The organism is Streptomyces sp. NPDC043680 (assembly GCF_056436685.1).
This window is the reverse complement of the sequence record NZ_JBWKCE010000002.1, coordinates 267,267-497,952: the sequence shown is the minus strand read 5'-3', so window position 1 is coordinate 497,952 and position 230,686 is coordinate 267,267. Positions and strand designations below refer to the sequence as shown.

Genomic DNA, 230,686 nt, shown 5'->3' with positions numbered 1-230,686 from the left:
GAGAAGGCCCTCGCGGACCTGCGGGCGGCCTCCCCCACCTCCCAGGTGTACGTCTCCAGCGTGCCGGACCTGCAGCGGCTGTGGGAGCAGGGCAAGGACAGCCCGATGGTGCGGCAGGTCTGGAAGCTGGGCATCTGCCAGTCGATGCTGGCCGACCCCCTGTCGGCGGCCGCGGGGGCGACGGCCCGGCGCGAACAGGTGCGGGCGCGGGTGGTCGAGTACAACGAGGTGCTCCGCGAGGTGTGCGCGAAGGACCCGCTGTGCCGCTACGACGGCGGGGCGGTGTTCCAGTACCCCTTCGACGCGGGGCAGTTGAGCCGCTGGGACTGGTTCCACCCCGGCAAGGACGGCCAGGCCCGGCTCGCGGAGCTCGCGCACCGCCAGGTGACGGCCGCGCAGCCGCCGCGCTAGAGCACGGCCGTGGACCGGAGGAGGGTGTCAGGGCCCTCCTCCGGTCCGGATCAGGGGTGATTTCCGGCCACCTGTGGGGGCTAGAGCTCCAGGGTGGCGGTGAGGCGGGTGTCCCCGTGCGCATGCGCGGCGCGGACCTCGTAGGTGCCGCCGATCCGCTGCCAGCCGCGGCTCGGCTCGTCCCAGATCTCGAAGGCGCGGGCCGGCAGGGCGATCTCCGCCTCGACGCTCTCTCCGGGGCCCGCCTCGACGCCCGCGAAGGCCGCGAGCCAGCTCGCCGGGCGCTCGACCCGGTCGGCCACCGGGGCGAGGTAGACCTGCACGACCTCGCGGCCGTGCCGGGTGCCGGTGTTGGTGAGGCGGACCCGGGCGGTGGTGCCGGTGACCTCCAGGGACTCGTAGGCCCAGTCGGTGTAGCCGAGGCCGTGCCCGAAGGGGAAGGCGGGGGTCACGTTCTGCGCCTCGTAGGCCCGGTAGCCGATGAGGAGCCCCTCGCCGTACTCCAGGCGGCCGTCGGCGGGGACGACCTCGGTGACGGGGGCGTCCGCGAACGCGGCGGGCCAGGTGGTGGGCAGCCGCCCGCCGGGCTCGGTGTGCCCGAGGAGTACGTCGGCCAGCGCGGCCCCGCCCTCCTGCCCGGGGAACCAGGTCAGCAGGACGGCGGCGACGTCCTCGCGCCACGGGAGCTCCACCGGGGAGCCCGCGTTGACGACGACCACGGTGTTCGGGTTGGCGGCGGCGACGGCGCGCACCAGGTCGTCCTGACGGCCCGGCAGCCGCAGGTCGCGCCGGTCGAAGCCCTCGGACTCCACCCGCTCGGTGGTGGCGACGACCACGACGGCGGTGTCGGCGGCGCGGGCGGCGGCCACGGCCTGCGCGATCAGCTCGTCGGGGGCGCGCCGCGGGCCGAGGTGGAGCAGGGAGAACATGATCGCCTTGAGCGGGAGGGCGGTCGTGTCGGGGACCTGGAAGGTGAGCGAGACCTCGACCGGCTCGTCCGCGGTGAGCTCGATGCGGGCGCGCTCGCTGGGAGCGCCGAAGAAGGCCTCGAAGGGGTCGGCCTCGTCGCCCAGCTCCTGCACCCCCTCCCAGAGGGTGCGCCCGCCGACGGCGAGGGTGAAGGCGCCGAGCCCGCGGGTGCCGAAGGCGTGTTCGCCGCTCTCGCGCGGCAGGAAGCGGCCGGTGACCTCGATGCTCGCCATGGTCTCGTACGAGGCGCCGGCCGGCAGGTCGTCACCGATCCACTGCACCCGGCCGGAGGGCAGGCTGCCTTCGCCGAGGACGGCGCCGGAGGCGTCCCGGCAGACGGCGCGCAGCTCGAAGCCCTTGTCGGCGGGGACGAGTTCCTCGCTGGGGTCGGCGCCGACGGCGTAGGTCAGGGCACCTTCGGGGAGGGCGGCGGTGAGCCCGTCGAGCGGGGAGACCACCCGCTCGGGGAAGACGGTGGCCGAGCCGCCGCCGAGGACGCGGGCGTCACGGGCCGCGGCGCCGATGAGGGCCACGGTGCGGCCCGGTGCGGCGTCGAGCGGCAGCGCCGCGTCCCGGTTCCGTACGAGGACGAAGCCGCGGGCGGCGATCTCGCGGGCCAGCGCCTGGCCGTCGACGGGGGCCGGCGGCTCGGTGACGACGGCGGGCGCGCCCGCCAAGGCGCCGACCCGGGCGGCGAGGCGCAGCACGTTGCGCACGGCCGCGTCCACGGCCGACTCGGGGACCCGGCCCGCCCGGACGGCCTCGGCGAGGGCGGATCCGTAGACGGTCTGCGGTCCGGGCATGGCCACGTCGAGGCCGCCGAGGATGCCGCCGGTGGTGGAGCGGGCGGCCATCCAGTCGGAGACGTTGTATCCGTCGAAGCCCCATTCGCCGCGCAGGACCTCGCCCACCAGGTGCTGGTGCTCGGTCATGGTCGTGCCGTTGACCTGGTTGTAGGCCGTCATGATCCCCCAGGGGCGGGCGTTCTTGACGATGGCCTCGAAGGGGGCCAGGTACAGCTCGCGCAGGGTGCGCGGCGCGATCACGTTGTCGACGGTGAACCGCTCGGTCTCGGCGTCGTTGCCGACGAAGTGCTTGACGGTGGTCCCGACGCCGCCGTCCTGGACGCCGTTGACGTAGCCGCTGCCGATGGCACCGGTGAGGTGGGGGTCCTCGGAGTAGCACTCGAAGTGGCGGCCGCCGAGCGGGGAGCGGTGCAGGTTGACGGTGGGTGCGAGGAGGACGTGGACGCCCTTGCGGCGGGCCTCCTGGGCGAGGAGCCGGCCGGCGCGGCGGGCGAGCTCGGGGTCCCAGGCAGCGGCGAGCGCGGTCGGGGAGGGCAGGGCGATGGACGGGTCGTCGGCGGTCCAGCGCACGCCGCGGACCCCGATGGGGCCGTCGGACATGACGAGGGACTGCAGCCCGATCTCGGGGAGGGCGGGCAGGGACCACATGTCCTGGCCGGCCAGCAGGCGGGTCTTGGTGTCGAGATCGAGCTTGCCGAGCGCCGCTTCCACGACGTCGTTGCGGACCTGATCGGCATCGGTCACGGCCGTGCCTCCTCGTTGGCTGCGTGCGGGTGGTGCGGTGCGGTGGGTGGCGCGGTGAGGGTGCCCCCATCGTGAACCCGTTCCCTGGTGAACGGTAGGGTTCGTAATGATTTCGTGATATGCGGATAACGTACGGATGCAGGCGGGGTCGACGGGAGAGGTGCCGGGGCGATGGCCAGGGCGAGGAGCGAGGAGCGGCGCGGCGACATCGTCCGCGCGGCGGTCGAGGTGATCGCGGAACGCGGCTACCGGGGGGCGTCCCTGGGGGCGGTGGCCGAGCGCGTCGGCCTGACCCAGCAGGGGCTGCTGCACTACTTCCCGACCAAGGAGGCGCTGCTCGTCGCGGTGCTGGAGGAACGCGACCGCTGGGACACCGGCGGCGGCTCCCGTGCCTCGGCCGGCGTCTGGCGGCTGGACCTGCTGGCCTCGCTGGTGGAGTACAACGCCATGCGGCCCGGGATCGTGCAGACGTTCTCGGCGCTGCTGGGCGAGAGCGTGACCGACGGCCATCCGGCGCGGGAGTTCTTCACCGAGCGCTACGCCCAGGTCCGCGGCGAGATGGCCTCGGTCCTGCGCGCCGAGTTCGGCGACCGCCTGCCCTCGGGGCTCAGCCCGGAGGAGGCCGCGCCGCTGCTGACGGCGGTGATGGACGGCCTCCAGTACCAGTGGCTGCTGGCCCCCGAGTCGGTGGACATGCCGGCCGCGTTCCGCTCCTTCCTGACCCTGCTGCGCGGCTCCGCCTAGCAGGCGGGGATGGCATGCTGGGGCCCGTGAAGATCGCCACAGCCCAGCTGACCTGCGCCCCGGCCGACCTGGCCGCCAACACCGCCCGGACCGTCGCCCTCGCCGCCGAGGCCCGGCAGCAGGGTGCCGGGCTCGTCGTCTTCCCCGAGTTCACGCTCACCGGCTACGAACTGGAGGCCCTGGCCGCCGATCCCGGCCTGTGGATGGCGGACGCCGACGACCCCCGGCTGGACCCGGTCCGCTCCGCGGGCATCGCCGTCGCGGTCAACGTCGCGCTGCGCACCGCCGGCCCACTGCCGGCCATCGCGACACTGGTGTACGGGGCGGACGGCGGGCACCTCACCACGTACGCCAAGCAGCACCTCTACCGGCACGAACAGGGTGCCTTCGCCCCGGGCGGGGCCGACGGCCGCTTCGAACTGGGCGGGATCCGCTTCTCCCTGGCCGTCTGCTACGACAACCACTTCCCGGAGCTCATCGCCCGCGCGGCGGCCGACGGCTGCCGGGTCCACCTGGCCGCCTCCCTGTACGGAACCGGCGGCGGCGTCCAGGAGCGCGCCACCGTCTATCCGGGGATCGCCCGGGAGCACGGCATGTACGTGGTCCTGGCCAACCATGTCGGCCCGGCCGGCCCGTGGACGGGCTGCGGCGGCGCCGCGGTGTGGTCCCCGGGCGGCACCCTGCTCGCCGAGGCCGACGACCGCACCCCCTCGGTGGTGACGGCAGAGGTGCCGGCACTGCTGCCGGCACCCGCCCGTCAGCCGACCGACGCGACCTTCGAGTGCCGCCCGGACCGGACGCCCGAGCCCGCGGACGGGGACGCGGACTCAAGCCCGTCCGCCGCGCCGGGCTCCCGGTCCCGCGCCAGCGCCGGAAGCGCCAGGGCGAACGCCGCCACCGTGTAGACGGCGGTCCACAGCGCCCAGCCGCCGGGCGGGTTCCAGTGCGCGGAGAACGGCACCCACGCGCCGCTCGTACCCACCGCGAAGCGGCGCAGGGTCCAGAAGAACGCCGCCGCGTCGGCCAGCGCGAGCCCGGTCACCGCGAAGCCGACCAGCCTGCGCCAGGGCATCCCCGCGTCGGGCGCCCTGCCCGCGCAGATCAGCACGGCCATCAGCGGCAGCCCGACGGCGAACGGCAGCAGGTAGCGCCCCTGCCACACCATGCCGAGCTTCTCCGCCTGCGAGGCCTGCGCGGCCACCGGCACCACCACGACCGCGACCAGCATGCCGATCAGCGCCACCGCCTCCCGCTTGCGGCCGAAGGCCAGCCCCAGCGCGATGAGGGCAGCGATCACCCCGAGCCAGACCAGCCAGGTGAAGGCGGGCGCCGGGGTGTCCAGCCAGCCGAAGTAGCCCAACATCTGGTGGACGTAGGTCTCGGTGTTGCCGAAGGTCTGCCGGGCGGCTTCCCTGGCGGTCAGCGAGCGGGGCGTGTTGATCACGGAGTTGTCGGGGTGCTGCGCCGCCCAGAGCAGCGCACCGGCCGTGGCCGCGCCGAGCAGCACCGTCCAGAGCCACAGCGCCTTGCGGCGCAGCACGGCACGCAGTACCCCGCGCTGCTGGAGCAGCAGCCCGAAGAACAGCGCCCCGGCGAACCAGATCAGGCCCAGCGGGCGGATGTTGATCAGTACGAGGCCGCCCATGCCCACCCGGGCCAGCCGCCGGTTCAGCAGCCGCGGGTCGGGCGACATCAGGATCGACAGCAGGGCCGTCCACACCAGGATCCCGGCGGCGATCTCGCCGCCGCTCGGGTTGACCATCCCGGCCACGTAGAGCGCCATCGGTGTGGCGGCGGCGGCCACGCCCAGCAGGGCGAGCGAGCGCCGGCGCCATTCGGCGGCCGTGACCACCGCGCTCGCGAGCAGGGCCGAGCACAGCAGCGCCGACGCCAGGCGCATCAGGTACAGCGCGTGCGGGCCCTTGACCAGGAGGCTCGGCCAGCCCACGGCCAGGTAATAGGCCGGGTGGTAGCGGCCGGCCGCGGTGGTGGCCTGGGCGGTCTTGCCCGAGTGTCCGATCGCGGGCGCGCAGGAGGCGGGCGTGCCCTCGTGCCAGGCGTAGCACTCGTGCTGTCCGGGCAGCTGCCGGTACCACTCGGGGAGTTGCACCCCGGTCTCGGCGAACTTGCCCTCGATGCCCGCCACCATGTGCGGGACCATCACCTCGGGGCCGTTGATCTGGCCCCGGGCGACGGCCGCCGCGCGGATGAAGTGGGCGTGTTCGTCGGGGGAACCGCCGAGCGGGGTCGCGGCGGCCCAGGAGGCCGCGAGCGTGAAGAACAGCGCGAAGGCGAGGGCCCAGAGCCGCTTGGGGGTGCGCGCCGACCAGTCGGCCAGCCGCGTCAATGCGGAGATCATCTCGTCCCTCGGCTCATCGGATGTAGCTCAGCCAGCTCTGGTCGCCGTCCTTGGAGCAGACGCCGTGCGGTGCGAACTTCGGGCAGCTGCCGTCCTGCTTGCGCACGGTGTGCGAGACGTAGGGCAGGATCCGGTACGTGCCGTCCTGGGCCGGCATGTACCGGTCGGACATCGACGACGCGGCCGTGCCGAGCAGCAGCAGGAGCGCGCACAGGGCCCCGATCACCGCGCCCTCACGGCCCGGGAAGGCGGCGGACGCGCCCCCGCCCCCGCTCGTACGCCGCTGCGCCAGCCGCAGCGAGACGAGGTGGGCGACCAGGGCGCACAGGATCAGGCCGCAGTAGAGCAGCTGGTTGTTGGTGCGGGTGTAGAGCTGGACCGTCTGCGTCTCGTACATGTGGGAGGCGATGTACATCCGCATCACCCACGCGCTGACGAACATGGCGGCGATGGTGACGACCAGCGGCTTGCGGATGCCCAGCCAGATCGCGACGCCCAGACCGACGAAGGTCACCAGGGCGAACAGCCCGACCCCGCCGAACTCGCCCGGCGGCGGCCAGTCGCCCACCTTGCCCGGCATGTCGGTGCGCCACATCAGGTAGTAGGCGGGGTCGGTGAAGTTGTCGAAGCGGAAGTTGTAGTCCTTGGTGGTCTGGCCCTCGCTCAGCATCACCATCAGGTAGCGCCCGGCCACCACGAGGAAGGCCGCCAGTGCCGCACCCATGAAGGCGGCGCCCTTGAGCGGACCGGTCCGCCACGGGAAGTACAGCAGCGCCGCGAAGAACACCCCGGCCGCGCTCCACAGGAACCAGCCCGAGTACGTCAGGAACAGCACGCCCAAGAGCACGCCGAACCCGGCGCCGGTCAGCAGCAGCCTGCGCCGGCTCTCACTGCCGCTGCGCCGCAGCGCCACCACCATCGCCACCAGCACCGGCACCAGCAGGGCGAGCACCGTCTGGCTGTACGGCTTGTACGCGTCGATCAGCGCGAACGCCGGCACGACCCCGAAGGCGAGCGCCCGCACCGGGCTGAGCAGCATCCGCCAGGCCAGGTAGACGAGCGGCCCGAACGCGGCGGCGCCGAGGATCTGCAGGTCCTTGAAGGCATAGGCGGTGTTGCCGCCGTGGAACCACTCGGCGTAGTAGCCCAGGGTGTAGAGGGGCGCCGGCGGATAGACCGGCGAGCCCGAGGGCATGCCGTTGGCGACGGCGTGCGCCCACTCGACGATCCGGCCGCTGTCGCCGTTGAGGCCGAACATCGGCCACGGCGTGCCCAGCAGCGACACCACCGCACCCGCCGCGACGAAGCCGCCGGCCAGGCCCGCGATGGCCGCGGCGGCGATCCGGGCGGTCAGGTCGAAGTGGCGGCCGCCGCGCAGCCGCATCGCCAGCATCACGGCGGCGACGCACAGCAGACCGAGCAGCACGAACCGCAGCTGGATCGCGGCCAGGCCGCTGACCTGGGCGATCCGGTTCAGCGGGTTGAGCTTGAAGCCGCGGGCCAGGAGGGGGAGCGCGAGCGCGGCGGCGAAGGCCACGACGGCTTCCAGGAGCAGGAGCGCGCCACGGGAGCGCAGGGCGCGCCGCAGGCCGGAGGCCGACGGCGGCCGGGGCCGCTCGGCCTCCCTGGTCGGGGCATCGGGGCGCACGGGCGCCGCCCCCTCGGTACTGACTGTCACGGACGGTCCCTACTGCTGGTCGGTGCACGGCACAGCGGCCGGTCATCGTTGCTCGGCAAGCCACTGCCCGGCTCCGGGGCCGCATGGGACAGCCTGGCTCTTGCTGCCACGCATACTATCGGGCCACCGCGGGACGGCACCGGGGTCCGGAAGGCGGCCCGCACGACGGCCCGCACGGACCTCCCGCACGGACGGCCGATGCGCGGGCCCGCTCGTCGGGCGGGGCACGCCCGCTCAGTCGAGGGCGCCGACCACGGCGAGCAGGAAGAGCAGGGCCCAGCCGCCCAGCGACAGCCAGCCGAGGGCCAGGCCGACCGTGGCCGGACCGCCGCCCTCCTCGCCGCGCGCGCGGATCTGCGCCTTGGCGATGTGACCGGTGATCACGGCGCCCAGGCCGGCGGCACCCAGCGTGGGCAGGGTCAGCACGCCCAGCACCAGCGAGGCGATCGCCATCCCGTTCACCCGCCGCGGCGGCATCGGCATCGGGGCGAAGACCGGTGGCGGCGCCGGTGCGGCGGCGGCGAAGGGGACCACCATCGGTCCGGCCGGCAGGTCCGCGAGCAGCTGCCCCAGCTCGCCGTACGTCCGGGCCCGGTGCACCGCGTCGAAGCGCTGCTCGTACTCCTCGCGGGAGAGCCGGCCTTCGGCGTAGCCGGCCTTGAGGACGTCCACCGCCCGGTCGCGGTCGGTGTGCGAGGCGCGCATCGCGGACTGCGGACCCGGCAGGGGCGCCGGTGTGGGCCGCCAGGGCTGCCCGTACGACTGCTGCGGGTGCACGGGGTGGTGCTGTCCCCACGGTTGTTCGGCCATCCGGCCACCTCCCAGGCCCGGCGCGGTACGCACAGTCCAGCACGTCCAGCGCGTCCAGCACGTCGCAACGCCCCGCATGTCCGGCACGCCCAGGCGACGGGACGACGGGACGACAGACGACAGGACGTCCAGGATGGAGGACGAACGGGCGGACGCAATGGTTGCCGGGCCTCGCTGGCCGGCCGGCAGGTGTGATGAGGTGGCGGGCATGACCGACTTCGAGACGATCACGGTTGCCGCCCCGCTGTGCGGATATCCGGGGGTGGCCTTCGGCGGCTATGTGGCCGGGGTGCTGGCCGGGCGGTCGGCCGCCGCATCCGTGCGGGTGGACTTCCGGCGGCCGGTGCCCACCGGCACGCCGGTCCGGCTCTCCCCTCGCGCCGACGGGGGCGCCGAACTGACCGGCGGCGAGGAGCTGCTGGCCGCCGCGAGTCCGGCCGAGCCGGCCGTCGACGTCCCCGAGCCCCCTTCCTGGGACCAGGCCTCGGCGGCCGCCGAGGACTACCGGGCGGCGCCGCCGGACGGGCTGGTCGACTGCTTCGGGTGCGGGCTGCACCGCACTCCGGCGACCGGTCTGCGGCTGCACTGCGGCCGGGTGCCCGGCCGTGACCTGGTCGCCGCCGCCTGGACCCCGGCGCCGGACCTCGCCGGCGCGGACGGACTGCTGCCGCCCGAGCTGGTGTGGGGCGCGCTGGACTGCCCGGGCAATGCGGCGGGCCGCCTCCTCGACGACCGCCGGGCCGGTGCCGTCACCGCCTCGCTGACCGCGAAGCTGCTGCGGCCGGTGCCGGTGGGCGAGGGGCTCGTCTCGTACTCCTGGCTGCTCGGCTCCGAAGGGCGCAAGTACCGCGCCGGCACGGCCCTGGCCACGGCCGCCGGCGACCTCTGCGCGCTGGCCGAGGCGCTCTGGGTCCAGCCCCGGGCCTGAGGAGCCTCGGCGGCCCTACGAGTACGCGGGCGGCGGCGGTCCGAAACCGCCGGCCCCGGCCTGCTCACCGGCGCCGGCCCCGGCTCCCGGGCCCCCGGCGGCCCGCCCCTGGCCGCCCTCGGCGGCTTCGGGCTCGTCCTCCCCCGCCAGCTCCCGGGCCATCAGCGTGGCCCCGGCCACCGCGCCCGGCATCAGGAACACCGCCACCAGCGGCACCAGGAACGCCAGCACAAGTGGCACGCCGAACCCGAGCGCCATCATCCGCCGCGCCCGCAGCATGCCGAGCCGCTCGCGCAGTTCCACGCGGCGCCGCTGCAGCGCGACGGCGGTGAGCTCCTCGGTGAGGAAGTAGCCGGAGACGCAGAAGCCGATCACCGGGATCACGGTCTGCCCGATCACCGGGACGAAGCCGAGCGCGAAGAGCAGGATCCCGTAGCAGAGCACGCGGACGAGCACCCGCACGCTGTCCCGGGCGGAGATCCACAGCTCCCGTCCCAGGGAGAGCCCGGACTCGGGGACCTCGCCGCCCTCGCCGCGGTCGACCTGCTCCGAGAGGGACTCGTAGAAGGGCTGGCCGATGAGCAGGGTCACGGCGGTGAAGGTGATCACCGCGAGGAACAGCCCGAGGCAGAAGACCAGGGCGGTCAGGAAGCCGCGCAGCAGTCCGATCCAGGGCGAGGACCAGTCGTCGGCGAACGGCGTGGCCCAGGCCGTCAGGTCGTCGGCGCCGTAGCCGAGCCCGATCAGCGCGCCGGCGTACAGCACCAGCGACACGAGCCCCGGCAGCAGTCCGAAGCCCAGCCACCGGCCGTGGCGGAACACCCAACGCTGTCCGGCCAGCAGATGGCCGAATCCCCCCGCAAGATCACGCATGGGCCCAGCTTAGAACGGCGCACGGCAAAGGCCGCACCCCGGTGTCGGGGTGCGGCCTCCGTCAGGCGCGAGCGGCCGGATCAGACGGCGAGCTCGACCGTGATGTTGCCGCGGGTGGCCTTGGAGTACGGGCAGACCTCGTGGGCCTTCGCGATCAGGTCCTTGGCGGTGGCGGCGTCCACGTTCGGGATCACGGCGGAGATCTTGACGATGATGCCGAAGCCGTCGTCGTTCTTGCCGATGCCGACCTCGGCGGTGACCGTGGAGCCGGAGATGTCGGCGTTCTCGTTGCGGGCGACGACACCGAGCGCGCCCTGGAAGCAGGCGCTGTAACCGGCGGCGAACAGCTGCTCCGGGTTGGTGCCGGCGCCGCTGCCGCCGAGCTCCTTCGGCGGGTTCACGACCACGTCGAGCTGGCCGTCGTTGGTGGCCACACGGCCGTCGCGGCCGTTCTCGGCGGTGGCGACAGCGGTGTAGACGACGTCGGACTGCTGGATGGACATGTAAGAAGATCCTCCTGGTAATCGCCGCGACTCGCGCCCACGGTCACGACGGTGTGCAGTGAGCCTAACGGGTGAAGGAAACGATCATCTTTCCGGTGTTCTCGCCGCGCAGCATGCCGAGGAAGGCCCCGGTGGCGTTCTCGACGCCCTCGACGACCGTTTCGTCGGCCACGAGCTGCCCGGAGCGCAGCCAGCCGGCCACGTCCTGGACGAACTGCTGCTGGAGTCCGGCGTGGTCGTTGACGAGGATGCCCTGCAGGCGCAGCCGCTTGCCGATGACCTGGATCAGGTTGCGCGGGCCCGGGGCGGCCTCGGTGTCGTTGTAGTGGGCGATCGCGCCGCACAGGGTGGCCCGGCCGCCCACCTTCATGGAGGAGATCGCGGCCTCCAGGTGGTCGCCGCCGACATTGTCGAAGTAGACGTCGATGCCCTCGGGGGCGGCGCCCTTGAGCTGCTCGCCGACGGGGCCGTTCTTGTAGTTGAAGGCGGCGTCGAAGCCGTACTTCTCCGTGAGGAGCGTCACCTTCTCGTCCGAGCCGGCCGAGCCGATCACGCGGGAGGCGCCCTTGATCTTCGCGAACTGGCCGACGAGGCCGCCGACGGCACCGGCCGCGCCGGAGACGAAGACGGAGTCGCCCTCCTTGAAGGAGGCGACCTCGAAGAGACCGGCATAGGCGGTCAGGCCCGGCATGCCGAGGACGCCGAGGTAGGCGGAGAGCGGGGCGAGCGAGGCATCGACCTTGGTGGCGTGCTTGGCCTCCACGTCGGCGTACTCGCGCCAGCCGAGGCCGTGCAGTACGTGGTCGCCGACCTCGAAGCCCTCGGCCGCGGAGGCCACGATCTCGCCGACGGCGCCGCCGTCCATGGGCCGGTCCAGCTGGAAGGGGGGAATGTACGACTTCACGTCGTTCATCCGGCCGCGCATGTAGGGGTCCACGGACATGTGCAGGTTGCGTACGAGGATCCGGCCGGGGGCGGGGGCGGTGACCGGCGCCTCACGCAGGGCGAAGTCCTCGGCGACGGGCCAGCCCTGCGGACGGCGGACGAGGTGCCATTCGCGGCTGACGGCGGGGATCTCGGACATGGGGGCTCCCGGATGCATCGAAGATTACTTCAGAACGTGAAACAACCATGCTCCTGGATATTTCATGTTGTCAAGTAAATGGGTACGCTGGTTCCCATGCCCAGTCGTCATGTGGATCCCTTGACCCTTGAGGTCGTCGAGCTCATCGGCGACGTCGTGGCCCGCTACCACCAGGAGTACGAGCACGCGGCGGCCAGCCACCAGCTCACGGGCGCCCAGGCCAGGGTGCTGAACCTGCTCTCCCTGGAGCCGATGGCCATGCGCCGCATCGCTCAGAAGCTGAAGTGCGAGCCCTCCAACATCACCGGCATCGTGGACCGGCTGGAGACCCGCGGCCTGGTCGAGCGCCGGCCGGACCCCGTCGACCGCCGGGTCAAGCTGGCCGCCCCCACCGAGGAGGGCCTCCAGACGGCGGACCGCCTGCGCGAGTCGCTGGACTTCGCGCGGGAGCCGCTGGCCGGGCTCTCGACGCAGGAGCGCACCGCCTTGCGGGACCTGCTCCGGCGCATGCTGGGCTGAGCCGGAGCCCGGCGGCAGCGGAACCAGCCGAAAAAGCAGCAGACGGAGTCAGCAGAAGAAGATGAACCAGCAGCCGGTCTTCGTCGGCTTCGGCGTCGGACTCGGCGCCGGATTCGGCGGCGGATTCGCCGTCCCCGAGCCGGTGGGCGTGGGCTGCCCCGGCTGACCCGGCTTTACGGACGGCCCCGCCCCGGAGGCACTGGCCGACGGCACCGCCTTCCCCGAAGCGGAGGGCGACACCCCGGGCCCCGGCTGCGCCGTCCCGGCGGCGGACACCTCGGCCCCGGCGGACTGCGTGGCCCCCGCGGTGGCCTTCGCGGCTCCCGCGGACTTCACCGGCTTCAGCGCCGACGGCGCGGCGGGAGCCCCCGTGCGGCTCGGCAGCGGCGCCGGCTCCTGCGGCCCGTTCCCGTCGGTCAGCACCACCTGCGCCGCCCGGTCGGTGCGCTCGCCCTCGGTCACGATCCGGGCCAGCACCACCGAGCCGCCGACCGCGAGCGCCAGTCCGGTCCCGATCAGCACGGCGGTCCGCCGACGCCGGCGGTGCGTGGCGCGGCGCCGCGAACCGGCGCGGCCCTGGTGCCTCCCGGACAGCACGACGAGCGAGTCCGCGAACGGGTCCTCGAACCCCCCACGGGCGGGGCCGGGTACGGACGGGGGCGGGAAGCCGGACGCGTCGGGCACGCCCGGCACACTCGCGGCAACGGGTGCGGCGGGCGGCAGGTACTCGGCCGGGGTCCCGCATCCGGCGCACGCCAGTGCGCCGTTGAGGTGCCTTCGGCAGGCGTGGCAGTAGTCCATGGCGTGCTGCACGCTACGCGGTGCCCCGCAACATCCGTATCGCGGGTTCGTAAAGGTCCTGTGTGGAATCGTGGGCCCCATGACCCCACCCGCGCCCCTCGGACCGTTCGGACGGACCTCCTTCCAACTGGTCCTCCTGCGCCGGATGGCGGACTTCCAGCCGGAGCTCGCCGACGAGGCCCGGCGGCGGCTCGGAGCCTCCCTCGCGGAGCAGCGGGAGGCGAACAAGCGCTGGCAGGCGATGGTCCGCTCACCGCGTTCGCGCGGGGCCCTGGCCCGCTACCGCTCGGTGCTCGGGCCGCCGGAGTCGGCCTGCGCCCGGACGATCGGCGACCTGGAGTGCGAGGCCCTGCTGTGGCCGCTGCCGCTCTGGCCGGACCTGCGCTTCGAGGTGCTGGCCGCGCCGGACGGGGCGGTGTGGAACGAGTGGCTCGTACGGGCGCCGGGTGCGCGGGGGCCCGTCCTGCGGTCACCGGAGGATCTGACGCCCTGGTCGGCCACGGTGGACGAGGTCGCTGCGGCCTTCGCCCCGGTGCGCCCGATGGAGGGCACGGCGCCGACGCGGTGGCGGCTGGCGTTCACCGCGCAGGGGCGGCCGTACGTGGCGGAGTTCACGTACGGCCTGGTCCAGCGGGTCTCGGCGGGTGGCGGCCCGTAGGCGACGGTCCGCCACAGGGCCGGGCGTGACCGAGGGGGCACCCGCTAGGAGGCGAGGAAGGTCCGTACGCCGGCCGAAGTGGCGTCGTCCCCCAGCAGGTCGTTGTGCTTCAGGCAGCCGACGGGGGTGTTGGTGGCGCCGGTCAGCGGGACGCTGGCGTCCGGATTGACCACCTCGTCGCAGTTCGACCAGAACGTCGCGTACTTCACCGTCCCCGGGGTCTCGTCCCCGGAGTTCAGGTTGCCCACCACGTAGGAGCCGGGGGTCATGTCCCGGCACGCCTGGTCCCACAGGGCACAGGCCCACGCCGGGGAGGTGCCGTGGTCGGGGCCGGCCAGCGAGACCCAGTGGGCCACGCTCGCGGTCCCGCCGCCGAACTTCAGGTACCAGCGGCCGACGAGGGAGCCGAAGGAGTGCCCGACGAGGTCGACCCGGTCGGCGCCGGTCTGCCGGCGGACCTGGTCGACGTACGCACCGAGCTGCCCGGCCAGGACCTCGTTGACCGACTGGCGGGTGTCGTAATCCCAGGAGAAGAGCTCCGAGTCGGCGTAGTCGGCGGCGCGCAGGTCCTCGCGCAGGGCTCCCCAGACCCCGGGGTCGGCGTTGTAGCCGTGGACGAGGACGACCGGGCGGCGCGCTGACGGCTCCTGCCCGGCGGCGGGCTGCGCCTGTCCGGCGGCCCGTGCCGGGAGGGGGGCGAGAAGGGCCAGGCAGAGCGTCAGGAGGGTCAGGGGTTTCTGGCGGGGTGTCAGCACCGGGTCCCCTTTACCTTGTTACGCGTGAGTAGCGCGGGCGGTGCGCGCATGGTGGTGCCTGTCGGTACAGAAATCCACCCCCGTGCAGCACCCCTCGCCGCGCGCGACCCACCCGGCCGGAGCAGCCCAGCAGGCGGTATGACCCATTCGCCCGAGAAGATATGAAATGCAGCCGGCACCCGCCGGTCTTCTTGCGTCAGCGCTCTCGGGAGGATCTGCCGTGACCGTCAGTCTTGAGCAGTTGCGCCGCTGCCACGTCGCCGTCGACCTGGGAGCCGCCAGGACCCGCGTGTACGTGAAGGGCGCCGGACTGGTCGTCGACGAGCCCAGCGTGGCCGCCGTGAACACCCGGACCGGTGCACTCATCGCCGTCGGCGCCTTCGCCGAGCGGATGACGGGCCGCACACCCGACTACATCCGGGTCGTCCGCCCCGTCTCCGGCGGCACCGTCGTGGACATCGAGATGGCCCAGCGGATGCTGCGCCACCTGCTCGGCGAGAAGCTGCGCCGCGCCCTGCGCCGCAAGCCCCGGCTGCGGGCCGCCGCCTGCACCCCGCACGACGCCGACCCGCTCGCCCAGCGGGCCGCCGTGGAGACGCTGGTCGGGCTCGGCGCCCGCCGCGTCGAACTGGTCGACACCCTGATCGCGGCGGCCGTCGGCTGCGGCCTGCCCGTGGAGCAGCCGACCGCGACGATGATCATGGTGTGCGGAGCCGCCGCCACCCAGGTCGCCGTCCTCTCCCTCGGCTCCATCGTCACCGCCCAGCGGATCCCCGTCGGAGGCGAGGCCATCGACCACGCCGTCGTCCAGCACCTGCGCCACGCGCACGAACTGATGCTGCCCAGCCAGGCCGTGCGCCCGCTCCAGCTGGCCCTGCACGGCAACGGCATCACCCCCGAAGGCCCCGCCTCCACCCTGATCCACGGCCGCGACGTGGCCACCGGCCTGGCCCGTTCGGTCCACGTGGACACCGCCGCCGTACGGGACGCCATCCACACTCCGCTGACCGCCGTCCTCGACGGCATCGGCAAGGTGCTGCGGGACTGCCCGCCGGACCTGGTCGCCGACCTGACGGACCGGGGCATCATGATGGTGGGAGGCAGCGCCCTGCTGCCCGGCCTGGACCAGATGCTGCGCGATGCCACCGGCATGCCCGTCGCCATCGCGGAACGGCCGGACGTGTGCGCCGTGCTGGGTCTCGGCGCGATGCTCGAAGGGAAGATCGCCCCTTTGGTCCTCAACCCGCTGGCCGAATGACCCAGGCCCCCGCGGGCCGGGAGCCCGGCGGGCGGGCCGGCCTGCCGGTCCTGCTGGAGGCGGTGCTCAGCGTCGGCTCCGACCTGGAGCTGCAGGCCACCCTCCAGCACATCGTGGACTCGGCGACCGAGCTGTGCGCGGCCCGGTACGGAGCGCTCGGGGTCGTCGACCCCGAGCGCGTCCGGCTGACCGGTCTCTACACCGCGGGGATGACCGAGGCCGAACGCGCCGCCGTCGCGCGGCTGCCCGACGGACGGTCCGGCCTGCTCGGTGCCCTCATCAGCGATCCGCGGCCGCTGATGCTGGAAGACCTGTCGAAGGACCCCCGCGCGGCGGGACTGCCGCCCGGCCATCCCCCGATGCGCAGCTTCCTCGGGGTGCCGATCCGGGTGCACACCGAGGTGTTCGGCAATCTCTACCTCGCCGAGAAGGAGGGCGGCGGGCCCTTCACCGACCAGGACCGGGCCCTGCTGCGCGTCCTCGCCTCGCAGGCCGGCATAGCGATCGGCAACGCCCGGCTGTACGAGACGGCACGCCGCCGGGAGCGCTGGATCGAGGGCGCCGCCGCGGTCACCACCACCCTGCTGGCCGGCCGCCCGGCGGCGGACGCGCTGATGTGCGTGGCCGAACGGGCCCGGCTGCTGGCGGACGCCGCGGCAGGCGTGGTGCTCCAGCCGACGCCGGAGGGCGGCATGGAGATCGTGGCCGCCTCCACGCACGGGGACCCGGGGGACCTGGTGGGCACCTCGATCGCCCCCGGCTCGGCGGTCCTCGACCAACTCCTCGGCGGCGAGCCGGTCTTCATAGAGGACTCCGCGACGGACCCGCGGATGACCACCCATGTACGGGAACGCTTCGGCCCGAGCATGATGCTGCCCCTCCAGAGCGGCGGCCAGTTGATCGGCACCCTCGCCCTGCCGCGCCCCCGCGGCGGACGCCCGTACGACGCGGTGGACCGGCTGCTCGCCTCGCAGTTCGCCTCCCAGGCCGCGCTGGCCCTCGTCCTCGCCGACGCGCAGCACGACCGGGAACAGCTCGCGGTCTACGAGGACCGCGACCGGATCGCCCGGGACCTGCACGACCTGGTGGTCCAGCGGCTGTTCGCGACGGAGATGATGCTGGAGAGCACGAAGAAGCGGGCGGCCTCCGCGCCGGCCGGGGACACGGTGGGCGAGGACCTCGCCCGGGCGGTGGACGAACTCGACTCCACCATCCAAGAGGTCCGCACCGCCATCTTCGCCCTCCAACAGCCGCCGTCCGACGCCCCGACGACCTTCCGCGGCCGCGTCCTGCGGGAGACGGCCGGTGCGGCGGTCCTGCTGGGATTCCAGCCGTCGGTGCACTTCACGGGCGCGGTGGACGCCCTGCTCCCGGAGCCGGTGGCGGGCGACCTCCTCGCCGCGCTGCGGGCCGCCCTGGCCGCGGCCCACCGGCGCAGCGAGGTCACCTCGATCGAGGTGTCGGTGGAGGCGACCCCGGCCCGGGTCCGCCTGACGGTGACGGACGACGGCCGCACGAAGGCGGGCACCCGCGGTACGACGAGGACGTGGGAGTCGGCGCTTCAGAGCTAGCTCTGGCCGTGCCGGTTGGCGGCCCGCAGGGCGATGCGGGTGCTGGACTGGGCCACGCCGGCGTCCCGTTTCAGCCTGCGCAGCAGCGCGTCCAGGGCGGCGGGGTCGGCGGCCCGGGCCCGCACCAGGTAGTCGTACTCCCCGGTCACGTGCACCACCTCGGTGATGCCCGGAAGCCCGGCGACCCGCTGTTCGAACTCCTCGTTCGTGGTGTCCTGGCGCAGGGTGAGGTCGATGAAGACCACCAATCCCCCGCGGGTGTCGGCGGCGGGATCGACGATGACGGTGAAGGCGCGGATGACCCCGTCCCGCCTCATCCGCCGGACCCGGTCGGCGGTGGCGTTGGCGCTGAGGCCGACGCGGGCCCCCAGGTCCCGGTACGAGATCCGCGCATCCTGCTGGAGGATGCCGAGGATTTCCCTGTCGAGGCGGTCCATGCCGCGATTCTCGCAGCCGGGGCCGATAAGCGCCGCCCTCCCGGTGGCCCGGTACCGCACGCTCCCCGGCATGAGCGAACTTCTCTCCCCCGCCCTGTCGGGCGCGGTGGCCGGGGTGGGCGTGGCGATGCCGATGGGCGCGATGAGCGTGCTGCTGCTCCAGGAGGCGATGCGGCACCGCCGCACGGCGGTGGCCGCGGCGGCCGGCGTCGCCGCCGTCGACGTCGGCTACGCCGCCCTGGCGACGGCGCTGGGCCCCTGGGTCGCGGCGCACGTCGCCCCGGTCGAAGCCTGGATCCGCCTGACGGCTGCGGCCGTCCTCCTCGCCCTGGCGGCCCGCGGCCTGTCCTCCGCCGGCCCTTCGGCCCTCCGTCCCGCGGACCGGAGCCACGACCCGTCGCCCCCGCGGACGGCCGACGCACGGAGCCCGGGTCCCGCCCCAGAGCCGCCGGCCCGGGCGCCCGCGGCCGCCGCGGCATCCGGGCGGGCTCCCGCCCCCGAGGCCCCGGCCCCGGCGGCGCCGGAGGCACGGGGTCCGGGGCGGAGCTCCGGCTTCGGGAAGGGGCGCGGTGCGGAGAGGCCCTCCGCGGGGCCCGCCTCCGCCGCACCGGCACCGCCACCGGCCCCGCGGCCGGGCAGGTCCTTCGCCACGTACGTGGCCCTCACCGCCGTGAACCCCACCACCGCCCTCTACTTCGCCGCCCTCACCACCGCCCAGGGCCGCCACCCTCCAGACCCCGTCCGCCGCCACCGCCTTCGTCGCGGGCGTGGCCGCCGCGTCCCTCATCTGGCAGCAGGCCCTCGTCGCCCTCGGCTCCTTCGCCGGCCGCAGGATCCCTGCCGCCGCGCAGGCCTGGACCTTCCGCCTCGGCTACGGTCTGGTCATCGCCTACGCCGTGAAGATCGCCTACCCGCTGCCCTGGCAGTAGCGGTTCCCCAGGCAGGAGCGGCCGAGGCCGTGGCCGGGAGGCGTCGGGATCAGGGCCGGACCGCCCCCCGGGTCCGGTCGTCGTCCACCGGGCACCCCTAGGGTGGTCTCGTGACGACGACCCGCCTCTCGGCCCGCGCGGCCATCGCCTCCGTGACCGACCCCGGCAGCTTCACCGAACTCGCCGTCCCGCGAAGGGAATCCGGTTCCGACGGCCCCCTCGACTGGTCCGGCTACGACGACGCCCGCGCCCGCGCCGCCGAGCGGACCGGCGAGCAGGAGTCCGTCGTCGCCGGCACCGCCCTCCTCGGCGGGCGGCAAGCCGTCGTGATCTCCTTCGAGTTCGGCTTCCTCGGCGGGTCCCTCGGCGAGCACACCGGAGACCGGCTCGAAGCCGCGTACGGGCACGCCCGCGCGCACCGCCTCCCCCTGGTGTCGCTGATCGCCACCGGCGGTTCCCGCATGCAGGAGGGCATGCTCGCGCTGACCCAGCTCCAGCGCGTCGCCCGCCAGTCCGTGCTGAACCGGGCCGCCGGACTCCCGCAGATCGCCGTGCTCCGCGATCCGACCACCGGTGGCGGCTGGGCCACCCTCGGCGCCGGCGCGGACGTGGTGCTCGCGCTGCCCGGGGCCCAGGTCGGCTTCGCCGGGTCCCGGGTCCGGCCGGCCGGCGCGGACCCGGCGGCGTACACCGCGGAAGGGCAGTACACCGCCGGACACGTGGACGCCGTGGTCCCCGCGGCCGAGCTGCCCGCCACCCTGGCCGACTGGCTCGGCGTCCTGGCCGCGCCTCGTTCCGCCGGACCCGTCGAGCCCCCGGCGGCGCTGGCCGACGCCGCTCCCCCGGCCACCGGCTGGGACGCCGTACGGCAGGCCCGCCATCCGGACCGCCCGCGCGCCGAGGCCTACCTGGACGCGTACTTCGCACTGCGCCTGCCGCTCTCCGGAGACCGGGCGGGCGGCAGGGACCCCGGCATGCTGTGCGGATTCGGGCTGCGGGAGGGCCGGGCCGTGGCGTACGCAGCCCAGTGCGGCACCGCGACCCGCCCGGCCGGATACCGTACGGCCGCCCGCGTCATCCGCCTCGCGGACCGGCTCGGGATCCCGGTGCTCACCCTGGTGGACACCCCCGGTGCGGCCAACGACGCGGCGGCGGAGCGCGCGGGCGCCGGCGCGGCCATCGCCGACACCTTCGCGGCAGTCGCGGCGGCCTCCGTCCCGGTGACCACCCTGCTCATCGGCGAGGGCGGCTCGGGTGGAGCCCTGGCCCTGGCCGCGCCAGGCAACACCTGGGTCACCCCGGACAGCTACTTCTCGGTCATCGCCCCCGAACTGGCGGCGGCAATCCTGAAGCGCCCCGCCTCCCAGGCCCCCGCGACGGCGGACCAACTCCGGATCCGCCCGCAGGACCTGGTGGCCCTGGGCGTGGCCCGCGGCATCGTCCACCCCGGCGGCGCTCCCGGCGCCGGCCGGCGGTGAAACCGGGGCTCGCCATGTCACGTACCGCTCACCACATCCGCTCGCGCCGCGCCGCCGACGCCCCCGCCGACGTGCCCCTCACCGTGCTCGTACGTGATCTGCGGTTCAGTGCCCGCTGCCGCGCCGAGGCGGCAAGGGCGGGCCGCCGGCCCCGGCCGCGCGCGCTGCGGCGCCTCGCCGAGATCCGCAGCTGGCCGCGTCGTGCGAGCGACCCCTCGGTGGCCCGCTGGGCCGCCGAGGAGGAGCGCCGCGCCCGACAGCGGCTGCGCGCGCGGGCCCGTGCGGCGCTCCGGCTCGTGGACGCCGGGCGCGGCATGCCGCTGGACTTGGTCGCGGCCGCGGACGTGGACATCCCACCCGCGCGCCACCGCCGCGCGGCGCTCTGGCTCGCCTGACCGGCAGCGCCGCGGCCCGTCGCGGACAGGGCCCGGTCGGACGCGGGGCGGGCGGCGTCCGTCAGGCCTGGGGCGACCTCGCGTCGTACCGGGCGAACCCGCGCCAGCGTGCGGCCAGCAGGGCCAGGACGAGGACGCACCCGAGCCCGCCACCCGTGATCGCCACGGTCGGCGAGGTCAGATCGGCGGTGGTCCCGGCGAGGAAGTCGCCGAGCCGGGGTCCGCCCGCGACGACCACGATGAAGACGCCCTGGAGCCGGCCGCGCATCTCGTCCGGGGTGGCGGCCTGCATCATCGTCGAGCGGAACACCATGGAGATGGTGTCGGCGCACCCGGCCGCGGCCAGGAAGAACAGCCCGAGCCACAGGTTCCGGGTGAGCCCGAAGACCGCGATGGCCAGCCCCCACGCGGCCACCGAGAGCAGGATCGCCAGCCCGTGCCGGCGGATCCGGCCCTGCCAACCGGAGAACAGCCCGCCCAGCAGCGCCCCCACGGCGGGCGCGGCCACCAGCAGGCCGACGGTCTTGGCGTCACCGCCGTACCAGAGCACGGCGATCGCCGGGAACAGCGCCTTCGGCTGGGCCAGCACCATGGCGGCCATGTCGGAGAAGAAGGTCATCCGGATGTTGGGCCGCGTTCCGAGGAAGCGGAGCCCGTCCAGCACCGAGGCCCGGCCCCGCTTGCCGTCCGCCCGGTCGGGCAGCATGGCCGGCAGCCGCCACATGGCGTAGAGGGCGGCGCAGAAGGTGACCGCGTCGATCAGGTAGGCGGACTGGTAGCCCCACCAGCCGACGGCGAGCCCGCCGAACACCGGGCCGATCATCGTCCCGGAGGTCATGGTGACCGAGTTCAGGGCGTTGGCGGCGGGCAGCTGTTCGGCGGGCAGCAGCCGGGGGATCATCGCGGACCGGGCGGGCCCGTTGAGGGCGCCGCAGACCGCCTGGAGCGCGACGACCGCGTACAGCAGCCAGACCCGGTGGAAGTCGAGCAGGGCGGCCGCGGCCAGGATGATCGACAGGGCCGTCAGGCCGAGGGAGCTGTAGAGGCCGAGCTTGCGCCGGTCCACGGTGTCGGCGATGGCTCCGCCGTAGAGCCCGAAGGCGACGAGCGGGACGAGCGAGAAGAGTCCGACCAGCCCGACGGAGAAGCTGGATCCGGTGATGTCGTAGACCTGGAGCGAGATGGCGAGGGCGGTCATCGCCTGGCCCATCCAGGAGATGGTGCCGCCGATCCACAGCCGTCGGTAGTCGGGGGAGGTGCGCAGCGGGGTCAGGTCGGCGAATATCCGCCGCGGGGGCCGGGTGGGGGTGCTCGTACCAGTCACAGCGGATGATAACCGGCGGCCGGGCGGCGGCCCGGGCAGCGACCGCCGTGTTCACGCACGCGCAACAGTCGCCCCACCCGGCTCCGGGCGTCCCGCGGCGGGCTGACCCCTGCCGGTAACTCGCCATAGCCCCAAGACAATTGACCGAATCGGCGTGCGCTGCTCCCCCGTTGCTCGGCTCATGATGAAAAGACTCGTATGTCCAGGGAGGCGTAGTGATCGAACCTGGCAACAGCACCACGAGCACCGGCAACGCGGACAACGGCGTCCCCGCTGCGCTGACCGTCGGCGTCGAGGAGGAGTACCTCCTCGTCGACGCCCGTACCTTCCGGGTGGTCCCCGCCGCCCCGCTCGTCCTCGACACCGCCGCGGGCCTGCCGCACGAGGTGCACCCCGAGGGCACCCGCTACCAGGTGGAGATCTCCACCCCGGTCGCCGATTCGGCGACGATGCTGCGCGAGGAGCTCGCGGCGCTGCGACGCACCCTCGCCCGGGCGGCCCGCGCCCACGGCTGCCGGCTGCTGGCCGCGCCCTCGCCGGTCCTGACCGTCGAACAGCCGCTGCACCTGACCGACGACGAGCCGCGCCAGCGCGAGCAGCACCGCCGCTTCGGGGCGCTCACCGACACCCTGGTGAGCTGCGGGCGGCACATCCACATCGGCACCCTGGACGTGGACACGGCGGTGGCGGTGTCCAACCGGGTCAGGCCGTGGCTGCCCACGCTGATCGCGCTGGCGGCGAACTCGCCGTTCTGGGGCGGCCGTGACACGGGGCACGCCAGCTGGCGGGCGATGGCCTGGTCGGGCTGGCCGTCGGCGGGGCTGCCCCCGCACTTCACGTCCACGGCCCATTTCCGCCGCTCCGTGCAGAGCCTGCTGAGCTCGGGGGCCGCCCTGGACACCAAGATGGTCTATTGGGACCTCCGCCCTTCCGGGCACTGGCCCACCCTCGAAATGCGGGCGCCGGACATGTCCGCGGACATCGACACGGCCGTCCTCCAGGCGGAACTGGTCCGGGCCCTGGTGGCCACCGTTCTGCGTGACATCGCGGAGGGCCGCCCGGAACCGGTGCTGCGGGAGGACGTCCTGCGCCTGGCCCGCTGGCGGGCGGCCCACGACGGCCTGGAGGGCTTCGGCCTGGACCCGTACACGGGCGCGGAACTCCCGGCGGCGGACCTGGCGGAAGCCCTGCTGGACCTGGTGGCCCCGGAACTGGCGGCGGCGGGCGAACTCGACCACGCGGCCAAGACCCTGGGCGGCCTCCTCCGCGACGGCTCGGGCGCCCACCGCCAACGCGCGGCCTTCGCCCGCCGCCAGGACCTGCTGGACGTACTGCGCCACGTGGCGGACGAAACGGAGGACTTCTAGATCGCTCCCGTACGGCCGCAGGCTGACCCTCGCCTGCGGCCGCGAGGGCCACCCGGAATGTGGGGCCTATCCCCGGAGAAAGGTGTGGATCGCCGAGGCGATGGCCGTTCCGAGTGGGATGGGAACGGCGTTGCCGATCTGGGTGGCGATCTCGTTCTTACTCCCGCACCAGCGGAACGTCCTTGGGAATCCCTGGATGCGCGCCGCCTCGTAGTGCGTGATCGGACGCAGCTCCGTGGGGTGGAGGTAGCGCCCCTTCTCAGGCTTGAAGAATTCCGTCCTGATGGTCACGGACGGAGCACTCGTACGAAGTCGACCCATGACGTCGCCGGTTCCATTGGTGTGCCTGTCCCAGCTCTCCGTCGAGAGGTATTCGACAGGTGTTGTCACACCGGGCGGATTCGGTACGTCAAAGACCCGGACATCCCCACTCTCCTCGACGGTGAACCATTTTCCCCGCAGGTCCTTCCGATTGCCGCCCGGCGGAATGGCCTTGTATCGGGCTATCGAAAGGGGCTTGGGATTGCGGCCGATATGCAGCTCGGTCGTCCTGAAGATACCCGCGATCTCGGAGCCGATCTCGGCGATGCGCTTCTCTCTGGTCGGGAGCTCGGTCCCTCGGATGGGAAGCTTCTTCGATTCGGCAAAGACGCTGCCGACGGGGCGCCAATGGTCGACGGTGTCATCGAGGCCGTCGAAAGCTTGCACACCGTTACCCTTGGCGCTCTTCGGCGGTTGCCTGTGCGTCGCGACAGGATAGGACATGCGTCGGTCCTGAACGGCATCCCGTCGGACCCCGATGACGATGGCTCGCTTACGTGCCTGGACAGCACCGTGATCCGCCGAGTTCAGAACATAACGCTTGTTCTTCACCTCAGCCTTTTCGCCGATCCGATGTCCGGGCGGATCGACCAGCACGTAGTCCGCCAGCTGCCCCCCCTCCCCAACCTCCCCCAGCAGGTTGAGGAACTCATCGGACTTCACGAAGTCCACGACGTTCTCGATCACGAAGACCTTGGGACGGATCGTGCGGACAACCCGCACGTATTCTTCCCAGAGGCGATTTCGTTCCGCGCCCTTCTTCTCCCTGTTCAGGGCGGAGAATCCCTGGCAGGGCGGACCACCGACCACCACGTCCGCGTCGAACTCGGCCGCCGTCGGCTCCCACTCCTCGATCGGACCGACGTGCACCCGTGCCTGCGGCAGACTTGTGTCGGTCCGGCCGCTGCCGAAGTTCGCCGCGTACGTCGCGGCAGCGGCCCTGTTGTGCTCGACGGCCGCGAGGCTGTGGAAGACCGGCCCCCTGTCGGTCGCCCCGACGGGCCGGAATTCGTGGAACCCCTGAGTGAAGCCGCCACAGCCGGAGAAGAGATCCACGACAGTGATCGGGTCGGAGTTGTGGGGACGGGGCTCGCGCATAAAGGTGATCCTAGTCGTGGAGAGCCGCTGCGATGGCCCGCCCGACGGCGGCCGCAAGCGGCGGGGGCATGGCATGGCCGATCTGCCGGTACCGGGACGTCTTGCCGCCGGAGAAGCGCCAGTCCTCCGGGAAGGCCTGGATGAGTGCGGCCTGGTCCAGGGTCAGTCGCGGCGAGCCGTCCTCGGGGAATGCGGCGTCGGGGGCACTGTCTCCGAGGCTGGTCCCGTTGACCCGAAGGGCGGCCCATGCCTTCTTGCTTCCCGTCGGCCCGAGGTCGGCGCCGCCCCGTCGCTCCGACCCGCCGACGAGAGCGGGCGCGACCCGGTCTGCCTCCTTGATCCATTGCGCTGCCCCCGGCCACCCGCCGCGAGCCATAGACGGGCCGAGGACATCGCCGACCGTCGGAGGAACCGCGTGGTCCGGCTCGGGCCAGACGAAGCCGGCGGAGTACTCGTGGCGCAGGGCCACGAGGAAGCCACTGCTTCGGTTCTGCGGAACTCCGAAGTCCGAGGCGTTCAGGATGCGCCACCTGGCGTGATATCCCATGCTCCGCAGTTCGGTCTCGATCCATTTGCGCTCGTCGGCAAAGTTCTCGCCCTCCACCAGTTCCGGCAGGTTCTCCAACAGGACGGCCTTCGGCCGTATCCGGAGCGCCAGATCCACGGCGACCTTCAGGACGTTCCGTTCCTCGTTGTCCTCGGCGCGGCCGACCGTGGCGGAGGACTTCACCCGTGGCAGCCCTCCACTCACGAGATCAACGCCGACGATCTCCGGCCGGTCGTCAGGCCGAAAGTGGCTCAGATCCATGCAGATGACGTCCCAGGCGGGCCGGTTGAGGTCGATCGTGAAGCACGCATCGGCCTTCCTGTCGATCAGGACGACCGGATCAAATCCCGCACGCTCGAGGCCGAGAGCCTGGGCGCCCGCGCCCGCGCAGATTTCCACCGACGTGAAACGGCGAGGGGTGGCCGGGACCGGGACCCGACGGTCCTGTTGAGGAAAGGAGGGGATCGAGGGCGCTTCGGGTTCGGACGAGTCGGCCCGCACGACGCGGCTGCCCGCATCCGCCGCAGGCTCCGCTCGCACTCCGGCGACACCACGCTGTGCCTGGACGGATTCCATGGCCACCCTGCGCAGCTCTTCGTCCAGGGCGTCCTCCTCCACCCCGTCGAAGAGAACGAACGGCGCCAGCCTGAGCAACCTTTTGAGAAAGTCGCGCAGCGTGTCGCGCTCGGTGACGCCTGTGAGGTCGAGCTCACTCCACACCCGCAGGATCGCCCGCACGAGATGAGCGCTACCGCCCAGCGCCGCCCGACGTGCGTAAATCTGGTCGAACGCCGCCTCCCCGAGGATGTCGAGGGCATCGTACGGCTCGGAGCGGTCCGGGGAATGGACGAGTTGCGCCCTCCACCACAGTCGCCCCAACACGTGCCGGGTCAGATCGGTGCCGAGAACGCGGTCCCCCGGCGGTTTCGGATAGCGCCAGAAGGCGATATCGGGCAACAGCACCAGGGCGAGGAAGGCCCATACGTCGGGCGCGGCCGCCTCGGCCGGCACCATGTCCATCTCCTTGTGCAGGAGCACGGCCAGCTGCAGGTCGAACTGCGCCCTGCGGATCCGGTCGCTCTCACCCGGGAATCCCGCCTGCTCCGCCAGACCCACGACGAGAGCGCGCAGTTCACGCAGTCGCGCGGGCGATACCCGGTCCCCGCCGGTGGCCACGTAGACCGCCGCGTGGTGAGCATCGGCCGCGCGGCCGGTCAGCTCCGGGACCGCCAGCCGCCCATACTCTGCGAAGAGGGGCTTGGCCTGGGCGGAGAGGAGCCGAGGGTAGAGGTAACTCATCACGCAACCTCGAAGATTCTGACCGCTGCCTGGAGATCCGAGGCGAACAGCGCGGGCGCCTGAAGTCGACGCAGTCGGACATCCGTGATCGATTGCTCCGGGAAGAGCCTGTCGAAGAGACCCAACAGAGTCGAGCCGAGCGACCCCTCGGGGAAGTCCGCCTCATCGGCGAAGTCGTCGCTGTTGAGCCCGTGCTCGATCATCACGCGTGCCACGTCCGCGTACACGGCGGAGAGCACCACGCGATCGACCGGCCGGGGCCGGGCCGCGTTCCGGAAAGCGGTGGTCGTCACCGTATTGCTCTCGTTGACGAGCAGCAGCAACGACCCCATGGTGGCGCTCTCGAGGCCACCGGTGATCTGCAGGTGCCACGCAGCGCCCTCGGGAAACGACGTGTGAGCGAAATCGATCACTGCCATGGGGTACTGCGGAGCATCGCCCTGGAGTCGTACCGACGCACGGTCGCTCCACAGTACCGATCCTGCACGACGCGGCGCGGCCGGTCGTGCAGAGTCGAGCCGGTCGGCCAGGAGGAGGGCCGTGTCGAGCCGGACCACACCGCCCAGGTCCGCGCCTCGGAGACGGACCTCGAGCGGGACGGAAACCACTCCGGAGTCCGTCAGCCGCACCCGTCGCGCAGGCCCGCTGAGCCTGGACCCGGTGGCGGTCCACACCGCGGACAGCATGAGCGGCGCGTCGGCGGGAAGGCCCGACCCGGAACGGGCACGATCCAGATCGACCTGCACGACCCTGACCACGTGCAGGTCCATGCCGTAGTCCCAGACAGGAATTGCGTCGGGAAGCGGCAACTCGCCGTCCTCGGCCACGAGGCACCAACCCTCGGCCTTCACGACGTCCTCGGGTGGAATGCGGTACGGCAGAACGCGCCTGCTCACGGGCCCGTCACCGCCTCGACACGGACGTCGATTTCGGTCATCGTGTCGGCCGCGGGCTTCACGAGGGCTCGCCAGACACCGTTGCCGCCGTCCATCACGCAGTCCTCCGGCTCGTGGAACTGCTCTTCGGGGTCCTGCCAACCGATCAGCGTCGGCATGCTCGCGCCCATCGGGGGATCGGTCTCCCGAACGCCTGCCCCGGGGAGCACGACGGCAAGATCGATCTTGACCCGTTGATGCCCGGGAATCGGCAGGCGGAACTCCTGGACGAGCAGCGAGTCGGCACCGCGATCCTCGTAGTAGGGCTCGCCGACGTACTCCACCCGTGGCCGGCGGCGCGGTGGCGTCGTCGTGTCCCCGCCCGCGGGTGCACCTGGCTGCGGGTCGTCGCCGACCGCAGTCGAGTACGAACGCCCCTCCGGGGATGGGGAGGGATCCGCCTCCGGCTTGCGGCGCCGCGGATTCGGGACGATCGTGCTGCCGGGCTTCCCGTAGTCGGTCGCCCCGCCGACGCCCCAGGCGCCTCCCACCAGCCCGGAGAAGTGACTGCTCGCCGCTCCGAGGGCGACGCTGCTGGCACCCGGCCGGACTATCCCGTGGAGGCTGAGGAGACCCTCGAGTGCCTCGTCGATGCGGGTGAACGTCGTCTTCACGAAGGTGCTCTCCGGGTAGGAGAGCGACTGGGGATGCCACGCGTCGTGCGTGGGAGGCTCGGCCTTCGCGTAGACCTCGTCCATGCTCACGTCAGCGCGGAAGACGCCCGCGTACCCCTGGTTCTCGCTCGGCGGCTTCGGCCCGCGGCGATAGGTGACGACGAGTTCGGCGGGACGCATGAGACACACGTGGTGGACAAGGTCCTCGACGTCCATCAGTCGAGAGGCGCGCGTCGGCTCCAAAGGCGGCACGACCCGCTTGACCAGACCTAGGCGTCCCAGATATCGCTTGGGACTCTTGCACTCCAACCGGCTGCCGCCGGGTCCAACCATGTTCTCGTAGGCGGCGACGAACAGGTTGAGCGGGCGCGTCTGCCGAGGGTCCGGCACCGGATGCGGCACGCCGTCGCAGGACACGGAGAAACGCATGGCCGGCGGCTCACCGCCGACGGAGATCATCTTGGGCCACAGGTGCCAGGCGAGCGAGTCGGCCAGGTACGAGGTGGCCGCCATCGGCGCGAGTTCATCGAGGTCCGGGTCGACGACAACGATCGTCGTACCGGTCTCGTCCGGACCAAACGGCTTGAGTCCCAGACGGTGCGCGACGGCCTCGGCCTCAGACCCGACAAGCGGCTCCACCACGTCACCGGACGTGTCGCCCCACCAGTGTCGCCCCGTGTAGCGCCGACTCCCCCCGGGCTCGGCCTCCGTGTAGCTCTTGTACAGCGTACAGCCGATAAGCCTCGTCTCGGCGCCCTGCGCGGTCTGGCACCGCGAGTGCACCAGGACGGTACCCGGACGGGACAGGAGGAAGAAGATGCCCTTGCCGAAGCCGTACGTCCCTCCGCCCAAGGGTGTGTCGCGGGGCTCACCGATGTTTCGGATGAAGTTGACGAAGTCGCGGTCGGGCCCCACCGCCGCGTCGGCTCGGGTGGGCCCGCCCAGACCCCGGGTGCCTCGGTCGGACACGGCGAGCACACGGATCGACCCCTGCTTGAGGGTGTTCCGCAGGGGGAAACGCTCCGCTCCGCCCGGCGCACCGTTGAGGAGCATGCGACGCCAGGCCTCAGCGTGTCCGGGGCCGACCGTCCACAGGTCGATCCCGTAGTCGACCGGTGCGGAAGAATCGAGCGGGCGGGCGTCCCAACTGTTCTGTGCCGACTCGCGCACCAGGATGGTGAGGAGATCCAGCTCGGGGCGGCCGAGCTGATTGCGGATGCCTTCGGCGGCGCTCGCCCCCTCCGGCGGGTAGGGCTGTGAGTACCAGGACGGCTGGATCACGCGGCTCCCCTCAACAGGCTCTCGATCGTCCGGGAGGCCTCGGACGGTTCCATGGGAAGGGGGGCCGCGCCCGACAGGTCGACCGTGTAGGCAACGTCCAGCACGGACACTGGGACGCCGGCCGCTGTGAGCGCCTGCGCGGTAAGTGCCGGGAACTCCGGGCCCACCCGGTACCACCGTTCCTCGCGAACCACAAACCGGACGTCGTGATACCTCTCGGCGTCCGTCACGCGATATCCGACGCGGGCCAGCGAGTCGAGAAGGGCGCTCTCGTCGTCGCACAGACGCAGCAGTTGATCGACGAGCCCGGGGATGCTCTCCCCCATGGTGAGGCCGGCGTCGCGCCGCAGCCCCAGCCATACGAGCGACAGTGCCCCGCCCGTGGGTGCTTCGAGCTGGTCGAGGCCGTGTACCCGGGCTCGCCTGCCCTCATCGGCCGTGCTCGTCTTCACCTCGACGGCATCGGTCGCGCCGGAGAAATCATGGCGGTGGCCGTTGGGCCCCGACCACAGGCGGTGTGCGCTGGGGTCCAGCTCCAGCAGCCGGTGCAACACGGTGAGCTCGCCGAACAGGCCCGCCAGTTGCTCCGGCCCCAGCAGCGTCCCCTGTGTACGAAAGAGGGACCGCCACCGGTCCAACACACGGTACAGCGCTTTGACCGGGTTCTCAGGCAGGTCCTCCGCGGCGCTCATTATGTCGACGCACAGCTCGGTGAACAGATCGTCCAGGTCGTCGCGCAGGCAGGAGAGGTCGGCGTAGTACTGGTACGTCTCCTCGTCCTCCAGCGGCCGCTTGCGCAGGCGCAGACCGGGACCGTCGAGACCGGCACGCAGCCGCCTGTCAGACGGGATCGGTATCAGGATGTGGCGTCGGCCCTCGTAGTCGACCCCGACCGCAAGCGGCCCATGGACGACGTCGACCGGAAGCCGGGCAACACGCAGACGCCCGTCACCGGTGGGTTCCTCGGCCTCCAGCCCGTCCCAGCTTTGAGCCATGATCCGACGGAAAATCTCCTCGCTCACGTGTCCTCGCCCTCAAGGAGACTGAACACGTCCTCCTCTTCCAGCAGGCCCACGGGGAGTTTGGCAGAGATGTACTTCTCCACCGTGCTGTCCTTGCCCACCGACTCGGGGAACACGAGTCCGACGCCGATCACGTGCTCTTCGGCCCCCAGCGCCTCACGTGATCCCTCCTTGGAGGGGAGCGGCTTGGAGTCCTTGTCGATCGGGTACAGCACCAACAGACCGGTGTCCGGCGCCTGAACCTTGCGCAGTTCCTTGATGCCCGCCTCGTTGAGCCGTGACGTCTCCCCGGTCAGGTCGACGGCCGCGTCGCGCCGGCTCATGAGCGTCTTGATGTCCGCTGTACCCGCCTTCGCGCCCTTGCTCTTGAGGCGGGCACGCGTGATGCGGCCGACGGTCACGTCGGGCCCGAACATGTAGTCCTTCTCCCCTGCCGGATTGCCGATGACGGCGATGTTCCAGCGTCCCAGGGAGCCCGCGTTCGAGACCCGCTTGCGGATGTAGCCGATGATCAGGTCGGCGTCGTTCTCCGGGGAGTCCTCGTGGAACTTGTAGGCCTGCAAGAAGTCGACGACCGCCTCGTGGGGTACGTCACGGAAGACGTACCGGCCGTCCTCGGGGCATTCATCGACCCGCACGGAGGTGGCCACCGAGGCCTCGATCAGCCTGTGTGCGGCCTCGGCATTCCGGCGCAGCCAGGCCGCGTCTGTCTGGAAATAGTGGGTCTGTACGCGCCGGCCGCTGTAGGAAGAGGCGGCTGTGACAGCGTCGCGCATTTTCGCGGCCGCGGTCACCCTCAGGGACGGGTGTGTCCGCAGCCGCACGGCGAACGTGAGGGGGTCCTCGCTCTCGGTCAAGTAGACGTCGATGTCGCGACGCATCTCGGTCTCCACCGTGGCGAGATGACGGAACCACTCGGCGAGTTCGTCCGTCATCCAGATCCTGGGCAGATCGGCATAGCCGTTACGGAAGCCGAACCAGCGGCCCATCTGCAGCAGCGTGTCGTACGCGGAGACGGCTCGGACGAAGTAGCTGACAGAGAGGCCTTCGAGCGTCAGACCGCGGGAGAGGGTATTGCCACCGACCGCGACGGCGATGACAGGACCGTTTTCGTAGTCGAGGCGGTCTTCGCTGCTGGAGTTGTCCATGATGACCCTGCAGTCGTCCAGGACTGCAGGCAACACCTGGAGGAGCTCGTCGAACGGCACAGGCTTCTCGCCGAACTCCTCGGCCGGCACACGCGCGGTCTCCTCCTCCCACAGTCGTCGCAGTGCTTCGACGCGCGCGGGGTCCGTCAGGGACTGGGCAACGCGCCTGCGCAAGTGCAGCAGAGGCCCCTTGAAACTGTCGTGTACCGAGGTGTTTACGCTGGTGTGGATGAGCATCGTGTTGTGGGGGTTGCCCGTTCCGCGCACCCGCCGAGCTGCCGTGACCAGCCAGAAGTACTCGACGGCGCGTCGCAGCGTATCGGTGATCACCGGCTCGAAGCCTTCAACCTCGTCCCGCGTCATGGGACGCACGCACGGAACGTCATCATCCGGAACGGACCTGATCATGTCGTGGCCGTCGTCGACTTCGTTCGGGTCCTCACCGTCGAGTGCGTAGCGGCCGAACAACACCTCTGTACCGAAATGTCCCTTCGGCTTGGGGAGGTTGACGACGAAGTGCTCCGGATAGAGGTCCTGGCTGCTCGGGTCGATCAGCAGGTTCGCGAACGGAGAAGCCGTGTAACCCACGTATGCGGACTTCGGCAGCGATGCCATGATGGACAGGATGAGCGGATTGATCGACTTCGTCGCCACCGTCGCCTGGTCGGCCTCGTCATCGATGATCAGCGCCGGGCAGTCCTTCAGGTAGTCCGATGCGCTCTCCAGCCATCGGGACAGCTTGCGCAGCACCGCGGCGTTCTTCTTGACCACGCACAGGACATGGGTGTTGTTGCTGCTGCCGAAGTAGGCGGCCGGGTTCTGCAGTGGAGTGAAGTCCTTGTCGAGGCCCGTCAGTTGGGACCACCGTGAGGGGTTCGGTTCCACCAGCTGTTGGACGAGCCTCGCCTGGGTCTGCCGTCGGAGGCCGTTGTGGATGCCGGCGAGGACGATGAACAACTTGTAGCCGCGATCCGCCGCCTTGGCCATGACGGAGGTGAAGCTGGTCGTCTTGCCCGACTGGACGTAGCCGACGACCAAGCCCTTCGTGGCGAAGGCCCGTTCCTTGGGGTGATTGAGGAGGGAGGTGATCCGCGTGGAGGAGTCGTCAAGGCTCCGGATCGCGGGCTCCTGCGGCCAACCCTCCTTCCGGAGCAGTTCGACGATCGCCGGCCAGTACTTGTCCCCCGGTTGTGGCCCTGTGTACCAGGTGTCCCGGTTGCCGAGGACCACGGACTGCGGCTCCTCAAGCTCCTTGATCCGGACGGTGTCGACCTCGTGCCGCTCGCGGATCCGCTGCATGACGTCCTGGCTGATGCCGAATGCCTCCAACCGCTTCACTGCCTCGACAGGAGGAAAACGATCAAGAAGGGCCACGAACGTCTCGTAGTTGTCGTCGAACTCATCGGCCATAGCCTCGACCGCCCCCGGCTCTCGTTCGTTGTGGCCGGTGGGGCCTTCAGGACCCTTCCGCCTCCTCGGGTGCGCTCGGCCAACGACGCGGGCACCCCGAAGAGCGCGCACCGACGTGGCACCCTCATGCAACGTCACACATTATTCGGCGAACCGGTCCCGCCGCACAGGTTCTCAGTCATGATCCACCACCCACGAGGACCGCGACCATGACGCGGACATGAAAAAAACCTACCGAAACCCGACAAAGGGCCGACGGATTCCCGGGCAGTCGAGACAGGACAGGTCACGGCGCCTCCGCGGCGGCCGCACGTAAGCCTCGGCTGCAGGGCGAAGCGTGGGTCGAAAGTGCACCAAGGGGTGCGGAGGCGAGTGCCTCAGCGTCCTACACTCCGGCCGGGCCCGGGGCGCGGCCGCCAATCGGTCAACGGCACCGTCGAGTGCCGCGTCGCGGCCGCAGCCAGTGGGAGCGGCAAGCGGGCGTGACGATCGGCGGCGATGCCCCAGTGAGCCCGTTGGCCACGGAAATGCGGTAGATGACGTGGGGAGGGTGATTCCCGGAATGCCTTCCGGGACTGAGGGACCGCGTGGAGGACCGCGAGCCCCGCCACGGCGGCGGACGCCTTTTCAGGCCGTTCGTGGGCAACACCCCGCCGCCCGACGAAGTGGGTGGCGAGGAGATCCTGATGGCGAACCTCCCGACCGCCTGCCGCATGATCGCCGACGCATGTGAGGCATACGTGCATCACATCGAGACCGCCTCGAAACGCATCGGTGCAAAGGTCCCGTCGCGGGAGACCAGTGCTCCCGTGTGACCACCCCCGCTTGGGCGGTGACGGTCATGATGGTGGGCTGCACGAGCTCGTCTGGGAGGACATCCGCATCGCCAGCTGAGCAAGATCCTGCCTGCCATGGACGGCTCCCAGGACCGTGTCCCCACGCCTCAGCCCGAAGGGGGCGGGTTCATGTCCGCGGTGGCCCCCCTCGCGCCCCTAGTACACATACACGCGAAGGTGCCCCGACCCGGAAGCCCGGGCGGGGCACCATACGGCTGGCCGAAACGTTTCTTCCGACCAGTGCTGTGGTGGGGCGGGTGGGACTCGAACCCACGGCCGACGGATTATGAGTCCGCTGCTCTAACCGGCTGAGCTACCGCCCCTTCACGGCGTGGCGCGTACATGTGTGCGCGCCGTCTGCCGCAGCATAGCCGCTCATACGATCTCCTGCCTCGGATGCCTCGCATGATCGGCTTCGCCTGTTGAGGGAGACCGTTCTGAGGGCTGCCCGGTTCCGCGACCAGGCAAAAAAGAAGAGGACCCGCACGGGTCCTCTTCTCTCACGCTCCCCCGGCTGGACTCGAACCAGCAACCCTCCGGTTAACAGCCGAATGCTCTGCCAATTGAGCTACAGGGGACTGCGCTCCCCCGACTGGACTCGAACCAGTAACCTGCCGGTTAACAGCCGGCTGCTCTGCCAATTGAGCTACAGGGGATTGCTGCGGTGCATCGAACGGCCCACCTCCGGCCTTGCCGGGGGGCGAGCGCTCGCTGCGAGTCATAGATTAGCGCAAGCAGGGGGGTGCTCCGCCAATCGGTATCTCCAGCAGGCCGGGCACCACACGACGAAGGGTGGCAGGCATGCGGTACAAGGTCACGTTCATGCTCGGACTGGCCGTCGGGTACGTCGCCGGGGCGCGGGCCGGGCGCGAGCGTTACGAGCAGATGAAGAAGTCCGCGCGCGACCTCGCGCAGAACCCGGCCGTCCGGAATGCCGCCGAGACCGCGGGGCAGACCGGGCGGGTCTACGCGGGCAAGGCGTTCGCGGCGGTGGGCGACAAGCTCGGCGACGTCGTACCGCCCTCGCTGGTCGGGCGGGTACGGGGGTTGCGCGACCGGGTCGGCGGCGGTGGCGCCGGGGCCGAGGACGAGTGGGGAACCAGCAACACCTGAGGCGTCGGAGGCGGAGGAGACGGGCCCGGGGTGCGGCAGAATTCTCCGCATGGGGATAGTCGCCGGGCTGGACAGCTCTTCCGCCTTCACTCGCATCGTCGTCTGTGACACCGACACCGGTGCCGTGCTGCGCCAGGGCTACGCGCCCCATCCGCAGCCCGCCACGGATCCCGAGAGCGTCCATCCCCACGAGACCGACCCCCAGGCCTGGCTGCTGTCCCTCGGCGAGGCCGCGGGCGGCGGCCTCCTGGAGGGGGTCCAGGCCATCGGCGTCTCCGCGCAGCAGCACGCGCTGCTCCCGCTCGATGCGCAGGGCGGGCTCGTCCGCCCCGCGCTGGTCGGCAACGACAAGCGCGGGCAGGTCGCGGCAGCCGACCTGATCGAGGCGCTCGGCGGCCGGCATGCCTGGGCCGAGGCCGTCGGGTCCGTCCCGCAGGCCGCACAGCCGGTCGCGAAGCTCGCCTGGCTGGCCCGGACGGAGCCGGAGGCGGCCCGGCGGGTGGCCGTGCTGATGTCCGCGCACGACTGGCTGGTCTGGCAGCTGCTCGGCCGGCCCGCCCGCCGCACCACCGACCGTGGCGGCGCCTCCGGCACCGGGTACTGGTCGGCGGCCACCGGCTCCTACCGCCCCGACCTGGTCGAGCTGGCCCTCGGCCACATGGCGCTGCTGCCCGAGGTGCTCGGGCCGGCCGAGGCCGCCGGGACCACTCCGGAGGGGCTGCTGATCTCCGCGGGCACGGGCGAGACGATGGCCGCCGCGCTCGGGCTCGGTCTCGGCCCCGGTGACGCGGTGGTCTCGCTGGGCGCCTCCGGCTCGGTGACCGCCGTCCACCACGAGGCGCTGTCGGAACCGAACGGGCTGATCACCTCGCTCGCCGACGCCACCGGCATGCACCTGCCGGTGGTGAACGTCTCCAATGCCGTACGGGCCCTGCGCGGCACCGCCGACCTGCTGGGCACCGACCTCGAAGGGCTGTCGGAGCTCGCGCTGAAGTCGACGCCGGGCGCGCACGGCCTCGTACTCCTGCCGTATCTGGAGGGTGAGCGGACGCCGAACCTGCCGCACACCGCCGGAACCCTGTCCGGGCTGCGGCGGGACTCGATGAAGCCGGAGCACCTGGCGCGGGCCGCGTTCGAGGGGATGCTGTGCGGTCTGGCCGACGCGCTCGACGTGCTGCGCTCGCGCGGAGTGGAGATCCGCCGGGTGTTCCTGCTGGGCGCGGCGGCCGAGCTGCCCGCCGTACAGGCCGCGGCCCCGGGGCTGTTCGGGGCGCAGATCGTCGTCCCGGCGCCGGCCGACTACGCGGCGCTCGGTGCGGCCCGCCAGGCGGCGTGGGCGCTGGGGGTGCAGCAGGGGACGCTGGCCCCGCACACCCCGCCGGTCTGGTCGGCTCCGGCGGCGCAGGTCTTCGAGCCCGGCGAGGAGTATCCGGCCTGGCAGGCGGTGCGCCAGCAGTACATCGCGACGCGCGAGCAGCTCCACCCCGGGGCGTTCCAGCAGGTACCGCAGGTCCCGTAGGGGCCTGGGACCCCGGTCCTACGCACGGCGGACGCCGGTCTCGTCCTTTTGACCGGCCTTTGCGAAAACCGGTGGGGTTCGGCCGCGCGGTGGCCGAAGATGGAGCGACCCCTCGATCTTGCCGACCGGAGCCTGCGCGTGCTCATACGACTTCTGCGGACCCACCTGGGTCCGTACCGGAAACCGATTGCCCTCCTGGTGCTGCTGCAGTTGCTGCAGACCAGTGCGAGCCTCTACCTCCCGACGCTGAACGCGGACATCATCGACCGGGGTGTCGTCAACGGCGACACCGGCTACATCCTGCGCTTCGGCGCGCTGATGCTCGGTGTGTCCCTCGTCCAGCTCACCTGCAACATCGGCGCGGTCTACTTCGGTGCCCGCACCTCGGCGGCCCTCGGCCGCGACATCCGGGCCGCCGTCTTCGACCGGGTGCAGAGCTTCTCCGCGCGGGAACTCGGCCAGTTCGGCGCGCCGTCGCTGATCACCCGTACGACGAACGACGTCCAGCAGATCCAGATGCTGGTGCTGATGACCTTCACGCTGATGGTCTCGGCGCCGATCATGTGCGTGGGCGGCATCGCCATGGCGCTCTCGCTCGACGTGAAGCTGTCGGGCGTGCTCCTGGCCGTGGTGCCCGTCCTAGGCCTCTCGGTCGGGGCGATCGTCTTCAGGACGCGACCGCTGTTCCGGCAGATGCAGGAGCGCCTGGACATCGTGAACCGGGTGCTGCGCGAGCAGATCACCGGCAACCGGGTGATCCGCGCCTTCGTCCGCGACGACTACGAGAAGGGCCGCTTCCGGGACGCCAACACGGACCTGACCAACGTCTCCCTCGCCTCGGGGAGGCTGCTGGCCCTCATGTTCCCCACGGTGATCGTGGTCGTGAACATCTCCAGCGTCGCCGTGATCTGGTTCGGGGCGATGCGCATCGACAGCGGCGGCATGGAGATCGGCCAGCTGACGGCTTTCCTCGCCTACCTGATGCAGATCGTCATGTCCGTGATGATGGCCACCTTCATGTTCATGATGGTGCCGCGCGCCGAGGTCTGCGCCGAGCGCGTCCAAGAGGTCCTGGACACCGAGTCCAGCGTGGTCCCGCCCGTCGAGCCGGTGCGCGAACTCGCCCGCCGCGGGCAGCTGGAGCTGCGCGGCGCCGACTTCCGCTACCCGGGCGCCGAGGTGCCGGTCCTGCGCGGGGTGGACCTGGTGGCCCGCCCCGGCGAGACCACCGCGGTCATCGGCTCTACCGGCAGCGGCAAGTCGACGCTGCTGGGCCTGGTGCCGCGGCTGTTCGACGCGACCGGCGGCGAGGTACTGGTCGACGGCGAGGACGTACGCCGCCTGGACCCGGAGCTGCTCGCCAGGACGGTCGGCATGGTCCCGCAGAAGCCGTACCTCTTCTCCGGAACCGTCGCGTCCAACCTGCGTTACGGGCGGCCCGACGCCACCGACGAGGAGCTGTGGCGCGCGCTGGAGGTGGCGCAGGCCAAGGACTTCGTGTCCGAGCTGGAGGGCGGCCTCGACGCGCCCGTCACCCAGGGCGGAACCAATGTCTCCGGCGGCCAGCGCCAGCGTCTGGCGATCGCCCGCACGCTCGTGCAGCGGCCGGAGATCTACCTCTTCGACGACTCCTTCTCGGCTCTGGACTACGCGACGGACGCGGCGCTGCGCGCGGCGCTCGCCCGCGAGACCGAGGACGCCACCGTCGTCATCGTCGCCCAGCGGGTCTCCACGATCCGTGACGCCGACCGGATCATCGTCCTCGACGAGGGCCAGGTGGTGGGCGAGGGACGCCACCACGAGCTGATGGCCGACAACGAGACCTACCGGGAGATCGTGCTCTCCCAGCTGACGGAGGCGGAGGCCGCATGAGCGGGCCCGGAGGACGGATGATGATGGGGCCGGCTCAGCGGTCCCTGGACTTCAAGGGCTCGGGCAAGCGGCTGCTGCGGCAGATCGCTCACGACCGGGCCAAGCTGTGGGGCATGGTCGCCGCCGTGGTCGCCAGCGTCGCCTGCTCGGTGGTCGGCCCGAAGATCCTCGGCCGGGCCACCGACCTGGTGTTCGCGGGGATCGTCGGCCGCCAGCTGCCGGAGGGGATCACCAAGCAGCAGGCGCTGGACGGGATGCGCGCCAGGGGCGAGGACGGCATGGCGGACATGCTGTCCGGCACCGAGTTCACCCCCGGCAAGGGCATCGACTTCGGCGCCGTCGGCGGCGTGGCGGTCTGGGCGCTGGTGGTCTTCACCCTGGCCGGTCTGATGATGCTGGTGGCGACGCGGCTGTCGAACCACATCATGAACGGCACCGTGTACCGGATGCGCGAGGACCTCCAGGCCAAGTTGTCGCGGCTGCCGCTGTCGTACTTCGACCAGCAGAAGCGCGGCGAGGTGCTCAGCCGGGCCACGAACGACATCGACAACATCGGCCAGACGCTCCAGCAGACGATGGGGCAGCTGCTCAACTCGCTGCTGACGATCGTCGGCGTACTGGTGATGATGTTCTGGATCTCCCCGCTGCTGGCGCTGGTGGCGCTGGTGACGATCCCGGTCTCGGCCGTGGTCGCCGCGAAGATCGGCAAGAAGTCGCAGCCGCAGTTCGTGGAGCAGTGGAAGTCCACGGGCGCGCTGAACGCCCATGTGGAGGAGATGTACTCCGGCCACAACCTGGTCAAGGTGTTCGGCCGGCAGAAGGAGTCCGCCGCCGTCTTCGCCGAGCAGAACGAGGCCCTGTACCGGGCCTCCTTCAAGGCGCAGCTGGTCAGCGGCATCATGCAGCCGGTGATGTTCTTCATCTCGAACATCAACTACGTGCTGGTCGCGGTCGTGGGCGGTCTGCGGGTGGCCTCGGGCAGCCTGTCGATCGGTGACGTGCAGGCGTTCATCCAGTACTCGCGCCAGTTCTCGATGCCGCTGACCCAGGTCGCCTCGATGGCGAACCTGGTGCAGTCGGGCGTCGCCTCGGCCGAGCGGGTGTACGAGCTGCTGGACGCGCGGGAACAGGACCCGGACGTCGAGGTCGCGGAGCGTCCGCAGAAGGTGCGCGGCCAGGTCACGCTGGACAAGGTGGCCTTCCGCTACGAGCCGGACAAGCCGCTGATCGAGAACCTGTCGCTGAGCGTCGAGCCCGGCCAGACGGTCGCGATCGTCGGCCCCACGGGCGCCGGCAAGACCACGCTCGTGAACCTGCTGATGCGGTTCTACGAGGTCACGGGCGGCCGGATCGCCCTGGACGGGGTGGACATCGCGAAGATGACCCGTGAGGAGCTGCGCGGGGACATCGGCATGGTGCTCCAGGACACCTGGCTGTTCGGGGGCACGATCGCGGAGAACATCGCGTACGGGGCCTCGCGGGAAGTGACGCGCGCCGAGATCGAGGAGGCGGCGCGGGCCGCGCACGCCGACCGCTTCATCCGCACCCTGCCCGACGGCTACGACACGGTGCTGGACGACGAGGGCGCCGGTGTCAGCGCCGGCGAGAAGCAGCTGATCACCATCGCCCGGGCGTTCCTGTCGGACCCGGTGATCCTGGTGCTGGACGAGGCGACGAGCTCGGTGGACACCCGTACGGAGGTGCTGATCCAGAAGGCGATGGCGCGCCTCGCGGACGGCCGTACGTCCTTCGTGATCGCGCACCGGCTGTCCACGATCCGCGATGCGGACGTGATCCTGGTGATGGAGAACGGCTCGATCGTGGAGCAGGGCTCGCACGAGGAGCTGCTGGAGTCCCAGGGGGCGTACGCCCGCCTGTACGCGGCGCAGTTCGCGCAGGCGGTCGCCGAGGTCGACTGACGTCGGCGGGCCGGCGGACGTCGGCCCGCAGAAGGGGGTGCCCGGTCATGCCGGGCGCCCCCTTTCCCCTTTCGTGGGGTTGTCTTCTCGGCGGTCGTCTTCTCGGCGGTCGTCAGTCCAAGTAGCCGCGGAGCTGGTCGGCGAAGGCGTGGTCGCGCAGTTTGCCGAGGGTCTTCGACTCGATCTGGCGGATCCGCTCGCGCGTGACGCCGAAGATCCTGCCGATCTCCTCCAGGGTGCGGGGCCGTCCGTCGACGAGGCCGTAGCGCAGTTGGACGACCTTGCGCTCGCGCTCGCCGAGGGTGGAGAGCACGGCTTCAAGGTGCTCGCGCAGCAGGAAGAACGCGGCGGACTCCACCGGGGAGGCGGCGTCCCCGTCCTCGATCAGGTCGCCGAGCGCGACATCGTCCTCTTCGCCGACCGGCGCGTGCAGCGAGACCGGCTCCTGGGCGAGGCGCAGCACCTCCATGACCCGCTCCGGAGTCAACTCCAGGTGGACGGCGACCTCTTCGGCGGTGGGCTCGTACCCGCGCTCCTGGAGCATGCGGCGCTGGACGCGCACCACGCGGTTGATCAGCTCCACGACGTGGACGGGCACGCGGATGGTCCGGGCCTGGTCGGCGAGGGCCCGGGACATGGCCTGCCGGATCCACCAGGTGGCGTAGGTGGAGAACTTGTACCCGCGGGCGTAGTCGAACTTCTCAACGGCCCTGATGAGGCCGAGGTTCCCCTCCTGGACGAGGTCGAGCATGGTGAGGCCGCGGCCCACGTAGCGCTTCGCGACGGAGACGACGAGGCGGAGGTTCGACTCGATGAGGCGGCGTTTGGCCATCCGGCCCATGACGACGAGCTTGTCCAGGTCGAGGGCGAGCACCAGGTCCAGGTCCGGGGTGTTGCCGAGCTTCTCCTCGGCGAACAGCCCGGCCTCCACGCGCCGGGCGAGCTCGACCTCCTCGGCGGCGGTGAGCAGCGGGATCCTGCCTATCTCGCGCAGGTACTGCCGGAACAGATCGGCGGAAGGGCCCGCTGCGCCGCTCTCACTGCGCCGGGCCGGCTCCGGCGCCTGCTCGATCAGCTCCAGTACCTCGGGCTCGTCGTCCACGCTGTCGACCTCGGGCTCTTCGCCTGCTGTGGCCTCGGTGTCGTGGACGGGCGGGCTCACGTTGACGGTCAGGATCTGGGTCTGCACGGGGGCGACCTCCAGGGCTCCGAGGACGGGGGCACCGCACCTCAGTGTGGGGTACGACACATCGCCGCCACGAGGGGCGTGCGAGCACTTTCTGAGCCCGCTGCGTGACCGGATGGTTACCCGCCGCCGGAAACCCCGATGCGGATCGGACGCATGTCCGACTCGATCGGCACCACCTCCCCCTCGGGAGCCGCACGTGGCCGCGGCGGTCAGGCCGGTTCGACGCGGACCGCGCAGACCTTGAACTCCGGCATGCGGGACGTGGGGTCGAGGGCCGGGTTGGTCAGGCTGTTGGCGCGGCCCTCCCCCGGCCAGTGGAAGGGCATGAAGACCGTGTCCGCGCGGATGGTGTCCGTGATGCGGGCCGGGGCCACCGCGCGGCCGCGGCGGGAGGTGACCGCCAGGGGGGTGCCGTCCGTGGCGCCGATCCGGGCGGCGAGGCGGGGGTGGAGTTCCACGAAGGGGCCCGGGGCGGCCGCGTTGAGCTCGTCCACGCGGCGGGTCTGGGCGCCCGACTGGTACTGGGAGACCACCCGGCCGGTGGTGAGCAGGACGGGGTACTCGGCGTCCGGGACCTCGGCCGCGTCGCGGTGCGAGACCGGGACGAACCGGGCCCGGCCGTCTTCGGTGGCGAAGGCGTCCAGGAAGAGGCGCGGCTGCCCCGGGGAGCCCTTGGGGCAGGGCCAGTAGACGCCCTGCTCGTCCTCGATGCGGGCGTAGGAGATGCCCGAGTAGTCGGCCGGGCCGCCGGCCGAGGCGCGGCGCAGTTCCGCGAAGACCTCCTCGGGGTCGGTGGGGAAGCCCTTCTCGATGCCGAGGCGGGCCGCCAGGCCGTGCAGGACCTCCAGGTCGGTGCGGACACCGGGCGGCGGGGTCAGGGCCCGGCGGCGCAGCAGGACCCTGCCCTCCAGATTGGTGGTGGTGCCGGTCTCCTCGGCCCACTGGGTGACGGGCAGGACCACGTCCGCGAGGGCCGCCGTCTCGGAGAGGACCACGTCGGCGACCGCCAGGAAGTCCAGGGAGCGGATGCGGCTTTCGATGTGGGCGGCGCGCGGGGCGGAGACCACCGGGTTGGAGCCCATCAGCAGCAGGGCTTTGACGTCCGTCCCGAGGGCGTCGAGGAGTTCGTAGGCGCTGCGGCCCGGGCCGGGGAGGGTGGCGGGGTCGACTCCCCAGACGCCGGCGACGTGCGCCCGTGCCGCGGGATCGGTCAGCTTGCGGTAGCCGGGAAGCTGGTCGGCCTTCTGGCCGTGCTCGCGGCCGCCCTGGCCGTTGCCCTGGCCGGTGAGGCAGCCGTAGCCGGAGAGCGGGCGGCCCGCGCGGCCGGTGGCCAGGCACAGGTTGATCCACGCGCCGACGGTGTCGGTGCCCTTGGACTGCTGCTCGGGTCCGCGGGCGGTGAGGACCATCGCGGAGGAGGGTGCGCAGAACAGCTCGACCGCCTCGCGCAGACGCGGCACCGGGATGCCGGTGATCCGTTCCACCAGCTCCGGCCAGTGCGCCATCGCCGCCGCCCGGGCCTCCTCCCAGCCGGTGGTGCGCCCGGCGATGAACTCCTCGTCGGTGCGGCCCTGGGCGACGACCAGGTGCAACAGGCCCAGCGCCAGGGCGAGATCCGTACCCGGGCGCGGGGCCAGGTGCAGGTCCGCCTGCTCGGCGGTGCGGGTGCGGCGGGGGTCGACGACGATCAGCGTGCCGCCGTTCGCCTTGAGTTCGGTGAGGAAGCGCAGGGCGGGCGGCATGGTCTCGGCCAGGTTCGAGCCGACGAGGATCACGCAGCCGGTGCGCGGGATGTCCTCCAGCGGGAAGGGCAGTCCGCGGTCCAGCCCGAAGGCCCGCTGGTGGGCGGCGGCCGCAGAGGACATGCAGAAGCGGCCGTTGTAGTCGATCTGCGAGGTCCGCAGGGCGACGCGCGCGAACTTGCCGAGCGCGTACGCCTTCTCGTTGGTCAGCCCGCCGCCCCCGAACACCCCGACCGCGTCCCGCCCGTACGCACGCCCGGTGCGGGCGAGCCCCTCGGCGACGGCGTCGAGGGCCTCCTCCCAGGTGGCCGGGGCGAGCTCGCCGGTGCCGGTGCGGATCAGCGGCTCGGTCAGGCGTACCCGGGAGGACAGCACGGCGGGGGCGGTACGGCCCTTGCCGCACAGCGCGCCGCGGTTCACCGGGAAGTCCGCCCGCTCCTCCACCACCACGCCCGCCCCGCCCGGCTCGGGCCGCAGGAGCATCCCGCATTGCAGCGCGCAGTAGGGACAGTGCGTGGCGGTGGCTGATTCCGGGGTGTGCATACGCCTCAGCCTGCGGCGGCGGTGTTACGTCCAGCCGCCGCGTCCGGTTACGCCTCATGTACGAGCACCTCAGCGCCGCCGCGGGCGGCCCGTGAGGGCGGGCTCACCCCGGGCACTGCGCGGCCGCTGCCCGGCGTCACTGCCGCCGTCACCGCCCACCGTCACTGCCCGGTCAGGTGCTTCACCGTCAGGCCGGCCGTCCAGCCGCTTGACGATGGAGCCGCCGCCGGCCGCCCGCATCACCGGGATGACGGTCTTGATCCCGATGAACACACCGACCATGTTGGTCTCGACGACCTGGCGGAAGTGCTCGACGCTCTCCTCCTGCAGGAGCCGCCCGGCGGCTATGCCCACATGGTTGACCAGACGTCGATGCGCCGAATGCGGCCACCGCGTGGTCGAGGGCGGCCTGCCAGTCCGCCTCGCTCGTCACGTCGTGGCGCAGGAACCGCGCCGCACCGCCGAGCCGGGCGGCGGTCCCGGCCCCTTCCGCCTCCAGGACGTCCGTGATCAGCACCTGGCCGCCCCCGTCCACGACGGCCTGCGCAGCCGCGGCGCCCAGGCCCCGGGCTCCGCCGGTGATGACGACGGTCCCACCGGTCAGATCCACCACGGTCATGGCTCCCACCCCTCGGTAGGTGACTCACCGGCCTGGCTGACGACGCGTCAGTGTGCCAGGACGCCCAACGCCTGCGACACCCCCGGCTCCTCGGGCCCCAGGAACCGCGGCTCCGGCTTGAAGGCGGCATCCAGCGCCGCCTTGCCCGCGGCGAAGACCTCGCGCGCCCCGCCGTAGTACCAGGTCTCGTCGTGCTCGTCATCGACCCCGACCCCGTAGGACTCCACCCCCGCCGCCTCGCACAGGGCGACGGCCCGGTGTATGTGGAAGCCCTGGCTGACCAGCACCGCCCGCTTCACCCCGAAGATCTCCCGGGCCCGGACGCAGGAGTCCCACGTGTCGAACCCGGCGAAGTCGCTGACGATCCGCTCCCCCGGCACCCCGTGCCCGGTCAGGTACGTCCGCATCGCGTCGGGCTCGTCGTACTCCCTGCGGCTGTTGTCACCGGTGACGAGGACGACCTTGACCTTGCCCGTGCGGTACAGCTCGGCCGCCGCGTCGAGCCGGTTGGCCAGATACGGCGTCGGCTTGCCGTTCCACAGCCCCGCCCCGAAGACCACCACCACCCCGGCGGCCGGCGCGTCGGCCGTGCTCCGCAGCCGGTCCGCCGCCACCGCATGGGTCCACGTCGACGGCAGCAGCGCCAGCACACAGCCCGCCATCACCACCTGCACGGCCCGCCGCCGGCCCGCCACCGACCTCATCCAGCCCGGCATCTTCATGATCGGTCCCCCCTTCGCCCGCTCCGCACGCCGTTCGCACACATTGACGATCAAGCCCGGCCCCCCAGTTCCCCCCTCCCCCTCTTTCACTCGGCCGAATGAGCCAGTGAGCTACCGGTAAACACCCGTCACCCCCGCGCAACGCCCACGCAACGTGCGGCCCGCAGGATCGGTTCATGACGGAGCCGGTGCACCCTCCCGAATCCCTGCCCTTTCCGCTTCCCCCCGCCACGGCCACCGAGCTGCTGACCCGGATCACGGCCCAACTGGGCACACAGCTCAGCGGACTGCGTCCCCAGGGGGCCCGGTCACACGGAGTCCACGCATGCAGCCCACCCTCGTCGCCGTCGCCCACGGCAGTCGCGACCCGCGCGCCCTCCACACCGTCCGCGCCCTCCTCGACCGGGTCCGCGAGCTCCGCCCCCGCCTCGACGTCCGGCTCGGACACATCGAGCTGAACGAGCCACTGCTCGGCGAGACCCTCCACCGCACCACCGGTGCGGCCGTGCTCGTCCCGCTGCTCCTGGGGCGCGGGCACCACGTCAAGCGGGACCTCCCGGCGGCCGCCGCCCGCGCCGCCCACCTGCACACCCGCGTCGCCGCCCCGCTCGGCCCGCATCCGCTGCTCGCCGAGGCCCTGTACGAACGGCTCCTGGAGGCCTGCCCGGACCCGCGGGACCGCTCCGCCGTCGTGCTCGCCGCCGCCGGCTCCCGCGACCCCGACTCCGCGGCCGACACCCGGCGCACCGCCGACCTGCTCTCGGAACGCCTCGGCGGGGCGGCCGTCGTACCGGCCTACGCGTCCGCCGCGGCCCCCGCCGTCCCCGACGCCGTGCGCGCCCTCGCCGCCCGCGGCCACCACCGGGTCGCCGTGGCCTCGTACTTCACCGCCCCCGGCCGCTTCGCCACCCAGAGCGCTGCCGCCGCGTCCGGCCCCGCGGCCGCCCCGCTCGGGGACCATCCCGCCCTGGCCCGTCTCGTGCTGCTCCGCTACGACCAGGCCCTGGCCCGGCTCCGCGGCGAACGGGACGAGCACGAGGAGCGCCTGGAACTCGCCACTGCGTGAAGACCGCGTTGGTTCGGAATGCTCGGATTGTCGGTGCCTGCGGTTAACGTCTGAGCATGGAAGGCATGGAAGGCTCCGCATCCGCCCCGTACGCTCCGGCCGACACCGAACGCTGGGCCGCCGAGCCCGACAAACGGCCCGGCCGCACCGCCTTCCAGCGCGACCGCGCGCGTGTGCTGCACTCGGCCGCGCTGCGCCGCCTCGCCGGCAAGACGCAGGTCGTCACCCCCGGCAGCCGCTCGTACGACTGGGACGCGAGCCCCCGCACCCGCCTGACCCACTCGCTGGAGTGCGCCCAGGTCGGCCGGGAGCTGGGCGCGGCCCTGGGCTGCGATCCCGACCTCGTGGAGGCCGCCTGTCTCTCGCACGACATGGGGCACCCGCCCTTCGGGCACAACGGCGAGGAGGTGCTGAACGAGTTCGGCAAGGACTGCGGCGGCTTCGAGGGCAACGCCCAGTCGCTGCGCCTGCTGACCCGTCTGGAGCCGAAGCGCTTCGTGCCCGATCCGGAGACGGGCGAGCCGGCCAGCGTCGGCCTCAACCTCACCCGGGCCTGCCTGGACGCGGCCACCAAGTACCCCTGGCCCCGCGGCGGACACCCCACGGATCCCGACTCGGTCAAGTTCGGCGCGTACGACGACGACCTGCCCGTCTTCGAGTGGCTGCGCCGCGGCGCGCCCGCGGACCGCAAGTGCTTCGAGGCCCAGGTCATGGACTGGTCCGACGACGTCGCGTACTCGGTGCACGACTTCGAGGACGGCCTGCACGCCGGGCACCTCGACCCCAACCTCCTCTTCGCCGAACCGGAGCGCACCGCCATCTGGCGGGTCGCGATCGGCCGGTACGTGCCGGCCGGCACGGATCCGGAGGAGCTGCGGGAGGCCTTGGACCGGCTGCTGGAACAGGAGTGGTGGCCGCACGGGTACGACGGATCGGCCGTCGCCCAGGCCCGCCTGAAGGACGCCACCAGCCAGCTGATCGGCCGGTTCTGCCTGGCCGCGGAGGGGGCGACCCGGGAGGCGTACGGCTCCGGCCGCCTCACCCGGTACGCCGCCGAGCTGGTCGTCCCGCGCGAGGCGCGCAACGAGTGCGCGGTCCTCAAGGCGGTCGCGGACCTCTACGTCATGCAGCGCGACGAGCAGGAGCGGCTTCGGGCCGATCAGCGCATCGTCCTGGCCGAACTGGCCGAGGCACTGAGCGCCCGCGCACCCGAGGGCCTCGACCCGCAATTCCGGGCGATCTTCGATTCGGCCCCGGACGACAAAGCACGCAAACGCGCGGTCATCGACCAGATCGCGGCGCTCACGGACGCCTCGGCGCGCTCTCTACACGCCCGGCTCACGACGCGCAGGCGCCGCGCCGGGTGGTGAGCCGATCGGGCCACTCCCCCTTCACGCAGCACGCTCAGTGCGGGACGCTCGCATGTGGTCGCATGTGGCGGAGAGGTTATGAGGAGGCATCAGGTGGTCGACGCACACCGGACGTTCGTCATCGTCGGCGCAGGGCTGGCCGGGGCCAAGGCGGCCGAGACGCTGCGGTCGGAGGGGTTCACGGGGCGGGTGATCCTGATCGGCGACGAACGCGACCATCCCTATGAACGGCCGCCGCTCTCCAAGGGGTACCTCCAGGGCAAGGAGGAGCGCGACAGCGTCTTCGTTCACGAGCCGTCCTGGTACGCGCGCGCCGACATCGAGCTGCACCTCGGCCAGCCCGCGGTCCAGCTGGACCGGGAGGCCAAGAGGGTGGTCCTCGGCGACGGCACCGCGCTGCACTACGACAAGCTGCTGCTGGCCACCGGAGCCGAGCCGCGCCGCCTCGACATCCCCGGCACCGGCCTGGCCGGGGTGCACCACCTGCGCCGGCTCGCCCACGCGGAGCGGCTGCGCGGCGTACTGACCACCCTCGGCCGGGACAACGGCCACCTGCTGATCGCGGGCGCCGGCTGGATCGGCCTGGAGGTCGCGGCCGCGGCGCGCGGGTACGGGGCCGAGGTCACCGTGATCGAGCCGCTCGCGACGCCGCTGCACGCGGTGCTCGGCCCGGAGATCGGGCGGCTCTTCGGCGATCTGCACACCGAGCACGGGGTCCGCTTCCACTTCGGCTCGCGGCTGACCGAGATCGTCGGCCACGACGGCATGGTGCTGGCCGCCCGGACGGACGACGGGGACGAGCACCCCGCGCACGCCGTCCTGGCGGCGATCGGGGCGGCTCCGCGGACCGCGCTGGCGGAGACCTCGGGGCTGGCGCTGATCGACCGGGAGCACGGCGGCGGCATCGCGGTGGACGCGTCCCTGCGCACCTCCGACGCCGACATCTTCGCCGTCGGGGACGTGGCCGCGGCCCACCACCCGCTGCTGGGCACCCGGCTGCGGGTGGAGCACTGGGCGAACGCGCTCAACGGCGGTCCGGCCGCGGCGCGGGCGATGCTGGGCCAGGAGGTCTCGTACGACCGCATCCCGTACTTCTTCTCCGACCAGTACGACGTGGGTCTGGAGTACTCGGGGTACGCGCCGGCCGGCGGCTACGACCAGGTGCTGATCCGCGGGGACGTGGCCAAGCGGGAGTTCATCGCCTTCTGGCTGTCGGAGGGGAGGGTGCTGGCCGGGATGAACGTGAACGTGTGGGACGTCACCGAGCACATCCAGGCCCTGATCAGGTCGAAGGCACCCGTCAACCGCGAGGCACTGGCGGACCCGACCGTTCCGCTGGCCTCACTGGTGCCGGCGCAGGGAGCGTGAGCGGCGGCCTGCGAGGGGCCGCCCGAGACGGGCGGGGGCCTGACGGGTTTGTGGGCGCCCGGCCGTAGACTTCACGGGTGGCAGGACGGATCAACGACGACGACGTGAAGGCGGTACGGGACGCGGTCCCGATCGACGCCGTGGTCTCCGACTACCTCCAACTGCGCAACGCGGGCGGGGGCAACCTCAAGGGCCTGTGCCCCTTCCACGACGAGAAGTCCCCGTCCTTCCAGGTCAGCCCCAGCAAGGGTCTCTACCACTGCTTCGGCTGCCAGGCGGGCGGGGACACCCTCGACTTCATCATGAAGATCGACCACCTCTCCTTCTCGGAGGCCGTCGAGCGCCTCGCCGGACAGGCCGGCATCACGCTCCGCTACGAGGAGGGCGGCTACACCGCGGGCACCAGCGGCCGCGGCGAGCGCATCCGGCTCGTCGAGGCCCACAAGACTGCCGCGCAGTTCTACGTCGAGCAGCTGGGCAGCGCCGAGGCGGAGATCGGCCGCAGGTTCCTCGCCGAGCGCGGCTTCGACCAGGCCGCGGCCGAGCACTTCAGCGTCGGGTACAGCCCGGCCGGCTGGGACCACCTGACCCGCTTCCTGCGCGGCCGGGGCTTCAGCGACAAGGAGCTGATCCTCTCCGGGCTGGCCCAGGACAGCCGCAGCGGCAAGCCCATCGACCGCTTCCGCGGCCGGCTGATGTGGCCGATCCGCGACATCACGGGCGAGGTGGTCGGCTTCGGCGCGCGCAAGCTGCGCGACGACGACAACGGGCCGAAGTACCTGAACACGCCCGAGACGGCGATCTACAAGAAGAGCCAGGTGCTGTACGGCATCGACCTGGCGAAGAAGGAGATCGCGAAGACCTCGCGGGCCGTGGTCGTCGAGGGCTACACGGACGTGATGGCCTGCCACCTGGCCGGGGTGACCACCGCGATCGCGACCTGTGGCACCTCCTTCGGCGGCGACCACATCAAGATCCTGCGCCGGCTGCTGATGGACAATGCCACGGCCGAAGTGATCTTCACCTTCGACGGCGACGCGGCCGGGCAGAAGGCGGCCCTGCGGGCCTTCGAGGACGACCAGAAGTTCGCCGCGGAGACCTCGATCGCCATCACCCCGGGCGGCATGGACCCCTGCGACCTGCGGTTGGCGCAGGGGGACGCTGCCGTGGCGGGCCTGGTGGAATCGCGGACCCCGCTGTTCGAGTTCGCCCTGCGGCACATCGTCAGCCGGCACAACCTGGAGCACCCGGCGGGCCGGGCGGCCGCCCTGGACGAGGCGGCGCCGGTCGTCGCCCACATCAAGAACATCGCGATCCAGCACGAGTCGGCGGTCCAGCTGGCGGGCATGCTGGGCATCCGGGACGAGCAGTTCGTGGTCAAGCGGGTCGCACAGCTGGCCCGCTGGGCGCGCGAGCGCGGCGACCGGCCCGGCACCGACCGGCAGCCCGGCCCGCGCAGCCGCCCGTACGAGGCGGCCCCCGCGCCCGCCGCCCCCGCGGGCGGCCCCGCGCTGAACCTGCGCAGCCCCGCGCACCGCACCGAGCGCGAGCTGCTGAAGCTGGCGCTGCAGCGGCCGGAGCTGGTGTCGCCGGCCTTCGACGCGTACGGCGTGGACGAGTTCACCGCTCCCCCCTACGCGGCGGTCCGCCAGGCCGTCCAGGACGCGGGCGGCACCTCGGCGGCCGACTCCGACTACCTGGCCCGGGTGCGCGAGGCCGCCCCGAACGACACGGTGCGGGCACTCGTCACCGAACTGGCGGTCGAGGCCATCCACGCGAAGACGGTGGACGAGGTGTACGCCGGCGTCCAGTTGGTCCAGGTCCGGCTGCGCGCGGTGGACCGCCGGGTGCACGAGGTCCAGGGGACCCTGGCGCGCATGGGCCCCCAGGCGCCGCCGGAGCAGCTGGCGGCGGTCCAGGAGGAGCTGTGGGTGCTCCAGCAGTACGGTCAGCGCCTGCGCAACCGCGGCGCCGAGGGGCTGTAGCTCCCTGAGCTCCCTGAGCCGGCTCCCGGGCGAAGCGGCGGCTAGCGCCTGAGCCAGTCGCCGCCCGGTATCTCGACGCCGGTGACGCGCAGGCGGCGGGCGAGCAGGGGGGCCGCCAGGTAGACCCAGGCGGTGGTGCGGGTGCCGTCCGGGCGGACCGCTTCGCGCCGGACCCGGTCGTAGACGTTCCGGGGCCGGTCCGGGCCGTAGTACTCCTCCAGCCGGTCCAGCTCGGCCAGCAGGGTCTCGTACGCCTCCGGCGCCGGGGTGACCAGCTCGCCCACGATCTCGGAGCCCGCGTGCTGGACGGCGTACGGGAATCCGGGGCCGTCGTAGAGCAGCGCGTCGGGGAGCCGGGCGGGTTCCTCGGCGGCGGTGCGGCCCCGCAGGAACAGGTCGTGGTTGATCTCGCCGGGCCGCAGGGTTCCGTAGACGAAGAGGGGGAGCCCGGCGGTCATCCGGCGGTCACCTCGGCGGCGACCCAGGCCAGGTAGGCGGCGCTGCCCCGCACGACCGGAGTGGCGATGACCTCCGGGGTGTCGTAGGGGTGATCGGCGGTGAGCCGGGCCTCCAGGGCGGGGTAGGCGGCGGCGGTGGTCTTGAACAGGACCTGCCACTCCTGGGAGGTCTCCAGCGTGTCCTTCCAGTGGTAGACCGAGGTCACCGGGCCGGTCACCTGCGCACAGGCGGCCAGTCGGGCCTGCACCGCGGTCCGGGCGAGGGCTGCGGCCTGCTCGGCCGAGTCGACCGTGGTCAGCACGGTGAGCACCTGGCCGTACGGGGCCTGCGGCACCTGCGCCTCGTGCGGCCCGTGGGGTGCCTGCGCATCCGGCGGAGCCTGCGGGCCTTGCGGCGTGTGCGGCTCTCCCGGCCGGTCGACCGATGTCACGGGGCCCTCCCTCGATGTGCCACGGACCAGCTCCTGGTGGTCCGGGACCTGCGTCCCGATTTTCCCAGCGTGCCCCCACCGTACGCACTACCGTTCCCCACATGTCCGGCACCCGCCCCCGGCACGGGCGCCGCGGACGCCGGTGCGGCGGTCACCCGGACGGGGTCAGGGCGCGGAGAGCGACGGGCGCTGCTGTGACCTGCGGAGACAACCGGCTCCGCAGATCATCTGACAGCCCTTCAGCAGGCGGGCCGCCGGGATGCCGGGTTACCTCGGAACACGACCCCGTGTTTCCAGGAGCCGCCATGCGCCGACGCACTGCCCATGTGCTCACCGCCACCGCGCTGACCGCCACCGCGTTCACCGGCCCGGTCGCGGGCGGCGTCGCCGCCGCGGAACTCGGGACGGCGGGCTTCGCGCCCGGGGACTTCGCCGCGCTGGAGGTCTGGCCCAAGTCCGGGGCCCCCGGGGCCACGGTCACGGTCAACACCACCGCCTGCGGCCCGGGCGGCCACGCCGACGGCGATGCGACCACGGTCGGCGGCGGCCGGTTCAAGCTGGTGCCGGGCACCCACAAGGAGGTGGTGGTGGGCCAGTTCCAGATCGCCCGCGGCACCCGCGCCGGCACCTATGCCATCGGCGCCACCTGCGCGAACGGCAAGTTCGCCACGGGCAACCTGGTCGTCACCGAACGCGGTCCGCAAGGCCGCGTCCGTACGGGTGTGGGAGGCGGGACGAGCACCACCACCGACCCCACCAAGATCGCGGCGGGAGCGGCCGTACTGGCCGCGGCCGCCGTCGGCGGTACCTGGCTCCTGCGTCGCCGGGCGAGCGGCACGCAGAGCTGACGGGCGCCCACCGCGGCTCCGGCCGCGGTCCGACCGGTACCGTCTCCCGTCGCCCGCCCCGCGAGGTCCCCCCCGTTCGCGGGGCCGGGCGACGGCCTGTTCCACGCAGAGCACACCGAGATCGCCAAGGGGGCGCGCATGGGCACAGGCCAGGCCCGCCGCGGCGGGCTCGTCGCGCTCACGGCCTGCGTCGGCATCTGGCTCGTCACCAGCGGCTCCGGCGAGTCCGTGCAGCCCCCGCTGCCCTCCCCCGCCGAGGCGCTGAACGGGCGGACCTCCTACCCCGGCAGCATCGACCCGCTGCCCGGCTCCCCGCCGACCCGGATCCGGATCCCGTCGATCCGTGTGGACGCCCCGCTGACGGGGCTCGGCCTCGGGCCGGACGGCAGCCTGGAGGTACCGCCGCCCGCCCGCCGCGACCTGGCCGGCTGGTACCGCGACGGCACCACGCCCGGCGCGGTCGGCACCGCCGTCATCCTCGGCCACGTCGACCACGCCTCCGGGCCGGCGGTCTTCTACCACCTGGGCGCGCTGCACCGCGGGGCGTCGATCGAGGTGCCGCGCGCGGACGGGCGCACGGCCGTGTTCACCGTCCACGCGGTCGAGGTGTACGACGCCAAGTCCTTCCCGGACGCCCGCGTGTACGGGCCTTCGCCACGCGCCGAGCTACGGGTGATCACCTGCGGCGGCGGTTTCTCGCCCCGCACCGGCTACCGGGGCAACGTGGTCGTCTTCGCGCACCTCACCGGGACCCGCTGACGGACGTCGGCGCGGGCCGGCGCGGCCGGGTCAGCCCCACTGCTCCAGGCCGAGCTTGACCACGAGGGCGCCGACCACGGTCAGCAGCACGCCCCGGACGAAGCCGCTGCCCTTCTTCAGCGCCATCCGGGCGCCGACCATGCCGCCGGCGAGGTTGAAGGCCGCCATCAGCGCGGCCAGCTGCCACAGCACCATGCCCTGGTACGCGAACATCGCGAGGGCCCCGGCGTTCGTGCAGCAGTTGACGACCTTGGCGGTGGCGGAGGCCGTGACCAGGTCGAGGTGGAGCAGCGCGGTCAGGGCCAGGACCAGGAAGGTGCCGGTGCCGGGCCCGATGAGGCCGTCGTAGAAGCCGATCCCGAGACCGGCGAGCCCGATCGCGAGCAGTACGCGCCCGCGGCTGACGGGCGAGGCCGAGGGGGCGGTGCCGAAGGCGGGCCGGAAGGCCACGAAGGCGCCGACGACCAGGAGCACCACCATGATCAGCGGGCGGAGCGCGTCCTTGCTGATCCCGCCGGCCAGTGCGGCGCCGCCCATGGATCCCGCGAGCGCGGCCAGACCGATCCGGACGGCGAGCTTCACGTCCACCGGCGCCTTGCGCACGTACGTCACCGCCGCGCCCGCGGTGCCGACGATGGCCACGGCCTTGTTGGTGCCGAGCACCGCGGCGGGCTGGGCGTGCGGCAGGCCGAGCAGCAGGGCGGGCAGGAGCAGTAGTCCGCCGCCGCCCACCACGGCGTCGATCCAGCCGGCCGCCGCGGCGGCCACGCACAGCACGATGATCATTGTCGTCGATATGTCAGGCACAGCCCCGAGCCTAGGGAGGAGTCGCCTGTACGGGGCATCGATCGCCGGAAACTTGCGCAAAGGTTGAGCTTCGCCCCAGCCTCACCACCCGTCCCACCGGCCCCTGCTTCTCCCTCACCGGGCGCCGACCGGGACGCTGAGGTGCGCGTTCCGTCCGGGTAACAACGGCGATGCGGCAGGGAAACAGCGACGGCGCACGCTCGTGCCATGACCTCGAAACAGCGTGTGGTGGTGATCGGCGCCGGCCTGGCCGGCCTGCGGTTCGCCGCGCGGCTGGGCGCCGGCGCCCAGGTGCGGGTCCTCGGCGAGGAGCCGCACCTGCCGTACAACCGGGTGCTGCTGGCGGAGGTCCTGGCGGGCCGGTACGCCCCCGACGTGACCGCCCTGCCGGCCCCCGGCGCGGCCGTGCGGCGGGGCGTACGAGCGGTCCGCATCGACCGGGCCGAGCGCCTCGTGCACTGCGACGACGGCAGCACCGAGGCGTACGACACCCTGGTCCTGGCCACGGGCTCCAACCCGGTCCTCCCGCCGCTGCGCGGGCTGTTCACACCGGGCGGCCGGGAACTGCCCGACGGGGTCCACGCGTTCCGCACGATGGACGACTGCCTGGCGCTGTCCGCGGCCGTGGCGGCACGGCCCGGCGTACGGGCGGTGGTGATCGGCGGCGGCCTCCTCGGGGTCTCCGCCGCCCGGGCCTTGGCCGAGCGCGGGGCCCAGGTGGTACTCGCCCAGCAGGGCGAGCGCCTGATGGAACGCCAGCTGGACGCGGACGCCTCGGAGCTGCTGCACGCCCACCTGACCGCGCTCGGCATCGAGATCCACACCCAGTGCCGGGTCCGCGGCCTGGTCACGAGTCCGGCCACGCGCCCGACGGCGGACCCCGACGGGCGCACCGTCACCGCCGTCGAGCTCGCCGACGGCTACCGCCTCGACGCCGACCTCGTGGTGCTCGCCTGCGGCGTACGCCCCCGTACGGGGCTCGCGCTGGCCGCCGGGCTGCCCGTACGCACCGGCATCGTGGTCGACGACCGGCTGCGGACCGCCGACCCCCGGATCCACGCCATCGGCGACTGCGCCGAGCACGCCGGCCGGGTCTACGGCCTGGCCGGTCCCGCGCTGGAACAGGCCGACGCCCTGGCCGCCGTCCTCGCCGCGGGCGGACCCGAGGGCGAAGCCGCCCCCGGAACCGACCCCGCGGCGGCCACCGGAACCGACGGCGAAGGCGGCACCGGCAGCGCAGCCGCCCGCGACGCGGACAGCAGCACCGGCCCCGGCTACACCGGAACCCGCGCCCTGACCCGCCTCACCCTCGCGGCCGCCGGCCCCGGGCCCTTCGACCTCGCCGCCTTCGGCGAGACGACCCCGCTCCCCGGGGACGACGTGGTCCGCCTCACCGACGCCACCCGCCGCACCTACCGCAAGGTCGTGGTCCGCGGCGACCGGCTCGTCGGCGGGGTCCTGCTCGGCGAGCTGTCCTCCGTGGGCGCCCTCGCCCGCAGCTGGGAAGGCGACCAGCCCCTCAACGACCTGACGCACCTGCTCACCGACGACGGAGGCTCCTGAACATGGCCGCTCCCACGCCCACGCCCACCCCCGCCATCGTGCTCATCGGCCACGGCATGGTCGGCCAGCGCTACCTGGAGGCACTCGCCGAGCGCGGCGCCACCGCCACCCACCGGATCACCGTGCTCTGCGAGGAGCCCCGGCCCGCCTACGACCGCGTACACCTGACCTCGTACTTCTCCGGGAACACCCCCGAGGACCTCTCCCTGACCCCCGCCGGGTTCATGGAGCAGCACGGAATCGAGCTCCTCCTCGGCGATCCGGCCGAGGCCATCGACCGGGAGGCCCGCACCGTCACCTCCCGCTCCGGGCGGGTGGTCCCGTACGACGTGCTCGTGCTCGCGACCGGCAGCTACCCGTTCGTGCCGCCCGTACCGGGCAAGGACGCCCCCGGCTGCTTCGTGTACCGCACCATCGAGGACCTCCTCGCGATCGAGGAGTACGCGAAGACCCGGACCACCGGCGCCGTCGTCGGCGGCGGCCTCCTCGGCCTGGAGGCCGCCGGAGCGCTCCAGGGCCTCGGCCTCTCCTCCCGGATCGTGGAGTTCGCCCCCCGTCTGATGCCCGTCCAGGTCGACGACGGCGGCGGCGCCGCCCTGCTGCGCACCATCGAGTCGATGGGCCTGACCGTGCACACCGGCGTCGGCACGCAGGAGGTCGTGACCGGCGAGGACGGCGCGGTGTGCGGGATGCGGCTCTCCGACGGCACCACCGTCCCCACCGAGCTGGTCGTCTTCTCCGCCGGTGTCCGGCCCCGGGACCAGCTGGCCCGCGACTGCGGGCTGGACACGGGCGAACGCGGCGGCATCTCCGTCGACTCCCGCTGCCGCACCTCTGATTCCCGCGTCTACGCCATCGGCGAGTGTGCGCAGGCCGTGGACGGCCGGGTCTACGGGCTGGTCGCCCCCGGCTACGAGATGGCGGAGACCGCCGCCGAGGACCTCCTGGGCCGCGAGAAGGAGTTCACCGGAGCCGACCTCTCCACCAAGCTCAAGCTGCTCGGGGTGGACGTGGCCTCCTTCGGCGACGCCCACGGCGCCGCCGAGGGCAGCCTCGACGTCGTCTACTCCGACTCCCGCTCCGGCGTCTACAAGAAGCTGGTGGTCTCCCCCGACGGGGTGCTGCTCGGCGGGGTCCTGGTGGGCGACGCGGACGCGTACGGGCTGCTGCGCCCGCTCACCGGGAGCGTCCCGCCCATCGCCCCCGACCAGCTGGTTCTGCCGGCCGGCCTCGGCCCCGCCGCGCAGCTCGGCCCGGCGTCGCTGCCCGACAGCGCGGTGATCTGCTCCTGCCACAACGTCACCAAGAAGGCGATCACCGCCTGCGCGAGCCTCGCCGAGGTCAAGCAGTGCACGAAGGCGGGCACGGGCTGCGGCGGCTGCCTCAAGGTGATCGGCCAGCTGCTGCCGGCCTCCACCGACAAGGGCCTGTGCGGCTGCTTCCCGTTCACCCGGGCCGAGCTCTACGAGATCGTCCGCACGCGCCGCCTGACCTCCTACGAGCAGCTCCTCGACGGCCACGGCAGGCCGGAGGCGCGCGGCGGGGACGGCTGTGAGGTCTGCAAGCCCACCGTCGGCTCGATCATCGCCTCGCTCGCCCCGACCCTCGGCGCGAGCGGCTACGTCCTGGACGGGGAGCAGGCCTCCCTGCAGGACACCAACGACCACCACCTCGCGAACCTGCAGCGCAACGGCTCCTACTCGGTCGTGCCGCGCATCCCGGGCGGTGAGATCACCCCCGACAAGCTGATCGTGATCGGCGAGGTGGCCCGCGACTTCGGCCTCTACACGAAGATCACCGGTGGGCAGCGCATCGACCTCTTCGGCGCCCGCGTCGACCAGCTCCCGCAGATCTGGGCCCGGCTCGTCGAGGCCGGCTTCGAGTCCGGCCACGCGTACGGCAAGGCCCTGCGCACGGTTAAGTCCTGCGTCGGGCAGACCTGGTGCCGCTACGGGGTGCAGGACAGCGTACGGATGGCCATCGACCTGGAGCTGCGCTACCGGGGGCTGCGCGCCCCCCACAAGCTCAAGTCGGCGGTCTCCGGCTGCACCCGGGAGTGCGCGGAGGCGCAGAGCAAGGACTTCGGGGTGATCGCCACCGCGAACGGCTGGAACCTCTACGTCGGCGGCAACGGCGGGGCCACCCCACGCCACGCCGACCTCCTGGCCCAGGACCTGTCCGACGCCGAACTGGTCCGGCTGATCGACCGGTTCCTGATGTTCTACATCCGCACCGCCGACCGGCTGGAGCGCACGTCCAGCTGGCTGGACCGACTGGAGGGCGGCCTCGACCACCTGCGGGACGTGGTCGTGCACGACTCGCTCGGGCTGTGCGACGAGCTGGAGGCCCTGATGGCCGACCACGTGGCGCACTACCGCGACGAATGGGCCGAGACCCTTCAGGACCCGGAGCGGCTGCGCCGGTTCGTGTCCTTCGTGAACGCGCCCGGCGCCCCCGATCCGACCGTGCGCTTCGTACCCGAACGCGATCAGGTCAAGCCCGACCTGGCCATCCTGACCATTCAGCCGCTCGAAGCCGTGGGAGGCACCCGATGACCGTGGAACTGCAGGTGGAAGAAGGCTGGCTGACGGTGTGCGAGCTGTCCGACATGACGCCGGGGCGCGGGGTGGCGGTGCTGCTGCCGGACGGGCGCCAGGCCGCGGTGTTCCTCGGCCGCTCCGGCTGGACGTACGCCATCGACAACCAGGACCCCTTCACCGGGGCGGCGGTGCTGTCCCGGGGGCTGGTGGGGTGCGTGGAGGGGCAGCCTTTCGTGGCCTCGCCGCTGCTCAAGCAGCGCTTCGACCTGGCGTCGGGACGCTGTCTGGACGACGAGGGGGTGACGATCCGGACGTATCCGGTCCGGATCGCCGCGACCTCGGCGGCCGCGGCCCCGGTGCCGGCCGCGGTCGCCTAGTGCTGTGGCCGGGAAGGTTTGCCGGGTCGCGTTGTCCGGTGCGGTGCATCGCAAGGCGGAGGCCCGCGGCTCGTACTGGACGTACTTGCGCGGTCCGACAACGCAGCGAGGTGCCGTGCCGGGCGGCGTGCGCGACCCGGTGGACCTTTCCGGTCGCAGCACCAGCGGGCGTGGGCATCAGCCCTGGACGGCGGCCGGGTCCATCCAGAAGACCTCCCAGGTGTGCCCGTCGAGGTCCTCGAAGGCCCGGCCGTACATGAAGCCGTGGTCCTGGGCGGGGCGCGGCTCGGTACCGCCGGCGTCGAGGGCCGCGCCGACGAGCTCGTCGACCGCGGCACGGCTGTCGGCGCTCAGGGCGATCAGCACCTCGGTGGTGGTGGAGGTGTCGGCGATGGCCTTGTGGGTGAAGTCCTTGAAGCGGGACTCCGTCAGCAGCATCGCGTAGATCGTGTCGCTGATGACGAGGGAGGCGCCGTTCTCGTCGGTGAACTGGGGGTTGAACGCGTAGCCGAGCTTGGTCCAGAAGCCCTTGCTGGCCTCCAGGTCCTTGACCGGCAGGTTGACGAAGATCATCGTGGAGGACATCGCGTTCTCTCTTCTCTCTCGGATCGCCCGTGTTTCCCGGTGCTGTCGAGAGGTAGACCGCGGCAGGCCGGGGAACTCATCGGTCCCGGGGAAGTTTTTTCGCCGCTTCCCGTCCGGGGGCGAACCCGCAGGTCAGGCCACCGTGCGGAGTTCCAGGGCGGCCAGCGGGATGAAGCCCCGGCCGTCCCCGCCCTGCATCGACGCGTCCCGGCCGGCCAGTCGGGCGTGCAGGGCGAGCGCGATCCGTTCGCCGTGCGCCTTGGCCTGCTCCGCCCGCGGGCCCTGGTGCAGGCCGTCGATCGTGGCCCGCCACAGCTGCACCCAGCGCCCGAAGTCCTCGGCGGTCATCTCCCGGGCCGTGTTCAGGGCGGCGTGCGGGGCGAAGGCGTTGCCCGTGTAGTCGGCGCTGCGGAACAGGGCCCGCTCCCAGAAGTCGGCGATCCGGGGCAGGTGCGCCTCCAGGTCGGTGCCGGCGATCTCGGTGAAGAACGGGCCGATCCTGCGGTCGGCGAAGGCGGCCGCGTAGAAGCGGCGCAGCAGCGCCAGGAGGTCGGCGCGGCCCGCGAGGTCGTGGTCGGGGGCAGACTGGTTCATCAGTCCACCATTCTCGCGCATGCGGGGGCGTTCCAGGGCCGAAAGTCCCCCGACTACGTCACCACGCCCGGGCGCGCCCCGGACCGCGGGCCCCGGACCACGGGCGCGGTCCGGGGCCTTGCGGGACCAGGCGGGTTACGAGGCCACCGCGCCTCCCTTGAGCAGGGCCGCGCCGAGCGGGGTGACCGTGTGCAGGACGGCGTTGCCGCGGCGCAGGGTGGTCACCAGCCCCGCCTCGCGCATCACGCAGGCGTGCTGGCTCGCGGAGGCCAGGGAGACTCCGGCCCGGCGAGCGAGCTCGCTGGTGGTGGCGCCGTCGCCGATGGCGCGCAGCACCACGGAGCGGGTGTGCCCGACGAGCTTGCCGAGGGTGCGCTGGCGCTGCTCCTCCAGGGGCCGAATCGATTCGCCACCGGCCGGCGCGGAGGCCAGCTGCGCCGCTGCCGGATAGACCAGCACGGGGGGCAGCTCGGGGTCGTGCAGCGTCACCGCGGTGCGCCGGCAGAAGAACGACGGCTGGAGCAGCAGCCCGCGCCCGCGCAGCCGCACATCCCGGTCCACGGGGTAGTCGCACTCCAGGACCGGGGCGCGCCAGCGCAGCATCGGTGGCAGCGAGGCCAGCAGCTCGTCGGCGCCCCCGTCGAGCAGGGCCCGGCCGCGCGCGGCCCGCTCGGCCTCGATCTGGGCCTGGATGTGGGTCCAGTACGGGGCCACGGCCGCCCGGTGGTAACCGCGCAGCTCTCCCAGCAGCCGGGGCACGTGCTTGGTGCCGCCGTCCATGAACTCCCGCAGGCGCCGCGGGACGGGTGCGTCGACGCGTCCGCTCGGGCCCGAGGGCATGCCGAAGGCGTCGCCCAGGCCCGTCCCCGCACCGAGCAGCGCGAGCTCGCGCCGGATCCGCTCGGGGCGGATGGCGCGCAGGGCGTCGAGGCCCACGTCCCACCCGTACTGCCCCTCCACAGGGGTCAGGAAATCGGGGAAATAGCCGCGACTCGGTATGAGTGCGCCGAGCAAACGTGTTTCACCATTCAACCTGCTGCGGGCTTCTGTGCGCCATTCACCGAAGAACCGGGGGTCACGCCGGTCTCTTAAGCGGTGAAAACTCAGAATCGTTTCCCACAACGCATCGGGACGCCCTGCCATCCGTACGCGTGCCAGGTCCACTCCAGTGAAATGGATACGCAGCACCGAACCCCCACCTGTGCAACCGCAATCCCCCCGCCCCATGAGTATGCATGCCGTCACACGACGTCACCACGCCCTTTCAGCCACAGTTGAAACCCCTTTCGGCAGGGGCGTGACAACCGAAATCCTGTACTCCGCCAGGCACACTCCAGTGCGACCGAAACGCTCCGTGAAGGCCGTGGGGGGCTTTGCGGGGCCTGGCGGTCGGTCGCACCGGGAAGCGCCGACGTGCCTGGCGGATTGACAGCAGGCGGTGGACGGGTGGGGATCCGTCCACCGCCTGCTGGCGTAAGCACTTTGTTGAAGAGGAAAAAAAATTGGACGCGCCTGCCCACGGGGGTCAGGGAACCCGAAGGCAGGCGCGGTCACGGGGGCGGCCCGGCGGGGGCCGCGGGGGATCAGCGGCTGTCGCTGCCCTTCGCCTCGGCGGCGGCACGGCCGGCCTCCAGGCGCGCCACCGGGATCCGGAACGGCGAGCAGGAGACGTAGTCGAGGCCTACCTCGTGGAAGAAGTGGACCGACTCCGGGTCACCGCCGTGCTCGCCGCATACGCCGAGCTTGAGGTCGGGGCGGGTGGCCCGGCCGGCCTGGACCGCGCTGCGGACCAGGGAGCCGACGCCGTCCTTGTCGATGGTCTCGAACGGCGAGACACCGAAGATGCCCTTCTCCAGGTACGCGGTGAAGAAGCTGGCCTCGACGTCGTCGCGGGAGAAGCCCCACACCGTCTGGGTCAGGTCGTTCGTGCCGAAGGAGAAGAACTGCGCGGCCTCGGCGATCTGCCCGGCCGTCAGCGCGGCGCGCGGCAGCTCGATCATGGTGCCGATGGTCAGCTTGAGGCTGGTGCCGGTCGCGGCCTCGACCTCGGCGATGACCGCGTCGGCCTCCTCGCGGACGATCTCCAGCTCCTGGACGGTGCCCACGAGCGGGATCATGATCTCGGCGCGGGGGTCGCCCTTGGCGTTCTTGCGCTCGGCCGCGGCCTCGGCGATCGCCCGGACCTGCATGGCGAACAAGCCGGGGATGACCAGGCCGAGGCGGACACCGCGCAGACCCAGCATCGGGTTCTGCTCGTGCAGCTTGTGCACGGCCTGGAGCAGGCGCAGGTCGTTCTCGTTGGCGTCCTTGCGGGACTCGGCGAGGGCGACGCGGACCGACAGCTCGGTGATGTCGGGCAGGAACTCGTGCAGCGGCGGGTCGAGGAGCCGGACGGTGACGGGCAGGCCGTCCATCGCCTCGAAGAGCTCGACGAAGTCCTTCTTCTGCAGCGGGAGGAGGGCACTGAGTGCCTCTTCGCGCTCGTTGTCCGTGTCGGCGAGGATCAGGCGCTCGACCATCTCGCGGCGCTCACCGAGGAACATGTGCTCGGTGCGGCACAGGCCGATGCCCTGGGCGCCGAAGCGGCGGGCACGCGAGGCGTCCTCGGCGTTGTCGGCGTTGGCCCGCACGCGCAGCCGGCGGACGCGGTCCGCGTAGGCCATGATCCGGTGGACGGCGGCGACCAGCTCGTCGGCGTCGTCGGCGCCGGCGTGCATCCGGCCCTCGAAGTACTCGACGACCGGCGACGGTACGACGGGTACCTCGCCGAGGTAGACCTTGCCGGTGGAGCCGTCGATGGAGACGACGTCGCCCTCCTCGATCACCGTGCCGCCGACCGTCATCCGGCGGCGCTTGGTGTCGACCTCCAGGTCCTCGGCGCCGCAGACACAGGTCTTGCCCATGCCGCGCGCCACGACCGCCGCGTGGGAGGTCTTGCCGCCGCGCGAGGTCAGGATGCCCTCGGCGGCGATCATGCCGTCCAGGTCGTCCGGGTTGGTCTCGCGGCGGATCAGGATGACCTTCTCGCCGGAGCGGGACCACTTGACGGCCGTGTAGGAGTCGAAGACGGCCTTGCCGACCGCCGCGCCCGGGGAGGCGGCGATGCCGCGGCCGAGCAGCTCGGTCTGGGCGTTCTCGTCGAAGCGCGGGAACATCAGCTGCGCCAGCTGGTGGCCGGTGACGCGCTGGAGGGCCTCGGCCTCGTCGATCAGGCCCTGGTCGACGAGCTGGGTGGCGATGCGGAAGGCGGCGCCGGCGGTGCGCTTGCCGACGCGGGTCTGCAGCATCCACAGCTGGCCGCGCTCGATGGTGAACTCGATGTCGCAGAGATCCTTGTAGTGGGTCTCCAGCGTCTCCATGATCGTCATGAGCTGGTCGTACGAGGCCTTGTCGATGGCCTCCAGGTCCGCGAGCGGAACGGTGTTGCGGATGCCCGCGACGACGTCCTCGCCCTGGGCGTTCTGGAGGTAGTCGCCGTACACGCCCTGGTGGCCGCTGGCGGGGTCGCGGGTGAAGGCGACGCCGGTACCTGAGTCGGGGCCGAGGTTGCCGAAGACCATGGAGCAGATGTTGACCGCGGTGCCCAGGTCGCCCGGGATGCGCTCCTGGCGGCGGTAGAGCTTGGCGCGGTCGGTGTTCCAGGAGTTGAAGACCGCCTCGACGGCGAGGTCCATCTGCTCGCGGGCGTCCTGCGGGAACTCGCGGCCGGCCTCCTTCGCGACGATCTTCTTGAAGACCTTGACCAGCTTCTTGAGGTCGGCGGCGTCGAGGTCGGTGTCGACGGTGACCTTCTTGGCGGCCTTGGCCTCGTCGAGGGCGTCCTCGAAGAGCTCGCCCTCGACGCCGAGGACGGTCTTGCCGAACATCTGGATCAGGCGGCGGTACGAGTCCCACGCGAAGCGCTCGTCACCGGCCTGGGAGGCGAGGCCGGTGACGGACTCGTCGGAGAGGCCGATGTTGAGGACCGTGTCCATCATGCCCGGCATCGAGAACTTGGCGCCGGAGCGGACGGAGACCAGCAGCGGGTCGTCCGACTGGCCGAGCTTCTTGCCCATCTTGGCCTCAAGGGCGGCAAGGTGGGCGCTGACCTCGTCGCGCAGCGCGGCCGGGGCCTCACCGCTCTCCAGGTAGACCTTGCAGGCCTCGGTGGTGATGGTGAAGCCGGGAGGGACCGGCAGACCCAGGTTGGTCATCTCGGCGAGGTTGGCCCCCTTGCCGCCGAGAAGGTCCTTGAGGTCGCGGTTTCCCTCGGTGAAGTCGTAGACGAACTTCTGATCTTTGTTTTCCGACACGGGTCTCGACTCCTCGAGGACTCGGTGGCTGCCCTGACGGCCAGGAACATACCCAGATCGAAGGCTTCTGGGTACGTCCACTTGGTCGTCATACGGCTGTAACCACTCGTGCGCCAGCAGATCGAAAGTGACCGATGGGTAGCTGAAACCTACGAAGAGCGTTCACGTCCCGAAGGGTGAGGGGGCTCCTGAGGCTTGCTTACGCTCGGATGAGCGATCATCGATACATTTGCGTTCAAGTAGTGAACAAACAAAGGGTGGCACCCAGTGCCACCCTTTGGAAGTCTTACCCGTGATTTTCGCGCTCATGTGAGCGCAACCCCACCCATGCGTGGCGTATGTCACGCCGCCGACGGCATAATTTGTCAGCTGTTTCTCAGCCTCCGGACGTGTCCAGTTCCGCGTCTTCACTCACCCCGGCACAGTCGTAGGGATCCTTCAGCCAGCCATCCGGGAGGACAACCCGGTTGTTTCCGGACGTCCGGCCGCGCGGGCCGTCCGCGCTGTCGGGCCACGGCTGGTCCAGGTCGAGCTCGCTCAGATGAGCGTTCAGCTCGGCCAGGGACGAGGTGACCGCGAGCTTCTTGCGCATCTCCGAACCCACCGAGAAGCCCTTGAGGTACCAGGCCACGTGCTTACGGAAGTCGATCACCCCGCGCGCCTCGTCGCCGATCCACTCGCCCAGGAGCTCGGCGTGCCGGTGCATGGTGGCGGCGACCTCGCGCAGCGTGGGCTTGTGGAAGTCCTGGGGGCGCCCCTCGAAGGCCGCCACCAGGTCGTTGAACAGCCACGGGCGGCCGAGGCAGCCGCGGCCCACGACCACGCCGTCGCAGCCGGTCTCGCGAACCATCCGCAGCGCGTCCTCGGCGCACCAGATGTCCCCGTTGCCGAGGACGGGGATCTCGGGGACGTGCTCCTTGAGCCGCGCGATGGCGTCCCAGTCGGCGGTGCCGCCGTAGTGCTGGGCGGTCGTACGGCCGTGCAGGGCGATGGCGGTGACCCCCTCCTCGACGGCGATCCGGCCCGCGTCCAGGTAGGTGAGGTGGTCGTCGTTGATGCCCTTGCGCATCTTCATGGTCACCGGCAGGTCGCCGGCGCCCGCCACGGCCTCGCGCAGGATGGCCCGCAGCAGGTTCCGCTTGTAGGGGAGCGCCGAGCCGCCGCCCTTGCGGGTCACCTTGGGGACCGGGCAGCCGAAGTTGAGGTCGATGTGGTCGGCGCGGTCCTCCTCGACGATCATGCGGACCGCCTTGCCCACCGTCGCCGGGTCGACTCCGTACAGCTGGATCGAGCGGGGCTTCTCGGTCTCGTCGAAGTGGATCAGCTGCATGGTCTTCTCGTTGCGCTCGACCAGGGCGCGGGTCGTGATCATCTCGCTCACGAACAGTCCCTTGCCGCCGCTGAACTCGCGGCAGAGGGTGCGGAAGGGGGCGTTGGTGATGCCGGCCATGGGCGCGAGCACCACGGGGGGCTGCACGGTGTGCGGGCCGATCGCGAGCGGCGGAGGGAGCGTGGTCATCCCCCCATTGTCGCGCAGCCTCGGCCCATCCCCCATTTCTTTAGTTAGCCGTACTATCGGAAGCATGGCCGAGTTGAGTGCCCGACGCAGGAAGCTGGTCCTCGCGATCTGCTGCATGAGCCTGCTCCTCGTCAGTCTGGACACCACCGTCCTGAACGTCGCACTGCCCTCGATGCGCCGGGAGCTGGGCGCCTCGGTCGCCGGGATGCAGTGGACCATCGACGCGTACACGCTGGTCCTGGCCTCGCTGCTGATGCCGGCGGGCTCCACCGCGGACCGGATCGGCCGGCGCAGGGTGTTCACGGTGGGGCTGGTCCTGTTCACGGCGGGCTCGCTGCTGTGCTCGCTGGCACCCGGCCTGCACTGGCTCATCGCGTTCCGGATGGTCCAGGCCGTCGGCGGCTCGATGCTCAACCCGGTGGCCATGTCGATCATCACCAACACCTTCACGGACCCGCGCGAGCGCGCCCGCGCCATCGGCGCCTGGGGCGGCGTGGTCGGCATCTCCATGGCCGCGGGACCGCTGATCGGCGGCCTGCTGGTCGAGTCGGTCGGCTGGCGGTCCGTCTTCTGGGTCAACCTTCCGGTCGGGCTCCTCGCCCTGGCACTGACCCTGCGCTTCGTCCCCGAGTCGAGGGCGGCGCACCCGCGCCGACCGGATCCGGTGGGGCAGCTGCTGGTCATGGCGCTGCTCGGGTCAGTGACGTACGGGATCATCGAGGCCCCGAGCGCAGGATGGCGCTCCCCGGTGATCCTGGCCTGCGCGGCCCTGGCCGTCACCTCGCTGGTGGCACTGCTGATCTACGAGCTGCGCCGGGCCGAGCCGTTGATCGATCCGCGGTTCTTCCGGAGCGCACCCTTCAGCGGGGCGACGCTGATCGCGGTCGGCGCCTTCGCCGCGCTGGCCGGCTTCCTCTTCCTGAACACCCTCTACCTCCAGGACGTGCGGGGGCTCGACGCCCTGCACGCCGGGCTCTACATGCTGCCGATGGCGGCGCTGACCTTCGTCTTCGCGCCGCTGTCGGGGCGGCTGGTCGGCAGTCGGGGGCCGCGGCTGCCGCTGCTGATCGCCGGGGCGGCGATGGCGGCGAGCGGGCTGCTGTTCGCCGCTTTCTCCGCCGAGAGCTCGACGCCGCTGCTGTTCACCGGTTACGTGCTCTTCGGGCTGGGCTTCGGCATGGTGAACGCGCCCATCACCAACACGGCCGTCTCGGGGATGCCGCGGGCCCAGGCGGGCGTCGCGGCCGCCATCGCCTCCACCAGCCGGCAGACCGGCGGCACCCTGGGCGTGGCCGTGATCGGCTCGGTGCTGGCGGCCGGGACCGCGGGCGGCGCCGACTTCGCCGCGGCGGCCGGGCCCGCCTGGTGGATCGTCACGGCCTGCGGGGTGCTCGTGCTGCTCGTGGGCGCCGTGACGAGCGGCCGCTGGGCGAGCGAGACCGCCCGGCGCACCGCCCGCGCGCTGGAGGGGGCGCCGGTGGGCCCGCGGGCCGGCCACCGCCGCTGAGACTCCCGTCTGTCCGCCCTCCGGTCCGCCCTTCGGAGCTGCGCTGCACTATCGAGTGACAGATATTGAAATCTGTCATCGGTCATGCCATTCTCGTTCCATGACCACGAACGTGAATGTGAACGTCCAACCGACCACCACCGCCCACCCGGCCCGTACCCTCGGATCCACCGGCCCCTCCGTCTTCCCGCTGGGGCTGGGCTGCATGGGCATGTCCGCGCTGTACGGGGAGGCCGACCGGGCCGAATCCATCGCCACCCTCCACGCGGCCCTGGACGCGGGGGTCACCCTGCTCGACACGGGCGACTTCTACGGCATGGGGCACAACGAGCTCCTCATCGCCGAGGCCCTGCGCACCGCACCCGCCGCCGCCCGCGAGCAGGCCCTGACCAGCGTGAAGTTCGGCGCGCTGCGGACGGTCGAGGGCGGCTTCGCCGGCTATGACGGGCGGCCGGAGGCCGTCCGGAACTTCCTGGCCTACTCGCTCCAGCGGCTCGGCCGCGACCACATCGACATCTACCGGATCGCCCGGGTCGACCCGGCCGTTCCGATCGAGGAGACCGTCGGGGCCATCGCCGAGGCCGTGCAGGCCGGGCACGTACGGCACATCGGCCTCTCCGAGGTCGGCGCCGACACCTTGCGCCGGGCCGCCGCGGTGGCGCCGATCGCGGATCTGCAGATCGAGTACTCCCTCGTCTCCCGCGGCATCGAGGAGGAGATCCTGCCGACCGCCCGCGAGCTCGGCATAGGCATCACGGCGTACGGGGTGCTGTCCCGCGGACTGATCAGCGGCCACTTCGGGCGGGACCGGGAGCTGGCCCCGGGCGACTTCCGCGGCATGAGCCCCCGCTTCCAGGGCGAGAACCTCCAGCGGAACCTGGACCTGGTCGACGCCCTGCGCAAGGTGGCGGAGGAGAAGGGGATATCCGTCGCGCAGACGGCCATCGCCTGGGTGCTCGCGCAGGGCCAGGACATCGTGCCGCTGGTGGGGGCCCGGCGCCGGGACCGGCTCGCCGAGGCACTCGGTGCCATGGAGGTGGAGCTCAGCCCGGGCGACCTGGCGGCCGTCGAGGCGGCGGTCCCGGCGGGAGCCGCGGCCGGCGAGCGCTATCCGGCGGCGCAGATGGCCCACCTCGACAGCGAGCACTGAGCGGGCGGTACGGTCATACCCATGCCCCCCGCTGCCGCCGAGCCCCTGACTCCCGAGCGCATCCTCGAAACCACGGAGGACGTGCTGCGCCGCTACGGCCCGACCAAGGCGACCGTGGTGGATGTGGCGCGGGCCCTGGGCGTCAGCCACGGCAGCGTGTACCGGCACTTCCCGTCGAAGTCGGCGCTGCGCGAGGCCGTCACGGACCGGTGGCTCGCCAAGAGCGTCGACCGCCTGGAGGAGATCGCCTCGGCCCCCGCCGAGCCCGCCCCCTCCAAGCTGGAAGCGTGGCTGGAAGCCCTCTTCGAGGCCAAGCGCCACAAGGCGGGCGACGACCCGGAGCTGTTCGCGACGTACACGGTGCTGCTCGCCGAGAACAGCGGGGTGGTGGACCAGCACCTGAGCGCGCTGATCGACCAGTTGGCCCGGATCATCGGAGAGGGTGTCGAGGCGGGCTCGCTCGCCGCTCCCGATGTGCGGGCCGCCGCCCGCGCGGTGTTCGACGCCACCGGCCGCTTCCACGATCCTCAGTACGCGGCGGACTGGCAATCCCCCACGATCGTCGCGGAGTTCGAGGCGGTCGCCGGCCTGGTGATCCGGGGTCTGCGCGCCTGATCCGGCCACCCTGGGCCGGAGTGTGAGATTCCGGGCAACTTGGTGATCATTTGGGGCGGGGGGTCCTGTTGCGCGACCGCACACCTGCCCTACGTTCCCCCCGACTGCACTCACCAGGCACCTCAGGGGGAAGCATGTCCACTGCCCAGGAACTCCCCGGCACCCGGCCGGCGCCGCCGGCACGGTCCGGGGGCGCTGCCGCGCTTGGCTGGATCCTGACCATCGGTCTCAACGTGGTCGCGCCGATTATCACGTACAACCAGCTCCACGACCACGGCTGGAGCGAGTTCGCTGCGCTGCTGGCCAGCAGCGCCTGGCCGGTGCTCGACAGCGCGATCAGTCTCGCCTGGCGCCGCAAGCTCGACGAGTTCGCCATCGTCACCCTGGTGTTCCTGGTGATCACGGCTGTCGTCTCGCTCGTCGGCGCGCACTCGGCCCGGGCCCTACTGATCAAGGACTCCGGCGTGACGGGCCTGTTCGGACTGCTCTGCCTGGTCACCCTGCTCGCACCGCGGCCGCTGATGTTCTACTTCGGCCGCAAGTTCGCCACCGACGGCACGCCCGAGAGCACGGCGTGGTGGAACGGCCTGTGGCAGTTCGAGGGCTTCCGCCGCACGATGATCGTGATGACCACCGTGTGGGGCGTGGGCTACCTCGCGGAGGCCGCGGTGCGGGTCGTCCTGGCCTACCTGCTGCCCACCGACACCATGGTGGCGGTCAGTCCGATCATGATCTACGGGGTGCTCGGCGCCCTGGCCCTGTGGACCACGTACTACGGCAAGCGCTCCAAGGCGGAGGGCGAGCGCCGCGCCGCCGAGGCGGCCGCCGCCCAGGCCACGGCGGCCTGAGCCGAGCCCAGGACGACGGTGGCCCGGTACGCAGGACGCGTACCGGGCCACCGGCCGTTTCGGCGGGCTCCAGCGGGGACTAGCAGCCGAGCAGGCGGCTGCCGAGGTAGCTCTGGATCTGGTCCAGGGAGACGCGCTCCTGCTTCATGGTGTCGCGCTCGCGCACGGTCACCGCGTTGTCGTCGAGGGTGTCGAAGTCGACGGTCACGCAGAACGGCGTACCGATCTCGTCCTGGCGGCGGTAGCGGCGGCCGATGGCGCCCGCGTCGTCGAACTCGATGTTCCAGTTCTTGCGCAGGTCGGCGGCGAGGCCCTTGGCCTTCGGCGACAGCTGCGCGTTGCGGGACAGCGGCAGGACGGCGACCTTGATCGGGGCCAGGCGCGGGTCGAGGCGCATCACGGTGCGCTTCTCCATGACGCCCTTGGCGTTCGGGGCCTCGTCCTCGTTGTACGCGTCGAGCATGAAGGCGAGCATGGCGCGGTTGACACCGGCCGCCGGCTCGATGACGTACGGGGTGTAGCGCTCGCCGGCCTCCTGGTCGAAGAAGGTGAGGTCCTGGCCGGAGGCGGCGGAGTGGGCCTTGAGGTCGAAGTCGGTGCGGTTGGCCACGCCCTCAAGCTCGGAGAACTCGTTGCCGCCGAAGTTGAAGCGGTACTCGATGTCGGCGGTGCGCTTCGAGTAGTGGGACAGCTTCTCCTTCGGGTGCTCGTACCAGCGGATGTTCTCCTCGCGGATGCCGAGGTCGCGGTACCAGTTCCACCGCTCCTGCATCCAGTACTCCTGCCACTGCTCGTCCTCGCCCGGCTTGACGAAGAACTCCATCTCCATCTGCTCGAACTCGCGCGTGCGGAAGATGAAGTTGCCGGGGGTGATCTCGTTGCGGAAGGACTTGCCCATCTGCGCGATGCCGAAGGGGGGCTTCTTGCGCGAGGTGGTCTGGACCTGGGCGAAGTTGGTGAAGATGCCCTGGGCGGTCTCGGGGCGCAGGTACGCCTTGGAGCCGGTGTCCTGGGTCGGGCCGAGGTGGGTCTCCAGCATGCCGGAGAACTGCTTGGGCTCGGTGAACTGGCCCTTCACGCCGCAGTTGGGGCAGTTGATGTCGGCGAGACCGTTGGCGGGGACGCGGCCGTGCTTGGCCTCGTACGCCTCCTCCAGGTGGTCCGCGCGGTGACGCTTGTGGCAGGAGGTGCACTCGGTCAGCGGGTCGGAGAAGGTCGCGACGTGGCCGGAGGCCACCCAGACCTCGGGGGCCAGGATCACGGAGGAGTCGATGCCGACGATGTCCTCGCGGCCGGTGACCATGGCCTTCCACCACTGGCGCTTGATGTTCTCCTTGAGCTCGACACCGAGCGGGCCGTAGTCCCAGGCAGCCCTGGAGCCGCCGTAGATCTCACTGCACGGGAAAACGAAGCCACGGCGCTTGCTCAGGCTGACGATGGTTTCGATCTTGTCGGCGGCCACGGTGCTCTCTTCATTACGAGGACGAACGGCGAAGTCTTAAGGTTACCGGCGCCCGCACCCCCCCTTTCAAATCGGGCTCCCCTTCCACGATCCCTCCCCCAGGCCCCTCACCAGGGTTTTTGACAACGGTTTCCATCTTTGATGAAAATGGATGTCATGAACGCACGACGCCTGATACCCGCCGCCGCCCTCGCCGGAGCCGTCGCCCTCGGCGCCACGGCCCTGACCGCGTGCTCCGGAGCCTCCGCCTCCGGAGGCGGCAAGGACGGGAAGCTCGACGTCACGGCGTCGTTCTACCCCATGCAGTTCCTGGCCGAACAGATCGGCAAGGAGCACGTGAAGGTCGGCTCCCTGACCAAGCCGGGCGTCGAACCGCACGACCTGGAGATCACCCCGAAGCAGACCGCGCAGCTGGCCGAGTCCGACGTGGTGCTCTACCTCAAGTCCCTCCAGCCCGCCGTGGACAAGGCCGTCGCCCAGTCCGGCGTGAAGAACGTCGTCGACGCCGCCACCCTCACCAAGCTGGAGGCCCACGGCGCCTCCGGCCACGAGGACCACGACCACGCGGCGGAGGGCGAGGGCGCGGGCGAGGCGCACGGCCACGACCACGGCGAGGCCGGCGAGGACCCCCACATCTGGCTCGACCCGGTCAAGTACGCCGAGGTCGCCAAGGGGGTCGGCGCGGCCCTGCAGAAGGCCGACCCCGAGCACGCCGCGGACTACCGCAGGAACACCGACGAGCTGGTCGGCAAGCTGACCGCCCTCGACACGGAGTTCAAGGACGGCCTGAAGAACACCGCCTCCAAGACCTTCATCACCACCCACTCCGCTTTCGCCTACCTCGCCGAGCGCTACGGCCTCGACCAGGAGGGCATCTCCGGCTTCGACCCCGAGTCCGAGCCGAGCCCGGCCCGGATGAAGGACCTGCAGGCCGTCGCCAGGAAGGACAACGTCTCCACGGTGTTCTTCGAGACCCTGGCCAGCGACAAGACCGCCAAGACCCTCGCGGCCGACACGGGTCTGAAGACCGACGTCCTCGACCCGCTTGAGGGAATCACCGACACGTCCCAGGGCGCTGACTACTTCGCGGTCATGCGGTCCAACCTGAAGAACCTCCAGAAGGCACTGGGTACCAAGTAATGGCAGTAGCAGCAACGGAGGCGCGTGCCATGCAGTCCAAGCCCGCACAGGCCACGGACCAGCCCGTCATATCCCTGCGCGGGGCCACGGCCTCGCTCGGCTCGCGCCCCGTGCTGCGCGGGGTCGACCTCGCCGTCCGCCGCGGTGAGGTCGTCGCCCTCCTCGGCGCCAACGGCTCCGGCAAGTCGACGGCCGTACGCGCCGTCGTCGGCCAGGTGCCGCTGTCCGACGGCACGCTGTCCCTGTTCGGCACCGACTTCTCCCGCTTCCGGGGCTGGTCGCGCATCGGGTACGTCCCGCAGCGCACCACGGCCGCCAGCGGCGTCCCCGCCACCGTCCGCGAGGTCGTCTCCTCCGGCCGCCTGGCCCGCTCCCGCTTCGGCATCCTGCGCAAGGCCGACAAGGCCGCCGTCGAGCGGGCCCTGGCCCTGGTCGACATGGGCGCGCACGCCGACTCCTCGGTCAACGCCCTCTCCGGCGGCCAGCACCAGCGCGTGCTGATAGCCCGGGCCCTCGCCGTCGAGCCCGAACTGCTGATCATGGACGAGCCGATGGCGGGCGTGGACCTCGCCAACCAGGAGGTCCTCGCGACCGCCGTACGCGAGCAGGTCGCCGCCGGCACCACCGTCCTGCTCGTCCTGCACGAGCTGGGCCCGCTGGAGCCGCTGATCGACCGCGCCGTCGTCCTGCGCGACGGCTGCGTCGTCCACGACGGCCCGCCCCCGCAGGCCGTGGGCCAGCACGCCCTGCCCGGCCACGACCACGTACACCCCCACGCGGCGCACGACGCCGAGCCGCTCCGGACGGGACTGCTGAGCTGATGGACCTCCTGAACTACGCCTTCATGCAGCGGGCGCTGCTCGCGGCCGTGCTGGTCGGCCTCACGGCCCCCGCCATCGGCACGTACCTCGTCCAGCGGCGCCAGGCCGTCATGGGAGACGGCATCGGGCACGTGGCCATGACCGGTGTCGCCCTCGGCTTCCTGCTGAACGCCAGCCCGGTGTGGACGGCCACGCTGGTCGCCGTCCTCGGCGCGGTGGGCATGGAGCTGATCCGCTCCCGCGGCAGGACCAGCGGCGACATCGCGCTCGCCATGCTCTTCTACGGGGGCCTGGCCGGCGGCGTCATGATCATCAACCTGGCCCCAGGCGGCTCCACGGCCAACCTGACCAGCTACCTCTTCGGCTCGATCACCACCGTCTCCGCCGAGGACGTCACCGCGGTGGTGATCCTCGCGGCGCTCGTCCTCGCCGTCACGCTGGGCCTGCGCCGCCAGCTGTTCGCGATCTGCCAGGACGAGGAGTTCGCCCGGGTCACCGGCCTGCCGGTGCGCGCCCTGAACCTGCTGATGGCCGTCACCGCCGCCGTCACCGTCACCGTGGCCATGCGGATCGTCGGCCTGCTGCTGGTGAGCGCCATGATGGTGATCCCGGTCGCCGCCGCGCAGCGCGTGACCCGCGGGTTCACCGCCACCCTGACGGTGGCCATGGTGATCGGCGTGCTGGTCTCGCTCTCCGGCACGGTGGCCACGTACTACATCGACGCCCCCTCCGGCGGCACCATCGTGCTGCTCGCGATCGGTGTCTTCATGGTGATGACCGCGCTCTCCACGCCGCTCGCCCGGCGGCGGGCGAATGCGGCGAGGGCCGCCGAAGCGGTCTGCACGCGCGATGATGTGAAGGTCTAGGAGGGACGGCCTCCTGGCACAATGGGCCGAGGCCGATACGAGGAGGAACCGGTGGCGACTGCGCCTGGCGAGACGAATACCGCGCCAGTACGAGGACGATCCACCCGGCAGCGGGCAGCCGTGGCGGCGGCGCTGGACGAGGTGGACGAGTTCCGCAGCGCCCAGGAGCTGCACGACATGCTCAAGCACCGCGGCGATTCCGTGGGCCTGACGACCGTGTACCGCACCCTCCAGTCCCTCGCCGACGCGGGCGAGGTCGACGTGCTGCGCACCAGCGACGGCGAGTCGGTCTACCGGCGGTGCTCCACCGGGGACCACCACCACCACCTGGTCTGCCGCAAGTGCGGCAAGGCCGTCGAGGTGGAGGGTCCGGCCGTGGAGAAGTGGGCGGAGTCCATCGCGGCCGAGCACGGCTATGTGAACGTCGCCCACACGGTGGAAATCTTCGGCACCTGTGCCGACTGCGCGGCCGCCGCCTCCTAGAGCCTTCGCAGGTTCCGGTCGATCAGGGCCCGTACCCGCTCCAGCTCGGCGGAGGTCAGGGCGCCCCGCTTGGGCAGCCAGGCCAGGTCGCCGGTCCCGTGGTACGCGAAGACGAAGAGGCCGCGGGTCTCGGCCCAGCCGGTCAGCTGGTGCCACACGGTGGCGGCGGCGGTCCCGTCGGGCCGGTGGTTCACCATTCCCGTCTCGGAGACGGTGCAGCGGTACCCGGGGCAGTGCGAGGCCCGGGCCCGCATCCGGCGCGTCGTCCGCCACCACTCCAGCGCCAGGCAGACGCCGCCGAGGCAGCTTCCCACCCCGGCCGCGAGGGCCAGCCCGGCCGGGTCCGTTTCCCGGCCGTGCTGGACCGCGATCACCGCGCACACCACCAGCGGGAGCAGCAGCAGCCACAGCAGCAGCCGCCTGCGGCCCCGCGGCGACCCGACAGCGAGCCACCGCAGCACCTCGCGCACGTCACCGCGGTCCGCGCCGCAGTGCAGCTCCACCGCCTCGACGCTTTCCGGGGCCTCCCTCATGTCCATGGCGGCAGGGCGTAACGGGGCGTCAGCCGGCCGGGGACTCGGGCTGGTTCGGCACCGCGCCGCCGAAGCGGCGGTCGCGCTGGGCGTACTCCAGGCAGGCCTGCCAGAGGTTGCGGCGGTCGAAGTCGGGCCACAGCACGTCCTGGAAGACCATCTCGGCGTACGCGCTCTGCCAGAGCAGGTAGTTGGAGGTGCGCTGCTCGCCGCTCGGGCGCAGGAAGAGGTCCACGTCCGGCATGTCCGGGTAGTACATGTACTTCGCGAAGGTCTTCTCGTTGACCTTCGACGGGTCCAGCCTGCCCGCGGCGACATCGCGTGCGATCGCCTGAGCCGCGTCCGCGATCTCCGCGCGGCCGCCGTAGTTCACGCAGAAGTACAGCGTCATCGCGTCGTTGTCGACGGTCTGCTCCTGGGCGACCTGGAGCTCCTGGACGACCGACTTCCACATCTTCGGCATGCGGCCGACCCAGCGGATGCGGATGCCCAGCTCGTTCATCTCGTCCCGGCGGCGCCGGATGACATCGCGGTTGAAGTTCATCAGGAAGCGGACCTCGTCGGGCGAGCGCTTCCAGTTCTCCGTCGAGAAGGCGTACAGGGAGAGGTTCTTGACGCCCATCTCCAGGCAGCCCTTGAGCACGTCCAGTACGACGCCCTCGCCGACCTTGTGTCCCTCGGTGCGCGGCAGTCCGCGTTCCTTGGCCCAGCGGCCGTTGCCGTCCATGACCACCGCGACGTGGTTCGGGACGAGCTCGCTCGGGATCTTCGGCGGGCGCTCACCGGACGGGTGCGGCTCGGGAACCTTGTACTCCCTGCGAGAGCGTCCCAGAATCCCGCGTCGTGCCATGTGCCCAGCTCCTATTTCTCGACGTATCGCAGGGAGCGTAGCCCGCGCTCCAGATGCCAGTGCAAGTAGGCGGAAACGAGCCCGCTGCCCTCCCGCACGTACCGCGCCTCGCACGCGTCCGCATGCCCCCAGTCGCCCGTCAGCAGGGCGCTGAGCAGGGCGATGGCCTCCGACGAGGGTACGACGCTGCCGGCCACGCGGCAGTCCCCGCATATGACCCCGCCCGCGGCGACGGAGAAGTGGCGGTTGGGCCCGTGGATCCCGCACCTCGCACAGTCCGTGAAGCTGGGCGCGTAGCCGTTGACGGCGAGCGAGCGCAGCAGGAAGGCGTCGAGGATGAGGTTCGGCTCGTGTTCCCCGCGGGAGAGCGTGCGCAGGGCGCCGATGAGCAGCAGGTACTGCTGTACGGCGGGCTCGCCCTCGTTCTCGGTGAACCGCTCGGCGGTCTCCAGCATCGCGGTGCCGGCGGTGTAGCGGGCGTAGTCGGTGACGATGCCGTTGCCGTACGGGGCGATGATCTCGGTCTGGGTGCACAGCGGGAGGCTGCGGCCCACCAGTTCGCTGCCGCGGGCGAAGAACTGCACATCGGCGTGGGAGAAAGGTTCCAGCCGGGCGCCGAACTTGGACTTCGTGCGCCGGACCCCGCGGGCGACGGCCCGCACCCTGCCGTGGCCGCGGGTGAGGAGCGTGATGATGCGGTCCGCCTCACCCAGCTTCTGGGTGCGCAGCACGATGCCGTCGTCGCGGAACAGACTCATGGAGCCATTGTCCCCTGCGCGGGTACGGCGTCGGCCCCCCGCCCGGACACGGGTCCGGGCGGGGGGCCGACGCCCCTTGGGAGGGTCAGGATGCCGGTGCGGCCTCCTCGTCCGCGTCCGCCTTCGCGGGTCCGGCGACGGCTGCGGCCACGGCCGCGCCGACCGTGGCCTCGGCCACCGTCTCGGCTTCGCCGCCGTCCGCCTTCGCCTCGGGTGCCTCAGCCGCCTTGGGTGCCTTGTCGGCCTTGGGCGCCTTGGAGGCCTTGGGCGCCGCGCCCGGTGCGACCGCCTCGGCCGCCGCCTCGGTCTGCGGCTCGGTCTCGGCCGGAGCCTCTGCCCCGGCTTCGGCCTCGGTCTGCGCCGGGGCCGCCGCCTGGGCGGGCACCGCTGCCGCGGCGACCGCGGAGCCGTGCGCATCGTCCTTGGCCAGCCCGTTGAAGACCAGGTTCAGCACGATCGCAGACGTGGCACCGAGCGTCACGCCGCTGTTGAGGAGCGAGGAGAGGTCCGTGTCCATGTGGTCCTTGAAGAGGACCGGGACGGTGGCGGGGAGCAGGGCGAAGGCCAGGGAGACACCCACGACCAGCGCGTTCTTCTCCTCCTTCAGGTCCACCTTGGCCAGGGTCTGGATACCGGCCAGGGCCACCATCGCGAACATGACCGTCGCGGCGCCGCCGAGCACCCCGTGCGGGACGGCGGCGACGATGGCCGCGGCCTTCGGGAGCAGCCCGAGGATGATCATGAACACGCCCGCGGCGACCACGACGAACCGGCTCTTGACCTTGGTCATCCGGACCAGGCCGACGTTCTCGGCGAAGGCGACGTACGGGAAGGAGTTGAGGACGCCGCCGAGCGCGGTCGCGGCGCCGTCGGCACGCAGGGCGCGGGCCACGGTCTCGCTGTCGATGTCCTTGCCGACGATGTCGCCGACCGCGTACGTGTCACCGGTCGTCTCGACCATGGTGATCAGCATGACGATCAGCATCAGGAGGATCGGGAACCAGGCGAACTTCGGGGCTCCGTAGTGGAACGGGGTGGTGACACCGACCCACTCCGCGTGGGTCACGTCCCCGAACGCGGCATCCCCGAGCAGGAAGGCGACGAGCGTGCCGCCCACCAGGCCGAGCAGGATGGAGATGCTGGACAGGAAGGGCTTGCCGAGCTTCATCAGGACGAGGATGAAGAGCATGGTGCCGCCGGCGTAGGCGAAGTTCTTCGGGTCGCCGAAGCCGGGGCTCCCGAGGCCGCCCGCGGCGTCGTTCAGGCCGACCGGGATCAGCACGATGCCGAGCACCGTGATCACCGTGCCGGTGACCACCGGCGGGAAGAGCCGCATGACGGTGCGGAACGCCTTGGCGGGCAGCCAGGCGAAGGCGAAGGTGGCGAGGCCGGCCGTGATCACCGCGCCGTAGATGACGAGCAGGCCGGCCGTCCCGCCGCCCGCTCCCAGCCCGATCGCGATCATCGGGGACACCGCGGTGAAGGTCACGCCCTGGATCAGCGGCAGGCGCGCACCGATGCGGCCCATGCCCCAGGCCTGGATGATCGAGGCGATACCGCAGGTGAACAGGTCTGCGTTGATCAGATAGACGAGCTGCTCCGTGGTGAGCCCGAGGGCGCCGCCCACGATGATCGGAACGATCACCGCGCCGGCGTAGAACGCGAGTACGTGCTGGAAGCCGTACAGGGCGAGCTTGGGGAGGGGGAGCACCTCGTCGACCGGGTGGGTGCTCTGCTCTCCGTCGGCGGAGAGCCGGGCGGCGACACGTGCCATTGCCTTGCCCTTCAAGAAGTGGGTGATCGAGAGGAATCTGGTTATCCCCGGCCGGAGTGGGTCGCTATCCCGTTGGTCCGCCGGGGTTGTCAGTGCGTTCTCGTGAAGCGAAGCCGCGCTGTGTTACCGGCGGCGTCTCGTCATGTGACCGGAATTGAACGCCTGTGGGAGGGCTCACAGATATCGGAGACTTCGACAAATTGTTGACCTCTGACGGGGTCTGATCTGTGGGTTTCTCCAATAGCCGTCCCGGCCCCGGAAGGCGTATGGAAAAAGGCGGCCGAACGGACCGGCCACTCGCTCGCCGCCGCCCGTTCTACGCGCGGCCAACTGCACGAACGCGCGGCCGCGCCGGTCGGCGGGCTTCCACCCGGGGCATCGCTCCGGCCGTCCGAGGGATGGGACGGACCCCGCGCCCGTCGGGCACCGGCACGCTCGATTCCGGCCGCGCGAGGCCGGATTGTTACCTCCACTCGGCCCGTTTCGGGCGGATTCGGGCCGCCTTCCTCACGCAGGAGCCCGGCTCGGGACGCGTGGCACGCATCCCGGGCCGGGCCCGGGGCCGCTGAACCGGGAGGGCTACGGCGCACGCACCGCCGACAGCAGGCGGGCCACCTCGTCCGTGCCGAGCCTCAGCGCCATCCCCACCGTGGCCAGCACCTCGCGCTCCGCCGGGATGTACGGCCCGTCGGCGAGGGCGATCCGGGCGCCCTGCAGCAGGAGCGATTCCCGGCCCGGTCCGGCGAGGTGCGGGGCCAGCGGCTCCAGCGCCTCGTGGAGCTCTATGGCCAGCGCCGCGCCGCAGCACTCGGGGTCGTCGTAGAGCCCGAGCCGGCCCTCGTCGGTGGCCAGGGCCGCCACCAGGGACTCCAACTGCGCCTCCGTGCAGTCCTGGAAGCCCGCCGCCCGTACGGCGGACACGGCGGCCTCCAGGGCGCTGCGCGAGGCCGTACCGCCGGCCGCCAGCACGGCCAGCGCCACGGTGTGCACGGCGTCGCGCAGCATCGCCGAGAAGCGGGTGGTGGTGAGGTGGTCGAGGACCTCCGTGTCGAAGCGCTCGCGGCAGCCGTGGCACTCGACGATCGGCCCGACGTGGCCGCGCGGCAGCAGCGGGACGCCGAGGACGGTGAACCGGCGGCGCCCGGTGCGTCGGCGGTAGTTGCGGTCGCCACCGCAGCCGGGGCAGAAGAACTCCCCGTCACCCACGGTGCTCCAGGTGGTACGGAGGCCCCAGACCCTCACCTTCCGGCCGTCCCCACCCCGAACTGGCAGCACGTCGCACCTCCGTAGCCTTCCGGCAGCATCGCCGGGTTGGCGTGATGTTAGCCACATCGGTGAGGATGCGTCAGTCGTGTGACAGGACAACCTCGCGCCGGACTCGGACTTGGCCGAACTGCGCCCCCGGAAACGGCGGTGCCCCGCCCCGCCCCGGAGGGGCGGCACGGGGCCCGGACGTGCAGGGGGTCAGCGGCCCGCGCGGTTGACGGCGGAGATGACCGCCTTCAGGGAGGCGCGGGTGGTGTTGGCGTCGATGCCGATGCCCCACAGGACGCGGCCGTCGATCGCGCACTCGATGTACGAGGCGGCCACGGCCGAGGCGCCCTCGCTCATCGTGTGCTCGGTGTAGTCCAGCAGTCGGGCGTCGATGCCGATGCCGGCCAGTGCGTCGAAGAACGCGGAGATCGGACCGTTGCCGGTGCCGTTGAGGACCGTTTCCACGCCGTCCACGACCGCCTCGACGGTCAGCGTGTCCGTACCGTCCTTGTCGGTGGCCGTCGAGCCCGAGCGCAGCTGGATGCGGCCCCACGGGTTCTCCGGGTTGGGCAGGTACTCGTCCTGGAAGACGGACCAGATCGCCTTCGGCGTGACCTCGCCGCCCTCGGCGTCGGTCTTGGCCTGGATGATCCGCGAGAACTCGATCTGCATGCGGCGCGGCAGGTCCAGCTTGTGGTCGTTCTTCAGGACGTACGCGATGCCGCCCTTGCCGGACTGCGAGTTGACCCGGATGACGGCCTCGTAGGAGCGGCCGACGTCCTTCGGGTCGATCGGCAGGTAGGGGACCGCCCACTCGATCTCGTCCACGGTCTTGCCCTGGGCGGCCGCGTCGGCCTCCATGGCGTCGAAGCCCTTCTTGATGGCGTCCTGGTGGGAGCCGGAGAAGGCGGTGTAGACCAGGTCGCCCGCGTAGGGGTGGCGCGGGTGGACCTCCATCTGGTTGCAGTACTCGCTGGTGCGGCGGATCTCGTCGATCTGCGAGAAGTCGATCTGCGGGTCGATGCCCTGGGAGAACAGGTTCATGCCCAGGGTGATCAGGTCGACGTTGCCGGTGCGCTCGCCCTGCCCGAACAGGCAGCCCTCGATGCGGTCGGCGCCGGCCATCAGGGCCAGCTCGGCGGCCGCCACGGCGGTGCCGCGGTCGTTGTGCGGGTGCACGGAGATGCAGATGTGCTCGCGGCGGGTCAGGTGGCGGGCCATCCACTCGAAGCGGTCCGCGTGCGTGGACGGCGTCGAGCGCTCCACGGTGGCGGGCAGGTTCAGGATGATCTCGCGGCCGGGGCCGGGCTGCCAGACGTCGCAGACGGCCTCGCAGACCTCCAGGGCGAAGTCCAGCTCGGTGTCGGTGAAGATCTCGGGGCTGTACTGGTAGCCGAAGGTGGTCTCCGGGCCCAGCAGCTTGTCGGCGTACTCCATGACCAGGCGGGTGCCGTCGACGGCGATCTGCTTGATCTGCTCCTTGGAGCCGCGGAAGACGACCCGGCGGAAGGTCGGGGCGGTCGCGTTGTACAGGTGCACGGTGGCCCGCTTGGCACCGACCAGGGACTCCACGGTCCGCTCGATCAGGTCCTCGCGGGCCTGGGTCAGCACGGAGATGGTCACGTCGTCCGGGACCGCGCCCTCTTCGATGATGGAGCGTACGAAGGCGAAGTCGGTCTCACCGGAGGACGGGAAGCCGACCTCGATCTCCTTGTAGCCCATGCGCACCAGCAGGTCGAACATCTCGCGCTTGCGGGCGGGGGTCATGGGGTCGATCAGCGACTGGTTGCCGTCGCGCAGGTCGGTCGACAGCCAGCGGGGAGCCTTGGTGACACGCGCGTCCGGCCAGGTGCGGTCCGGCAGGTCCACCTGCTCGTAGAAGCCGTACTTGTGGATCGGCATGCCGGAGGACCGCTGCGTGTGGGTCGCGTTCGTGATCGGCGTGGGGCGACCGGCAAAAGTGTGCTGGCTCATGGCGTAGGGCTCCTCGCGTGTCCGCGTTAGTTCGCTGGGACGGCCGACGGACGGGTCGTAAAATCCGCAACACCAAACTCCGCGGGGAGGGGGTCGGCCTACGACTACAGGCCCTCGCCGCGGCAGCTAAGGAGAAGCAGCCCGAAACGCATGATGGGCCGAGACTAGCTGAGCCGCGCCGTACGCGGGGACCTGTTTCAGTATGCAAGACCTACGTGTCCGATTTGTACTGAATGTGGCTTACGTCTCCTCTCACCCTGCCAGGTCAGGCGGATCCGTCAATGCGGTGCGACGGCTTTCAGACAACCGAATGAATCATGGTTGCAGGTAGTGACAGCCTCATGACGCACTGCCACATTGCCGGGATGGATGCCTCCCACGTTCTCCGCCACCCCGTCTTCTGCACGGTGGTCCCGCCCCACCTGCTCGACAAGATCGCCCAGGCCGGGACCGCCCGGCGCGCCGACGCCGCACAGCGCACCCTGGAACAGGACGCCCTGCTGCGCACCCGCCGCCGCGTCACGGCCGTACGGGCGCTCGCCGTGACCCCTGCCGAACCCGCCGGCGACGACCCGCGCCGGACCGTCTACGACGCCCAGCACCGTACGCGGCTGCCCGGGAAGAAGGTGCGCGGGGAGGGGGAGGCGGCGAGCAAGGACGCCACCGTCAACCGCGCGTACGCGGGGCTCGGGGCCACGTACGAGCTCTTCCTCAAGGCCTACGGACGCCGGTCGATCGACGGCTCCGGGCTGGCGCTGGACGCGAGCGTCCACTACGGCGAGGACTACAACAACGCCTTCTGGGACGGGCAGCAGATGGTCTTCGGCGACGGGGACGGCGATCTGTTCGTGGACTTCACCGTCTCGGTGGACGTGATCGGGCACGAGCTCACCCACGGCGTCACGCAGTACACGGCCAACCTCCAGTACCACGGGCAGTCGGGCGCGCTGAACGAGTCGATGTCCGACGTCTTCGGCTCCCTGATCAAGCAGTACTCGCTGGACCAGACGGCCGAGCAGGCCGACTGGCTGATCGGCGCCGGGCTGCTGGGGCCGAGCGTCAGCGGCGTCGCCCTGCGCTCGATGAAGGCGCCGGGGACGGCGTACGACGACGACGAGCTCGGCAAGGACCCGCAGCCGGCCACCATGGACGGCTATGTGCACACCAGCCGGGACAACGGCGGCGTCCACATCAACTCGGGCATCCCCAACCACGCCTTCTACCTCGCGGCCACCGAGCTCGGCGGCAAGGCGTGGGAGCGGGCCGGGAGGATCTGGTACGACACGCTGACCGGCGGCGAGCTCGCCCCGGACGCGGATTTCGCGGACTTCGCCCGGCTGTCGACCGCGACGGCCGTGTCCTTGTACGGCGAGGGCGGCGCGGAGCACCAGGCACTCCAGAAGGCGTGGTCGACGGTCGGCCTGGGGTAGAAGGCCGGGCATGCGGATCGTTGTGGTGCGGACGGGCGGTTTCACGGGCATCGAGCGCCGGGCCGAGGTGGACACCTCGGGCCGGCCCGACGAGGAGGAGTGGCGGGCCCTGGCCCTCGCGGCGCTGGTGCCCGCTCCGCCGGGGCCTGCCGCGGACCGGGTCCGGGACGGGTTCTCGTACCGGATCACGGTGGACGGCCGGGCCGTGCTCTGCCATGACCCGAACCTCTCGGACGCACAGCGGACGCTGATCTCGCGCGTGCTCAAGGAGGGCGCCTGAATCCGTGCGGCGAGGTCCGTTTTTGCCGGAACGGCAAGGTTCCTTGGCGGGGCGCGGGGCGGCGGCGCAGCATCGGGCTGTCCGCTCACCGCACGGGAAGAAGCCCCGCATGACGCAGCAGCACCACGACCACGACCAGCACGCCCGCCACGCCGACCGCGTTGCCGAAGGGGGCGCGGGCGAGGAGTACTGGGACGACCGCTACCGCGAGAGCACCCGCGTCTGGAGCGGCAACCCCAACGCCGCCCTGGTCCGGGAGGTTGCGCAGCTCACCCCGGGCCGGGCGCTCGACCTCGGCTGCGGGGAGGGCGCCGACGCCGTCTGGCTGGCCCGCCGTGGCTGGCGGGTGACCGGCACCGACATCTCCGGCGTCGCCCTGGAACGGGCCGCCGCCCATGCCGCCGAGGCGGGGGTCGCCGACCGCATCGAATGGCAGCGGCACGACCTCGCGGAGTCCTTCCCGGCCGGGGAGTTCGACCTGGTCTCCGCCTGTTTCCTGCACACGTACGGGGAGTTCCCCCGCGACCGGATCCTGCGGACGGCCGCCGCCGCGGTGGCCCCCGGCGGGGTCCTGCTGGTCGTCGGCCACGCCGGCTGGGCGCCCTGGCAGACCGAGGAACGCCCCGAGGTGCACTTCCCGACCCCGGACGAGGTGCTGGCGCAGCTGGAACTGCCCGACGGCGCCTGGGAGGTCCTGCTCGCGGAGGAACACGTACGGGTCCAGGACCAGCCCGACGGCCGGCCCGGAACCCGTACGGACAACGCGGTGAAGGTCCGGCGGCTCGCCCAGGCCTCGTAACCCGTTTCGTCGGACCCTGCGGCCGCGGCAGCCGCGGCGGCAGGGTTCAGAAGCCGAGCTTGCGGAGCTGCTTGGGGTCCCGCTGCCAGTCCTTGGCGACCTTGACGTGGAGGTCGAGGAAGACGGGGGTCCCGAGCAGCGCCTCGATGTGCTTGCGCGACTTCATCCCGACCTCCTTGAGGCGGGAGCCCTTCGGGCCGATGATGATGCCCTTCTGGCTCGGCCGCTCGATGTAGACGTTGGCGTGGATGTCGAGCAGCGGGCGGTCCGCCGGGCGGTTCTCGCGCGGGATCATCTCCTCGACGACCACGGCGATGGAGTGCGGGAGCTCGTCGCGCACGCCTTCCAGCGCGGCCTCGCGGATCAGCTCCGCGACCATGACCATCTCGGGCTCGTCGGTGAGGTCGCCCTCCGGGTACAGCGGCGGGCTCTCCGGCAGCAGCGGCGCGATCAGGTCGGCCAGCAGCTGGACCTGGCTGTCGCCGACCGCCGAGACGGGAACGATCTCGGCCCACTCGAAGCCCAGCTCCTCGGCGAGCTGGTGGACGGCGATGAGCTGCTCGCCCACCACCTTGGACTCGACCAGGTCGGTCTTGGTGATGATGGCGATCTTGGGGGTCTTCTTGATCCCCGCGAGCTCCTTGGCGATGAATTTGTCGCCGGGGCCCAGCTTCTGGTCGGCCGGCAGGCAGAAGCCGATGACGTCGACCTCGGCCCAGGTGGTGCGCACGATGTCGTTGAGGCGCTCGCCGAGCAGGGTGCGCGGCTTGTGAAGGCCGGGCGTGTCGACGAGGACGAGCTGGGCGTCGGGGCGGTGCACGATGCCGCGGACGGTGTGGCGGGTGGTCTGCGGCCGGTTGGAGGTGATCGCGACCTTGGTACCCACGAGTGCGTTGGTCAGGGTCGACTTCCCCGCGTTGGGGCGGCCGACGAAGCAGGCGAAGCCCGCACGGTGCGGGCCGGTGGACTCGGGGGAACGATCGCTCATACGGGCCATTCTCCCCGATGCCGCCCCCGGCGCCGACCAGGCCGCGGCGGCGGGGGCGGGCACGGGCCACGACAGGGTCGGCAGCGGGGTCGCCGCGTACACGCCCGGCGAGGTGTCGGGGCCACTCGGAGTACGCCCGGGCTGCCGACGGCGCAGCGGCTCGGGCTGCCCGGGCGGACCGTGCGCGAGGAGGTCCGGTGCAGCCCGCCGCCCGGGGTCCGGACGGAGGGCTGCGCCGGGTCCGGTGAAGTCCGTCACCCTGCCGGTCAGCGACCGCCCCCCGGTCAACCCCACGCGTCCGCGACCGTGATCGTGACCGTCCCGATCCGGCCCGGGGCCGCTCCCCCGCGGCGGCAGCCGGCCGGAGAGGTCAATGCCCGGATCCACCCTCTCCTGAGGGACCATCAGGGCAGGACGCGGTGCGGCACGTGGCGCGGAAGGTGCGCCGGTAGGCCGTCGGGCTCACGCCCAGCGCCGCCTGGACGTGCTTGCGCAGCGACTGCGCCGTCCCGAAGCCTGTCTCCCGCGCCACCTGTTCCATCGGCAGCTCGGTGCGTTCCAGCAGCCGCCGGGCCCGCTCCACCCGCTGCCCGGTGATCCATTCGCCGGGGCTGATCCCCGCCTCCTCGCGGAACCGGCGCGTGAAGGTCCGTACCGACATGGCCTCCTGGCGCGCGAGGTCCACCAGGCGCACCGGCTCGTGCAGCCGGTCCAGCACCCAGGCGCGGGCCGCGGCGGTGCTGGCGAGCTGCGGCTGCGGCACCGGGCGCTCGATGAACTGGGCCTGCCCGCCGTCGCGGTGGGGCGGTACGACCGTGCGCCGGGCCACCTCGTTGGCGACGGCGGCGCCGTGGTCGCGGCGCACGATGTGCAGGCACAGGTCGATGCCCGCGGCGACTCCGGCGGAGGTCAGCACGTCCCCGTCGTCGGTGTAGAGCACGCCGGGATCCACCCGTACGGCCGGGAAGAGGCCCTGGAAGTGCTCGGCGGAGGCCCAGTGGGTGGTGGCGGGGCGGCCGTCGAGGTACCCCGCGGCGGCCAGGACGTAGCCGCCCGTGCAGATGGAGACGAGCCGGGTGCCGGCCCGGATGTGGGTGAGGGCGGCGGCGAGCTCGTCGGTCAGCCGCCCCTTCTCGTATACCGGGCCGAGCTCGTACGAGGCGGGCACGACCACCGTGTCGGCCGTGGCGAGCAGTTCCGGCCCGTGCTCGACGTCGACGGCGAAGTCGGCGTCGGTGCGCACCGGCCCGGGGGCGAGGGCGCAGGTCAGGATCTCGTAGAGCGGCGTCCCGGCGGAATCTCTGGCCCGGCCGAAGATCCGGTGCGGGATGCCGAGCTCGAAGGGCAACAGCCCGGGGAGTGCGAGGACGACGACACGGTGAGGGGCCATGGCCCGATCGTATCGAAGGGTGTCGTTCAGGCCACTGTCGTACGGGGGGCGTCCGGCGGAAGCTGTCGGGGTGACGCAGACAGCCCCCGCCTCCACGCCCACCCCGGCCCCCGCCCGCACCGCCGGGCCCGGACGCATCCACCGCGCCTGGTTCGTCGCGGTCGTCACCTTCGTGACGATCATCGGAGCCGCGGCCTTCGCCTCCCTGCCCGGTCTGCTCATCGAGCCGCTGCACGAGGAGTTCGACTGGTCGCGCGGGACGATCGGCTTCGCGGTCTCGGTGAACCTCGCGCTGTACGGGCTCACGGCCCCCTTCGCCGCCGCGCTGATGGACCGTTTCGGCATCCGCCGGGTCGTGGCGTTGGCCCTGCTGGTGATCTCCGGAGGGTCCGTCGCCACCGTGTGGATGACCGCGGCCTGGCAGCTGGTGCTGTTCTGGGGCGTGCTCGTGGGGCTCGGCAGCGGCTCGATGGCGCTGGCCTTCGCAGCGACGGTGACCAACCGCTGGTTCACCGCCCGGCGGGGCCTGGTCACCGGGATCCTGACCGCGGCCGGTGCCTCCGGTCAGCTGGTCTTCCTGCCGCTGCTGTCCTGGCTGGTGGAGCACCACGGCTGGCGGCCGGCGGCCGTGACGGTCTCGCTGGCGGCGCTGTCCGTGGCCCCGTTCGTGTGGCTGCTGCTGCGGGACCACCCGGCGGACGCGGGCCTCGCCCCGTACGGGGGTGCGTACGCGCCGAAGCCCGCCCCGGTCCCGGGCGCGGCCCGCCGAGCCGTGACGGTGCTGTTCAAGGCGGCGCGGACGGGGCCGTTCTGGCTGCTGGCGGGCACCTTCGCGATCTGCGGGGCCTCGACCAACGGTCTGGTCAAGACCCACTTCGTGCCGGCTGCCCACGACCACGGCATGCCCGTGACCGCGGCGGCCGGACTGCTCGCGGTGATCGGCGTCTTCGACGTGGTGGGCACCGTGGCCTCCGGCTGGTTCACCGACCGCTTCGAGGCGCGGCGGCTGCTGGCCGTCTACTACGCCCTGCGGGGCGTCTCGCTCCTCTTCCTGCCGCTGCTGCTGGCGCCGTCCGTGCACCCGCCGATGGTCTTCTTCATCGTCTTCTACGGCCTCGACTGGGTCGCGACCGTGCCGCCCACGGTCGCCCTGTGCCGTGAGCACTACGGGGAGGACAGCGCGATCGTCTTCGGCTGGGTCCTGGCCTCGCACCAGGTGGGCGCCGCGCTGGTGGCGTTCCTGGGCGGACTGGCGCGGGACGTGTTCGGCTCGTACGACGTCGTCTGGTACGCCTCGGGCGCGCTGTGCGCGATGGCCGCGCTGATGGCGATGGTCATCCGCCGCCGCCCCGTACCCGCCGCGGCCGCGGCGGCGTAACGGCAGCAGCGGACGGCCGGGGTCGGCGGGGGCGGCGGGCGGGGTGGTTCAGCCGCCGGCCGGGGTGGTCGACCGGAGCGTGCCGTCGGGGGAGGCCAGCAGGACCGGGGTCGCCGGGCCGCCGAGGTCACGGACCGCGGCCCGGTCGGCGTCGGCCACCGTCTGCGCCGCGCTGACGACGGCCGCCGCCTCCAGCGACTCGGCCCCGCTCGCCACGGCCATGGCGACGGCGGTCTGGAGCGCGCTCAGCTTCAGGGACTCCAGTTCCACCGTGCCGGCGACGTACGTACGGCCGGTCTCGTCGCGCACCGCCGCCCCCTCGGGCACGCCGTTGCGGGCCCGGGCGCTGCGCGCCAGCGTGATGATCTTGGTGTCCTCGGGGTTGATCCCGGTGCTGTCGGTCATGGCGAAAGCATATGGAGCGCCTCGGCGGGGCCGTTGCACGGCCCCGCCGAGGCGCTCTCCCCTCCGTCCCCCGTGTCCCCCGGGTCCACGCACAGTGGGGGACTAAACCTACGCCTTACATAAGGAATTCCCGCGCCCGGAAGGCCACTCGCCTCAGTGACCTTCGTCCCACAGACATTCCGGGCACCGCGCTCAAGGCGTAGGGGGTGAGGGGCCGGTCATAGGGGTTACGACCACCCGGACGTCAGGGCCGGTCGAGCCGCAGCCGCTCCGCCCTCGGCAGGCCCGCGACCACCAGGTCGTACGAGTCCTCGACGAGCTCCCGGACCATCGCCTCCGGCAGTCCGCCCACGGTCACCGTGTTCCAGTGCCGCTTGTTCATGTGCCAGCCCGGCACGATCGCCTCGTGCTCCTCGCGCAACCGCACCGCGAGCTCCGGTTCGCACTTCAGGTTCACCTTCAGCGGGTCCCCGTCCAGCGCCGACAGCGCGAACACCTTGCCCAGCACCTTGAAGACGGAGGTCTCGGCGTTGAACGGAAACTCCTCCACCGCCGCGTTGAAACCCAGGCAGAAGGCGCGCAGTTCGGCCGGGGTCACTCCCCCGCCCCGCCCTCTTCCACGACCGCGGGGAGCGGCTCCACCAGCACCGTCACGATCTTGTTGCGGCGCCCCGCCGGGGACTCCGCCGTCAGCCGCAGCGGCCGCCCGTCCGGCAGTTCCACCACCGCCGAGGCGCCCGCGATCGGCACCCGCCCCAGGGCCTTGGCGAGCAGGCCGCCGACGGTCTCCACGTCCTCGTCGTCGAAGTCCTCGACCTTGAACAGCTCGCCGAGGTCGGTGATGTCCAGACGCGCCGTGACCCGGTAGTGGTCCTCGCCCAGGTCCTCGACGGGAGCGAGCTCGCGGTCGTACTCGTCGGTGATCTCGCCGACGATCTCCTCCAGGATGTCCTCGATGGTGACGATGCCCGCGGTACCGCCGTACTCGTCGATGACGACCGCCACGTGGTTGCGCACCTGCTGCATCTCCCGCAGCAGGTCACCCGCGTTCTTGGTGTCCGGCACGAACACCGCGGGCCGCATCGCCGTCGAGACCAGGTCGCTCTCCGCGTCCCGGCTGATGTGCGTCTTGCGGACCAGGTCCTTCAAGTACACGATCCCGACGATGTCGTCCTCGTTCTCGCCGGTCACCGGGATCCGCGAGAAGCCGGACCGCAGAGCCAGCGTGGTCGCCTGACGGATCGTCTTGTACCGCTCGATGCAGATCAGGTCCGTCCGCGGCACCATCACCTCGCGCACCAGGGTGTCCCCCAGCTCGAAGACCTGGTGCACCATCCGGCGCTCCTCGTCCTCGATCAGCGACTCCTTCTCCGCCAGGTCGACCAGGGCCCGCAGCTCCGCCTCGGAGGCGAACGGGCCCTTGCGGAAGCCCTTTCCGGGCGTGAGCGCGTTGCCGATGAGGATCAGCAGCTGCGGGATCGGCCCCATCACGCGGGCGAGCGGGACGAGGACGTACGCGGCGGCCGTCGCCGTGTTGAGGGGGTGCTGGCGGCCGATGGTGCGCGGGGAGACCCCGACGGCCACGAAGGACACGAGCACCATCACCGCGATCGCGACGAGCAGCGCCTTCCAGTTCTCGCCGAACTCGTCCAGGCAGACGTACGTGACGAGCACGCCCGCCGCCATCTCGCAGGTGACCCGGACCAGCAGCGCCACGTTCAGGTAGCGGGTCGGGTCGCCGGCGACCTGGGCGAGCTTCTCGCTGCCCCGCCGGCCCTCGCGTACGGCCTGCTCGGCGCGGAAGCTGGAGACCCGGGCGATCCCGGCCTCGGCGCACGCCGCGAACCAGGCCACGACGACCAGCAGCACCGCGCCGGTGATCAGCTGGGGGGCGGTCACGAGACGGTCGGGGCCGGGGACGGACCGGTCATGCCGCGCTCGGAGCGCCAGCCGTCGACGATGGCCGCCTGGAGGCCGAACATCTCGGCCTTCTCGTCCGGCTCCTCGTGGTCGTACCCCAGGAGGTGCAGCACCCCGTGCACGGTCAGGAGCTGGAGCTCCTCGTCCATGGAGTGCTGCGTCGGGGCGTCCTGGCCCTGCTTCTTCGCGACCTCGGGGCAGAGCACGATGTCACCGAGGAGCCCCTGCGGGGGCTCCTCGTCGTCCTTCGCCGGCGGACGGAGCTCGTCCATCGGGAAGGACATGACGTCGGTGGGTCCGGGCAGATCCATCCACTGGATGTGCAGCTGCTCCATCGCCGCCTCGTCGACGACGATGACGGAGAGCTCGGAGAGCGGGTGGATCCGCATCCGGGTGAGCGCGTAGCGGGCGATGTCGAGGATCGCCTGCTCGTCGACCTCGGTTCCGGACTCGTTGTTGACGTCGATCGACATGGTGCGCTGGGTTCTACTTCCGCTGGTAGCCGTTCCGGGACGGGTTGGCGTCCTGGCTGTCGTCGTACTTCTCGTACGCGTCGACGATACGGCCGACCAGCTTGTGCCGGACGACATCCTCGGACGTGAGCCGCGAGAAGTGGATGTCCGGAACGCCTTCCAGGATCGACTGGACCTGGCGCAGACCCGACTTGGTGCCGCCGGGAAGGTCGACCTGGGTGATGTCACCCGTGATGACGATCTTCGAATCGAAGCCGAGCCGGGTCAGGAACATCTTCATCTGCTCCGGACTCGTGTTCTGCGCCTCGTCGAGGACGACGAAGGCCTCGTTGAGGGTGCGGCCGCGCATGTAGGCGAGCGGGGCCACCTCGATGGTCCCGGCGGCCATGAGCCGGGGGATCCGGTCCGGGTCGATCATGTCGTGCAGGGCGTCGTACAGCGGCCGCAGGTACGGGTCGATCTTGTCGAAGAGCGTGCCCGGCAGGAAGCCGAGCCGCTCCCCCGCCTCGACGGCGGGGCGGGTCAGGATGATCCGGCTGACCTGCTTGGACTGCAGGGCCTGGACGGCCTTGGCCATGGCGAGGTAGGTCTTGCCGGTACCGGCGGGGCCGATGCCGAACACGATCGTGTTCTTGTCGATCGCGTCGACGTACCGCTTCTGGTTGAGGGTCTTGGGGCGGATGGTGCGGCCGCGGCTGGAGAGGATGTTCTGGGTGAGCACCTCGGCCGGGGTCTCGTCCGGCCCGTTGCCGTTGTCGCTCGCCTTGAGCATGGCGATCGAGCGTTCCACTGCGTCCTCCGTCATCGGCTGCCCGGTGCGGAGCACCAGCATCATCTCGTCGAACAGGCGCTGGATCAGTGCGACTTCCGCCGCTTCGCCGACCGCGCTGACCTGGTTGCCCCGGACGTGTATGTCGACGTCCGGGAAGGCCCGCTCGATCACACGCAGCAGGGCGTCACCGGAGCCGAGCACGGCCACCATCGGGTGCCGGGCCGGAACGGTGAAGTGGGCGCGCGCCTGGCCCGGCGCCGGGGTCTGGGCTGTGGGTGTCTGAGTCATGGGCCGGCACTGTGGCCTGCACATACCTCCTGCTGAGGGGCCGCGCCGATCGACGACCTCCGGAGTACCAGGGTACGTCGCCGCCCGCACATCCCCGAGGCCTTTTCCAGGCCCCTCCGAAGCCCAGGGGGAGGGGGCGCGGTCCCTGAGCCGGACCGGACCGTGGTGGGGCGACCTCGACGGGTCACCGACGGGCCACCAGCGGGGACGGCCCGGCGGGGACCGGCCCGCCGGGGGAGGGGGCGGGGCGGGGTGTTGACCGGGGCGTAGAACGTGATTTGTTGGCGCCTGACCCCGATCACCAAGGCGATCCGGATCAGGCGCCTAAATCATGAGCCCCGGACGACACCCCGCCCCGCCCCCGCCCCCGGCCCCGGCCGGCCACCGATCCCGCCCCGCCACCACCGCTCCGGTTCCAGGACACCGGCGGAGCCCGGGCGCCCGGCGGCGGTACGTCGGGTGAGCCGCCGGCTAGGCGGTGTGGCGGAAGCCGATCGTGGGGACCGCCCGGCGCCGCGGCGCCGCCTCCGCCCCCGGCGGGATCAGCTCGTCCAGGAAGCGGTAGCGCCCCCGCAGGGCCTCCGGGGCCGTGCGCCACCAGTGGGCCACCTCCGGCCACCCGGGGGCCGAGAGGGAGCCCCCGAACTCCTGGACCGACAGGGCGGCCGTCAGGCCGGCGAAGGCCAGCCGGTCGGCCAGCGGCCAGCCGGCCAGGGTGCCCGTGACGAAGCCCGCCACGTAGACGTCGCCCGCCCCCGTCGGGTCCAGCGCGTCCACCGCGATCCCCGGCACCTCCGCCGTCTCGCCCGTGCGCCCGTCCACCGCGTACGAGCCCTCCGCCCCCATGGTCACCACCGCCACCGGCACCCGGTCCGCCAGCGCCCGCGCCGCCGCCCTCGGACAGTCGGTCCGGGTGTACCGCATCGCCTCGCCCGCGTTCGGCAGGAAGGCCTCGCAGTGCTCCAGGTCCGCCAGTGCCCCGAGGTCCCACCGCCCGCTCTCGTCCCAGCCCACGTCCGCGAAGACGCGCGCCCCGCGCCGGGCGGCCTCCCCGATCCAGCCGTCCCTGCGGCCCGGCCCCAGCGAGGCCACCGCCGCCCGGGTACGCACCGGGCACAGCGGGAACGGCCCGGTGCCCGCGGGGGGCGGGGCCTCGTGGCCGTGCGAGACCATCGTGCGCTCGCCCTCGTACGCCATCGAGACGGTGACCGGGCTGTGCCAGCCGGGGATGGTGCGCGACCGGGAGAGGTCGATGCCCTCGCCCTGCTCCAGGGCGTCCCAGCAGTACTCGCCGTAGTGGTCGTCCCCGAACGCCGCAGCCAGCGACGTCCGCAGCCCGAGCCGGGCCAGCGCCGTGGCCATGTTGGCCACGCCGCCGGGGCTGGAGCCCATGCCGCGCGCCCAGGACTCCGTACCGCGCACGGGGGCCGAGTCGAGGCCGGTGAAGATGATGTCGAGGAAGACCGTGCCGGTCAGGAAGACGTCGCAGCCGGGTTCCTGCGGGTCGCGCAGCGGACCGAGGGGATCCACGGCTGCGTCGCGGCTGGTGAGGCTGTCCCGACTGGTCACGGTGTACTCCCCGTTGGTGCGAAGGCTCGTTTCTGCAAGCGGGCATCGGTGGAAAGCTGCCTGGAAAGCTGCCAGGCCTGCCCGTCCCCGGGTGGACCAAACCCCAGTGTGGCGCACCTCACACCGCCTGCGCCGTCTCCGTGGCGTGGTCCGCCCTCAGGACCGCTTCGGCAGGGGAACCCGTACGAGGTCCGCGGCGATGGTGAGCTCGCCCTCGAAACCGGCCTCACGGGCCCGGCGTTCGAACTCCGAGGGATCGGAGTAGCGCTGCGAGAAGTGCGTCAGCACGAGGTGGCGTACGCCCGCGTCGCGCGCGACCCGTGCCGCCTGCCCGGCGGTCAGGTGCCCGTGCTCCACGGCCAGCGGCTCGTCCTCGTCGAGAAACGTCGATTCGATGACCAGCATGTCGCAGCCCTCGGCGAGCTCGGCCACGCCGGAGCAGAGCCGGGTGTCCATGACGAAGGCGAAGCTCTGCCCGGGCCGGTGCTCGCTGACCTCGTCGAGCGCGATCCCGTTCAGGCTCCCCTCGCGCTGGATCCGGCCCACGTCGGGGCCCTTGATCCCGTGCCGCGCGAGCAGTTCGGGCACCATCCGGCGTCCGTCGGGCTCGGTGAGCCGGTAGCCGAAGGACTCCACGGGGTGGGAGAGCCTGCGGGCCTCCAGCCGGTACGAGGCGCCCTGGGCCAGCGTCCCGTCCCCGGCCACGGCCTCCTCGCGCAGCTGCACCGTCTCCCGGTAGGCGGTGGCGTACCGCAGCCGGTCGAAGAACTTCTGCCCGGAGGCCGGGTAGTGCGCGGTGACGGGGTGCGGGACCCGGTCGAGGTTGATGCGCTGGATCACCCCGGCGAGTCCGAGGCTGTGGTCACCGTGGAAGTGGGTGACGCAGATCCGGTGGATGTCGTGCGCGGCCACCCCCGCCCGGACCATCTGGCGCTGGGTGCCCTCGCCCGGGTCGAAGAGGATGCCCTCGCCGTCCCAGCGCAGCAGGTAGCCGTTGTGGTTGCGGTGGCGGGTGGGCACCTGGCTGGCGGTGCCGAGCACCACGAACTCGCGTACGGACACGGCTTATCCCGGGGGCCACTGGAGGCCGCGGCCGCCCAGGAGGTGCGCATGCGTGTGGAAGACCGTCTGGCCCGCCCCGACGCCCGTGTTGAACACGATCCGGTAGCCGTGGTCGTCGATCTTCTCCTCGGCGGCGATCTCCCCGGCCACGCGCAGCAGGTCGGCGGTGATCACCGGTTCGGCGGCGGCGAGCGCGGCGGCGTCCGGGTAGTGCACGCGGGGGATGACGAGCACGTGGGTGGGTGCCTGCGGGTTGATGTCGCGGAAGGCGACGGTCGTCTCGGTCTCCTTGACGAGAGTCGCCGGGACCTTCCCCGCGACGATCTTGCAGAACAGGCAGTCCTCCTGCGGTTCCCCGGCCATTGCTTCGCCTTCCGTGACGGTGACGCGTGAAAGTTGATCAGCTCGGGCATCGTATCCGGCGGCGCCCGCGCCCTCACGGGGTTTCAGGACCAGCGCCCCGAGCGGGCGAGCAGCACCGCCGCCGCCGCCGTGCCCGCGGTGGAGGTCCGCAGCACCGAGCGGCCCAGGCGGTACGGGTGCGCGCCGGCCGCCGCGAAAGCCGCCAGCTCCTCCGGGGAGACGCCCCCCTCGGGCCCGACCACCAGGACGACGGAGCCCTCGGCCGGAAGCTCGGCGGCGGCCAGGGCCTGCGAGGGCGCGTCCCGGTCCTCGTGCAGGACCATCGCCAGGTCCGCCTCGGCCAGCAGCGCCGCCACCTGCTTGGTGGACAGGGCCTCCGCCACCTCGGGGAAGCGGACCCGGCGGGACTGCTTGCCCGCCTCCCGGGCCGTGGCCCGCCACTTGGCGAGGGACTTGGCCCCCCGTTCGCCGCGCCACTGGGTGATGCAGCGCGAGGCCTGCCAGGGGACGATCGCGTCCACGCCGGTCTCGGTCATCGTCTCGACCGCCACCTCGCCCCGGTCCCCCTTGGGGAGGGCCTGCACGACGGTGATGCGCAGGGCCGGCTCCGCCTCCCGGCCCGTGGCGGACACCGAGACGACGAGCCGGTCCTTGCCCTCGGCCGCCTTGACGACGCCCTCCGCCCAGCCGCCGCGGCCGTCCGTGAGGACCACCGCCTCGCCCGGGCCGAGCCGCTTCACGGACACCGCGTGCCGGCCCTCCGGGCCGTCCAGCACGCACTCCGGCCCCGCGGGGACCTCCTCGACCACGAACACGGGGGCGGTCATGACGTACTCCTCTTCTGCATGTCGTTCAACGCACTCTGGGCCTCGGCCAGTTCCGCCGCCAGCACCTCCACCAGCTCCCCGGCCGGCAGCGCCCGGGCCAGCCGGTGACCCTGGCCCGCCCACAGCGCCATCCCCTGGGGGTCCCCGGCGTCGGCGGCCGCCTTGCGCAGTCCTGCCGTCATGTGGTGGATCTGCGGGTACGCGGCGGGCGCGTACGGCCCGTGCTCGCGCATGAAGCGGTTCACCAGGCCGCGGGCCGGCCGTCCGGAGAAGGCCCGGGTCAGCTCCGTGTGCGCGAACAGCGGGTCGGTGAGCGCCTTCTTGTGCAGCGGGTGCGCCCCCGACTCGGGGCACACCAGGAACGCCGTACCGAGCTGCGCCGCGTCCGCGCCCGCCGCCAGCAGCGCCGCGATCTGCGAGCCGCGCATCAGACCGCCCGCCGCGATGATCGGCAGGGCCGTGGCCTCGCGTACCTGCGCCACCAGCGCGAGCAGCCCCACGCCCGCTGTGCCGTCAGCCTGCGGGTCGTCACGGTGGGTGGCCTGGTGGCCGCCCGCCTCGATGCCCTGGACGCACAGGGCGTCGGCGCCGGCGGCCTGCGCGGCGCGCGCCTCGTCGACCGAGGTCACGGTGACGACGGTGTACGTGCCGACCTTGCGCAGGGAGGCGAAGACCGCAGGGGCGGGGCAGCCGTAGGTGAAGGAGACCACGGGGACCGGGTCTTCGAGGAGGATCGCCAGCTTGGCGTCGTAGCCGTCGTCGCTGGTGCCGATGATGTCCTCGTCGGCGAGGGAGACGCCGTACCAGTTGGCCTCGCCGGCCAGCTGCCCGCGGTACGCCTCCACGGCGGCCGGGTCGACGTAGCCGGTCTGCGGCATGAAGAGGTTCACGCCGAACGGCCGCCGGGTGAGTGCGCGCAGCCGCTTGATCTCCTGGTACATGCCATCGGCGGTCTTGTAGCCGCCGGCGAGGAAGCCCAGCGCGCCCGCCTCGCACACGGCGGCGGCGAGCGGCGGGCACGAGGCGCCGCCCGCCATGGGAGCCTGCACGATCGGGTATGCGGAGAGACCGTTCGGTGCGGAGGACATGGACTGCATCGTGCCATGTCCCGCTCACGGGGCCGAATCATGGCATTCGCCTGGCATAGTCCGCTTCCCGGCGGCTCTGCGCGCGGCCCCGCGGCCCATGCGCCGAGCCCGGTCCGGGGCACCCCCGGACCGGGCTCGTACGTGCTCTGGCGCGTGGCGCAGCAGCCGGTCAGCGGCCGTTGAAGGCGTCCTTCAGGCGGCTGAAAAGGCCCTGCTGGCCCGGCGCGAACTGGCCCATCGGCCGCTCTTCACCGCGCAGCTTCGCGAGCTGGCGCAGCAGCTCCTCCTGCTGGGCGTCGAGCTTCGCCGGGGTCATGACCTCGACGTGGACGATCAGGTCGCCGCGCCCGCCGCCCCGCAGGTGGGTGACCCCGCGACCGTGCAGCGGGATCGACTGGCCGGACTGGGTGCCGGGCCGGATGTCGATCTCCTCCATGCCGTCCAGGGTCTCCAGCGGGCACTTCGTGCCCAGGGCCGCGGCCGTCATCGGGATCGTCACCGTGCAGTGCAGGTCGTCCCCGCGCCGCTGGAAGACCGGGTGCGGGAGCTCGTGGATCTCCACGTACAGGTCGCCGGCGGGGCCGCCGCCGGGGCCGACCTCGCCCTCGCCCGCGAGCTGGATCCGGGTGCCGTTCTCGACACCGGCCGGGATCTTGACCGTGAGGCTGCGGCGGGAGCGGACCCGGCCGTCGCCCGCACACTCGGGGCACGGGGTCGGGACCACGGTGCCGAAGCCCTGGCACTGGGGGCAGGGGCGCGAGGTCATGACCTGGCCCAGGAAGGACCGGGTGACCTGCGACACCTCACCGCGACCACGGCACATGTCACACGTCTGCGCCGAGGTGCCGGGGGCCGCGCCCTCGCCGGAGCAGGTGGTGCACACGACGGCCGTGTCGACCTGGATGTCCTTGGTCGTCCCGAAGGCCGCCTCGTCCAGCTCCAGGTCGAGGCGGATCATGGCGTCCTGGCCGCGGCGGGTCCGCGAGCGCGGGCCGCGCTGCGAGGCCTGGCCGAAGAAGGCGTCCATGATGTCGGAGAAGTTGCCGAAGCCTCCGGCCCCGAATCCGCCCGCACCGCCGCCACCGCCCGAGGAGGACAGCGGGTCGCCGCCGAGGTCGTAGACCTGCTTCTTCTGCGGGTCCGAGAGGACCTCGTAAGCCGCGTTGATCTCCTTGAAGCGCTCCTGCGTCTTCGGGTCCGGATTCACGTCCGGGTGGAGTTCGCGGGCAAGACGGCGGAAGGCCTTCTTGATCTCGTCCTGGGATGCGTCGCGGCGCACGCCGAGAACGGCGTAGTAGTCCGTGGCCACTTACGACTCCGCCAGGATCTGTCCGACGTAACGTGCCACTGCGCGTACCGCTCCCATCGTTCCGGGGTAGTCCATGCGGGTCGGTCCGACCACGCCCATTTTGGCGACAGTTTCGCCGCCCGAACCGTAGCCGACGGAGACGACGGACGTGGAGTTCAGCCCCTCGTAGGCGTTCTCGTGCCCGATCCGTACGGCCATCCCCGACTCGTTGGCCTCGCCCAGCAGCTTGAGGAGCACCACCTGCTCCTCCAGCGCTTCGAGCACCGGCCTGATCGTCAGGGGAAAATCGTGTCCGAAGCGGGTGAGATTGGCGGTGCCGCCGATCATCAGCCGCTCCTCGGCCTCCTCGACCAGGGTCTCCAGCAGGGTCGCGAGCACCGTCGAGACCGTGCCGCGGTCCTCAAGCTCGAAGGACTCCGGGAGGTCCTGTACGAGCTGCGGCACGTCGGTGAACCGGCGGCCGACGACCCGGCTGTTGAGCCGCGCCCGCAGGTCGGCGAGCGAGGTCTCGCCGAAGGGGGCCTGGCAGTCGACGAGCCGCTGCTCGACCCGGCCGGTGTCCGTGATCAGGACCAGCATCAGCCGGGCCGGCGCCAGCGAGAGCAGTTCCACGTGCCGCACGGTGGACCGGGTCAGGCTCGGGTACTGGACGATGGCGACCTGCCGCGTCAGCTGCGCGAGCAGCCGTACGGTGCGCCCCACGACGTCGTCGAGGTCGACGGCCCCGTCGAGGAAGTTCTGGATGGCCCGGCGCTCCGGCGTCGACAGCGGCTTGACCCCCGCCAGCTTGTCGACGAAGAGGCGGTAGCCCTTGTCGGTGGGGATCCGACCGGCGCTGGTGTGGGGCTGGGCGATGTAGCCCTCCTCCTCCAGCACGGCCATGTCGTTGCGCACCGTGGCGGGCGACACGCCCAGCCGGTGCCGCTCGGTGAGCGCCTTGGAGCCGACCGGCTCCTCCGTCCCGACGTAGTCCTGGACGATGGCGCGCAGCACCTCAAGTCTGCGTTCGCTGAGCATGGCGCACACCTCCAGTGGTCGTCGTCGTTGCTGTCCGGCTGGCACTCGCATCGTTCGAGTGCCAGCGATCCCCCGGCCAGTGTACGGCCGGGCGGTACACCCCCGGCAAGGGCGGCCCGCCAGGGTAGCGTCGCGGCATGGAACTGCGATGGGAAGAGGCCGGCTGGGAGCGCTTGACCGGACGGACCGGACGGCGGCGGCTTCCGGTGTGGGACTGCACGGCGGGGCTGGTGGTGGGCAACGAATCCGTGCTCCTGATCGACCCCGGTTCCTCCGTGCGCGAGGGCGCGCAGCTGCGGGCCGAGGCGGAGCGGCTGACGGGTCGGCGCGTGACCCATATCGCATTCACCCACGGACATTTCGATCACGTCCTGGGCGCCTCCTCCTTCGCCGGGGCGGAGGTCTACGGGGCGGTCGGGCTGGACTCCGCACTGACGGCGGGCCGCGCGGAGCTGCGGGAGGACGCGGTCCGGCACGGGCTGGCGGAGGCGGACGCGACCGAGGCGGTGGACGTGCTGGTGCTGCCGAAGCACCCGGTGTCGGGCGAGTGGACGCTGGAGCTGGGCGGCTTGCAGGTGCTGCTGGCCAACGTGGGGCCCGGGCACACCCGCTACGACCTGGCGGTGTGCGTGCCGGGCGAGCGCGAGGTGGTCTTCTGCGGGGACCTGGTGGAGGAGTCGGGCGCACCGCAGGCGGGCCGGGACGCCGTGCCCGCGCAGTGGCCGGCGGCGATCGACCGTCTGCTGTCGCTGGGCGGGGACGACGCACTGTACGTGCCGGGTCACGGAGCGGTGGTCTCCGCCGCCTTCGTCCGTGCGCAACGCGACACACTGCGGGGGCTGTTCGGCGTGTCGGAGGGCTGAGCGCGGGGGCTCTTCTACTGTCGGCCGGATGCGTGAGTACTCCCCCGACCTGACCCCGCAGTGGAAGCGCGCCAAGGCCGTGCCCGAGGTACCGGCCGAGCCCGGCCTGGTGGTCGAGGCGGCGGACACGGACTTCTGCGGCGCGGTGGTGGCCTGCGAGGCCGGCACGGTGACCCTGGAGGACCGCTTCGGCAAGCGGCGGGTGTTCCCGTTGGCGCCCCGGGGCTTCCTGCTGGAGGGCGCGGTGGTGACGCTGACCCGCCCGGTGCGGGCGCCGAAGGGTCCCGGGCGGACCGCGTCGGGCTCGGTGGCGGTGCCGGGGGCGCGGGCGCGGGTGGCCCGGGCCGGGCGGATCTACGTCGAGGGGCGGCACGACGCGGAGCTCGTGGAGCGGGTCTGGGGCGACGACCTGCGCATCGAGGGCGTGGTGGTGGAGTACCTGGAGGGCGTCGACGACCTGCCCTCGGTCGTGGCGGAGTTCGGACCGGCCCCGGACGCCCGGCTGGGCGTCCTGGTCGACCACCTGGTCCCGGGCTCGAAGGAGTCCCGTATCGCGGCCTCGGTCGTCTCGCCGGACGTGCTGGTGGTCGGACACCCGTACGTGGACGTCTGGCAGGCCGTGAAACCGTCCGCACTGGGCATCGCGGCCTGGCCGGTGGTCCCGCCGGGGCAGGACTGGAAGACGGGCGTCTGCCGGGCCCTGGGCTGGCCGGAGAACACCGGTGCCGCCTGGCGGCACATCCTGTCCCGGGTGCACTCGTACAAGGACCTGGAGCCCGCCCTGCTCGGCCGCGTCGAAGAGCTGATCGACTTCGTGACGGCGCCCTGACCGGAGGCCTGCGCCCCCTGGACACGCCACCTTCTGGTGACAGTACGTGTGCGGGGTGCGACGGAAGGCAAGGCTACACGCCATGATCACCTTCGACCTGCGGCAGCGCGCGGTGCTGCGCCGCGATCCTGCTCGCCGCCGCCCTGCTCCCACCCGCCTCGGCCTCGGCCACGCCCGCGGCGCACGCCGCCCCGGCGAATTCCTGCCCCCGGGTGGGCGACCACCTCTTCGCCGCCGCCGACAAGCGGGCCGACGTGAACCGCATCACGCCGTCCCCGGCCTGACGGATCAACTGCAAGCAGCTCTACCGCTCCGACAGCCGTCCGCCGGCAGCATCGACGCCCCCCGGCGGCGTGGACGTCAACCTGACCATCGGCGACACCCACAAGTACGCCTCCCAGGTGGAGGTCGCCTTCCCCGGCGGTATCGAGCGGTCGTTCATCGTCGCGGTCTGCCCGGTCGACAAGGCCACCAAGACCGAGATCATGAACGAGTGCCAGGACAACCCTCACCACAAGCCGTGGCGCGACAGCTGGCCCGACTGACCCCGGCCGGCCCGGGCGGGGCCCGGTCAGTCGACCAGGTCCCGCACCACCGCATCGGCCAGCAGGCGCCCGCGCAGGGTCAGGACCGCGCGCCCCGCCTCGTACGGGGCCGCCTCCAGCAACCCGTCTGCCAGCGCCTTCCCGGCCGCCTTGAGCCCCGCCGGGGCCAGCAGGGACAGCGGGACGCCGTCCACCAGCCGCAGCTCCAGCAGGATCCGTTCGACGCGGCGGTCCTCCTCCGTGAGGAGTTCGCGGCCCGCCCCGGGGGAGCGCCCTTCCGCCAGCGCGGCGGCATAGGCGCCGGGGTGTTTCACGTTCCACCAGCGCACGCCGCCGACGTGGCTGTGCGCGCCGGGGCCGGCGCCCCACCAGTCGGCGCCGCGCCAGTACAGCTCGTTGTGCAGGCAGCGGCCCGCCTGCGAGGTGGCCCAGTTCGAGACCTCGTACCAGGAGTACCCGGCCTCGGCCATGACCGCGTCGGCGATCAGGTACCGGTCGGCGTGGACGTCGTCGTCCGTCATCGGGACCTCGCCGCGGCGGATCCGCCGCGCCAGCTGCGTGCCCTCCTCGACGATCAGCGCGTACGCCGAGACGTGGTCCGGCCCGGCCGCGAGTGCGGCTTCCAGGGAGTCCCGCCAGTCCTGGTCCGACTCCCCCGGCGTGCCGTAGATCAGGTCCAGGTTGACGTGCTCGAAGCCCGCCGCACGGGCCTCGGCGACGCAGGCCTGCGGGCGTCCGGGGGTGTGGGTGCGGTCCAGCACCTTCAGGACGTGCTGCTTGGCACTCTGCATGCCGAAGGAGACCCGGTTGAAGCCGCCGGCCCGCAGCTCCGCGAGGTACGCCGGATCGACCGACTCCGGATTCGCCTCTGTGGTGATCTCGGCGTCCTCCGCGAGGCCGAACTCCTCGCGGATCGCCGCCAGCATCCGTACGAGGTCCCCGGCGGGCAGCAGCGTCGGCGTACCGCCGCCCACGAACACGGTCCGCACGGCCCTCGGGTCGTCCCCGAGGACCTTGCGGGCGAGGCGGACCTCCTGGATCAGGGTGTCGGCGTAGTTCTCCCGGGAGGCGAGCACGCCGCCGGTGCCGCGCAGCTCGGAGGCGGTGTACGTGTTGAAGTCGCAGTACCCGCAGCGCGTGGCGCAGTACGGGACGTGCAGGTAGAACCCGAGCGGCCGGTCCCCGGCTCCCGCCAGGGCATGCGACGGCAGCGAGCCGTCTTCGGGCACGGGGACACCGTCGGGCAGGGCGGAAGGCATGCCCCCATTGTCCCGCACCCCGAACCGGGCCCCGGACGCCTGCCCGGGGCCGGCCGGCCCGGCGGACCGGGCGCCCGGCCGGGCCCGGCCCCGCCCTGCCGGGCCCGCCGCGGGGGCTACGCCTCGCGCGAGCCCTCGTACATCTCCTCGATCAGGTGCTTGAACTCACGCTCGACCACGGGCCGCTTCAGCTTGAGGCTGGGGGTCAGGTCGCCGTGCTCGACGTCCAGGTCGCGCGGCAGGATCCGGAACTTCTTCACCGTCTGCCACCGCTGCAGGCCCTCGTTCAGGGTCTGTACGTAGGTCTCGACCAGCCGGTTGGTCTCCGGCGCGGCCAGCACCTCCCCGTACGTCCTGCCCTCCAGCCCGTTCTCGGCGGCCCAGCCCAGGATGGCCGGCTCGTCGAGGGCGATCAGGGCGGTGCAGAAGTTCCGGTCGGCGCCGTGCACGACGATGCTCGACACGTAGGGGCAGATCGCCTTGAACTGGCCCTCGATCTCGGCCGGCGCGACGTACTTGCCGCCCGAGGTCTTGATCAGGTCCTTCTTGCGGTCGGTGATGCGCAGGTAGCCGTCGGGCGAGAGCTCGCCGATGTCGCCCGTGTGCAGCCAGCCGTCCTCCTCCAGCACCTCGGCGGTCTTCTCGGGCTGGCCGTGGTAGCCCTGCATGATGCCGGGGCCGCGCAGGAGGATCTCGCCGTCCTCGGCGATGCGGACCTCGGTGCCGGGGAGCGGCTTGCCGACGGTGCCCGTGCGGTAGGCCTCGCCCGGGTTGACGAAGGAGGCGGCGCTGGACTCGGTGAGCCCGTAGCCCTCCAGGATGTTGATGCCGGCGCCGGAGAAGAAGTAGCCGATCTCGGGGGCGAGGGCGGAGGCGCCGGAGACCGCGGCGCGCAGCCGGCCGCCGAAGGCCTCGCGGAGCTTGGAGTAGACGAGGGCGTCGGCGATCTTGTGCTTGGTGGCGAGGCCGAAGGGGACGGTGGCGTTGCCGGTGCGGCGGTGGTTGTCCTGCCTGGTCTTGGCGTACTCGCGGGCGACGCCGACCGACCACTGGAAGATCTTGTACTTGGCGCCGCCGCCGGCCCGGGCCTTGGCCGCGACCCCGTTGTAGACCTTCTCGAAGATGCGTGGGACGGCCGCCATGTAGGTCGGCTGGACCACCGGGAGGTTCTCGATGATCTTGTCGATCCGGCCGTCGACGGCGGTGACGTGTCCGACCTCGATCTGCCCGGAGGTCAGCACCTTGCCGAAGACGTGGGCGAGCGGCAGCCACAGGTACTGGACGTCGTCGCTGGAGATCATGCCGGTGGCCACGGTCGCCTTGGCCATGTAGGACCAGTTGTCGTGGGGCAGCCGTACGCCCTTGGGGCGGCCGGTGGTGCCGGAGGTGTAGATGAGGGTGGCGAGCTGGTCGGCGGTGATGGCCGCGATCCGCTTCTCGACCGCGCCCGGGTGCTGGGCCAGGTACTCCTTGCCGCGCGCCTCCAGGTCGGCGAGGGAGAGCACCCAGCCCTCCGGGTCGCCCTCGGCCGGCACCGCGTCGGCGGCCTCCACGACCACGACGTGGGCGAGCTCGGGCAGGTCGGCTCGCCGCTCGCGGGCCTTGGCCAGCTGGGCGGCGTCCTCGGCGATCAGCACGCGGCTGTCCGAGTCGGCGAGGATGAACGCCGACTCCTCGGCGTTCGTGCTCGGGTAGATCGTCGTGACGGCACCGCCGGCGCACATCACGCCGAGGTCGGCGAGGATCCACTCGACGCGGGTGTTGGAGGCGAGCGCGACCCTGTTCTCCGGCTGGAGGCCGAGGTCGATCAGGCCGGCGGCGATGGCGAAGACCCGCTCGGCCGCCTGGCCCCAGCTCAGCGACTTCCAGTCGTCGGGGCCGCCGTGGCCGTCCGCCGCCGGCACCGGGTACCGGTAGGCCTCGGCGTTCGGCGTGGCGCCGACACGCTCAAGGAAGAGGGCCGCCACGGTGGGCGGGCGGTTCTCGATCAGGGTCTGTGTGTCGCTCACGGACGTCCTCCGGACCACGCGGCAGGGCCTGTCATTCAAGGCGGTGAATGAAGGCTTCCAACAGGGCTTGCAACCAGGGCTGCGACCAAGGTGGCGGCCAAGGCTTGTAACTGGCGAGTAACCAACGGGTGTGATCAGACTAGGGGCCCTCCGGCTGGCGCGTAAGAGCCCCTGAGCCGCCGATTCATAACGAAACAGGCCCCTGCGACGGCGCGCGGAGGCCTGTTTCGTATGCCATGGGGCGGGTGTGGCTACTTCTTCTTGCCACCGGACTCGTCGCTGGAGAGGACGGCGATGAAGGCCTCCTGGGGGACCTCCACGGAGCCGACCATCTTCATGCGCTTCTTGCCTTCCTTCTGCTTCTCCAGCAGCTTCCGCTTACGGGAGATGTCACCGCCGTAGCACTTGGCGAGGACGTCCTTGCGGATGGCGCGGATGGTCTCGCGGGCGATGACGCGGGAGCCGACGGCCGCCTGGATCGGCACCTCGAAGGCCTGCCGCGGGATGAGCTCGCGCAGCTTGGCGACCAGGCGCACGCCGTAGGCGTAGGCGGCGTCCTTGTGGCAGACGGCGGAGAAGGCGTCGACCTTGTCGCCGTGCAGCAGGATGTCGACCTTGACCAGGCTGGAGGCCTGCTCGCCGGTGGGCTCGTAGTCGAGGGAGGCGTAACCGCGCGTCTTGGACTTCAGCTGGTCGAAGAAGTCGAAGACGATCTCCGCGAGCGGGAGCGTGTAGCGGATCTCGACCCGGTCCTCGGAGAGGTAGTCCATGCCGAGCAGGGTGCCGCGGCGCTGCTGGCAGAGCTCCATGATGGCGCCGATGAACTCGGTCGGCGCGAGCACGGTGGCCCGTACGACCGGCTCGAACACGTCCTTGATCTTGCCTTCGGGGAACTCGCTCGGGTTGGTGACGGTGACCTCCTTGCCGTCCTCCAGCACCACCCGGTAGACCACGTTGGGCGCGGTGGCGATCAGGTCGAGGCCGAACTCGCGCTCCAGGCGCTCCCGGACCACGTCCAGGTGGAGCAGGCCGAGGAAGCCGACGCGGAAGCCGAAGCCGAGCGCCGCCGAGGTCTCCGGCTCGTAGACCAGCGCGGCGTCGTTGAGCTGGAGCTTGTCCAGGGCCTCGCGCAGGTCGGGGTAGTCCGAGCCGTCGAGCGGGTACAGGCCCGAGAAGACCATCGGCTTCGGGTCCTTGTAGCCGCCGAGGGCCTCGGTCGCGCCGTTGGCCAGGCTGGTGATGGTGTCACCGACCTTGGACTGGCGGACGTCCTTCACGCCGGTGATGATGTAGCCCACCTCGCCGACGCCGATGCCGTCGGCCGGGGTCATCTCCGGGGAGGAGACGCCGATCTCCAGCAGCTCGTGGGTGGCGCCGGTGGACATCATCTTGATGCGCTCGCGCTTGTTGAGCTGACCGTCGACCACACGGACGTACGTCACGACGCCGCGGTACGAGTCGTAGACCGAGTCGAAGATCATCGCGCGGGCGGGGGCGTCCTTGACACCGACCGGGGCCGGGACGGTGGCGACGACCTTGTCGAGCAGCACGTCCACGCCCAGACCGGTCTTCGCGGAGACCCGCAGGACGTCCTCGGGCTGGCAGCCGACCAGGTTCGCGAGCTCCTCGGCGAACTTCTCCGGCTGCGCGGCCGGCAGGTCGATCTTGTTCAGCACGGGGACGATCGCCAGGTCGTTCTCCATCGCCAGGTACAGGTTGGCGAGGGTCTGCGCCTCGATGCCCTGGGCGGCGTCGACCAGGAGGATCGTGCCCTCGCACGCCGCGAGGGAGCGCGAGACCTCGTAGGTGAAGTCGACGTGCCCGGGGGTGTCGATCATGTTCAGGATGTGCGTCTTGCCCTGGTCGTCGCCCGTGGTGGGCGCCCAGGGCAGTCGGACCGCCTGGGACTTGATCGTGATGCCGCGCTCACGCTCGATGTCCATGCGGTCGAGGTACTGGGCGCGCATCTGCCGCTGGTCGACGACACCGGTGAGCTGGAGCATCCGGTCGGCAAGGGTCGACTTGCCGTGGTCGATGTGCGCGATGATGCAGAAATTGCGGATCAGCGCCGGGTCGGTACGGCTCGGCTCGGGCACGTGGCTGGGGATCGCGGGCACGCAGTGTCCTGATTCTCGGGTCGCAGTCGGAAGCGTTGTCTGAGCGTCGGTCTCCGCGACAGTTCGGGTCTGTACGCAGGTTCCCATGGTCCCATGAACGAGGCAGTGCGCTCGGTTTGGGCCGGTCGGAGCGCGCCTGGTAGCCTGGGCAGCTGTGTCTCGTATGCCCTCTCAGCTGTCGGGACACAATCCGAAGATCAAACTCTGAACCTGAAAAGGCTCTTTCGTGGCGAACATCAAGTCCCAGATCAAGCGGAACAAGACGAACGAGAAGGCCCGCCTTCGCAACAAGTCCGTCAAGTCCGAGCTCAAGACCTTCATCCGCAAGGCCACCGAGGCCGTTGCCGCCGGTGACGTCGAGAAGGCCACCGCGGCCGTTCGCGTCGCTTCGCGGAAGCTGGACAAGGCCGTCTCGAAGGGTGTCATCCACAAGAACGCCGCCGCCAACAAGAAGTCGGCGCTGGCCTCCAAGGTTGGCTCCCTCCAGGGCTGAGCTACCTGATGTGAAAGCCGGGTAGGGACCCAGCGGGCCCTCTCTTCCGCTCCCGACCGGCACTCCGCGCCGCACGCGGCCTGCGTTCGCCACGCGGGTGCGGCGCACCAGAAGCAACCGAAGGCCCCGTTCCCCACCCTTCCCCAGGGCGGAGACCGGGGCCTTCGGCATGGGCTTGCACCGCGGCGCAGGCAGCTGCCGACGGGCCCGGCGGGGCAGGCGGCCCTGCCCGGGCCGGCGGACCGGCGCAAGCGGCCCCGCCGCAGGGCGGGGCGTCCGGGTCTTGGCGCCCAGCGCCGGGCTCAGTATGCGGAGCGGCGGGGGCGGGCCGCGCGGGCGACGGCTACGACCGCCTTCTCCAGCGCGTACTCGGGGTCGTCGCCCCCGCCCTTGACGCCGGCGTCGGCGTCCGCGACGGCGCGAAGGGCGTCCGCGACGCCGTCCGCCGACCAGCCGCGCATCTGCTGCCGCACCCGGTCGATCTTCCACGGCGGCATGCCGAGGTCCCGGGCGAGATCGCCGGGCCGGGCCCCGCGCGGCGCCGAGGCCAGCTTTCCGATCGCCCGGACCGCCTGCGCCAGGGCGCTGGTGATCAGGACGGGCGCCACTCCCGTGGACAGGGACCATCGCAGGGCTTCGAGCGCCTCCGCCGCCCGCCCCTCGACCGCCCGGTCGGCGACCGTGAAGCTGGAGGCCTCCGCCCGCCCGGTGTAGTAGCGGCCGACCACGGACTCGTCGATGGTCCCCTCGACGTCCGCGCACAGCTGCGCCACCGCGCTCGCCAGCTCCCGCAGGTCGCTGCCGATCGCGTCGACCAGCGTCTGGCACGCCTCCGGGGTCGCCGACCGCCCCAGCGTGCGGAACTCGCCCCGTACGAACGAGAGCCGGTCCGCCGCCTTCGTCATCTTCGGGCAGGCGATCTCCCGCGCCCCCGCCTTGCGCGCCGCGTCGAGCAAGCCCTTGCCCTTGACGCCGCCCGCGTGGAGGAGGACGAGGACGATCTCCTCGAACGGCGCCGCGAGGTACGCCTTCACCTCCTTGACCGTGTCCGCGGACAGGTCCTGCGCATTGCGTACGACCAGCACCTTGCGCTCGGAGAAGAGCGAAGGACTGGTCAGCTCGGCGAGCGTGCCGGGCTGGAGCTGCTCGGGGGCGAGATCGCGCACGTCCGTGTCGGGGTCGGCGGCGCGGGCAGCCGCCACCACCTCCCGCACGGCGCGGTCGAGCAGCAGGTCCTCCTGCCCCACCGCGAGGGTGAACGGGGCGAGCGGATCGTCGGTGGAGTTCTTCCTGGTGGCCATCGCCTCCAGCATCCCACGCCGCACTGACAGCCCCCCGCGCCGCGGCCCCCCTCAGCGCATACTTGAGAATGGTCGCGTGAACGTGCGACATGTGCTGGTGCTGCCCGACCGCGACGCCGCCGAGGAGGTGGCCCAGGAGGTGGCCGACCGCTTCGGCCTCCCGGAGGAGCCGCAGTTGGTCCGCGACGCCCTGGCCGGTGAGGACGACGCCGAGGACGCCCAGTGGCTGGTCGTCGTCGAGGACCCCCAGGAGCGGCTCGACGCAGCCCTGCTGGACGGCCTCGCCGGCGCGTACGAGGGCTGGCTGGAAGCCCCGTAGGCCCTCCGCCGGACCTCCGCCGGCCTGCCCTACGCCTTGTGGACGATCTGGACGTCCAGGGTCACGTCCACGCTCGAACCGATCGCCGCGACCCCATGGGCCAGCACCGACTGCCAGTTCAGGGCGAAGTCCTCGCGGTGCAGCTCGGCGGTGGCCCGGCAGGCGGCGCGCGGCTCGCCCTCCAGGCCCGTGCCGAGCCCGAGGTACTCGGTGTCCAGGGTCACGGAGCTGCTGACCCCGTGGAGGGTCAGGGCACCCGCGACGGCCCAGCGGCTGCCGCTGCGGTGGATGAACCGCTCGCTGTAGAACTCCACCGTCGGATACCGGGCCGCGTCGAGGAAGTCGGCGGAGCGCAGGTGGTCGTCCCGCATCCGCAGACCGGTGTCGATGCTCGCCGCGTCGATGATCACGTGCATGGAGGAGTCCTCCATGCGGTCGGCGATCCGCACGGCCCCCGCAAAGGTGTTGAACCTGCCGCGGATCCGCGCGAAACCGATGTGCCGGGCCGTGAACGCGACGCACGAGTGCGCCGGGTCGAGCTCCCAGTGGCCGGGCTGCGGCAGCAGCGGCGGTTCCACCGCGTCCAAAATGATCTCCGCGGTGCCCGCCTGCGCCGGATCCCCCACGAGCGTCGCCCCGTGGAACGGCGCGTAGCCCTCGGCGGTGACGAGGAGCCGGTACTCCCCCTCCGGCACGGCCGCCGTGAACCCGCCGTACGGGTCCGTCTCGCCGCTGACGATGCGCCGGCCTATCGGGTCGGTGACCTCGAACCTCGCCTGCCGGACCGGCTGGTGGACCGTGTCGAGGACGCGGCAGCTGAGCAGGCGCGCCGCATGAGGCAGCGTCAGTGTCGCGGTGGAATTCGGGCCGGCACTCCCGGCCGTATCCAACCCCCGTCGGCGACCGAACATGGTTGATGCACCCCCGTGCTGTGTGGACTTGTACCGCTCTGGCGAAAACGCATTCGATCATGCTGTCGGGTCGGGGGCAAACAGAGGCGGGCCGCCCCGTCCGCCCGTGTCGTCGGCGCCGCCGGCCGGACGGGAACGCCCGTAGGAGCGGGCCGCTCCCGCTCACGGCGATCGAGCCGTCGGTGTCCGTGCGCAGAACGGTCGCCCCCCTCGACCGCAGCCGCGCGAGCGTACCCGCCGCGGGATGCCCGTAGCGGTTGCCCTCGCCGACCGGGACGAGCGCCAGCCGGGGCCGGATCCGGTCCTGCAGGCCCGGATCCTGGTGGGCCGAGCCGTGGTGGGCGACCTTCAGGACATCGACCGGCCCCAGGTCCGGACGGCCGCTCAGGAGCGCCTGCTGCGCAGGGGGTTCGAGGTCGCCGAGCAGCAGCAGGGTGAGGCCGGCGCTGCGCACCAGCAGGGCCACGCTCGCGTCGTTGGGGCCCTCGGGCGGCGGACCCTCCGGCGGCGGCCACAGCACCTCCCATTCCAAGGCTCCGACCCTGCGCCGCTCGCCCGCCTTCGCCGGTACGACGGGCACCCGGGCGGCGGCCGCGGTCCGGCGGACGAACGCGGCCTGCCCGGCCGGCTCCTCCAGTGTGGTGGTCTGGATCACCCCCACGGTCCTGCCCCGCAGTACCCCGGCCAGGCCGCCGACGTGGTCGGCATGGAAGTGCGTCAGCAGGAGCAGCGGCACCCGGTGCACCCCCAGGGCGCGCAGGCACGCGTCCACCGGGCCGGGTTCCGGACCGGCGTCCACCACGACGGCCGCACCCGCCCCCGCGGCGAGGACGGCGGCGTCCCCCTGCCCCACCGCGCACTGCACGTAACTCCAGTCGGGCGGAGGCCAGCCGGTGAGCGTACGGGTCAACTGCGGCGGCCGCAGCAGGGCGAGCAGCAGCAGCACCGCCAGGCCCGAGCACACCCACGGCCGGTGCACCAGCCGGGCCCCCAGCACCGCGACGGCCAGGGTGACCACGGCCAGCAGCAGGCCCCCGGAGACCCCGCCCGGCCAGGCGAACTCGGCTCCGGGCAGCCGGGCCCCGGTCCGGGCGACGGCCGCGATCCACCCGGCGGGCACCCCCGCGCACCGCGCGATCAGCTCGGCGGCGGGCATGCACAGCGGGGCGGCGGCCAGGACCGCAAAGCCGAGCACGGTCGCGGGACCCGCCGCGAGCTCGGCCAGCAGGTTGCACGGCACCGCCACGAGGCTCACCCGCGCCGACAGCACGACGACCACCGGTGCGCACACCGCCTGCGCCGCGGCGGCGGCCCCCAGCGCCTCCGCAAAGCGCGGCCGCATCCCGCGCCGCCGCAGGGCTTCGCTCCACCGGGGGCCGAGCGTCAGCAGGGCCCCGGTGGCCAGGACCGAGAGCAGGAAGCCGGGACTGCGGGCCATCCACGGGTCCCAGAGCACCAGCAGCAGCACGGCCGCGGCCAGGGCGGGGACGAGGGATCTGCGCCGCCCGGTGGCCAGGGCCAGCAGGGTCACCGTCCCGCAGGCCGCGGCCCGCAGCACGCTCGGCTCCGCCCGGCACACCACGACGAACGCCAGCGTCAGCGCCGTCCCGCACAGGGCGGTCGCCCGCAGCGAGAGCCCGAGCCGGGGCGCGAGCCCACTCCGCTCCGCCTGCTGGGCACGGGCCGGCGGGCCGATCAGCAGGAACAGCACCACGGTCAGGTTGGACCCGGAGACGGCCAGCAGATGCAGCAGGTCGGTGGCCCGGAACGCCTCGTCCAGGTCGGGCGGCACCCGAGAGGTGTCCCCGACCACCAGCCCGGGCAACAGGGCCCTGGCATCCGGCGCGAGCCCCTCGGTGGCTTCGCGCAGCCCGGCCCGCAGCCTCCCGGCGGCCCGCTGGAGGGCGTCGGGCCCGCCGGCCACCCGCGGCGGGGTGTCTTCGGCGGGGCGCAGCAGCGCCACGGCCCGCTCCCCCGCCCGGCCCGGAGCCAGCCGGGCGACCACCTCCACCCGCGTGGAGGGCAGCAGCCGGGCCCACTGCGGGTGCCCGGCCACGACCCGTACGGGGGTCTCGACGCGGCTCTGCGTCCCGTCGGGCCCGGTCACCCGGGTCAGCACGGCGTCCAGCACCACCGCGGGCGGCTCGCTCCCGCTCCGGGCGGTTCGCGGATCGGAGCCGACGGTGAGCTCGGCCAGCACCCTGGCCCGCTCCCCGGCCAGCCCCACGACCGGCCCGGCCCGTGCCTCGGCCTGCTGGAGGCCCGCCACCCCGGCCCCCGCCGAGGCGGCGAGCAGAGCCAGGGCCGCGGCGGTGCCGAGCTTCCACAGCCGCTCCGGACGCCGGCATCCGGCCAGTACCAGCAGTCCGGCGCCGATGACGCCGAGCCCCACCCCGACGGCGGTCCGACCGGCCGGCGCACCGAGCGCGAGGGCGGCCCCCGCCCACGCGGCCAGCGCCGGCACGGCAAGGCGCAGATCCACCGGGCCCGCCGCCTCGGGGCGGTTCACGGCCGCACCAGCTTGCGCAGGTCGGAGAAGCGCCGCTCCCCGATGCCGTCCACCTGGCGGAGCTCCTCCACGGACCGGAAACCGCCGCGGGCGGTCCGGAAGTCCACGATGTGCTGCGCCAGCACCGGCCCGACCCCGGGCAGGCCGTCCAACTGCTCGACGGTGGCCGTGCCCAGGCTCAGCGGGCCGGGAGCCGGACTCGCCCCGGCTCCGCCCGGGAGGGGCTGCGCGGGGGCGCCCACCAGCACCTGTTCGCCGTCCACCAGCACCCGGGCCCGGTTGAGCCCGGTGGTGTCGGTACCCGGCCGCACACCCCCGGCGGCGGCCAGCGCATCCTCCACCCGCGAACCGGCGGGCAGCCTGCGCACCCCGGGGTCACGCACCTTGCCGCTGACATCCACCACGACGCCCGCGCCCCCGGTACCGGCCGGCGGTCCGGCAGCCCCCTCGGGCCCGCCCGCCGAGGCCGGTCCCGCCGTCGGCGCGACCACCGCCGGGGCGGTCACCGGCTCCGGCCGGCCCGACCAGTACTGCTGGACCCCGAAGGCCACCGCGGCGGCCAGCACCACCGCCACCGCTGCCACAGCACGCGGCTCCACCCCGCACCGGGCCTGCACCCACATCGGCAGCCGCTCGCGGACGGCAAGCCATCGCAAGGCCGCCCCGGACACCGCACGCGGCGGCTCCGGCCCGGACCCGGCCACCCGCTCCGGCCCGGGATCCGCCGCGACTCCGGGATCCGCCGCGACCGGCGCCCGGACCGGATCGGGCGGGGGCCCAGGCACGGGCACCTGCGGCGGGCCGCTGCCCCCGAGCAGGGCCTCCGCCCGGCGGCGTACCGCCACGTCCCCCGGATCGTGGGGCGGGACCGGCCGGCGACCGCGGCGGTGTCGGAGCCGGCCGTCGGAGAGACGGGGACGACCGGGGCCGCTGGTGGCGCCGGCGGGATGCGAACGTCGTGTGCGAAGAGTCATGCCACGACGGTAGGGGCCCCTCCCCCATCCCGCTCGGACCGCCCAATTCCGGTGCATAACCCGTCCGTTGTGGATAACGCCACCACCCGTTCCGGTGCCCGGGGAGCGAGTGGCGGGCGCCCGCCGCGTGCCGGGCCCGGCACGGAGGCCGAGCTCAGTGGGGCGAGACGACCGCCGCCAGCAGCCCCGGTCCGGTGTGCGCGCCGATCACCGCGCCGACCTCGCTGACGTGCAGCTCGACCAGGCCGGGGATGCGTTCGCGAAGCCGCTCGGCGAGCTTCTCGGCCCGCTCCGGCGCCGCCAGGTGGTGCACGGCCACGTCGACGCTGCCCGTTCCGGCGCGCTCGACCGCCAGCTCTTCCAGCCGGGCGATGGCCTTGGAGGCCGTACGCACCTTCTCCAACATCTCGATGCGGCCGCCGTCCAGCGTGAGCAGCGGCTTGACGGCGAGAGCCGAGCCGAGGAGGGCCTGCGCGGCGCCGATGCGGCCGCCCCGGCGCAGGTAGTCCAGGGTGTCGACGTAGAAGTAGGCCGACATGTCGGCGGCCCGCTTCTCGGCGGCGGCCACGGCCTCGTCCAGGGTTCCGCCTGCGTCGGCCGTCTCGGCGGCGGCGAGGGCGCAGAATCCGAGGGCCATCGCGACCATGCCGGTGTCGACCACGCGCACGGGCACCCGCGCGGTCTTGGCGGCGAGCACGGCGGCGTCGTAGGTGCCGGAGAACTCGGCGGACAGGTGCAGGCTGACGATCCCGGTCGCACCGGCCTCCGCAGCCGCCTCGTAGGCGCGGGCGAACTCTTCGGGGCTGGGCCTGGACGTGGTGACCGAACGGCGCTTCTGGAGGGCCAGGGCGAGGCTGCGGGCCGAGATTTCGGTGCCCTCTTCGAGGGCCTCCCCGCCGAGGACCACGGTCAGCGGGACGGAGGTGATCCCGTGCCGCGTCAGGGCCTGTGGGGGCAGGTAGGCCGTGGAATCGGTGACGATCGCGACATGGCGGGACATGAGCCGGAGGTTACCGCCAGTGGGGGCGGGACGGCACCCTGTGCCCGGGACCCGGATCATGCCTCACCGGCCCGCGCCGTACGGAAGGAACCCCAACTCGGTGCCCCCACACCGCGACCCGTCCCGGCGACCCGGCCCAAAGGGGCCGCCTTCCCGCCCGAATCCAACGACCGAACCCGGCGACCGAACCCGGCGACCGGCCGGACGGCGGTGGCTCAGGTCGTCGATTCCGGGCGCGGGGCCTTCTGCCACGGGTAGCGAACGGTCGGCGCCGCGGGATCCAGGGCCTGAGGCCGGTCCGCGGACGGAGCCTGTCCCTGCCCCTCCGACGGCACCCGGCCGCCCTGTCCTTGTCCCTGTCCCTGCGTCGCGTCCCAGGCCGCTGCGGCCGCCGCCAGGTCGTCCACCGGCTCCCGGGACCAGTCCCGCAGCGCGCCCGACTCCATCTTGATCTGCTCCGACAGCACCGACAGCTCGTCCTCCGCGAAGCGGCGGGCGCGGTCCCTGGCGGCCCAGCGCAGGGAGTCCGCCGCCTGCGTGATCTTCCCCACCCGTTCCCGCAGGTCAGGCAGGTTGTCGGCGATGCGCCTGCGGTCCGGCTCCTGCTCCAGCCGCTTCAGCTCGTCGTCCAGCTCGCGCCCGTGGGCACTGAGCCGCTCGAACAGCCCGATCGACTCCTTCAACGAGGCATCCGTCTGGACCCCCTGGTGCAAGGCCTGCTGCGTGGCCCGCATGGACGTCCGCAGGTCCAGCCGCAGCTGCGCCAAGGCGCCCGCGACGCCGACCTGGCCGAGGCTCCGCGCCTTCAAGGTGGTGTCCTCCACGGTCCGCCGGGCCTGGTGGATCGTACGGTCCACCCCCCGCTTCGCCGCGCCGACCGCCTTCACGGTGGCCCACAGCCCCAGGCCCATGAAGGCGAACAGCACCAACAGGGCCATGATGATGACCAACGCGCCCGCCTCCATGAGGTTCCCTTCCTCTTGCCGTCCCCTCCACCGTAAACGCCACGGGCAGGCCGGGGGTTCCAAACGAACCCCCAACCTGCCCGTACGGGAAGACCCCTAGCCCGGAAGATCCGGTCCGGCGCCTCAGACGACGATGTTCACCAGCTTCGGCGCCCGCACGATCACCTTGCGGATCTCCGCACCGCCCAGCGCCGCCACGACCGCCTCGTCGGTCAGCGCCAGCTGCTCCAGGTCACCCTCGGAGATCGCCGGCGGTACCTCCAGCCGGGCCTTGACCTTGCCCTTGATCTGGACGACGCAGGTCACGCTCTCGTCCACGACGTACGCCGGGTCGGCGACCGGGAAGTCCTGGTGGACGACCGACTCGGTGTGCCCCAGGCGGTGCCACAGCTCCTCCGCGATGTGCGGGGCCAGCGGGGCGATCAGCAGGACCAGACGCTCCGCGACCGAGCGCTCCAGCGGGCGCCCCGCCTTCGTCAGGAAGTTGTTCAGCTCGGTGATCTTGGCGATGGCGGTGTTGAACCGCAGGCCCGCCATGTCCGAGCCGGCCCCGTCGATCGCCTTGTGCAGCGCACGCAGCGTCTCCTCGCCCGGCTCGGCGTCGACGACGGTGACCTGGCCGGTCTCCTCGTCCACGACGTTGCGCCACAGGCGCTGCAGCAGCCGGTACTGCCCCACCACGGCCCGGGTGTCCCACGGGCGCGAGACGTCCAGCGGGCCCATCGCCATCTCGTACAGACGCAGGGTGTCCGCGCCGTACTCCTCGCAGATCTCGTCCGGCGTGACCGCGTTCTTCAGGGACTTGCCCATCTTGCCGTGCTCGCGCTTGACCGGCTTGTCCTGGTGGAAGTAGCCGCCGTCGCGCTCCTCGACCTCGGCCGCCGGGACGTACACACCGCGCTCGTCGGTGTAGGCGTACGCCTGGATCATGCCCTGGTTGAACAGCTTGTGGAACGGCTCGGCCGAGGAGACGTGGCCCAGGTCGAACAGCACCTTCGACCAGAAGCGCGCGTACAGCAGGTGCAGCACCGCGTGCTCGGCGCCGCCGACGTACAGGTCGACACCGCCGTGCGGGGCGTCCTCGCGCGGCCCCATCCAGTACTGCTCGATCTCCGGGTCCACCAGGGAGGCGTCGTTGTGCGGGTCCAGGTAGCGCAGCTCGTACCAGCAGGAACCGGCCCAGTTCGGCATGGTGTTGGTCTCGCGGCGGTACGAGCGCACGCCGCGGCCGTCGCCCAGGTCCAGCTCGACGTTGACCCAGTCGGACTTCCGCGACAGCGGGGTCTCGGGCTGGGAGGCTGCGTCGTCCGGCTCGAAGGTGCGCGGCGAGTAGTCCTCGACCTCGGGCAGCTCCAGAGGCAGCATCGACTCGGGCAGCGGGTGGGCGACGCCGTCCTCGTCGTAGACGATGGGGAAGGGCTCGCCCCAGTACCGCTGGCGGCTGAACAGCCAGTCGCGCAGCCGGAAGTTGACGGTGCCCTCGCCGATGCCCTGCTCGGCCAGCCACGCCGTGATGGCGGACTTGGCCTCGACGACGCCCAGGCCGTCCAGGGAGATGCCCTCGCCGGTCGAGTTCACAATGGTGCCGTCGTAGGAGGTGAACGCGTCGTCCCACTCCGCCGGGTCGGCGTCGCGGTCGTCCGAGGGCTCCACGACGCAGCGCATCGGCAGCTCGAAGGCCCGGGCGAAGGCGAAGTCGCGGGAGTCGTGCGCCGGGACGGCCATGATCGCGCCGGTGCCGTAGCCCATCAGCACGTAGTCCGCGATGAAGACGGGGACCAGGTCACCGCTGACCGGGTTGGTGGCGTAGGCGCCGGTGAAGACACCGGTCTTGTCCTTGGCCTCGGCCTGGCGCTCCACGTCCGACTTCTGGGCGGCCTGCTTGCGGTACGCGTCCACGGCTTCGCCCGGGGTCGCGGCGCCGCCGGTCCAGACGTGGTGGGTGCCCTCGGGCCACTCGGCGGGGACGATCTTCTCAACCAGCTCGTGCTCGGGCGCCAGCACCATGTACGTGGCGCCGAACAGGGTGTCGGGGCGGGTGGTGAAGACGGTGATCGCGCCGGCGTCGCCGACCTGGAAGTCGACGCGCGCGCCCTCGCTGCGGCCGATCCAGTTGCGCTGCTGCAGCTTGATGGCCTCGGGCCAGTCCAGCGCGTCCAGGTCGTCCAGCAGCCGGTCGGCGTAGGCGGTGATCCGCATGTTCCACTGGCTCAGCTTGGCCTTGAAGACCGGGAAGTTACCGCGCTCGGAGCGGCCGTCCGCGGTGACCTCCTCGTTGGCCAGTACGGTGCCCAGCCCGGGGCACCAGTTCACCGGCGCGTCCGAGGCGTACGCCAGCCGGTACTCGTTCAGTACGTCGGCCCGCTCGCCCGCGGTCAGCTCGGCCCACGCGCGCCCGCCGGGCACCTCGCGGGAGCCGTTCTCGAAGGCGGTGACCAGCTCGGCGATGGGCCGGGCTTTGCGCGCGTCGGCGTCGTACCAGGAGTTGTAGATCTGCAGGAAGATCCACTGGGTCCACTTGTAGTAGTCCGGGTCGATCGTCGCGAACGACCGGCGCTTGTCGTGGCCCAGGCCCAGCCGGCGCAGCTGGACCTTCATGTTCTCGATGTTCGCCTCGGTGGAGACGCGCGGGTGCGTGCCGGTCTGGACGGCGTACTGCTCGGCCGGCAGGCCGAAGGCGTCGAAGCCCAGGGTGTGCAGGACGTTGTGGCCGGTCATCCGCTGGTGGCGGGCGAAGACGTCCGTGGCGATGTAGCCGAGCGGGTGGCCGACGTGCAGGCCCGCACCGGAGGGGTACGGGAACATGTCCATGATGAACTTCTTGGGACGGGCGACGACCGCCGGGTCCCCGGCCAGGTCACCGGTCGGGTTCGGGGCCTCGTAGGTGCCCTGCGCGTCCCATACGTCCTGCCAGCGTGCCTCGATGTCGGCGGCCAGGGCAGCCGTGTAACGGTGCGCCTCGGCCGCCTCGGGGGCCGGGGTGTTCGTCTCGCTCATGATTCCTGAAGCTCCATCGATCGTCTCTGCCGTCTCTGCCTGCCCAAACGAAAAAACCCCTCGCACAGGAGGGGGCGCCGCGCCGATGCCGACCGTCTGGAAGGGTCGGCACTGATCAGCGCGGCTCGGTAAGCAGAAGGCGTACGGCACGCATGGCGTCAGGGTACCGCAGCGGTCCCCGCGGCCGCTCGACCGTTCCGCACAACGAGAAGCGGGCCACCCGATCCGGGTGACCCGCTTCCTCACTGTGGAGCTAAGGAGAATTGAACTCCTGACCTCCTGCATGCCATGCAGGCGCTCTACCAACTGAGCTATAGCCCCTTGCTTCTCTGCCGCCGGGCTCCTGCTCGGTTTCCCTTGCCGGTTCCCCCTGGCGACATCGAGAACATTACACGGTCATGGCCCAGGTCCAAAAATCGATTTCCGGGCGAGGGGATTTGCCCGATTCGCCCCGTCGCGGCCGGGCCACGTCCCGGACCGCGACCCGGGACCGCCCCGGACACGGCCCGGAGGCGGGAACGCCGTCTAGGCCCTGGCGAACTGGTAGAACCGCTTGAGCGTGCAGTGCTCGTCGAGCAGCCGACCGTAGATCGGCTCGCCCTCCAGCTCGCGGTACGTCTCGATCGGGTCGCCTTTTATGATCAACGCCCGTGCGCATTCCTCGCACCAGTACTGGTAGTCGGGGTTGACCGGTTCCATGTCCCGCACGATCGGCGTGCCGTTGTTGCACCAGTCGCACCGCCGCCGGTGTGCACCCATCCGTCAGCGACTCCCTCCCACGTCGGGCCGTCGACTCCCCCTTCGGCTGTCCGATTCTGCCACGCGGGCGCGGGGCAGGTCAGCCGACGCAGAGGACGGAAGGGACAAACAGAAGAATCCCGCCCCCTGTTGGGGACGGGATCCTGATTGTGGAGCTAAGGAGAATTGAACTCCTGACCTCCTGCATGCCATGCAGGCGCTCTACCAACTGAGCTATAGCCCCGCTCTCCGCCGCGCTCCCCCCGTTTCCGGTGTTCCGCGCTGCGAACAAGAAGAACTCTAGCCTGTGACCAGCCGGAAAGTGAAATCCGGGTCGGAACGGCCCCCGGACGGCCGTCAGGCCGCCGTCAGTCGTCCCGCAGCCGTCCGTCCGGTCGTCCGCCGGCCACCCGTCGGCGTCCGTCAGTCGTCGTCGCCGAGCACCGGTTCCGGCAGCGTGCCGGCGTTGTGCTCCAGCAGGCGCCAGCCGCGCGCGCCCTCGCCGAGGACGGACCAGCAGCAGTTGGAGAGCCCGCCCAGGCCCTCCCAGTAGTGCGCCTCCAGGCCGAGCAGCCGCCCGATGGTCGTGCGGATGGTCCCGCCGTGGCTGACCACGACGAGGGTGCCGCCCTGCGGCAGCCGGTCCGCGTGCTCCAGCACCACCGGCGCCGCCCGGTCGGCGACCTCGGTCTCCAGCTCGCCGCCGCCCCGGCGGACGGGCTCGCCGCGCTTCCACGCCGCGTACTGCTCGCCGTACTTCCCGAGGATCTCCTCGTGCGTGAGGCCCTGCCACTCACCGGCGTACGTCTCGCGCAGCGCCGCGTCGTGCGCCACGGGCAGGCCGGTGACGGAGGCCAGCTCGGCCGCCGTGGCCGAGGCCCGCCGGAGGTCGGAGGCCACGATGGCGTCCGGCTTCAGCGAGGCGAGCAGCCGGGCGGCCCGGCGCGCCTGCGTCCGGCCCGTTTCGGTCAGCTCGATGTCCGTGGAGCCCTGGAAGCGGCGCTCCAGATTCCAGGCCGTCTGCCCGTGCCGCCACAGGACGATCTTGCGGCCGGTCTTCGCACCGTTCGTCGTGCCGCTGGTGCCGCTCGTGCTGGTCGTGCTCAGAACAGATCACCGTCCAGTTCGTCGTCGCCGGCCGCCTCCCGCAGCTTGGCGTGCTCCTCGGCCTTGCCCTTGGTCAGCTTGGCGTCCTCGGGCAGCTCGATCTCGGGGCAGTCCTTCCACAGACGCTCCAGCGCGTAGAAGACGCGCTCCTCGCTGTGCTGCACGTGGACGACGATGTCGACGTAGTCGAGCAGGATCCAGCGGGCGTCGCGGTCGCCCTCCCGGCGCACCGGCTTGGCCCCGAGCTCCTTCTGCAGGCGCTCCTCGATCTCGTCGACGATCGACTTGACCTGGCGGTCGTTGGGCGCCGAAGCGAGCAGGAAGGCGTCGGTGATCGACAGCACGTCGCTGACGTCGTACGCGATGATGTCGTGCGCGAGCCGGTCGGCCGCGGCCTGGGCGGCGGTCGTGATGAGCTCGATGGAGCGGTCCGTGGCGGTCACTGGCCATGCTTTCGGGTTGGCGGGCAGATCCCTACAAGGGTCTCATGTACCGCCGACACCGCCCGCGCGCAGCGTTCCGCGCGGGCGGTGGCACGGCCGGGGGCCGGCTCAGGACGCTTTGTAGTCCTTGCCGAGGGTGACCACGACGTCCGCGTTCACGGCGTTCTCGGCCTTCTTCACGACCGTCTCCGGCAGGCCCAGCGTCTTGGCGACATCGACCGCCCTGGCCCGCTGTGCGTCGTCCTGGTACGTGATCTGCGTGGTGGACTGCGTCTTGTCGGCTCTGCCGCCGTCCACGAAGGTGTAGCCGCCGTTCAGCAGGGCCGCCTTCGCCGCGATCTGCGTCTTCTCGTCGCCGGTGGCGTCCTTGAGCCCGACGCGGGGGGCGGTGCCGGCCTGGGCGGCCGTGAAGCTGCCGCCGAGCACCTCCTTGACGACGTTCTTGCTGCTGTCGTCGGTGAGCGTGCCGTCCGGCTTCACCGCGAGGACGTCGGTGCGGTACGCGCCCTCCTTGGCGTGCTCGCCGAGTTTGGCGAGCAGGGCCCCGAGGGTCTGGGCGTTCAGGGCCGGGTCGAGGATCTGGCCCATGCTCTCGACGGTGACGGTGGCCGACTTCGGGTCGCCGGGGACCTTGCGCAGCACGCCGTAGAGCACCTTGCCCAGGCGGTCCAGCTGCTTGGCCTCCGGCTCGCCCTGCGCCCGGTAGGTGGCGTACGCGACGGCCATCGCGCCGCTGAGGTGCTGCTTCTGGCCCTGAGCGACGGCCGGGGTCTTGGCGGCCTCGTCGGCCGGGACCGCGGTGTCGGTGTCGGCCTCGATGCCGCCGACCAGCTCGACCAGGTTCTCCAGGAAGGGGGTGTCCAGGCGCCAGGTGCCGCCGATGCGGGTGCCGAGGACCGAGTCGAGGGACTCGCGCACGCCGAGACCGCCGTCCTCGACCGCCTTGCCGAGCGGCCCGCCCGTCCCGTCGTCCTTGGGGACGTTGAGGGTGTTCGGCACCAGGACGGTGGCGCCCTTCTGCGTGGTCACGTTGTCCACGAGCAGCGCCGTGGAGGTGCCGCCCTTCTTGGTGTTGTGGAGGTGGACGACGATCATGTCGCGCTTCTGCGGCCCGGAGGCGGCCGCGGTGTCCTTCTTCCGGCCGGGGCCGTCGAGGAACGGCAGCTTGCCCGCGTACCAGAGGTAGCCGACACCGCCGACGAGCAGCAGGGCTAGGACGACGATCAGCGCGACCACCCGCTTGCGCCCGCGGCGGCGGGCCTCCTCGCGGCGCTCGGTGCGGCTCTCGGTGAACTTGAGCCAGTCGATGACGTCCTCGGAGTCCTCGTCCGGCTGGTCGATGAAGGCGAACTGCTCGGTGCGGTAGTCCGGGGTGTCCTGCGCGGACTCGGCGCGGCGCGGCTCGGGGACCTGGGCGGCCCGCCGCGGCTCGGGCTCCGCATCCACCGGGGGGCCGGCGGGCTCCGGGGCGGTCTGCTGCGGGATCCACTGCTGGGCCTGGCGGGTGTCGTAGCCGTAGGAGGGGGCCTGGGCCTCCTGGGGCCGGGGGTACTGCTGCTGCCCGTAGTCCGCGGCGGCGGGCTGGTGGGGGTAGTACTGCTGCCCGTCGTAGCCCTGGTAGTCGTAGCCGTACTGCTCGCTCTGCTGCTGACTCTGCTGCTGTCCGTAGTGCTGCTCGTACTGCGGGCCAGGCGGGGCGGGCTGCGCGGGCACCTGGCCGTACACCGGCCGCCCGTACGCGTCGTAGCCGATGAGCTGCTGCTCCTGGGCTGTGCGCGGATCGTACCGGTCGTACGGATCCTGTCGGTCGTCCACCGAGGGCCCCTCTCTCCGGAAGCTCAGGCTCCCCGGTACAGCTCACGCTTGTCGATGTAGCGCACCACACCGTCGGGCACCAGGTACCAGACCGGGTCCCCCTTGGCGACCCGCGCACGGCAGTCCGTGGACGAGATCGCCAGTGCGGGCACCTCGACCAGGGAGACCCCGCCCTCGGGCAGTCCGTCGTCGGTGAGGACGTGGCCCGGCCGGGTCACTCCGATGAAATGGGCGAGCGAGAACAGCTCGTCGGCGTTGCGCCAGGTCAGGATCTGGGCGAGGGCGTCGGCACCGGTGATGAAGAACAGGTCGGCTTCCTGGTTGAGCGCGCTCAGGTCCCGCAGGGTGTCGATCGTGTACGTCGGCCCGCCGCGGTCGATGTCGATGCGGCTCACCGAGAACTGGGGGTTCGAGGCCGTCGCGATGACCGTCATCAGGTAGCGGTCCTCGGCCGGGGACACGGCCCGCTGCGACTTCTGCCACGGCTGGCCCGTCGGCACGAACACCACCTCGTCGAGGTGGAACAGGGCGGCCACCTCGCTGGCGGCCACCAGGTGTCCGTGGTGGATCGGGTCGAACGTCCCGCCCATCACGCCGAGCCGGCGCTTGACCGGGCCGGTAGGCATCTCCTGCTCTCCCATGAGCGCAGAGCCTACTGGCCCGGTGGAGCGAGCCGGACCGGCCTTCGGGCTTGTACGCGACACGCGGGCGCGACGGCGTCGGCCGGGCTCTAGCGGTCGCGGTTCAGGCGCGTGGTCACCCAGAGCATGAGCAGCAGGATGAACAGCGCGCCGCCGCCGGTCAGGTACGGGTTCAGGCTTGCGTGGTCGCCGCCGTGCTGCTCGGCACCCTCCGAGGCGAGAACGACCAGATTGTGGGCGGTGGTGGAGAGGCTCATCAGGCAGGTACCTATCGAGTCGGGGAGCGAGCGGAGACTTCGCTCACATCGTATGCGGGGGCCTGGGGCACGCTCACGCCGACTCAGGCGTTGGAGAGGATAGACGCACGTGCAGACTGGCCGATCGAGGGGGAGGGCGTCATGAGCGGGACGGTTTTCGAGAAGGCACCGGCGCGGGACCGCAGGAGGTTCCCGGGGATTTCGTCACGGGCGTACGAGCACCCGGCGGACCGCTCGGCGTTGGTCGCGCTGCGCAAGCTGAGCGGGTTCGACACCGTCTTCAAGGCCCTGAGCGGGCTGCTTCCGGAGCGCAGCCTGCGGCTGCTGTTCCTGTCGGACTCGGTGCGGGTGGGCGAGACCCAGTTCCCGCACCTGTACGCCATGCTCCGCGACGCCTGTTACATCCTGGACCTGGAGAAGGTCCCGCAGATGTACGTGCAGCAGGACCCGAAGCCGAATGCCATGTGCATCGGCCTGGACGAGCCGATCATCGTCGTGACCACGGCCCTGGTGGAGCTGCTGGACGAGGAGGAGATGCGGGCGGTGGTGGGCCACGAGGTGGGCCACGCGCTGTCGGGGCACTCCGTGTACCGCACCGTGCTGCTGTTCCTGACCGGCCTCGCGCTGAAGGTCGCCTGGATCCCGCTGGGCAATGTGGCGATCACGGCGATCGTGACGGCGCTGCGGGAGTGGTTCCGCAAGTCAGAGTTGTCGGCGGACCGGGCGGGGCTGCTCGTCGGGCAGGACGTGAACGCCTCGATGCGGGGGCTGATGAAGCTGGCGGGAGGCCACCACCTCCACGAGATGAATGTGGACGCCTTCCTGGCCCAGGCCGAGGAGTACGAGCAGAGCGGCGACCTGCGCGACTCCGTGCTGAAGATCCTCAACATGCTGCCGCGGACGCATCCCTTCACGACCGTGCGGGCCGCGGAGCTGAAGAAGTGGTCGCAGAGCCGGGACCACCAGCGGATCATGGACGGGCACTACCCGCGGCGGGACGAGGACCCGGACACCTCGGTGACGGACTCGTTCCGGGAGTCCGCCGCGCACTACGCCGAGTCCGTGCGCACCAGCAAGGATCCGCTGATGAAGCTGGTGGGCGACATCGCCGGCGGGGCGGGCGACCTGGGCGGCCGGCTCCGCGACAAGTTCACGGGAGCCGCCGGTGCGGGGGCCGCCCGTGCCTCCGACCCGGACGCGGACGGCAAGGGCAAGGGGACTACGGGGCAGGGCTGACGGGCTGGGTCGGCGGCGTGCTCGCCGTCGGCGCCAGTACGCCGCAGAGCCCGGCGGTGCGGCGGGGGTGCCCGCTGGCGTACGGGTCGCTCGCGGGCGGGCCGACCGTGGTCGGGCCGGCTCCGGCCAGGAGCGGGCGGAAGCCTGCGGCGGGGTCGGTGGCGCAGTCCTGCGGGCCGGCCATCACGTAGGCGGTCACCAGCTCCGCCCGCCGGACCGCGAGGTCCTCCCGGTCGAAGCGCAGCCGCAGCTCGCGCCGGACCGTGAAGAGCGAGGCGCCGTCGGCGGCGGCCGGGGCCCCGGTGGCGGGGCGCACCGCGTACACGAAGGTGTGATCGGTGAACACCTCCAGCACGTCCGGGGACACCTCGTCGAAGACGAGGGTGCCGCTCACCCGGACCCGGGAGTCGGCGAGGACGGCGGTGCCCGGGTCGAAGCGGACCAGCCAGCCGGTGGCCGCGTGGCGCCCGTCACCGGAGGGCGAGGTCATGCTGCGGTCGAACTGGGCCACCTGGTCCGGGTCGAGCAGGACCCGTACGGGCCGGGAAGCGGCGCCGGCCAGTACGTCCGGGTCCATGGAGGACTGCACCAGGTAGTCCTTGGCGACGGACAGGGCGGTGACCACCTGGGCGTCGGTGAAATGCGGGGTGCGGCGGACGGCGGGCAGGGTGATCCCGGCCGCCCCGACGCGGTAGTCGGCCGCCGGGCCGGCCGCGTACAGGTCGATGGGGCGCCCGCCGGGCACGGGGGTGGTGGGCGCGAGGGGCACGACCGTGCTGGAGAGCGGCTCGGTACGGGCCTCCCCCTGCGGCAGGGCCGGGTTGCGCAGGCCCATGTAGACGGCCGCGGCGAAGGCCACGGCGATCAGCAGCACGAGCACCATGCCCTGCCGTGCGCCGCGGCCCGGGGTGCCCGTCCGGGGCCGGGAGGGGCCGGCGCCCGACCAGATGGAGCGGCTGCGCACGGCCCGGGCATGCTCGCCCATGCGCTCCTCGGCGGAGTACTCCTGGAGCCGGGCAGCGCGGACGAAGTCCTCGTCGAACACCACCGACCGGTACTCGTCCGACCGGAACTCCTCGTCGCCCCCGCCGATGCCTTCGGGGGTGCCGTCGGGTGGATCTCCTGGCACGGCCATTGCTTCTCCCCGCTGTCCCCGCTTCAGAGAAGCCCCCGGCTCCGCCGAGAAAGAGGAGCGGGGTCGTACTTTCAGGGTTGGCGGCCGACGGGGTACATAAACGCTCCGGCGCCGGTGACTTCCGTCCGCGGGGTGCTGGCGGGCGCGGGGGCGGGTTCCGCCTCGCCCGAGGCGCTGCGGTAGACGGCGCTGAAGGCGAGGGCGACCATGCCCAGGCCCATCACGACGGCGAGGACCCAGGCGACCGGCCGGAGCCAGGGCGAGCGGCCGCGGTAGGGCCGCAGGCTGCCGCCGTAGGCCCCGTACGGTCCGTCTCCCCAGCCGCCGTGGCCGCGCTCCCAGCCGTCGGGCTCGTCGAGGCCGTACCCGTCGGCGTGGCCGTAGCCGTACCGGTCGTGGTCCTCGTCGCCCGTCCAGCCGCCTGCCACGGCGCGGGCGGCTTCCGCCTCGGCGCGCGCCAAGTCGGCGGCGCGCTGGCGCTCCGCGGCACTGGGTTCATGGATCTCGGCGCTCCGGACGAAGTCCTCGTCGAACACCACGGAGGCGAAGTCCTGATCCGCGCCTCCGCGGTCGTCGTCGGGCTCCCCGTCGTCCGGGAATTTGCCCCCCACGTCGTCCGGCACAGCCTCAGCGTAGACCCGGTGGGCTGCTTTGGGCAGGGCATGCGCGAAATCCGGCCACCCGGTGTGCGGGGCCCGGTTACCGGATGTGACCGTCGCCGGTGACGATGTACTTGGTGGAGGTCAGTTCCGGAAGGCCCATGGGGCCGCGGGCGTGCAGCTTCTGGGTGGAGATGCCGATCTCGGCACCGAAGCCGAACTGTCCGCCGTCCGTGAACCGGGTGGAGGCGTTCACGGCCACGGTGGTCGAGTCGACCAGCTGGGTGAAGCGGCGCGCGGCGGCCTGCGAGGTGGTGACGATCGCCTCGGTGTGCCCGGAGGTCCAGCGGCGGATGTGGCCGACGGCGTCGTCGAGGGAGTCCACGACGGCGGCGGCGATGTCGTAGGAGAGGTACTCGGCGGCCCAGTCCTCGTCGGTGGCCGGGAGCGCGGTGGCCTTGGAGTCCTGGGCGGCCGCGAGGACGCGTGCGTCGCCGTGGACGGTGACGCCGGCCTCGGCGAGGGCGTCGAGGGCCCGCGGCAGGAAGGCGTCCGCGATGTCGCGGTGGACGAGGAGGGTCTCGGCGGAGTTGCAGACGGAGGGCCGCTGGGCCTTGGAGTTGACGAGGATGTCCACGGCCATGTCGAGGTCGGCCTGGGCGTCCACGTAGACGTGGCAGTTGCCGGTACCGGTCTCGATGACCGGAACGGTGGACTCCTCGACGACGGTCTTGATGAGGGAGGCGCCGCCGCGCGGGATGAGGACGTCGACGAGGCCGCGGGCCCGCATCAGCTCGCGGACGGAGTCGCGGGACTCGCCGGGCACGAGCTGGATCGCGTCCGCGGGGATGCCGGTGCTCTCGACGGCGTCGCGCAGGATCGCGACCAGGGCGGTGTTGGAGGCGTAGGCGGAGGAGCTGCCGCGCAGGAGGACAGCGTTGCCGGACTTCAGGCACAGGGCGGCCGCGTCGACGGTGACGTTGGGGCGGGCCTCGTAGATGATGCCGACCACGCCGAGGGGGACGCGGATCTGGCGCAGGTCGATGCCGTTGGGAAGGGTCGAGCCGCGGACGACCTCGCCGACGGGGTCGGGGAGGGCGGCGACGTCGCGCACGTCGGAGGCGATGGCCGCGACGCGGTCGGGGGTGAGGGTGAGGCGGTCGACGACGGTCTCGCTGGTGCCGGCTGCGCGGGCCTTGGCGATGTCCTCGGCGTTGGCCTCGACGATCTCGGCCGTACGGGCCTCCAGCGCGTCCGCGATGGCCAGCAGGGCGGTGTCCTTGGCGGACCGCGGGAGCGGGGCGATGGCCGCGGCGGCGGTACGGGCGCGGTGCGCGGTGGCGAGGACGGGCGAGGCGGTGGCGTCGAGCGAGGTCATGCGGCCCAGGGTAATCCCCGGCGCCACCGGCCCGAGCGGGGTTTCCACCCCGCGAGACACCTCGCCGACCCGCCGACCCCGTCCCGGCCCACCCCGGCCGGAGCCCGCTGCGCGGAGCGTCTCCCCGCCCGCCCTTTCACCGTTTGCCGAGCTCCGCCCGGACCCGGTTCCGGGCACTCCGCGCCCGGTGCGCTCACACGCCGCGCGGGCTGAACACGTCCGGCCCCGCGCAGCGGCACGTCCGACGGCCGGGGCCCGCGCCGCCGGGGCCCGCCGGGGCCGGGGCCGCGGCCACCGGGCGGAACGCGTGGAACGGGTCAGTACGGGTGTACGCCCACGGGGTGGGCCGGGGGCGGGCCGTAGCCCTCCGCCACGCGGAGGTGGTAGGTGGCGCGGTCGATGACCTCCAGGCCGACGATCTCCCACGGCGGGAGCTGCGCCGAGGAGCGGTGTTCGCCCCAGAGCCGCAGGGCGACGGCCGCCGCGTCGTGGAGGTCGCGGGCCTCCTCCCAGTACCGGATCTCCGCGTGGTCGTCGGCGTACCGGCTCGTCAGCAGGAAGGGATGGTCGTGTGCCAGTTGCTCCAGCCCGCGCCGCACCTCCGACAGCGGCGCCGGCTTGCCGGAGACGCTCAGGGTGACGTGCCAGAGGCGCGAGGCTTCGTCCTGCTCGTCCCCGCCGCCGCTGATGCTGGTCAGCGCTCGTCTCACCAGCCGCCTCCTGTCTGCGCCCATGCGTGTCCGCCCCTCACAGTTGACCAGTCCCCGGCCCTCCGCGCGGCGGTTTTGCCGAACCTCAGCCCTGCAGCAGGACCAGATCGTCCCGGTGGACGACCTCCCGTTCGTACTCCGGTCCGAGTTCCTGCGCCAGCTCGCGCGTGGAGCGCCCCAGCAGCTGCGGGAGTTCCCTGGCGTCGAAGTTGACGAGTCCCCGGGCGACGGCCCGGCCGTCGGGGGCGCGCAGTTCCACCGGGTCGCCGGCGGTGAACTCGCCCTCGACGGCTGCGATCCCGGCGGGCAGCAGCGAGCTGCCGCGCTCGGTGACCGCGCGGACGGCGCCCTCGTCGAGGACCAGGTGCCCCTGCGGGGTCGAGGCGTGCTGGAGCCACAGCAGGCGGTCCGCCGAGCGGCGCCCGGTGGCGTGGAAGAGGGTGCCCGTCGCGCGGGCGGACAGCGCGTCGGCCGCCTGGCTGGCGGAGGTGAGGACGACGGGGATCCCGGCCGCCGCGGCGATCCGCGCGGCCTCGACCTTGGTGACCATGCCACCGGTGCCGACCCCGGCCTTGCCGGCGCTGCCGATCGAGACGTGCGCGATGTCCTCGGGCCCGCGCACTTCCTCGATCCGGGTGGTTCCGGGCTGCGAGGGGTCGCCGTCGTAGAGGCCGTCGACGTCGGAGAGCAGGACGAGGAGGTCGGCGCGGACCAGGTGGGCGACGAGGGCGGCGAGCCGGTCGTTGTCGCCGAAGCGGATCTCGTCCGTGGCGACGGTGTCGTTCTCGTTGACGACCGGCAGTGCGCCCATGGCGAGCAGCTGGTCCAGGGTCCGGTACGCGTTGCGGTAGTGGGCGCGCCGGCTGGTGTCGTCGGTGGTCAGCAGGACCTGGCCGACGCGGATGCCGTAGCGGGCGAAGGAGGCGGTGTACCGGGCCACGAGCAGACCCTGGCCGACACTCGCGGCGGCCTGCTGCCGGGCCAGGTCCTTGGGGCGCCGGCGCAGGCCGAGCGGGGAGAGCCCGGCGGCGATGGCCCCGCTGGAGACGAGGACGATCTCCTTCTCACCGCCGCTGCGGGCCTTGGCCAGGACGTCGACCAGGGCGTCCACCCGGTCCGCGTCGAGTCCGCCGGCCGCGGTGGTCAGGGAGGAGGAGCCGACCTTGACCACGATCCTGCGGGCGTCCACGACACCCTGCCTAGCCGCTGACACGTCTGTCCCCTTGCCCCTTGCCGGTACGCCTTGCCGGTCCGTCTACGTCTGCCACCTCAATCTACGGGGTGGGCGCGAGCGCCTGCGCGGGGGTTTCAGACCGTGGACCGCGCCGACGGCGAGGGCTGCGGCTCCTCGGCCCGGGCGGCTCCCGGCACCAGGATCCTGCGGGAGAGCAGGTAGGTGAACGGGATGGCGACGACGGCGGCGACCAGCGGCGCGATCCGGGTGTCCATCCCGGCCCAGGTGACCAGGGCGTAGAGGCCGGCGGACTGGATCACGTAGTTGGTGACGTTCGTCAGCGGGAAGAGCAGGAACTTCTTCCACGTCGGCTTCGTCCGGTAGGTGAAGTAGGTGTTCATGAAGAACGAGCCGACCATCGCCAGCAGGAAGGCCAGGGTGTAGGCGAGGAAGTACGGCATCCAGGGGTGCAGGAGCAGGTAGATGCCGAAGAAGGTGCCGGTGTTGACGCCGCCGACGAGGGCGAAGCGGAAGATCTGGCCGAGCTGCTCTCTCATCGTTCAGCGCCCGTCGCGCTCGGCGGAGACGGTCGGCCGGCCGGCCGACAGACCGCCCCGTTCGCGTTCCGCCCCGGCAGGCTGCGGGGCGGGCCGGGCGTGGGGGTCCGCGCCGTGCGCCTCCTTGACCAGGAAGTGCGGCCGGCGCTTGGTCTCGTAGTAGATACGTCCGATGTACTCGCCGATCAGGCCCAGCATGATCATCTGAACGCCGCCGATGCCGACGATGATCGCGACGAGGGTGACGTAGCCGGGGGCGTCGACCCCGTGGGTCATGGCCATGACGGCGATCCACAGCGCGTACAGGGCGGCCAGCCCCACCAGCGACACGCCCGCCCAGATGCCGATGCGCAGCGGGCGGTTGTTGAAGGAGATCAGCCCGTCCATGGCGTAGTTCAGCAGGGAGCCGAACTTCCACTTCGTCTCGCCCGCCTCGCGCTGGGCGTTGCGGTAGTCGAAGTGGACGGTGTCGAAGCCGATCCAGGAGAAGAGCCCCTTGGAGAAGCGGTTGTACTCCGGCAGCGAGAGCAGGGCGTCGACGGCGGGCCGGGACAGCATCCGGAAGTCGCCGACGCCGTCGGTGAGTTCGACGTCGACCCAGCGGTTGACCCCGCGGTAGTAGAGGCGGCTGAGCACCGAGCGGACCTTCTTGTCGCCCTCGCGGGTGCGCCGGGCGATGATCTGGTCGTGGCCCTGCCGGTAGTAGTCGAGCATGGTCGCGATGAGCTCCGGCGGGTGCTGGAGGTCCGCATCCATGATCACGACGGCGTCGCCGGTGGCCTCGCGCAGGCCGGCGAGCATGCCGGCCTCCTTGCCGAAATTGCGGCTGAAGGACACGTAGCGGGTACGGTCGCCGTGCTCGGCGGCGATCTTGCGGAGCTTGGCGAGGGTGGCGTCGCGGCTGCCGTCGTCGACGTAGCAGACCTCGTACTCGACGGGGAGGGAGTCCAGGACCCTGCGGATCTCGACGTCGAAGCTGTCGATGACGGCTTCTTCGTTGTAGCAAGGGACGACTACGGACAGCTTCGTCATGAACACTTCCTGCTGGGTCCGAACGGGTGATTGTCGGCGACCGGACCCGCCACTCACCTCTTCCTTAGAAGTATGCACGCCGAGGGTCGGGCTGCCTGAGGTGAGTGCGGCACACGGTAGCTTGGACGGGATAAGCGGAATGGAACAAAGGGATCGAGGTGCACGTGCCTGACGTCTCCGTGGTCGTCATCGTCTACAACGACGCAGAGCGTCTGCCGACAGCCGTCCAGTCGGTTTTGGACCAGACCCTGCACGGGGTCGAAGTCGTGATCGTCGACGACTGCAGCAAGGACCGGTCATACTCGGTCGCCCAGGAGCTCGAAGCCGCACACCCGGGCAGGGTGCGGGCCTTCCGGCTGCCGGAGAACAGCGGTGGTTGCGGGGCGCCCCGCAACCACGGCATCCAGCAGGCGACCGGCACGTACGTCATGTTCCTGGACAGCGACGACGTGCTGGAACGGAACGCCTGCCGCAACATGCTGGCGGCTGCCGAGCGGACCGGTTCCGACCTGGTCTCCGGCATGTGCGTGCGCGTGCACCTCGACAACCGGTGGGGCAAGACCACTGAGTGGTACCCGTGGATCTACTCCCGCACCCGCACGCTGGAGTCGATCACCGAGGACCCCGACCTGCTGGTCTACGACACCCTCTCCACGAACAAGTGCTACCGGCGCGCGTTCCTGCTGGAGCAGGGCCTGGAGTTCCCGGTCGGCATCCACTACGAGGACCTGCTGTTCTCCGCCCAGGCGTACGTGGCCGCCCGCCGCATCACCCTGATCCCGAACCACGTCTACTACTGGAACGTGGTGGAGAAGGCCGCGGCGAAGTCGATCAGCAACCGCCGCCACGAGATCGCCAACTTCGCCCACCGGATGGAGATCCACCGCCGCGTCGACGAACTGCTGGCCACCAAGGGCCACACCGGGATCCGGACCGCGAAGGACGCCAAGTTCCTCAAGCACGACCTGGTGCTGCACCTGCGCGACCTGCCCCTGCTGAGCGACGCCTACCGCCAGGAGTTCGCCCGCCTCGCCAACGGCTACCTGGCCGGCATCGACCCCGCCGCGTACGAGAACGTCACGTACCTCCAGGCGATCTGCGCCTACCTGCTGGGCAAGGAGGACTGGGACAACCTGCTTCCGGCCGCCGACGCCATGACCAACAAGGGCCGGCTCTCCTCGCCGCTCGCCGAGCGCGACGGGCGGATCTACTGGTGTGCGCAGCACATCGACGACCCGGCCGACCACGAGGCCCGCCGGATACTGGACGTGACCGAGCAGGGCTTCCACACCGCCCCGCTCACCTCCCTGTGCCTCGGCAACCGCCTGACCTCCTACGAGGACGACGGGCGCGGCACCGTCACCCTGTCCGGCGCGGTGGTGAACCCGCTGGGCCGGATCGCCCCGGAAGCGGAACTCACGGCCTCGCTGGAGTTCCGGGCCCGCCGGCAGATCGGCGTCCGCTCTTTCAGCTTCCCGGTGGCAACCGTGCGCCACGCCGGTGACACGATCGAGTGGACCGCCACCGCGGACATCGGCAGCACCGTCCGCCCCCTCGGCATCATCGACGCCGTCTGGGACGTCCGCCTGAAGCTGACGGCCGGCGACGACCGCCTGACCACCCGCGTCTCGGTCGGCGGGGTGGACCTGGAGTCGGCGGCCCGGCTGCGCGTACGCCCGCGGCTGACCCGGCTGGTCTCCGACCGCTTCGAGCCCGAGGTCACCAAGAAGGGCAACCTCTCCTACGTCCTGACCGCCGAGAGCGCCGCCGCCGTACGCACCCAGACGCTGATCGGCAGCGCCATGCACGGGCGGACCGCGGGCCTGGTCAAGCGGAGCCTGCGCAGGGCCCTGCGGGCGCGCCGCAACCTCGGCTCCGGCGAGCAGAAGGTGAAGGTCTACCACGAGGTCTTCTCTAAGCTGCCCGTCAAGAAGGGCACGGTCGTCTTCGAGAGCCACATGGGCAAGCAGTACAGCGACAGCCCGAAGGCGATCTACGAGGAGATGGTCCGCCAGGGCGTCCCCTTCGAGGCGGTCTGGTCCTACGCCGGGGCCAAGCCCACCGGCTTCCCCAAGGAAGCCACCCTGGTCAAGCGCTGGAGCTGGGCGTACCTGCGGGCGCTGGCGCAGGCCGAGTTCTGGGTCGACAACCAGGGCTTCCCGCTGGCCCTCGCCAAGCGCCCCGGCACCACCTACATCCAGACCTGGCACGGCTCCGCGCTCAAGCGGATGGGCTTCCACGAGCCCCGCACCAAGGCGCAGGGCAAGGCCGGCCAGGACCGCTTCCAGGCGGCCGTCGACCGCTTCGACCACTTCCTGATCCGCTCGGAGCACGACGCCCGCACCCTCGCGAAGGGTTTCCGGCTGCGCGACGAGGTGCTGCTGCGCACGGGCTACCCGCGCAACGACGCCCTGGTCGAGGCGCACCGCGCCGAGACGCAGAGCGGGGAGCGGGTGCGCGGCCCGCTCGCCGCCGAGTTGGGCATCGACCCGGAGAAGAAGGTGCTGCTGTACGCGCCGACGTTCCGGGCCGGCGCCGACGGTGCGGTGGAGGGCTTCACCTTCCCCTTCGACGTGGAGGAGTTCGCGGACCGGCTCGGCGACCGCTTCACGCTGCTGGTGCGCACCCACTACCTCAACAGCGTCACGCTGCCCCCGTCGGTCGCGGGCCGGGTCGTCGACGTCTCCCGCCACCATGACATCACCCCGCTGCTGGCGCTCGCCGACGGGCTGATCACCGACTACTCCTCCGTGATGTTCGACTACGCGGTCCTGGACCGGCCGATGCTGTTCTTCGCGTACGACTACGAGGAGTACGCGAACGACATCCGCGGCACGTACTTCGACTTGAAGGAGAAGGCCCCGGGGCCCGTGGTGGCCACGGCGGACGAACTCCTCCAGGCCATCGCCGCCTTCGAGGAGGCGGACGCCAAGTACGCGGAGGCCCGCCAGCGTTTCCTCGCCGAGTTCGGCGAGTACGACCGCGGGGACGCCGCCCGCCAGATCGTCGAGAAGTTCTTCACCGGGAGCGGCAAGTGAGCCAGCAGACCGCCACGTCCGTCGCGGCCACCGAACACCCCGGCGGCCGCGACGTCTTCATCGTCTCCAACAGCGTCGACGAGCTCGGCGGCGTGACCACCTGGTCCCACCAGATGGCCCGGCTGTTCACCGACCGCGGGCACCGGGTGCACATCGTCGGCATCGCGCCCGTCGCCGAGGAGATCCGGCAGAAGCTGCCGGCGTACCTGCCGTACGAGATGACCACCCTGTACGACAGCCACCCGCCGAAGGCGCGCCGCCTGCGCGGCATCAAGGGCCGGCTGAACGCCCCCGAGCGGCGCCGACAGGCGGCCCGGCGGGCGCTGATGCGGGCCAAGGCGGAGCAGCTGAGCGGGCTGCTGCGCCAGGCCCGCCCGGGCGGAGTGGTCATCGTCACGCAGGTGTGGGCGATGGAGTGGGTGGCGCTGGCCGACACCAAGGGGCTCAGCGTCATCGGCATGAGCCATGAGTCCTTCGAAGCCAGCCAGAAGTCCACCCGCGGTGAGCGGGTGCGCCGCTTCTACTCCGAGGTCGACCGGCTGCTGGTGCTGACCCCCGAGGACGCGGACCTGTGGATCCGGGCGGGCATGGAGAACGTGGCCAGCATGCCGAACCCGCTGCCGTTCATGCCGGACTCCCCCGCGCCCCGCAGCGGGAAGGTCGTCGCTAGCGTCGGCCGCCTCGCCTTCGAGAAGGGCGTGGACCTGCTGCTCGACGCGTGGGCGGACGTCGCCCCGCACCACCCCGACTGGGTCCTGCGGATCTACGGAGCGGGCGTCGAGGAGCAGGCGCTGCGGGCGCACTGCACCGCGCTCGGGCTGGACGACTCCGTGGAGTGGATGGGCAGCACGGACGACGTGCTGGGCGCGCTGCGCGGGGCCTCGGTCTTCGCACAGGCCTCCCGGGCCGAAGGCTTCCCGATCACGCTGCTGGAGGCGATGGCGGCGGGCGTCCCCGCGGCCGCGTTCGACTGTGCGCCCGGCGTACGGGAGATCGTGCGCGACGGTGAGGACGGGCTGCTGGCGCGGCTCGGCAACACGATGGAGCTGGCCGGGCACCTGCGCACCCTGATGGCCGACCGTGCGCTGCGCGACCGGCTCGGCGACAATGCCTTCCGGGCGGTGCAGCGGTATTCCAGTGCCGAGATCACCGACCGGTGGGAAGAGCTGTTCGCGTTCCTGGAGCGCTGAGCCCCCGCACCGCGCGTACGAAGCCGCCCGCCCCGGAGATGACCGGGGCGGGCGGCTTCGTACGGAAGGGGCCTAGCGCTCGGCGTGGTGCAGGGTGCCCTTGCGGTTGGCCTCCCAGCCCGCCCAGGCCGAGGTGATCATCTCGCGCACGTCGTGCTTGGCCTTCCAGCCCAGCTCGGCGGCGATCTTGTCGGCCGAGGCCACGACCTTGGCCGGGTCGCCGGGGCGGCGCGGGACGACCACCGGCTCGTGGGTGTGCCCGGTGCCCTCGTTCAGCAGCTGGGCCATCTCCCGTACGGAGACGCCCTCGCCGCGGCCGATGTTGACGGTGAGGTCGCGGTAGTCGCCGGTCGCCCCCCACTCGACGAGCTTGCGGGCCGCCACCACGTGGGCCTCGGCGAGGTCCTCGACGTGGATGTAGTCGCGGATGCAGGTGCCGTCGGGGGTCGGGTAGTCGTCGCCGAAGATCCGGGCGCCCTCGCCCTTGTCGAAGCGCTCGAAGACCATCGGGACCAGGTTGTAGACCCCGGTGTCCGCGAGCTCGGGGGTGGCGGCGCCGGCCACGTTGAAGTAGCGCAGGCAGGCGGTGGAGATGCCGTGCGCCTTGCCGGCCGCGCGGACCAGCCACTCACCGGCCAGCTTGGTCTCGCCGTACGGGCTCAGCGGCGCGCAGGGGGTCTCCTCGGTGACCAGGTCCACGTCGGGCATGCCGTACACCGAGGCGGAGGAGGAGAACAGGAAGTTGCGCACGCCCGCGGCCGCCACCGCGCCCAGCAGGACCTGAAGGCCCTCCACGTTCTCGTGGTAGTAGTACAGCGGCTTCTCGACGGACTCGCCGACCTGCTTCTTGCCCGCCAGGTGCACCACGCCGGTGATCTTGTGCTCGGCCATCGCCTCGTCCAGGACCAGCCGGTCCAGGACCGAGCCGATCACCAGCGGGACGCCCTCCGGGACGCGGTCCTCGTTGCCCGTGGACAGGTCGTCGAGGACGACGACCTTCTCCCCTGCGAGCAGCATCGCGCGGACGACGTGCGAGCCGATGTAGCCGGCGCCACCGGTGATCAGAAAGGTCATGCGTACTCCCGAGTGTCTTGATCCTCGGCGATCGTGGCGATCACCGGCTTTCCTACTGCGCCCCGCGGCCGGCCTTGGCCCGGTGAAGGCGGCTGCGCACGAGGCTCAGCGCGCCCGCGGCACCCGGCGCGAGCCGCAGGGCCAGGGATCCCCCGCCCGTACGGAACGGCTGCGCCAGCAGAACACCGTACCTGCTGCTGGGCAGGGCCCGGCGGTGGAGCAGGCCCGGCAGGGGGCGCGGGGAGGTGGTCAGGGAGCTCCCGTCGCGGCACTCCACGCCGATCTGCACGCCCCAGGCCTGCATCCCGCGGCGTCCCTGGCGCCGTCCGGCCGCGGCCACGGCCGTGAGGTGGAACGGCAGCTCGGCGGTCCACCCGTCGCCGTCCGCGGCGGGTCGCAGCTCCACGGGCCGGCCAAGCACCGGCTCACCACCCGACCGGGGGACGAAGTTCAGGCGGGCGGTGTGCGGACCGGCCGCGGCGAGGCGCCGGTACAGGTCGCGTACCCGGATCCGCAGCGCGGCCGCACCGGCCGGCTCGGCATCGATGGTGACGGGCAGTTCGTCCACCGCCAGCTCGGCCAGCCGGTCCAGCGCGACGGGGAGCTCCTCGCTCCACACGGGCCCGCCGTCGGGGCCGGTCGCGTACGGGGGCAGGAGGCGGGGCGGCTCGGCGGCGAAGCGGGTCAGCCGCTCGACGTCGGCGGGCGGGGCCTCCGTGGCCAGCAGCACCCGGACGATCCAGCGGGCGTGCGCGCCGGCGGCCTCGATGACGGCCTCGTCGAAACCGGCCAGGTAATCGCGGGTCAGGGTCCACCAGGCGGCCTGGTAGCCGGGGTCGCCGCCGAGCTCGCGCAGGTACATGCGCAGGTCGTACTCCAGGAACTTCACCTGGCAGGCGCGGCCCAGCTCCGGGGAGGACTCGGCGATGATCCGGGCGGCGGCACGGTGGGCCTCGATGCGGGAGCGCCAGTTGTCCACGTCCTTGCGGTCCAGCGAGATCGACACCTGGGCGGCGCTGCGGCGCACGTGCCACACGTAGACGAGGTCGCCGATGACGGCGATGCGCGGGGCGGCGGCGAGGACGCGCGCGGTGAAGACGAAGTCCTCGTAGACGAACCGGCCGTCGGGAAAGCGGATCGCATGCTTTTCCAGGAAGGACCGGTCGTACAGCTTGTTGACGCAGAGGGTGTCGCGGACCAGCTCGGGCCGGTCCGCGGGCCGCTCGATCACGTCCCCCGGGGTGTAGAGCCCCGGCACCCACGGCACGTCGTGGTACTGCGGCAGCTCACGGCGCACGCACGCGCCGACCGTGACCGGCGCGCGGTGCTCCTCGGCGGCCCGCAGCAGGGCGTCGACCGCTCCCGGCGGCAGGACGTCGTCGCTGTCGAGGAAGAGGACGTACGGGGAGGTCGCGGCTGCGATCCCGTCGTTGCGCGGGGTGCCGCAGCCGCCGCTGTTCTCCGCGCGGTGCACGACCTTGAGGCGGGGATGGACGGCCGCCAGCTCGTCCAGCACCCGCGCGGTGCCGTCGGCCGAGGCGTCGTTGACGGCGATCACCTCGGCGACGGCCGGGCCCTGGGCGAGGGCCGAGGCGACGGCCTCGCCCACGAGCACGGCGTCGTTGTACGCGATCACCACGACGGAAACGCTGGGAGGAATGGTGCTGCTCACCCGGTGGATCCTAGGCGACCGGGGTAAACATCACTTCAACACCGTCTCCCGCACCGCAAGAACGACAGAATCCCAGGTCAGAAGGGCCGGAATTCGTCGTACTCCTGCTGCGCCGCGTCCCCGCGGCGGGCTTCCTTCTCCTTGCGGCGCTGGGTGGCCGGACGCGGGGCCTCCATGCGGTGGTCCTCACCGCGGCGGCCCAGCATCTCGGCGCCGGCCATCATGGTCGGCTCCCAGTCGAAGACCACGGCGTTCTCGTCGGTTCCGATGGCGACGCCGTCGCCCGCACGGGCGCCGGCCTTCATCAGCGCGTCCTCGACGCCGAGGCGGTTGAGGCGGTCGGCCAGGTAGCCCACGGCCTCGTCGTTGTTGAAGTCGGTCTGGCGCACCCAGCGCTCCGGCTTCTCGCCGCGCACCTGGTAGACGTCCTCGACCTCGTCGTAGGTCACGGTGAAGCCGGCGTCGTCCACGGCCTTCGGGCGGATGACGATCCGGGTCGCCTCCTGCTTGGGCTTGCGGGCGCGCGCCTTGGCGACGACCTCCGCGAGGAAGTAGGAGAGCTCCTTCAGGCCCGTGCGGGCGACCGCGGAGACCTCGAAGACCTTGTAGCCGCGCGCCTCCAGGTCGGGGCGGATCATGTCGGCGAGCTCCTGCCCGTCCGGGATGTCCACCTTGTTGAGGACGACCAGGCGCGGACGGTTCTCCAGGCCGCCGCCGTACTGCTTGAGCTCCTCCTCGATGACGTCGAGGTCGGAGACGGGGTCGCGGTCGGACTCCAGGGTGGCGGTGTCCAGGACGTGCACCAGCACCGAGCAGCGCTCGACGTGGCGCAGGAACTCCAGGCCGAGGCCCTTGCCCTGGCTGGCGCCCGGGATCAGGCCGGGGACGTCGGCGATCGTGTAGACGGTCGAACCGGCGGTCACGACACCGAGGTTGGGGACCAGGGTGGTGAAGGGGTAGTCCGCGATCTTCGGCTTGGCGGCGGAGAGCACCGAGATCAGCGAGGACTTGCCGGCGCTCGGGAAGCCCACGAGGGCCACGTCGGCGACGGTCTTGAGCTCCAGGACGATGTCGCCGGCGGTGCCGGGGACGCCGAGGAGCGCGAAACCGGGTGCCTTGCGGCGGGCGGAGGCCAGCGCCGCGTTGCCGAGGCCGCCGCGGCCGCCCTCGGCGGCGACGTAGGTGGTGCCCTGGCCGACGAGGTCGGCGAGGACGTTGCCCTGCTTGTCGAGGACGACGGTGCCGTCCGGTACGGGCAGGACCAGGTCCTGGCCGTCCTTGCCGGAGCGGTTGCCGCCCTCGCCGGGCTTGCCGTTGGTGGCCTTGCGGTGCGGGCTGTGGTGGTAGTCCAGCAGGGTGGTCACGGACTGCTCCACCACCAGGATCACGTCACCGCCACGGCCGCCGTTGCCGCCGTCGGGGCCGCCGAGCGGCTTGAACTTCTCCCGGTGTACGGAGGCGCAGCCGTGGCCTCCGTTACCCGCGGCGACATGCAGCTCGACGCGGTCCACGAAGGTGGTCATGGTTGTTCCTCCAGATACATACGGGAATGTCCCGGGGCAGACCTTGCTGCCCTCATTGAACGTGTGTACGTGCAAACGCGCCGAGGGCGGACCTCTCTTCCCGGCTTGCGCCGGAAAGAGACGAGATCCGCCCTCGAAAAGTTACGAACGCCCAGATCGGAAGATCAGGCGGCCGGAACGATGTTCACGACCTTGCGGCCACGGTGCGTGCCGAACTGCACGGCACCGGCCTGCAGCGCGAACAGCGTGTCGTCGCCGCCACGGCCGACGCCCGCGCCCGGGTGGAAGTGGGTGCCGCGCTGGCGGACGAGGATCTCGCCGGCGGAGACGACCTGACCGCCGAAGCGCTTCACGCCGAGCCGCTGGGCATTGGAGTCGCGCCCGTTCCGGGTGGACGATGCGCCCTTCTTGTGTGCCATGTCTCAGTCCCTCTTACTTCGCAGCCGTGGGGATACCGGTGACCTTGATCGCCGTGTACTGCTGACGGTGACCCTGGCGACGGCGGTAGCCGGTCTTGTTCTTGTAGCGCAGGATGTCGATCTTGGCGCCCTTGTGGTGGTCCACGACCTCGGCCTGGACCTTGATGCCGGCCAGGACCCACGGGTCGGAGGTCACGGCGTCGCCGTCGACAACGAGCAGGGTCGAGAGCTCGACCGTGTCGCCAACCTTGGCAGTGGAAATCTTGTCAACCTCAACGATGTCGCCGACAGCAACCTTGTGCTGGCGACCACCGCTGCGCACGATGGCGTACACGCGGATCTCTCTCTCACTCGGGACGGATGCTCCTGAAGCCAGCCGCTCAGGCAGGGCCCGGGGGCCCGCACTGTTCCGGATTGGACGAGCGGCCTCTCCTGCATGTGGTGCTCAGCGGGAGGAAGGTGCTCAGGAGCGCGACGCGCACTAGACGTAACCATCTAGGACATGCCGACGGTCTAGGTTACGGGGCTGCTTCCGGAGGGTCAAACCGGGCCCTCCAGGCCCCGCACGGCCGGGGCCCGCCTCGCGGCGGGGCCCCGGCCGTACAGCGGATCAGGCCTCGGTCGGAGCCGAGACGGACGGCGGCGTCTGCTGCTCGGCCGCCGCGGTCTTCTTCGTCGCCCGCTTCGCCACGGTCTTCTTGGCCGTCGCCTTCTTCGCGACGGTCTTCTTGGCGGCCGTCGACTTCTTGGCGGTGGTCGCCTTCTTGGCCGGGGCCTTCTTCGCCGCCGGGGCCTTCTTGGCGGCCGTCTTGCGGACCGTCTTCTTGGCCGCCGGGGCAGCCTCCTCGGCCTCCGCTGCACCGGCCTCGGCCGGGGCGGCCTCGGGTTCGGCGGCAGGGGCCTCGACGACCACGACGGCCGCCTCCGCGGCGCCGGCCGGCGAACCGGCGGGTGCGGTGGCCTTGCGGGTGGCACGCCGACGCGGACGGGCCGGGGCGGCCTCCTCGACGGGGGCCTCGGCGACCTGGGCGGCGGCCTCGGGCTCCGCCTCGGCGACGGGCTCCGCGACGGGCTCGGGCTGCGTCTGCGGCTCCTGCTCCGCGGCCGGAGCCTGGGCGGCCTCGGCCGCGGGGGCCGGGGCGCCCGCCGGAGCGGTCGCCTTGCGGGTCGCACGGCGACGCGTACGGCCCTTGGGGGCGGCCTCGACCGTCTCGGCGGCCTCCACCGCCTCGGCGACGACCTCCGAGACCGGCTCCAGCACCGTCTCGGCCGGCTCGGTCACCGGCTCGTCCTCGACCTCGACCACGGGCTCGACCACGGCCTCGGCCACCGGGGCCGGTGCGGCCGCACCGCGCGGGGCGCCCGCCGGAGCGGTCGCCTTGCGGGTGGCACGGCGGCGGTTGCGACGGCCGCTCAGGCCCGCCGCGGCCTCCGCCTCGGCGGCGCTGCTGTAGAGCTCCTCGTCCGGGACGAACGCCGGCTCGGGCAGCGCCACGGGAGCGGCGACCTCGGCGGCCAGCTCGGCCTCGGTCTCGACCTCGAAGACCTCGGCCTCGGCCACCTGGGCCGTCTCGACGCCCTCGGTCTCGTGGTCGTGCTCGTGGCCCCGGCCGCCCCGGCGCTTGGCGCGCTTGCCGCCGTTGCCGCCGCCGATCGCGCTCGGCGTCTCCATGTGCACGATGACACCGCGCCCGTTGCAGTGGACACAGGTCTCGGAGAAGGACTCCAGCAGCCCCTGGCCCACCCGCTTGCGGGTCATCTGGACCAGGCCCAGCGAGGTCACCTCGGCGACCTGGTGCTTCGTACGGTCGCGGCCCAGGCACTCCAGCATCCGCCGCAGGACCAGATCGCGGTTCGACTCCAGGACCATGTCGATGAAGTCGATGACGACGATGCCGCCGAGGTCGCGCAGCCGCAGCTGGCGCACGATCTCCTCGGCCGCCTCCAGGTTGTTCCGGGTGACGGTCTCCTCAAGGTTGCCGCCCTGACCGGTGAACTTGCCGGTGTTGACGTCGATGACGATCATCGCCTCGGTCTTGTCGATCACAAGGGAGCCGCCCGAGGGCAGCCACACCTTGCGGTCGAGCGCCTTGGCGAGCTGCTCGTCGATCCGGTACGTCGCGAAGACGTCGACCTCGGAGGTCCAGCGCGAGAGCCGGTCCGCCAGGTCGGGGGCCACGTGCGAGACGTAGCCGTGGATGGTCTCCCAGGCGCTGTCACCGCTGACGATGACCTTCGTGAAGTCCTCGTTGAAGATGTCGCGCACGACCCGGACGGTCATGTCCGGCTCGCCGTACAGCAGGCTCGGCGAAGAGGTCGTGATCTGCTTCGACTTCTTCTGGATGTCCTCCCACTGCGCCTGCAGACGCTCGACGTCACGGCGCAGCTCGTCCTCGCTCGCGCCCTCGGCGGCGGTGCGCACGATGACGCCCGCGTCCTCGGGGACGATCTTCTTGAGGATCGTCTTCAGGCGCGCGCGCTCGGTGTCGGGCAGCTTGCGGCTGATGCCGGTCATCGAGCCCTCGGGCACGTAGACCAGGTAACGGCCGGGCAGCGAGACCTGGCTGGTCAGGCGGGCGCCCTTGTGGCCGATCGGGTCCTTGGTGACCTGGACCAGGACGGACTGGCCGGACTTCAGGGCGGACTCGATGCGGCGCGGCCCGTTGGCCATGCCGAGCGCCTCGAAGTTGACCTCGCCGGCGTACAGGACGGCGTTGCGGCCCTTGCCGATGTCGATGAAGGCGGCCTCCATGGACGGCAGCACGTTCTGGACCTTGCCCAGGTAGACGTTGCCGACGTACGAGGTGGCCTCTTCCTTGTTGACGTAGTGCTCGACGAGCACGTTGTCCTCAAGGACGCCGATCTGGGTGCGGTCGCCGTTCTGGCGGACGACCATCACGCGCTCGACGGCCTCGCGGCGGGCCAGGAACTCGGCCTCGGTGATGATCGGCACACGGCGGCGGCCCTGCTCGCGACCCTCGCGGCGGCGCTGCTTCTTCGCCTCCAGACGGGTCGAGCCCTTGATGGACTGCACCTCGTCGGCGCCCGAGCCGGGTTCGGCCTTCTCGCGCGCCGGGCGCGGCTCGCGGACCTTGACGACGGTGCGTACGCCGTCCTCCTCGCGCGCGGCCTCGGCAGTGACGTCGGCGGGCTCACCGCTGCGGCGGCGACGGCGGCGACGACGACGGCTGGAGCTGGAACCGAGGGCGCCGGCCTCCTCGGCCTCGTCCTCTTCCTCCTCCTCGGCCTCCTGCTCCGCAGCCTCCTGCTCGGCGGCCTCGGCCTCCTCCTCGACGGACTCGTCCAGGTCGGCGGCCTCACCGCGGCGGCGGCGACGGCCACCGCGACGGCGGCGGCGGGAGGGACGCTCGCCCGTCTCGTCGGCCTCCTCCTCGTCGAACTCGGCTTCGGCCTCGACCTCGGCCTCGACCTCGGGCTCCTCGGGGGCGGCTTCCACCTCGGCCGGGGCGGCCTCGGCGACACCGCGGCCACGGCGGCGGCGACGACCGGCGGGCTGCGCCGGAGCCTGGACGGGCTCGGGCTCGGCTTCGAGCTCCTCCTCGACCTCCTCCGCCTCGCTCGCGGCAGCCGCTGCCGCGGCGGCCATGGCGGCGGTCTCCGGGGTCTGGAACATCGGCTCGGTGAACACCGGGGCCTGGAACACGGCCACGGCGGGCCGGGTGACGCGGCGGCCACGGGCCGGGGCGGCGGGCTCGGCCTTCTCGGCGGGCTCGGCGGCCGGCTGCGGGGCGGCGGCGGCCGGGGCGGCGGAGCGGGTGGCGCGGCGGCGGCCGCGCTTCGGCGCGTCCACGGCGTCGGCGACGGTGACCGTCGCGGTGGCCTTCGGGGCCCCCTGCTCGGCGGCCTCGGCGGCGGGGGCCTCGGGAGCGGTCACGGCGCGGGTGGCGCGGCGACGGGCCCGCGGGGCGGGAGCAGCAGGCTCCTCGGCAGCGGCGGGGGCGGCAGCGGCGGCAGCAGCAGCCTCCTCGGCCGGGGCCACCACGGCCTCGGCGCTCTCCGCAGCCGGAGCGGTCACGGCACGGGTCGCACGACGGCGGGCTCGCGGAGCCGGGGCAGCGGGCTCCTCGGCAGCAGCGGCGGGGGCGGCAGCCTCGACCACCACGGCCTCGGCGGCCTCCGCAGCCGGGGCGGCCACGGCGCGGGTGGCGCGGCGACGGGTCCGCGGGGCAGGAGCGGCAGGCTCCTCGGCGACGGCCGGAGCAGCGGCAGCAGGCGCGGCAGCCTCCTCGGCCGGGGCCTGGGCGGCCTCGGTCTCGGCCACCGGCGCAGCCACGGCACGGGTCGCACGGCGACGGGCCCGCGGAGCCGGGGCAGCGGGCTCCTCGGCAGCAGCGGCGGGGGCCGCAGCCTCGACCACCACGGCCTCGGCGGCCTCCGCAGCCGGGGCGGCCACGGCGCGGGTGGCGCGGCGACGGGCCCGCGGGGCAGGAGCGGCAGGCTCCTCGGCGACGGCCGGAGCAACGGCCTCGGCGGTCACCGGGGCGGCCGGCGCGGCGGCGGCGCCGCCGGGCGGTCCGGCCGGGCGGGACGCGGCACGGCGACGCCTGCGCGGGGGCAGGTTGTCGCTCGGGCTGTTGCTGTCAGCGCTTTCGGGGGTGTTTTCGTTGCTGAGCATTGCGGGCGGTTCTCCCGTCACGCTCCCGGGCGCCGCGGCTGACGTCCGGTCCGGCTCGGTTTCGCGCGATGAACGCGGAACCGGCCTCCGGGGCGCGTTCGCCACACGGGAGCTGTAGTCCATGGCCGCCGGTTCCGTACGCGTTGTCCGTACGGCCTGGCGGAAGTCTTCAGGTCAGTGCGCGGCCCGACCCAGGTGGCTCCCGAGTGCCAGGGCTGCGCTACGACGACGATCCCTACGCGGCGGGACCTTCCGGCGCCTTCGCGTCGGCGGTCACGGCGGCCGTGGGTGGGGCGGCCGTGACAGCCTCGCGGTCGGGCGCGAGCGGGTCGGTCACCGTGCCGGACTCCTCGTCGAAGAGCCCCTGCGCCAGCCTGGTCACCGCTGCGGGGACCGGCGGCGCCAGGTCGGCCACAGCTCGGAGACCGGACAGGACGTCGTCGGGTCGCACGGCAGGTGTCAAATGCCGAACAACCAGCCGCAGTATCGCACAGGCATTGTCCAGCGGCCTATCAGCCGGAGCAGGAAGGGCTTCGATGCCGACCACGGCCTCGCGGGCGTCGAAGGTGCGCATGCCGTTCTTGGTCCGGCGCTGCACCTCCACCGTCTCGGCGGCGAGGAAGGCCTGCACGGCCCGCTCGGCCTCGGCGGGCTCGACGCCCTCCAGGCGCAGCTCCCACACGGAGGCGGTCAGCCGGTCGGCGAGCCCGGAGGTGCGGGCCTCGACGGCGTCGATGATGTCGAGGCCCAGGGGCATCGACTCGTCGAGGAGCTCGCGGAGCTTCTCGGGGTCGCGGGGCTCCGCGAGGGCGATCTCCAGGTACTCGGCCTCACTGCCGGTGCCGGTGGGCGCGGCGTTCGCGTACGAGACCCGGGGGTGGGGGGTGAAGCCGGCCGAGTACGCCATGGGTACCTCGGCGCGGCGCAGGGCGCGCTCGAACGCGCGCTGGAAGTCTCGGTGGCTGGTGAACCGGAGGCGGCCACGCTTGGTGTAGCGCAGTCGGATGCGCTGCACCACCGGTGCGGGCGGTGGGCCTTCGGGCTGTCGCTTGCCCAGTGGTTCTTCTCCTTGTGCGGGGCTCCGCGGCTCGCGCGGCGCCCTGAGGTCTGGTGAGCCTGCCGGCCACGCCTAGCCCTCCGGCTCATTCCTGCCGCCGGGGCAGGGAGGGGGCGGGCGCGTTGCCTGCGGCTGTCTTACTACCCAGAGTACGCGCCCGTGACCTCGCCGGTTCCCGGGGCGGGGCTCCGAACAGGGTGCGCCTCAGCTCGGCGCGCACCTCCCGGACGGTGGTGCGGACCGTCCGCCAGACCTCGCGTACGAGATGCCCCACGGGGGTCAGCACATGGCGGTACACCTGCGCCACCGGCCACCACAGCACCCGCCCGACCCACCGCAGGCCGCGCCCCAGGGCCCGCAGGATCCGCCCGGCCACGTGCCAGGCCCAGACGAGGACCTGCCCGAGGGGTACCAGCACCCACCGGTACACCCCGCCGGCGATCCAGGCGACCGCCAGCCACAGGGGCCGCAGCACGTACCGCCCGACGGGGGTGAGCACGTACGCGTACACCGCCTGCCCCAGCCACACCAGGCCGTGGCCGAGCGGGATCAGCACGTACCGCCACAGCCCCACCCAGGGCCAGACGAACAGGGCCTTGGCCAGCAGCCACGCGACCCACACGACGCCCTTGGCCAGCGGGGCGAGCAGCCAGCGCAGCGCGCCGCGGCCCGCCCAGCGGAGCGCCTCGCCCACCGGGCGCAGGAGGTACGCGTACACGAACCGCCCCACCGGGGCGAGCAGGTACCCGTACCCGGCCCGCCCGACGGGGGCGAGCACGTACCGCCACAGACCCACCCAGGGCCAGACGAAGACCAGCTTCAGCAGCGTCGCGAGAAGGAGGCCGAGCGCACGCAGCACCGGCTGCACGGTCCGCTCGTACACCCACAGCAGCGCCGCACCCAGCGGCGCGAGCACATGCCGGTGGGCGAGCCGCCCGGCGGCGACGAGCAGCTCCCACACCACCCGAACGGGCAGGACGACCAGCACCGCCACGATCTTCACGGGTATGCGTACGACGCCGGCGAGGCAGCCCTCGCCCCCGCCGCCACCAGGGTGCTTGTCGAGTTCCATACCCCCAAGGACACCAAAGTGCCCCCCGCCGTTCCCGGCGGGGGGCACATCGGGCGCAGGTCGCGCGCCGCGCTACTTGACGACCGTCAGCGGGAGCAGCTTCTTGCCGGTCGGGCCGATCTGGATGTGCGTGTCCATCTGGGGGCAGACGCCGCAGTCGAAGCACGGGGTCCAGCGGCAGTCCTCGACCTCGGTCTCGTCGAGGGCGTCCTGCCAGTCCTCCCAGAGCCAGTCCTTGTCGAGGCCGGAGTCCAGGTGGTCCCAGGGCAGGACCTCCTCGTAGGTGCGCTCGCGCGTCGTGTACCAGGCCACGTCCACGCCGTACGCGGGCAGCGTCTTCTCCGCGGCCTCCATCCAGCGGTCGTACGAGAAGTGCTCGCGCCAGCCGTCGAAGCGGCCGCCCGACTCGTACACGGCGCGGATGACGTCGCCGATGCGGCGGTCGCCGCGCGAGAGGAGGCCCTCGACGATGCCCGGCTTGCCGTCGTGGTAGCGGAAGCCGATGGAGCGGCCGTACTTCTTGTCGCCGCGGATCTTGTCGCGCAGCTTGGCCAGGCGGGCGTCCGTCTCCTCGGCCGACAGCTGCGGCGCCCACTGGAAGGGGGTGTGCGGCTTCGGCACGAAGCCGCCGATGGACACGGTGCAGCGGACGTCGTTCTGGCCGGAGACCTCCCGGCCCTTGGCGATGACGTTGACCGCCATGTCGCCGATCTGCAGGACGTCCTCGTCGGTCTCGGTCGGCAGGCCGCACATGAAGTACAGCTTCACCTGGCGCCAGCCGTTGCCGTAGGCGGTGGCGACGGTGCGGATCAGGTCCTCTTCCGAGACCATCTTGTTGATGACCTTGCGCATGCGCTCGGAGCCGCCCTCGGGGGCGAAGGTCAGGCCGGAGCGGCGGCCGTTGCGGGTCAGCTCGTTGGCCAGGTCCACGTTGAAGGCGTCCACGCGGGTCGACGGCAGGGACAGGCCCACCTTGTCGTCCGAGTAGCGGTCGGCCAGGCCCTTGGCGATGTCGGCGATCTCCGAGTGGTCCGCGGAGGAGAGGGAGAGGAGGCCCACCTCCTCGAAGCCCGTCGCCTTGAGGCCCTTCTCGACCATTTCGCCGATGCCGGTGATGCTTCGCTCCCGCACGGGGCGCGTGATCATGCCGGCCTGGCAGAAGCGGCAGCCGCGGGTGCAGCCGCGGAAGATCTCGACGGACATCCGCTCGTGGACGGTCTCGGCGAGCGGGACCAGCGGCTGCTTGGGGTAGGGCCACTCGTCGAGGTCCATGACCGTGTGCTTGGACACCCGGTAGGGGACGCCCGACTTGTTCGGGGCGACGCGGGCGATGCGTCCGTCCGGCAGGTAGTCGACGTCGTAGAAGCCGGGCACGTAGACCTGGCCGGTCTTGGCCAGGCGGAAGAGGACCTCCTCGCGCCCGCCCGGACGGCCCTCGGCCTTCCACGCGCGGATGATCTCGGTCATGTCGAGGACGGCCTGCTCGCCGTCGCCGATGACGGCGCAGTCGATGAACTCGGCGATCGGCTCGGGGTTGAAGGCCGCGTGGCCGCCCGCGAGCACGATGGGGTGGTCGACCGTGCGGTTCCGGGCCTCCAGCGGGATGCCCGCGAGGTCGAGGGCCGTGAGCATGTTCGTGTAGCCCAGCTCCGTGGAGAAGGACAGGCCGAACACGTCGAAGGCGCCGACCGGGCGGTGGCTGTCCACGGTGAACTGCGGCACGTTGTGCTCGCGCATCAGCGCTTCGAGGTCCGGCCAGACGCTGTAGGTGCGCTCGGCGAGCACGCCCTCGCGCTCGTTGAGCACCTCGTAGAGGATCATGACGCCCTGGTTGGGCAGTCCGACCTCGTACGCGTCGGGGTACATGAGGGCCCACCGGACGTCCGCGCTCTCCCACGGCTTGACGGTGGAGTTGAGCTCACCGCCGACGTACTGGATGGGCTTCTGCACATGCGGGAGCAGAGCTTCGAGCTGTGGGAAGACCGACTCGGACATCACGCGACTTTCGTGAAGCGGGCAGGGGGCGACTCTCAAGCGTAACCCGAGGGGCGGTGGCCCCCTGCCGCCGTGATCGGGCCGCCCCCCTCAGTAGGCGGCCGCTCCGCGGGCCGCCGCCCACACCTGGGGGAGCTCCCGTTCGAGCCGCTCGGCGACGGCTTCCTCGCGGGCGTAGAGCAGGCCCCAGGTGAAGGCGGACTCGCCCGCGCCCGTCGCCTGGGCCCCGAGGCCGCGCAGGGCCTCGCGGGCCACCACGCTGTCCTGGTGGTCCCCGAGCAGGCTCTGCACCGACGTCATGGCCTTGGCCTGCCGTTTCGCGGACTTGCCGAGGGCGGGCCGGGCCGCCTCCGCCGCGTAGCGGGCGCGTTTGGCGGCCTTGCGGGCCTCGTGCAGGGCCACGTCGCGCGGCTGCCCGGGCTCCAGGGACAAGGCGTGTGCGACCTTGCGGGCGAGCCGTTCGTGGTCGCGGCGCACCGCCTTGGGCAGGACCCGGCCTGCGGGCCGGTCCGCGGCGGGGCGCAGCGGCGGCTCGGCCAGCAGCGCGTCGAGGGTGTCGAGCAGGGTGACGTACCGCTTGCTGTCGAGGACGGCGAGCGCGCGCCGCCGGGAGCCGGACCGGCGGGTGGCGTTCCAGACCCGGAGCCGGCCGCGGACGGGGCCGAGCACGAGGGTGCGCGGGATCTCGCCGATGCGGGTCTGGATGCGCTCCATCAGGACTTCCTGGTCGCGGTCGACGCCGAGCTCGGCGGCCACCCAGCGCAGCTCCTCGCCGATCGGGTCGGTGACGGCGCGGTCGAGGACCTTGCGGTACGTCTTGAAGGCGCTGCGCATCCGGCGGGCGGCGACCCGCATCTGGTGGACGGAGTCGGGCAGGCTCCGGCGTACGGCCGGGTCGTGGGCGACCAGGGCGTCGCGCTGTGCGCGCAGGTACGCGAGGACGTGTGCGCCCGCGGTGTCCTCGGCGAGGCCGGGCGCGGGCCGGCCGGGCGGCTCGTGGCCGGTCTCGGTGAGGGCGCGGGCGAGCTTCGAGGGGGCGTGGGAGACCTTGAGCCCCGCCGCGGCGAACGTCTGCTCGACGGCGTCGAGGAGCGCCGGGTCCACGTCGTCGGCGAGTTCCACCTCGACCTCGGTCCAGGCGGCGGTGGCCCGGTCCCGTTCGGCCCGGACCGCGTCGGTGGACAGCTCCGCGAGCACGGTTCCCCCGGCGTCGAGCAGGTGGCTGACCCGGCGCGAGGAGAGCAGCCGGACCTGGGGCTCCAGGCCGGTGTCGCGGACGCGGGAGCGGACCAGGGCGGCGAGGGAGCGCGGGACGGTGTCGCTGAGGGGGGCGGTGATCTCGTCGCGGACCCCCGGGGAGACGGGCAGTTTGAGGTGCCAGCCGGCGTCGGCGCCGCCGGTGCGGCGCCGGAGGGTGAGGCCGTCGGCGGCGAGCCGCTGGTCGGGGGTGTCCCAGTACACGGCGTCCAGGTCGACGGTGCCCTGGTCGGTGACCGCGGCGATGGCTGCTGTGCCGGTCAGGTCGGGGACTCCGCGCCGTGCGGCCTGGGTCGTCGTGAACTCGAATTTGCGCTCGATCTCGCGCTTCGTGTCCGCCATGGATCGAACTTAGCCCTGAACGGATCACGAAGGCAGGGTGAACGGCTGCTCGGCCGCGCAACCGGCCGAAGTTCGACCCCGGCTAGGCCGACATCGGCCGCTGCACCTTGATCGACTCCAGCAGTCCGACCGCCACCCACACCGCGAACATGGAGGAGCCGCCGTAGGAGACGAAGGGCAGCGGGAGTCCCGCCACCGGCATGATCCCGAGGGTCATCCCGATGTTCTCGAACGCCTGGAAGGCGAACCAGGCGATGATCCCGGCGCTCACGATCGTCCCGTACAGCTCGGTGGTCTCGCGCGCGATCATGCAGGCCCGCCACAGCACGATGCCGAGCAGCACCAGGATCAGCCCGGCGCCGAGGAAGCCCAGCTCCTCCCCCGCCACGGTGAAGACGAAGTCCGTCTGCTGCTCGGGCACGAACTGGCCGGTGGTCTGCGAGCCTTTGAAGAGCCCGGAGCCGGTCAGCCCGCCGGAGCCGATCGCGATCCGCGCCTGGTTGGTGTTGTAGCCGACACCGGCGGGGTCGAGCTCGGGGTTGGCGAAGGCGGCGAAGCGGTTGATCTGGTACTCGTCGAGCACGCCCAACTGCCAGATCAGGATGGCCCCGGCCGCGCCCGAGCCGAGCAGCCCGAGCACCCAGCGGTTGGACGCGCCGGAGGCCAGCAGGACGCCGAGCACGATGATGACCATGACCATGACGGAGCCGAGGTCGGGCATCAGCATGACGATCCCCATGGGGGCGGCCGCCAGGCACAGCGCCTTGACCACCGTGCGGTGGTCGGGGTGTTCCAGGTCGCCGGCGTCCACCCGGGCCGCCAGCAGCATGGCCATGCCCAGGATGATGGTGATCTTCACGAACTCCGAGGGCTGGAGCGAGAAGCCGCCGCCCAGCACGATCCACGCGTGGGCGCCGTTGATGGTGGCGCCGAGCGGGGTGAGCACGGCCAGGATGAGCACCAGCGAGATCCCGTACAGGATCGGCACGGCGCCGCGCAGGGTGCGGTGGCCGAGCCAGACCGTGCCGATCATCAGCACCAGGCCGATGCCGGTGTTGAGGGCGTGGCGGACCAGGAAGTAGTACGGGTCCCCCTGGTTGAGCTGGGTCCGGTTGCGGGTCGCCGACCACACCAGCAGGGAGCCGATGAAGGACAGCGCCAGCGCCGACAGGAGTATCGGCCAGTCGAGCCGGCGCAGCACCGAGTCGCGCGAGGTGAGCTTGGCCATCGCGCCGCGCTCGGGCGCGTACCGGGATACGGAGAACTTGTTCGCGGTCTGCATCTCAGTCCTGCTCAGTCCTGCCGCGCGGTGGGCGGGGCGGGGGCGGGGGGGCCGGCCAGCGGCGGGGCCGCTTCCTCGGGGGACGGGGGCACGTACGGCTTGATTTCGGGGGAGGCGATGGATCCGTCGGGCTGGATGGTGGGCAGCTTCGCCTCCGGCTTGAGCAGCAAGGCCTTGGTGACGTCCTGTTTGCCGGCCATGTCGAGACCGTAGATGGCGTTGTAGATGTTGCGCACGGCGGGTCCCGAGGCACCGGAGCCGGTACCGCCCTGGGAGATCGTCATCACGATCGTGTAGTCGTCGGTGAAGGTGGCGAACCAGGACGTGGTCTGCTTGCCGTAGACCTCGGCGGTACCGGTCTTGGCGTGCATGGGGATCTGCTCCTGCGGCCAGCCGCCGAAGCGCCAGGCGGCGGTACCGCGGGTGGCGACGCCCTCCAGGGCCGCGACGATCTGCTGCCGGGTGCGCTCGTCCAGCGGCAGCTTCCCGTGGGCCTTGGGCATGATGGGATCGATGTGCTTGCCGTCGGCGCTGATGACGGCCTTGCCGATGGTCGGGTTCCACATGGTGCCGCCGTTGCAGATGGCGGCGTAGATGGTGGCCATCTGGATCGGGGTGACGAGGGTGTCGCCCTGCCCGATGGAGTAGTTGACGGCGTCACCGGCGCGCAGGAGGTTGCCCTCCAGGCAGTTCTCGTAGGCGAGCAGCTCCAGGTAGGTGCCGCCCTTCTTGCCGGTCTTGCACCAGCTGTCCTTGTTGGCCTTCCAGAAGCGCTGCTTCCACTGGCGGTCGGGGACGCGGCCCTTCTCCTCGCCGGGCAGGTCGACGCCCGTCTCGGCGCCGAGGCCGAACTTGTGGGCGGTCTTGAAGAAGATGTCGCCCGGGTTCTTCACCGGCTTGAGCCCGCCGTCCTTGATCCACTGCTGGTGGGCGAGGGCGTAGAAGACGGTGTCGCAGGAGACTTCGAGGGCCTTGCCGAGGGTGATGCTGCCGTGGCCCTGGGACTCGAAGTTCTTGAAGACCTGGCCGCCGATGGAGTACGAGCTCGGGCAGGGGTAGTCGCCGTCGAACTTGTACCCGGCGTTGACCGCGGCGGTGGTCGGGATGACCTTGAAGATGGAGCCGGGGGCCGCCTGCCCCTGGATCGCCCGGTTCATCAGCGGGACGTTGGACTCCTTGGCGGTGAGTTTGGCGTAGTCCTTGCCGGAGATCCCGCCGACCCAGACGTTCGGGTCGTAGGTGGGGTTGGAGGCCATGGCGACGACGCGGCCGGTCTTGGACTCCAGGACGACGACCGCTCCCGCGTCGGCCTTGTACGGGACGCCGGTGTTGCGGTCGATCTGCTTGCGGGCCTCGACCATCGCCGCGTTCAGCTCGTACTCGGCGACGCCCTGGACGCGGGCGTCGATGCTGGTGACGAGGTGGGCCCCGGGGATCCCCGGGTCGTTCTTGGCCTCGCCCATGACCCGGCCGAGGTTGTCCACCTCGTAGCGGGTGACCCCGGACTTGCCGCGCAGCACCCGGTCGTAGGTCCGCTCCAGTCCGAAGCGGCCCACCTGGTCGGAGCGCAGCAGCGGGGAGTTGGTGTTCTTGGCCTTCTGGATCTCGTCGTCGGTGACCGGGGAGAGGTAGCCGAGCACCTGGCCGGTGTTGGCGCCGCCGGGGGCCGGGTAGCGGCGTACGGCGGTGGGCTCGGCGGTGATGCCGGGGAACTCCTCCGGGCGTTCGCGGATCTGCAGGGCCTGCTGGGTGGTGGCCTCTGCGGTGACCGGGATCGGCTGGTAGGGCGAGCCGTTCCAGCACGGTTTGGGGGTCTTGGAGTCGCAGATGCGGACCTTCTCCATGACCTCTTGGGGCTTCATGTCCAGCACCCCGGAGAGCCGGGTCAGGACGTCCTTGCCCTTGTCCTTCATCTTCATCAGCGCCGTACGGCTGGCCGAGACGACGAGACGGGTCTCGTTGTCGGCCAGCGGGACCCCGCGGGCGTCCAGGATCGAGCCGCGCACGGCGGGCTGGACGACCTGCTGGACGTGGTTGCTCTTGGCCTCGTGGTAGTACTCCGCGCCGTTGCGGATCTGGAGGTACCACAGGCGCCCGCCGAGGGTGCACAGGAAGGAGACGACGAGCACCTGGATGATCACCAGCCGGATCTGCACCCGGGAGGTGCGGCCGGTCTCGGGGATGTTGCTCACGGGCGCTCGCCTCTCACAACTTCTTGACGCTCTTCACGCTCTTCACGGCCTTGACGCCCTTTATCCGGACGGCCTTGTTGGCGCGGTTGCGAGAGGTCATGAGGCGCAGGCCGCCCCGCTGGCTGCCGATCCGCAGACCCGTGCCGCCGGCGAGCCAGCCGGCGGACACGTCGGTGCCCGTGGCCGGCCCGCCGTTCCCCTCCACGGCCATCGGGTCGTTCTCGGCGCGCCGGGCCAGCGCCATGATGAACGGCACGGTGAACGGCGCGAGCAGCAGGTCGTAGAGGGTCGCGGTGAACAGCAGGCCGGTCAGGCCCACATGGCGGGCGGCCGTGTCGCCGACGAGGGCGCCCACACCGGCGTAGAGCAGCGTGGAGCCGATCGCGGCGCCGACGACGGTCAGCAGGGGGCCCCAGGCGGAGCGGAACCGCCCGGAGTCGGGGCGTACCAGGCCGGCGACGTAGCCGATGACGCACAGGACGAGCGCGTAGCGCCCGGCGGCGTGGTCGGCGGGCGGGGCCAGGTCGGCGAGGAGTCCGGCGGCGAAGCCGATGAGGGCGCCGCTGAGGTGCCCGTACACGAGTGCGAGGGCGACGACGGTCAGCAGCACCAGGTCGGGTACCGCGCCGGGCAGTTGCAGCCGGCCGAGCACGGTGACCTGGATGACGAGGGCGACCACCACGAGGGTGGACGCGAGGAGGATCCGGTTGAAGCGCATGGGGGGCGGCTCCTACTCGTCGGCCGGCTTGCCGGGCACACTGGCGGACGGGGACGGCGTGACCGTGACGGTGACCGTCGGGGTCGGCTGGACCTGGGGCTTGGGTGGCAGGACGGCGTCGCGCGGATCCTCGCGCGGCGGCATCACCACGACGCCGACGATGTCCAGGCGGGAGAAGCCGACGAACGGGCGGACCCAGACCGTACGGGTCAGGTCGCCGCGCGAGGGCTCGACCTTGACCACCTCGCCGATCGGGACGCCGGGCACGAAGGGCTTGTTCCCGCGGGAGCCGAAGGTGACGAGCCGGTCGCCGGGGCTGACCTTGGCCTTGCCGTTGAGCATCTGGACGGACAGCGCGCGGTCGCCCTGGCCGGTCGCGAAGCCGAGCTCGCCGGTCTTCTCCAAGCGGGTGCCGACGGTGAAGTCGGGGTCGTTGGCGAGGACGACCGTGGCGGTGTCGGGGCCGACCGTGGCGACCCGGCCGACGAGTCCGTCCCCGTTGAGGACGGTCATGTCGCGCTCGATGCCGTCCTTGCTGCCCGCGTCGATGGTGACGGTCCAGGAGAAGCCCTGGGCCGCTCCTATCGCGATGACCTCGGCGCCCTTGATGCCGTACTGTCCGGCGCCGGCCCGTTTGAGCATCTCGTCGAGCTCGCGGATCCGGCTGCGGGTCTGGTCCTCGCTGCCCAGCTTGGCCTTCAGGGCGGCGTTCTCGCGCTCCAGCACCGCGATGCGGTTGTGGCGCTCGCCGGAGTCCCGTACGGCCCCTATGGCGTTGGCGACCGGATCCACGGCGGTCGCGACGCCCTTCTCGACCGGACCGAAGACCGCGGCGGCGGCCTGCCGGGCACCGTCGACCGGAGACTCCTCGCCCGCTCTGATGTCCACCGTGATCAACGCGAACGCGATGGCGATCATGAGCACCAGGAGCAGCCGGCTTTCTCGTGTGTCCCTCACGTGCGGCGGCCGTGCCTTCCTCGTCGGAATTTTCTTTGTCTGTATATCAACGATCCGCCGCACGGGCGCGGCAGCACCCGTACGGCGGATCATTGTGTTCCGCATGGCCCCCGGGAGGGGGTCTGTGTCAGCGCCGGGGCTGGGCGTCCAGGACCTGCTGGAGTGCCTCGAACTCCTCCACGCACTTGCCGGAGCCGAGCGCGACGGAGTCGAGGGGGTCCTCCGCGATGTGGATCGGCATGCCCGTCTCGCGCCGCAGCCGCTCGTCGAGGCCGCGCAGCAGGGCGCCGCCGCCGGTCAGGACGATGCCGCGGTCCATGATGTCGCCGGAGAGCTCCGGCGGGCACTTGTCGAGGGTGGTCTTGACCGCGTCGACGATGGCGTTGACCGGCTCCTCGATGGCCTTGCGGACCTCGGCGGCCGAGATGACGACCGTCTTGGGCAGTCCGGAGACGAGGTCGCGGCCGCGGATCTCGGTGTGCTCGTCCTTGTCGAGGTCGTACGCCGACCCGATGGTGATCTTGATCTGCTCGGCGGTCCGCTCACCGAGGAGGAGGCTGTACTCCTTCTTGATGTGCTGGATGATCGCGTTGTCGAGCTCGTCGCCGGCCACCCGGATGGACTGCGCCGTGACGATTCCGCCGAGGGAGATGACGGCGACCTCGGTGGTGCCGCCGCCGATGTCCACGACCATGTTGCCGGTGGCCTCGTGGACGGGCAGGCCGGAGCCGATGGCGGCCGCCATGGGCTCCTCGATGATGTGCACCTGGCGGGCGCCGGCCTGCGTGGACGCCTCGATGACGGCGCGGCGCTCCACCCCCGTGATGCCGGAGGGGACACAGACGACCACGCGCGGGCGGGCGAGGTAGCGGCGCTTGTGGATCTTGAGGATGAAGTACCGGAGCATACGCTCGGTGATCTCGAAGTCGGCGATGACGCCGTCCTTGAGGGGCCTGACGGCGACGATGTTGCCGGGCGTCCGGCCGATCATCTTCTTCGCCTCGGAGCCGACCGCCAGGATGCCGCCGGTGTTCGTGTTGATGGCGACCACGGACGGCTCGTTCAGGACGATCCCCCGGCCCCTCACGTACACCAGCGTGTTGGCGGTCCCGAGGTCGATCGCCATGTCACGGCCGATGAACGACATGTTGTTCCCCTTGTTCCCCATGAGGAGCGTCTGGCCTTCCAGTTGATAGCGGCTGCTGTCAGGTCGGCGAGGTGGGTGTGTGGGTGGAGGCCCCATCGTAGTGCCGCAGGTGCGGACATCGCGCGACGGGACTCCGGCAATCCCGCCGGAACGGATACCCGCCCCCTTAGTGGTGACGTCGTGTCCTGCACATGCGTTCCCCGAACCGTCCGGTAATACCGGAGGGCGACCGAAATTACTTCGGTCGCCCCAGGTCGTGAGCGCTATTCGGCTGATGTTGCGTCAGGAAGGACTCATCAGAGGGCGGGGAAGAACAGCTTCAGCTCCCGCTCCGCGGACTCCTCGGAGTCCGAGGCGTGGATCAGGTTCTCCCGGGTGACGGTGCCGAAGTCACCCCGGATGGAGCCGGGCGCCGCGGCAATCGGGTCAGTGGGCCCGGCCAGCTGGCGGACACCCTCGATCACGCGTTCCCCTTCGACGACGAGGACGACGACGGGACCGCCGGCCATGAAGCCCATGAGGGGCTCGTAGAACGGGCGGCCGACGTGCTCGGCGTAGTGCTGCTCCAGGAGCTCACGGCCGAGCGTGCGCAGTTCCAGCGCGGGGATGCTCCAGCCGGCCTTGCGCTCGATACGGCCGATGATCTCGCCCACCAAGCCGCGACGGACGGCGTCCGGCTTGAGGATGACGAGAGTGCGCTGGGTCATGTTGTGGCTCCTTGCGGCATACGGGTGCGGTCCTAAGAGGCTACAGGGGGCCGGTCGCGCCCCTGTGCGCCGCCCGGACCGCCCGCGGGGCCGCCGGGCGGTCCGGGCCGACTACGCCTCGGCCTGCGCGGCCCGTCGGGCCTTGAGGGTGTCGACCTTGCGGCCGTAGTGCACCGAGCACCACCACAGGGCGGCGAACACGACCCCGAGGAAGAACATCGTCGGGACCACGAAGCCGCTGGCGATCAGCCCGATCTGCAGCGCCCAGCCGATCTGCACCGCGCCCGGGCGCGACAGCATCCCGCACAGCAGCACCGACAGCAGCATGGCGACCCCGCACACCGTCCAGACCGCGGCCTGGGTCAGGTCGGGGTTCTTCATGGCCACCAAGCCGGCGAAGCCGATCACGAAGAACTCGCCGATCAGCGTCGAAGCACACAGCGTGCGCATCCTCAGCCCCTCTTCAGCAGCAGGCGGGCCTCGCCCACCGTGATCACGGAACCGGTCACCAGGACCCCGGCCCCTCCGTATTCGGCCTCTTCCTCCGCCAGGGTGATCGCCGCCTCCAGGGCGTCGTCCAGCCGCGGCTCCACCTGCACCCGCTCCGCGCCGAAGACCTCGACCGCGATGGCCGCCAGCTCGTCGGCGGGCATCGCCCGGTGACTGGAGTTCTCCGTCACCACGACCTCCGCGAAGATCGGCTCGAAGGCCTCGAAGACCCCGCGCACGTCCTTGTCGTCGCTCGCGCCGACGACCCCGATCAGCCGGCTGAAGCCGAACGCCTCGGTCACCGCCTCCGCCGTCACCTGCGCGCCCGCCGGATTGTGCGCCGCGTCCAGGATCACCGTCGGGCTGCGGCGTACGACCTCCATCCGGCCCGGCGAGGTCACCGAGGCGAAGGCGCTGCGCACGGTGTCCACGTCCAGCTCCCGGGACTGCTCCGCGCCGACGCCGAAGAAGGCCTCGACCGCCGCGAGGGCCACCGCCGCGTTGTGCGCCATGTGGGCGCCGTACAGCGGCAGGAAGATGCCCTCGTACTCGCCGCCCATGCCGCGCAGCGTCAGCATCTGGCCGCCGACCGCCACCTCGCGCGAGACGACCCCGAACTCCATGCCCTCGCGGGCCACGGTCGCATCGACCTCGACGGCCTTCTTCAGCAGCACCTGCGCCGCGTCCACCGGCTGCTGCGCGAGGATCACGGTGGCGTCCTGCTTGATGATGCCGCCCTTCTCCCGGGCGATCTCGCCGGGCGTGGAGCCCAGCCGGTCGGTGTGGTCCAGGCTGATCGGGGTGACCACCGCGACCGAGCCGTCGATCACGTTGGTGGCGTCCCAGGCGCCGCCCATGCCGACCTCGACGACGGCCGCGTCGACCGGGGCGTCCGCGAAGGCCGCGTACGCCATCCCGGTGAGCACCTCGAAGAAGGACAGCCGGTACTCCTCGGCGGCGTCGACCATCTCCACGTACGGCTTGATGTCGTGGTACGTCTCGACGAACCGCTCGGCGCTGATCGGCGCCCCGTCCAGGCTGATCCGCTCGGTGACCGACTGCACGTGCGGGCTGGTGTAGCGGCCGGTGCGCAGGTCGAAGGCGCCCAGCAGGGCCTCGATCATGCGGGCGGTGCTGGTCTTGCCGTTGGTGCCGGTGATGTGGATGGAGGGGTACGCGCGCTGCGGCTCGCCCAGGACGTCCATCAGCGCGGCGATCCGGCTGACGGACGGCTCCAGCTTGGTCTCGCCCCACCGGGTGGCGAGCTCCTGCTCCACCTCCTGCAGCGCCTGCGCCGCCTCCGGGTCGACGGGCTGGGACGGTACCGGGTCGCCCTGGGGCGGGCCGGCCTGGGCGCGCAGGGTACGGCTGCCGGCCTCGATCACCGCCAGGTCGGGATCGCGGTCGGACTCTTCCGCCACGATCCGGTCGAACAATTCGGCGGTGCCGTCGTGGTCGTCTCGGTCGGGGCTCTCGGGCTGCTGCTCACTCACGAGCCCAGTCTACGGACGAGGGGCGGGGAGACTTCGAACCCGGCCGGTCCGGCGCCCGGAGCACTCCCGCCCCATCCGGTGGACGTGATCGGCATCAGGGCGCCGCGGCGGTGCCCGGTCCCGGGTAGTCGGAGCCGAAGCAGGCCCGGATCTCGCGCTCGCTGTCCGGGCGTCCCGCGAAGTTGAGGCGCGAGTCGTGCTCCTTGGGCGCGGCCTTGGGGTCGGCTCCGAAGGAGACCGACCACCAGTAGACGCCGGCCATCTTCCGTTCCCGGACGACCTGGCAGACCGCTTTGTACCAGTTCGCCTGCACGGCCGGGTTGACCCGGCGCTTCGCGTAGAAGTCGCCGGGTGCCCGGTAGGCGCCGTCCATCGCGCTGATGCCCGCCTCGGAGAGCACGATCCGCGGGAGGGCTCCCTTGCTCTTCTTGTCGAGCCAGGTGTCCCAGCCGGCGACGAGCTCCTCGACGGGTGCGTCGTCGGCGGCCTTGACGGGGAAGTAGGCGTCCACGCCGAGCCGTGTGACGGGGACGGCGATGCGGCCGTTCACGTAGTTGTCCCAGTTCGCGTCGTAGGACACCTCGCCCTTGAACCGCTTCTCGGCCTGCGCGATCAGGTCCTTCCAGCCCGGGTGCCCCTCCATGGAGTTCAGCTCGGTCCCGATCACGAAGGTCGCCGCCTGCCGGCGCTGGGCCACGTCGAGGTAAGGGCCGAGCAGGGCCTCGTAGGAGGCGAACCAGGCCGCCTTGTCGGTCGGCGTGATGTTTCCGCGCCAGCCCTCCGGTGGGACGAGCGCCGCCTCGTCCAGGGTCGGCCGGACGGTGGTGCGCAGCCCTGCCTCGTGGAAGACCCGCAGGACCGTGTCGAGGCGCTCGGGGGTCGGGGTGCCACGGCCGGCCGCGAGCTTCGTCGAGGTGCGGCCCTCCGTGTAGAAGGGGAAGGAGACGGAGACCGCGTTGGCCTTCAGCCCGACGAGGTAGTCGGCCTGCACCCGCGCCTGCTTCTCGACGTACGCGTCGCCGTGCTCCTTCGTGTCCTCCCAGAAGATCTGGACGCCCCACTCCGGCATGCCGGCCTTCCACGGCTTGTCCACCTTCAGGGCGGGCCCGGTGGGGGTGCCCCCGTCCGCAGCCGCGCCGCTTGCCTCCGGGGCGGCGCCGCTCCCGTCCGCGAGGACGGTGTCGTGCGTACGGCTCCCCTTCTCGGCCGGGGAGCCGTGCAACACCAGGGACGGGGTGAGGGAGCCGGCCCTCCAGCGCAGGGGGTGGTCGCCGACCACGAACGGCAGCCCGATGACCAGCGAGGTCACGGTGACGGGGAGGATGGCGAGCAGGGGGACCTTGGAGCGCTTCTTCGCGGTCTTCACGTTCTTCGTGTTCTTCACGGCGGGGTCTCGGTTCCTCACGCGGGCTTGGCGATGACGACGAACTTGTTCTCCTCGCGCTTGAGGAACTTGAACAGCCCGCGCAGGCCGCCCAGCCCTTCCAGTACCGAGAACAGCGGGATGAGGGCGAGCACGACGAGCGGCTCCCACCAGCGCCGCTTGCCGTTCGCCGAGACCATGGCGTTGAGCCGCAGCCCCTCCCAGTACGTCCAGATGACGTAGGCGAAGTTGAGCGCCCACATGATCACGACGGTCTGCGCGACGGGTGAGGTGTTGAAGTCGCCGATGAGCCAGGCCACCAGGAGCACGGTCGTCACGTGCTGGAGCGGCCCGAGGACCCAGGTGGCCACGCAGAGCAGCAGGAACCAGCGGTACCGGAACGGCACCGTCCGGTTGAAGCAGAGAGCGACCAGGCCCCAGGCCCAGCGCTCGCGCTGCTTGATGAAGTCCCTGGTGGTGGCGGGCGAGGCCCCGTAGCAGCGGCCGTTGAACCAGTCGCTGCGGCCCGGGTACATACGGCAGAACGTCAGCGCCAGCTGGGCGTCCTCGACGATGGCCTTGGGGCCGAAGTCCCAGCCGATGGTCGCCTCGACGGAGGCGCGGAGCAGGAGCAGTTCCCCGTGTACTCCGGCGACCGGGGTGCCGAGTCCGGTGAGGGCGCGGAACCGGGCTATGTCGTCGGCGGGCCGGACCGCGTCGGCGAGCCAGGTGAAGCGGTTCACGGCGTTCTCGCGCGGGTAGGCGAGGATGCCCTGCGCCATGTGCTTGCCGTCGTCACCGGCCCGCCGCTGGCGGTTGACGAACTGGGCCACGGAGGCGGCGGTGTCGGGGCCGACGCCGGTGTCGTCGTCCATGTGCAGCACCCACACGTCGTCGAGGGCCTCGCCCTCCGCGATCCGCAGCTCGTGCGCGTAGTGGTTGGCGCGGGCCTTGAAGCGCGTGCCGTTCGCCGTCTCGTACGCCTTGGGCACCGTGACCACGCGGATCAGGGGGTTCGTCTCGGCCAGGCCGTCGATCCGCTCGGCCGCCTCGCAGCCCTCCTCCGTGAGGACGTCGACCCGCATCCGCGGGAAGTACGGGGGGAGGTGGTCCACGTAGCTGAGGACCGAGCGCTCCAGGGCCGGGTACGTGTCGTGGCGGCCGATGGTCGGCACCAGCACGACGAGGAAGTCCTCCTCCACGGGCGCCGGCGGGACCATCTCGTGCGCCTTGCGCAGCCGGCGGCGGATGAGCAGGGCACCCTGGAGGCCGACCATGACGCCGAAGCCGGGCAGGGACCAGACGATCGACAGCGTCCAGCCCAGCGGGGTCGGGTTCGGCTCGTACGCCCACAGGCCGAAGCCGGCGAGGAGCAGGAAGGGCAGCAGGAAGGCCGGCACGCCGGGCTTCCAGTCCGCATGGCGCTGGACGAGTTTCAGGTCGCGGCGGGAGGTCGCCGCGTGCTCGTGTAAGGGAGCGAGGGTCATGGCAGGGTCCTTCTGGATTCCTACGGTTGAGAGGGCTGCTGGGGCGGCGGGGGCTGCTGCGGCCAGGGGGCCTGGCCGCCGTACGGACCGGAGCCGTAGCCGGGCTGCGGGGGCTGGGGCTGGGGCTGGGGCTGGGCGTAGCCGGTCTGCGGCTGCTGCGGTTGGGGCTGGGGTTGGGCGTAGCCCGTCTGCGGCAGCTGCGGTTGGGGCTGGGGTTGGGCGTAGCCCGTCTGCGGCAGCTGCTGCGGCCCGGGCTGGGCCGGGTAGGCGGGCACCGGCCCGAACCCGTGAGGCGAAGACGGCTGCGGCTGCTGGTACTGCTGCGCCTGCTGCGCCGCCGCGCGCTGCGCCTGCTCGTGGGCCTGCCGGGCCTCGTGCGCCTGCTGGGTCCAGGGGTTCACCGGCGGCTGCCACGGCTCGTACGCGGCGAAGTCCCGCAGCAGCAGCGCGATGAGGGTGCCGGTGACGAGGACGCCGGCGGCGAAGGTCGCCAGCTTGAAACCGCCCTGGAGGGTGGAGGTGAAGTAGTCGGTCTGCTTCTCGTCGAACAGCGCACCGGTCAGGCTGCGCACCCGGTTGTAGCCCTCGATGGCCGCGCCGCCGATGACGACGCCCCGGCCGAGGCTGTTGCCCCGCAGGACCAGCAGGCCGCCCGCCACGTAGACGACACCCCAGTTGAGGTTGAACGTCTCGGCGGTTCCGGAGCCGTCACCCGTGCCGTAGTAGACGATGCCCTGGAGGAAGTCGGCGACGCCGACCTGCCAGAAGCAGTTGTACAGGGCCCAGAGGAGCAGGATGCCCGCCCACCCCATGGCCACGAAGGCGGCCACGCGGTGGGGACGTGGCGTTGACATGCTCAACTTCAACTCCTATTCGGATTTCCCTCGTGCAAGGCGAGCCATTGCACTCCCGCGGGGCCGGAATCCCGGCCCCCCGTGATGGTCTTGGGGTCGTTGTAGGTCTGCTTCACGTCCGCCGGGGCGTTCTTCGCCGTCAGTCCGTCACCCCACACGGTCCACAGCACCCAGGGCGCCTGGTCAAGGGTGGTGCGCTGCGCCGCGCCCAGCGGCACGTGGAAGGACTCGGCGAGGATCCGCGGCTTGCCGTAGTCCTTGAGTCCCTGGTGCCACCGCGCCGTCCACGCGACGGAGTCGAAGGGGTTCTCCGGCGATCCGCTGTAGTCGTCGACGCCGACCACGTCCACGTACTCGGCTCCCGGGTAGAAGTCCCAGGGGTCGCTGCCGTGCACGCCGTCCCATGCCGCGGGGGCCCAGACGAAGATGAGGTTGTGCAGCCCCCGGGAGCCGACCAGGTAGTGGTAGAGCAGCTTCCACAGCGCCGTGTACTGCGCGGGCTTCAGCCCCGCCCACCAGAAGTTCTGGTCCCCGCCGAGCGCGTTCATCTCGTGGTACGGGCGCAGCAGTACGGGTACGTCGTACGCGGCCAGGTAGCCGAGGTGGTCCGCGAGGAAGGACAGGTCGAGCAGCAGCGCCGCGTGCTCCGGTGAACCGGCGGTGAGCACCCGGTCGATCCATCCCGGGTCCTTCGCCGCGGGCGCGTTGCGGCGCAGCGTCTGGTCGTAGCTCTTGACCGGGCTGCCCGGCCACGGCTGGTGGAACGACATCCCGACCAGGCCGGCCGGCGCTCCCCCGTTCGTCGGGAGCGTCGTCTTCGTGCCGTTCCAGAGGAGTTCGGTGCCGGTCGGGTTGTACGAGCCGTCGGCCTTGCGGGGCAGTCCGTGCCACACGCCCAGGGCGAGGTCGACGACGTCGTTCGTGTAGGTCCAGAACTCGCGGCGGGCGGGCCAGGCGGCGCGCGAGTAGTCCCGGGCCTCACCCACGCCCCAGCCGTCCTGCTGGTATCCGGGGCCCAGGTCCAGTTCGAGGAAGGCCGGCAACTTCCCGGTGATGTCCTGGGGTTTGCGGTAGTAGTAGCCGGGCGGCTTGGGACCGGTGTGGTCGCCGTACTCCGGGTTGTACCGCTCGTTGTGCACTTCGGCGTGCTGGCCTATGAGGGTGCCGCGGCGCCGGCCGGCCCGGGCGTCCGCCTCCAGCCCGGCCAGTAATCGGTACACGGCCTGCGCGGCTCGTGAGGCCTTGGGGTCCCGCGTCAGCAGGTCCTTCTGGAGTCCTGCGGCGGGCGCGCGCGAGGTGCTGTAGGCCGCCACGCCGGCGAGGGCTCCGCCCGTTGCCGCGGTGGCCGCCGCTCCCCAGAGGACATCGCGCCGCTTAAGTTCGCGACGTAACACTTCGAGACCCCCCTCTCCCGACAGCGGCCCCTGCCCGTCACGGGCTACCCCTGGGGCCGGTGTCACCCTACGCGTCGGCCCCCGGGCCGTGGGGCTCGGGGGCCGATGGTTTCACCGTTTGTCATGCGGGGAAGCGCGTGGCGTTATGCGGCGGGGAGTGCGTCCAGCTGCGCCGTGATCCGGGCGATGTCCGCCTCGGCCTTGGCCAGCCGGCCCTTGATCTTGTCCACGACGTTGTCCGGGGCCTTGGCCAGGAAGGCCTCGTTGCCCAGCTTCGCCTCGGCCTGCTGCTTCTCCTTCTCCGCGGCCGTGAGGTCCTTGGAGAGCCGCTTGCGCTCGGCGGCCACGTCGATGGTGCCCGACAGGTCGAGCGCGACCGTGGCACCGGCCACCGGGAGGGTGGCGGTGGCGCTGAAGCCCTCGCCCTCCGGCTGGAGGCGCAGCAGCTGGCGGATGGCCGGCTCGTGCGCGGCCAGCGCCGTACCGGCGAGGTCCAGGCGGGCCGGGACCTTCTGGCCCGGCTGCAGGCCCTGGTCGGCGCGGAAGCGGCGGACCTCGGTCACGACGGCCTGGAGGTTCTCGATCTCGGTCTCGGCGGCCTCGTCGCGGAAACCGCTGTCCTTCGGCCACTCGGCGACCACGAGGGACTCACGGCCGGTGAGGGTGGTCCACAGCGTCTCGGTGACGAAGGGGACCACCGGGTGCAGCAGGCGCAGCATGACGTCGAGGACCTCGCCGAGGACCCGCCCGGAGACCTTCGCCGGCTCGCCGCCCGCGAAGAAGGTCGTCTTCGACAGCTCGACGTACCAGTCGAAGACCTCGTCCCACGCGAAGTGGTAGAGCGCCTCGCTGAGCTTGGCGAACTGGAAGTCCTCGTAGTACGCGTCGACCTGCGTGACCGTCTTGTTCAGGCGGGACAGGATCCAGCGGTCGGTCGCCGACATCTGCTCGGGGGCCGGCAGCTCGCCCTCGATGGTGGCGCCGTTCATCAGCGCGAAGCGCGTGGCGTTCCAGATCTTGTTGGCGAAGTTGCGGGAGGCCTGGACCCAGTCCTCGCCGATCGGGACGTCGGTGCCGGGGTTGGCGCCCTTGGCCAGGGTGAAGCGGACGGCGTCGGAGCCGTACTTGTCCATCCAGTCCAGCGGGTCGACGACGTTGCCGAAGGACTTCGACATCTTCTTGCCGCGCTCGTCGCGGACCAGGCCGGTCAGCGCGATCGTCTTGAAGGGCGGCTGCCCGTCCATCGCGTACAGGCCGAACATCATCATCCGGGCGACCCAGAAGAAGATGATGTCGTGGCCGGTGACCAGGACGTCGGTGGAGTAGAACTTCTCCAGGTCCGGGGTCTGCTGCGGCCAGCCGAGCGTGGAGAACGGCCACAGGCCGGAGGAGAACCAGGTGTCGAGGACGTCGGTGTCCTGCGTCCAGCCCTCGCCGGTGGGCGCCTCGTCGTCCGGTCCGACGCAGACGACCTCGCCGTCCGGGCCGTACCAGACCGGGATGCGGTGGCCCCACCACAGCTGGCGCGAAATGCACCAGTCGTTGAGGTTGTCGACCCAGTCGAAGTAGCGCTTCGACATGTCCTCGGGGTGGATCGCGACCCGGCCGTCGCGGACGGCGTCGCCGGCCTCCTTGGCCAGCGTCTCGACCTTGACCCACCACTGGAGCGACAGGCGCGGCTCGACGGTGGTGCTGCAGCGGGAGCAGTGTCCGACGGAGTGCAGGTACGGGCGCTTCTCGGCCACGATCCGGCCCTGCTGGCGCAGCGCGCCGACGACGGCCGAGCGGGCCTCGTAGCGGTCCTGGCCGAGGAAGGGGCCGTGGACGGTGATGACACCGTGCTCGTCCATGATCGTCATCGACGGCAGGCCGTGGCGCTGGCCGATGGCGAAGTCGTTCGGGTCGTGCGCGGGGGTCACCTTGACGGCGCCGGTGCCGAACTCCGGGTCGACGTGGGTGTCGGCGACGACCGGGATGGTCCGGTCGGTCAGCGGCAGCTTGATCTGCTTGCCGACGAGGTGCTTGTACCGCTCGTCGTCGGGGTGGACGGCGACGGCGGTGTCACCGAGCATCGTCTCCGCGCGCGTGGTGGCGACGACCAGGCTGTCCTCGCCCTCGCCGTAGCGGATGGAGACGAGCTCGCCGGCGTCCTCCTGGTACTCCACCTCGATGTCGGAGATGGCCGTCAGGCAGCGGGGGCACCAGTTGATGATGCGCTCGGCGCGGTAGATCAGGCCGTCGTCGTAGAGCTTCTTGAAGATCGTCTGGACGGCCTTGGACAGGCCCTCGTCCATGGTGAAGCGCTCGCGCGACCAGTCGACGCCGTCGCCGAGGCGGCGCATCTGCCCGAGGATCTTGCCGCCGTACTCTTCCTTCCACTGCCAGACCCGTTCGACGAACGCCTCACGGCCGAGGTCGTGGCGGGACTTGCCCTCCTCGGCGAGCTGCTGCTCGACCTTGTTCTGGGTGGCGATACCGGCGTGGTCCATGCCGGGCAGCCACAGCGACTCGTAGCCCTGCATCCGCTTGCGGCGGGTCAGGGCGTCCATGAGCGTGTGCTGGAAGGCGTGGCCCAGGTGCAGGGAGCCGGTGACGTTCGGCGGCGGGATGACGATGGTGTACGAGGGCTTCTCACTCGCGGGATCGGCGGTGAAGTACCCACGCTCCACCCAGCGCTCGTAGAGCTTCCCCTCTACCTCGGCCGGCGCGTACTGGGTCGGCAGTTCGGAGTTGGGGCTGCTGGGTGTCTGCGTGTTCTCGGTCACGGGGCACAGTTTAGGGCCGTAACAGTCCAGTCATGAAACCGGTAATCGGGGGGCCCGGGGCCCTGGGGGCGTTCGGCTTCCGACAGGATGTGTGAAACGCATAAGGATCTCTGAAGGGGGACGCGGGTATGAGCTACAACCAGCCGGGACCGTACGGGGCCCAGCCGCCGCAGCAGCCGGGGCCGTACGGAGGCCCGCAGCCCGGGCCGTACGGGCAGCCCGCCCCGCAGCCCGGCTACGGTTACCCGCAGCAGCCCCCGCCGCCGCCGGGCGTCCCCCCGCAGGGCTACCCCCAGCAGCCCCCGGCCTACGGCTACCAGCAGCAGCCGGGCATGCCCCCGCAGCCCCCGTACGGCATGCAGCCGCAGCCGCCGAAGAAGTCGAAGGCCGGCATCGTCATCGGCGTGGTCGTCGCGGTAGCGGTGATCGCGGGCGCGGGCTGGTACTTCACGCAGGGCGGCGGCGCCTCGGGTTCGGTGGCCGCGGACACCAAGGGTTACAAGCTGGTCGCCCCGGAGTCGGTGGACGACTTCAAGAAGGACCCGAAGTTCGTCGAGAAGCCGTTCAGCGACAAGGACCGCAAAGAGGCTGAAGCGGCAGGCGTCAAGAACCCCGCCCAGGTGAGCATGAACTACCAGTCCGGGAACCCCAGCAACCCGCTGACGGTCAAGGCCCTGCACTTCACGGGCGTGTACGGCGACGTAGCGGACCCGGAGAAGGCGGTGGACGCATACTTCGCCGCGGCCAAGCTGAACGCCGACGAGGGCGACAAGACGACGGTCGAGCTCATCGGAAGCCCCAAGGCGATCACTCCGGCCGGCTTCAAGGGCGCCGTGCTGAAGTGCCAGGAAGCCAAGTACACGATGAAGAGCACCACGGCCAAGGGCCCCAAGGAATTCACGCTCCCGGTCTGCATCTGGGGCGACCACAGCACCGTGACCATGGTCGGTTCCTCTGACGCGGGCGCCATCCTCAGCGGGGGGAAGGGCTACACCCTGGAGCAGAACGCGGACTTTGCGGCCAAGCTCTACAACACGGCACGCGTCAAGAAGTAGCACCGACGCCGCTGGAACGCGCAAGGGGCGCCCGGCCGGTGGCCGGGCGCCCCTTCGCGTACGTCGTGACGGCTACGCCGACTTCTCCTGGGGGCCCTGGTCCTTGGGGACGATGCGGGGGACCAGCGTCGGGTTGACGTTCGAGCGGACCACGTCGGCCGTGATGACCACGCGGGCCACGTCCTTGCGGGACGGGACCTCGTACATCACCGACATCAGGACCTCCTCCATGATGGCGCGCAGGCCGCGCGCGCCCGTCTGGCGGAGGATCGCCTGGTCCGCGATGGCCTCCAGCGCCTCGCGCTCGAAGTCCAGCTCGACACCGTCGAGTTCGAACAGCCGCTGGTACTGCTTCACCAGCGCGTTGCGGGGCTCGATCAGGATCTGGAGCAGGGCCTCGCGGTCGAGGTTGTGCACCGAGGTGATGACGGGCAGACGGCCGATGAACTCGGGGATCATCCCGAACTTCACCAGGTCCTCCGGCATGACCTCCTGGAACTGGTCGCTCGCCTCGATCTCCCGCTTCGAGCGGATCGTCGCCCCGAAGCCGATGCCCTTGGCGCCCGCGCGCGACTCGATGATCTTCTCAAGGCCGGCGAAGGCGCCGCCCACGATGAAGAGCACGTTCGTCGTGTCGATCTGGATGAACTCCTGGTGCGGGTGCTTGCGGCCGCCCTGCGGCGGCACCGAGGCCGTCGTGCCCTCAAGGATCTTGAGCAGGGCCTGCTGGACTCCCTCACCCGAGACATCGCGGGTGATCGACGGGTTCTCGCTCTTGCGGGCGACCTTGTCGATCTCGTCGATGTAGATGATCCCGGTCTCGGCCTTCTTGACGTCGTAGTCGGCCGCCTGGATCAGCTTGAGCAGGATGTTCTCGACGTCCTCGCCGACGTACCCGGCCTCCGTCAACGCCGTCGCGTCGGCGATGGCGAACGGGACGTTCAGCATGCGGGCGAGCGTCTGCGCGAGGAGCGTCTTGCCGGAGCCCGTCGGGCCCAGCAACAGGATGTTGGACTTGGCGAGTTCGATCGCGTCGTCGCGGCCCTGCGCGCCGCCGTTCTCGCCCGCCTGGACCCGCTTGTAGTGGTTGTAGACCGCTACCGAGAGCGCCTTCTTCGCCGGCTCCTGGCCGACGACGTAGCTCTCCAGGAACTCGTAGATCTCACGAGGCTTGGGGAGTTCCTCCCAGCGGACCTCGGAGGTCTCGGCGAGCTCCTCCTCGATGATCTCGTTGCAGAGGTCGATGCACTCGTCGCAGATGTACACACCGGGTCCTGCGATGAGCTTCTTCACCTGCTTCTGGCTCTTTCCGCAGAACGAGCACTTGAGCAGGTCGCCGCCGTCACCGATGCGTGCCACGAGGTGCTTCCCCTTCGCCTGGGAGACGCCTGGTTCAGCGGCTCCTGGTGCCTCATATCCGACGGTACCTTGCCGGGGGCCCCGTACGGGGCCCCCTTGACGTGGTTCACATCGCTGAATGCGACTGCGTGCCCACGCCAACTGGCGGCAAGGATCAGACCGTGCTGCTCTTGCGGGTCGAGACGATCTGGTCGATCAGGCCGTACGCGAGCGCGTCCTCGGCCGTCAGGATCTTGTCGCGCTCGATGTCCTCGCGGATCTTCTCGATCGGCGTGGTCGAGTGCTTGGCCAGCATGGTCTCCAGCTGGTCGCGCATGCGCAGGATCTCGTTGGCCGCGATCTCCAGGTCGGAGAGCTGCTCGCGGCCGGTGCCGCCGGACGGCTGGTGGATCAGCACGCGGGCGTTCGGCAGGGCCATGCGCTTGCCGGGGGTGCCCGCGGCGAGCAGGACCGCGGCGGCGGAGGCCGCCTGGCCCATGCAGACCGTCTGGATGTCCGGCTTCACGAACTGCATCGTGTCGTAGATGGCCGTCAGCGCGGTGAAGGAGCCGCCGGGGCTGTTGATGTAGATCGAGATGTCGCGGTCCGGGTCCATCGACTCCAGGCACAGCAGCTGCGCCATGACGTCGTTGGCGGAGGCGTCGTCGATCTGCACGCCGAGGAAGATCACGCGCTCCTCGAAGAGCTTCGCGTACGGGTCGTACTCGCGGATGCCCTGCGAGGTGCGCTCGACGAAGCGCGGGACGACGTAGCGGTTGTCCAGCGGCGCGCCGGTGTAGAGGCCGCTCGCGGGAGAGAGGTTGTTCATGTGCATCTGGGTGTTCACCGTCCTGGTGGCGTTCTGCGGGCTGAGGCTTGCCTGGTACGGGCTGGCGGGGTCGTACGGGAGTGCACGCGCCGCCGGGGCCGGGATCAGGCCCCGGTGCCGCCGCCGCCGGGGACCAGGGACGCGGCCGAGATGATCTCGTCGATGAGGCCGTAGTCCTTGGCCTCCTCCGCCGTGAACCAGCGGTCGCGGTCGCCGTCCCGGATGATCGCCTCCACGGTCTGGCCGGAGTGGTGCGCGGTGATCTCAGCCATGCGCTGCTTCGTACGCAGCAGGTACTGGGCCTGGATCTTGATGTCCGAGGCGGTGCCGCCGATGCCGGCGGAACCCTGGTGCATCAGGATGTCGGTGTTCGGGAGCGCGAAGCGCTTGCCCGGGGCACCGCCGGTGAGCAGGAACTGGCCCATGGAGGCCGCCATGCCCATGCCGATGGTGACGACGTCGTTCGGGATGTACTGCATGGTGTCGTAGACCGCCATGCCCGCCGTCACGGAGCCACCGGGGCTGTTGATGTACAGGTAGATGTCCTTCTCCGGCTCGGCGGCCAGGAGGAGGAGCTGCGCGGTGATCTTGTTCGCGATGTCGTCGTCGACCTGCTGGCCGAGGAAGATGATGCGCTCGCCGAGCAGCCGGTTGTAGACATGGTCGCCGAGGCCGCCACCGATGGACGGCTCACCCGCGGCGTAAGGCTTCAGATTCGTCACGTATCCACCTGCTCGTCTCCGACGGCCACATGCCGTCTCAGCGTCTCGTTCTGGGGCGCGGACCGGTCGGGGCGGCGGTGGCCGCCGGCGTCCGGGTACTCCCGTGCCCTCGTATTCATGGACCCTAACGCGCAGGTCGGACAACGCCATCCCGCTTCCCGAACTGTTCGCTCGGAGCGCAAGCTCCGGGGGCCGGGCGCAGGCCGGGCGCAGACCGTGCGGCGGCCGGGCGGAGCGGCATGCGGAAGGGCCGTGCGGGGCCGCGCGCGGGCCATGCGGAGGGCCCGTGCGGAGCGCCATGCGGAAGGGCCCGCACGCGGCTGCGTACGGGCCCTCCGGGGCACTGCTCAGCGGGCTCTCGCCCGGGGTGTCACTTGGCCTCGTCGGCCGCGTCCTCGGCGTCACCCTCGGCGGCGGCCTGCTCGGCGGCCTCGTCCTCGTCCTCGTCGGACAGGTCGACGACCTCACCGTTGGTGTCGGTGACCTTGGCGGCCTCGACGACGACCGCGAGGGCCTTGCCGCGGGCGACCTCGCCGACGAGCATCGGGACCTGGCCACCCTCGACGACGGCCTGGGCGAACTGGTCGGGGGACATGCCGGAGGAGGCGGCGCGGCGCATGAGGTGCTCGGTGAGCTCCTCCTGGTTGACGCCCAGCTTCTCCTTGTTGACCAGCGCGTCGAGGACGAACTGGGTCTTGATGCCCTTGACCGCCTGCTCCTTGGTCTCGGCCTCGAACTCCTCGACCGTCTTGCCCTGGAACTCCAGGTACTTCTCCAGGGTCAGACCCATCTGGCCGAGCTGGTGGTGCTCCAGGTTGTGCTTGCGGGTGTTGACCTCGTCCTCAAGCAGCTTCTCGGGGATCGGCACCTCGACGAGCTCCAGCAGCTTCTCCAGGACGCGCTCCTGGGCCTGCGTGGCCTGGTCGTACTGCTTCATGTTCTCAAGGCGCTTGCGGCTGTCCGCCTTCAGGTCCTCAAGGGTGTCGAACTCGCTCGCCATCTGCGCGAACTCGTCGTCCAGCTCCGGCAGCTCGCGGGCGGAGACCTTGGTGACCTTGACGGTGACCTCGGCGTCCTTGCCCTCGGCGGAGCCGCCCTTCAGCTGGGAGGTGAAGGTGGCCTCGCCACCGGCCTCCAGGCCCTTGACGGCCTCGTCGATGCCGTCGAGGAGCTCGCCCGAGCCGATGGTGTACGAGACGTCGGAGGCGACACCGTCCGGCAGCACCTCGCCCTCGACCTTGGCCTCCAGGTCGATGGTGACGACGTCGCCGTCCTGGGCGGCGCGCTCGACGTCCTTGGTGGACGCGAAGCGGCCGCGCAGCTGCTCGACCGACTTCTCGACGTCCTCGTCGGAGACCTCGACCGCGTCGACCTCGACCTCGATGCCGGAGTAGTCCGGGATCTCGATCTCGGGGCGGACGTCCACCTCGGCGGTGAAGGCCAGCAGCTCGCCGTCCTTCAGCTCCGTGATGTCGACCTCGGGCTGGCCCAGCGGGTTCAGGTCGGCCTCGTTGACGGCCTCGGTGTAGAACTTCGGGAGCGCGTCGTTGACGGCCTCCTCCAGCACCGCACCGCGGCCGAAGCGCTGGTCGATGACACGGGCCGGGATCTTGCCCTTGCGGAAGCCCTTCACCGTGACCTGCTGGTTGATCTTCTTGTAGGCCGCGTCGAGGCTGTCCTTGAGCTCCTCGAAGGGCACCTCAACAGTGAGCCGAACCCGGGTCGGGTTCAGGGTCTCCACGGCGCTCTTCACGGTTCGGTCTCCTTGTGGCTGACTGCTGGGGGTCTCTGCTGTCGCTGCGATTCAGCGGTTCAGCGGATTCGGCCCGGCATCAGACACACGGGCACGCAGCTTGCATAGTAACCGCAAGCGGCAATCAGCCCACAACGCGATCACCGTGGACGGCGGTACCAATGGTGCCGGTGTTGCTGGTGGTCGGGGTGGCCGGATTCGAACCGACGACCTTCCGCTCCCAAAGCGGACGCGCTACCAAGCTGCGCCACACCCCGTCGGTGCGACACGTAGGGTACATGCCCGGAGACCCTCTGATGCGCGGGGTTTCCCGGCCCGCCCCCGCGCCACGACCCTGCCGGGGCGAAAAGCGGTGTGCACTCCCCCGTCCCGACCCGCTAGGATGCTGTCCGTGCCGCGGTCCCCGGACCTGCGGCGCACGTCATGCGGGCGTAGCTCAATGGTAGAGCCCTAGTCTTCCAAACTAGCTACGCGGGTTCGATTCCCGTCGCCCGCTCTGAACGACGATGGGCCAGGTCAGAGGATGTTTCCTCGACCTGGCCCATCGTCGTTCCGGAGCAGGGGGAGCCGGGGCGGGCGGTGTGCCGCCGCCGGGCGCGCCTCAGTGCTGGACCGTGGTGCAGGTGACCGCGGTCTTGCCGTCGGCCGTCTTGACGACGTACTTGCCCCCGCTGAGACCGCCGAGGTCGAACCTTCCCGACTTGTCGACGGGGACCGAGCCGGCGGTGGATCCCGAGTAGGTCACCTTCGTGCCGGCGGGGAATCCCAGACCCCACAGGTGGTATTTGCCGACCGAATCCTTCTCGACCTTGCACGCCGCGCCGGTCACGGCGCCGGGGGCGGCGGTGGCCGAGGCGTGCGCGGCAAGGGCAGGGCCCACCGCGAGAGCGGGGGCCACCAAGAGCGTGAGTGCTGCAAGACGACGTGTCCGGTTCATCATTCAACCTGCCTTGGACGCTGACGGGGCGGCCGGTCAGGCGTGACGGCTCCGGTCCCCGGGCAGCGGCCGCCCGGACGCCGAGGGACGGTCTCGGTCCGTTCTGCCATGCTGATGCCGATTCAAGCCTATAGTCCGGTTTGCCCCATGGCATCTCGCGGCGGTCCCTCGAAAGCGTGACGCCCCGTACGGCATGGGCCGGGCTCCGGCCCCGTCGCTAGAGCTTGATGCCTGCGATGGTGTCCGCCAGGGAGTTGAGGAAGCGGTTGACGTCCGGGGCGATGGAGCTGGACGCCAGGAAGAAGCCGAAGAGGACCGCGACGATCGCAGGTCCGGTCTTGAGGTGGCCGCCGCGGACGAGCACGACCAGGATGACCAACAACAGAACCACCACTGACAGCGAAATGGCCACTACTGATCACACCTTCGGTCGTCCCCTGGTCGGCCGGGGCGCACGGCCACGCACGCTCCCCTAGGGACCATCCTCCCACCAACAGGGCCCGGCTATCCGCCCCGTGGCCAAACCGCGTCGGCTCTTTCGCGCCAACGGGGCGTGCGCGGGACATATTTCGGGAAGGCGGCGCGGGTCACGGGGTGGTGAGGCCGAGCAGAGAGCGGACATACGCGTACTTCGCGGACAGCCGCTCGCGCGTGGGGCCGTCCAGTACGGCGAGCCGCGCCGGATCCGCGTTGTGCGCGAGGTCGGCCTCCTTGACCAGGAGGGCGCCGGGGGTGGCGAGGATCCGGGCCGTGTACTCCTCCAGCGGTTCACCCGGGCGCTTGGTGACCGCGAGGACCATGTCCTTCACCGGCTGCGGGAGAGGGGCGGAGTCCAGCCACTCCCGGGACAGGGCGTCGTCCTCCACGGCGTCGTGCAGCCAGGCCGCCGCCTGCTGGTCGGGGCTGCCGCCCCGGGCGCGGACGCCCTCGGCCACGGCCGCCAGGTGCTCCGCGTACGGTCGGCCGGCCTTGTCGGTCTGGCCCTCGTGCGCGGCGCGGGCCAGGGCTTCGACCTCCAGGAGGGTCAGGGGCCGGCTCGTCATGCGATCTCCCTTGCTGCCGTACGCAGGGCCTCGGCGGCCCGGCGCACATCGGACTGCGTGGTGCGCCAGTTGGAGAACGCGGCGCGCAGGGCGGGGGTTCCCGCGTAGACGGTGGGGGTGACGAAGACCTCCGACCGGATCGCCTCGCGGATGGCCGTGAGGCGATCCGGGGTGGGTTCCGCGGCGAGGGTGAAGCAGACGACGTTCAGGCGGACCGGGGCGAGCAGGCGGAAGGCGGGGTCCCGGTCGAGGGCTGCGCCGAGGGCCTCGGCGCAGGCGATGTCGCGTTCGACGATCTCCCGATGGCCTTCGCGGCCGTAGGCGCGCAGCGTGAACCAGGCGGCGAGGGCGCGCAGCCGGTGGGAGTTCTCGGGGGTGAGGTGGACCAGGTCGGGGTGGTCGCCGAGGGGGCCGAGGTAGGCGGCGGCGTTCTGGAAGACGCGGGCCTGCAGGTCGCGGCGGCGGGTGAACTGGACGGCGCTGTCGTACGGGACGTTCAGCCATTTGTGCAGGTCGATGCAGAGGGAGTCGGAGGCGTCGAGGCCGGCGGCGAGGTGGGCCCGGGCCGGGGAGAGTGCGGCGAAGGCGCCGAAGGCGGCGTCGGTGTGCAGCCAGAAGTCGTGGTGCTCCTTGAGGGCGGCGACGGCGCGGAGGTCGTCGAAGTCGACGGTGTTGACGGTGCCCGCGTTGGCCACGACCACGGCGGGGCCGGGGGTGTCGGCCAGCGCCCGGTCGAGGGCGGCCGGGTCCACGGCCTCGCGGCCGGGGAGGGTCGGGACGGCCACGAGGGAGCTGCGGCCGAGACCGAGGACGGAGAGCGCCTTGGCGATGGAGGAGTGCGGGGCGCCGGAGAGGACCCGGACCGGGCCGAGCGCTGCTGCGCCGTCCTCGGCCGGGGAGACGCCGAGGCGTTCGCCGAGCCATTCGCGGGCGATGGCGAGGCCGGTGGTGTTGGACATGGTGGCGCCGCTGACGAAGGTGCCGGTGTGGGCGGGGCCGAGGTGGAAGAGCTCGCGGAGCCAGCCGACGGTCTCGCGTTCGAGGGCCTGGCCGGCGCCGTCGAGGGCGGAGTTGGAGTTCTGGTCGTGGACGGCGGTCAGCCAGTCGCCGGCGAGGGCGGCGGGGGTGGCGCCGCCGGTGACGAAGCCGAGGTAGCGGGGGCCGGCGGAGGCCGACAGGCGGGGGGCCCAGCGGTGTTGGAAGGCGGCGAGAGCCCCTTCCGCGCCGGCGGGGCGGTCGGGGAGGGGCTCGTGGTGGGGCTCCGACCCTTCCGGCCCCTCCGGATCCGCGGGGGGTACGACCGGACGCGCGTCCAGGGTCGCGAGGGTCTCGGCGGCGGTGCGGTGGGTGGCGGCGAGCAGCTCGGGGAGGCGGGCGAGGTCGGCGGCGAGGGCGGGGTGCATGGGGGAACGGTAGGAGCGGGCCGCCGCCCGGGGACGGGCCAATCCGGCCCAAGTGGCCCGCCACCACCCGCACGGCGCCACCCGCACGGCTCCGCCCCTCGCCCGCGCCGGCGTCGCGTCGGCGTCGGCGTCGGCGTCGGCGTCGGCGGCCCAAGTCCCGGGCCGGGCAGGGCCGCTGGGGCCGGAGGGGCGCCGTAGGGTCGGGGGATGAACAGGATGCGGTGGGTGGCGGGTGTGGTCGGTGGGGCCCTGGCGGCCGGACTCCTGGCGGGGTGCGACGCCCCGCCGCCGCCGAGGGCCGCGCCGGGGCCCACGGCCGGGACGGGCTCCGCAGGGACTCCGGGGCCGGTGCGGCCGGAGTCGCCGTACGGCAGCGCCCCGCGGAGCGCGCCCGCCCCGGACGGGCCGTGCCCCGAGGGCGGGGTGCGGCTGCGCGAGGGGGCCGGCGATGCCGCCATGGGGCTGCGGGTCGCGGACGTACAGCTGGTGAACTGCGGTACGCAGCCGTACGCGCTGGAGGGCTATCCGGAGATCCGGCTGCTGGACAAGGCGCGCAGGCCCGTCGAGGTGACCGTCGGGCACGGGTCGAGCGGCATCACCACGGGCGCCCCCGCGATGGACGAGCCGCCGCGCCCGGTGACGGTGGAGCCGGGGCAGACCGCCTCGGTGGGGCTGGTGTGGCGGAACCTGGTCACCGATACGACCCGCCCGGCCGCCGAGGGCTGGGTACTGGAGGTCACGCCCCGCCCCGGCGCGCCCCGGGTGGCGCTGGAACTCGCCCACTCCGTCGATCTGGGGAACACCGGGAAGCTCGGCATCGGCCCCTGGACGAGCATCGCGCGCTGAGCCCCGCCGGGCGTCGGCCCCCGAGCCCCGCTGCGCGTCGGCCCCGGCCAGCGGTCGGGGCGGTCAGGGCGAGCGGCGGAGCAGGAGGAGGGCCCGGTCGTCGTTGACGTCCTTGGCCACCTTTTCGATCAGGTGCCAGGCGGCGCCCTCCCAGCCGGCGGCCACGTAGCGGTCGGCTTCGCCGGTGAGGCGGTCGATGCCCTCGGCGATGTCGCGGTCGGCGGTCTCGACGAGTCCGTCGGTGAACAGCATCAGGACGTCCCCGCGGCGCAGGTTGCCGCGGGCCGGTTCGAAGGCGGCCCCGTCGTAGACGCCGAGGAGCGGGCCCTCGCCGGACACCTCCTGCCAGCGGCCGGTTCCGGCGGAGAGCTGGAGGGCGGGCAGGTGCCCGGCGGAGAGCAGTTCGTAGTCGCCGGTCTCCAGGTCGAGGACCAGGTGGATGGAGGTGGCGAAGCCCTCGTCCCAGTCCTGGCGGAGCAGGTAGCCGTTGGCGGCGGGCAGGAAGCCCTCCGGGGGCAGCGCGCCGAGCAGCCCGCCGAAGGCACCGGACAGCAGCAGGGCCCGCGAGCCGGCCTCCATCCCCTTGCCGGAGACGTCGGTCAGCACCACCTCCAGCGTCCGGCCGCCGTTGGTGCGGGCGGCCACGACGAAGTCCCCGGAGAAGGACTGGCCCCCGGCCGGGCGCAGGGCCATCTCGCGGTGCCAGCCGCGCGGCAGGGCGGGCAGCTTGCTCTGGACCCGGATGCGTTCGCGCAGGTCGAACAGCATGGTGCCGCCGCGGCGCCAGGGCACGCCGACGCGGCTGCGGAACTGGGCGATCACCAGCCCGAAGAACCCGCAGGCGGCGACGACCAGGACGGTGCCGGGGGTGACCCGGGCCGGGCCCTGGGTGTACGGGCCGAGGACCAGGGCTTCGACGATCAGGGCGGCGGCGGAGGCCGCGTACAGCCCGAGCAGGCTCGCGGGCCGCAGCAGCAGGCCGCCGGCGACGATCGGCAGGACGAGGGCGGAGGGCGAGAACCAGACCGGGAGCATCAGCGTGCCGCAGGCGATCGCGGGAATGGTCAGGAGCAGCCCGCCGAACGCGAGCCAGTCGGAGGCGTCGCCGCGGAAATAGTCGACGGCGGATTTGCGCAGGCTGGTGCGGACCCGGGCCGACAGCATGCGGGCCCGGGCCGTGAGCGTCTCCACGCGTGCTCCGGCCATTGCATCGGGACCCTATCCATCCTGCCCGTGCGCGCGCAGCGGGACCCCTCAGCCGAGATGCACCTGAGATCACCCTCGAACACAGGCGCGTCGAACAGCGTGCCGGGCGGCTGTCCTACCGCGCCTGGCAGGTGGGGCACCAGAAGAGGTTGCGGGCGGCCAGGCCGGCGGTGCGGATCTCTCCCCCGCAGATGTGGCAGGGCATCTTCGCCCGGCGGTAGACGTACACCTCGCCGCCGTGGTCGTCGACGCGGGGCGGGCGGCCCATGGCCTCGGGCAGGTGCTCGTCACGGACGGTGTCGATCCGGTTGTTCCGCACGCCCTCGCGCATCAGGGCGGCCAGGTCGCGCCACATGGCATCCCACTCGCCGCGGGTGAGGTCCTTGCCGAGGCGGTACGGGTCGATGCCGTGCCGGAAGAGGACCTCGGCGCGGTAGACGTTGCCGACGCCGGCGACGATCTTCTGGTCCATGAGCAACGCGGCGACGGTGGTGCGGGAGCGGGAGATCCGCTCCCAGGCGCGGTCCGGGTCGTCGCCCTTCCTGAGCGGGTCGGGGCCGAGCCGGTCGCTTATCGCCTGCTTCTCGCCGTCCGTGATCAGGGCGCAGGTGGTCGGACCCCGCAGGTCGGAGTAGTGGCCTTCGTGGGCGATGCGCAGGCGGACGGTGTCGGTGGGCGGCGGTGCGGGGGCCGCGCCGATGGCGTACTTGCCGAACAGGCCCAGGTGGATGTGGACCCAGCCGCCGCCCTGGAAGCCGAGGAAGAGGTGCTTGCCGTGCGCGTCCACCCCGTCGAGGACACGGCCGTCGAGCAGCGCCGCGCTCTCGGCGAAGCGGCCCTGGGGGCTGCTGACCCGTACCTCCCGGCCCGCGAACCGGTCGCGGTGGTCCTGCGCCAGGCGGTGGATCGTATGCCCCTCGGGCACGGCTGTTCTCCTCGGATGTCCTCGAAGCGGGCCCGTCCCGTGCCGCCGGGCCCGCGGGCCCGGCGGCACGGGCGTGTCCTACTGGTCCTGCGGGTGGTGGGCCGGGATCGGGGGGAGCTCGCCGGTCTGCTCGTAGGCCGAGAGCATGTCGATGCGGCGGGTGTGGCGCTCCTCGCCGGAGTACGGGGTCGCCAGGAAGGCCTCGATGAAGGCGACGGCCTCGTCCTGGGTGTGCATCCGGCCGCCGACGGAGATCACGTTGGCGTTGTTGTGCTCACGGCCGAGCTTCGCGGTCTCGACGCTCCAGGCCAGGATGGCGCGCACGCCCTTGACCTTGTTCGCGGCGATCTGCTCGCCGTTGCCGGAGCCGCCGATCACGATGCCGAGGCTGTCGGCGTCCGCGGCGGTCTTCTCCGCGGCGCGCAGGCAGAACGGCGGGTAGTCGTCGACGGCGTCGTAGATGTGGGGCCCGCAGTCGACGGGCTCGTGGCCGTTGTTCTTGAGCCAGTCCACGAGGTGGTTCTTGAGCTCAAAGCCGGCATGGTCGGATCCGAGGTACACGCGCATGGGACGAGTGTGGCACGAGCGGCTCCGCCGACCCTCAGCGGGTGTCGCGTAAGTCACTTCTAAAGCTCAAGTAAACCCAAAGAGCGCAGATGAGACACCGTGGGACCAAGGTCACGGACCTTCGTCCTCCGCAACGATCCGGATTGAGGTCTTCCGCCCGCCTTCATCTCGGGTTTGAATGCCGCAACTCGTAACCCGAGAAACCTAAGGATTCGTCCATGAGCACCACGACGACCCTTCAGAAGGCAGGCGACCCGTCCGGTAACCCCGGTGACGCCACGCCCTCCGATGGTCTCAAGGCCGGTCTCAAGAACCGCCACCTGTCCATGATCGCCATCGGCGGTGTCATCGGCGCCGGACTCTTCGTCGGCTCCGGCGGCGGTATCGCCAAGACCGGCCCCGCCATCCTGATCTCCTACGCGCTCGTCGGCGCGCTGGTCGTCTTCGTGATGCGGATGCTCGGCGAGATGGCTGCCGCCAGCCCGAACTCGGGCTCGTTCTCCGCCTACGCCGACCGTGCGCTGGGCCGCTGGGCCGGCTTCTCCATCGGCTGGCTGTACTGGTTCTTCTGGGTCGTCGTGCTGGCCGTGGAGGCCACCGCCGGTGCGGTGATCCTTGAGGGCTGGGTCCCGGCGGTCCCGCAGTGGGCCTGGGCCCTGATCGTGATGGCGGTCCTGACCATCACGAACCTCGGCTCCGTCTCCTCGTACGGCGAGTTCGAGTTCTGGTTCGCCGGCATCAAGGTCGTCGCCATCGGCGCCTTCGTCGTGATCGGCATGCTCGCCGTCTTCGGCGTACTGCCGGGCTCCGACAACCCGGGCGCGGGCTTCGCCCACCTGACCGACACCGGCGGCTTCATGCCGAACGGCTGGGGTTCGATCCTCACCGGTGTCCTGATGGTCGTCTTCTCCTTCATGGGCAGCGAGATCGTCACCCTGGCGGCCGGTGAGTCCGAGGACCCGCGCCGCGCGGTCACCAAGGCCACCAACTCGGTGATCTGGCGCATCGGCGTCTTCTACCTGGGCTCGATCTTCATCGTGCTGACGCTGCTGCCGTGGAACGACGCGTCGATCGTCAAGAAGGGCTCGTACGTCGCCGCCCTGGACTCCATCGGCATCGCGCACGCCGGCCAGATCATGAACGTGATCGTCCTGACGGCCGTGCTGTCCTGCCTGAACTCGGGCCTCTACACCGCCTCCCGCATGGCGTTCTCGCTGGGCGAGCGCGGTGACGCCCCGAAGGCCTTCGCCAAGGTCAACGCCAAGGGCGTGCCGACCGCCGCGATCCTCGGCTCCGTGGTCTTCGGCTTCGTCGCCGTCTACTTCAACTACGCCTTCAAGGACACCGTCTTCAGCTTCCTGCTGAACTCCTCGGGCGCGATCGCGCTGTTCGTGTGGCTGGTGATCTGCCTGACGCAGCTGCGGATGCGCAAGATCCTGGTGCGCGAGGCGCCGGACAAGCTGACGGTGAAGATGTGGCTCTTCCCGTACCTGACCTGGGCCACCGCCGCGATGATCACCTTCGTCCTGGGCTACATGGTCTACGACAAGGACAACCGCGAGACCGTGATGCTGTCCCTGCTGGTCGCCGCCATCGTGCTGGTGATCGGTGTCGTGCGCGACGTCCGCCGCAAGGCCGCCGAGCGCGCGTAGGGATCCGCCCGTACGTACGACAGCAGCCCCGGACCGCCGCTCGCGGTCCGGGGCTGCCGTGCAGGCAGGTGCCTCAGCTGCGGCCGGCCAGCTTCCACGCGGCGGGCAGCAGGCCCATCGCCAGGGCGGCCTTGAGGGCGTCGCCGATCAGGAACGGGGTCAGGCCCGCCGCCACGGCCGCGCCGAAGGACATCCCGGTGGCCAGGGCGAGGTAGGGCACGCCGACCCCGTAGATGATCGCGGAGCCGAGCACCATCGTGCCCGCCGTGCGCAGCACCGAGCGGTCGGCGCCGCGCCGCGCCAGGGCTCCGACGACGGTGGCGGCGAGCAGCATGCCGAGGACGTAGCCGAAGGAGGCGCCGCCCGCGCCGGAGGTGCCGTTCGCGAACCACGGCACGCCGGCCATGCCGACGAGGGCGTACAGGGCCAGCGAGAGGAAGCCGCGTCCGGCGCCGAGCGCCGTGCCGACGAGCAGTGCGGCGAAGGTCTGGCCGGTGACCGGGACCGGTGAACCGGGAACGGGTACGGAGAGCTGCGCGGCCAGACCGGTGAGGGCGGCTCCGCCGACGACGAGCGCGATGTCGCGCACCCGGCTCGCGGGCAGCAGGTCCGCGAGGACGGCGCCGGGGCGGAAGGAGACGGAAGCAGTGCTCATCAAGGGCTCCGCGGGTTGAGGGGGACGGGACGATCACCGACGCTAGTGCGCGGTCCGCCGCCGCCCCACCGCCGCCCGGGACAAAGCCCTACTCCCCGGTTTGGTGGGGAGTGCACAAAGAGCCGGGTTCACACCCGAGTTGTAGTGATACGCATCACGAGCCAGATCCAACCGCACGTCCGTTTTGCGCGGACGGGCTCCGCCCGGCGAGACTGTAGGTTCCCGCCAATCCCCCGGCCACGACTGCCGGAGGCACCCGCACTGCGGAGCCCCCACCGCCGCATCGAGCACGAGAGACACGAGCATCCACTCATGCGCGACCGCTTGTCCGACACCCCTGCGACCGGGCAGGACCTGCCCGCGGAACCTCTGAGCCACAGCCTCAAGCAGCGCCACCTGACCATGCTGGGCCTGGGCGGCGTGATCGGCGCGGGGCTGTTCGTCGGCTCCGGAGCGGGCATCGGCATCGCCGGCCCCGCGATCATCTGCTCGTACCTGCTGGCGGGCGCGCTCGCCATGCTGGTCATGCGGATGCTCGGGGAGATGTCCGCCGCGATGCCCGCGTCCGGTTCCTTCTCCGTGTACGCGGAGCGGGCGCTGGGCCGCTGGGCCGGTTTCTCGGCGGGCTGGCTGTACTGGTTCCTGCTGGTCGTGGTGCTCGCCGTGGAGGCGACCGGCGCCGCGAAGATCGCGAACGGCTGGCTGCCGTCGGTGGACCAGTGGGTCTGGGTGCTGGTCTTCATGGTGGTCTTCACCGTGAGCAACCTGGCCGCCGTGAAGAACTTCGGCGAATTCGAGTTCTGGTTCGCCGCCCTCAAGGTCGGCGCCATCGTGCTCTTCCTGATCCTCGGCACCCTCGCGGTCTTCGGCCTGCTCCCCGCTGCGTCCGATTTCTCTGGCGATCCCGTCGGCGCGGCCAACCTGAGCGGGCACGGCGGCTTCTTCCCGAAGGGCGCCGGGGGTGTCATCGCGGGCATGCTCGCCGTCGTCTTCGCCTTCGGCGGCCTGGAGGTCGTCACCATCGCGGCCGCCGAGTCGGACGACCCGGCGCGCTCGGTGGCCCGCGCCGTGCGCAGCGCCGTGTGGCGGATCCTGTTCTTCTACGTCGGCTCGATGGTCGTCATCGTGACCCTGCTGCCGTGGGACTCGCTGAAGCCGGGTCAGAGCCCGTACGTCGCGGTGCTCGACTCCATCGGCATCCCGGCGGCCGGCCAGATCATGAACATCGTGGTCTTCGTGGCGCTGCTGTCGGCGCTGAACGCCAATCTGTACGGGTCCTCGCGCATGGTGTTCTCGCTGGCCGAGCGGGGTGAGGCGCCCAAGGCGCTGCTGAAGGTGTCGGGCGGCGGGGTGCCGCGCCGGGCCGTGTTCGCCTCGGTGGCCTTCGGGTTCGTGTCGGTGGTGCTGAACCTGCTGTGGCCGGACACGGTCTTCCTCTACATGCTGAACGCCGTCGGCGCGGTGCTGCTGTTCGTGTGGGCGCTGATCGCGGTGTCCCAGCTGAGGCTGCGCGGGCGGTTGGAGCGGGACATGCCGGAGCGGCTGACGCTGCGGATGTGGTGCTTCCCGTACCTGACGTGGGCTGCGCTGCTCGGCATGGGCGCGGTGTTCGTCCTGATGCTGTTCGACGACTCGGCGCGGCCGCAGCTGCTGTGGTCCTCGGGAGCGGCGGCCGTGGTGCTGGTGGTGGCGTGGGTACGGGAGCTGCGCGCGGCGAAGTCCTGAGCCGTCTCCCCGCCTCCGCGAAGCCCCCCGTGCACCCGGCGAATCAAGGGGGCTTCGCGCATCAGGTGCGCAGGTAAGAGGCGCCGTTGACGTCGAGGACCGCACCCGAGCTCCAGCGCGCGGCGGGCGAGGCCAGGTGGAGCACGGCGGCGGCCACCTCCTGCGGGGTGCCGACGCGGCCGAAGGGGCTCTGCGCCCGGATCCGCTCGCCCTCCTCGCCGTCGAGCCGCCCGGCGACCCGTTCGGTGGCCACGAAGCCGGGTGCCACGGAGGCCACTGCGATGCCGTGCGGCGCCAGGGAGACGGCGAGCGACTGGCCGAGTGCGTGCAGGGCGGCCTTGGTGGCGCCGTAGGCCGGGTGATCGGGCTCGCCACGGAAGGCCCCGCGCGAGCCGATGTTGACGATGCGGCCCTCCCGTCGGCCGTCGATCATGTGGCGGGCCACGCAGTAGGAGAGGTGGGCGGGGCCGAACAGGTTCACGGCGGCCGTGTGCCGCCAGGCTTCCTGCCACGCGTCGTAGGAGGTCGTGGGCAGCGGGTGCGCGACCATCACCGCGGCGTTGTTGACGAGTACGTCCACCGCGCCGAGCGCCTCCTCGGCCCGGGCCGCGAGCGCCTCCACCCCAGCCGGGTCGCCGAGATCGCCGGTGACGAGGACGTGGCCGTCGCCCGGCAGGTCCGCGAGGGTGCGCTCGGCGTCCGCGTGCCGGACCGTGCAGTGCACCGCGACGCGGTCGCCCTGCTCGGCGAAGGCCGCGGCGATGGCCCGGCCGATCCCCCGGGAGGCTCCGGTGACGAGTACGCCCCGGCCCGTCGCGGCCAATTCCCGTATGCCGTGGTCCATTCGGTCTCCTGCCGCCCGTCACCCGTGTCCTGCCGTCAGCGTACGGGGGTGATCACGGCCGGTCATTCGGCTGTCCGGATAGCGGACTCCATTCATCCGAAGATCGGACAGAGGTGAGACTGGGGCACTTCACCCCGTCCACCCGCACACCGGACAGGCACGCACCCTCATGAGCCAGACCACCGTCACCCCTCCCCGCACCCCGGGCGCGCCGCCCGCGGGCGCCTCCGGATCGTCCCTCGGCAACGGCCTCAAGCAGCGGCACCTCTCGATGATCGCCCTCGGCGGGGTGATCGGCGCCGGGCTCTTCGTCGGCTCCGGCGCCGGCATCGCCGCCGCGGGGCCCTCGATCGTCCTCGCCTACGCCGTGTCGGGGCTGCTCGTGATGTGCGTGATGCGGATGCTCGGCGAGATGTCCGCGGCGAACCCCGCCTCCGGCTCCTTCTCCGTGCACGCCGAGCGGGCGATCGGGCCGTGGGCGGGGTTCACGGCCGGCTGGATGTTCTGGACGCTGCTGTGCGTGGGCGTGGCCATCGAGGCGATCGGTGCGGCGCACATCATGACCGGCTGGTTCCCCGGCACCCCGTCCTGGATGTGGGTGCTGGCCTTCATGGCCTTGTTCTGCGGGACCAATCTGGCGGCGGTCTCGCACTTCGGCGAGTTCGAATTCTGGTTCGCCACGCTCAAGATCGGCGCCATTGCGCTGTTCCTGGGCCTGGGCGTGCTGGCCGTGCTGGGCCTGCTGCCCGGCACCTCCTCCCCCGGCGCCGCGAACCTGGTCCACGACGGCGGCTTCCTGCCCCACGGGGTGGACGGCCTGCTGGTCGGCGTGCTCGCCTCCGTCGTCGCGTACGGCGGCCTGGAGACGGTGACCATCGCGGCGGCCGAGTCCGACGACCCCGTCAAGGGCGTGGCCCGGGCCGTGAAGACCACCATGTGGCGGATCGCGGTGGTCTACGTCGGCTCGATGCTGCTCATCGTGACACTGCTGCCGTGGAACGACCCGGCGGTGGCCGAGGACGGCCCGTACGCGGCGACCCGCGACCACCTGGGCATCCCGGCGGCGGGGGAGGTCATGAACGTGGTCATCCTGATCGCCCTGCTGTCCGCGATGAACGCGAACATCTACGGCTCCTCGCGGATGGCCCACTCGCTGGTGTCCCGCGGCCAGGGCCCGAAGGCGCTGGGCAAGGTCAGCGGCCGGGTGCCGCGCCGTGCGGTGCTGGCCTCCTGTGGTTTCGGCTTCACGACCGTGCTGCTGTCGTACTGGTACCCCGACACCCTCTTCGCCTGGCTGTTGAACATGGTCGGCGGGGTCGTCCTCGTCGTCTGGGGCTTCATCGCCGTGTCGCAGTTCGTGCTGCGGCGGCGCCTGGAGCGTGAGGCGCCCGGACAGCTCGCCGTGCGGATGTGGGGCTTCCCGTACCTGACGTGGGCGACGCTCGTCGGGGTCGCCGGCGTGCTGGTGCTGATGGCCCTGGGCGAGGACACGCGGGTCCAGGTGGTCTTCACCGGCGGACTGACCCTCGCCCTGGCGGCGACCGGCTACGCCGTGCAGCGCCGGGAGGCGGCCGGCAGCTGACCCGCCGTGAGACCGAGGACGGCCCCGTGCGGATGCACGGGGCCGTCGGCGTTCCGGTGAGGCGAGCCTTATGCGTTGAGTGGAATAGATGCTGCTAGCGTGCAGTTGCGCATAACTTGCAATAAGAAGTGGCACGCCGAGGGGACCGGATACACGCATGGCCATCTACACGCTTCCCGAGCTTCCGTACGACTACGCGGCGCTGGAGCCGGTGATCAACCCGCAGATCATCGAGCTGCACCACGACAAGCACCACGCGGCCTACGTCGCGGGCGCCAACTCCACGCTGGAGCAGCTGGAGGAGGCGCGCGACAAGGAGAACTGGGCCGCGCTGAACGGTCTGGAGAAGAACCTCGCCTTCCACCTCTCCGGCCACATCCTGCACAGCATCTACTGGCACAACATGGCCAGCCCGAAGACGGGCGAGGGCGGCGGCGAGCCGACGGCGGCGGACGGCCTCGGCGAGCTGGCCGACGCGATCACCGAGTCGTTCGGCTCCTTCGCGAAGTTCAAGAAGCAGCTGACCTTCGCCTCCTCCGCCACCCAGGGCTCCGGTTGGGGCGTGCTCGCCTACGAGCCGGTCAGCGGGCGCCTGATCGTCGAGCAGATCTACGACCACCAGGGCAACGTGGGCGCCGCCAGCACCCCGATCCTGGTCTTCGACGCCTGGGAGCACGCCTTCTACCTCCAGTACAAGAACCAGAAGGTGGACTTCATCGAGGCGATGTGGAACGTCGTCAACTGGCAGGACGTGGCCCGCCGCTACGCCGACGCCAAGGCGAACACCCCGCTGCTGATCCCCGCCAAGGGCTGATCCCCGTCACGGGCTGATCACCACCCCGGCCCGTCCGCCTCGTGATCGTCTTCTCACCTTTCGCCGGCGGACGTGTACAGCAGGAGACCCCCGCGATGACGTGAATCGCGGGGGTCTCCTGTGTCTGCGCGGGGCTGCGCGGGACTGCTACTCGAAGATCGGACCCTGGGTCCGGCTGCGCTTGATCTCGTAGAAGCCGGGGGTGGAGGCGACGAGCAGGGTGCCGTCCCACAGCCGGGCGGCGGCCTCACCCCGCGGGGTGGGCGTGACGACCGGACCGAAGAAGGCCACATCGGAGCCGTCGGCACCCGGCACGGAGATCACCGGGGTGCCGACCTCCTGGCCGACGCGGTCGATGCCGTTGTTGTGCGACTTGCGCAGCACCTCGTCGTACTCGTCGGAGTCGGCGTAGGCGAGCAGCTCCGCCGGGAGGCCGACCTCCTCCAGCGCGGCGGCGATGACCTCGCGGGTGTTGCCGAGGTCCTGGTTGTGGATGCGGGTGCCGAGCGCGGTGTAGAGCTTGCCCGTGACCTCGTCACCGTGCTTCTGCTGGGCGGCGATCACGACGCGCACCGGAGCCCAGCCCTTGGGGCCGAGCAGTTCGCGGTAGCGCTCGGGCAGCTCGTCGAGCTTGTTCTCGTTCAGTACGGCGAGGCTCATCACGTGCCAGCGGACCTCGACGTCACGGACCTTCTCGACCTCCAGCATCCAGCGGGAGGTCATCCAGGCCCAGGGGCAGAGCGGGTCGAACCAGAAGTCGACCGGGGTCTTCTCTCGCACCTGGGTGTCGGGCATGGCTCTCCTCGAATCGCATAAGGGCATCACAGGTCGTGTTCACCCTCGCCAACCAGGCCGGGGGCGTGCGCATTCCCCCGTGGGAGGATTCGATCAGGTATAGCGAACACGCACGAAGGAGTGCACGTGCCCGGAGAGAATCTGTCCCGTGACGAGGCCCGCGAGCGGGCGGAGCTGTTGTCCGTCGACGGGTACGACGTGGTCCTCGACCTGAGGTCCGCCGTGGACGAGGCCGAACCGGCCGAGGACCCGCGGACCTTCCGCTCGGTGACGACGATCCGCTTCCGGGCCGCCGCCCCCGGCTCCGCCACCTTCGCGGACCTGATCGCCCCCTCCGTCAACTCCGTCGTCCTCAACGGCCGCGAGCTGGACCCGGCCGCGGTCTTCGACGGGGCGCGGATCGCCCTGGAGGGACTGGCCTCCGAGAACGTCCTGGTGGTGGACGCCAACTGCGCGTACAGCCGTACGGGTGAAGGTCTGCACCGGTTCGTTGACCCGGAGGACGGCGAGGTCTACCTCTACACGCAGTACGAGCCCGCGGACGCCCGGCGGGTGTACGCGAACTTCGAGCAGCCCGACCTGAAGGCGCCCTACCGCTTCGAGGTGACCGCGCCGGAGGGCTGGCAGGTGTGGAGCAACGGCGCGGAGGAGTCCCGGGAGGGCGGGGTCTGGCGGTTCGCCGAGACCGCGCCGATCTCGACGTACATCACCTGCGTGGTGGCCGGCCCCTACCACTACGTGACCGACACCTACCGGCGCGGGGACCTGGTGATCCCGCTGGGCGCGATGTGCCGCAAGGGGCTGGCCAAGCACTTCGACGCGGACGACGTCTTCCTGGTCACCAAGCAGGGCTTCGACTTCTTCCACGAGCACTTCGACTACCCGTACCCCTTCGGCAAGTACGACCAGGCGTTCGTGCCCGAGTACAACCTCGGCGCGATGGAGAACCCGGGGATGGTGACCTTCCGCGAGGAGTACATCTTCCGGGGGAAGGTGACACGGGCGGCGTACGAGCGGCGCTGCAACACGATCCTCCACGAGATGGCCCACATGTGGTTCGGCGACCTCGTCACCATGAAGTGGTGGGACGACCTGTGGCTGAAGGAGTCCTTCGCGGACTTCATGGGCTCCTTCTCGCAGGTGGAGGCGACCCGCTTCGACCAGGCGTGGGTGACCTTCGCCAACAGCCGCAAGGCCTGGGCCTACCGGGCCGACCAGCTGCCGTCCACGCACCCGATCACGGCCGACATCCGTGACCTGGAGGACGCCAAGCTGAACTTCGACGGGATCACCTACGCCAAGGGCGCGGCGGTGCTCAAGCAGCTCGTCGCGTACGTGGGCCGGGACGCCTTCCTGGAGGGCGCGCGGCGCTACTTCAAGGCCAACGCGTACGGGAACACGACGCTGGACGACCTGCTGTCGGTCCTCGGGGAGGTATCCGGGCGGGACATGGCCGAGTGGTCGCGGGCCTGGCTGCAGACGGCCGGCGTGAACGTGCTGACGCCGGTGGTGACGTACGACGCGGGCGGCCGGGTGACCGAGCTGGCGGTCGTCCAGGACGGCGAGGAGCTCCGCCCGCACCGGGTGGCGGTCGGCCTGTACCGGCGGGAGTCCGGCGCGCTGGTGCGCTACGCGCGGGCCGAGGCGGACGTGGCCGGCGTACGGACGGTCGTGGCGGAACTGGCCGGACAGGAACGGCCCGACCTGGTGCTGGTCAACGACGAGGACCTCACCTACTGCAAGATCCGCTTCGACGAGGCCTCGCTGGAGACGCTGCGCGCGCACCTGGGCGAGCTCACGGACCCGCTGGCGCGGGCGCTGTGCTGGTCGGCGCTGTGGAACCTGACGCGGGACGGGCTGATGCCGGCGCGCGACTTCGTCTCCTTCCTGCTCGCCCACGCGGGCCGCGAGAGCGACGTGGGCGTGCTGCAGATGCTGCACGCGCAGGCGCTGACCGCGGTCACCCACTACGCGGCGCCCGGGTGGCGCGAGCAGGGCGGCAAGGCGCTGGCGGCGGGCGCGCTGCAGGAGCTGCGCAGGGCGGAGCCGGGCTCGGAGCACCAGCTGACCTGGGCCCGCTTCTTCGCGGCGGCCGCGGCGACGGAGGGCGACTTCCAGCTGCTGCTGGGGCTGCTGGACGGCTCGGCGCGGATCGACGGGCTGGAAGTGGACCAGGAACTGCGCTGGGACTTCCTGCTGCCGCTGGCCGCGCACGGCGCGGTCGACGAGTCGGTGCTGACGGCGGAACTGGCGCGGGACGACACGGCCTCGGGCAAGCGCCACCAGGTGCGGTGCCTGGCGGCGCGCCCCTCGGCGGCGGTCAAGGACCAGGCGTGGGCGGCGGTGGTCGAGTCGGACGCGCTGTCGAACGCACTGGTGGAGGCGACGATCGCGGGGATGCAGCAGTCTTCGCAGCGGGCCCTGCTGGCCCCGTACACGGAGCGCTATTTCGAGGTGATCGAGCGGATCTGGGCGGAGCGTTCGATCCAGATCGGCATGCACGTGGTGCGCGGGCTGTACCCGGCGCTGCAGGACGACCGGGCCACGCTGGAGGCCACGGACGCCTGGCTGGCGGCCCACGCCTCGGCCGCCCCGGCCCTGCGCCGCCTGGTGCTGGAGGCCCGCGACGACCTGGCCCGGGCCCTTCGCGCCCAGGCGTGCGACGCGGCGGCGGGCGCCTGACGGAGTCCTGGTGCCGCCCGCTTCCCTGCGGGGCCGCAGTGCGGCCCCGCAGGAGGCGAACGGGGGAGGCGGAAGGCAGAGGCGAACGGCGGTATCGGCCCTCGAACGTCCGTACTTTAGCCCCAGCTTGTCCGGATTTGTCGACGAGACCGTAACAGGGGTTAGCGGGGCCGGGGCGGGCGGGAATCTCCGCGGCATGAACCACAACGCACCCCTCCCCCTCGCCCACCTCACCGCCAACCGCCCCCGGGTGATGACCCTGGCGCAGCTGCGCGAGCACGGCGTCACCGCCTCCGACGCCGCGGGGCGGCCCTGGCAGGAGATCCTGCCGGGGGTGTTCCTCCTCCACCCGGGCGCGGCCACCAGCGAGGAGCGGCTGCACGCCGCCCTGCTGTACGCGGGCCGCCGCGGCGGCGAGGTCATGATCACCGGGCTGGCGGCCCTGGCTCTGTACCGCTTCAGCTCCGCGCCCGCCCTGCTCGGCCTCGCGCAGATCGACGTCCTGGTCCCGCACACCCGCCGGCTGCGCTCCGTCGGCGGCGTGCGCATCGTCCGGTCGCACACCCCTCCCCTGCCGCAGGAGGTGACGGGCCTGCCCGTGGCCCCGGTGGCGCGGGCGGTCGCCGACGCCGTCTCGCAGCTCTCCGACGCCGGGAGCGTACGCCGGCTGCTCAGCGAGGCGGTCCGCGGCGGGCACTGCGAACCGGCCGCTATCGTCCGGGAGTTGACGGTGGCCCGGCTGCTGAACCGGTCACACGTCGTGGACGCGGTCGAGTCCCTGCTCGCGGAGGGCCGGGCCATCGCCGAGGACCGCCTCTACCGGCTCGTACGGGGCTTCGAACTGCCCGAGCCGGTCTGGAACGTGGACCTGCGCGTGCCCGGTGGCCCGCACCTCGGCGGGGTCGACGCGTACTGGCCGGAGCAGGCGGTGGCCGTGGAGATCGACACCCGCGCCCCCCGGCAGGGCGAGGACGAGCAGTGGTCGGAGGCCGTGCGCAAGCGCGAGACCCTGGAGCGGCTCGGGGTGACCGTCATCCACATCACCCCGCGCAAGCTCCGCGACTGGCCCGAGCAGCAGGCCGCGGTCGTCCGGACCGCCCTGACGGCGTCCGGCGACCGCGAACCCGCCGCCTACCTGGTGGTGCTCCCCCGGTGAGCCGGGAGCGCCGGGTTGGCCGGGGAGTACTCCGGCGCACTCCAGCGCAGCCGCCCGGGATGCAGTGCCTCCACCACCGATTCGACGGTGAAGCGGACACTGCGGGCCCCGTCCGCGGCGAACCCGGTCCGGGCCCGTCCGCTGAGCTGGAGCACCGACCCGCTCTCCCAGTCGGGGAACAGCAGCCCGGCCCGCGGATCCGCCGCCAGGTTCCCCAGCGTCAGGAACATGGCGTTGCCGGGGTAGTCCGGCCAGGCCAGCTCGACCGGCGAGAGCACCTCCACGAAGCCCGGGAGCCCGCCCCGGTGGCTGGCGTCGGTCCCGTCCTCGGCGGTGGTCGCGACGAAGAAGGTGTCCGCGAGGCGGACGGCCCGCTCCTGGCCGGGGGTGAGGGACCGCCCGCGCCGCACGACGCCGGGCCCTTCGTCGACGCGCTCCAGCGGCTGCCGCTTCTGGAGGTACTTCGGGCAGTTGGAGAAGACCTGCTCGGCCTCGACCGCGAAGCCGCCCCCGGTCACCGCCAGGGTCCCGTTGAGCCGCATCCGGCGCCGGGTGCGCGGGTCCAGGGCGATCGTCCCGACGCGGGTGCCGGCGGTGGCCAGCGCCTCGGCGAGCGGATCACCGACCGGCAGACCGCCGGCGACCGCGATCCGGTGCGGACCGGTGGCCCGTACGAATCCGGGCGCGCCGGTGAGCAGGGAGGCCCACAGGGCCCCCGCGGGGTCGGCGGCGCCGACGACCAGGTGCGGCTGCTGCTCCAGGAAGGCCGCGGCGACCTCGCGGATGCCGGTGCCGATCGAGCGGCCGACGTGCTCGGCGGCCGCGCGTACGCCGACCCGCTCCTGCACGGCCAGCGAACCCTGGTGGTAGGGGCCGGGCATTAGAAGAATCCGCAGGTCGGAGCCCCCGCAGTGGGGGCGGGCGCGTTCTCGGCGCCGGCCGGTACGGAGATCTCCAGGCGGGTGCCGTCGGGGTCGTGGAAGAAGATGCCGCCGGAGGCCCTGCCCTCGCCGTGGGCCACCACGCCCTCGTAGGCGAAGTCGGTGCCCAGCTCGCGCAGGCGCGCCTCGTACTCCCGGACCTGCTCGATCGTGTCGGCGGCCAGCGCCAGGTGGTGCAGTCCGGCCGCGGCGGGGACGTACGCGCCGTCGGCCTGCTGCCACAGCGTGAGGACGAGCTCGCCGTCGTGGCCGAGGAAGGCGAAGCGGCGGCCGTCCTCCTTGCCCTCGCCGAGGAGGGCGAAGCCGAGGGCGTCGCGGTAGAAGGCGAGCGAGCGGTCCAGGTCGGTGACGTTGAGGCCCACGTGGCCGGTGCGGAGCGTGTTGATGGCGGTCGACATGACAGTCCCTTCCCCGGAGGCCTAGCCCCGGGAATCCGAAATTTCTAACCTTCTAAATCGATATTAGAGGTTAGATCGAGAGGCGTCAACCGCTCACGTACTCTTGAGGGGTTAGCGGCACGCAGGAGGCGGACATGACGACGGCGGACCCACGCCCCCTGACCGGGGAACCGGTCTCCCTCGACCTGCTGAACACCCGCTGGATGCGGGAGGGCGAGCTCACCGACCTGTTCGCCGGCGCATTCGGCCTGAGCCGGGTCGAAGGACTCGCCGTCTGGCTGCGGAGCACCGGGCTGGACGACCGCTTCCGGGCCGACGCCGCGACCCTGGTCCACCTCATGACCGCCCGCGAGGCACTGGCCCGGGCGGTCGCCGACCCGGCCGACGAGAGCGCGCGGGCACTGGTCGACGCCGTACTGGAGCACGGCCGCATCCGGGCCACGCTGACCGCCGAAGGGCCGGGCGAGCGGGCCGAGTTCGACGACCCCTCCTGGGGGCCGGCCTGGACGGCCGCCCGCGACTACCTGGAACTGCTGCGCACCTCGCCCGAGCGGATCCGCGCGTGCGCGTCCGAGACCTGCGTGCTGCACTTCCACGACACCTCGCGCAACGGCACGCGGCGCTGGTGCTCGATGGCCGTCTGCGGGAACCGGGCCAAGGCGTCACGCCACTACGCGCGCACGCGCGAGCGCTGAGAAGCCAAAAGTTGTCACACCCCGCCCTCGACTGAACGCGGTCCCACCCTCGTCACGCAGTCGGGAAGTCTACAAATCCACTCTTCAACCCCTGGGATTCGTAGGGGTATGCCCTGGTACGGCGCCGATGGCGGCTCCTCCGAGCTGGCGAGAGTCCGCCATGGCAGGTCTCGGTCAATGACAAGGCTCCCCAAACAGCTGTCAGGTAGGCAAAGCTGACCGGTCATCCGGCACCGAAATCCGGACCGTATCTTTCACTTATCCAGGGATGCTGATGACCCTCGAATCCCCCAGCTCCATATCCGGGGCCAGACGCGTCGCACGCGTCGCGGCCGCGGCCGGCCTGGTCGCCGCCCTCGCGACCGCGGGCGCCGTGCCCGTGTTCGCGGCGACCGGCACCGGCGCGGGCACCCCGGGCACCGGCCCGGCGGTCAAGTCCGCCGACCAGAAGCTCGGTTCGGCCGATGCCGAGCTGCTGCAGGAGGCCAAGGCCAAGGGTGACGCGACCGTCACCGTCATGATGGCCACGGCCCCCGGCCAGACCAAGCAGGTCGCCGACCAGCTCGGCTCGGTCCAGGGCGCTTCCGTAGGCCAGACGAACGACAAGCTCGGCTACGTGCGCGCCACCCTGCCCACCGGCAAGGCGGACGCCGCCCTCAAGGCCGCGGCCAAGCTGTCGTCCGTGCACGGCATCGACCTGAAGCACGAGATCCAGCTGCCGGACCCGCGCCCCGACGCGGGCAAGGAGTCGGGCTCGGTACAGAAGACGGCCTCCGAGACGTACCCCGGTCCGGACAAGAACACCCCGGCGAAGAACCCGTACAACCCGTCCTTCGAGACCGGTGCGGTGGACTTCGTCGCCAAGAACCCGCAGGCCGACGGCCGCGGGGTCACCATCGGCATCCTGGACTCCGGCGTCGACCTCGGTCACCCCGCGCTCCAGAAGACCACCACCGGCGAGCGCAAGATCGTCGACTGGGTCACCGCGACCGACCCGATCCTGGACAACGACGCCACCTGGCGCGCCCAGATCACCCCGGTCACCGCCAGCGGCGGCTCCTTCACGGCGGGCGGCCAGAGCTGGAAGGCTCCGGAGGGCTCGTTCCAGTGGAGCCGCTTCACTGAGTCGATCACCGCCACCGGTGACATGAAGGGCGACGTCAACCGGGACGGTGACACCACCGACCGGTTCGGCATGCTCTACGACGCCGCCGCCGGCACCGTCCGCGTCGACACCGACCAGGACGGCGACTTCACGAACAACGAGCCGATGAAGCCGTACAAGGACGGCTACCAGATCGGCTACTTCGGCACGGACAACCCGGCGACCGACGTCGCCGAGCGCATCCCGTTCGTGATCCAGATCCGCAAGGACGTCCCGATGGACCCGCTGGGCGGGGACTGGGTCGGCAAGAAGGCCGACTTCGTCAACATCGGCATCATCGAGTCCGAGCACGGCACGCACGTCGCGGGCATCACCGCCGCCAACAGCCTCTTCGGCGGCAAGATGAACGGCGAGGCGCCCGGAGCGAAGATCGTCTCCTCGCGCGCCTGCTCCTGGGCGGGCGGCTGCACCAACATCGCGCTGACCGAGGGCATGATCGACCTCGTCGTGAACCGCGGCGTGGACATCGTCAACATGTCCATCGGCGGCCTGCCGGCGCTGAACGACGGCAACAACGCGCGCTCCGAGCTCTACAAGAACCTCATCGACACCTACGGTGTGCAGCTCGTCATCTCGGCGGGCAACGAGGGCCCCGGTGTCAACACCATCGGCGACCCCGGTCTCGCGGACAAGGTCATCTCCGTGGGCGCCGCGGTCTCCAAGGAGACCTGGGCCGCCAACTACGGCTCCGGCGTGGCCAAGAAGTACAACATGTTCCCGTTCTCCTCGCGCGGTCCGCGTGAGGACGGCGGCTTCACGCCGACCATCACCGCCCCCGGCGCGGCCATCAACACCACCCAGACCTGGCTGCCCGGCGGCCCGGTCAAGGAGGCCGGCTACGACCTCCCGGCCGGCTACTCCATGCTGCAGGGCACCTCGATGTCCTCGCCGCAGGCGGCGGGCGCCGGCGCCCTGCTGATCTCGGCCGCCAAGCAGCAGAAGATCGCGCTGACCCCGGCGAGCCTGCGCGTGGCCCTCACCAGCACCGCGAAGAAGATCGACGACGTCCCGGCGCACGCCCAGGGCGCGGGCCTGATCGACATCAACGCCGCGTGGGAGTCCATCCAGCGCGGTGCCAAGGCCAACGAGTTCGCCGTCAAGGCGCCGGTCGACACCGCGATCGACCAGTTCCTGAAGACCCCGGGCTTCGGCACCGGCCTCTACGACCGCGAGGGCGGCCTGAAGGTCGGCCAGAAGAAGGTCTACGACGTCGTCGTCACCCGCACCACGGGCGTCAAGTACGGCACCCGGCACGACCTGAGCTGGCGCAACAACGACGGCACCTTCAAGGTCGTCGGCGGCTACGACTACGTCACCCTGCCGCTGAACAAGCCCGTCACCATCAAGGTCGAGGCCAACGTCAAGTCGGCCGGCGTCCACAGCGGCATCCTCCAGCTCGACGACGAGACCACCGAGGGCATCGACAAGCAGATCCTCGCCACGGTCGTCGCCTCCACCCCGCTGGCCAAGCCGTCGTTCACGCTGTCGGACACCTCCTCCGTGCAGCGCAACAGCCACAAGTCGTACTTCGTCACCGTGCCGCAGGGCGCGAAGTCCCTTGAGGTCGCCCTCGGCGGTCTCGCGGCGGGCAGCCAGACGCGCTTCATCTCGATCCACCCGTACGGTGTGGGCGTCGAGGACAGCGCGACGACCCAGTGCTACCCGAACTACGACAACCCGGCCAACAAGTGCCGCCCCGACCTGCGCTCGTACGAGAACCCGCAGCCGGGCGTCTGGGAGATCGAGGTCGAGTCGCGCCGCACCTCCCCGCTGCTCGACAACCCGTTCAAGCTGGACGTCAGCGTCCTCGGCGCGGCCTTCGACCCGGCGGTCAAGGTCCTGCCCGAGGTGAAGCAGGGCACCCCGGCCCCCGTCCAGTGGACCGTCAAGAACGAGGCCGCGGCCATCACCGGCGGCAAGCTCCAGGGCGGCCCGCTCGGTTCCGCGAAGGTCGCCAAGCCGACCATCGGCAACGGCGAGCAGCAGACCACCACCGTCACCATCGGTGAGGGCGTCTCCCGCCTGGACGTCGCCATCGGCAAGGTCTCCGACACGGGTGCCGACCTCGACCTCGACGTCTTCAAGGACGGCGTGAAGGTCGGCTCCTCCGCGGACGGCGACTCCGAGGAGGCCGTGAGCCTGCTCAACCCGGCGGCCGGCACCTACACCTTCGTGGTCACCGGCTACGCGGTCCCGTCCGGCTCCACCACGTACGACTACCGCGACGTGTACTTCTCCTCCGCCCTGGGCTCCGTCCAGGTCGACGGGGCCGCCGCGGTGAACCTCGCCAACGGCGCCTCGGCGAACGTCTCGGCGAACGTCGTGGTGAACAGCGCGGCGCCCGAGGGCCGCCAGTTCTTCGGTCAGGTCGGCCTGCTCAACGCCCGCGGCACCGCCGCCGGCACCGGCAGCGTCCAGATCGAGAAGGTCCTCCCGTAGTTCCACGTTCCACCGGTTCCAGACCGGAGGGGCGGTGCCGACCCGGCACCGCCCCTCCGGGCTTCTCCGGCCCGGCGGGCGCCGGCGAGCGTCGGCGGCGGGCGGTCGGCGGGCCCGACTACCTGACGGTAACCGGATTCACATTCAGGACACTGTCCGTTCCTCGGACAATGGATTGGACAAGCCTCGTGGGGTCGAACGCATGATGGCTTCACGCGCGCCCGCGTCGTACGGAGCAGAAGGAGTCACCGTGAGGGTCGGAATCGTCGGAGCCACCGGTCAGGTCGGCGGAGTCATGCGCGGCATCCTCGCCGAGCGCAAGTTCCCGGTGGACGAGCTGCGGCTGTTCGCCTCGGCCCGTTCCGCGGGCTCGACCCTGGAGTGGGAGGGCCGGGAGATCACCGTCGAGGACGCCTCGACGGCCGACTACAGCGGCCTGGACATCGTGCTCTTCTCCGCTGGTGGCGCGACGTCCAAGGCCCTCGCCGAGAAGGTCGCCTCCCAGGGCGCGGTCGTGATCGACAACTCCTCCGCGTGGCGCCGCGACCCCGACGTGCCGCTCGTCGTCTCCGAGGTCAACCCGCACGCGATCAAGAACCGCCCCAAGGGCATCATCGCGAACCCGAACTGCACGACCATGGCCGCGATGCCCGTGCTCCGCCCCCTGCACGACGAGGCCGGCCTGACCGCGCTGGTCGCCACCACCTACCAGGCCGTGTCCGGCTCCGGCCTGGCCGGTGTCGCCGAGCTCGACGGCCAGGTCAAGGCCGTCGCCGGCGAGGCGACCGCGCTCGTCCACGACGGCGAGGCCGTCGCGTACCCCGAGCCGGGCGTGTACAAGCGTCCGATCGCCTTCAACGTGCTGCCGCTGGCCGGCTCGATCGTGGACGACGGCTCGTTCGAGACCGACGAGGAGCAGAAGCTCCGCAACGAGTCCCGCAAGATCCTGGAGATCCCCGACCTCAAGGTCTCCGGCACCTGCGTGCGCGTGCCGGTCTTCTCGGGCCACTCGCTCCAGGTCAACGCCCGCTTCGCCCGGCCGCTGAGCGTGGAGCGCGCGTACGAGCTGCTCAAGGACGCCCCCGGCGTCGAGCTCTCGGAGATCCCGACCCCGCTCCAGGCGGCGGGCAAGGACGCCTCGTACGTGGGCCGCATCCGCGTCGACGAGACGGCCGAGAACGGCCTCGCGCTGTTCCTGTCGAACGACAACCTCCGCAAGGGCGCCGCGCTGAACGCGGTCCAGATCGCCGAGCTGGTGGCCGAAGAGCTCCGCGGCTGATCCCGCAGGCACGACGGAGGGGCGGCACCATGACGGTGCCGCCCCTCGTCGCGTCGAGAGCGACTCCGCTGCCCGGGTGCCACGGCGCTGCCGCCGTCGTGCCCGCCTCGGCTTTACTCCGGCGCGCAGATCCCGCCCGCATGGAAGGATGGCCCGGCAACGTCACCATCGAAGGAGATGACCGCGTGCCAGGCACGAACCTCACCCGTGAAGAGGCTCAGCAGCGGGCGAAGCTGCTCACCGTCGACTCGTACGAGATCGAGCTCGACCTCCGCGGTGCGCAGGAGGGCGGCACGTACCCCTCCGTGACCACCGTGCGCTTCCAGTCCGCCGAGGCGGACGCGGAGACCTTCATCGACCTGGTCGCCCCGGCCGTGCACGAGGTCGTCCTCAACGGCAAGGCGCTGGACGCGGCCGCCGTCTTCCGGGACTCGCGGATCGCGCTGTCCGGTCTGGCGGCCGGGCCCAACGAGCTGCGGGTCGTCGCGGACTGCGCGTACACCAACACGGGCGAGGGCCTGCACCGCTTCGTCGACCCGGTGGACCAGCAGGCGTACCTCTACGCCCAGTTCGAGGTGCCGGACGCGCGGCGGGTCTTCGCCAGCTTCGAGCAGCCCGACCTGAAGGCGACGTTCCAGTTCACCGTGACGGCCCCCGAGGGCTGGACGGTCATCTCGAACTCCCCGACCCCGGAGCCCGCGGACGTCAAGGACAACGTCTGGCGCTTCGAGCCGACCCCGCGCATCTCCACGTACATCACCGCGCTGATCGTCGGCCCGTACCACGCGGTGCACAGCTCGTACGAGGGTCCGAACGGGCAGTCCGTCCCGCTCGGCATCTACTGCCGTCCCTCGCTGGCCGAGTTCCTCGACGCGGAAGCGATCTTCGCGGTGACCCGCCAGGGCTTCGACTGGTTCCAGGAGAAGTTCGCCTACGACTACCCGTTCGCCAAGTACGACCAGCTCTTCGTCCCCGAGTTCAACGCGGGTGCGATGGAGAACGCGGGCGCGGTCACCATCCGCGACCAGTACGTCTTCCGCTCGAAGGTGACGGACGCCGCGTACGAGGGCCGCGCCGAGACCATCCTGCACGAGCTCGCGCACATGTGGTTCGGCGACCTGGTCACCATGGAGTGGTGGAACGACCTGTGGCTGAACGAGTCGTTCGCGACGTACACCTCGATCGCCTGCCAGGCGTACGCCGAGGGCACGAAGTGGCCGCAGGCGTGGACCACGTTCGCCAACTCGATGAAGACCTGGGCGTACCGGCAGGACCAGCTGCCGTCCACGCACCCGATCATGGCGGACATCCGTGACCTGGACGACGTCCTGGTCAACTTCGACGGCATCACGTACGCCAAGGGCGCCTCGGTGCTCAAGCAGCTCGTCGCCTACGTCGGCACGGACGCCTTCTTCAAGGGCGTGCAGGCGTACTTCAAGGCGCACGCCTTCGGCAACACGCGCCTGTCGGACCTGCTGGGCGCCCTGGAGGAGACCTCGGGCCGCGACCTGGCCGCCTGGTCCAAGGCGTGGCTGGAGACGGCCGGCATCAACGTCCTGCGCCCGCAGATCGAGACGGACGCGAACGGCTCGATCACGGCTTTCGCCGTGCGCCAGGAGGCCCCGGCGCTGCCCGCCGGCGCCAAGGGCGAGCCCACGCTGCGCCCGCACCGGATCGCGATCGGCCTGTACGACCTGCGCGACGGCAAGCTGGTGCGCACCGACCGGATCGAGCTGGACATCGACGGTGAGCTCACGGCGGTGCCGGAGCTGGTCGGCCGCGCCCGGCCGGCCGTCGTCCTGCTGAACGACGACGACCTGTCGTACGCCAAGGTCCGCCTCGACGAGCAGTCCCTGGCCGCGGTCACCGCGCACCTCGGCGACTTCACCGAGTCGCTGCCGCGGGCCCTGTGCTGGGCCTCGGCGTGGGACATGACCCGCGACGGCGAGCTGGCCACCCGCGACTACCTCTCCCTCGTCCTGTCGGGCATCGGCAAGGAATCGGACATCGGCGTGGTCCAGTCGCTCCAGCGGCAGGTCAAGCTGGCCATCGACCTCTACGCCGACCCGGCCTGGCGCGAGCAGGGCCTGGCCATCTGGACCGAGGCGACGCTGGAGCACCTGCGCGGCGCCGAGCCGGGCAGCGACCACCAGCTGGCGTGGGCCCGGGCCTTCGCGGCCACGGCCCGCACCGAGGGACAGCTGACCTACCTGTCCGCGCTGCTGGACGGCGCGGCGGAGATCGAGGGCCTGGTCGTCGACACCGAGCTGCGGTGGGCGTTCCTGGAGCGCCTCGCCGCGACGGGTGTGGCGGACGAGCCCGCCATCGCGGCGGAGCTGGAGCGCGACCGTACGGCGGCGGGCGAGCGCCACGCGGCCACGGCCCGGGCCGCGCGTCCGACGGCCGAGGCCAAGGCGGCGGCGTGGGCGTCGGTGGTGGAGTCCGCGGACCTGCCCAACGCGGTCCAGGAGGCGGTGATCGGCGGCTTCGTGCAGACCGACCAGCGCGAGCTGCTGGCCCCGTACACCGAGAAGTACTTCGCGGTGGTCAAGGAGATCTGGGCGACCCGCAGCCACGAGATCGCCCAGCAGATCGCGGTGGGCCTCTACCCGTCCCTGCAGGTCTCGCAGGAGACCCTGGACGCGACCGACGCCTGGCTGGCCTCGGCCGAGCCGAACGCGGCCCTGCGCCGCCTGGTCTCGGAGTCCCGTTCGGGTGTGGAACGCGCCCTGAAGGCCCAGGCGGCGGACGCGGCCGCCGCGTCCTGACGCCACGGGCCGCCGTAGAAGGGGGCGCCCCCGGTGCACACCGCGCCGGGGGCGCCCCCCGTTGCGCCCCCCGAACGCGTCGGGTCAGGCCAGGGCCGCCCGGGCCGCCGACACCGTGCGCAGGGCGGCGACCACATGGGCCAGGGCCGGCGCGTTCTCCGAGCCGCGGCGCAGCGCCGCGACCACGTGCCGGGTCGGCCGGTCCCGGGACAGGACCCGGACCGCCACGCCCGAGGCCCGGCTCGACACCATCCTCGGCACCAGTGCCACCCCCATTCCCGCCTCCACCATCGCGAGGATCGCGGTCCACCCCGAGGCCGCGTGGGCCTGTTCGGGTACGAATCCCGCCGCCTCGCAGGCCGTCCGCGCGATCTCCTGCCAGGGTCCGCTGCCGCCGTAGATCCACGGGGCCTCGGAAAGGTCCGCCAGCCGCACCTCCGGCGCGCCGGCCAGCGGGTGGTCGGGGGGCAGGGCCACGTCGAGGGGGTCCTCCAGCAGCACCATGCGGGTGAAGCGCGGGTCCCGGGCCGTCGGGGCGTGCGCCGCCAGCGACAGCGCCAGGTCGACGGCCCCGGCGGAGAGCAGCTCGTACGATTCCGCGGCCTCGGTCTCCCGTACGCGCACCGCCACCCCCGGGCGGGTCCGGCGCAGCTCCGCCACCGCCGGGACGACCAGGGCGGGCACGGCGGTGGAGAAGGCCCCGATCCGGACCTCCCCGGCGTCCCCGGCCAGGTACCCGGCCAGCTCCGCGTCGGCCCGTTCCAGCTGCGCGAACACCGCTTCGGCGTGCCGCAGGACGAGGTGGGCGGCATCCGTGAGGCGGACCCGGCGCCCCTGCGCCTCCAGCAGCGGCACCCCCACCTGCCGGGCGAGGTTGGTGAGCTGCTGCGAAACGGCCGAGGGCGTCATGTGCAGCGCCTCGGCCGTCGCGGTCACGGTCCCCTGTTCGGCCAGGGTCCGCAGGATCCGCAGCTTCTTGATGTCCCACTCGGTCATGGGAGCGAACCTACCGCCGGCGGCCCGAGGCGCTCCCGAGGCCCACACCGCCCAGGATCAGCGCCATGCAGAGCAGCTGCGCCGGACCGGTGGGCTCGTCCAGCAGCAGGTAGCCGAGCCCCGCGACGCACACCGGCTGGAGGTAGTAGACGACGCCCGCCCGGGCGGCCCCGATGATCGAGACGGCCTTGTTCCAGGCGAAGAAGGCGACCGCCGAGGAGAAGACGCCCACGTACAGCAGCGGTCCGACCGTCCCGGTGGTGGGCTCGAAGCCGCCCTGGACCGAGAGGGAGACGGCGTAGGCGGGCGCCAGCATCAGCGCACCGAGGGCGAAGGTGGTGATCAGGAAGGCGAGTCCGCCCAGTGCGGCGGGCTTGCGCCGCAGCAGGGCGCTGTACGTGGCGAACGACAGGGCGGCGGCGAACATCCACAGGTCGCCGGCGCCGAAGTCGAAGCCGAGGGAGCCGTCCCCCACCAGCAGCAGCACCCCGAGCGCGGCGATCAGCAGTCCGACGGTGCGCCGCGGGCCCAGCCGCTCGCCGCCGAGGCGGGCGTACAGCGCCATCACGACCGGCGAGGCGGCCATGATCATGCCCATGTTGGAGGCGGAGGTGGTCAGTCCGGCCTGGTGCACCAGCGTGTTGTAGAGGGCGACCCCGAAGAACGAGGCGAGGGCGATGTAACCGAGGTGGCGCCGGATCAGCTCCCGCTGGAGCCAGGCCTGCCGGGCCGCGAAGGGGGTGACGGCGAGGCCGGCGATGATCCAGCGCCAGAAGACGGCCTGGACGGGCGGGACGGTGTCGGCCATCCCCCGGGTGGCGACGAAGCTGCCGGACCAGACGACCGTGGCGATCAGGGCGAGGAGGACGCCGAGTCCCGCGGCCCCCTTCCGGGCGGACTGACCGGCTCCGGCGGTGCTGTGCGGGACGGTGCGGACGCGGTCCTGGACGGCCACGGTGTATCTCTCCTCTGCTCGGGCGGGTCGAAGTGGACCTACCGTCGCACCCCTTCATCGGTCAGGTCCATCGAAATGTTCCGATTGATCTTTTCAGAAGAACTGAAAGATCGGGCGGCGAACAGCTGCCCGGCGACGGTGGCGCCGAAGGCGATCGCCATGCCCAGGAGCTGTACGGGAGAGAGCGCCTGCCCCAGGGCCGCCCAGCCGATGACCGCGGCGGTGAGCGGCGAGAGCGGGCCGAGCAGGGTGACCGAGGTGGCGGTGAGCCGGCCGATGCCGCGGAACCAGAGCCAGTACGCGATCCCGGTGTTGATCAGCATCATGTACCCGTAGCCGAGGAAGGCCTTGCCGTCGAGCGCGGGCGGCGCCCCTTCGACGAGGGCGGCGACCGGGATGATGACCAGGCCGCCCGCGGTGAGCTGCCAGCCGGTCAGGGCCAGCGGGCCGACGCCCTCCGGACGGCCCCAGCGCTTGGTCATGACGGTGCCCGCGGCCATGGAGGCGGAGGAGACGACACCGGCGAGTATGCCGACCGCGTCCAGCCGCGCCTCCGCGGTGAGCACGACCATGCTCACGCCCAAGGCCCCTGCGACGGCGGCGAGTACGGTACGCAGCCGTGCGCGCTCACCCAGCACCAGGGCGGCGAGTCCGACGACGAACAGCGGACCGGCCGAGCCCAGCACGGCCGCGACACCTCCGGGCAGCCGGTAGGCGGAGAGGAACAGCAGCGGGAAGAAGGCGCCGATGTTGAGCGTGCCGAGGACCGCGGACTTCCACCACCACTGCCCCCGGGGCAGCGTGCGGGACAGGGCGGTGAGCAGCAGTCCGGCGGGCAGGGCCCGCATCACACCGGTGAACAGGGGCCGGTCTGGCGGCAGCAGTTCGGTGGCCACGGCGTAGGTCGAGCCCCAGGAGACGGGGGCGAGGGCGGTCAGGGCGACGGTGGCGAGGCGCTTCATGACGGGTGACTCCTCGGGCAGGTGCGGGCGCGGAAGGGAAGAGCGGGGCCTGGCTCCCGGATCGGGCCGGGCCTCAGGCGGTGGTGGGGGCGGCCGCATCCCGCGGCTGGGCGACCGCGACCACCACGGGCGGCTCGGCGCGCACGGCTTCGGCCGGCAGGTGCCGCTCCAGCCGGACCAGCGCCAGGGCGGCGCCGGTCGCGGTGAGGGTGAGCAGGGCCCAGGGCAGGCGGCCGTCGACGGAGAGCAGGGCGGTGAAGAGGGAGGGGGCGAGGGCGGTGGCCAGCGAGTAGGACAGCTGGTAGGTGGCGAGGTAGCGGCCGCGGACGGCTTCGGGGGCGGCCGAGATCGACAGGGCGCCGCCCGAGGGGCTGTGCACCAGCTCGCCGAGCGTGTAGAGGACCACGACGGCCAGCAGGGCGACGAGGGTGGCGCCCTGCCCGGGGCGCACCGTGCCCAGCACGATCTGCCCCACGAAGGCGGCGGCGAAGAGCAGCGATCCGAGGGCGGCCGAGCGGGTGCGGCGGGCGCCGGAACGGCGGACCCGGCCCGCGACGAGGACGCCGATCCCGGCGCACAGGACGGTGTTGAGGGTGAACGCCGCTCCGGTGAGGGAGTCGGGGCCGTGCAGCCAGGTGGTGATGTAGAGCGGGAAGAGCACGGACAGGGCCGCGTAGCCCAGCGCGGCCAGGAAGTTGGCGGCGGTCAGCCCGAGGAAGGGACGGTCGCGCAGCACCATCCGGTAGCCGGCGGGCGGCCGCTTGGCGGAGGCGGACCGGGCACCGCTCACCGGCCGGACCCGGCTGACGAGCAGTCCGGCGAGCGCGAAGGCCAGCGCGTTGCCGTAGGCGGTGTAGCCGAAGGCGCCGGTCCCCCACAGGGCCAGCACCCCGGAGACGATCATGGCGCCCGCGCCCATGCCGGCGTTCTGCAGGGCCCGCAGGGAGGCCTGGAGCCGGTCCTGGGCTCCGCCGTGCGCCACCTCCCCGATCAGGGACTGCTGGGCGACGGGGAACGAGCGGTCGGCGAGGGCGGTGACGAGCGCGACGGCGGCGAAGGCGGGCAGGGAGTCGGCGAAGGGGTAGAGCGCGAAGCCGAGCGTGCGCATCCCGTACAGCGCCAGGGTGACCCGGCGGGCGCCGAAGCGGTCCACGGCCGAGCCGGCCATCGGCATGAACGCCAGGCCGGCCAGGCCGGTCACCGTGAGCACCAGGCCGACGGCGGCGAAGGAGAGACCGGTGACGTGGTGGAAGAAGACCAGGGAGAAGGGGACGTACATGCCGATCCCCACCGCGCTGATGCCAGCAGCGACGAGCAGGGGCCGCTCCCCCGGGACCCGTACCTCTGTGGACGCCGCCATCGTTTCCTCCCCCAGTAGGTTGCTTGATGGAAAGTAGCTTACCCCTAAGCTACTTTTCGTCAAGCAACTTTCTTGCGAACGATCGGCAGGAGGCCGGATACTGCGCCCATGACCGAGCCCAACAAGGACGCAGTCGACGCGATCATCGACCAGTGGCACCTGGTGCGACCGGACCTGGAAACCACTCCCATGGCCGTCTTCGGCCGCATCTACCGGATCGCCCGGGCCATGGGAGACGAAATGGAACGGGCCTACGCCCGCTTCGGGATCTCGCGCGGCGAGTTCGACGTGGTCGCCACGCTGCGCCGCTCGGGCGCTCCGTACACGCTCTCGCCGCGCCAGCTCTCGGCCACGCTCATGCTCACGACGGGCGGAATGACCGGGCGCCTGGACAAGCTGGAGAAGGCCGGCCTGCTCTCGCGCAAGCCGGACCCGCACGACCGGCGCGGCCTACAGGTGACGATCACCGACCGCGGGCTCGCGCTCATCGACGAGGCGGTCGCCGCCGGCCTGGAAGTGCAGCGCGCCGCGCTCTCCGGGCTCGCGGACGAGGAGGTCGCCGTCCTGACCGGCCTGCTCCGCAAGCTGCTGGCCGGGGTCTAGACAGCACGACGGGGCGCCGGGGGTCCGCACCGGTGCCGAAGGCATCGGCGTGCGGACCCCCGGCGCCCCGGAAGTCTCAGTGACTGCTGACCGGCGGGTCAGCCCTGGTTCTGCTGCTTGCGCGACTTGTCGCCCACCATCACGAGACCCGTGATGACCAGGAACAGCAGGATCGGCGCGCCCACGTACAGGCCGAGGGTCTGGGCGATGCTCAGGCCCTTGCCCGGGTCGTCGCCGTCGTCGCGGCTCAGCGCGAGCGCGGGAGACGTCATCAGCAGCATCATCAGCGTCGATCCGGCCGTGACGGCGCCGGCGCGCAGAGCGTTCTTCTTGTCCACGGTGCAAACGTAGCGAACACCTAAACGGCCCGCGCGCCCGGGGGTGCCGTACGGGCGCACGCGCCCTCCCGCACGGCGCTCAGCAGGGCGTTCGCCCGGCGCGACGCGACGAGCGCCTCCAGGGTCAGCGGCCGGCCCTCCGCGTCGGCCAACGGCAGCCGCCAGTTGGGGTACTGGTCCCAGGTCCCCGGCAGGTTCTGCGGCCGCCGGTCCCCCACGGCATCCGGCAGCCAGACACCGACCAGCCGCGCGGGGGTGCGCAGCAGGAACGCGTACAGCGCCCGCACGGCCGCCTCCTCGCCCTTGGTGTCCAGGCCGAGGTCCTCCAGTACGTCCAGCCACTGGGCGGTGTCGGCGGCGTCCTGCGCCCGTTCCTGCTCCAGCGGGCGGGTCAGCAGACCGAGCCGGTCGCGCAGTTCCACGTGCGCACCCGCCAGCTTGGCCGCCGTGGGCGGCAGGTCGTGGGTGGTGGCGGTGGCCAGGCAGTCCGCCCGCCAGGCCTCCGGCGCCAGCGGATGCCCGTCGCCCGCCCAGTCGCGCTCGAACCACAGCACGGAGGTGCCGAGCACCCCGCGCCGGGCGAGCGCCCGGCGGACCCGCGGCTCCACCGTCCCGAGGTCCTCGCCGATCACGAGTGCTCCGGCGCGGTGGGCCTCCAGGACCAGCACCGCCAGCATCGCCTCGCCGTCGTACGCCACGTACGTGCCGTCGGCGGGCGGGGCGCCCTCCGGGATCCACCACAGCCGGAACAGGCCCATGACGTGGTCGATCCGCAGCGCGCCCGTGGCCCGCAGCACCCCGCGCAGCAGTGCCCGCAGCGGCGCGTACCCGGAGGCGGCCAGCGCATCGGGCCGCAGCGGCGGCAGCCCCCAGTCCTGGCCGCGCGCGTTGAAGGCGTCGGGCGGGGCGCCGACCGTCGAGCCGGTGGCGTGGACGCCGGGGGCGGTCTGGACGTCGGAGCCCGCCGGGTGCACCCCGACGGCCAGGTCGTGGATGATGCCCACCGCCATCCCGGCTTCCCTGGCGGCCCGCTGGGCGGCGGCGAGCTGGGTGTCCGTCAGCCAGACCAGCCAGCGGTGGAAGTCGGCCCGCGCCGGGTCATCCCCGGTGGCGGCGGCGCACCAGGCGGCGTGCCGGTCCAGCGGCTCGCCCTGCTCGGCACAGAACTCCCGGTACGCCGCCTCCCGTTCGGGGGTCCGCGGGACGGCGTACAGCAGCTCCAGGGCCGTGCGCTTGAGGGCCCAGACGGCGTCCCGGTCGATCAGCGCCCCCTTCTCCAGGACCCCGCGGCGCAGCTCCCCGCCCCGGGCGGCCAGTCGGGACAGGGCCTCCTGGTCGGGGCAGGCGGCGTGTTCGGGGAGGTCCTCGACCCGCAGGTGCACGGGGTCGGGGAAGCGCCGGGAGGACGGCCGGTACGGGGAGGGGTCGGTCGGGGCCCCCGGCACGGCCGCGTGCAGCGGGTTGACCTGGATGAAGGCGGCCCCGTGAGCGCGCCCGGCCCAGCGGGCGAGCTCGGCCAGGTCACCGAGGTCGCCCATGCCCCAGGACCGCTCGGACAGCAGCGAGTACAGCTGGACGAGCAGCCCGTGGCCCCGGCCGGGCGCGGCCGGGGCCCGCTCGGGGGCCACGATCAGGGTGGCGGCCCCGGAGCGGCCGTCCGGGGTCTCGGCGTGGAGCCGGTGCACGCCGAGCGGAGGCACCCCGCCCGGCTCGGCGCCCCCGGCCCCGTCCCCCTCCAGCTCCAGCCGGGTCCGGGTCCCTCGGGGCAGGGCGGCCAGCGCCCCGGGCGGTTCCGAGCCGGCCCACCACACCAGCACGGGCGGCAGCAGGCGCCGCGCCCGGGCCCGCTCCGCCTCGGCCAGGGCCTCGCGCACGGAGTCCGGGGTGGCGGCGTCCACCCCCAGCTGCCCGAGCACCGCGGCGACGGTGGCATCCGGAACCCGGAGGGTGACGTCCTCGGAGGGCTGGTAGGAGGTGGCGACGCCGTGGAGTGCCGCGAGCCGGGCGAGGTCGTCCATGTGAGTCCCTGAGGTCGGTCGCCTGCGGCGATGTCCGGTCTTATGCCGCGACGGTCGCGGCGGCGAGGGTCGGCTCGCTCGTCAGCGGGGCCTCGTCCGTGAGCGCAGGCTCGCTGGTCAGCGGTGTGTACGCGGAGCCGGCGAGCGGGGGCTCGCTGGTGAGGAGTTCGCTGGTGAGGGCGGTCTCGGCGGGCCCGGCCTGCGCGGGCAGGTGGGCGAGCGGCGGACGTTTGATCGGGTGGGTGGCGATGGTCTGCAGGGTGCGGGCTGCGGCGTCCATGGTGTGCACTCTCTTTCTTCCGTCGGGACTATGAGTGTGTGTCAGACCGTTGGAACGACGCCGGGGAATTACGCATGTATGTCAGACCCGTGGGACAAAGCCGGGAACATCGCAGCCATACCCAGTCGGCAGCCTCGCATTCCTGGCGTATCCCGGTCAGAACACCCGCCCGCAATTGACACCCCGGCTGCACGGGTGGTGGGCTCTGGCTGATTCATACGACCGGGGGAACGACTCGGGACGGGGAGGCTCCGTGCAGCTCAGGGGCAGCAGGCGGACGACGGCCGCAGCCATCGCGGTCATCGGGACGCTGCTCGGCGGCGCGGCGGCCGCGGGGCCGCCGGCGGCGTTCGCCGTGCCGACGGCGCCGGTCGTACCGGTTCCCGACCCCGTCCCCGACGCCGGCCGCGGCCCCGGTGCCGGTTCCGGCGGGCCGGGCGCGGCACCGGTGCTCGATCCCGGCTCCGATGCACCGCGAGCGGCTTCCGAGGGGCCCGCGGTGTGGCCCCGGCCCCAGTCGATGACCGCCGATGCGGCGCGGGACGTGCCGTTGGGGGCGGAGGCCGTACTGGTCCTGGCAGCGGACGCCGACCCGTACGCGGCCGAAGTGATCCGCACCGCCCTGCGCGGGGCGGGCGTACGGACCCTGCACGAGACGGCCCCCGGGGCTCCCCTGCCCGAACGCGGGACCGTCGTACGGCTCCAGGGGCCCGACGCGCAGGACGCGCTGCGGGCACTGGGCGCGGCCACCTCCGCGGACCTGCCGAACGGCGGCTACCGGCTGGCGGTGGGACGGGCCGCCGGCCGGGACACGGTGGCGCTGGTCGGCGTCGGGGAGGAGGGCCAGTTCCACGCGGCCCAGACCCTGCGCCAACTGCTGGCCGCGGGACGGGCCAAGGTGCCCGGGGTGCTGGTGCGGGACTGGCCCAGCTCGCCCGTACGCGGGATCACCGAGGGTTTCTACGGGCAGCCGTGGACGCGGGAACAGCGGCTCGCACAGCTCGACTTCATGGGCCGGACCAAGCAGAACCGGCTCCTGCTCGCGCCCGGCGACGACGCGTACCGCACCACGCAGTGGCGCGAGGAGTACCCCCGGGAGCAGCAGGAGGAGTTCCGGGCGCTGGCCGAACGGGCCCGCGCCAACCGGGTGGTGCTGGGGTGGGCGGTGGCCCCCGGCCAGTCGATGTGCCTGGCCTCGGCGGCCGACCGGGCGGCCCTGGCCCGCAAGCTGGACGCGATGTGGGAGCTGGGATTCCGGGCCTTCCAGGTGCAGTTCCAGGACGTCAGCTACACGGAGTGGGGCTGCCGGGCGGACCGGGTCCGGTACGGGACGGGGCCGGCGGCGGCCGCGAAGGCGCACGCGGAGGTCGCGGGCGAGCTCGCGGCCCACCTGGCGGCCCGGCATCCGGGGGCGGCGCCGCTGTCGCTGCTGCCGACGGAGTACCACCAGAAGGGCGCGACGGCGTACCGGACGGCGTTGGCCTCACGGCTGGACGCGCGCGTGGAAGTGGCCTGGACGGGCGTCGGCGTGGTGCCGCGCACGATCACCGGGAAGGAACTCGTCGGGGTACGGGGCGCCTTCGGACAGCACCCCCTGATCACCATGGACAACTACCCGGTCAACGACTGGGACCCCGGCCGCATCTTCCTCGGGCCGTACGCGGGCCGCGAACCGGCGGTGGCGAGCGGCTCGGCGGCCCTGCTGGCCAATGCGATGCCGCAGGCCACGCTGTCGCGGATCCCGCTGTTCACGGTGGCGGACTTCGCGTGGAACCCGAACGGGTACCGGGCCGGGGCCTCCTGGGCGGCGGCGGTCGCCGACCTGGCGGGGCCGGACCAGCGGACCCGCAGGTCGCTGGCGGCGCTGGCCGGGAACTCGGCGTCCTCGACGCTGGCCCAGCCGGAGTCGGGGTACCTGCGGCCGCTGGTGGAGGAGTTCTGGCGGGCCCGCGCCTCGGGGAATCCGGCGGCGGCGGACCGGCTGCGGGCGGAGTTCACCGCGATGCGGGAGGCACCGGAGCGGCTCTCGGGGCTGCCGGGGCTGGCCGGTGGGGCCGGCGGCTCCGGCGAGGGCGGGCCGTGGGTGGCGCGGCTGGCGGCCTACGGTGCGGCGGGAGAACTGGCGCTGGACGTGCTCCAGGCCCAGGCCCGCGGTGACGGGGCGACCGCCTGGAAGCAGGCGCAGGCGCTGGCGCAGGCCCGCCGGGGGCTCGCCGAGCCGAGCTCGGCCCGCGTGGACAAGGCCGTGCTGGAACCGTTCCTCGCCCGCGCGGCGGCCGAGTCGGACGCGTGGACGGGAGCCGCGCGGCAGACCGGCAGGGTCTCGCAGGAGCCCCAGGCGTGGACGGTGCAGTGGGACGGTGCCCGGCCGGTGTCCGTGGTGACCGTCATGACGGACCCGCTGTCGCCGGGAGCGCGGGGCGCGGCGGTGGAGGCGCACGTCCCGGGCGAGGGCTGGCGCAAGGTCGGCGAGGCCGCGGCGTCCGGCTGGACCCAGGCGGAGGTCGGCGGGCTGTGGGCGGATGCCGTCCGGCTGACCTGGTCGGGGCCGGCCCCGGCGGTGCACCGGGTGGTGCCGTGGCTGGCGGACGGGCCGGAGGCCGCGTTCGACCTGGCGGCCGAGCCCGTCGACGTGGAGATCGGCGGAGCACCGCGGGTGGTCTCGGCGGAGGTGTCCGCGCTGCGGCCCGGCGAGGTGCGCGGGCCCGTCTCGGCGGCGGCGCCGGCGGGGGTGCAGGTGGTGGTGCCCGGCGAGGCCGTGGCTCCGCGGGGGGCGCGGGTGTCGGTGCCCGTCTCGGTGACGGTGCCGGCGGGTACGCCCGCGGGGACGTACCCGGTCCCGGTCACCTTCGCGGGCCAGACCCGGACCCTCACCGTCCGGGCGGTCCCGCGGACGGGCGGCCCGGACCTGTTCCGCTCGGCGCGGGCCACGTCGTCGGCCGACGAGACGCCGGCCTTCCCGGCGTCCGCGGCCGTGGACGGCTCGGCGGCGACCCGCTGGTCGTCCCCGGCGGTGGACGGGGCGTGGTGGCAGGCGGAGCTGGCGGCGCCGGCGCGGGTGGGGAGGCTGGCGCTGCAGTGGCAGGAGGCGTACCCCTCGGCGTACCGGGTCGAGACCTCGGCGGACGGGGTGACGTGGCGGCCGGCGGCCGGGGTTGCGGCGTCGCGGGGCGGGGCGGAGTCGGTGTACCTGGCCCCGGACCCCGTACCGATCCGCTTCCTCCGCATCACCTGCGAACGCCGCGCCACGCGGTACGGCTGCAGCCTCATCACGGCGGAGGCCTACGCGACGACCCCGTAACGGGGGCCGACCGCCGTCCGGGCCGGGGGCGGGCTTCGCGGGGCGTGGTGTCGTTGCACGGCAGCGTGCGGTGGTGGGGCGGCTTCGCCGGCTGTGGTGTCGTTGCTCGGGAGCGTGCGGCGGCGGGGCGGGCTTCGCCGGGGTGGTGTCGTGGCGGGGAGCCTCGGGGCTGGGACGGGCTTCGTCGGCTGTGGTGTCGTTGCTCGGGAGCGTGTGGTGGTGGGGCGGTGCCACTCCGGAAGTTCGTCTCGGCTCGCGGATCCTGGCGGGATCGCGGACTGACTCGGCGGTGACCGCTCATCCTCGACTCACCACCGCAGTGTCCCCACCCCACCCGCCGATGCCACGGCCAAGCCGGAGCCCCGACGTCCGCCCCAGCCTTGGGGCGCCCCACCCTTTGAGGCACCGACCTGCAAAATCCAGCCTCGCCGGCGTTTGAGGCGCGGGGGTCCGGGGGCTGGCCCCCGGCAACGGCGCTGCACAGGCAACCAGACCCCGCCACCCCCGGCGTTGAGGCACCGGCCCGCCAATTCAGCCCCGCCGGCGTTTGAGGCGCGGGGGTCCGGGGGCTGGCCCCCGGCAACGGCGCCGCATTGGCAACCGGGCCTCCCCGCCCCCGGCGTTGGGACACGGACCCGCCAAATCCTGCTCCGCTCCAGCCTTGAGGCACCGGCCCACCCATTCCAGCCCCGCCGGCGATTAAGGCGCGGGGGGTCCGGGGAGGGTGGCTCCGCGGCGGGGCCTGGAGTGCGGGTCCGGTTAGGAGGCGGCGCCGATGCGGGCCAGCGCGTCGTCCGCACCGTACGGCTGGAGGTACGGCATCCACCGGGGGTCACGGTGCCCCGTGCCGATGATCCGCCACGCCAGCCCCGACGGCGGAGCCGGCTGGTGCCGCAGGTGCCAGCCGAGGTCCACCAGGTGGCGGTCGGCCTTGACGTGGTTGCAGCGGCGGCAGGCGGCGACCACGTTGTCCCACACGTGCTGCCCCCCGCGGCTGCGCGGGATCACGTGGTCGACACTGGTGGCCACCGCGCCGCAGTACATGCAGCGCCCCCCGTCGCGGGCGAACAGCGCGCGGCGGGTGAGTGGAACGGGCCCCCGGTAGGGGACCCGCACGAAGCGCTTGAGCCGGACCACGCTGGGAGCGGGGACGGCCCGGGTCGCGCTGTGCAGAAAGGCGCCGGATTCCTCCAGGGAGACTGCCTTGTTCTCCAGGACGAGGACGAGCGCGCGGCGGAGCGGTACGACGCCGAGGGGCTCGTACGACGCATTGAGGACCAGGACGTGCGGCACGGACTGCCTCCTTGTACGCCGGCGGCGCGTGGCTCGCGCCGGGACGATCTGCTCTCCAGTCTCTCCTTACGGCTGGTCGAAGCGCCACCACGCGCCCGTAACGGGTCGGAGGTGTTTTCAACCACACCCCTTTTCTCCCCGGGTGAGCCTGGTCTCTCCCTCGAACAGGACAACGGGGTAACCGGAATGCCCCGTTAGTGTGGTGGGGCGACCCCGTTCTACCTGGAGGTTCCCGTCGTGCCCTGGCCCGCCGCCCTGCTGCCCCTGGCTGCCGCCACCCCGGACCCGGCCGGATCCGTGAAGGAGGCTCACGAGAGCGTCACGAACGCCGCCAGTTTCATCGAGGAGAACTGGGCCGGATGGCTGTACCTCGGCCTGCGGATCCTGCTGATCGTGGTCATCGCGGCCGCGCTCCGCTCGGTGGTGCGCAAGTCGCTGACGAAGCTGATAACGCGGATGAACCGCGGCGCCGAGGCCGTCGAGGGTACGGCGCTCGGCGGGCTGCTGGTCAACGCCGAGCGGCGGCGGCAGCGCTCCGAGGCGATCGGCTCGGTGCTGCGGTCGGTGGCGTCGTTCCTGATCCTCGGTACGGCCGGGCTGATGGTGCTCGGCGCCCTGGACATCAACCTCGGCCCGCTGCTCGCGAGTGCCGGTGTGGCCGGTGTGGCGATCGGTTTCGGCGCGCGGAACCTGGTGACGGACTTCCTGTCCGGTGTGTTCATGATCCTGGAGGACCAGTACGGCGTCGGTGACAAGATCGACGCGGGTGTGGCCTCGGGCGAGGTCGTCGAGGTCGGCCTGCGCGTCACCAAGCTGCGCGGGGACAACGGCGAGATCTGGTACGTGCGCAACGGCGAGATCAAGCGGATCGGCAACCTCAGCCAGGGGTGGGCCACCGCGGACGTCGCCGTGCAGGTCAAGCCGGCGGAGAGCCTGGCCCGGATCCGCGAGGCGGTCAAGTCGGTCGCCGACGCCATGGCGAAGGAGTCCCCCTGGGACGAGCGCCTGTGGGGCCCTGTGGAGGTGCTGGGCCTGGACGAGGTGCTGCTGGCCTCGATGACGGTGAAGGTGCAGGCCAAGACGATGCCGGGGCAGCAGTTCGCCGTCGCGCGGGAGCTGCGCTGGCGCATCAAGGAGGCTTTCGACGCGGCGGGCATCGGGATCATCGGCGGGGCCGCCCCGGCCGCCGAGGAGGAGGAGCCCGCCGACCCGTCCGCGGCCGTGGCGCCGCCGTCGGTGCTGGCGAACCCGGCCTCCCCGCAGTCCCAGGCGACGGCGCCGATACCGCCGCCGGCCGCCCCCGGAACGGCCCGGATCACCAAGTAGGACACCGGCGACCCCGCTGCCCCCGCGGATCATTTCCGCGGGGGCAGTGCCATTGACACGGCTCTCACACTGACAGGAAACTTACCTAACAGTTTCTGCGGATGGAGAGCGCCCATGCCCGGCCCCACGACGCCCGCCCCCGGTACGCCCAGCCTCCTGCGCGTGATGAACGACCGCGCCGCGCTGGACCTGCTGCTGGTGCACGGCCCCCTGTCCCGCACCCGGATCGGCCGGCTCACCGGGCTCTCGAAGCCCACCGCCTCCCAGCTGCTGGCCCGCCTGGAGGCCGCCGGGCTGGTCGTGGCCACCGGCACCGACGGCGGCAGGCCCGGCCCCAACGCCCAGCTGTACGCGGTCAACCCGCGCGCCGCCCGGGTCGCGGGTCTCGACGTCACCCCGGGCCGCGTCCTCGCGGCCGTCGCCGACCTCACCGGCGAGGTGATCGGCAGCCACGAGCTCCCGTACGCGCCGGGCACCGGGGCGGTGGAGCAGGTCACCCGGGCCCTGGGCGAGGCCGTCAAGGACGCGGGGCTGACGCTGTCCGACATCCACCGCACGGTCATCGCCACCCCCGGTTCCTTCGACCCGCGCACCGGCGTGCTGCGCTACGCCGACCACCTCCCCGGCTGGCACTCGCCCACGCTGCTGGAGGAGCTGGCGGCGGCGCTGCCGATGCCGGTCGAGTACGAGAACGACGTGAACCTCGCCGCGGTCGCCGAACAGCGGCTCGGCGCGGCCCGCGGGCACGAGGACTTCGTGCTGCTGTGGAACGAGGAGGGCCTCGGCGCCGCACTGGTGCTCGGCGGCAGGCTGCACCGCGGCTGGACCGGCGGCGCGGGCGAGGTCGGCTTCCTGCCCGTGCCGGGGCACCCTCTGGTCCGCCAGGTCACGCGCGTCAACTCGGGCGGCTACCAGGAGCTGGCCGGCGTCCAGGTGCTGCCCGGGATGGCGGCCGCGCTCGGGATCGAGGCGCCGCCGCACGCCGGGGCGGGGGCGGAGGCGGTGCACGGAGCCGTGCACGGGGCGGAGTCGGGGGCCGTGGTGTCCACGGCGGTCGCCCTGCTCGCCCAGGCCGCCGAGCACCCCGAGGGGGCGCACCTGGATCTGCTGCGGCAGTACGCCACGGCGCTCGCCACCGGTCTCGCCGCGCTGGTCGCCGTACTCGACCCGGAGGTCGTGGTGCTCTCGGGCGCGGTGACCGCGGCGGGCGGGGACGTCCTGCGGGAGCTCGTCGAGGCGGAGCTCGCCGATCTGGCCCCGTCCCGGCCCCGCCTTGTGTCGGGCACCGTACGCGAGCGGCCCGTCCTGCGCGGCGCGCTGGAGAGCGCCCTGGCCGCCACGCGCGACGAGGTCTTCGACACCTCGCGCCGCTGATCCCACCGCCCGGACCGTCCAACCCCGGCTCCGCACCCCCTGGCACCTCCCGGAACGTTCCTCCCCGCACAGAGAGTGAGCACCGCCATGCCCAGAAACCGCCGCCTGACCGCCGCCGCCACCGCCCTGGCCGCGATATCCGTCCTCGCCGGGGGGTGTACGGGCCAGAGCGGGTCCGGGGCCGCCGACGACCCTGCCAAGGAGACGGTGATCAGCTTCTGGCACGGCTGGTCGGCGCCGGGCGAGGTCAAGGCCATCGAGGAGAACATCGCCCGCTTCGAGAAGGCGCACCCCCGCATCAAGGTCAAGGTCACCGGCAACATGACCGACGACAAGATCAACCAGGCGCTGCGTGCGGGTGGGGAGAAGGCCCCGGACGTGGTGTCCTCCTTCACCACGGACAGTGTCGGCAAGTTCTGCAACTCGGGTGCCTTCGCCGACCTGAACCCCTTCCTGGCGAAGTCCTCGATCGACCCGGCGAAGGTCTTCCCCAAGACCCTGCTGGAATACACCCGGTTCCGCGGCAACCAGTGCACCCTGCCGCTGCTGAACGACGCGTACGGCCTCGTCTACAACAAGGACGCCTTCAAGGCGGCGGGCATCACCGAACCGCCCAGGACCTGGAGCCAGTTCACCGAGGCCGCGCAGAAACTGACCAAGCCCAACGGGGACTCGTACGACCAGCTGGGCATCATGCCCACCTACCACGGCTACGAGACCACCCCCATGCGGCTGGCCGCCCAGTGGAGCCCGACGTACTTCGGCGCCGACGGCAAGGCCAACCTCGCCAAGGACCCCGCCTTCGCGAAGATGCTGGCCGCCCAGAGGGACCTGGTGGCGAAGCTCGGCGGCTACGAGAAGCTGGAGAGGTTCCGCGCCGGCTTCGGCGACGAGTGGAGCGCCGAGCACCCCTTCCACCGGGGTCGGGTCGCCATGCAGGTCGACGGCGAGTGGCGGGCGGCGATGGCCGAGGAGGCCGGGGTCACCTTCGAGATCGGCACCGCGCCCCTGCCCGTCCCGGACGACCAGGAGGCCGACTACGGCAAGGGCTACCTCTCGGGCACCGTCATGGGCATCGCCTCGGGCAGCAGGAAGCAGAACGCGGCCTGGGAGCTGGTCAAGTACATGACCACGGACACGGAGGCGGTCGTGGCGTTCGCCAACGCCATCCACAACGTGCCCTCCACGCTGGCGGCGCTGGAGTCCCCGGACCTCCGGGTGACCCCGCAGTTCAAGACCTTCCTGGACATCGCCCGCCACCCCAAGTCGAGCACCACCCCGGCGCAGGCCGACGGCGGCACCTACCAGCTGACCTTCCAGGACCTCGCGTACGGGGTCGAGAAGGGCGAGGTCACCGACATCCCGGCCGCCCTCGCCAAGGCCGACCGGCAGATCGACACGGACATCGCGAAGGCGGAGTAACCCGCGATGACCCTCGTCTCCCCGCACGCCCCGCGATCCCAGCACCCCCCGCGATCCGCACGCGCACCGCACGCCCCGCGCTCCCTGCGGGCCAAGCGCCGCAGAGCGGCCCTGCGGACGGCGGCCTTCCTGTCGCCCTGGCTGATCGGGTCCGGCCTGTTCTTCGGCTATCCGCTGCTGTCCACCGTGTACTTCTCCTTCACCCGGTACGACGGCTTCCGCCAGCCCGTCTTCAACGGCCTGGACAACTGGACGTACGTCTTCACCGACTATCCGCTGTTCTGGCCGGCGATGCGCAACACCCTGTGGCTGGTGGTGGTGATGGTGAGCTGCCGGGTCGTCTTCGGCCTCGGCATCGGGCTGCTCATCACCCGGGTGAAGACGGGCGCCGGGATCTTCCGGACGCTGTTCTACCTGCCCTACCTGGCCCCGCCGGTGGCCGCGACCCTGGCCTTCGTGTTCCTGCTCAATCCGGGCACGGGCCCGGTCGACACGCTGCTGGAGGCGGTGGGCCTGCCGGCGCCGGGCTGGTTCACCGACGCCGACTGGTCCAAGCCCGCGCTCACCGCGCTCGCGCTGTGGGGAGTGGGCGACCTGATGGTGATCTTCATGGCGGCGCTGCTCGACGTGCCGAAGGAGCAGTACGAGGCCGCCGAGCTGGACGGGGCCGGGCCCTGGCAGCGCTTCCGGCACATCACCCTGCCGAACATCGCGCCGATCGTCCTGTTCGCCGTGGTCACCGGGATGATCCAGGCCATGCAGTACTACACGCAGCCCCTGGTGGCGGGGAAGACGGCCGCCGGGGTCATCGGCGGCTCGGGCCAGCAGTTCGAACCGGGCTACCCGGACAAGTCCACGCTGACGCTGCCGCAGGTCGTCTACAACGTCGGCTTCCAGCGGTTCGACTACGGCAGCGCCTGTGTCGTCGCGCTGGTCCTCTTCGCCCTCTCCATGGCCTTCACCGCGCTGCTGATGCGCCGCCGCGGCGGACTGATCGGGGCAGGTGACTGAGGTGAGCGACATGACCCGCACGGCTGTGACGCAGCCCCACCGCAAGGCCGTACTGCACTGGGTCGGGGTGCACTCCCTCGCCGTCGCCGCCGCCCTGTTCTTCGCACTCCCCTTCGTCTTCCTGTTCCTGACCTCCCTGATGAGCGACCAGCAGGCACTGACCCGCGACCTCGTCCCGGACACCTGGGAGTGGGGCAACTACGCCAAGGTCTGGCACACCCCCGGGTTCTTGACCTGGTGGCGCAACACCCTGCTCTACGCGGGCCTCGGCACCCTGCTGACCGTGCTGTCCTCGGTGCCCGTCGCCTACGCCCTCGCGAAGTTCCGCTTCCGCGGGAGGCGGTTCGCGCTGCTGCTGGTGATCGCCATGATGATGCTGCCGCCCCAGGTGGTGGTCATTCCGATGTACCTCTTCTGGGCGAAGCAGCTGGACCTGTCGGGCACGCTGTGGCCGCTGATCATCCCGATGGCGTTCGGCGACGCGTTCTCCGTGTTCCTGCTCCGCCAGTTCCTGCTGACCATCCCCGACGAGTACCTGGACGCGGCCAGGGTCGACGGCTGCGGCGAGCTGCGCACACTGCTGCGCGTGGTCCTGCCCATGGCCAGGCCGGGCATCGCCGCCGTCGCGCTGTTCCAGTTCTTCTGCGCCTGGAACGACTACTTCGGCCCGCAGATATACGCCTCCGACAACCCAGCCGCCTGGACGCTCAGTTACGGACTGGAGTCCTTCAAGGGGGCGCACCAGACCAACTGGAACCTCACCATGGCGGCAACGGTGCTGGTCATGGCACCGGTGATCATCCTCTTCTTCTTCGCCCAGAAGGCATTCGTCGAAGGCGTCACCCTGACCGGAGTGAAAGGCTAGTGACCATGAAACTCGCAGTGGTGGGCGGCGGTTCCACCTACACGCCCGAGCTGATCGACGGCTTCGCGCGGCTCCGCGACACCCTGCCGGTGAGCGAGCTGGTGCTGATCGACCCGGTTACCGAGCGGCTGGATCTGATCGGCCCGCTGGCCCGGCGGATCTTCGCCCGGCAGGGGCACCCCGCGGTGGTCACGACGACCGCCGATCTCGACGCCGGGGTCGAGGGCGCCGACGCGGTCCTGCTCCAGCTGCGGATCGGCGGGCAGGCGGCCCGCCTGCGGGACGAGACCTGGCCGCTGGAGTGCGGCTGCATCGGGCAGGAGACCACGGGTGCGGGCGGGCTCGCCAAGGCGCTGCGCACGGTCCCGGTGGTGCTGGACATCGCCGAACGGGTCCGGCGCGCCAACCCGCAGGCGTGGATCATCGACTTCACCAACCCCGTCGGGATCGTCACCCGGGCCTTGCTCCAGGCCGGGCACAAGGCGGTCGGACTGTGCAACGTGGCCATCGGCCTCCAGCGGAGGTTCGCGGCGCTGCTCGGTCTCGCGCCGGCCGACGTCCACCTCGACCACGTGGGGCTCAACCACCTCACCTGGGAGCTGGGCGTGCGCCGGGGCGGCCCGGACGGGGAAGACCTGCTGGCGGGGCTGCTCTCCGCGCACGGGGAGGCCGTCGCCGCGGACCTGCGCCTTCCGCGCGCGGTGCTGGACCGCCTCGGCGTCGTCCCCTCGTACTACCTGCGGTACTTCTACGCCCACGACGAGGTGGTCCGCGAGCTCGGCACGAAGCCGTCGCGGGCCGCCGAGGTGGCCGCCATGGAGCAGGAGCTGCTCGCCCTGTACGCGGATCCCGCCCTCGACGAGAAGCCGGAGCTGCTGGCCCGGCGGGGCGGGGCCTTCTACTCGGAGGCGGCCGTGGACCTGGCGGCGGCGCTGCTCGGCGACGGCCGCGGCCGCGGCGGCCCGGTGTTCCAGGTCGTCAACGTCCGCAACGACGGGACGCTGCCGTTCCTGCCCGACGACGCCGTCGTCGAGGTGCAGGCCCGGGTGGACCGCAGCGGCCCGGTGCCGCTGGCCGTGCCCCGGCTCGACCCGCTGCACGCCGGGCTGGTCGCGCACGTCACGGCCTACGAGGAGCTGGCGCTCGACGCGGCCCTGCGCGGCGGCCGGGAGCGGGTCTTCCGGGCCTTGCTCGCGCACCCGCTGGTGGGGCAGTTCGACCGCGCGGAGGGGCTGACGGACCGGCTCCTCGCGCACAACAAGGAGCACCTCGCATGGGCCTGAACCAGCCCGCCCCGGCCGCCGGGGCGGCCGCACCCGCCCGGCCGGAGGCGCCCGGGGTGTCCGGGTCCGCGCGGCCGGAGGCGCCCGGGGTGTCCCGGTCCGCGCGGCCGGCGGTCCTGGCCGTCGACGCGGGCAACAGCAAGACGGACGCGGCGCTGATCGCCGCGGACGGCACCGTCCTCGGCTGTGGACGCTCCGGCGGCTTCCAGCCGCAGCGCGACGGCGTCGAGGCCGCGGTCGACGTCCTCGGGCAGGCCGTCGCGCAGGCCGCCGAGGCGGCCGGACTGCCCTGGCCGCGCCCCGGGGTGCCGTACGCCGACCAGGTCTCGGCCTGTCTGGCCAATGCCGACTTCCCGGTGGAGGAGCAGCAGTTCGCCCGGGCGATCGGCAGCCGCGGCTGGGGCACGGCCACGCAGGTGCGCAACGACACGTTCGCGGTGCTGCGGGCGGGGCTGGACGGGGCCGACGGGCCGCGCGGGGTCGCGGTGGTGTGCGGGGCCGGCATCAACTGCGCCGGCATGCTGCCCGACGGGCGCACCGCCCGGTTCCCGGCGGTCGGGCGGATCTCCGGCGACTGGGGCGGCGGGGGCTTCCTCGGCCCGGAGGCCCTGTGGTGGGCGGCGCGGGCCGAGGACGGCCGCGGCGGGCCGACCGCGCTGGCGGCGGCGCTGCCCGGCCACTTCGGGCTCGGTTCCATGGCCGCCCTGATCGAGGCGCTGCACCTGGGCACCGTGGCGCAGGGGCGCATCCACGAGCTGGTGCCGGTGCTGTTCGCGGTGGCCGCGGCGGGCGATCCGGTGGCCTCGGCGATCGTGGAGCGGCAGGCGGACGAGGTGGTGGCCCTGGCCGCGGTGGCGCTGACCCGGCTGGACCTGCTGGAGGAGGAGGCTCCGGTACTGCTCGGGGGCGGGGTGCTGGCAGCCGGGCATCCGCAGCTGATCGGGCGGATCACGGCCGGTCTGGCCGAACGGGCTCCGCGCGCCCGGGTGTCGGTGGTGGCGGCGCCTCCGGTGCTGGGGGCCGGTCTGCTGGGACTCGACGCGCTGGGGGCCGCGGGCGGGGCCCGCGAAAAACTCCGTGCCCATTTCGGGTGAACCTGCCCGGAGCGGCCGCCGGTCTGGAACCGTGGCGGCGGTGCAGACGTATTCACGGTGAAGGAGGGGAGGGGGCACCGCCGGGCGGTGGTTCGTCAAGATCCAGCATCGGGTGCTGTGGTTGACCGCCGGTACGGCCATACTGCTGCGATGGGGGTACCCCCCGGCGGCAGCCGGGGGCAGTCAGGACCGAGGGGGAGGTCACGGTGGCCATCACATCACGCGCGCACGCGCCGGGTGGCGGTGCCGTCGTGCCGCCGGCGGGGCCGCCCCCCGACGGGCCGCCCCGGCGGGGCACCGCCTGGGCGGAGGGCGTGGAGCGGCTGCGCGCGGCCGCGACCACCGAGCCCGGCCGGTTGCGGATCATCGGCGCCGTGCTGGCGGCGCTGGTGCTGCTGTTCGGTGCCGTGACCCTGTGGCAGATCGCCGACCGGGTGGGCGCCGCGGACGACGTGGTGGGCCGCAGCCAGCCGCTGAGCGCGGACGCGGCGAGCATCTACCGCTCCCTCGCCGATGCCGACACCGCCTCCTCCAGCGGCTTCCTCGCGGGCGGGGACGAGCCGCGCGAGGTCCGCGAGCGGTACGAGAAGGACATCGCCAACGCCTCCCGGCTGCTGGTGAGCGCGGCCGCCAACACCGGGGCGGACGAGGACTCCCGCAAGCAGATCACCCTCCTGAGCGAGCAGCTTCCCCGCTACACCGGCCTGATCGAGCAGGCGCGGGCCACCAACAAGCAGGGCCTTCCGCTCGGCGGCGCCTATCTGCGCTATGCCAACGAGCAGATGACCACGCAGCTGCTGCCCGCCGCCCAGCGGCTGTACGAGGCGGAGACCGACCGGCTCTACACGGACTACGACGACGCCCGCTCGCTGCCACTGGCCGCCCTCGGCGCGGGCCTGCTGGCGCTGGTCGCCCTCGGATGGGCGCAGCGCCGCAACTACCTCCGGACCAACCGGGTGTTCAACCAGGGACTGGTGACGGCGACGGGCGCCTCCCTGGTGGTCTTGCTGTGGCTGGCCGTCGGGCACACGGTCGCCCGGTCGGAGCTGCATACCGCCCGCGCCGAGGGGCAGGAGTCGCTGAAAGTGCTCAACGACGCGCGGATCGCCTCGCTTCAGGCGCGCGCCAGTGAGAATCTGACGCTGATCGCCCGCGGCGCCGTGCAGACCGCGGACAACAAGTCGGACAAGTACGACGTGGACTTCACCAAGAACATGAAGGAGCTGGACGCCGGGCTGGCGACGGCGCTGCGGCTGGCAGACGACGCCGGCGGCCGGGCGCCGGTCACCCGCGCCGCCGACGGGGTCAAGCAGTGGAAGCAGCGGCACGCGGCGGCCCGGGAGACCGACTTGAGAGGCGACTACCAGGACGCCCTGCCCCAGGTCATCGGGGACAAGGACCACAAGGACAGCAGCGGGGCTTCGTTCGACACGGTCGACGCCTCGCTGGAAGAGGCAGTGGCCCATGAGCAGCGGGAGTTCACCCGGGCGGCCCGCGACGGGCTCGGTGCGCTGAGCGGTCTGATGACGGGTGCGGCGGCCCTGGCGGCCATCGGCGCCGCGGCGGCCCTGCTCGGCATCGGGCGCCGGCTTTCGGAGTACAGGTGACGGCGATGCGGATACGCGTGAGGCGCGAGGACGAGGGCCACGGCGGCGGCCGCCGCCCGGCGAGCCGGCTGCGCGGCTGGGGCGGGGTGAGCGCGATGGCCGCGGCCTGCGCGGTGACGGCCGCCGCCGTGCTGCTGCCGCTGGCGCACGCCGCCCCGGAAGCCACCCGCCCGGCGGTCGTGCACCAGCCGGCCCCGATCGGGGCCGCTCCCTGGACGCTCACCGACACCTGCCAGGACCCGGAGGCCAGCCTGCGCCCCTCCGCGGTGGACGGGCCGACCATCGAGCGGATCCGCAAGGCGGGCAAGCTCGTCGCGGGCGTCGACCAGAACAGCTTCAAGTGGGGCTACCGCAACCCGGTCGACGGCCGCCTCGACGGTTTCGACATCGCGCTGGTCAAAGCCATCGCCAAGGACATCCTGGGCGACGAGAACGCGGTGATCTACCGGGCCGTCCCCACCAGCCAGCGCATCCCCGCCCTCCAGGACGGCCGCGTCGACGTGGTCGTACGGACCATGACGATCAACTGCAAGCGGCTGGAGGAGGTCGCCTTCTCCACGGCCTACTTCGAGGCCGGGCAGCAGGTGCTGGCCCCCAAGGGCTCGCCGATCACCGGGTACGACCCCTCGCTGAAGGGCCGCAGGATCTGCACGGCGGCCGGCTCCACCGCGGAGGCGGCGCTCAAGGCCCAGTCGTACGGCGCGGTGCCCGTCAGCGTGCCCAACCAGCTGGACTGCCTGGTCCGGCTCCAACTCGGCGAGGTCGACGGCATCATCACCGACAATGCGCTCGCGGCCGGCCAGGCCGCGCAGGACCCCTCGGTGCGCCTGGTGGGCTCCCCCTTCACCCGCGAGTTCTACGGGGTGGCCATGAACAAGGGGGCCACCGACCTGGTCCGCCGGGTCAACAAGGTGCTGGAGAACTACCGCGCGGGCGGCGACAGCAGCCCCTGGATGCAGGCCTACGTCACCCACCTCAAGCCCGTGCTGCCCGGCGTGGCCGGACCGCCCGCCCCCAAGTACCGGGACGGCTGAGGCCGGTGGCGGGGACGCACCCCGGGGTCGGGAGGGCGAGGTCGCAGGCAGACGCGCAGGCGCAGACGGAGGCGGAGGCGGGGCCGGTGGAGGCGGGAGCGGGAGCGGTGGAGGCTGGTTCGGCAGTGATGGACCGGGACGACGTCGACCGCGCCCTGGCCCGGCTCGGCGCGGAACACGAGGCGGTCGAGACCTCGCTGCTCGCCCTTCAGGACCACGCCGGGCGGCGGCTCCTGGAAGGGGCCGCGCTGACCGGGGTCACCAAGGAGCGCTGGGCCGCCGCGGACGCCGCCATCACCCGGCTGTGGACGTACTTCGACGCCTACAGCGGCGCCTTGGACGCCGCCCGCAAGATCCGGGAGCGGCGCCGCTGGCCGGGCCGTGAGGACCTGGTCGAGCTGACCGAGCGGCTGCGCGGGCCCGGGGTGCTGATCGCGGGCGCCGGCGCGGAGGGCGTGGCCCTGGCGGAGCGGCTCTCCCTCGCCGAGCTGGTGACCCGGATGAACGAGCTGTACGCGAACTCGCTCGACGTGGTGGTCGCCGCCGACTCGGTGTGGTCGGCCCTGCCCGCCCGGATCGACCTGCTCGCGGCGGAGCTGCACCGCACCCGTTCGCTGGCCCACTCGGTGGGGGTCCGCCCGGGGGAGCACCCCTCGGGGGACGACCTGGAGGCCATCACCGCCGAACTGGCGCAGCTGCGGGCACAGGTGATCGCGGATCCGCTGGCCTTCTGGCAGCCGGCCTCGGGGAGCTCCGCCCCGGGCGGCGGCCGCCCGGACACCGCCCGCTACGACCGGGCGGCGCTCGCGCTGGAGGACGTACGCCGGGAGATCGAGGCGGTCCTGGCCGTCCGGCAGGATGCCGAGCAGCGGCTGATGGTCCTGCGGGACGTGCTCTCGCGGGCCGACCGGACCCTGGCGGAGGCGCGGACGGCCCGCGGCGAGGTCCTGGCGAAGATCGCGGCGTCCGAGGTGCCCGCGGTGAGCGGCCCGCCGACCGTGCTGCAGGAGCAGCTGGCGGCGGCGGCCGAGTACCGGCGGCAGGCGCAGTGGCACCGGCTCTCGCCGCTGCTGGAGTCGTTGGAGGAGCGCGCCGAGGAGGAACTGCGGCGGGCCCGCGCATCGTTGACGGCGGTGACGGCCCCCCTGGCCGTACGGGCCGAGCTGCGCGGGCGGTTGGACGCCTACAAGGCGAAGGTCGCCCGGCACGGCTTGGCGGAGGATCCGCTCCTGAGCGAGCGGTACGACGCGGCCCGGCGGATGCTCTGGAGCGCGCCCTGCGATCTGCGGGTCGCCGAGCAGGCCGTGCTGCGCTATCAGCAGGCCGCGGCCGAAGCACTCGCACCGCAGCAGCACCGGCAGGACGAGCCGGGGAAGGAGGACGCATGAGCCTGGTCGGAACCGCGTGCATGCGCCCCGGCTGCCCGGGGACGTACGAGGACATGGGCGGCGGCGAGGTCTACTGCGACACCTGCGGCCTGGCGCCCGTCGGCGCCGTGTCGGCGGGTGCGGAGAAGCTGGTGTCGCCGCCGACCGGGTTGACCAGCGCGGCACGCCACGGAGAGGGCCCGGGTCACCGCTCGCAGAGCTCGGGCCGGTCCTCCTCGGCCTCGGCGCGCTCCTCGCACTCCGCCCGTTCCTCGCGTTCGTCCTCCTCGCGGCGTTCGGTCTCGGGCCGGCTGTCGCGCTCGCTGTCCGGGGCGGCGTCCAGCCGTTCCGTGTCGGTGCGCAGTTCGGGTTCGGGCTCCGCGGCCTCGGGGCGCGGCAGGCTCGGCGCCGGGCTGGTCAGCGTCCCGGAGGTGCCGCGTCCCGATCCTTCGACCGCGGTTCTGGAGAACCCGGAGGTGCCCGAGCGCAAGCGGTTCTGCTCGCGGTCGGACTGCGGGGCTCCGGTGGGCCGGGCCCGCGGGGACCGGCCGGGCCGGACCGAGGGATTCTGCACCAAGTGCGGGCACCCGTACTCCTTCGTGCCCAAGCTGCGGGCGGGCGAGGTCGTCCACGGGCAGTACGAGGTGGCCGGCTGTCTGGCGCACGGCGGTCTGGGCTGGGTGTACCTGGCGGTGGACCGGGCCGTGTCGGACCGGTGGGTGGTGCTCAAGGGCCTGCTCGACACCGGCGACCAGGACGCGATGGAAGCCGCGATATCGGAGCGGCGCTTCCTCGCGGAGATCGAGCACTCCAACATCGTGCGGATCTACAACTTCGTGGAGCACCTGGACCAGCGGACCGGTTCGCTGGACGGGTACATCGTCATGGAGTACGTAGGCGGCAAATCGCTGAAGGAGATCGCGAACGAGCGGCGCCGGCCGGACGGCCGCCGGGACCCGCTGCCGGTGGAGCAGGCCTGTGCGTACGGGATCGAGGCGCTCGACGCACTCGGCCACCTGCACAGCAGAAACCTCCTGTACTGCGATTTCAAGGTCGACAACGCGATCCAGCAGCAGGACCAGCTGAAGCTGATCGACATGGGCGCGGTCCGGCGGATGGACGACGAGGAGTCGGCCATATACGGCACCGTGGGGTACCAGGCGCCGGAGGTGGCCGAGCTCGGCCCCTCGGTGGCCTCCGACCTCTACACGGTGGCGCGCACGCTGGCCGTCCTGACCTTCGACTTCCAGGGCTACACGAACGTGTTCGTGGACTCGCTGCCCGATCCGGAGCACATCGAGGTGTTCCGGCGGTACGAGTCCTTCTACCGGCTGCTGGTGCGGGCGACCGACCCGGACCCGGGACGCCGGTTCTCCTCCGCGCAGGAGATGGCGGACCAGCTCACCGGTGTGCTGCGCGAGGTCGTCGCTCTGCAGACGGGCCGCCCGCGGCCGCAGCTCTCCACGCTCTTCGGGCCGGAACTGAGGGTTCCGGACACCCGCCTGTTCGCCGAGGCGGCGGGGGCGGAGGTCTCCCGGCTGGGAGTCCGGCCGGTGGCGCCGCCGCGCCGGACGGGGCTGGCGGCGCTGCTCCCGGGCCGCGGTCCGGCTTCGGGTGCGGCTGCGGCTGCCGCTCCGGTTCCGGCCCAGGTCCCGGCTCCGTCGTCCGGCGGGGTCGCGGTGGGCGGACCGGGGGGCGCGGGCCCCGCTGAGCCGCTCGGGGGTGCGGCGACGCACCGGGCCGGCGGGCCGGGCTCCGCCGTACCGGCTCCGCGGCAGGCCCCCGCGGCGCCCACCCCGGCGGTGCCGGCGGCCGCCGCGCCCCTGCCGCGGAACACCGCCCTGGCCGCGCTGGACACCCGGGACACGGCGCTCGCCCTGCCGGTGCCGCTGGTGGACCCCGCCGACCCCAATGCCGGTTTCCTGGCGGGCCTGCTGGCCTCCGCCCCGGCGGACCTGCTGGCCGCGCTGGGCTCGGCGCCCGCCGACTCGGCGGAGCTGCGGCTGCGCGAGCTGAGGGCCCGGCTGGAGCTGGGCGAACTGCCCGCGGCCGGGGCTGCCCTGACGGATCTGGAGGCCTTGCATCCGGACGACTGGCGGGTGGTGTGGGCCCGCGGGATCGCCTCGCTGGCCACCGGTGACGACGAGGTCGCGGCGCTGTCCTTCGACGCGATCTACGACGCGTTCCCGGGCGAGCCCGCGCCGAAGCTGGCGCTCGGCCTGTGCGCGGAGATCCTCGGGCAGCTGGACAACGCCGCCGAGTACTACCGGCTCGTGTGGACCACCGACCCGGGCTTCGTGAGCGCCGCCTTCGGCCTGGCCCGGGTCCAACTGGCCGCCGGGGACCGGGCCGCAGCGGTGCGCGCGCTGGAGTCCGTACCGGAGGCGTCGATCCACTACACCGCCGCACGGGTGGCGGCGGTACGGGCACGCCTGCGCGACCGCTCCCCGCAGGAGGCCCTGCTGCCGGACCTGGTGGCGGCTGCCGCGCAGGTGGAGGCGCTGGAGCGGTTCGGCCTGGACCCGGTGCGGTACGAGCGGCTGTCGACGGAGGTTCTGGGCGCGGCCCTGGACTGGGTACTGTCGGGTAGCCGGGGTGCCGACCCCGGCCGGAACTCGCTGCTCGGCAGTCAACTGGACGAGCGGGGCCTGCGCTTCGGCCTGGAGCGCTCGTACCGCGTGCTCGCGCGGCTGGCGCAGCGGGGCGAGGACAGGATCGAACTGGTGGAGCGGGCAAACCGTTTCCGTCCCCGGACGTGGGTGTGAGTGATGTCGATGCATCGGCCGTCTGGCTGCCCCAGCTGCGCGGAGCCCCTTGAGGAGGGTGACCGTTTCTGCGGCGTCTGCGGCTCCCCCGTCACCGCTGTGCCGGCCCCTCCCTCCGGGGACCGCCCCACCCTGCGCCTTCCGGTGCCCGACGCCCACGCGGCACCCCGGTCGACCGGCCGCTCCGGCGGCGGCGACGCTCCGGCCGGCGCCCCTTCCCGGCCGGCCGGCCACTCCGCCCCGTGGGCCGAGGCCGCCACCCGCGCGGCCGGGGCCCAGGCCCCTGCGGCCCGGGCCCCGGAGGCCGACGGCCCCGGCCGCGCAGCCGGCCACTCCGGTTCGGCGGGCCAAGCCGTGCCGCGGGCGGCGAGCGGCCGGCCGGCCGAGGCCGGCGCCTACGCCGCCGTGGCCCACTCGCCCGCCCCGGGCGGATACCCCGCCGCCCCGTCGGCCGGCCAGTTCGGCGCCGTGCCCGAACCTGCCCCCGCCCGGCGGGAAGCGGCCGGGCCGCCGGAGCCGCAGTCCGCGCCCCCGGCGGGCGCCCCCTTCGGCCCGGGTCCCGAAGCCCCGCGCCCCGGCGCCGAAGGCGGCCACGGCCCGCACGCCTCCGGGCCCGCGGAGCCGAGCCGGCCCGCGGAGCCGAGCCCTTCCGCGGTGCCGAGCCCTTCCGCCCCCGCGCCGGAGCCCGCGCCCGGGTGGGGCGGGGTGGGGGAAGCGCCGCCGACGCTGGTCGACGGCGCACCCGCGGAGCCGGGCCATGCGGCCCCGCCGGCCCACGAGCCGACGTACGACACCGCCCCCGGCGCGGCCACCGGCGGCCCGCAGGGCAAGACCTGCGTGGCCTGCCGGGCCGGCCAGGTCGACACCGACGGCTACTGCGAGCACTGCGGGCACGCCCAGCCCCGCGAGCGCGACCACCTGGAAGAGGAACTCGGCAGCGTCGCCGCCGTCAGCGACCGGGGCCTGCGCCACCACCGCAACGAGGACTCGTTCGCCGTGGCGGCCACCGCCCTGCCCGACGGCTCCGCCGCCACCGTCGCCATCGTCTGCGACGGCGTCTCCTCGGCCAGCCGCCCCGACGAGGCCTCGGCCGCCGCGGCCGGCGCCGCCAACGAGGCCCTGCTGGAGGCGCTGCCCCGCGGGGCCCACCCCCAGGAGGCCATGCACGACGCGATCCTGGCCGCTGCCGCCGCCGTCAACGCCCTGGCCCCCGAGGTCCCCGGCGCCCAGAACGCCCCCGCCTGCACGCTGGTCGGCGCGGTCGTCAGCGGCGGCCTGCTCACCATCGGCTGGGTCGGCGACAGCCGCGCGTACTGGGTTCCCGACGACCGCGCCGCGCTCCCCCGCCGCCTGACCGAGGACGACTCCTGGGCGGCCCAGATGGTCGCGGCCGGCCTGATGGGCGAGGCGGAGGCCTACGCGGACGTCCGCGCCCACGCCATCACCGGCTGGCTCGGGGCCGATGCCTACGACCTGGAGCCGCACACCGCCATCTTCAAGCCGGACCACCCGGGCGTCGTGGTGGTGTGCACGGACGGTCTGTGGAACTACGCCGAGTCCGCCCGGGACATGGCGCAGGTTCTGCCGCCCGATGCCGCCACCCGCCCCCTGCACAGCGCGCAGGTCCTGGTGGGCCACGCCCTCGACGGGGGCGGCCACGACAACGTGACGGTGGCCGTCGTCCCGTTCACCGCGCCGCAGCTCCCGGCCGCGCCGGCGCCCCCGGCCGCGCAACCGGAACCGGTACCGCAGCCCGGAACGGAGCCGCAGGCCGCAGCACGCCCGCAGGTCTGACCCGCTCCACCTGCGCTCCGCCTCCCCCAAGCCTCTGTCCTAGGAGTCCGACCGATGGCGAACTTCGCCAAGCCGAGCGCCCCGCGCTTCAGCGTGGAGGTGTACCAGAACGAGTTCCTCCCCGAGGGCGGGCGGGACGTCCACGCCATCGTCACGGTCACCTCCACCGGCGGCGCCACCGCCACCCGTATCGCCGACCGGGGCAGCGCCGCCGTCGTGATCATGGTGGACTGCTCGGGGTCCATGGAGTACCCGCCCGACAAGATGCGCGGTGCCCGCGAGG

At 72.1% G+C, this 230,686-nt stretch carries 189 protein-coding genes, 7 tRNA genes and 4 pseudogenes (2 of these 200 only partly in view); 74 read left to right on the top strand and 126 right to left on the bottom strand.

Annotation, left to right across the window (positions count from 1 at the left end):
* On the top strand, positions 1-411 hold the final stretch of the coding sequence (locus AC0666_RS05620) for an SGNH/GDSL hydrolase family protein (protein WP_478707141.1). The gene continues 486 nt to the left of window position 1, outside the view; 411 of the gene's 897 nt are visible here — the last part of the coding sequence; the start codon falls outside the window, past its left edge; the stop codon is at positions 409-411.
* 80 nt (positions 412-491) lie between these two features.
* Here AC0666_RS05620 and AC0666_RS05615 read toward each other — a convergent pair whose 3' ends face one another.
* On the bottom strand, positions 492-2,930 hold the full coding sequence (locus AC0666_RS05615; RefSeq protein ID WP_468967718.1) for a glycoside hydrolase family 3 protein: 2,439 nt from the start codon (positions 2,928-2,930) through the stop codon (positions 492-494).
* A gap of 171 nt (positions 2,931-3,101) precedes the next feature.
* Here AC0666_RS05615 and AC0666_RS05610 point away from each other — a divergent pair, with 171 nt between their 5' ends.
* Positions 3,102-3,674: a TetR/AcrR family transcriptional regulator gene (locus AC0666_RS05610; RefSeq protein WP_361713860.1), complete on the top strand. Its 573-nt coding sequence runs from the start codon at positions 3,102-3,104 to the stop codon at positions 3,672-3,674.
* 14 nt (positions 3,675-3,688) lie between these two features.
* A pseudogene (locus tag AC0666_RS05605) lies at positions 3,689-4,348 on the top strand (carbon-nitrogen hydrolase family protein); the annotation flags it as partial.
* Between the two features lie 83 nt (positions 4,349-4,431).
* On the opposite strand, the gene AC0666_RS05600 reads toward AC0666_RS05605, so the two are convergent.
* The 3 genes from AC0666_RS05600 to AC0666_RS05590 all read right to left on the bottom strand — a co-directional run bounded on the left by AC0666_RS05600 (position 4,432) and on the right by AC0666_RS05590 (position 8,521).
* Positions 4,432-6,033, bottom strand: a complete 1,602-nt coding sequence (locus AC0666_RS05600; protein WP_478707140.1) for a DUF2142 domain-containing protein — start codon at positions 6,031-6,033, stop codon at positions 4,432-4,434.
* A gap of 13 nt (positions 6,034-6,046) precedes the next feature.
* A complete protein-coding gene (locus AC0666_RS05595; protein ID WP_468967726.1) occupies positions 6,047-7,711 on the bottom strand; it encodes a hypothetical protein in 1,665 nt (554 codons plus the stop codon).
* A 234-nt stretch (positions 7,712-7,945) separates the two neighbouring features.
* Positions 7,946-8,521, bottom strand: coding sequence for a DUF1707 and DUF4190 domain-containing protein (locus AC0666_RS05590; protein WP_468967729.1), 576 nt, complete (start codon positions 8,519-8,521; stop codon positions 7,946-7,948).
* A gap of 208 nt (positions 8,522-8,729) precedes the next feature.
* Here AC0666_RS05590 and AC0666_RS05585 point away from each other — a divergent pair, with 208 nt between their 5' ends.
* A complete protein-coding gene (locus AC0666_RS05585) occupies positions 8,730-9,449 on the top strand; it encodes a hypothetical protein (protein ID WP_468967732.1) in 720 nt (239 codons plus the stop codon).
* A gap of 15 nt (positions 9,450-9,464) precedes the next feature.
* On the opposite strand, the gene AC0666_RS05580 is transcribed toward AC0666_RS05585, so the two are convergent.
* From AC0666_RS05580 to AC0666_RS05570, 3 genes are all read right to left on the bottom strand, one after another.
* Positions 9,465-10,322 carry an EI24 domain-containing protein gene (locus tag AC0666_RS05580; RefSeq protein WP_468967735.1) on the bottom strand — a complete coding sequence of 286 codons (858 nt, stop codon included), beginning with the start codon at positions 10,320-10,322 and terminating at the stop codon, positions 9,465-9,467.
* 80 nt (positions 10,323-10,402) lie between these two features.
* A complete protein-coding gene (locus AC0666_RS05575; RefSeq protein ID WP_468584487.1) occupies positions 10,403-10,825 on the bottom strand; it encodes an organic hydroperoxide resistance protein in 423 nt (140 codons plus the stop codon).
* A 64-nt stretch (positions 10,826-10,889) separates the two neighbouring features.
* Positions 10,890-11,909, bottom strand: coding sequence for an NADP-dependent oxidoreductase (locus tag AC0666_RS05570; RefSeq protein WP_361713846.1), 1,020 nt, complete (start codon positions 11,907-11,909; stop codon positions 10,890-10,892).
* 96 nt (positions 11,910-12,005) lie between these two features.
* On the opposite strand from AC0666_RS05570, the gene AC0666_RS05565 reads away from it, so the two are divergent.
* Positions 12,006-12,428: a MarR family winged helix-turn-helix transcriptional regulator gene (locus AC0666_RS05565; RefSeq protein WP_468584488.1), complete on the top strand. Its 423-nt coding sequence runs from the start codon at positions 12,006-12,008 to the stop codon at positions 12,426-12,428.
* A 48-nt stretch (positions 12,429-12,476) separates the two neighbouring features.
* Here AC0666_RS05565 and AC0666_RS05560 read toward each other — a convergent pair whose 3' ends face one another.
* The gene (locus AC0666_RS05560) at positions 12,477-13,229 is read right to left on the bottom strand and encodes an SCO2400 family protein (protein ID WP_478707139.1); all 753 of its coding nucleotides are present in this window, start codon (positions 13,227-13,229) and stop codon (positions 12,477-12,479) included.
* 79 nt (positions 13,230-13,308) lie between these two features.
* Between AC0666_RS05560 and AC0666_RS05555 the strand changes: the two genes are divergently transcribed.
* Complete coding sequence (locus AC0666_RS05555) at positions 13,309-13,887, top strand: hypothetical protein (protein ID WP_468967743.1); 579 nt, start codon at positions 13,309-13,311, stop codon at positions 13,885-13,887.
* 44 nt (positions 13,888-13,931) lie between these two features.
* Here the strand turns inward: AC0666_RS05555 and AC0666_RS05550 are convergent, their stop codons facing one another.
* The gene (locus AC0666_RS05550; protein WP_478707138.1) at positions 13,932-14,642 is read right to left on the bottom strand and encodes an esterase/lipase family protein; all 711 of its coding nucleotides are present in this window, start codon (positions 14,640-14,642) and stop codon (positions 13,932-13,934) included.
* Between the two features lie 220 nt (positions 14,643-14,862).
* On the opposite strand from AC0666_RS05550, the gene AC0666_RS05545 reads away from it, so the two are divergent.
* Together AC0666_RS05545 and AC0666_RS05540 are read left to right on the top strand one after the other, a co-directional pair.
* Positions 14,863-15,900, top strand: coding sequence for a rod shape-determining protein (locus AC0666_RS05545; protein ID WP_468967749.1), 1,038 nt, complete (start codon positions 14,863-14,865; stop codon positions 15,898-15,900).
* Complete coding sequence (locus AC0666_RS05540; RefSeq protein ID WP_468967752.1) at positions 15,897-17,471, top strand: GAF domain-containing protein; 1,575 nt, start codon at positions 15,897-15,899, stop codon at positions 17,469-17,471. Before AC0666_RS05545 ends, AC0666_RS05540 begins: the two co-directional genes overlap by 4 nt.
* Here AC0666_RS05540 and AC0666_RS05535 read toward each other — a convergent pair.
* Positions 17,468-17,908, bottom strand: coding sequence for an Lrp/AsnC family transcriptional regulator (locus AC0666_RS05535; protein ID WP_468584495.1), 441 nt, complete (start codon positions 17,906-17,908; stop codon positions 17,468-17,470). The two genes, AC0666_RS05540 and AC0666_RS05535, sit on opposite strands and share 4 nt — an antisense overlap.
* 767 nt (positions 17,909-18,675) lie before the next feature.
* Between AC0666_RS05535 and AC0666_RS05530 the strand changes: the two genes are divergently transcribed.
* The 3 genes from AC0666_RS05530 to AC0666_RS05520 all read left to right on the top strand — a co-directional run bounded on the left by AC0666_RS05530 (position 18,676) and on the right by AC0666_RS05520 (position 20,710).
* Positions 18,676-18,837: a hypothetical protein gene (locus tag AC0666_RS05530; RefSeq protein ID WP_478707137.1), complete on the top strand. Its 162-nt coding sequence runs from the start codon at positions 18,676-18,678 to the stop codon at positions 18,835-18,837.
* Positions 18,838-18,947: 110 nt separating this feature from the next.
* The gene (locus AC0666_RS05525; protein WP_478707136.1) at positions 18,948-20,315 is read left to right on the top strand and encodes a carboxyl transferase domain-containing protein; all 1,368 of its coding nucleotides are present in this window, start codon (positions 18,948-18,950) and stop codon (positions 20,313-20,315) included.
* A 14-nt stretch (positions 20,316-20,329) separates the two neighbouring features.
* Positions 20,330-20,710, top strand: coding sequence for a hypothetical protein (locus AC0666_RS05520; protein WP_468584501.1), 381 nt, complete (start codon positions 20,330-20,332; stop codon positions 20,708-20,710).
* Positions 20,711-20,771: 61 nt separating this feature from the next.
* Here AC0666_RS05520 and AC0666_RS05515 read toward each other — a convergent pair whose 3' ends face one another.
* Positions 20,772-22,034, bottom strand: coding sequence for an MFS transporter (locus AC0666_RS05515; RefSeq protein WP_468967760.1), 1,263 nt, complete (start codon positions 22,032-22,034; stop codon positions 20,772-20,774).
* A gap of 215 nt (positions 22,035-22,249) precedes the next feature.
* Here AC0666_RS05515 and AC0666_RS05510 point away from each other — a divergent pair, with 215 nt between their 5' ends.
* The gene (locus tag AC0666_RS05510) at positions 22,250-23,401 is read left to right on the top strand and encodes a carboxylate-amine ligase (protein WP_478707135.1); all 1,152 of its coding nucleotides are present in this window, start codon (positions 22,250-22,252) and stop codon (positions 23,399-23,401) included.
* Positions 23,402-23,467: 66 nt separating this feature from the next.
* Here AC0666_RS05510 and AC0666_RS05505 read toward each other — a convergent pair whose 3' ends face one another.
* From AC0666_RS05505 to AC0666_RS05480, 6 genes are read right to left on the bottom strand one after another with little or no spacing between them, the layout of a single operon-like run.
* Positions 23,468-24,820 carry a DNA cytosine methyltransferase gene (locus AC0666_RS05505; protein ID WP_478707134.1) on the bottom strand — a complete coding sequence of 451 codons (1,353 nt, stop codon included), beginning with the start codon at positions 24,818-24,820 and terminating at the stop codon, positions 23,468-23,470.
* 10 nt (positions 24,821-24,830) lie between these two features.
* On the bottom strand, positions 24,831-26,666 hold the full coding sequence (locus tag AC0666_RS05500) for a DNA cytosine methyltransferase (RefSeq protein WP_478707133.1): 1,836 nt from the start codon (positions 26,664-26,666) through the stop codon (positions 24,831-24,833).
* The gene (locus tag AC0666_RS05495; RefSeq protein ID WP_478707132.1) at positions 26,666-27,562 is read right to left on the bottom strand and encodes a hypothetical protein; all 897 of its coding nucleotides are present in this window, start codon (positions 27,560-27,562) and stop codon (positions 26,666-26,668) included. The genes AC0666_RS05500 and AC0666_RS05495 overlap by 1 nt, the downstream gene beginning before the upstream one ends.
* Complete coding sequence (locus AC0666_RS05490) at positions 27,559-29,496, bottom strand: hypothetical protein (RefSeq protein ID WP_478707131.1); 1,938 nt, start codon at positions 29,494-29,496, stop codon at positions 27,559-27,561. Before AC0666_RS05490 ends, AC0666_RS05495 begins: the two co-directional genes overlap by 4 nt.
* A complete protein-coding gene (locus tag AC0666_RS05485; protein ID WP_478707130.1) occupies positions 29,493-30,518 on the bottom strand; it encodes a PD-(D/E)XK motif protein in 1,026 nt (341 codons plus the stop codon). The genes AC0666_RS05490 and AC0666_RS05485 overlap by 4 nt, the downstream gene beginning before the upstream one ends.
* Positions 30,515-33,214 (bottom strand): Z1 domain-containing protein, encoded by a 2,700-nt coding sequence (locus AC0666_RS05480; RefSeq protein ID WP_478707129.1) that lies wholly within the window; start codon positions 33,212-33,214, stop codon positions 30,515-30,517. The genes AC0666_RS05485 and AC0666_RS05480 overlap by 4 nt, the downstream gene beginning before the upstream one ends.
* Before the next feature lie 449 nt (positions 33,215-33,663).
* Here AC0666_RS05480 and AC0666_RS05475 point away from each other — a divergent pair, with 449 nt between their 5' ends.
* Positions 33,664-33,891 (top strand): hypothetical protein, encoded by a 228-nt coding sequence (locus AC0666_RS05475; RefSeq protein WP_478707128.1) that lies wholly within the window; start codon positions 33,664-33,666, stop codon positions 33,889-33,891.
* 267 nt (positions 33,892-34,158) lie between these two features.
* On the opposite strand, the gene AC0666_RS05470 is transcribed toward AC0666_RS05475, so the two are convergent.
* The 3 genes from AC0666_RS05470 to AC0666_RS05460 all read right to left on the bottom strand — a co-directional run bounded on the left by AC0666_RS05470 (position 34,159) and on the right by AC0666_RS05460 (position 34,568).
* Positions 34,159-34,235 (bottom strand) — tRNA-Ile (locus AC0666_RS05470).
* A gap of 182 nt (positions 34,236-34,417) precedes the next feature.
* Positions 34,418-34,490, bottom strand: a tRNA-Asn gene (locus AC0666_RS05465).
* A 5-nt stretch (positions 34,491-34,495) separates the two neighbouring features.
* Positions 34,496-34,568: transfer RNA gene (locus tag AC0666_RS05460), tRNA-Asn, on the bottom strand.
* Between the two features lie 145 nt (positions 34,569-34,713).
* Here AC0666_RS05460 and AC0666_RS05455 point away from each other — a divergent pair.
* The 4 genes from AC0666_RS05455 to AC0666_RS05440 all read left to right on the top strand — a co-directional run bounded on the left by AC0666_RS05455 (position 34,714) and on the right by AC0666_RS05440 (position 40,335).
* Positions 34,714-35,025, top strand: coding sequence for a YtxH domain-containing protein (locus AC0666_RS05455; RefSeq protein ID WP_468583089.1), 312 nt, complete (start codon positions 34,714-34,716; stop codon positions 35,023-35,025).
* Between the two features lie 49 nt (positions 35,026-35,074).
* The gene (locus AC0666_RS05450) at positions 35,075-36,544 is read left to right on the top strand and encodes an FGGY family carbohydrate kinase (RefSeq protein ID WP_468967765.1); all 1,470 of its coding nucleotides are present in this window, start codon (positions 35,075-35,077) and stop codon (positions 36,542-36,544) included.
* Between the two features lie 138 nt (positions 36,545-36,682).
* A complete protein-coding gene (locus AC0666_RS05445) occupies positions 36,683-38,416 on the top strand; it encodes an ABC transporter ATP-binding protein (protein WP_468967768.1) in 1,734 nt (577 codons plus the stop codon).
* The gene (locus AC0666_RS05440) at positions 38,413-40,335 is read left to right on the top strand and encodes an ABC transporter ATP-binding protein (protein ID WP_468583085.1); all 1,923 of its coding nucleotides are present in this window, start codon (positions 38,413-38,415) and stop codon (positions 40,333-40,335) included. The genes AC0666_RS05445 and AC0666_RS05440 overlap by 4 nt, the downstream gene beginning before the upstream one ends.
* 112 nt (positions 40,336-40,447) lie before the next feature.
* Here AC0666_RS05440 and AC0666_RS05435 read toward each other — a convergent pair whose 3' ends face one another.
* The 4 genes and pseudogenes from AC0666_RS05435 to AC0666_RS05420 form a co-directional block, all read right to left on the bottom strand.
* Complete coding sequence (locus AC0666_RS05435) at positions 40,448-41,638, bottom strand: RNA polymerase sigma factor (RefSeq protein WP_468968514.1); 1,191 nt, start codon at positions 41,636-41,638, stop codon at positions 40,448-40,450.
* Positions 41,639-41,733: 95 nt separating this feature from the next.
* Positions 41,734-43,809, bottom strand: a complete 2,076-nt coding sequence (locus AC0666_RS05430; RefSeq protein ID WP_478707127.1) for a molybdopterin oxidoreductase family protein — start codon at positions 43,807-43,809, stop codon at positions 41,734-41,736.
* 210 nt (positions 43,810-44,019) lie between these two features.
* A pseudogene (locus AC0666_RS05425) lies at positions 44,020-44,422 on the bottom strand (SDR family NAD(P)-dependent oxidoreductase); the annotation flags it as partial.
* A 53-nt stretch (positions 44,423-44,475) separates the two neighbouring features.
* Positions 44,476-45,150 (bottom strand): SanA/YdcF family protein, encoded by a 675-nt coding sequence (locus AC0666_RS05420; RefSeq protein ID WP_468967774.1) that lies wholly within the window; start codon positions 45,148-45,150, stop codon positions 44,476-44,478.
* A gap of 325 nt (positions 45,151-45,475) precedes the next feature.
* Between AC0666_RS05420 and AC0666_RS05415 the strand changes: the two genes are divergently transcribed.
* From AC0666_RS05415 to dnaG, 4 genes are all read left to right on the top strand, one after another.
* A complete protein-coding gene (locus tag AC0666_RS05415; protein ID WP_468967777.1) occupies positions 45,476-46,216 on the top strand; it encodes a sirohydrochlorin chelatase in 741 nt (246 codons plus the stop codon).
* Between the two features lie 56 nt (positions 46,217-46,272).
* Positions 46,273-47,586 carry a deoxyguanosinetriphosphate triphosphohydrolase gene (locus AC0666_RS05410; protein ID WP_468967779.1) on the top strand — a complete coding sequence of 438 codons (1,314 nt, stop codon included), beginning with the start codon at positions 46,273-46,275 and terminating at the stop codon, positions 47,584-47,586.
* 93 nt (positions 47,587-47,679) lie between these two features.
* Positions 47,680-48,954: an NAD(P)/FAD-dependent oxidoreductase gene (locus tag AC0666_RS05405; RefSeq protein ID WP_468583079.1), complete on the top strand. Its 1,275-nt coding sequence runs from the start codon at positions 47,680-47,682 to the stop codon at positions 48,952-48,954.
* Positions 48,955-49,031: 77 nt separating this feature from the next.
* Positions 49,032-50,939 (top strand): DNA primase, encoded by a 1,908-nt coding sequence (gene dnaG / locus AC0666_RS05400; protein ID WP_478707126.1) that lies wholly within the window; start codon positions 49,032-49,034, stop codon positions 50,937-50,939.
* Between the two features lie 41 nt (positions 50,940-50,980).
* Here dnaG and AC0666_RS05395 read toward each other — a convergent pair whose 3' ends face one another.
* A complete protein-coding gene (locus AC0666_RS05395) occupies positions 50,981-51,397 on the bottom strand; it encodes a gamma-glutamylcyclotransferase family protein (RefSeq protein ID WP_468968517.1) in 417 nt (138 codons plus the stop codon).
* The gene (gene cutA, locus AC0666_RS05390; RefSeq protein ID WP_478707192.1) at positions 51,394-51,732 is read right to left on the bottom strand and encodes a divalent-cation tolerance protein CutA; all 339 of its coding nucleotides are present in this window, start codon (positions 51,730-51,732) and stop codon (positions 51,394-51,396) included. The genes AC0666_RS05395 and cutA overlap by 4 nt, the downstream gene beginning before the upstream one ends.
* Before the next feature lie 401 nt (positions 51,733-52,133).
* Between cutA and AC0666_RS05385 the strand changes: the two genes are divergently transcribed.
* Together AC0666_RS05385 and AC0666_RS05380 are read left to right on the top strand one after the other, a co-directional pair.
* A complete protein-coding gene (locus tag AC0666_RS05385) occupies positions 52,134-52,676 on the top strand; it encodes a hypothetical protein (RefSeq protein ID WP_478707125.1) in 543 nt (180 codons plus the stop codon).
* A 138-nt stretch (positions 52,677-52,814) separates the two neighbouring features.
* On the top strand, positions 52,815-53,435 hold the full coding sequence (locus tag AC0666_RS05380) for a class F sortase (RefSeq protein ID WP_468967791.1): 621 nt from the start codon (positions 52,815-52,817) through the stop codon (positions 53,433-53,435).
* Positions 53,436-53,465: 30 nt separating this feature from the next.
* Here AC0666_RS05380 and AC0666_RS05375 read toward each other — a convergent pair whose 3' ends face one another.
* Positions 53,466-54,242, bottom strand: coding sequence for a sulfite exporter TauE/SafE family protein (locus AC0666_RS05375; RefSeq protein WP_468967794.1), 777 nt, complete (start codon positions 54,240-54,242; stop codon positions 53,466-53,468).
* A 207-nt stretch (positions 54,243-54,449) separates the two neighbouring features.
* Here AC0666_RS05375 and AC0666_RS05370 point away from each other — a divergent pair, with 207 nt between their 5' ends.
* From AC0666_RS05370 to nirD, 3 genes are read left to right on the top strand one after another with little or no spacing between them, the layout of a single operon-like run.
* Positions 54,450-55,805: an NAD(P)/FAD-dependent oxidoreductase gene (locus tag AC0666_RS05370; protein WP_468967797.1), complete on the top strand. Its 1,356-nt coding sequence runs from the start codon at positions 54,450-54,452 to the stop codon at positions 55,803-55,805.
* A gap of 2 nt (positions 55,806-55,807) precedes the next feature.
* Entirely contained in the window at positions 55,808-58,360 is a 2,553-nt protein-coding gene (gene nirB, locus AC0666_RS05365; protein ID WP_468967799.1) for a nitrite reductase large subunit NirB, read from the top strand.
* Positions 58,357-58,722 (top strand): nitrite reductase small subunit NirD, encoded by a 366-nt coding sequence (nirD, locus tag AC0666_RS05360; RefSeq protein WP_468967802.1) that lies wholly within the window; start codon positions 58,357-58,359, stop codon positions 58,720-58,722. The genes nirB and nirD overlap by 4 nt, the downstream gene beginning before the upstream one ends.
* Positions 58,723-58,899: 177 nt before the next feature.
* Here nirD and AC0666_RS05355 read toward each other — a convergent pair whose 3' ends face one another.
* From AC0666_RS05355 to dusB, 5 genes are all read right to left on the bottom strand, one after another.
* Positions 58,900-59,307, bottom strand: coding sequence for a VOC family protein (locus AC0666_RS05355; RefSeq protein WP_361713779.1), 408 nt, complete (start codon positions 59,305-59,307; stop codon positions 58,900-58,902).
* Positions 59,308-59,439: 132 nt separating this feature from the next.
* Positions 59,440-59,901 carry a group III truncated hemoglobin gene (locus tag AC0666_RS05350; RefSeq protein WP_468967805.1) on the bottom strand — a complete coding sequence of 154 codons (462 nt, stop codon included), beginning with the start codon at positions 59,899-59,901 and terminating at the stop codon, positions 59,440-59,442.
* Between the two features lie 135 nt (positions 59,902-60,036).
* Positions 60,037-61,089 (bottom strand): ArsR/SmtB family transcription factor, encoded by a 1,053-nt coding sequence (locus AC0666_RS05345; RefSeq protein WP_361713775.1) that lies wholly within the window; start codon positions 61,087-61,089, stop codon positions 60,037-60,039.
* A 395-nt stretch (positions 61,090-61,484) separates the two neighbouring features.
* Positions 61,485-64,193 carry a pyruvate, phosphate dikinase gene (gene ppdK, locus AC0666_RS05340; protein ID WP_468583070.1) on the bottom strand — a complete coding sequence of 903 codons (2,709 nt, stop codon included), beginning with the start codon at positions 64,191-64,193 and terminating at the stop codon, positions 61,485-61,487.
* Positions 64,194-64,569: 376 nt separating this feature from the next.
* Positions 64,570-65,712 carry a tRNA dihydrouridine synthase DusB gene (gene dusB / locus AC0666_RS05335; RefSeq protein ID WP_468967810.1) on the bottom strand — a complete coding sequence of 381 codons (1,143 nt, stop codon included), beginning with the start codon at positions 65,710-65,712 and terminating at the stop codon, positions 64,570-64,572.
* Between the two features lie 64 nt (positions 65,713-65,776).
* On the opposite strand from dusB, the gene AC0666_RS05330 reads away from it, so the two are divergent.
* The 4 genes from AC0666_RS05330 to AC0666_RS05315 all read left to right on the top strand — a co-directional run bounded on the left by AC0666_RS05330 (position 65,777) and on the right by AC0666_RS05315 (position 69,832).
* On the top strand, positions 65,777-67,219 hold the full coding sequence (locus tag AC0666_RS05330) for an MFS transporter (protein ID WP_478707124.1): 1,443 nt from the start codon (positions 65,777-65,779) through the stop codon (positions 67,217-67,219).
* 100 nt (positions 67,220-67,319) lie between these two features.
* Positions 67,320-68,369: an aldo/keto reductase gene (locus AC0666_RS05325; protein ID WP_468967814.1), complete on the top strand. Its 1,050-nt coding sequence runs from the start codon at positions 67,320-67,322 to the stop codon at positions 68,367-68,369.
* A 21-nt stretch (positions 68,370-68,390) separates the two neighbouring features.
* Positions 68,391-68,984 (top strand): TetR/AcrR family transcriptional regulator, encoded by a 594-nt coding sequence (locus tag AC0666_RS05320; RefSeq protein ID WP_468967817.1) that lies wholly within the window; start codon positions 68,391-68,393, stop codon positions 68,982-68,984.
* Positions 68,985-69,118: 134 nt separating this feature from the next.
* Positions 69,119-69,832 (top strand): VC0807 family protein, encoded by a 714-nt coding sequence (locus AC0666_RS05315; protein WP_478707123.1) that lies wholly within the window; start codon positions 69,119-69,121, stop codon positions 69,830-69,832.
* Positions 69,833-69,911: 79 nt separating this feature from the next.
* Here the strand turns inward: AC0666_RS05315 and AC0666_RS05310 are convergent, their stop codons facing one another.
* Positions 69,912-71,294 (bottom strand): glycine--tRNA ligase, encoded by a 1,383-nt coding sequence (locus AC0666_RS05310; RefSeq protein ID WP_468583063.1) that lies wholly within the window; start codon positions 71,292-71,294, stop codon positions 69,912-69,914.
* A 156-nt stretch (positions 71,295-71,450) separates the two neighbouring features.
* Here AC0666_RS05310 and AC0666_RS05305 point away from each other — a divergent pair, with 156 nt between their 5' ends.
* The 4 genes from AC0666_RS05305 to AC0666_RS05290 are packed head-to-tail and all read left to right on the top strand — an operon-like array spanning position 71,451 to position 74,604.
* Complete coding sequence (locus AC0666_RS05305) at positions 71,451-72,434, top strand: metal ABC transporter substrate-binding protein (protein ID WP_478707122.1); 984 nt, start codon at positions 71,451-71,453, stop codon at positions 72,432-72,434.
* 29 nt (positions 72,435-72,463) lie between these two features.
* Positions 72,464-73,255, top strand: coding sequence for a metal ABC transporter ATP-binding protein (locus AC0666_RS05300; protein ID WP_469155936.1), 792 nt, complete (start codon positions 72,464-72,466; stop codon positions 73,253-73,255).
* Positions 73,255-74,121, top strand: a complete 867-nt coding sequence (locus AC0666_RS05295; RefSeq protein ID WP_361713759.1) for a metal ABC transporter permease — start codon at positions 73,255-73,257, stop codon at positions 74,119-74,121. The genes AC0666_RS05300 and AC0666_RS05295 overlap by 1 nt, the downstream gene beginning before the upstream one ends.
* Before the next feature lie 51 nt (positions 74,122-74,172).
* Positions 74,173-74,604, top strand: a complete 432-nt coding sequence (locus AC0666_RS05290) for a Fur family transcriptional regulator (RefSeq protein WP_356850463.1) — start codon at positions 74,173-74,175, stop codon at positions 74,602-74,604.
* Here AC0666_RS05290 and AC0666_RS05285 read toward each other — a convergent pair.
* From AC0666_RS05285 to leuA, 6 genes are all read right to left on the bottom strand, one after another.
* Positions 74,601-75,143 (bottom strand): YcxB family protein, encoded by a 543-nt coding sequence (locus AC0666_RS05285; RefSeq protein WP_478707121.1) that lies wholly within the window; start codon positions 75,141-75,143, stop codon positions 74,601-74,603. The two genes, AC0666_RS05290 and AC0666_RS05285, sit on opposite strands and share 4 nt — an antisense overlap.
* Positions 75,144-75,165: 22 nt before the next feature.
* Entirely contained in the window at positions 75,166-75,987 is an 822-nt protein-coding gene (locus AC0666_RS05280) for an isoprenyl transferase (RefSeq protein WP_361713753.1), read from the bottom strand.
* A gap of 11 nt (positions 75,988-75,998) precedes the next feature.
* On the bottom strand, positions 75,999-76,745 hold the full coding sequence (gene recO / locus AC0666_RS05275) for a DNA repair protein RecO (RefSeq protein WP_361713751.1): 747 nt from the start codon (positions 76,743-76,745) through the stop codon (positions 75,999-76,001).
* An 85-nt stretch (positions 76,746-76,830) separates the two neighbouring features.
* On the bottom strand, positions 76,831-78,519 hold the full coding sequence (locus tag AC0666_RS05270) for a nucleobase:cation symporter-2 family protein (RefSeq protein WP_468967833.1): 1,689 nt from the start codon (positions 78,517-78,519) through the stop codon (positions 76,831-76,833).
* A 579-nt stretch (positions 78,520-79,098) separates the two neighbouring features.
* Complete coding sequence (locus AC0666_RS05265) at positions 79,099-79,794, bottom strand: TerB family tellurite resistance protein (RefSeq protein WP_478707120.1); 696 nt, start codon at positions 79,792-79,794, stop codon at positions 79,099-79,101.
* 189 nt (positions 79,795-79,983) lie between these two features.
* Positions 79,984-81,747 carry a 2-isopropylmalate synthase gene (gene leuA / locus AC0666_RS05260; RefSeq protein WP_468583057.1) on the bottom strand — a complete coding sequence of 588 codons (1,764 nt, stop codon included), beginning with the start codon at positions 81,745-81,747 and terminating at the stop codon, positions 79,984-79,986.
* Between the two features lie 365 nt (positions 81,748-82,112).
* Between leuA and AC0666_RS05255 the strand changes: the two genes are divergently transcribed.
* The 3 genes from AC0666_RS05255 (at position 82,113) to AC0666_RS05245 (ending at position 84,256) form a co-directional block, all read left to right on the top strand.
* Positions 82,113-83,177, top strand: a complete 1,065-nt coding sequence (locus AC0666_RS05255) for a M4 family metallopeptidase (RefSeq protein WP_468967838.1) — start codon at positions 82,113-82,115, stop codon at positions 83,175-83,177.
* A 10-nt stretch (positions 83,178-83,187) separates the two neighbouring features.
* Positions 83,188-83,457 carry a protealysin inhibitor emfourin gene (locus AC0666_RS05250; protein WP_468583055.1) on the top strand — a complete coding sequence of 90 codons (270 nt, stop codon included), beginning with the start codon at positions 83,188-83,190 and terminating at the stop codon, positions 83,455-83,457.
* A 109-nt stretch (positions 83,458-83,566) separates the two neighbouring features.
* Complete coding sequence (locus AC0666_RS05245; RefSeq protein WP_478707119.1) at positions 83,567-84,256, top strand: class I SAM-dependent methyltransferase; 690 nt, start codon at positions 83,567-83,569, stop codon at positions 84,254-84,256.
* Positions 84,257-84,302: 46 nt separating this feature from the next.
* Here the strand turns inward: AC0666_RS05245 and era are convergent, their stop codons facing one another.
* The gene (gene era, locus AC0666_RS05240; RefSeq protein ID WP_468968520.1) at positions 84,303-85,253 is read right to left on the bottom strand and encodes a GTPase Era; all 951 of its coding nucleotides are present in this window, start codon (positions 85,251-85,253) and stop codon (positions 84,303-84,305) included.
* Positions 85,254-85,614: 361 nt separating this feature from the next.
* Positions 85,615-86,634, bottom strand: a complete 1,020-nt coding sequence (locus AC0666_RS05235; RefSeq protein WP_478707118.1) for a GlxA family transcriptional regulator — start codon at positions 86,632-86,634, stop codon at positions 85,615-85,617.
* Positions 86,635-86,704: 70 nt separating this feature from the next.
* Between AC0666_RS05235 and AC0666_RS05230 the strand changes: the two genes are divergently transcribed.
* A complete protein-coding gene (locus AC0666_RS05230; protein ID WP_468967843.1) occupies positions 86,705-88,012 on the top strand; it encodes an MFS transporter in 1,308 nt (435 codons plus the stop codon).
* A gap of 48 nt (positions 88,013-88,060) precedes the next feature.
* On the opposite strand, the gene AC0666_RS05225 is transcribed toward AC0666_RS05230, so the two are convergent.
* From AC0666_RS05225 to hrcA, 12 genes are all read right to left on the bottom strand, one after another.
* Positions 88,061-88,417 carry a cytidine deaminase gene (locus AC0666_RS05225; protein ID WP_468583049.1) on the bottom strand — a complete coding sequence of 119 codons (357 nt, stop codon included), beginning with the start codon at positions 88,415-88,417 and terminating at the stop codon, positions 88,061-88,063.
* 244 nt (positions 88,418-88,661) lie between these two features.
* The gene (locus AC0666_RS05220; protein ID WP_468967848.1) at positions 88,662-89,015 is read right to left on the bottom strand and encodes an MmcQ/YjbR family DNA-binding protein; all 354 of its coding nucleotides are present in this window, start codon (positions 89,013-89,015) and stop codon (positions 88,662-88,664) included.
* Positions 89,012-90,316: a hemolysin family protein gene (locus AC0666_RS05215; protein ID WP_468967851.1), complete on the bottom strand. Its 1,305-nt coding sequence runs from the start codon at positions 90,314-90,316 to the stop codon at positions 89,012-89,014. Before AC0666_RS05215 ends, AC0666_RS05220 begins: the two co-directional genes overlap by 4 nt.
* A complete protein-coding gene (gene ybeY / locus AC0666_RS05210) occupies positions 90,313-90,810 on the bottom strand; it encodes an rRNA maturation RNase YbeY (RefSeq protein ID WP_469155941.1) in 498 nt (165 codons plus the stop codon). The genes AC0666_RS05215 and ybeY overlap by 4 nt, the downstream gene beginning before the upstream one ends.
* A gap of 13 nt (positions 90,811-90,823) precedes the next feature.
* Positions 90,824-91,870 (bottom strand): PhoH family protein, encoded by a 1,047-nt coding sequence (locus AC0666_RS05205; protein WP_356852206.1) that lies wholly within the window; start codon positions 91,868-91,870, stop codon positions 90,824-90,826.
* 471 nt (positions 91,871-92,341) lie between these two features.
* On the bottom strand, positions 92,342-93,439 hold the full coding sequence (locus AC0666_RS05200; RefSeq protein WP_468967857.1) for a PfkB family carbohydrate kinase: 1,098 nt from the start codon (positions 93,437-93,439) through the stop codon (positions 92,342-92,344).
* Between the two features lie 156 nt (positions 93,440-93,595).
* Positions 93,596-94,501 (bottom strand): ribonuclease Z, encoded by a 906-nt coding sequence (locus AC0666_RS05195; protein ID WP_468967860.1) that lies wholly within the window; start codon positions 94,499-94,501, stop codon positions 93,596-93,598.
* A gap of 3 nt (positions 94,502-94,504) precedes the next feature.
* Positions 94,505-94,864, bottom strand: a complete 360-nt coding sequence (locus AC0666_RS05190) for a histidine triad nucleotide-binding protein (RefSeq protein ID WP_361713723.1) — start codon at positions 94,862-94,864, stop codon at positions 94,505-94,507.
* Between the two features lie 83 nt (positions 94,865-94,947).
* A complete protein-coding gene (locus AC0666_RS05185; protein WP_468967862.1) occupies positions 94,948-95,691 on the bottom strand; it encodes a 16S rRNA (uracil(1498)-N(3))-methyltransferase in 744 nt (247 codons plus the stop codon).
* Positions 95,688-96,779 carry a nitronate monooxygenase gene (locus tag AC0666_RS05180; RefSeq protein WP_468967865.1) on the bottom strand — a complete coding sequence of 364 codons (1,092 nt, stop codon included), beginning with the start codon at positions 96,777-96,779 and terminating at the stop codon, positions 95,688-95,690. The genes AC0666_RS05185 and AC0666_RS05180 overlap by 4 nt, the downstream gene beginning before the upstream one ends.
* Positions 96,780-96,948: 169 nt before the next feature.
* Entirely contained in the window at positions 96,949-98,088 is a 1,140-nt protein-coding gene (gene dnaJ / locus AC0666_RS05175; RefSeq protein ID WP_361713718.1) for a molecular chaperone DnaJ, read from the bottom strand.
* Positions 98,089-99,105: a heat-inducible transcriptional repressor HrcA gene (gene hrcA / locus AC0666_RS05170; RefSeq protein ID WP_361713716.1), complete on the bottom strand. Its 1,017-nt coding sequence runs from the start codon at positions 99,103-99,105 to the stop codon at positions 98,089-98,091.
* Positions 99,106-99,242: 137 nt separating this feature from the next.
* On the opposite strand from hrcA, the gene AC0666_RS05165 reads away from it, so the two are divergent.
* The 3 genes and pseudogenes from AC0666_RS05165 to AC0666_RS05155 all read left to right on the top strand — a co-directional run bounded on the left by AC0666_RS05165 (position 99,243) and on the right by AC0666_RS05155 (position 101,342).
* Positions 99,243-99,968, top strand: coding sequence for an MBL fold metallo-hydrolase (locus AC0666_RS05165; protein ID WP_478707117.1), 726 nt, complete (start codon positions 99,243-99,245; stop codon positions 99,966-99,968).
* A gap of 28 nt (positions 99,969-99,996) precedes the next feature.
* Entirely contained in the window at positions 99,997-100,797 is an 801-nt protein-coding gene (locus AC0666_RS05160) for a DUF3097 domain-containing protein (protein WP_468583037.1), read from the top strand.
* Between the two features lie 125 nt (positions 100,798-100,922).
* Positions 100,923-101,342: pseudogene (locus AC0666_RS05155) on the top strand (scabin-related ADP-ribosyltransferase).
* A gap of 26 nt (positions 101,343-101,368) precedes the next feature.
* Here AC0666_RS05155 and hemW read toward each other — a convergent pair.
* The 3 genes from hemW to lepA form a co-directional block, all read right to left on the bottom strand.
* Positions 101,369-102,601, bottom strand: coding sequence for a radical SAM family heme chaperone HemW (gene hemW, locus AC0666_RS05150; protein WP_361713709.1), 1,233 nt, complete (start codon positions 102,599-102,601; stop codon positions 101,369-101,371).
* Between the two features lie 116 nt (positions 102,602-102,717).
* Positions 102,718-104,610 carry an AMP-dependent synthetase/ligase gene (locus AC0666_RS05145; protein WP_478707116.1) on the bottom strand — a complete coding sequence of 631 codons (1,893 nt, stop codon included), beginning with the start codon at positions 104,608-104,610 and terminating at the stop codon, positions 102,718-102,720.
* A 251-nt stretch (positions 104,611-104,861) separates the two neighbouring features.
* On the bottom strand, positions 104,862-106,727 hold the full coding sequence (gene lepA, locus AC0666_RS05140) for a translation elongation factor 4 (RefSeq protein WP_468583032.1): 1,866 nt from the start codon (positions 106,725-106,727) through the stop codon (positions 104,862-104,864).
* A gap of 226 nt (positions 106,728-106,953) precedes the next feature.
* Between lepA and rpsT the strand changes: the two genes are divergently transcribed.
* Entirely contained in the window at positions 106,954-107,220 is a 267-nt protein-coding gene (gene rpsT, locus AC0666_RS05135; RefSeq protein ID WP_356852183.1) for a 30S ribosomal protein S20, read from the top strand.
* A gap of 302 nt (positions 107,221-107,522) precedes the next feature.
* Here the strand turns inward: rpsT and holA are convergent, their stop codons facing one another.
* A complete protein-coding gene (holA, locus tag AC0666_RS05130) occupies positions 107,523-108,521 on the bottom strand; it encodes a DNA polymerase III subunit delta (protein WP_468583031.1) in 999 nt (332 codons plus the stop codon).
* Between the two features lie 76 nt (positions 108,522-108,597).
* On the opposite strand from holA, the gene AC0666_RS05125 reads away from it, so the two are divergent.
* Complete coding sequence (locus tag AC0666_RS05125) at positions 108,598-108,840, top strand: hypothetical protein (RefSeq protein WP_468583029.1); 243 nt, start codon at positions 108,598-108,600, stop codon at positions 108,838-108,840.
* Between the two features lie 29 nt (positions 108,841-108,869).
* Here the strand turns inward: AC0666_RS05125 and AC0666_RS05120 are convergent, their stop codons facing one another.
* From AC0666_RS05120 to AC0666_RS05055, 14 genes and pseudogenes are all read right to left on the bottom strand, one after another.
* On the bottom strand, positions 108,870-109,751 hold the full coding sequence (locus AC0666_RS05120; protein WP_468967879.1) for a YceI family protein: 882 nt from the start codon (positions 109,749-109,751) through the stop codon (positions 108,870-108,872).
* A gap of 136 nt (positions 109,752-109,887) precedes the next feature.
* Positions 109,888-112,260 (bottom strand): annotated as a pseudogene (locus tag AC0666_RS05115) (ComEC/Rec2 family competence protein); the annotation flags it as partial.
* Positions 112,257-113,105 (bottom strand): ComEA family DNA-binding protein, encoded by an 849-nt coding sequence (locus AC0666_RS05110; protein WP_478707115.1) that lies wholly within the window; start codon positions 113,103-113,105, stop codon positions 112,257-112,259. The pseudogene AC0666_RS05115 and the gene AC0666_RS05110, both read right to left, overlap by 4 nt.
* Before the next feature lie 283 nt (positions 113,106-113,388).
* On the bottom strand, positions 113,389-114,234 hold the full coding sequence (locus AC0666_RS05105) for a DegV family protein (protein ID WP_468967884.1): 846 nt from the start codon (positions 114,232-114,234) through the stop codon (positions 113,389-113,391).
* A 215-nt stretch (positions 114,235-114,449) separates the two neighbouring features.
* Positions 114,450-115,199 carry a hypothetical protein gene (locus AC0666_RS05100; protein ID WP_478707114.1) on the bottom strand — a complete coding sequence of 250 codons (750 nt, stop codon included), beginning with the start codon at positions 115,197-115,199 and terminating at the stop codon, positions 114,450-114,452.
* 123 nt (positions 115,200-115,322) lie between these two features.
* The gene (gene leuS / locus AC0666_RS05095) at positions 115,323-118,196 is read right to left on the bottom strand and encodes a leucine--tRNA ligase (protein ID WP_478707113.1); all 2,874 of its coding nucleotides are present in this window, start codon (positions 118,194-118,196) and stop codon (positions 115,323-115,325) included.
* A gap of 248 nt (positions 118,197-118,444) precedes the next feature.
* A tRNA-Ala gene (locus AC0666_RS05090) sits at positions 118,445-118,517 on the bottom strand.
* Positions 118,518-118,721: 204 nt separating this feature from the next.
* The gene (locus AC0666_RS05085; protein WP_007264019.1) at positions 118,722-118,955 is read right to left on the bottom strand and encodes a hypothetical protein; all 234 of its coding nucleotides are present in this window, start codon (positions 118,953-118,955) and stop codon (positions 118,722-118,724) included.
* Positions 118,956-119,105: 150 nt separating this feature from the next.
* A tRNA-Ala gene (locus AC0666_RS05080) sits at positions 119,106-119,178 on the bottom strand.
* Between the two features lie 179 nt (positions 119,179-119,357).
* Positions 119,358-120,041: a histidine phosphatase family protein gene (locus AC0666_RS05075; RefSeq protein WP_468968523.1), complete on the bottom strand. Its 684-nt coding sequence runs from the start codon at positions 120,039-120,041 to the stop codon at positions 119,358-119,360.
* Entirely contained in the window at positions 120,038-120,484 is a 447-nt protein-coding gene (gene rsfS, locus AC0666_RS05070; RefSeq protein ID WP_361713689.1) for a ribosome silencing factor, read from the bottom strand. Before rsfS ends, AC0666_RS05075 begins: the two co-directional genes overlap by 4 nt.
* Positions 120,485-120,592: 108 nt before the next feature.
* Entirely contained in the window at positions 120,593-122,299 is a 1,707-nt protein-coding gene (locus AC0666_RS05065; RefSeq protein ID WP_478707112.1) for an LCP family protein, read from the bottom strand.
* Positions 122,300-122,322: 23 nt separating this feature from the next.
* Positions 122,323-122,940: a nicotinate-nucleotide adenylyltransferase gene (nadD, locus tag AC0666_RS05060; protein ID WP_468967893.1), complete on the bottom strand. Its 618-nt coding sequence runs from the start codon at positions 122,938-122,940 to the stop codon at positions 122,323-122,325.
* A gap of 89 nt (positions 122,941-123,029) precedes the next feature.
* Positions 123,030-123,197, bottom strand: coding sequence for a hypothetical protein (locus tag AC0666_RS05055; protein ID WP_468967895.1), 168 nt, complete (start codon positions 123,195-123,197; stop codon positions 123,030-123,032).
* Between the two features lie 141 nt (positions 123,198-123,338).
* Here AC0666_RS05055 and AC0666_RS05050 point away from each other — a divergent pair, with 141 nt between their 5' ends.
* Positions 123,339-124,433: a M48 family metallopeptidase gene (locus tag AC0666_RS05050; RefSeq protein WP_468967897.1), complete on the top strand. Its 1,095-nt coding sequence runs from the start codon at positions 123,339-123,341 to the stop codon at positions 124,431-124,433.
* Here the strand turns inward: AC0666_RS05050 and AC0666_RS05045 are convergent.
* From AC0666_RS05045 to AC0666_RS05015, 7 genes are all read right to left on the bottom strand, one after another.
* Positions 124,417-125,568, bottom strand: coding sequence for an SCO2583 family membrane protein (locus AC0666_RS05045; RefSeq protein ID WP_468967900.1), 1,152 nt, complete (start codon positions 125,566-125,568; stop codon positions 124,417-124,419). The two genes, AC0666_RS05050 and AC0666_RS05045, sit on opposite strands and share 17 nt — an antisense overlap.
* Positions 125,569-125,639: 71 nt before the next feature.
* Positions 125,640-126,191 carry an SCO2584 family spore wall biosynthesis protein gene (locus tag AC0666_RS05040; RefSeq protein ID WP_468583018.1) on the bottom strand — a complete coding sequence of 184 codons (552 nt, stop codon included), beginning with the start codon at positions 126,189-126,191 and terminating at the stop codon, positions 125,640-125,642.
* A gap of 76 nt (positions 126,192-126,267) precedes the next feature.
* The gene (locus AC0666_RS05035) at positions 126,268-127,545 is read right to left on the bottom strand and encodes a glutamate-5-semialdehyde dehydrogenase (RefSeq protein ID WP_468967905.1); all 1,278 of its coding nucleotides are present in this window, start codon (positions 127,543-127,545) and stop codon (positions 126,268-126,270) included.
* Positions 127,546-127,862: 317 nt separating this feature from the next.
* The gene (locus tag AC0666_RS05030) at positions 127,863-128,279 is read right to left on the bottom strand and encodes a hypothetical protein (RefSeq protein WP_361713675.1); all 417 of its coding nucleotides are present in this window, start codon (positions 128,277-128,279) and stop codon (positions 127,863-127,865) included.
* A gap of 61 nt (positions 128,280-128,340) precedes the next feature.
* Positions 128,341-129,468: a glutamate 5-kinase gene (proB, locus tag AC0666_RS05025; protein ID WP_361713673.1), complete on the bottom strand. Its 1,128-nt coding sequence runs from the start codon at positions 129,466-129,468 to the stop codon at positions 128,341-128,343.
* Positions 129,469-129,563: 95 nt separating this feature from the next.
* Entirely contained in the window at positions 129,564-129,986 is a 423-nt protein-coding gene (locus AC0666_RS05020) for a GtrA family protein (protein ID WP_468583014.1), read from the bottom strand.
* 3 nt (positions 129,987-129,989) lie between these two features.
* Positions 129,990-131,018 carry a glycosyltransferase family 2 protein gene (locus tag AC0666_RS05015; protein ID WP_468583013.1) on the bottom strand — a complete coding sequence of 343 codons (1,029 nt, stop codon included), beginning with the start codon at positions 131,016-131,018 and terminating at the stop codon, positions 129,990-129,992.
* A 158-nt stretch (positions 131,019-131,176) separates the two neighbouring features.
* Here AC0666_RS05015 and AC0666_RS05010 point away from each other — a divergent pair, with 158 nt between their 5' ends.
* Positions 131,177-134,056 (top strand): bifunctional glycosyltransferase/CDP-glycerol:glycerophosphate glycerophosphotransferase, encoded by a 2,880-nt coding sequence (locus AC0666_RS05010; RefSeq protein WP_478707111.1) that lies wholly within the window; start codon positions 131,177-131,179, stop codon positions 134,054-134,056.
* Complete coding sequence (locus AC0666_RS05005; protein WP_478707110.1) at positions 134,053-135,246, top strand: glycosyltransferase; 1,194 nt, start codon at positions 134,053-134,055, stop codon at positions 135,244-135,246. The genes AC0666_RS05010 and AC0666_RS05005 overlap by 4 nt, the downstream gene beginning before the upstream one ends.
* 72 nt (positions 135,247-135,318) lie before the next feature.
* Here AC0666_RS05005 and galE read toward each other — a convergent pair whose 3' ends face one another.
* From galE to AC0666_RS04890, 23 genes are all read right to left on the bottom strand, one after another.
* Positions 135,319-136,320 (bottom strand): UDP-glucose 4-epimerase GalE, encoded by a 1,002-nt coding sequence (gene galE / locus AC0666_RS05000; RefSeq protein ID WP_468583010.1) that lies wholly within the window; start codon positions 136,318-136,320, stop codon positions 135,319-135,321.
* A 52-nt stretch (positions 136,321-136,372) separates the two neighbouring features.
* A complete protein-coding gene (locus AC0666_RS04995) occupies positions 136,373-137,992 on the bottom strand; it encodes a glycosyltransferase family 2 protein (protein WP_478707109.1) in 1,620 nt (539 codons plus the stop codon).
* Between the two features lie 77 nt (positions 137,993-138,069).
* A complete protein-coding gene (gene obgE, locus AC0666_RS04990; RefSeq protein ID WP_468967920.1) occupies positions 138,070-139,515 on the bottom strand; it encodes a GTPase ObgE in 1,446 nt (481 codons plus the stop codon).
* Positions 139,516-139,679: 164 nt separating this feature from the next.
* Positions 139,680-139,934, bottom strand: a complete 255-nt coding sequence (gene rpmA / locus AC0666_RS04985) for a 50S ribosomal protein L27 (protein WP_008738950.1) — start codon at positions 139,932-139,934, stop codon at positions 139,680-139,682.
* Positions 139,935-139,947: 13 nt separating this feature from the next.
* A complete protein-coding gene (gene rplU / locus AC0666_RS04980; protein ID WP_045947825.1) occupies positions 139,948-140,268 on the bottom strand; it encodes a 50S ribosomal protein L21 in 321 nt (106 codons plus the stop codon).
* A 276-nt stretch (positions 140,269-140,544) separates the two neighbouring features.
* The gene (locus AC0666_RS04975) at positions 140,545-144,570 is read right to left on the bottom strand and encodes an Rne/Rng family ribonuclease (RefSeq protein WP_478707108.1); all 4,026 of its coding nucleotides are present in this window, start codon (positions 144,568-144,570) and stop codon (positions 140,545-140,547) included.
* Positions 144,571-144,805: 235 nt separating this feature from the next.
* Entirely contained in the window at positions 144,806-145,585 is a 780-nt protein-coding gene (locus AC0666_RS04970; RefSeq protein WP_468968525.1) for a TIGR03936 family radical SAM-associated protein, read from the bottom strand.
* Between the two features lie 127 nt (positions 145,586-145,712).
* Positions 145,713-146,699 carry a hypothetical protein gene (locus tag AC0666_RS04965; protein WP_468967924.1) on the bottom strand — a complete coding sequence of 329 codons (987 nt, stop codon included), beginning with the start codon at positions 146,697-146,699 and terminating at the stop codon, positions 145,713-145,715.
* 72 nt (positions 146,700-146,771) lie between these two features.
* Complete coding sequence (locus AC0666_RS04960) at positions 146,772-148,697, bottom strand: TIGR03960 family B12-binding radical SAM protein (RefSeq protein ID WP_478707107.1); 1,926 nt, start codon at positions 148,695-148,697, stop codon at positions 146,772-146,774.
* A gap of 87 nt (positions 148,698-148,784) precedes the next feature.
* Complete coding sequence (locus AC0666_RS04955) at positions 148,785-150,293, bottom strand: CYTH and CHAD domain-containing protein (protein ID WP_468967926.1); 1,509 nt, start codon at positions 150,291-150,293, stop codon at positions 148,785-148,787.
* An 82-nt stretch (positions 150,294-150,375) separates the two neighbouring features.
* Positions 150,376-151,575 (bottom strand): rod shape-determining protein RodA, encoded by a 1,200-nt coding sequence (gene rodA, locus AC0666_RS04950; RefSeq protein ID WP_468967928.1) that lies wholly within the window; start codon positions 151,573-151,575, stop codon positions 150,376-150,378.
* An 11-nt stretch (positions 151,576-151,586) separates the two neighbouring features.
* Positions 151,587-153,767 (bottom strand): penicillin-binding protein 2, encoded by a 2,181-nt coding sequence (gene mrdA / locus AC0666_RS04945; RefSeq protein WP_468967931.1) that lies wholly within the window; start codon positions 153,765-153,767, stop codon positions 151,587-151,589.
* Between the two features lie 13 nt (positions 153,768-153,780).
* Complete coding sequence (gene mreD / locus AC0666_RS04940; RefSeq protein ID WP_468967934.1) at positions 153,781-154,485, bottom strand: rod shape-determining protein MreD; 705 nt, start codon at positions 154,483-154,485, stop codon at positions 153,781-153,783.
* Positions 154,486-154,497: 12 nt separating this feature from the next.
* A complete protein-coding gene (gene mreC, locus AC0666_RS04935; protein WP_468583002.1) occupies positions 154,498-155,442 on the bottom strand; it encodes a rod shape-determining protein MreC in 945 nt (314 codons plus the stop codon).
* A 127-nt stretch (positions 155,443-155,569) separates the two neighbouring features.
* Positions 155,570-156,589, bottom strand: a complete 1,020-nt coding sequence (locus AC0666_RS04930; protein WP_008738981.1) for a rod shape-determining protein — start codon at positions 156,587-156,589, stop codon at positions 155,570-155,572.
* Between the two features lie 296 nt (positions 156,590-156,885).
* Positions 156,886-157,296, bottom strand: coding sequence for a nucleoside-diphosphate kinase (gene ndk / locus AC0666_RS04925; RefSeq protein WP_361723534.1), 411 nt, complete (start codon positions 157,294-157,296; stop codon positions 156,886-156,888).
* A 111-nt stretch (positions 157,297-157,407) separates the two neighbouring features.
* Positions 157,408-157,746 carry a DUF4233 domain-containing protein gene (locus AC0666_RS04920; protein ID WP_468583001.1) on the bottom strand — a complete coding sequence of 113 codons (339 nt, stop codon included), beginning with the start codon at positions 157,744-157,746 and terminating at the stop codon, positions 157,408-157,410.
* Positions 157,747-157,748: 2 nt separating this feature from the next.
* The gene (gene folC / locus AC0666_RS04915; protein ID WP_478707106.1) at positions 157,749-159,278 is read right to left on the bottom strand and encodes a bifunctional tetrahydrofolate synthase/dihydrofolate synthase; all 1,530 of its coding nucleotides are present in this window, start codon (positions 159,276-159,278) and stop codon (positions 157,749-157,751) included.
* Positions 159,279-159,372: 94 nt separating this feature from the next.
* Positions 159,373-160,662, bottom strand: a complete 1,290-nt coding sequence (locus AC0666_RS04910) for a glycoside hydrolase family 113 (RefSeq protein WP_478707105.1) — start codon at positions 160,660-160,662, stop codon at positions 159,373-159,375.
* A gap of 17 nt (positions 160,663-160,679) precedes the next feature.
* Positions 160,680-162,128, bottom strand: a complete 1,449-nt coding sequence (locus AC0666_RS04905) for a glycosyltransferase family 2 protein (protein WP_468967944.1) — start codon at positions 162,126-162,128, stop codon at positions 160,680-160,682.
* Positions 162,129-162,148: 20 nt separating this feature from the next.
* A complete protein-coding gene (locus AC0666_RS04900; protein WP_478707104.1) occupies positions 162,149-162,982 on the bottom strand; it encodes a hypothetical protein in 834 nt (277 codons plus the stop codon).
* A gap of 8 nt (positions 162,983-162,990) precedes the next feature.
* Positions 162,991-164,295, bottom strand: a complete 1,305-nt coding sequence (locus tag AC0666_RS04895) for a glycoside hydrolase family 26 protein (protein WP_478707103.1) — start codon at positions 164,293-164,295, stop codon at positions 162,991-162,993.
* A gap of 224 nt (positions 164,296-164,519) precedes the next feature.
* The gene (locus tag AC0666_RS04890) at positions 164,520-167,141 is read right to left on the bottom strand and encodes a valine--tRNA ligase (protein WP_478707102.1); all 2,622 of its coding nucleotides are present in this window, start codon (positions 167,139-167,141) and stop codon (positions 164,520-164,522) included.
* Between the two features lie 128 nt (positions 167,142-167,269).
* On the opposite strand from AC0666_RS04890, the gene AC0666_RS04885 reads away from it, so the two are divergent.
* A complete protein-coding gene (locus tag AC0666_RS04885) occupies positions 167,270-168,196 on the top strand; it encodes a hypothetical protein (RefSeq protein WP_468967952.1) in 927 nt (308 codons plus the stop codon).
* Positions 168,197-168,268: 72 nt separating this feature from the next.
* Here the strand turns inward: AC0666_RS04885 and clpX are convergent, their stop codons facing one another.
* The 5 genes from clpX to AC0666_RS04860 form a co-directional block, all read right to left on the bottom strand.
* Positions 168,269-169,555, bottom strand: coding sequence for an ATP-dependent Clp protease ATP-binding subunit ClpX (clpX, locus tag AC0666_RS04880; protein ID WP_048479338.1), 1,287 nt, complete (start codon positions 169,553-169,555; stop codon positions 168,269-168,271).
* Positions 169,556-169,709: 154 nt separating this feature from the next.
* Complete coding sequence (locus tag AC0666_RS04875) at positions 169,710-170,363, bottom strand: ATP-dependent Clp protease proteolytic subunit (protein WP_468582991.1); 654 nt, start codon at positions 170,361-170,363, stop codon at positions 169,710-169,712.
* A gap of 104 nt (positions 170,364-170,467) precedes the next feature.
* Positions 170,468-171,085, bottom strand: coding sequence for an ATP-dependent Clp protease proteolytic subunit (locus tag AC0666_RS04870; RefSeq protein WP_053786842.1), 618 nt, complete (start codon positions 171,083-171,085; stop codon positions 170,468-170,470).
* A gap of 370 nt (positions 171,086-171,455) precedes the next feature.
* The gene (gene tig / locus AC0666_RS04865; protein ID WP_468582989.1) at positions 171,456-172,838 is read right to left on the bottom strand and encodes a trigger factor; all 1,383 of its coding nucleotides are present in this window, start codon (positions 172,836-172,838) and stop codon (positions 171,456-171,458) included.
* 180 nt (positions 172,839-173,018) lie between these two features.
* Positions 173,019-173,095 (bottom strand) — tRNA-Pro (locus tag AC0666_RS04860).
* A gap of 168 nt (positions 173,096-173,263) precedes the next feature.
* On the opposite strand from AC0666_RS04860, the gene AC0666_RS04855 reads away from it, so the two are divergent.
* Positions 173,264-173,334: transfer RNA gene (locus AC0666_RS04855), tRNA-Gly, on the top strand.
* Between the two features lie 105 nt (positions 173,335-173,439).
* Here the strand turns inward: AC0666_RS04855 and AC0666_RS04850 are convergent.
* The 4 genes from AC0666_RS04850 to AC0666_RS04835 all read right to left on the bottom strand — a co-directional run bounded on the left by AC0666_RS04850 (position 173,440) and on the right by AC0666_RS04835 (position 176,221).
* Positions 173,440-173,718: a hypothetical protein gene (locus tag AC0666_RS04850; RefSeq protein ID WP_468967958.1), complete on the bottom strand. Its 279-nt coding sequence runs from the start codon at positions 173,716-173,718 to the stop codon at positions 173,440-173,442.
* Between the two features lie 274 nt (positions 173,719-173,992).
* Positions 173,993-174,187 carry a hypothetical protein gene (locus AC0666_RS04845; RefSeq protein ID WP_356850590.1) on the bottom strand — a complete coding sequence of 65 codons (195 nt, stop codon included), beginning with the start codon at positions 174,185-174,187 and terminating at the stop codon, positions 173,993-173,995.
* A gap of 175 nt (positions 174,188-174,362) precedes the next feature.
* Positions 174,363-174,818 (bottom strand): HD domain-containing protein, encoded by a 456-nt coding sequence (locus AC0666_RS04840; protein ID WP_468582986.1) that lies wholly within the window; start codon positions 174,816-174,818, stop codon positions 174,363-174,365.
* A complete protein-coding gene (locus tag AC0666_RS04835) occupies positions 174,815-176,221 on the bottom strand; it encodes a pyridoxal phosphate-dependent decarboxylase family protein (protein WP_478707101.1) in 1,407 nt (468 codons plus the stop codon). The genes AC0666_RS04840 and AC0666_RS04835 overlap by 4 nt, the downstream gene beginning before the upstream one ends.
* Positions 176,222-176,428: 207 nt before the next feature.
* Between AC0666_RS04835 and AC0666_RS04830 the strand changes: the two genes are divergently transcribed.
* Positions 176,429-177,067, top strand: a complete 639-nt coding sequence (locus tag AC0666_RS04830) for a DUF4232 domain-containing protein (RefSeq protein ID WP_478707100.1) — start codon at positions 176,429-176,431, stop codon at positions 177,065-177,067.
* 63 nt (positions 177,068-177,130) lie between these two features.
* Here AC0666_RS04830 and AC0666_RS04825 read toward each other — a convergent pair whose 3' ends face one another.
* The 3 genes from AC0666_RS04825 to AC0666_RS04815 all read right to left on the bottom strand — a co-directional run bounded on the left by AC0666_RS04825 (position 177,131) and on the right by AC0666_RS04815 (position 179,765).
* The gene (locus AC0666_RS04825; RefSeq protein WP_478707099.1) at positions 177,131-178,273 is read right to left on the bottom strand and encodes a SpoIIE family protein phosphatase; all 1,143 of its coding nucleotides are present in this window, start codon (positions 178,271-178,273) and stop codon (positions 177,131-177,133) included.
* A 115-nt stretch (positions 178,274-178,388) separates the two neighbouring features.
* Positions 178,389-179,198, bottom strand: coding sequence for an Fpg/Nei family DNA glycosylase (locus tag AC0666_RS04820; protein ID WP_478707098.1), 810 nt, complete (start codon positions 179,196-179,198; stop codon positions 178,389-178,391).
* Positions 179,199-179,276: 78 nt separating this feature from the next.
* Positions 179,277-179,765, bottom strand: a complete 489-nt coding sequence (locus AC0666_RS04815; protein ID WP_361713643.1) for a ribose-5-phosphate isomerase — start codon at positions 179,763-179,765, stop codon at positions 179,277-179,279.
* A 218-nt stretch (positions 179,766-179,983) separates the two neighbouring features.
* Here AC0666_RS04815 and AC0666_RS04810 point away from each other — a divergent pair, with 218 nt between their 5' ends.
* Entirely contained in the window at positions 179,984-181,417 is a 1,434-nt protein-coding gene (locus tag AC0666_RS04810) for an amino acid permease (protein WP_468967971.1), read from the top strand.
* Between the two features lie 73 nt (positions 181,418-181,490).
* Here AC0666_RS04810 and AC0666_RS04805 read toward each other — a convergent pair whose 3' ends face one another.
* The gene (locus tag AC0666_RS04805; RefSeq protein ID WP_468582978.1) at positions 181,491-182,072 is read right to left on the bottom strand and encodes a biotin transporter BioY; all 582 of its coding nucleotides are present in this window, start codon (positions 182,070-182,072) and stop codon (positions 181,491-181,493) included.
* A gap of 312 nt (positions 182,073-182,384) precedes the next feature.
* Here AC0666_RS04805 and AC0666_RS04800 point away from each other — a divergent pair, with 312 nt between their 5' ends.
* The gene (locus tag AC0666_RS04800) at positions 182,385-183,797 is read left to right on the top strand and encodes an amino acid permease (protein WP_468582977.1); all 1,413 of its coding nucleotides are present in this window, start codon (positions 182,385-182,387) and stop codon (positions 183,795-183,797) included.
* A gap of 61 nt (positions 183,798-183,858) precedes the next feature.
* Here AC0666_RS04800 and AC0666_RS04795 read toward each other — a convergent pair whose 3' ends face one another.
* Entirely contained in the window at positions 183,859-184,641 is a 783-nt protein-coding gene (locus tag AC0666_RS04795; protein WP_468967974.1) for an SDR family NAD(P)-dependent oxidoreductase, read from the bottom strand.
* Between the two features lie 169 nt (positions 184,642-184,810).
* Between AC0666_RS04795 and AC0666_RS04790 the strand changes: the two genes are divergently transcribed.
* Complete coding sequence (locus tag AC0666_RS04790; protein WP_478707097.1) at positions 184,811-186,223, top strand: amino acid permease; 1,413 nt, start codon at positions 184,811-184,813, stop codon at positions 186,221-186,223.
* Between the two features lie 157 nt (positions 186,224-186,380).
* Positions 186,381-187,037: a superoxide dismutase gene (locus AC0666_RS04785; protein WP_468967980.1), complete on the top strand. Its 657-nt coding sequence runs from the start codon at positions 186,381-186,383 to the stop codon at positions 187,035-187,037.
* A gap of 147 nt (positions 187,038-187,184) precedes the next feature.
* Here the strand turns inward: AC0666_RS04785 and AC0666_RS04780 are convergent, their stop codons facing one another.
* On the bottom strand, positions 187,185-187,832 hold the full coding sequence (locus tag AC0666_RS04780; protein ID WP_478707096.1) for a mycothiol-dependent nitroreductase Rv2466c family protein: 648 nt from the start codon (positions 187,830-187,832) through the stop codon (positions 187,185-187,187).
* A 126-nt stretch (positions 187,833-187,958) separates the two neighbouring features.
* On the opposite strand from AC0666_RS04780, the gene pepN (AC0666_RS04775) reads away from it, so the two are divergent.
* Both pepN (AC0666_RS04775) and AC0666_RS04770 read left to right on the top strand, forming a co-directional pair.
* Positions 187,959-190,514, top strand: a complete 2,556-nt coding sequence (gene pepN, locus AC0666_RS04775) for an aminopeptidase N (protein ID WP_468967986.1) — start codon at positions 187,959-187,961, stop codon at positions 190,512-190,514.
* Between the two features lie 196 nt (positions 190,515-190,710).
* Positions 190,711-191,670: a hypothetical protein gene (locus tag AC0666_RS04770; protein ID WP_468967989.1), complete on the top strand. Its 960-nt coding sequence runs from the start codon at positions 190,711-190,713 to the stop codon at positions 191,668-191,670.
* On the opposite strand, the gene AC0666_RS04765 is transcribed toward AC0666_RS04770, so the two are convergent.
* A complete protein-coding gene (locus AC0666_RS04765; protein WP_478707095.1) occupies positions 191,646-192,551 on the bottom strand; it encodes a pyridoxamine 5'-phosphate oxidase family protein in 906 nt (301 codons plus the stop codon). The genes AC0666_RS04770 and AC0666_RS04765 overlap by 25 nt on opposite strands.
* The gene (locus AC0666_RS04760; RefSeq protein ID WP_468967995.1) at positions 192,551-193,009 is read right to left on the bottom strand and encodes a VOC family protein; all 459 of its coding nucleotides are present in this window, start codon (positions 193,007-193,009) and stop codon (positions 192,551-192,553) included. Before AC0666_RS04760 ends, AC0666_RS04765 begins: the two co-directional genes overlap by 1 nt.
* Before the next feature lie 134 nt (positions 193,010-193,143).
* On the opposite strand from AC0666_RS04760, the gene AC0666_RS04755 reads away from it, so the two are divergent.
* From AC0666_RS04755 to pepN (AC0666_RS04740), 4 genes are all read left to right on the top strand, one after another.
* Positions 193,144-193,704, top strand: coding sequence for a CGNR zinc finger domain-containing protein (locus AC0666_RS04755; RefSeq protein ID WP_361713620.1), 561 nt, complete (start codon positions 193,144-193,146; stop codon positions 193,702-193,704).
* Between the two features lie 274 nt (positions 193,705-193,978).
* Positions 193,979-197,308 (top strand): S8 family serine peptidase, encoded by a 3,330-nt coding sequence (locus tag AC0666_RS04750; RefSeq protein ID WP_468967998.1) that lies wholly within the window; start codon positions 193,979-193,981, stop codon positions 197,306-197,308.
* 250 nt (positions 197,309-197,558) lie between these two features.
* Positions 197,559-198,587: an aspartate-semialdehyde dehydrogenase gene (locus AC0666_RS04745; RefSeq protein WP_468968001.1), complete on the top strand. Its 1,029-nt coding sequence runs from the start codon at positions 197,559-197,561 to the stop codon at positions 198,585-198,587.
* A 185-nt stretch (positions 198,588-198,772) separates the two neighbouring features.
* The gene (gene pepN, locus AC0666_RS04740) at positions 198,773-201,355 is read left to right on the top strand and encodes an aminopeptidase N (RefSeq protein WP_478707094.1); all 2,583 of its coding nucleotides are present in this window, start codon (positions 198,773-198,775) and stop codon (positions 201,353-201,355) included.
* An 84-nt stretch (positions 201,356-201,439) separates the two neighbouring features.
* On the opposite strand, the gene AC0666_RS04735 is transcribed toward pepN (AC0666_RS04740), so the two are convergent.
* The 4 genes from AC0666_RS04735 to AC0666_RS04720 form a co-directional block, all read right to left on the bottom strand.
* Positions 201,440-202,351 (bottom strand): LysR family transcriptional regulator, encoded by a 912-nt coding sequence (locus AC0666_RS04735; RefSeq protein ID WP_468968005.1) that lies wholly within the window; start codon positions 202,349-202,351, stop codon positions 201,440-201,442.
* A 10-nt stretch (positions 202,352-202,361) separates the two neighbouring features.
* Complete coding sequence (locus AC0666_RS04730; RefSeq protein ID WP_468968007.1) at positions 202,362-203,306, bottom strand: DMT family transporter; 945 nt, start codon at positions 203,304-203,306, stop codon at positions 202,362-202,364.
* A 38-nt stretch (positions 203,307-203,344) separates the two neighbouring features.
* Entirely contained in the window at positions 203,345-204,268 is a 924-nt protein-coding gene (locus AC0666_RS04725) for an EamA family transporter (protein ID WP_468968009.1), read from the bottom strand.
* A gap of 73 nt (positions 204,269-204,341) precedes the next feature.
* On the bottom strand, positions 204,342-205,628 hold the full coding sequence (locus AC0666_RS04720) for an MFS transporter (RefSeq protein ID WP_468968010.1): 1,287 nt from the start codon (positions 205,626-205,628) through the stop codon (positions 204,342-204,344).
* A gap of 108 nt (positions 205,629-205,736) precedes the next feature.
* On the opposite strand from AC0666_RS04720, the gene AC0666_RS04715 reads away from it, so the two are divergent.
* Entirely contained in the window at positions 205,737-206,231 is a 495-nt protein-coding gene (locus AC0666_RS04715) for a MarR family winged helix-turn-helix transcriptional regulator (protein ID WP_361713602.1), read from the top strand.
* A gap of 98 nt (positions 206,232-206,329) precedes the next feature.
* Here AC0666_RS04715 and AC0666_RS04710 read toward each other — a convergent pair whose 3' ends face one another.
* From AC0666_RS04710 to AC0666_RS04700, 3 genes are read right to left on the bottom strand one after another with little or no spacing between them, the layout of a single operon-like run.
* Complete coding sequence (locus AC0666_RS04710) at positions 206,330-206,569, bottom strand: hypothetical protein (protein WP_468968013.1); 240 nt, start codon at positions 206,567-206,569, stop codon at positions 206,330-206,332.
* Between the two features lie 20 nt (positions 206,570-206,589).
* On the bottom strand, positions 206,590-208,587 hold the full coding sequence (locus tag AC0666_RS04705) for a 4-alpha-glucanotransferase (protein ID WP_468968016.1): 1,998 nt from the start codon (positions 208,585-208,587) through the stop codon (positions 206,590-206,592).
* Between the two features lie 40 nt (positions 208,588-208,627).
* Entirely contained in the window at positions 208,628-208,867 is a 240-nt protein-coding gene (locus AC0666_RS04700) for a hypothetical protein (RefSeq protein WP_468582950.1), read from the bottom strand.
* A 253-nt stretch (positions 208,868-209,120) separates the two neighbouring features.
* Between AC0666_RS04700 and AC0666_RS04695 the strand changes: the two genes are divergently transcribed.
* Complete coding sequence (locus AC0666_RS04695) at positions 209,121-212,168, top strand: beta-N-acetylglucosaminidase domain-containing protein (protein ID WP_478707093.1); 3,048 nt, start codon at positions 209,121-209,123, stop codon at positions 212,166-212,168.
* 759 nt (positions 212,169-212,927) lie between these two features.
* Here AC0666_RS04695 and AC0666_RS04690 read toward each other — a convergent pair.
* A complete protein-coding gene (locus AC0666_RS04690; RefSeq protein WP_356850619.1) occupies positions 212,928-213,461 on the bottom strand; it encodes an HNH endonuclease in 534 nt (177 codons plus the stop codon).
* Between the two features lie 237 nt (positions 213,462-213,698).
* Here AC0666_RS04690 and AC0666_RS04685 point away from each other — a divergent pair, with 237 nt between their 5' ends.
* The 13 genes from AC0666_RS04685 to AC0666_RS04625 form a co-directional block, all read left to right on the top strand.
* Positions 213,699-214,787: a mechanosensitive ion channel family protein gene (locus AC0666_RS04685; RefSeq protein ID WP_361713593.1), complete on the top strand. Its 1,089-nt coding sequence runs from the start codon at positions 213,699-213,701 to the stop codon at positions 214,785-214,787.
* Positions 214,788-214,901: 114 nt separating this feature from the next.
* Complete coding sequence (locus AC0666_RS04680) at positions 214,902-216,161, top strand: ROK family transcriptional regulator (protein ID WP_478707092.1); 1,260 nt, start codon at positions 214,902-214,904, stop codon at positions 216,159-216,161.
* Between the two features lie 87 nt (positions 216,162-216,248).
* Complete coding sequence (locus AC0666_RS04675) at positions 216,249-217,583, top strand: ABC transporter substrate-binding protein (protein ID WP_478707091.1); 1,335 nt, start codon at positions 216,249-216,251, stop codon at positions 217,581-217,583.
* Positions 217,584-217,589: 6 nt separating this feature from the next.
* Positions 217,590-218,594, top strand: a complete 1,005-nt coding sequence (locus AC0666_RS04670) for a carbohydrate ABC transporter permease (protein ID WP_468968029.1) — start codon at positions 217,590-217,592, stop codon at positions 218,592-218,594.
* A gap of 10 nt (positions 218,595-218,604) precedes the next feature.
* Entirely contained in the window at positions 218,605-219,459 is an 855-nt protein-coding gene (locus AC0666_RS04665; protein WP_468968031.1) for a carbohydrate ABC transporter permease, read from the top strand.
* Positions 219,460-219,464: 5 nt separating this feature from the next.
* Positions 219,465-220,742: a 6-phospho-beta-glucosidase gene (locus tag AC0666_RS04660; RefSeq protein WP_478707090.1), complete on the top strand. Its 1,278-nt coding sequence runs from the start codon at positions 219,465-219,467 to the stop codon at positions 220,740-220,742.
* Complete coding sequence (locus tag AC0666_RS04655; RefSeq protein ID WP_478707089.1) at positions 220,733-221,836, top strand: N-acetylglucosamine kinase; 1,104 nt, start codon at positions 220,733-220,735, stop codon at positions 221,834-221,836. Before AC0666_RS04660 ends, AC0666_RS04655 begins: the two co-directional genes overlap by 10 nt.
* Before the next feature lie 206 nt (positions 221,837-222,042).
* Entirely contained in the window at positions 222,043-223,443 is a 1,401-nt protein-coding gene (locus tag AC0666_RS04650) for a hypothetical protein (protein ID WP_478707088.1), read from the top strand.
* Positions 223,444-223,448: 5 nt separating this feature from the next.
* Positions 223,449-224,477, top strand: a complete 1,029-nt coding sequence (locus AC0666_RS04645) for a glutamate ABC transporter substrate-binding protein (protein ID WP_468582938.1) — start codon at positions 223,449-223,451, stop codon at positions 224,475-224,477.
* A gap of 128 nt (positions 224,478-224,605) precedes the next feature.
* Entirely contained in the window at positions 224,606-225,865 is a 1,260-nt protein-coding gene (locus tag AC0666_RS04640) for a coiled-coil domain-containing protein (RefSeq protein ID WP_468968528.1), read from the top strand.
* Positions 225,862-228,609, top strand: coding sequence for a serine/threonine-protein kinase (locus AC0666_RS04635; RefSeq protein WP_478707087.1), 2,748 nt, complete (start codon positions 225,862-225,864; stop codon positions 228,607-228,609). Before AC0666_RS04640 ends, AC0666_RS04635 begins: the two co-directional genes overlap by 4 nt.
* A 3-nt stretch (positions 228,610-228,612) precedes the next feature.
* Entirely contained in the window at positions 228,613-230,403 is a 1,791-nt protein-coding gene (locus tag AC0666_RS04630) for a PP2C family protein-serine/threonine phosphatase (RefSeq protein ID WP_478707086.1), read from the top strand.
* Between the two features lie 54 nt (positions 230,404-230,457).
* Positions 230,458-230,686, top strand: partial view of a vWA domain-containing protein gene (locus AC0666_RS04625; RefSeq protein ID WP_468968042.1) — the 5' portion only. It continues 1,094 nt past the right edge of the window; the window shows 229 of its 1,323 coding nt (coding positions 1-229); it begins with the start codon at positions 230,458-230,460; the stop codon falls past the right edge of the window.

Excerpts from the sequence above, each read along its gene's own strand:
- AC0666_RS04795 (WP_468967974.1), bottom strand. The coding sequence starts at position 184,641 with ATGGACCACGGCATACGGGAATTGGCCGCGACGGGCCGGGGCGTACTC.
- AC0666_RS04835 (WP_478707101.1), bottom strand. The coding sequence starts at position 176,221 with ATGCACCCCGCCCTCGCCGCCGACCTCGCCCGCCTCCCCGAGCTGCTC.
- AC0666_RS05505 (WP_478707134.1), bottom strand. The coding sequence starts at position 24,820 with ATGCGCGAGCCCCGTCCCCACAACTCCGACCCGATCACTGTCGTGGAT.
- AC0666_RS04660 (WP_478707090.1), top strand. The coding sequence starts at position 219,465 with ATGAAACTCGCAGTGGTGGGCGGCGGTTCCACCTACACGCCCGAGCTG.
- AC0666_RS05430 (WP_478707127.1), bottom strand. The coding sequence starts at position 43,809 with ATGCACACCCCGGAATCAGCCACCGCCACGCACTGTCCCTACTGCGCG.
- AC0666_RS05105 (WP_468967884.1), bottom strand. The coding sequence starts at position 114,234 with ATGTCCCGCCATGTCGCGATCGTCACCGATTCCACGGCCTACCTGCCC.
- AC0666_RS04725 (WP_468968009.1), bottom strand. The coding sequence starts at position 204,268 with ATGAAGCGCCTCGCCACCGTCGCCCTGACCGCCCTCGCCCCCGTCTCC.
- holA (WP_468583031.1), bottom strand. The coding sequence starts at position 108,521 with ATGGCCACCAGGAAGAACTCCACCGACGATCCGCTCGCCCCGTTCACC.
- AC0666_RS05380 (WP_468967791.1), top strand. The coding sequence starts at position 52,815 with ATGGGCACAGGCCAGGCCCGCCGCGGCGGGCTCGTCGCGCTCACGGCC.
- AC0666_RS04830 (WP_478707100.1), top strand. The coding sequence starts at position 176,429 with ATGAACAGGATGCGGTGGGTGGCGGGTGTGGTCGGTGGGGCCCTGGCG.
- AC0666_RS05450 (WP_468967765.1), top strand. The coding sequence starts at position 35,075 with ATGGGGATAGTCGCCGGGCTGGACAGCTCTTCCGCCTTCACTCGCATC.
- AC0666_RS04810 (WP_468967971.1), top strand. The coding sequence starts at position 179,984 with ATGAGCACCACGACGACCCTTCAGAAGGCAGGCGACCCGTCCGGTAAC.
- nadD (WP_468967893.1), bottom strand. The coding sequence starts at position 122,940 with ATGGGAGAGCAGGAGATGCCTACCGGCCCGGTCAAGCGCCGGCTCGGC.
- AC0666_RS05085 (WP_007264019.1), bottom strand. The coding sequence starts at position 118,955 with ATGGGTGCACACCGGCGGCGGTGCGACTGGTGCAACAACGGCACGCCG.
- nirD (WP_468967802.1), top strand. The coding sequence starts at position 58,357 with ATGACCGTGGAACTGCAGGTGGAAGAAGGCTGGCTGACGGTGTGCGAG.
- AC0666_RS04770 (WP_468967989.1), top strand. The coding sequence starts at position 190,711 with ATGAACCACAACGCACCCCTCCCCCTCGCCCACCTCACCGCCAACCGC.
- recO (WP_361713751.1), bottom strand. The coding sequence starts at position 76,745 with ATGAGTCTGTTCCGCGACGACGGCATCGTGCTGCGCACCCAGAAGCTG.
- AC0666_RS04885 (WP_468967952.1), top strand. The coding sequence starts at position 167,270 with ATGAGCTACAACCAGCCGGGACCGTACGGGGCCCAGCCGCCGCAGCAG.
- AC0666_RS05020 (WP_468583014.1), bottom strand. The coding sequence starts at position 129,986 with ATGAGAGAGCAGCTCGGCCAGATCTTCCGCTTCGCCCTCGTCGGCGGC.
- AC0666_RS05535 (WP_468584495.1), bottom strand. The coding sequence starts at position 17,908 with ATGGACCGCCTCGACAGGGAAATCCTCGGCATCCTCCAGCAGGATGCG.
- AC0666_RS04930 (WP_008738981.1), bottom strand. The coding sequence starts at position 156,589 with ATGTCGTTCATCGGCCGTGACATGGCGATCGACCTCGGGACCGCCAAC.
- AC0666_RS05035 (WP_468967905.1), bottom strand. The coding sequence starts at position 127,545 with ATGACCTCGCTCGACGCCACCGCCTCGCCCGTCCTCGCCACCGCGCAC.
- AC0666_RS04825 (WP_478707099.1), bottom strand. The coding sequence starts at position 178,273 with ATGGCCGGAGCACGCGTGGAGACGCTCACGGCCCGGGCCCGCATGCTG.
- AC0666_RS04905 (WP_468967944.1), bottom strand. The coding sequence starts at position 162,128 with ATGACCCTCGCTCCCTTACACGAGCACGCGGCGACCTCCCGCCGCGAC.
- AC0666_RS05555 (WP_468967743.1), top strand. The coding sequence starts at position 13,309 with ATGACCCCACCCGCGCCCCTCGGACCGTTCGGACGGACCTCCTTCCAA.
- AC0666_RS04815 (WP_361713643.1), bottom strand. The coding sequence starts at position 179,765 with ATGCGCGTGTACCTCGGATCCGACCATGCCGGCTTTGAGCTCAAGAAC.
- AC0666_RS04635 (WP_478707087.1), top strand. The coding sequence starts at position 225,862 with ATGAGCCTGGTCGGAACCGCGTGCATGCGCCCCGGCTGCCCGGGGACG.
- galE (WP_468583010.1), bottom strand. The coding sequence starts at position 136,320 with ATGACCTTTCTGATCACCGGTGGCGCCGGCTACATCGGCTCGCACGTC.
- ybeY (WP_469155941.1), bottom strand. The coding sequence starts at position 90,810 with ATGTCGATCGACGTCAACAACGAGTCCGGAACCGAGGTCGACGAGCAG.
- AC0666_RS04715 (WP_361713602.1), top strand. The coding sequence starts at position 205,737 with ATGACCGAGCCCAACAAGGACGCAGTCGACGCGATCATCGACCAGTGG.
- AC0666_RS05185 (WP_468967862.1), bottom strand. The coding sequence starts at position 95,691 with ATGACCGCCCCCGTGTTCGTGGTCGAGGAGGTCCCCGCGGGGCCGGAG.
- AC0666_RS05580 (WP_468967735.1), bottom strand. The coding sequence starts at position 10,322 with ATGCGTGATCTTGCGGGGGGATTCGGCCATCTGCTGGCCGGACAGCGT.
- AC0666_RS05225 (WP_468583049.1), bottom strand. The coding sequence starts at position 88,417 with ATGACCGACAGCACCGGGATCAACCCCGAGGACACCAAGATCATCACG.
- AC0666_RS04640 (WP_468968528.1), top strand. The coding sequence starts at position 224,606 with ATGGACCGGGACGACGTCGACCGCGCCCTGGCCCGGCTCGGCGCGGAA.
- AC0666_RS05050 (WP_468967897.1), top strand. The coding sequence starts at position 123,339 with ATGAGCGGGACGGTTTTCGAGAAGGCACCGGCGCGGGACCGCAGGAGG.
- AC0666_RS05325 (WP_468967814.1), top strand. The coding sequence starts at position 67,320 with ATGACCACGAACGTGAATGTGAACGTCCAACCGACCACCACCGCCCAC.
- AC0666_RS05350 (WP_468967805.1), bottom strand. The coding sequence starts at position 59,901 with ATGAACCAGTCTGCCCCCGACCACGACCTCGCGGGCCGCGCCGACCTC.
- AC0666_RS04760 (WP_468967995.1), bottom strand. The coding sequence starts at position 193,009 with ATGTCGACCGCCATCAACACGCTCCGCACCGGCCACGTGGGCCTCAAC.
- AC0666_RS04765 (WP_478707095.1), bottom strand. The coding sequence starts at position 192,551 with ATGCCCGGCCCCTACCACCAGGGTTCGCTGGCCGTGCAGGAGCGGGTC.
- AC0666_RS05205 (WP_356852206.1), bottom strand. The coding sequence starts at position 91,870 with ATGACTCAGACACCCACAGCCCAGACCCCGGCGCCGGGCCAGGCGCGC.
- AC0666_RS04665 (WP_468968031.1), top strand. The coding sequence starts at position 218,605 with ATGACCCGCACGGCTGTGACGCAGCCCCACCGCAAGGCCGTACTGCAC.
- AC0666_RS04900 (WP_478707104.1), bottom strand. The coding sequence starts at position 162,982 with ATGTCAACGCCACGTCCCCACCGCGTGGCCGCCTTCGTGGCCATGGGG.
- AC0666_RS05575 (WP_468584487.1), bottom strand. The coding sequence starts at position 10,825 with ATGTCCATCCAGCAGTCCGACGTCGTCTACACCGCTGTCGCCACCGCC.
- AC0666_RS05610 (WP_361713860.1), top strand. The coding sequence starts at position 3,102 with ATGGCCAGGGCGAGGAGCGAGGAGCGGCGCGGCGACATCGTCCGCGCG.
- AC0666_RS04790 (WP_478707097.1), top strand. The coding sequence starts at position 184,811 with ATGAGCCAGACCACCGTCACCCCTCCCCGCACCCCGGGCGCGCCGCCC.
- AC0666_RS04975 (WP_478707108.1), bottom strand. The coding sequence starts at position 144,570 with ATGCTCAGCAACGAAAACACCCCCGAAAGCGCTGACAGCAACAGCCCG.
- AC0666_RS05190 (WP_361713723.1), bottom strand. The coding sequence starts at position 94,864 with ATGGCCGGGGAACCGCAGGAGGACTGCCTGTTCTGCAAGATCGTCGCG.
- AC0666_RS04875 (WP_468582991.1), bottom strand. The coding sequence starts at position 170,363 with ATGAACAACCTCTCTCCCGCGAGCGGCCTCTACACCGGCGCGCCGCTG.
- AC0666_RS04670 (WP_468968029.1), top strand. The coding sequence starts at position 217,590 with ATGACCCTCGTCTCCCCGCACGCCCCGCGATCCCAGCACCCCCCGCGA.
- AC0666_RS05055 (WP_468967895.1), bottom strand. The coding sequence starts at position 123,197 with ATGAGCCTCTCCACCACCGCCCACAATCTGGTCGTTCTCGCCTCGGAG.
- AC0666_RS05415 (WP_468967777.1), top strand. The coding sequence starts at position 45,476 with ATGCAGCCCACCCTCGTCGCCGTCGCCCACGGCAGTCGCGACCCGCGC.
- AC0666_RS04680 (WP_478707092.1), top strand. The coding sequence starts at position 214,902 with ATGCCCGGCCCCACGACGCCCGCCCCCGGTACGCCCAGCCTCCTGCGC.
- AC0666_RS05315 (WP_478707123.1), top strand. The coding sequence starts at position 69,119 with ATGTCCACTGCCCAGGAACTCCCCGGCACCCGGCCGGCGCCGCCGGCA.
- AC0666_RS04800 (WP_468582977.1), top strand. The coding sequence starts at position 182,385 with ATGCGCGACCGCTTGTCCGACACCCCTGCGACCGGGCAGGACCTGCCC.
- AC0666_RS05540 (WP_468967752.1), top strand. The coding sequence starts at position 15,897 with ATGACCCAGGCCCCCGCGGGCCGGGAGCCCGGCGGGCGGGCCGGCCTG.
- AC0666_RS05370 (WP_468967797.1), top strand. The coding sequence starts at position 54,450 with ATGACCTCGAAACAGCGTGTGGTGGTGATCGGCGCCGGCCTGGCCGGC.
- AC0666_RS05565 (WP_468584488.1), top strand. The coding sequence starts at position 12,006 with ATGCCCAGTCGTCATGTGGATCCCTTGACCCTTGAGGTCGTCGAGCTC.
- rodA (WP_468967928.1), bottom strand. The coding sequence starts at position 151,575 with ATGCAGACCGCGAACAAGTTCTCCGTATCCCGGTACGCGCCCGAGCGC.
- AC0666_RS05330 (WP_478707124.1), top strand. The coding sequence starts at position 65,777 with ATGGCCGAGTTGAGTGCCCGACGCAGGAAGCTGGTCCTCGCGATCTGC.
- AC0666_RS05420 (WP_468967774.1), bottom strand. The coding sequence starts at position 45,150 with ATGAAGATGCCGGGCTGGATGAGGTCGGTGGCGGGCCGGCGGCGGGCC.
- AC0666_RS04785 (WP_468967980.1), top strand. The coding sequence starts at position 186,381 with ATGGCCATCTACACGCTTCCCGAGCTTCCGTACGACTACGCGGCGCTG.
- AC0666_RS04755 (WP_361713620.1), top strand. The coding sequence starts at position 193,144 with ATGACGACGGCGGACCCACGCCCCCTGACCGGGGAACCGGTCTCCCTC.
- AC0666_RS05045 (WP_468967900.1), bottom strand. The coding sequence starts at position 125,568 with ATGGCCGTGCCAGGAGATCCACCCGACGGCACCCCCGAAGGCATCGGC.
- AC0666_RS05600 (WP_478707140.1), bottom strand. The coding sequence starts at position 6,033 with ATGATCTCCGCATTGACGCGGCTGGCCGACTGGTCGGCGCGCACCCCC.
- AC0666_RS05520 (WP_468584501.1), top strand. The coding sequence starts at position 20,330 with ATGTCACGTACCGCTCACCACATCCGCTCGCGCCGCGCCGCCGACGCC.
- dusB (WP_468967810.1), bottom strand. The coding sequence starts at position 65,712 with ATGACCACGCTCCCTCCGCCGCTCGCGATCGGCCCGCACACCGTGCAG.
- AC0666_RS04705 (WP_468968016.1), bottom strand. The coding sequence starts at position 208,587 with ATGGACGACCTCGCCCGGCTCGCGGCACTCCACGGCGTCGCCACCTCC.
- AC0666_RS04805 (WP_468582978.1), bottom strand. The coding sequence starts at position 182,072 with ATGAGCACTGCTTCCGTCTCCTTCCGCCCCGGCGCCGTCCTCGCGGAC.
- AC0666_RS04920 (WP_468583001.1), bottom strand. The coding sequence starts at position 157,746 with ATGCGCACGCTGTGTGCTTCGACGCTGATCGGCGAGTTCTTCGTGATC.
- AC0666_RS05160 (WP_468583037.1), top strand. The coding sequence starts at position 99,997 with ATGCGTGAGTACTCCCCCGACCTGACCCCGCAGTGGAAGCGCGCCAAG.
- AC0666_RS05320 (WP_468967817.1), top strand. The coding sequence starts at position 68,391 with ATGCCCCCCGCTGCCGCCGAGCCCCTGACTCCCGAGCGCATCCTCGAA.
- AC0666_RS05285 (WP_478707121.1), bottom strand. The coding sequence starts at position 75,143 with ATGGACATGAGGGAGGCCCCGGAAAGCGTCGAGGCGGTGGAGCTGCAC.
- AC0666_RS05500 (WP_478707133.1), bottom strand. The coding sequence starts at position 26,666 with ATGAGTTACCTCTACCCTCGGCTCCTCTCCGCCCAGGCCAAGCCCCTC.
- AC0666_RS05270 (WP_468967833.1), bottom strand. The coding sequence starts at position 78,519 with ATGGCACGTGTCGCCGCCCGGCTCTCCGCCGACGGAGAGCAGAGCACC.
- AC0666_RS05560 (WP_478707139.1), bottom strand. The coding sequence starts at position 13,229 with ATGGACTACTGCCACGCCTGCCGAAGGCACCTCAACGGCGCACTGGCG.
- AC0666_RS05030 (WP_361713675.1), bottom strand. The coding sequence starts at position 128,279 with ATGGGCGCAGACAGGAGGCGGCTGGTGAGACGAGCGCTGACCAGCATC.
- mreD (WP_468967934.1), bottom strand. The coding sequence starts at position 154,485 with ATGCGCTTCAACCGGATCCTCCTCGCGTCCACCCTCGTGGTGGTCGCC.
- AC0666_RS05300 (WP_469155936.1), top strand. The coding sequence starts at position 72,464 with ATGCAGTCCAAGCCCGCACAGGCCACGGACCAGCCCGTCATATCCCTG.
- obgE (WP_468967920.1), bottom strand. The coding sequence starts at position 139,515 with ATGACCACCTTCGTGGACCGCGTCGAGCTGCATGTCGCCGCGGGTAAC.
- AC0666_RS05100 (WP_478707114.1), bottom strand. The coding sequence starts at position 115,199 with ATGGAGGCGGGCGCGTTGGTCATCATCATGGCCCTGTTGGTGCTGTTC.
- ndk (WP_361723534.1), bottom strand. The coding sequence starts at position 157,296 with ATGACCCAGCGCACTCTCGTCATCCTCAAGCCGGACGCCGTCCGTCGC.
- AC0666_RS04735 (WP_468968005.1), bottom strand. The coding sequence starts at position 202,351 with ATGACCGAGTGGGACATCAAGAAGCTGCGGATCCTGCGGACCCTGGCC.
- AC0666_RS04750 (WP_468967998.1), top strand. The coding sequence starts at position 193,979 with ATGACCCTCGAATCCCCCAGCTCCATATCCGGGGCCAGACGCGTCGCA.
- nirB (WP_468967799.1), top strand. The coding sequence starts at position 55,808 with ATGGCCGCTCCCACGCCCACGCCCACCCCCGCCATCGTGCTCATCGGC.
- AC0666_RS04655 (WP_478707089.1), top strand. The coding sequence starts at position 220,733 with ATGGGCCTGAACCAGCCCGCCCCGGCCGCCGGGGCGGCCGCACCCGCC.
- AC0666_RS04840 (WP_468582986.1), bottom strand. The coding sequence starts at position 174,818 with ATGACGAGCCGGCCCCTGACCCTCCTGGAGGTCGAAGCCCTGGCCCGC.
- hemW (WP_361713709.1), bottom strand. The coding sequence starts at position 102,601 with ATGCCTTCCGCCCTGCCCGACGGTGTCCCCGTGCCCGAAGACGGCTCG.
- AC0666_RS04780 (WP_478707096.1), bottom strand. The coding sequence starts at position 187,832 with ATGCCCGACACCCAGGTGCGAGAGAAGACCCCGGTCGACTTCTGGTTC.
- AC0666_RS05590 (WP_468967729.1), bottom strand. The coding sequence starts at position 8,521 with ATGGCCGAACAACCGTGGGGACAGCACCACCCCGTGCACCCGCAGCAG.
- AC0666_RS05585 (WP_468967732.1), top strand. The coding sequence starts at position 8,730 with ATGACCGACTTCGAGACGATCACGGTTGCCGCCCCGCTGTGCGGATAT.
- AC0666_RS05305 (WP_478707122.1), top strand. The coding sequence starts at position 71,451 with ATGAACGCACGACGCCTGATACCCGCCGCCGCCCTCGCCGGAGCCGTC.
- leuA (WP_468583057.1), bottom strand. The coding sequence starts at position 81,747 with ATGAGCCAGCACACTTTTGCCGGTCGCCCCACGCCGATCACGAACGCG.
- AC0666_RS05395 (WP_468968517.1), bottom strand. The coding sequence starts at position 51,397 with ATGACCGCCGGGCTCCCCCTCTTCGTCTACGGAACCCTGCGGCCCGGC.
- AC0666_RS05235 (WP_478707118.1), bottom strand. The coding sequence starts at position 86,634 with ATGGCCCCTCACCGTGTCGTCGTCCTCGCACTCCCCGGGCTGTTGCCC.
- rpmA (WP_008738950.1), bottom strand. The coding sequence starts at position 139,934 with ATGGCACACAAGAAGGGCGCATCGTCCACCCGGAACGGGCGCGACTCC.
- hrcA (WP_361713716.1), bottom strand. The coding sequence starts at position 99,105 with ATGCTCAGCGAACGCAGACTTGAGGTGCTGCGCGCCATCGTCCAGGAC.
- AC0666_RS05280 (WP_361713753.1), bottom strand. The coding sequence starts at position 75,987 with ATGGCACGACGCGGGATTCTGGGACGCTCTCGCAGGGAGTACAAGGTT.
- era (WP_468968520.1), bottom strand. The coding sequence starts at position 85,253 with ATGGCCCGTATGAGCGATCGTTCCCCCGAGTCCACCGGCCCGCACCGT.
- AC0666_RS04630 (WP_478707086.1), top strand. The coding sequence starts at position 228,613 with ATGTCGATGCATCGGCCGTCTGGCTGCCCCAGCTGCGCGGAGCCCCTT.
- AC0666_RS05180 (WP_468967865.1), bottom strand. The coding sequence starts at position 96,779 with ATGTCCTCCGCACCGAACGGTCTCTCCGCATACCCGATCGTGCAGGCT.
- AC0666_RS05255 (WP_468967838.1), top strand. The coding sequence starts at position 82,113 with ATGGATGCCTCCCACGTTCTCCGCCACCCCGTCTTCTGCACGGTGGTC.
- AC0666_RS04955 (WP_468967926.1), bottom strand. The coding sequence starts at position 150,293 with ATGGCGGACACGAAGCGCGAGATCGAGCGCAAATTCGAGTTCACGACG.
- AC0666_RS05455 (WP_468583089.1), top strand. The coding sequence starts at position 34,714 with ATGCGGTACAAGGTCACGTTCATGCTCGGACTGGCCGTCGGGTACGTC.
- AC0666_RS04645 (WP_468582938.1), top strand. The coding sequence starts at position 223,449 with ATGCGGATACGCGTGAGGCGCGAGGACGAGGGCCACGGCGGCGGCCGC.
- AC0666_RS04675 (WP_478707091.1), top strand. The coding sequence starts at position 216,249 with ATGCCCAGAAACCGCCGCCTGACCGCCGCCGCCACCGCCCTGGCCGCG.
- AC0666_RS05440 (WP_468583085.1), top strand. The coding sequence starts at position 38,413 with ATGAGCGGGCCCGGAGGACGGATGATGATGGGGCCGGCTCAGCGGTCC.
- AC0666_RS04720 (WP_468968010.1), bottom strand. The coding sequence starts at position 205,628 with ATGGCGGCGTCCACAGAGGTACGGGTCCCGGGGGAGCGGCCCCTGCTC.
- AC0666_RS05165 (WP_478707117.1), top strand. The coding sequence starts at position 99,243 with ATGGAACTGCGATGGGAAGAGGCCGGCTGGGAGCGCTTGACCGGACGG.
- AC0666_RS04700 (WP_468582950.1), bottom strand. The coding sequence starts at position 208,867 with ATGGACGCCGCAGCCCGCACCCTGCAGACCATCGCCACCCACCCGATC.
- AC0666_RS05570 (WP_361713846.1), bottom strand. The coding sequence starts at position 11,909 with ATGTCCGAGATCCCCGCCGTCAGCCGCGAATGGCACCTCGTCCGCCGT.
- AC0666_RS05015 (WP_468583013.1), bottom strand. The coding sequence starts at position 131,018 with ATGACGAAGCTGTCCGTAGTCGTCCCTTGCTACAACGAAGAAGCCGTC.
- AC0666_RS04965 (WP_468967924.1), bottom strand. The coding sequence starts at position 146,699 with ATGGAACTCGACAAGCACCCTGGTGGCGGCGGGGGCGAGGGCTGCCTC.
- AC0666_RS05355 (WP_361713779.1), bottom strand. The coding sequence starts at position 59,307 with ATGTCCTCCACGATGATCTTCGTCAACCTGCCGGTCAAGGACCTGGAG.
- AC0666_RS05250 (WP_468583055.1), top strand. The coding sequence starts at position 83,188 with ATGCGGATCGTTGTGGTGCGGACGGGCGGTTTCACGGGCATCGAGCGC.
- AC0666_RS05385 (WP_478707125.1), top strand. The coding sequence starts at position 52,134 with ATGCGCCGACGCACTGCCCATGTGCTCACCGCCACCGCGCTGACCGCC.
- leuS (WP_478707113.1), bottom strand. The coding sequence starts at position 118,196 with ATGAGCGAGACGAACACCCCGGCCCCCGAGGCGGCCGAGGCGCACCGT.
- AC0666_RS05295 (WP_361713759.1), top strand. The coding sequence starts at position 73,255 with ATGGACCTCCTGAACTACGCCTTCATGCAGCGGGCGCTGCTCGCGGCC.
- AC0666_RS05245 (WP_478707119.1), top strand. The coding sequence starts at position 83,567 with ATGACGCAGCAGCACCACGACCACGACCAGCACGCCCGCCACGCCGAC.
- AC0666_RS05120 (WP_468967879.1), bottom strand. The coding sequence starts at position 109,751 with ATGTTCGGTCGCCGACGGGGGTTGGATACGGCCGGGAGTGCCGGCCCG.
- AC0666_RS05410 (WP_468967779.1), top strand. The coding sequence starts at position 46,273 with ATGGAAGGCATGGAAGGCTCCGCATCCGCCCCGTACGCTCCGGCCGAC.